186 protein-coding genes and 2 tRNA genes (2 of these 188 running past the window's edge) are annotated in these 230,686 nt (G+C 74.5%); 78 read left to right on the plus strand and 110 right to left on the minus strand.

The genetic code is table 11. The features are described from left to right. The 5 genes from OG550_RS16245 to OG550_RS16265 form a co-directional block, all read right to left on the minus strand. Positions 1-705: the 5' portion of an NAD-dependent epimerase/dehydratase family protein gene (locus tag OG550_RS16245; protein WP_327678168.1), read on the minus strand. 408 nt of this gene lie to the left of the window's left edge; the window shows 705 of its 1,113 coding nt (coding positions 1-705); it begins with the start codon at positions 703-705; its stop codon lies beyond the left edge, outside the window. 223 nt (positions 706-928) lie between these two features. Next, a complete protein-coding gene (locus OG550_RS16250) occupies positions 929-1,045 on the minus strand; it encodes a 30S ribosomal protein bS22 (RefSeq protein ID WP_425311139.1) in 117 nt (38 codons plus the stop codon). A gap of 173 nt (positions 1,046-1,218) precedes the next feature. Beyond that, positions 1,219-1,428 (minus strand): helix-turn-helix domain-containing protein, encoded by a 210-nt coding sequence (locus OG550_RS16255; protein WP_045937940.1) that lies wholly within the window; start codon positions 1,426-1,428, stop codon positions 1,219-1,221. Between the two features lie 275 nt (positions 1,429-1,703). Further along, positions 1,704-2,900: an acetoin utilization protein AcuC gene (locus OG550_RS16260; RefSeq protein WP_327678171.1), complete on the minus strand. Its 1,197-nt coding sequence runs from the start codon at positions 2,898-2,900 to the stop codon at positions 1,704-1,706. Positions 2,901-2,969: 69 nt separating this feature from the next. Further along, on the minus strand, positions 2,970-3,368 hold the full coding sequence (locus tag OG550_RS16265) for an HGxxPAAW family protein (RefSeq protein WP_327678172.1): 399 nt from the start codon (positions 3,366-3,368) through the stop codon (positions 2,970-2,972). Between the two features lie 91 nt (positions 3,369-3,459). On the opposite strand from OG550_RS16265, the gene OG550_RS16270 reads away from it, so the two are divergent. After that, positions 3,460-3,948, plus strand: a complete 489-nt coding sequence (locus tag OG550_RS16270; RefSeq protein ID WP_327678174.1) for a MarR family transcriptional regulator — start codon at positions 3,460-3,462, stop codon at positions 3,946-3,948. A gap of 42 nt (positions 3,949-3,990) precedes the next feature. Here the strand turns inward: OG550_RS16270 and OG550_RS16275 are convergent, their stop codons facing one another. From OG550_RS16275 to proC, 3 genes are all read right to left on the minus strand, one after another. Next, a complete protein-coding gene (locus OG550_RS16275; RefSeq protein WP_327678175.1) occupies positions 3,991-5,304 on the minus strand; it encodes an MFS transporter in 1,314 nt (437 codons plus the stop codon). Between the two features lie 102 nt (positions 5,305-5,406). After that, positions 5,407-6,057: an HAD family hydrolase gene (locus OG550_RS16280; protein ID WP_327678177.1), complete on the minus strand. Its 651-nt coding sequence runs from the start codon at positions 6,055-6,057 to the stop codon at positions 5,407-5,409. Positions 6,058-6,088: 31 nt separating this feature from the next. Next, positions 6,089-6,916 carry a pyrroline-5-carboxylate reductase gene (gene proC, locus OG550_RS16285; RefSeq protein WP_327678179.1) on the minus strand — a complete coding sequence of 276 codons (828 nt, stop codon included), beginning with the start codon at positions 6,914-6,916 and terminating at the stop codon, positions 6,089-6,091. Between the two features lie 246 nt (positions 6,917-7,162). Here proC and OG550_RS16290 point away from each other — a divergent pair, with 246 nt between their 5' ends. Next, positions 7,163-7,597, plus strand: a complete 435-nt coding sequence (locus OG550_RS16290) for a hypothetical protein (protein ID WP_327678181.1) — start codon at positions 7,163-7,165, stop codon at positions 7,595-7,597. 181 nt (positions 7,598-7,778) lie between these two features. Continuing rightward, positions 7,779-9,080: an SCO2583/SCO2584 N-terminal domain-containing protein gene (locus OG550_RS16295; protein ID WP_327678183.1), complete on the plus strand. Its 1,302-nt coding sequence runs from the start codon at positions 7,779-7,781 to the stop codon at positions 9,078-9,080. A 28-nt stretch (positions 9,081-9,108) separates the two neighbouring features. Here OG550_RS16295 and OG550_RS16300 read toward each other — a convergent pair whose 3' ends face one another. The 6 genes from OG550_RS16300 to OG550_RS16325 form a co-directional block, all read right to left on the minus strand. Further along, positions 9,109-9,654 (minus strand): hypothetical protein, encoded by a 546-nt coding sequence (locus OG550_RS16300; protein WP_327678185.1) that lies wholly within the window; start codon positions 9,652-9,654, stop codon positions 9,109-9,111. 124 nt (positions 9,655-9,778) lie between these two features. Then, the gene (gene ilvD / locus OG550_RS16305) at positions 9,779-11,623 is read right to left on the minus strand and encodes a dihydroxy-acid dehydratase (RefSeq protein ID WP_327678187.1); all 1,845 of its coding nucleotides are present in this window, start codon (positions 11,621-11,623) and stop codon (positions 9,779-9,781) included. A 173-nt stretch (positions 11,624-11,796) separates the two neighbouring features. Further along, complete coding sequence (locus OG550_RS16310; protein WP_327678188.1) at positions 11,797-12,567, minus strand: class I SAM-dependent methyltransferase; 771 nt, start codon at positions 12,565-12,567, stop codon at positions 11,797-11,799. Between the two features lie 30 nt (positions 12,568-12,597). Further along, on the minus strand, positions 12,598-13,425 hold the full coding sequence (locus tag OG550_RS16315; RefSeq protein ID WP_442906155.1) for a sugar phosphate isomerase/epimerase family protein: 828 nt from the start codon (positions 13,423-13,425) through the stop codon (positions 12,598-12,600). Positions 13,426-14,362: 937 nt separating this feature from the next. Beyond that, positions 14,363-15,325 carry a Ppx/GppA phosphatase family protein gene (locus tag OG550_RS16320; RefSeq protein ID WP_327678190.1) on the minus strand — a complete coding sequence of 321 codons (963 nt, stop codon included), beginning with the start codon at positions 15,323-15,325 and terminating at the stop codon, positions 14,363-14,365. Positions 15,326-15,507: 182 nt separating this feature from the next. Beyond that, entirely contained in the window at positions 15,508-16,488 is a 981-nt protein-coding gene (locus tag OG550_RS16325) for a glycerophosphodiester phosphodiesterase (RefSeq protein WP_327678192.1), read from the minus strand. Positions 16,489-16,668: 180 nt separating this feature from the next. Here OG550_RS16325 and OG550_RS16330 point away from each other — a divergent pair, with 180 nt between their 5' ends. Beyond that, on the plus strand, positions 16,669-17,592 hold the full coding sequence (locus OG550_RS16330) for a hypothetical protein (protein ID WP_327678194.1): 924 nt from the start codon (positions 16,669-16,671) through the stop codon (positions 17,590-17,592). A 97-nt stretch (positions 17,593-17,689) separates the two neighbouring features. Here OG550_RS16330 and OG550_RS16335 read toward each other — a convergent pair whose 3' ends face one another. Both OG550_RS16335 and OG550_RS16340 read right to left on the minus strand, forming a co-directional pair. Further along, entirely contained in the window at positions 17,690-18,859 is a 1,170-nt protein-coding gene (locus OG550_RS16335) for an NADH-quinone oxidoreductase subunit D (protein ID WP_327678195.1), read from the minus strand. Then, a complete protein-coding gene (locus OG550_RS16340) occupies positions 18,856-19,914 on the minus strand; it encodes an SAM-dependent methyltransferase (RefSeq protein ID WP_327678196.1) in 1,059 nt (352 codons plus the stop codon). Before OG550_RS16340 ends, OG550_RS16335 begins: the two co-directional genes overlap by 4 nt. A gap of 138 nt (positions 19,915-20,052) precedes the next feature. Here OG550_RS16340 and OG550_RS16345 point away from each other — a divergent pair, with 138 nt between their 5' ends. The 23 genes from OG550_RS16345 to OG550_RS16455 all read left to right on the plus strand — a co-directional run bounded on the left by OG550_RS16345 (position 20,053) and on the right by OG550_RS16455 (position 45,879). Next, the gene (locus OG550_RS16345) at positions 20,053-21,285 is read left to right on the plus strand and encodes a sensor histidine kinase (RefSeq protein WP_327678198.1); all 1,233 of its coding nucleotides are present in this window, start codon (positions 20,053-20,055) and stop codon (positions 21,283-21,285) included. Between the two features lie 70 nt (positions 21,286-21,355). Beyond that, the gene (locus OG550_RS16350) at positions 21,356-22,045 is read left to right on the plus strand and encodes a response regulator transcription factor (protein ID WP_327678200.1); all 690 of its coding nucleotides are present in this window, start codon (positions 21,356-21,358) and stop codon (positions 22,043-22,045) included. 160 nt (positions 22,046-22,205) lie between these two features. Further along, a complete protein-coding gene (locus tag OG550_RS16355) occupies positions 22,206-23,171 on the plus strand; it encodes a Rossmann-like and DUF2520 domain-containing protein (RefSeq protein ID WP_327678202.1) in 966 nt (321 codons plus the stop codon). Continuing rightward, on the plus strand, positions 23,171-24,076 hold the full coding sequence (gene panC / locus OG550_RS16360) for a pantoate--beta-alanine ligase (protein ID WP_327678203.1): 906 nt from the start codon (positions 23,171-23,173) through the stop codon (positions 24,074-24,076). Before OG550_RS16355 ends, panC begins: the two co-directional genes overlap by 1 nt. Positions 24,077-24,179: 103 nt before the next feature. Further along, on the plus strand, positions 24,180-24,653 hold the full coding sequence (gene panD / locus OG550_RS16365) for an aspartate 1-decarboxylase (protein WP_327678205.1): 474 nt from the start codon (positions 24,180-24,182) through the stop codon (positions 24,651-24,653). Positions 24,654-24,669: 16 nt separating this feature from the next. Then, on the plus strand, positions 24,670-26,343 hold the full coding sequence (locus OG550_RS16370; RefSeq protein ID WP_327678207.1) for an L-aspartate oxidase: 1,674 nt from the start codon (positions 24,670-24,672) through the stop codon (positions 26,341-26,343). 4 nt (positions 26,344-26,347) lie between these two features. Beyond that, a complete protein-coding gene (nadC, locus tag OG550_RS16375; protein ID WP_327678209.1) occupies positions 26,348-27,319 on the plus strand; it encodes a carboxylating nicotinate-nucleotide diphosphorylase in 972 nt (323 codons plus the stop codon). 98 nt (positions 27,320-27,417) lie between these two features. Further along, positions 27,418-28,206, plus strand: coding sequence for a type III pantothenate kinase (locus tag OG550_RS16380; protein ID WP_327678211.1), 789 nt, complete (start codon positions 27,418-27,420; stop codon positions 28,204-28,206). 256 nt (positions 28,207-28,462) lie between these two features. Beyond that, a complete protein-coding gene (locus tag OG550_RS16385) occupies positions 28,463-28,744 on the plus strand; it encodes a LuxR C-terminal-related transcriptional regulator (protein WP_327678213.1) in 282 nt (93 codons plus the stop codon). A 140-nt stretch (positions 28,745-28,884) separates the two neighbouring features. Beyond that, positions 28,885-29,313: a hypothetical protein gene (locus OG550_RS16390; protein WP_327678216.1), complete on the plus strand. Its 429-nt coding sequence runs from the start codon at positions 28,885-28,887 to the stop codon at positions 29,311-29,313. Positions 29,314-29,386: 73 nt separating this feature from the next. Further along, a complete protein-coding gene (locus OG550_RS16395; protein ID WP_327678218.1) occupies positions 29,387-30,343 on the plus strand; it encodes a hypothetical protein in 957 nt (318 codons plus the stop codon). 247 nt (positions 30,344-30,590) lie between these two features. Further along, positions 30,591-32,294: a peptidoglycan-binding protein gene (locus OG550_RS16400; protein WP_327678220.1), complete on the plus strand. Its 1,704-nt coding sequence runs from the start codon at positions 30,591-30,593 to the stop codon at positions 32,292-32,294. Further along, on the plus strand, positions 32,291-32,986 hold the full coding sequence (locus OG550_RS16405) for an ABC transporter ATP-binding protein (protein WP_327678222.1): 696 nt from the start codon (positions 32,291-32,293) through the stop codon (positions 32,984-32,986). The genes OG550_RS16400 and OG550_RS16405 overlap by 4 nt, the downstream gene beginning before the upstream one ends. Then, positions 32,983-34,221 (plus strand): ABC transporter permease, encoded by a 1,239-nt coding sequence (locus OG550_RS16410; RefSeq protein ID WP_327678224.1) that lies wholly within the window; start codon positions 32,983-32,985, stop codon positions 34,219-34,221. Before OG550_RS16405 ends, OG550_RS16410 begins: the two co-directional genes overlap by 4 nt. Positions 34,222-34,380: 159 nt before the next feature. Then, positions 34,381-35,157, plus strand: coding sequence for a hypothetical protein (locus OG550_RS16415; protein WP_327678226.1), 777 nt, complete (start codon positions 34,381-34,383; stop codon positions 35,155-35,157). A gap of 63 nt (positions 35,158-35,220) precedes the next feature. Continuing rightward, a complete protein-coding gene (gene lysX / locus OG550_RS16420; protein WP_327683925.1) occupies positions 35,221-36,933 on the plus strand; it encodes a bifunctional lysylphosphatidylglycerol synthetase/lysine--tRNA ligase LysX in 1,713 nt (570 codons plus the stop codon). A gap of 4 nt (positions 36,934-36,937) precedes the next feature. Continuing rightward, on the plus strand, positions 36,938-37,060 hold the full coding sequence (locus tag OG550_RS16425) for a hypothetical protein (protein ID WP_327678228.1): 123 nt from the start codon (positions 36,938-36,940) through the stop codon (positions 37,058-37,060). 111 nt (positions 37,061-37,171) lie between these two features. After that, the gene (locus OG550_RS16430) at positions 37,172-37,609 is read left to right on the plus strand and encodes a BlaI/MecI/CopY family transcriptional regulator (RefSeq protein WP_327678229.1); all 438 of its coding nucleotides are present in this window, start codon (positions 37,172-37,174) and stop codon (positions 37,607-37,609) included. Positions 37,610-37,618: 9 nt separating this feature from the next. Next, positions 37,619-38,155 carry an amino-acid N-acetyltransferase gene (locus OG550_RS16435; protein WP_327678231.1) on the plus strand — a complete coding sequence of 179 codons (537 nt, stop codon included), beginning with the start codon at positions 37,619-37,621 and terminating at the stop codon, positions 38,153-38,155. A 91-nt stretch (positions 38,156-38,246) separates the two neighbouring features. Continuing rightward, on the plus strand, positions 38,247-38,597 hold the full coding sequence (locus OG550_RS16440; RefSeq protein ID WP_327678234.1) for a histone-like nucleoid-structuring protein Lsr2: 351 nt from the start codon (positions 38,247-38,249) through the stop codon (positions 38,595-38,597). A gap of 746 nt (positions 38,598-39,343) precedes the next feature. Continuing rightward, a complete protein-coding gene (locus tag OG550_RS16445) occupies positions 39,344-41,863 on the plus strand; it encodes an ATP-dependent Clp protease ATP-binding subunit (protein ID WP_327678236.1) in 2,520 nt (839 codons plus the stop codon). Positions 41,864-42,214: 351 nt separating this feature from the next. Beyond that, a complete protein-coding gene (locus OG550_RS16450) occupies positions 42,215-44,566 on the plus strand; it encodes an immune inhibitor A domain-containing protein (protein ID WP_327678237.1) in 2,352 nt (783 codons plus the stop codon). 407 nt (positions 44,567-44,973) lie between these two features. After that, positions 44,974-45,879 carry a M23 family metallopeptidase gene (locus OG550_RS16455; RefSeq protein WP_327678239.1) on the plus strand — a complete coding sequence of 302 codons (906 nt, stop codon included), beginning with the start codon at positions 44,974-44,976 and terminating at the stop codon, positions 45,877-45,879. 57 nt (positions 45,880-45,936) lie between these two features. On the opposite strand, the gene OG550_RS16460 is transcribed toward OG550_RS16455, so the two are convergent. Continuing rightward, positions 45,937-46,563, minus strand: a complete 627-nt coding sequence (locus OG550_RS16460) for a TetR/AcrR family transcriptional regulator (RefSeq protein ID WP_327678241.1) — start codon at positions 46,561-46,563, stop codon at positions 45,937-45,939. Between the two features lie 288 nt (positions 46,564-46,851). Here OG550_RS16460 and OG550_RS16465 point away from each other — a divergent pair, with 288 nt between their 5' ends. Beyond that, positions 46,852-48,465, plus strand: a complete 1,614-nt coding sequence (locus OG550_RS16465) for an MDR family MFS transporter (protein ID WP_327678243.1) — start codon at positions 46,852-46,854, stop codon at positions 48,463-48,465. A gap of 201 nt (positions 48,466-48,666) precedes the next feature. On the opposite strand, the gene OG550_RS16470 is transcribed toward OG550_RS16465, so the two are convergent. Continuing rightward, a complete protein-coding gene (locus OG550_RS16470; RefSeq protein ID WP_327678245.1) occupies positions 48,667-49,629 on the minus strand; it encodes an A/G-specific adenine glycosylase in 963 nt (320 codons plus the stop codon). A 182-nt stretch (positions 49,630-49,811) separates the two neighbouring features. Between OG550_RS16470 and OG550_RS16475 the strand changes: the two genes are divergently transcribed. Then, on the plus strand, positions 49,812-50,735 hold the full coding sequence (locus tag OG550_RS16475) for a hypothetical protein (RefSeq protein WP_327678247.1): 924 nt from the start codon (positions 49,812-49,814) through the stop codon (positions 50,733-50,735). Between the two features lie 73 nt (positions 50,736-50,808). Here OG550_RS16475 and disA read toward each other — a convergent pair whose 3' ends face one another. Continuing rightward, entirely contained in the window at positions 50,809-51,915 is a 1,107-nt protein-coding gene (gene disA, locus OG550_RS16480; protein WP_051769323.1) for a DNA integrity scanning diadenylate cyclase DisA, read from the minus strand. Between the two features lie 140 nt (positions 51,916-52,055). Continuing rightward, positions 52,056-53,555: a DNA repair protein RadA gene (gene radA / locus OG550_RS16485; RefSeq protein ID WP_327678250.1), complete on the minus strand. Its 1,500-nt coding sequence runs from the start codon at positions 53,553-53,555 to the stop codon at positions 52,056-52,058. A 279-nt stretch (positions 53,556-53,834) separates the two neighbouring features. Between radA and OG550_RS16490 the strand changes: the two genes are divergently transcribed. Continuing rightward, the gene (locus tag OG550_RS16490; protein ID WP_327678252.1) at positions 53,835-55,841 is read left to right on the plus strand and encodes a BACON domain-containing protein; all 2,007 of its coding nucleotides are present in this window, start codon (positions 53,835-53,837) and stop codon (positions 55,839-55,841) included. A 68-nt stretch (positions 55,842-55,909) separates the two neighbouring features. Here the strand turns inward: OG550_RS16490 and OG550_RS16495 are convergent, their stop codons facing one another. From OG550_RS16495 to OG550_RS16505, 3 genes are all read right to left on the minus strand, one after another. Further along, the gene (locus OG550_RS16495) at positions 55,910-56,581 is read right to left on the minus strand and encodes a GAP family protein (RefSeq protein WP_327678254.1); all 672 of its coding nucleotides are present in this window, start codon (positions 56,579-56,581) and stop codon (positions 55,910-55,912) included. Between the two features lie 32 nt (positions 56,582-56,613). Continuing rightward, positions 56,614-57,948, minus strand: coding sequence for a DUF1254 domain-containing protein (locus OG550_RS16500; RefSeq protein WP_327678256.1), 1,335 nt, complete (start codon positions 57,946-57,948; stop codon positions 56,614-56,616). Positions 57,949-58,137: 189 nt separating this feature from the next. Then, positions 58,138-59,463, minus strand: a complete 1,326-nt coding sequence (locus OG550_RS16505) for a DUF1254 domain-containing protein (RefSeq protein WP_327678258.1) — start codon at positions 59,461-59,463, stop codon at positions 58,138-58,140. Between the two features lie 279 nt (positions 59,464-59,742). Here OG550_RS16505 and OG550_RS16510 point away from each other — a divergent pair, with 279 nt between their 5' ends. Beyond that, complete coding sequence (locus tag OG550_RS16510; protein WP_327678259.1) at positions 59,743-60,786, plus strand: NAD-dependent epimerase/dehydratase family protein; 1,044 nt, start codon at positions 59,743-59,745, stop codon at positions 60,784-60,786. A 138-nt stretch (positions 60,787-60,924) separates the two neighbouring features. Here OG550_RS16510 and OG550_RS16515 read toward each other — a convergent pair whose 3' ends face one another. Together OG550_RS16515 and OG550_RS16520 are read right to left on the minus strand one after the other, a co-directional pair. After that, complete coding sequence (locus tag OG550_RS16515; protein ID WP_327678261.1) at positions 60,925-61,974, minus strand: family 2 encapsulin nanocompartment cargo protein polyprenyl transferase; 1,050 nt, start codon at positions 61,972-61,974, stop codon at positions 60,925-60,927. A 232-nt stretch (positions 61,975-62,206) separates the two neighbouring features. Next, on the minus strand, positions 62,207-63,634 hold the full coding sequence (locus OG550_RS16520) for a family 2B encapsulin nanocompartment shell protein (protein WP_327678263.1): 1,428 nt from the start codon (positions 63,632-63,634) through the stop codon (positions 62,207-62,209). A gap of 344 nt (positions 63,635-63,978) precedes the next feature. Between OG550_RS16520 and OG550_RS16525 the strand changes: the two genes are divergently transcribed. Next, the gene (locus tag OG550_RS16525; protein WP_327678266.1) at positions 63,979-65,073 is read left to right on the plus strand and encodes an ATP-grasp domain-containing protein; all 1,095 of its coding nucleotides are present in this window, start codon (positions 63,979-63,981) and stop codon (positions 65,071-65,073) included. A 30-nt stretch (positions 65,074-65,103) separates the two neighbouring features. Here the strand turns inward: OG550_RS16525 and OG550_RS16530 are convergent, their stop codons facing one another. The 3 genes from OG550_RS16530 to OG550_RS16540 form a co-directional block, all read right to left on the minus strand. Then, positions 65,104-65,658, minus strand: coding sequence for a methylated-DNA--[protein]-cysteine S-methyltransferase (locus tag OG550_RS16530; protein WP_327678268.1), 555 nt, complete (start codon positions 65,656-65,658; stop codon positions 65,104-65,106). A gap of 128 nt (positions 65,659-65,786) precedes the next feature. Further along, positions 65,787-66,020 (minus strand): hypothetical protein, encoded by a 234-nt coding sequence (locus OG550_RS16535; RefSeq protein ID WP_327678269.1) that lies wholly within the window; start codon positions 66,018-66,020, stop codon positions 65,787-65,789. Positions 66,021-66,119: 99 nt separating this feature from the next. Further along, positions 66,120-67,424, minus strand: coding sequence for an MFS transporter (locus tag OG550_RS16540; protein ID WP_327678271.1), 1,305 nt, complete (start codon positions 67,422-67,424; stop codon positions 66,120-66,122). 203 nt (positions 67,425-67,627) lie between these two features. On the opposite strand from OG550_RS16540, the gene OG550_RS16545 reads away from it, so the two are divergent. Continuing rightward, positions 67,628-68,461 carry a hypothetical protein gene (locus tag OG550_RS16545; protein ID WP_327678273.1) on the plus strand — a complete coding sequence of 278 codons (834 nt, stop codon included), beginning with the start codon at positions 67,628-67,630 and terminating at the stop codon, positions 68,459-68,461. 80 nt (positions 68,462-68,541) lie between these two features. Here OG550_RS16545 and OG550_RS16550 read toward each other — a convergent pair whose 3' ends face one another. The 4 genes from OG550_RS16550 to OG550_RS16565 all read right to left on the minus strand — a co-directional run bounded on the left by OG550_RS16550 (position 68,542) and on the right by OG550_RS16565 (position 73,054). Continuing rightward, on the minus strand, positions 68,542-69,966 hold the full coding sequence (locus OG550_RS16550; RefSeq protein WP_327678275.1) for a glutamine synthetase family protein: 1,425 nt from the start codon (positions 69,964-69,966) through the stop codon (positions 68,542-68,544). Continuing rightward, complete coding sequence (locus OG550_RS16555; RefSeq protein WP_327678278.1) at positions 69,966-71,465, minus strand: amino acid permease; 1,500 nt, start codon at positions 71,463-71,465, stop codon at positions 69,966-69,968. Before OG550_RS16555 ends, OG550_RS16550 begins: the two co-directional genes overlap by 1 nt. 56 nt (positions 71,466-71,521) lie before the next feature. Beyond that, the gene (locus OG550_RS16560) at positions 71,522-72,508 is read right to left on the minus strand and encodes a hypothetical protein (protein ID WP_327678280.1); all 987 of its coding nucleotides are present in this window, start codon (positions 72,506-72,508) and stop codon (positions 71,522-71,524) included. 472 nt (positions 72,509-72,980) lie between these two features. Next, positions 72,981-73,054 (minus strand) — tRNA-Thr (locus tag OG550_RS16565). A 295-nt stretch (positions 73,055-73,349) separates the two neighbouring features. On the opposite strand from OG550_RS16565, the gene OG550_RS16570 reads away from it, so the two are divergent. From OG550_RS16570 to OG550_RS16580, 3 genes are all read left to right on the plus strand, one after another. Continuing rightward, complete coding sequence (locus OG550_RS16570; RefSeq protein WP_327678282.1) at positions 73,350-74,441, plus strand: ABC transporter ATP-binding protein; 1,092 nt, start codon at positions 73,350-73,352, stop codon at positions 74,439-74,441. A gap of 200 nt (positions 74,442-74,641) precedes the next feature. Then, entirely contained in the window at positions 74,642-75,085 is a 444-nt protein-coding gene (locus OG550_RS16575) for a hypothetical protein (protein WP_327678283.1), read from the plus strand. Positions 75,086-75,172: 87 nt separating this feature from the next. Further along, positions 75,173-75,955 carry a nucleotidyltransferase family protein gene (locus tag OG550_RS16580; RefSeq protein ID WP_327678285.1) on the plus strand — a complete coding sequence of 261 codons (783 nt, stop codon included), beginning with the start codon at positions 75,173-75,175 and terminating at the stop codon, positions 75,953-75,955. A gap of 132 nt (positions 75,956-76,087) precedes the next feature. Here OG550_RS16580 and OG550_RS16585 read toward each other — a convergent pair whose 3' ends face one another. The 7 genes from OG550_RS16585 to OG550_RS16615 all read right to left on the minus strand — a co-directional run bounded on the left by OG550_RS16585 (position 76,088) and on the right by OG550_RS16615 (position 83,299). Continuing rightward, positions 76,088-77,836 (minus strand): DoxX family membrane protein, encoded by a 1,749-nt coding sequence (locus tag OG550_RS16585; RefSeq protein ID WP_327678287.1) that lies wholly within the window; start codon positions 77,834-77,836, stop codon positions 76,088-76,090. 189 nt (positions 77,837-78,025) lie between these two features. Continuing rightward, positions 78,026-79,021, minus strand: coding sequence for a 23S rRNA (guanosine(2251)-2'-O)-methyltransferase RlmB (gene rlmB / locus OG550_RS16590; protein WP_327678288.1), 996 nt, complete (start codon positions 79,019-79,021; stop codon positions 78,026-78,028). 141 nt (positions 79,022-79,162) lie between these two features. Further along, positions 79,163-80,557, minus strand: coding sequence for a cysteine--tRNA ligase (gene cysS, locus OG550_RS16595; protein WP_327678290.1), 1,395 nt, complete (start codon positions 80,555-80,557; stop codon positions 79,163-79,165). Positions 80,558-80,674: 117 nt separating this feature from the next. Next, positions 80,675-81,070: a PPOX class F420-dependent oxidoreductase gene (locus OG550_RS16600; protein WP_327683927.1), complete on the minus strand. Its 396-nt coding sequence runs from the start codon at positions 81,068-81,070 to the stop codon at positions 80,675-80,677. Positions 81,071-81,312: 242 nt separating this feature from the next. Then, entirely contained in the window at positions 81,313-81,819 is a 507-nt protein-coding gene (gene ispF / locus OG550_RS16605) for a 2-C-methyl-D-erythritol 2,4-cyclodiphosphate synthase (protein ID WP_327678292.1), read from the minus strand. Then, the gene (gene ispD, locus OG550_RS16610) at positions 81,809-82,558 is read right to left on the minus strand and encodes a 2-C-methyl-D-erythritol 4-phosphate cytidylyltransferase (RefSeq protein WP_327683929.1); all 750 of its coding nucleotides are present in this window, start codon (positions 82,556-82,558) and stop codon (positions 81,809-81,811) included. The genes ispF and ispD overlap by 11 nt, the downstream gene beginning before the upstream one ends. A gap of 258 nt (positions 82,559-82,816) precedes the next feature. Beyond that, entirely contained in the window at positions 82,817-83,299 is a 483-nt protein-coding gene (locus tag OG550_RS16615) for a CarD family transcriptional regulator (protein ID WP_030244332.1), read from the minus strand. Positions 83,300-83,734: 435 nt separating this feature from the next. On the opposite strand from OG550_RS16615, the gene OG550_RS16620 reads away from it, so the two are divergent. Then, the gene (locus tag OG550_RS16620) at positions 83,735-84,343 is read left to right on the plus strand and encodes a DUF461 domain-containing protein (RefSeq protein ID WP_327678294.1); all 609 of its coding nucleotides are present in this window, start codon (positions 83,735-83,737) and stop codon (positions 84,341-84,343) included. Between the two features lie 226 nt (positions 84,344-84,569). Here OG550_RS16620 and OG550_RS16625 read toward each other — a convergent pair whose 3' ends face one another. Both OG550_RS16625 and OG550_RS16630 read right to left on the minus strand, forming a co-directional pair. Then, positions 84,570-85,262 (minus strand): response regulator transcription factor, encoded by a 693-nt coding sequence (locus tag OG550_RS16625; protein ID WP_327678296.1) that lies wholly within the window; start codon positions 85,260-85,262, stop codon positions 84,570-84,572. Positions 85,263-85,264: 2 nt separating this feature from the next. Further along, positions 85,265-86,539 (minus strand): sensor histidine kinase, encoded by a 1,275-nt coding sequence (locus OG550_RS16630; RefSeq protein WP_327678298.1) that lies wholly within the window; start codon positions 86,537-86,539, stop codon positions 85,265-85,267. Positions 86,540-86,845: 306 nt separating this feature from the next. On the opposite strand from OG550_RS16630, the gene phoU reads away from it, so the two are divergent. Beyond that, positions 86,846-87,529 carry a phosphate signaling complex protein PhoU gene (gene phoU / locus OG550_RS16635; protein WP_327678300.1) on the plus strand — a complete coding sequence of 228 codons (684 nt, stop codon included), beginning with the start codon at positions 86,846-86,848 and terminating at the stop codon, positions 87,527-87,529. Between the two features lie 500 nt (positions 87,530-88,029). Here phoU and OG550_RS16640 read toward each other — a convergent pair whose 3' ends face one another. Together OG550_RS16640 and OG550_RS16645 are read right to left on the minus strand one after the other, a co-directional pair. Further along, entirely contained in the window at positions 88,030-88,617 is a 588-nt protein-coding gene (locus OG550_RS16640) for a lytic polysaccharide monooxygenase auxiliary activity family 9 protein (RefSeq protein ID WP_327678302.1), read from the minus strand. Positions 88,618-88,913: 296 nt separating this feature from the next. Continuing rightward, positions 88,914-89,672: a phosphoglyceromutase gene (locus OG550_RS16645; RefSeq protein WP_327678304.1), complete on the minus strand. Its 759-nt coding sequence runs from the start codon at positions 89,670-89,672 to the stop codon at positions 88,914-88,916. A 149-nt stretch (positions 89,673-89,821) separates the two neighbouring features. Here OG550_RS16645 and OG550_RS16650 point away from each other — a divergent pair, with 149 nt between their 5' ends. Continuing rightward, a complete protein-coding gene (locus OG550_RS16650; protein WP_327678305.1) occupies positions 89,822-91,198 on the plus strand; it encodes an MDR family MFS transporter in 1,377 nt (458 codons plus the stop codon). A 50-nt stretch (positions 91,199-91,248) separates the two neighbouring features. Here OG550_RS16650 and OG550_RS16655 read toward each other — a convergent pair whose 3' ends face one another. Together OG550_RS16655 and mshA are read right to left on the minus strand one after the other, a co-directional pair. Continuing rightward, a complete protein-coding gene (locus OG550_RS16655; RefSeq protein WP_327678307.1) occupies positions 91,249-91,782 on the minus strand; it encodes a YbjN domain-containing protein in 534 nt (177 codons plus the stop codon). A gap of 169 nt (positions 91,783-91,951) precedes the next feature. Further along, complete coding sequence (gene mshA / locus OG550_RS16660) at positions 91,952-93,382, minus strand: D-inositol-3-phosphate glycosyltransferase (protein ID WP_442906007.1); 1,431 nt, start codon at positions 93,380-93,382, stop codon at positions 91,952-91,954. A gap of 362 nt (positions 93,383-93,744) precedes the next feature. Here mshA and OG550_RS16665 point away from each other — a divergent pair, with 362 nt between their 5' ends. Beyond that, entirely contained in the window at positions 93,745-94,575 is an 831-nt protein-coding gene (locus OG550_RS16665) for a class I SAM-dependent methyltransferase (protein WP_327678309.1), read from the plus strand. A gap of 182 nt (positions 94,576-94,757) precedes the next feature. Here the strand turns inward: OG550_RS16665 and OG550_RS16670 are convergent, their stop codons facing one another. Then, positions 94,758-95,324 carry an O-acetyl-ADP-ribose deacetylase gene (locus OG550_RS16670; RefSeq protein WP_327678311.1) on the minus strand — a complete coding sequence of 189 codons (567 nt, stop codon included), beginning with the start codon at positions 95,322-95,324 and terminating at the stop codon, positions 94,758-94,760. A gap of 235 nt (positions 95,325-95,559) precedes the next feature. Between OG550_RS16670 and OG550_RS16675 the strand changes: the two genes are divergently transcribed. Further along, complete coding sequence (locus OG550_RS16675) at positions 95,560-97,113, plus strand: PP2C family protein-serine/threonine phosphatase (protein ID WP_327678313.1); 1,554 nt, start codon at positions 95,560-95,562, stop codon at positions 97,111-97,113. Between the two features lie 231 nt (positions 97,114-97,344). Here OG550_RS16675 and OG550_RS16680 read toward each other — a convergent pair whose 3' ends face one another. The 4 genes from OG550_RS16680 to OG550_RS16695 form a co-directional block, all read right to left on the minus strand. Continuing rightward, on the minus strand, positions 97,345-97,695 hold the full coding sequence (locus OG550_RS16680) for a DUF2516 family protein (protein WP_327678314.1): 351 nt from the start codon (positions 97,693-97,695) through the stop codon (positions 97,345-97,347). A 153-nt stretch (positions 97,696-97,848) separates the two neighbouring features. Beyond that, complete coding sequence (locus OG550_RS16685; protein ID WP_327678315.1) at positions 97,849-98,367, minus strand: hypothetical protein; 519 nt, start codon at positions 98,365-98,367, stop codon at positions 97,849-97,851. 20 nt (positions 98,368-98,387) lie between these two features. Beyond that, on the minus strand, positions 98,388-98,789 hold the full coding sequence (locus tag OG550_RS16690; RefSeq protein WP_327678317.1) for a helix-turn-helix domain-containing protein: 402 nt from the start codon (positions 98,787-98,789) through the stop codon (positions 98,388-98,390). A 204-nt stretch (positions 98,790-98,993) separates the two neighbouring features. Further along, positions 98,994-100,163, minus strand: coding sequence for a DNA polymerase III subunit beta family protein (locus tag OG550_RS16695; protein WP_327678319.1), 1,170 nt, complete (start codon positions 100,161-100,163; stop codon positions 98,994-98,996). Positions 100,164-100,396: 233 nt separating this feature from the next. Between OG550_RS16695 and OG550_RS16700 the strand changes: the two genes are divergently transcribed. Together OG550_RS16700 and OG550_RS16705 are read left to right on the plus strand one after the other, a co-directional pair. Next, the gene (locus OG550_RS16700) at positions 100,397-100,930 is read left to right on the plus strand and encodes a DinB family protein (protein ID WP_327678321.1); all 534 of its coding nucleotides are present in this window, start codon (positions 100,397-100,399) and stop codon (positions 100,928-100,930) included. A gap of 198 nt (positions 100,931-101,128) precedes the next feature. Then, positions 101,129-101,746, plus strand: a complete 618-nt coding sequence (locus OG550_RS16705; RefSeq protein WP_327678323.1) for a YceI family protein — start codon at positions 101,129-101,131, stop codon at positions 101,744-101,746. Positions 101,747-101,975: 229 nt separating this feature from the next. On the opposite strand, the gene OG550_RS16710 is transcribed toward OG550_RS16705, so the two are convergent. Further along, complete coding sequence (locus tag OG550_RS16710; protein ID WP_327678325.1) at positions 101,976-102,941, minus strand: LysR family transcriptional regulator; 966 nt, start codon at positions 102,939-102,941, stop codon at positions 101,976-101,978. A gap of 136 nt (positions 102,942-103,077) precedes the next feature. On the opposite strand from OG550_RS16710, the gene OG550_RS16715 reads away from it, so the two are divergent. Next, a complete protein-coding gene (locus OG550_RS16715; RefSeq protein ID WP_327678327.1) occupies positions 103,078-104,397 on the plus strand; it encodes an MFS transporter in 1,320 nt (439 codons plus the stop codon). A gap of 10 nt (positions 104,398-104,407) precedes the next feature. Then, positions 104,408-104,896, plus strand: a complete 489-nt coding sequence (locus OG550_RS16720) for an Appr-1-p processing protein (protein WP_327678329.1) — start codon at positions 104,408-104,410, stop codon at positions 104,894-104,896. On the opposite strand, the gene OG550_RS16725 is transcribed toward OG550_RS16720, so the two are convergent. Then, positions 104,881-105,444, minus strand: a complete 564-nt coding sequence (locus OG550_RS16725; protein WP_327678331.1) for a GNAT family N-acetyltransferase — start codon at positions 105,442-105,444, stop codon at positions 104,881-104,883. The genes OG550_RS16720 and OG550_RS16725 overlap by 16 nt on opposite strands. 185 nt (positions 105,445-105,629) lie before the next feature. Between OG550_RS16725 and OG550_RS16730 the strand changes: the two genes are divergently transcribed. Next, positions 105,630-106,457, plus strand: coding sequence for a TetR/AcrR family transcriptional regulator (locus OG550_RS16730; RefSeq protein ID WP_327678333.1), 828 nt, complete (start codon positions 105,630-105,632; stop codon positions 106,455-106,457). Between the two features lie 160 nt (positions 106,458-106,617). Here the strand turns inward: OG550_RS16730 and OG550_RS16735 are convergent, their stop codons facing one another. From OG550_RS16735 to OG550_RS16765, 7 genes are all read right to left on the minus strand, one after another. Next, positions 106,618-107,937 carry a GNAT family N-acetyltransferase gene (locus OG550_RS16735; RefSeq protein ID WP_327678335.1) on the minus strand — a complete coding sequence of 440 codons (1,320 nt, stop codon included), beginning with the start codon at positions 107,935-107,937 and terminating at the stop codon, positions 106,618-106,620. A 166-nt stretch (positions 107,938-108,103) separates the two neighbouring features. Next, positions 108,104-109,600 (minus strand): C40 family peptidase, encoded by a 1,497-nt coding sequence (locus tag OG550_RS16740; protein ID WP_327678337.1) that lies wholly within the window; start codon positions 109,598-109,600, stop codon positions 108,104-108,106. A gap of 372 nt (positions 109,601-109,972) precedes the next feature. Beyond that, entirely contained in the window at positions 109,973-111,052 is a 1,080-nt protein-coding gene (locus OG550_RS16745) for a hypothetical protein (protein WP_327678339.1), read from the minus strand. 141 nt (positions 111,053-111,193) lie between these two features. Then, positions 111,194-113,101, minus strand: a complete 1,908-nt coding sequence (locus OG550_RS16750) for a threonine/serine ThrE exporter family protein (protein ID WP_442906008.1) — start codon at positions 113,099-113,101, stop codon at positions 111,194-111,196. A gap of 208 nt (positions 113,102-113,309) precedes the next feature. Continuing rightward, on the minus strand, positions 113,310-114,026 hold the full coding sequence (locus tag OG550_RS16755) for a DedA family protein (RefSeq protein WP_327678342.1): 717 nt from the start codon (positions 114,024-114,026) through the stop codon (positions 113,310-113,312). A 140-nt stretch (positions 114,027-114,166) separates the two neighbouring features. After that, positions 114,167-116,524: a hypothetical protein gene (locus OG550_RS16760; protein ID WP_327678345.1), complete on the minus strand. Its 2,358-nt coding sequence runs from the start codon at positions 116,522-116,524 to the stop codon at positions 114,167-114,169. A gap of 161 nt (positions 116,525-116,685) precedes the next feature. Next, a complete protein-coding gene (locus OG550_RS16765) occupies positions 116,686-118,686 on the minus strand; it encodes an ATP-binding protein (protein WP_327678347.1) in 2,001 nt (666 codons plus the stop codon). 342 nt (positions 118,687-119,028) lie between these two features. Between OG550_RS16765 and OG550_RS16770 the strand changes: the two genes are divergently transcribed. Further along, positions 119,029-119,343 (plus strand): hypothetical protein, encoded by a 315-nt coding sequence (locus tag OG550_RS16770; RefSeq protein ID WP_327678349.1) that lies wholly within the window; start codon positions 119,029-119,031, stop codon positions 119,341-119,343. Positions 119,344-119,492: 149 nt separating this feature from the next. Here OG550_RS16770 and OG550_RS16775 read toward each other — a convergent pair whose 3' ends face one another. Further along, the gene (locus OG550_RS16775; protein WP_327678351.1) at positions 119,493-120,707 is read right to left on the minus strand and encodes a TetR/AcrR family transcriptional regulator; all 1,215 of its coding nucleotides are present in this window, start codon (positions 120,705-120,707) and stop codon (positions 119,493-119,495) included. 315 nt (positions 120,708-121,022) lie between these two features. Between OG550_RS16775 and OG550_RS16780 the strand changes: the two genes are divergently transcribed. Further along, positions 121,023-122,180 carry an acyl-CoA dehydrogenase family protein gene (locus OG550_RS16780; RefSeq protein ID WP_327678353.1) on the plus strand — a complete coding sequence of 386 codons (1,158 nt, stop codon included), beginning with the start codon at positions 121,023-121,025 and terminating at the stop codon, positions 122,178-122,180. A gap of 201 nt (positions 122,181-122,381) precedes the next feature. Here OG550_RS16780 and OG550_RS16785 read toward each other — a convergent pair whose 3' ends face one another. Further along, positions 122,382-122,648: a hypothetical protein gene (locus OG550_RS16785; RefSeq protein WP_327678355.1), complete on the minus strand. Its 267-nt coding sequence runs from the start codon at positions 122,646-122,648 to the stop codon at positions 122,382-122,384. A gap of 183 nt (positions 122,649-122,831) precedes the next feature. On the opposite strand from OG550_RS16785, the gene OG550_RS16790 reads away from it, so the two are divergent. Next, positions 122,832-123,149: a cupin gene (locus OG550_RS16790; protein WP_327678357.1), complete on the plus strand. Its 318-nt coding sequence runs from the start codon at positions 122,832-122,834 to the stop codon at positions 123,147-123,149. A gap of 15 nt (positions 123,150-123,164) precedes the next feature. On the opposite strand, the gene OG550_RS16795 is transcribed toward OG550_RS16790, so the two are convergent. Next, positions 123,165-123,800: a TetR/AcrR family transcriptional regulator gene (locus OG550_RS16795; RefSeq protein WP_327678359.1), complete on the minus strand. Its 636-nt coding sequence runs from the start codon at positions 123,798-123,800 to the stop codon at positions 123,165-123,167. 122 nt (positions 123,801-123,922) lie between these two features. Here OG550_RS16795 and OG550_RS16800 point away from each other — a divergent pair, with 122 nt between their 5' ends. From OG550_RS16800 to OG550_RS16835, 8 genes are all read left to right on the plus strand, one after another. Further along, positions 123,923-125,446, plus strand: coding sequence for an MFS transporter (locus tag OG550_RS16800; protein WP_327678361.1), 1,524 nt, complete (start codon positions 123,923-123,925; stop codon positions 125,444-125,446). A 200-nt stretch (positions 125,447-125,646) separates the two neighbouring features. After that, positions 125,647-126,285, plus strand: a complete 639-nt coding sequence (locus OG550_RS16805) for a class I SAM-dependent methyltransferase (RefSeq protein ID WP_327678363.1) — start codon at positions 125,647-125,649, stop codon at positions 126,283-126,285. Between the two features lie 182 nt (positions 126,286-126,467). Then, the gene (locus OG550_RS16810; protein ID WP_327678365.1) at positions 126,468-126,923 is read left to right on the plus strand and encodes a YidH family protein; all 456 of its coding nucleotides are present in this window, start codon (positions 126,468-126,470) and stop codon (positions 126,921-126,923) included. A 185-nt stretch (positions 126,924-127,108) separates the two neighbouring features. Next, positions 127,109-127,432, plus strand: coding sequence for a Sec-independent protein translocase subunit TatA (tatA, locus tag OG550_RS16815; protein WP_327678367.1), 324 nt, complete (start codon positions 127,109-127,111; stop codon positions 127,430-127,432). 244 nt (positions 127,433-127,676) lie between these two features. Beyond that, positions 127,677-129,116, plus strand: coding sequence for a hypothetical protein (locus tag OG550_RS16820; protein WP_327678369.1), 1,440 nt, complete (start codon positions 127,677-127,679; stop codon positions 129,114-129,116). 131 nt (positions 129,117-129,247) lie between these two features. Then, complete coding sequence (locus OG550_RS16825) at positions 129,248-130,519, plus strand: sensor histidine kinase (RefSeq protein WP_327678371.1); 1,272 nt, start codon at positions 129,248-129,250, stop codon at positions 130,517-130,519. Continuing rightward, complete coding sequence (locus OG550_RS16830) at positions 130,516-131,253, plus strand: response regulator transcription factor (protein WP_327678372.1); 738 nt, start codon at positions 130,516-130,518, stop codon at positions 131,251-131,253. Before OG550_RS16825 ends, OG550_RS16830 begins: the two co-directional genes overlap by 4 nt. Positions 131,254-131,342: 89 nt before the next feature. Continuing rightward, positions 131,343-131,948 carry a potassium channel family protein gene (locus OG550_RS16835; protein ID WP_327678374.1) on the plus strand — a complete coding sequence of 202 codons (606 nt, stop codon included), beginning with the start codon at positions 131,343-131,345 and terminating at the stop codon, positions 131,946-131,948. A 45-nt stretch (positions 131,949-131,993) separates the two neighbouring features. On the opposite strand, the gene OG550_RS16840 is transcribed toward OG550_RS16835, so the two are convergent. Further along, a complete protein-coding gene (locus tag OG550_RS16840; protein WP_327678376.1) occupies positions 131,994-132,368 on the minus strand; it encodes a VOC family protein in 375 nt (124 codons plus the stop codon). Between the two features lie 104 nt (positions 132,369-132,472). On the opposite strand from OG550_RS16840, the gene OG550_RS16845 reads away from it, so the two are divergent. After that, on the plus strand, positions 132,473-132,778 hold the full coding sequence (locus OG550_RS16845; RefSeq protein WP_327678378.1) for a cupin domain-containing protein: 306 nt from the start codon (positions 132,473-132,475) through the stop codon (positions 132,776-132,778). 98 nt (positions 132,779-132,876) lie between these two features. On the opposite strand, the gene OG550_RS16850 is transcribed toward OG550_RS16845, so the two are convergent. The 3 genes from OG550_RS16850 to OG550_RS16860 all read right to left on the minus strand — a co-directional run bounded on the left by OG550_RS16850 (position 132,877) and on the right by OG550_RS16860 (position 137,172). Then, the gene (locus tag OG550_RS16850) at positions 132,877-134,427 is read right to left on the minus strand and encodes a protein kinase domain-containing protein (RefSeq protein ID WP_327678380.1); all 1,551 of its coding nucleotides are present in this window, start codon (positions 134,425-134,427) and stop codon (positions 132,877-132,879) included. Between the two features lie 586 nt (positions 134,428-135,013). Continuing rightward, entirely contained in the window at positions 135,014-136,351 is a 1,338-nt protein-coding gene (locus tag OG550_RS16855) for a hypothetical protein (RefSeq protein WP_327678382.1), read from the minus strand. Further along, positions 136,348-137,172, minus strand: a complete 825-nt coding sequence (locus OG550_RS16860) for an RNA polymerase sigma factor (RefSeq protein ID WP_327683932.1) — start codon at positions 137,170-137,172, stop codon at positions 136,348-136,350. Before OG550_RS16860 ends, OG550_RS16855 begins: the two co-directional genes overlap by 4 nt. 394 nt (positions 137,173-137,566) lie before the next feature. Here OG550_RS16860 and OG550_RS16865 point away from each other — a divergent pair, with 394 nt between their 5' ends. The 3 genes from OG550_RS16865 (at position 137,567) to OG550_RS16875 (ending at position 140,233) form a co-directional block, all read left to right on the plus strand. After that, the gene (locus tag OG550_RS16865; protein WP_327678384.1) at positions 137,567-138,346 is read left to right on the plus strand and encodes a hypothetical protein; all 780 of its coding nucleotides are present in this window, start codon (positions 137,567-137,569) and stop codon (positions 138,344-138,346) included. Positions 138,347-138,580: 234 nt separating this feature from the next. Beyond that, positions 138,581-139,312, plus strand: a complete 732-nt coding sequence (locus tag OG550_RS16870) for a VC0807 family protein (RefSeq protein ID WP_327678386.1) — start codon at positions 138,581-138,583, stop codon at positions 139,310-139,312. Between the two features lie 186 nt (positions 139,313-139,498). Next, entirely contained in the window at positions 139,499-140,233 is a 735-nt protein-coding gene (locus OG550_RS16875) for a tyrosine-protein phosphatase (protein ID WP_327678388.1), read from the plus strand. 71 nt (positions 140,234-140,304) lie between these two features. Here the strand turns inward: OG550_RS16875 and OG550_RS16880 are convergent, their stop codons facing one another. Then, on the minus strand, positions 140,305-140,877 hold the full coding sequence (locus tag OG550_RS16880; RefSeq protein ID WP_327678390.1) for a GNAT family N-acetyltransferase: 573 nt from the start codon (positions 140,875-140,877) through the stop codon (positions 140,305-140,307). A gap of 51 nt (positions 140,878-140,928) precedes the next feature. On the opposite strand from OG550_RS16880, the gene OG550_RS16885 reads away from it, so the two are divergent. The 3 genes from OG550_RS16885 to OG550_RS16895 all read left to right on the plus strand — a co-directional run bounded on the left by OG550_RS16885 (position 140,929) and on the right by OG550_RS16895 (position 143,037). Continuing rightward, positions 140,929-141,375 carry a GNAT family N-acetyltransferase gene (locus OG550_RS16885; RefSeq protein WP_327678392.1) on the plus strand — a complete coding sequence of 149 codons (447 nt, stop codon included), beginning with the start codon at positions 140,929-140,931 and terminating at the stop codon, positions 141,373-141,375. Between the two features lie 109 nt (positions 141,376-141,484). Beyond that, positions 141,485-142,192 (plus strand): class I SAM-dependent DNA methyltransferase, encoded by a 708-nt coding sequence (locus tag OG550_RS16890; RefSeq protein ID WP_327678394.1) that lies wholly within the window; start codon positions 141,485-141,487, stop codon positions 142,190-142,192. A gap of 92 nt (positions 142,193-142,284) precedes the next feature. Next, complete coding sequence (locus OG550_RS16895; protein ID WP_327678396.1) at positions 142,285-143,037, plus strand: Clp protease N-terminal domain-containing protein; 753 nt, start codon at positions 142,285-142,287, stop codon at positions 143,035-143,037. 57 nt (positions 143,038-143,094) lie between these two features. Here the strand turns inward: OG550_RS16895 and OG550_RS16900 are convergent, their stop codons facing one another. After that, entirely contained in the window at positions 143,095-143,586 is a 492-nt protein-coding gene (locus tag OG550_RS16900) for an NUDIX hydrolase (protein ID WP_327678398.1), read from the minus strand. A 108-nt stretch (positions 143,587-143,694) separates the two neighbouring features. Further along, the gene (locus OG550_RS16905; protein WP_327678400.1) at positions 143,695-144,132 is read right to left on the minus strand and encodes an SRPBCC family protein; all 438 of its coding nucleotides are present in this window, start codon (positions 144,130-144,132) and stop codon (positions 143,695-143,697) included. 162 nt (positions 144,133-144,294) lie between these two features. On the opposite strand from OG550_RS16905, the gene OG550_RS16910 reads away from it, so the two are divergent. Next, positions 144,295-144,930, plus strand: a complete 636-nt coding sequence (locus OG550_RS16910) for an STAS domain-containing protein (protein ID WP_327678401.1) — start codon at positions 144,295-144,297, stop codon at positions 144,928-144,930. Here the strand turns inward: OG550_RS16910 and OG550_RS16915 are convergent. From OG550_RS16915 to OG550_RS16925, 3 genes are all read right to left on the minus strand, one after another. Then, a complete protein-coding gene (locus OG550_RS16915; protein ID WP_327678403.1) occupies positions 144,811-145,815 on the minus strand; it encodes a sigma-70 family RNA polymerase sigma factor in 1,005 nt (334 codons plus the stop codon). The genes OG550_RS16910 and OG550_RS16915 overlap by 120 nt on opposite strands. A 212-nt stretch (positions 145,816-146,027) precedes the next feature. Then, entirely contained in the window at positions 146,028-146,300 is a 273-nt protein-coding gene (locus OG550_RS16920) for a hypothetical protein (RefSeq protein ID WP_327678405.1), read from the minus strand. A gap of 158 nt (positions 146,301-146,458) precedes the next feature. After that, positions 146,459-146,725, minus strand: coding sequence for a UBP-type zinc finger domain-containing protein (locus OG550_RS16925; RefSeq protein ID WP_327678407.1), 267 nt, complete (start codon positions 146,723-146,725; stop codon positions 146,459-146,461). A 314-nt stretch (positions 146,726-147,039) separates the two neighbouring features. Between OG550_RS16925 and OG550_RS16930 the strand changes: the two genes are divergently transcribed. Continuing rightward, entirely contained in the window at positions 147,040-149,472 is a 2,433-nt protein-coding gene (locus OG550_RS16930; protein WP_327678408.1) for a lysylphosphatidylglycerol synthase transmembrane domain-containing protein, read from the plus strand. A 45-nt stretch (positions 149,473-149,517) separates the two neighbouring features. On the opposite strand, the gene OG550_RS16935 is transcribed toward OG550_RS16930, so the two are convergent. Next, positions 149,518-149,712, minus strand: a complete 195-nt coding sequence (locus tag OG550_RS16935; RefSeq protein ID WP_327678410.1) for a hypothetical protein — start codon at positions 149,710-149,712, stop codon at positions 149,518-149,520. A gap of 199 nt (positions 149,713-149,911) precedes the next feature. Here OG550_RS16935 and OG550_RS16940 point away from each other — a divergent pair, with 199 nt between their 5' ends. The 3 genes from OG550_RS16940 (at position 149,912) to OG550_RS16950 (ending at position 151,791) form a co-directional block, all read left to right on the plus strand. After that, positions 149,912-150,382: a carboxymuconolactone decarboxylase family protein gene (locus OG550_RS16940; protein WP_327678413.1), complete on the plus strand. Its 471-nt coding sequence runs from the start codon at positions 149,912-149,914 to the stop codon at positions 150,380-150,382. Between the two features lie 183 nt (positions 150,383-150,565). Then, positions 150,566-151,210 (plus strand): class I SAM-dependent methyltransferase, encoded by a 645-nt coding sequence (locus OG550_RS16945; protein ID WP_327678414.1) that lies wholly within the window; start codon positions 150,566-150,568, stop codon positions 151,208-151,210. Further along, the gene (locus OG550_RS16950; RefSeq protein WP_327678416.1) at positions 151,207-151,791 is read left to right on the plus strand and encodes a TrmH family RNA methyltransferase; all 585 of its coding nucleotides are present in this window, start codon (positions 151,207-151,209) and stop codon (positions 151,789-151,791) included. Before OG550_RS16945 ends, OG550_RS16950 begins: the two co-directional genes overlap by 4 nt. A gap of 48 nt (positions 151,792-151,839) precedes the next feature. Here the strand turns inward: OG550_RS16950 and OG550_RS16955 are convergent, their stop codons facing one another. The 6 genes from OG550_RS16955 to OG550_RS16980 form a co-directional block, all read right to left on the minus strand. Next, entirely contained in the window at positions 151,840-152,898 is a 1,059-nt protein-coding gene (locus tag OG550_RS16955; protein WP_327678418.1) for an MDR family NADP-dependent oxidoreductase, read from the minus strand. Further along, the gene (locus tag OG550_RS16960) at positions 152,895-154,664 is read right to left on the minus strand and encodes a phytoene desaturase family protein (protein WP_327678420.1); all 1,770 of its coding nucleotides are present in this window, start codon (positions 154,662-154,664) and stop codon (positions 152,895-152,897) included. The genes OG550_RS16955 and OG550_RS16960 overlap by 4 nt, the downstream gene beginning before the upstream one ends. A 52-nt stretch (positions 154,665-154,716) precedes the next feature. Next, a complete protein-coding gene (locus OG550_RS16965; RefSeq protein WP_327678422.1) occupies positions 154,717-155,907 on the minus strand; it encodes a cytochrome P450 in 1,191 nt (396 codons plus the stop codon). A gap of 88 nt (positions 155,908-155,995) precedes the next feature. Then, complete coding sequence (locus OG550_RS16970) at positions 155,996-165,730, minus strand: non-ribosomal peptide synthetase/type I polyketide synthase (protein WP_327678424.1); 9,735 nt, start codon at positions 165,728-165,730, stop codon at positions 155,996-155,998. A gap of 233 nt (positions 165,731-165,963) precedes the next feature. Then, on the minus strand, positions 165,964-166,854 hold the full coding sequence (locus OG550_RS16975) for a sterol desaturase family protein (protein ID WP_327678426.1): 891 nt from the start codon (positions 166,852-166,854) through the stop codon (positions 165,964-165,966). 188 nt (positions 166,855-167,042) lie between these two features. Further along, positions 167,043-168,083, minus strand: a complete 1,041-nt coding sequence (locus tag OG550_RS16980) for an Lrp/AsnC family transcriptional regulator (protein ID WP_327678428.1) — start codon at positions 168,081-168,083, stop codon at positions 167,043-167,045. A gap of 135 nt (positions 168,084-168,218) precedes the next feature. Between OG550_RS16980 and OG550_RS16985 the strand changes: the two genes are divergently transcribed. Continuing rightward, complete coding sequence (locus OG550_RS16985; protein WP_327678431.1) at positions 168,219-169,850, plus strand: MFS transporter; 1,632 nt, start codon at positions 168,219-168,221, stop codon at positions 169,848-169,850. Positions 169,851-169,892: 42 nt separating this feature from the next. On the opposite strand, the gene OG550_RS16990 is transcribed toward OG550_RS16985, so the two are convergent. The 10 genes from OG550_RS16990 to OG550_RS17035 all read right to left on the minus strand — a co-directional run bounded on the left by OG550_RS16990 (position 169,893) and on the right by OG550_RS17035 (position 190,524). Then, positions 169,893-170,519, minus strand: a complete 627-nt coding sequence (locus OG550_RS16990) for a TetR/AcrR family transcriptional regulator (protein WP_327683933.1) — start codon at positions 170,517-170,519, stop codon at positions 169,893-169,895. A gap of 30 nt (positions 170,520-170,549) precedes the next feature. Further along, complete coding sequence (locus OG550_RS16995; protein WP_327678432.1) at positions 170,550-172,127, minus strand: MFS transporter; 1,578 nt, start codon at positions 172,125-172,127, stop codon at positions 170,550-170,552. A gap of 135 nt (positions 172,128-172,262) precedes the next feature. After that, positions 172,263-173,279 (minus strand): DUF2332 domain-containing protein, encoded by a 1,017-nt coding sequence (locus tag OG550_RS17000; RefSeq protein ID WP_327678434.1) that lies wholly within the window; start codon positions 173,277-173,279, stop codon positions 172,263-172,265. A gap of 114 nt (positions 173,280-173,393) precedes the next feature. Then, positions 173,394-174,185: a 4'-phosphopantetheinyl transferase family protein gene (locus tag OG550_RS17005; RefSeq protein ID WP_327678436.1), complete on the minus strand. Its 792-nt coding sequence runs from the start codon at positions 174,183-174,185 to the stop codon at positions 173,394-173,396. Positions 174,186-174,336: 151 nt separating this feature from the next. Beyond that, positions 174,337-174,822 carry a nuclear transport factor 2 family protein gene (locus tag OG550_RS17010; protein WP_327678438.1) on the minus strand — a complete coding sequence of 162 codons (486 nt, stop codon included), beginning with the start codon at positions 174,820-174,822 and terminating at the stop codon, positions 174,337-174,339. Between the two features lie 57 nt (positions 174,823-174,879). Beyond that, the gene (locus OG550_RS17015; RefSeq protein ID WP_327678439.1) at positions 174,880-177,036 is read right to left on the minus strand and encodes an MMPL family transporter; all 2,157 of its coding nucleotides are present in this window, start codon (positions 177,034-177,036) and stop codon (positions 174,880-174,882) included. Next, complete coding sequence (locus OG550_RS17020; protein ID WP_327678441.1) at positions 177,033-178,478, minus strand: flavin-containing monooxygenase; 1,446 nt, start codon at positions 178,476-178,478, stop codon at positions 177,033-177,035. The genes OG550_RS17015 and OG550_RS17020 overlap by 4 nt, the downstream gene beginning before the upstream one ends. Positions 178,479-178,529: 51 nt before the next feature. Then, on the minus strand, positions 178,530-181,061 hold the full coding sequence (locus OG550_RS17025; protein ID WP_327678443.1) for a KR domain-containing protein: 2,532 nt from the start codon (positions 181,059-181,061) through the stop codon (positions 178,530-178,532). After that, positions 181,058-189,043, minus strand: a complete 7,986-nt coding sequence (locus tag OG550_RS17030) for a cytochrome P450 (protein WP_327678445.1) — start codon at positions 189,041-189,043, stop codon at positions 181,058-181,060. The genes OG550_RS17025 and OG550_RS17030 overlap by 4 nt, the downstream gene beginning before the upstream one ends. Continuing rightward, entirely contained in the window at positions 189,040-190,524 is a 1,485-nt protein-coding gene (locus tag OG550_RS17035) for an acyltransferase domain-containing protein (protein WP_327678447.1), read from the minus strand. The genes OG550_RS17030 and OG550_RS17035 overlap by 4 nt, the downstream gene beginning before the upstream one ends. An 857-nt stretch (positions 190,525-191,381) precedes the next feature. Here OG550_RS17035 and OG550_RS17040 point away from each other — a divergent pair. The 3 genes from OG550_RS17040 (at position 191,382) to OG550_RS17050 (ending at position 194,749) form a co-directional block, all read left to right on the plus strand. After that, positions 191,382-192,503, plus strand: a complete 1,122-nt coding sequence (locus tag OG550_RS17040; protein ID WP_327678449.1) for a sugar ABC transporter substrate-binding protein — start codon at positions 191,382-191,384, stop codon at positions 192,501-192,503. A gap of 138 nt (positions 192,504-192,641) precedes the next feature. After that, complete coding sequence (locus OG550_RS17045; RefSeq protein WP_442906009.1) at positions 192,642-193,421, plus strand: ATP-binding cassette domain-containing protein; 780 nt, start codon at positions 192,642-192,644, stop codon at positions 193,419-193,421. 59 nt (positions 193,422-193,480) lie between these two features. Then, positions 193,481-194,749, plus strand: coding sequence for a sugar ABC transporter permease (locus OG550_RS17050; RefSeq protein ID WP_327683935.1), 1,269 nt, complete (start codon positions 193,481-193,483; stop codon positions 194,747-194,749). A gap of 75 nt (positions 194,750-194,824) precedes the next feature. On the opposite strand, the gene OG550_RS17055 is transcribed toward OG550_RS17050, so the two are convergent. From OG550_RS17055 to bldG, 12 genes are all read right to left on the minus strand, one after another. Continuing rightward, positions 194,825-194,898: transfer RNA gene (locus tag OG550_RS17055), tRNA-Thr, on the minus strand. Positions 194,899-194,978: 80 nt separating this feature from the next. Beyond that, positions 194,979-195,635, minus strand: coding sequence for a leucine efflux protein LeuE (leuE, locus tag OG550_RS17060; protein WP_327678452.1), 657 nt, complete (start codon positions 195,633-195,635; stop codon positions 194,979-194,981). 96 nt (positions 195,636-195,731) lie between these two features. Further along, on the minus strand, positions 195,732-197,450 hold the full coding sequence (locus OG550_RS17065) for an alpha/beta hydrolase (protein ID WP_327678454.1): 1,719 nt from the start codon (positions 197,448-197,450) through the stop codon (positions 195,732-195,734). Between the two features lie 115 nt (positions 197,451-197,565). Continuing rightward, positions 197,566-198,756 (minus strand): hypothetical protein, encoded by a 1,191-nt coding sequence (locus tag OG550_RS17070; RefSeq protein WP_327678456.1) that lies wholly within the window; start codon positions 198,754-198,756, stop codon positions 197,566-197,568. A 381-nt stretch (positions 198,757-199,137) separates the two neighbouring features. Then, positions 199,138-200,349 carry a DNA polymerase III subunit delta' gene (locus OG550_RS17075; RefSeq protein WP_327683937.1) on the minus strand — a complete coding sequence of 404 codons (1,212 nt, stop codon included), beginning with the start codon at positions 200,347-200,349 and terminating at the stop codon, positions 199,138-199,140. 273 nt (positions 200,350-200,622) lie between these two features. Beyond that, positions 200,623-204,114 (minus strand): dTMP kinase, encoded by a 3,492-nt coding sequence (gene tmk, locus OG550_RS17080; protein WP_327678458.1) that lies wholly within the window; start codon positions 204,112-204,114, stop codon positions 200,623-200,625. Positions 204,115-204,283: 169 nt separating this feature from the next. Beyond that, positions 204,284-207,151: a type I DNA topoisomerase gene (topA, locus tag OG550_RS17085; protein WP_327678460.1), complete on the minus strand. Its 2,868-nt coding sequence runs from the start codon at positions 207,149-207,151 to the stop codon at positions 204,284-204,286. 533 nt (positions 207,152-207,684) lie between these two features. Next, a complete protein-coding gene (locus OG550_RS17090) occupies positions 207,685-208,161 on the minus strand; it encodes a DUF3592 domain-containing protein (protein WP_327678462.1) in 477 nt (158 codons plus the stop codon). 196 nt (positions 208,162-208,357) lie between these two features. Continuing rightward, complete coding sequence (locus OG550_RS17095; RefSeq protein ID WP_327678464.1) at positions 208,358-209,890, minus strand: DUF7059 domain-containing protein; 1,533 nt, start codon at positions 209,888-209,890, stop codon at positions 208,358-208,360. Between the two features lie 250 nt (positions 209,891-210,140). Next, the gene (locus OG550_RS17100) at positions 210,141-210,842 is read right to left on the minus strand and encodes a small secreted protein (protein ID WP_327678466.1); all 702 of its coding nucleotides are present in this window, start codon (positions 210,840-210,842) and stop codon (positions 210,141-210,143) included. 452 nt (positions 210,843-211,294) lie between these two features. Then, entirely contained in the window at positions 211,295-211,717 is a 423-nt protein-coding gene (locus tag OG550_RS17105) for an ATP-binding protein (protein ID WP_327678468.1), read from the minus strand. A 174-nt stretch (positions 211,718-211,891) separates the two neighbouring features. Continuing rightward, positions 211,892-212,233, minus strand: coding sequence for an anti-sigma factor antagonist BldG (gene bldG, locus OG550_RS17110; protein ID WP_327678470.1), 342 nt, complete (start codon positions 212,231-212,233; stop codon positions 211,892-211,894). 222 nt (positions 212,234-212,455) lie between these two features. Here bldG and OG550_RS17115 point away from each other — a divergent pair, with 222 nt between their 5' ends. Continuing rightward, positions 212,456-214,864, plus strand: coding sequence for a DEAD/DEAH box helicase (locus tag OG550_RS17115; protein ID WP_327678472.1), 2,409 nt, complete (start codon positions 212,456-212,458; stop codon positions 214,862-214,864). Here the strand turns inward: OG550_RS17115 and OG550_RS17120 are convergent. From OG550_RS17120 to ssd, 7 genes are all read right to left on the minus strand, one after another. After that, positions 214,859-215,419, minus strand: a complete 561-nt coding sequence (locus tag OG550_RS17120; RefSeq protein WP_327678474.1) for an Rv3654c family TadE-like protein — start codon at positions 215,417-215,419, stop codon at positions 214,859-214,861. The two genes, OG550_RS17115 and OG550_RS17120, sit on opposite strands and share 6 nt — an antisense overlap. Further along, complete coding sequence (locus OG550_RS17125; RefSeq protein ID WP_442906010.1) at positions 215,407-215,859, minus strand: TadE family type IV pilus minor pilin; 453 nt, start codon at positions 215,857-215,859, stop codon at positions 215,407-215,409. The genes OG550_RS17120 and OG550_RS17125 overlap by 13 nt, the downstream gene beginning before the upstream one ends. Continuing rightward, positions 215,849-216,121, minus strand: a complete 273-nt coding sequence (locus OG550_RS17130; RefSeq protein WP_327678478.1) for a DUF4244 domain-containing protein — start codon at positions 216,119-216,121, stop codon at positions 215,849-215,851. Before OG550_RS17130 ends, OG550_RS17125 begins: the two co-directional genes overlap by 11 nt. A 137-nt stretch (positions 216,122-216,258) precedes the next feature. Further along, positions 216,259-216,867 carry a type II secretion system F family protein gene (locus OG550_RS17135; protein ID WP_327678480.1) on the minus strand — a complete coding sequence of 203 codons (609 nt, stop codon included), beginning with the start codon at positions 216,865-216,867 and terminating at the stop codon, positions 216,259-216,261. A gap of 272 nt (positions 216,868-217,139) precedes the next feature. Beyond that, positions 217,140-218,231: a type II secretion system F family protein gene (locus tag OG550_RS17140; protein WP_327678482.1), complete on the minus strand. Its 1,092-nt coding sequence runs from the start codon at positions 218,229-218,231 to the stop codon at positions 217,140-217,142. 114 nt (positions 218,232-218,345) lie between these two features. Then, complete coding sequence (locus OG550_RS17145) at positions 218,346-219,608, minus strand: TadA family conjugal transfer-associated ATPase (protein WP_327678484.1); 1,263 nt, start codon at positions 219,606-219,608, stop codon at positions 218,346-218,348. Between the two features lie 83 nt (positions 219,609-219,691). Next, complete coding sequence (ssd, locus tag OG550_RS17150; protein ID WP_327678486.1) at positions 219,692-220,816, minus strand: septum site-determining protein Ssd; 1,125 nt, start codon at positions 220,814-220,816, stop codon at positions 219,692-219,694. 869 nt (positions 220,817-221,685) lie between these two features. On the opposite strand from ssd, the gene OG550_RS17155 reads away from it, so the two are divergent. Then, a complete protein-coding gene (locus OG550_RS17155) occupies positions 221,686-222,504 on the plus strand; it encodes an HAD family hydrolase (protein ID WP_327683939.1) in 819 nt (272 codons plus the stop codon). A 410-nt stretch (positions 222,505-222,914) separates the two neighbouring features. On the opposite strand, the gene OG550_RS17160 is transcribed toward OG550_RS17155, so the two are convergent. Then, the gene (locus OG550_RS17160) at positions 222,915-223,814 is read right to left on the minus strand and encodes an oxidoreductase (RefSeq protein ID WP_327678488.1); all 900 of its coding nucleotides are present in this window, start codon (positions 223,812-223,814) and stop codon (positions 222,915-222,917) included. A gap of 222 nt (positions 223,815-224,036) precedes the next feature. Here OG550_RS17160 and OG550_RS17165 point away from each other — a divergent pair, with 222 nt between their 5' ends. The 3 genes from OG550_RS17165 (at position 224,037) to acs (ending at position 230,229) form a co-directional block, all read left to right on the plus strand. After that, positions 224,037-225,026, plus strand: a complete 990-nt coding sequence (locus OG550_RS17165; protein ID WP_327678490.1) for an ATP-binding protein — start codon at positions 224,037-224,039, stop codon at positions 225,024-225,026. 487 nt (positions 225,027-225,513) lie between these two features. Then, a complete protein-coding gene (locus OG550_RS17170) occupies positions 225,514-228,042 on the plus strand; it encodes a bifunctional SulP family inorganic anion transporter/carbonic anhydrase (RefSeq protein WP_327678491.1) in 2,529 nt (842 codons plus the stop codon). Positions 228,043-228,273: 231 nt separating this feature from the next. Beyond that, the gene (gene acs / locus OG550_RS17175) at positions 228,274-230,229 is read left to right on the plus strand and encodes an acetate--CoA ligase (protein ID WP_327678493.1); all 1,956 of its coding nucleotides are present in this window, start codon (positions 228,274-228,276) and stop codon (positions 230,227-230,229) included. Between the two features lie 177 nt (positions 230,230-230,406). Here the strand turns inward: acs and OG550_RS17180 are convergent, their stop codons facing one another. Further along, positions 230,407-230,686, minus strand: partial view of a serine hydrolase domain-containing protein gene (locus tag OG550_RS17180; RefSeq protein ID WP_327678496.1) — the 3' end only. 1,106 nt of this gene lie beyond the right edge of the window; only the last 280 of its 1,386 coding nucleotides appear in the window; its start codon lies beyond the right edge, outside the window; its stop codon occupies positions 230,407-230,409.

Genomic DNA, 230,686 nt, shown 5'->3' on the forward strand with positions numbered 1-230,686 from the left:
CGGCCCGGCGGCGAACGCGGACCGGCAGAGCACCTCGACGACGTCGTCCTCGTGCACGAACTGCAGCCGGGGGTCGTAGCCGAGGACGGTGGGCAGCACCGGCAGCCCGAAGTACTCGCTCAGCGGGGTGTCGGCGTCCGGGCCGACGATGTTGGCGAACCGCAGCACCGTCACCGCGACGTCCGGACGGCGCCGGGCGAAGCCCCGGACGTAGCCCTCGACCTCGACCGCGTCCTTGGCGAAGCCCCCGCCCGGCAGGTTCCTGGGCTGGGTCCGCTCGGTGAACACCGCCGGGTCGCGCGGCGCCGACCCGTAGACGCCGGTCGTCGACTTCACCACCAGCCGGCGGAGGTCCGCGGCCTTCTGGCAGGCACCGAGCAGCTGCATGGTGCCGATCACGTTGGACTCCTTGACCGACGAGCGGTTGGTGGAGCCCAGTCCGGTCGCGCTGACCGCGAGGTGGACGACCGTGTCGACGCCGTGCTCGGCGATCACCCGGGCCACCGCCGGACGGCGCAGGTCGAGCTGGTGGAAGCGGTACGGTGCGGCGGGCCCGTCCGGCTCCGCGAGCGCGCGCAGCGGCGGACGCGGCGGCTCGACGTCCACGCCGACCACCAGGTCCACCCCGGGCCGGCGGCGCAGCTCGGCCGCGAAACGGGCGCCCAGGTGCCGGGCCACGCCGGTGACGAGCACGACCGTTCCCACAGCGCTGCACCCCTTCTCCCCGCCCGTTCCTCGGTCCGGGCGACCTGCGTGCACCGTACCGCGCCGCCGTGGCGGGCCGTGAAACGACACCGCCCGCCCAGGCCGCGAGGGCCTGGACGGGCGGTGGAACGCCTGAACCCCGCCGAGGCGGGGGTGTTTCTCGTTGCGTCGCTGGACCCTGGGGTCACCCCCGCCGAGGCGGGGAAGCTCACAAGCTCAGGCGTTACTTCTTGTTGCGACGCTGAACACGCGTGCGCTTCAGAAGCTTGCGGTGCTTCTTCTTGGCCATACGCTTGCGACGCTTCTTGATGACAGAGCCCACGGAACAACCCTCGCTCACTGAGACTCTCGCCCGTGAGAGACGGAGTCCAAACGACTGACGGACGGCCTAGCCTACCGTCCACTGGCCCAGGGCCGTAATCGTGCTCCCCGGGACAGGCGAACCCGAGGGAAATCCGAGGCGAACGGGCGCGGGGCCCACCGGCTGTGGACCCCGCTCCGCCGGCCTGCGCCCTACGCGCTCTCAAGCCGCACGTAGGACTCCTTGAGGTACTCGTGCACTGCCTGCTGGGGCACCCGGAACGAGCGGCCGACCCGGATGGCCGGCAGCTCGCCGCTGTGCACCAACCGGTAGACCGTCATCTTGGAGACCCGCATGACCGCGGCCACCTCGGCCACGGTCAGGAAGACGACGTCCTGCAAGGGGCGTTCGCCGGAACTCATGACCATCACCCGACCCTTACCCGTGTGCAAGGCACCGGCTTCCCCTCCGGTGACTCCACCGGCACACGTGTATCCCCAGAGTAGTTATGGGTGGTACCAGTGGGAAGAGGGGGAAGCGCAGTCCTCGTACGGTGAGGGATAAGCCTGTTGCAGTACGTAGCCGATCGGCGGTCTGCACCAGCGGTCGTGCGCACGGCCCCGGTCCGGCACCGGGCCTTCACAACCGGGAGCGGCCGTTCAGCGCCTGCGGCCGCCGGCGGCGGCGACGCCGCAGGTCAGGGCAGCAGCCCGTGGTGCGGCAGAACGGCCCTGCGGGCGGCCAGGATCGCCTGGTCGAGGCGGTCGGCCGGATCGTATCCCGAGTCGAAGTCGCGCCAGACCGGGCGCGCCCCGTCGGTCATCCGCAGCGGGGCCGGACGGCGGGTGCGGCGGTAAACCTCCGCGCGCCAGGACTCCGGGGTCTCGGTGGCCGGGTCGACGGGACGGCCGGCGGCGGTGGCGACCAAGTGGGTCCAGGTCCGCGGTACGACGTCGACGACCGCGTAGCCGCCCCCGCCGAGGGCGACCCAGCGGCCGTCGGCGTGCTCGTGGGCCAGCGCGTGCAGTTCCTCGGCGATCGTCCGCTGCGCGTCCACGGTGACCGCGAGGTGGGCGAGCGGGTCCTCCAGGTGGGTGTCGGCGCCGTGCTGGCTGACGAGGACCTGCGGGCGGAACGCGGCGAGCAGCTCGGGCACCAGGGCGTGGAAGGCGCGCAGCCAGCCGGAGTCGCCGGTGCCGGCCGGGAGCGGGAGGTTGGCGGCGGAGCCGGGGGCGCCGGGGCCGCCGGTCTCGGTGGCCCAGCCGGTCTGCGGGAAGAGCGTGGCGGGGTGCTCGTGCAGCGAGACGGTGAGCACCCGGGGGTCGTCCCAGAACGCCTCCTGGACCCCGTCCCCGTGGTGGACGTCGACGTCGACGTAGGCGACCCGTTCGGCGCCGAGTTCGAGCAGCCGGGCGATGGCGAGGGCCGGGTCGTTGTAGATGCAGAAGCCGGAGGCCCTGCCGGGCATGGCGTGGTGCAGTCCGCCGGCGAAGTTGACGGCGTGCGGGGTCTCGCCGCGCCAGACGGCCTCGGCGGCGGCGACCGACTGACCGGCGATCAGCGCGGAGGCGGAGTGGACGGCGGGGAAGGCCCAGTTGTCGTCGGTGCCGAGGCCGTGCCGGGGGTCCTGCTCCTCCGGGTGGGCGGCGGCGTGCTTGACCGCCGCGACGTAGTCGGCGGTGTGCACCAGCCGGAGGGTGGACTCGCCCGCGGGCGGTGCGGAGCGGACGGTGACGCCCGGGCCGCGGTCGAGGCCGAGGGACTCGACCAGGCGCATGGTGAGCGCGAGCCGCTCCGGGTCCATCGGGTGGCCGGGGCCGAAGTCGTAGGCGGTGACCGCTTCGTCCCAGAAGAGGTGCAGGCCGCAGGGGGTGTCGCGCTCGGCTTCGGGCATGGCCTCCACCGTAGCGGGTGGGGCCGGTCCGACCGGGCAACGGGTCGTTGAACGCCGGGGGTACGAACGTCAGACGCGGGGACGCCCGGGAGCCGTCGGGGCGGGGCCCGGGGCGGGCACGGGGCGGCCCGGGGCGGGCACGGCCCCCGGGGCGGCGGTCCGGGCGGGGCGGCGGCCGGCCAGGCGGCAGCCGAGGCAGTCGGGGTGGCCCCGGCGGGCGGCGGGGTCGGGGGTGCGCCAGTGCCGGCGGCCGGGCGGGCGCGGGCCGGTGGCCTTGCCCCGGCCGGCGAGGTGGAGCAGCCAGGCGGCGACCGCCCCGAGCCCGGTCAGCGCGCCGCCGGCCCAGAGGCCCGGCGCCGATCCCGCGGCGAACGCCACGCCCGCGACGGCGGAGCCGAGGACGGCGATCGCCGTCCCGGTCCAGCCGGCCACGGTGTGGCCCATGTCGTGATCTCCGTGTGCGCCCATGTCTCCTCGTTTGGTGTGATGGGTGCGTTCCGCATCCGCTCGGACGTTTTATCTCACGAGCTAAGTAACTTAGATACTAAGGAGATACCCTTTGGAGGGCAAGCCGCGCCCACAGGCGACGGCCGCGCAGGCGCTCTACGCGATGGACCGGATGATCGCGCTCGCGCAGTTCGGCCAGCAGGACATCGCGTCGCGGCTCGGGCTCAACGTCACCGACCTCACCTGTCTCGGCTTCGTGATGGAGGCCGCGCTGGCCGGCGAGCCGCTGGCCGCCGGCGACCTCGCCGAACGGGCGCAGCTGACCACCGGCGCGGTGACCGGCGTGCTCAACCGGCTGGAGAAGGCCGGGTACGCCCGCCGCGAGGCCGACCCGGGCGACCGCCGGCGGGTCCGCGTGGTGCTGGAGAGCACCGCCCAGGCCCGGATCCTGGAGGCGTACAGCCCGTTCTACGAGCGGATCAACCGGCTCTTCGCCGACTACACCCCCGACGAGGTCGCGGTGCTCACCGACTGGTTCACCCGCGCCAAGGGGCTGCTGCTGGAGTCCCTCGACGAGATCCGCGGGGACGGCCCGCACTAGGCCCGCACTGGTCCTCGGACCCCGGACGTGCCCCGGGTGCGGTCAGGCGGTGCCCGGGGACGGGTCCCCGGGACCGCTCGGGGACCCGTCGCGGGGCGGTCCCTGGTCCGGCACCCCGGCCGGGACCACCGGGGCGGAGGCCGGAGCCGGAGCCGGAGCCGGGGCAGCCGGGAACAGGGCGGCCGGAAGCGGCGCGAAGCGGTCGGCGAGCGGCAGCACGGCGAGCACCAGGAGCATCGGCGCGAGCAGCGCCCAGCGGTACGAGCTCGCGTCCGCCAGTGCGCCGACCAGCGGCGAACCGACCAGGAAACCCACGTAGTTGAAGAGGTTGAGGCGCGCCACCGCGGCGTCCGAGTCGGCCGGGAAGAGCCGCCCGCCGGCCGCGAAGACCTGCGGGATGATCGCGCAGATCCCCAGGCCGAGCACGGTGAACCCGGCGATCCCGGCCCAGGCCCCGGGCGCGGCGGCGGCCAGCGCGAAACCGAGCGCGGCCAGCGCGGCACCGGACCGGACCACCGGCACGGCGCCCCAGCGCTGCACCGCGCGGTCCCCCAGCGCCCGGCCGAGCAGCATCGCGACCATGTAGCCGAGGTAGGAGAGTTTGGCGACGTCCTCCGGACTTCCCAGGCCGTCGGTCAGGTACTTGACGCTGTAGTTGGAGACCGAGGCGTCGGCGATGTACGCGAAGGCCATCGCCAGGCAGAGCGGCAGCAGCGGGCGCCACGGGACGGCACGGGCGGCGGCCTCGGCGGCCTCGCGGACGGCGTCGCCGAGCTCGGCCGGCCCGGCGAGGCGGCTGCCGGCCAGCACGGCGAGCGGGGCGACCACCCCGGCCGCCGTGCCGAACAGCACCGGCAGGCCGAGGCCGACGTGCGCGCCGAGGCCGGCGGCGGCGGCGCCGAGGATGCCCCCCAGGCTGAAGGCCGCGTGGAAGCCGAGCATGACCGAGCGGCCGTACCGGTGCTGGAGGCCGACCCCGAGCATGTTCATGCTCGCGTCCAGCGCGCCGACCAGCAGACCGAAGGCGCCCAGCGCGAGCGCGAGTTGCCAGAGCCCGTCGCCCGCGCCCGCGGCGGCCAGGGTGACGCACACCGCCGGCTGGACGACCCTCAGCACGGCCCGCGCACCCGTCCGCCGGACCAGCCGCTCGGAGGCGATCGAGCCCACCCCGGCCAGCACCGGCACCGCGGCCAGGAACACCGGCAGCAGCGCGTCGCTCAGGCCGTACCGGTCCTGGAGCTCCGGGATGCAGGTGACCAGCAGGGCGAAGGTGACGCCCTGGAGCAGGAAGCCCGCGGCGAGCGCGGCGCGGCCGGCCCGGAGCCGCGGTGTGATCACGGCACTCTCGGAACGCACATGAACCTCGCTACCGGCCGGTACGACAGTGGTGGCGAGAGCGTAGGCCGTGACGGGCGATCGCGGGAGGGGTCGTGCAGCGGTTCCGGGGCACCGGCGGCGTCAGAGCAGGTCGGGGACCTCCGCCAGGTCGGCGATCAGGCCGGTGGCGCCGGCCGCGGTCAGCTTCGCCGGGTCGGTGAGCGCGGTGTAGCCGTACACGTCCATGCCGGCCGCGCGGGCGGCCAGCACGCCGTTGGGGCTGTCCTCCAGCACCAGGCAGGCGGCCGGGTCGACGCCGAGGGTGCGGGCGGCGTGCAGGAACAGGTCGGGCGCGGGCTTGCCGACGCCGACGTCCTGCGCGCTGAAGATCCGCTCCTCGGGGAAGTACCCGCGCAGGCCGGTGACGTCCAGCGCGGTCCGGATCCACGCGTGGTGCGCGGAGGAGGCCAGGCAGTACGGCACGGAGCGCTGCTGGAGCTCCTTCAGCAGCGTCTCCGCGCCCCGCACGGCGGCGAGTTCGGTGCCGAAGGCGTCGAACACCCGGCCGTGGAACAGATCGTCGAAGCCCTCCGGGAGCAGTGCGCCGTCGTACCGCTCGGCGATCACGTCGTGCACCCGGTGCGCGGCGGTGCCCATGAAGTCCCGGTAGGAGTCCTCGATCGTGGTGGGGAAGCCGAGTTCGGTCAGGTACTCGGCCAACAGCCGGTTGGAGAGCGGCTCGCTGTCCACGAGGACACCGTCGTTGTCGAAGATCACCAGTTCGCGGGTCATGCGTTCGAGCCTACCGGGCACCCCGCGTCGGCTACTTGCCGCCGCCGGCCAGCTCCCGGGAGCGGTCCCGGGCCGCCTCCAGGGCACCCAGCAGCGCCGCCCGCACCCCGTGGTTCTCCAGTTCGCGGATGGCCGCGATGGTGGTGCCGGCGGGCGAGGTGACCGCCTCGCGCAGCTTCACCGGGTGCTCGCCGGAGTCACGCAGCATGACCGAGGCGCCGATCGCCGACTGCACGATCAGGTCGTGCGCCACCTGCCGGGGCAGGCCGAGCAGGATGCCCGCATCGGTCATCGCCTCGACCAGGAAGTAGAAGTAGGCCGGGCCCGAGCCGGAGAGCGCGGTCGCCGCGTCCTGCTGGGACTCCGGCAGCCGCAGCGCCTTGCCGACCGAGCGGAAGATCTCCTCGGCGCGCTCCAGGTGCGCCTCGGTGGCGTGCGAGCCGCCCGAGATGACGCTCATCCCCTCGTCCACCAGGACGGGCGTGTTCGGCATCACCCGGACCACCGGGGTGCCCGCCGCGAGCCGGGCCTCGAACCAGGCGGTCGGGATGCCGGCCGCGGCCGAGATCACCAGCCGGTCCGCACCGACGTGCGGCGCCAGTTCGTCCAGCAGGGCCCCCATGTCCTGCGGCTTCACCGCCAGGATCAGGGTGTCCGCGAGCTTGGCGGCCTCGGCGTTGCCCACCACCACGACCCCGTGACGGGCCGCCAGCTCGGCGGCCCGCTCCGGTCGGCGGGCGGTCACCAGGACGTCCGCCGGGTCCTTGCCGGCCCGCAGCAGGCCGGAGAGGAGCGCCTCGCCGATCTTGCCCGTGCCGAGGAAGGCGATCTTCTGTCCGTGCTCCGTACTGCCGGCCATGGTCACTCCTTGCTTCCGGTACCGCGGCCATCCTCGCACCGCGCGGACGCCCGCGGCGGGACCGTCCACCCTGCGGAAAGCCCCGTCCGGGTGCGGCCCGGGGTCCGGGCGGGAGCGGCGCGGGAGGGACCGGCGGTCCGGCGCGGGCCGGTCCACCGGGCCGGCCCCCTAGGGCGAAACTCCGGGTTCTCCCCTATGGCCCGGGGCTGGGCGCGGGCGCACCGTGGAGGTATGGCACACGGAGAGATGTCCCGACGTGAAAACCGGCAGGTCGCCGTCGCCGCGGCGACGGTGGGCCCGTGGCGGACCGCCGCGGGAGTCGGTGCGGTGGTGGGGGCGACGGCTCTGGGGATCGACGCGATCTCCGGGGACTGGTCGCTGAGCATGCTGGCCGATCCGGCCGGCTGGGGTCTGTTCTTCTTCTTCCTGGTCGGCACGGTGGGCGGCCAGCTGCGCCGCGACACCACCGACCGGCGGCTGGCCCGGTGGGCGGCCGAGCACCCGTGGCAATCTGCGCTCCCGGCGGCCGGCGGACTGCTCCTGCTGAACACGCTGGCGCAGCTGTTCCTCGGCGACGCGGGCGTGTTCGAGGCGTTCTTCGTCTCGCTGTTCCCGGCCGGCCTGCTGCTGGCCGTCGCGGGCGTGGTCGGCTCGGTGAAGCGGGCCCGCGGCAAGGGCTGAGCGGAGCCGGGCCCGGGCGGACCGGGGGCGACGGAGCGAGGGGCGGGCCGGGCGACGGGCCGGGCGACGGGCCGGCGGGGACACCGTGGTCCGGGCCGGTCCCCCGCATCCCGGGCCCCCGTTCACCGAACGGTGTGGCCCCGATCGAACGGCTGTCACCCCCCGTCGGCATACTGGCGCGATGCCGATCGCCGAAGATCCAGAACCGCGCCCGCACGAGGGCGGGAAGCAGGACGGGCCCGCCCCGTCCGGGGAGGACGGGAAGGACCCGTTCGCCGACCTCGTCCTCGACGAGGAGTTCATCAGGGGCGCCTCCGTGAAGGAGCAGACGGGCCGCACCCGGATGCTCGCCGCCCAGTGGAAGCACACCCCGCCGGTCGACCCCGGCGGCCGCCGCTCGGTGAACGACGGACCGCGGCCCCGGAAGCGGTTCGGCCGCGGGCCGAAGCCGGTCGACGCCTGGGGCAGCTCCCGCCCGCGCCGCCGACCGGAGTGGCGGGCACCGGTGCTCGTGGTGCTCGCCGTCGTGCTGGTGCTCGCCGCGCTGAACGTCGACGGCCTGCGGTCCTGGTACTCGGACCGGTTCGGCTCCGGCACCGCCGCACCCGCGCAGCCCGTCGCCCCCGACCAGCCGACCGTCGACCACCCGTGGGCCGGGTCCCCGGCGGAGGGCTGGCCGACCGGCATCGCCGGGTTCGAGCCCAAGGAGGCCCCGACGGCCGTCGGGGTCTTCACCGCCGAGCAGGTCGCCGGCCAGGTCAAGCTGGTCAAGCAGTACCTGGCCGCGGCCAACCTCGATCCGGGGACGGTGGCCGGCGGCCGCCCCGAGGCGGCACTCGCCCTGCTCTCCCCGGACACCCTGGCCTCCGCCGAGAAGGCGCTCGCCCGGCCCTCCGCCGAGCACGACCCCACCACCTGGTTCAGCCGCTTCGACGGACGCGACGCGGTGCCGGTCGGCGACACCTACCGGCTCCAGGGCCGGATCAGCGTCGAGGGCGACGGCGAGCAGGGTGTGCTGGTGCGCACCGACTTCATCTACGTGTACCCGCTGCGTCCGGGCCCGGACGCCGCCAAGCGCGCCGCCGCGCCGAAGCCCTCGGCGCCGCCGCGTCCGTCGGACGGCCGGACGCCGCCCGCGACGGACGGTGGCGCGGTGAAGCCGGTCGGCCTGCTCACCCCCGCGGCCGACGTGGCCGGGGACACCTGGACCGCCCGGACCGTCGTGCGACGGGTGGACACCTTCCGCTTCCACGCCCCGGCCAGGTACGACGTCGAACCGGGGAAGATCTACTTCGAGCAGCGCACGTCGTCGATCGGCAACAGCGAGTGCGGCGCGTACGACGGCTACTACCACCCGCAGTTCGCCCAGTTCGCGCCGCTCGAAAGCCCCGACCAGGGCGCCACCGGCCCGGCCCGGGACCCGTACGACCAGAGCCGCGAACCGCGGTCCGACGGCTCCTGCGGGACGGTCACCCGCAGCTGACCTCCGGCGGTCGCCGCCCGCGCGGGCGTCAGCGCCTGCGCTTGGCCCGGCCCGGCGCCTTCGTGCCGGGCCGGCCGCCGCGGCCGGACTGCCGGCGCTCGTACCGGGCCAGCGCCCGCTCGTGGTCGGCCCGCCGGACGGCCTCGCCGGGCGCCTCGGTCAGGCTGCGGACGAAGTAGGCGAGCAGGGCCCCGACCCCGCCGATGATCCAGACCACGCCGAGCGACTTCTCCTCGGCCATCCAGCCGGTCAGCCGGTCCTTGCCCTCGCCGAGCACCTTCCAGGTGCGCATCGCCGAGAGCAGCGAGCAGACCGCGACGGCGGCGACCAGCAGGACGTTGAGGAAGCCGCCGTTGTCGGAGAGCCGGATGCCGTCGACGGCGAGGCGCAGCACGAAGGCGGCGGCCGCGGCGGCGAGCAGGGCGCCGACCGGCACCAGGACCCGGCGGATCCGGTAGTCGCCGCCGCGGTCGACCCAGCTGGTGCCGAACCAGCGGATCGGCTCCGGCTCGGGGGCGCCGGCGGGCGTGCGGTCGCCGGCGGGCTGGGGGGCGGGGGCGGTTTCCTCGGTCACACGGCCGATTATCACCCGGCGACCCGGAACGGCGGAGGAGCCGTCCCGGTGGGCGGGACGGCTCCTCGTGGTGCGCGGGCCGCGCGGGCGGCCCGGAGGCCGGGCCTGCGGCCTCCGGGCGGCGTCAGCCGAGCTTGCCGACGTCCCGGACGGCGCCCTTGTCGGCGGAGGTGGCCATCGCGGCGTACGCCCGCAGGGCCTGGCTGACCTTGCGCTCGCGGTTCTTCGGCCGGTAGCCGCCCGCGGCCTCCAGCTTCGCCCGGCGCTCCTGCAGCTCCTCCGGGGAGACCTCCAGGGAGATCGTCCGGCCGGGGATGTCGATGGCGATCACGTCGCCGTCCTCGACCAGGGCGATCGTGCCGCCCGACGCCGCCTCCGGGGAGGCGTGCCCGATCGACAGGCCGGAGGTGCCGCCGGAGAAGCGGCCGTCGGTGACCAGCGCGCAGGCCTTGCCGAGGCCGCGGCCCTTGAGGAACGAGGTCGGGTAGAGCATCTCCTGCATGCCCGGGCCGCCCTTGGGTCCCTCGTAGCGGATGACGACGACGTCGCCCTCCTTGATCCGCTTGGCGAGGATCGCCTCGACCGCGTCCTCCTGGGACTCGACGACCACGGCCGGACCGCTGAAGGTCCAGATCGACTCGTCGACGCCGGCCGTCTTCACGATGCAGCCGTCCTCGGCGAGGTTGCCGTACAGCACGGCGAGGCCGCCCTCGACGGAGTAGGCGTGCTCGACGCTGCGGATGCAGCCCCGAGCGGCGTCGGTGTCCAGGCTCTCCCAGCGCTCCGACTGGGAGAAGGCCTCGGAGGAGCGGACGCAGCCGGGGGCGGCGTGCCACAGCTCGACGGCCTCGTCGGACGGGGAGCCGCCGCGCACGTCCCAGGTCTTCAGCCACTCGTCGAGCGAGGCGGAGTGGACGGTGTGGACGTCCTCGTTGAGGAGACCGCCGCGGTAGAGCTCACCGAGGATGGCGGGGATGCCGCCGGCCCGGTGGACGTCCTCCATGTAGTACGAGCCGTTCGGCGCGACCTTGGAGAGGCAGGGCACCCGGCGGGAGACCGCGTCGATGGCCCGCATGTCGAAGTCCAGCTCGGCCTCCTGGGCGGCGGCGAGCAGGTGCAGGATGGTGTTGGTGGAGCCGCCCATGGCGATGTCGAGGGCCATGGCGTTCTCGAAGGCGGCGCGGGTGGCGATGGCGCGCGGCAGGAGCGAGTGGTCGTCCTGGTGGTAGTGCCGCTCGGTGATGTCGACGATGGTGCGGCCGGCCGCCTCGTAGAGGGCGCGGCGGGCGGTGTGGGTGGCGAGGACGGAGCCGTTGCCGGGCAGCGAGAGGCCGATCGCCTCGGTGAGGCAGTTCATCGAGTTGGCGGTGAACATGCCCGAGCAGGACCCGCAGGTCGGGCAGGCGTTCTCCTCGATGATCGCGATGTCCTCGTCGGACACGTTCTCGTTGACCGCCTGGGAGATGGCGTCGACCAGGTCGAGCTTGCGCACGGTGCCGTCGACCAGGGTGGCCTTGCCGGCCTCCATCGGGCCGCCGGAGACGAAGACGGTCGGGATGTCGAGGCGCAGCGCGGCCATCAGCATGCCCGGGGTGATCTTGTCGCAGTTGGAGATGCAGATCAGCGCGTCGGCGCAGTGCGCGTTGACCATGTACTCGACCGAGTCGGCGATCAGGTCGCGCGAGGGCAGCGAGTAGAGCATGCCGCCGTGGCCCATCGCGATGCCGTCGTCCACCGCGATGGTGTTGAACTCGCGCGGGATGCCGCCCGCCTGCTTGATCGCCTCGGAGACGATCCGGCCCACCGGCTGCAGGTGGGTGTGGCCGGGGACGAACTCGGTGAAGGAGTTGGCGACCGCGATGATCGGCTTGCCGAAGTCCTCGCGGGCTACGCCGGCCGCCCGGAGAAGCGCCCGGGCGCCTGCCATGTTGCGACCGTGGGTGACCGTACGGGACCTCAGCTCGGGCACTGTGCTCCACTCCTTCGGAGGCTGACTCGCGGCCCCGCTCGGTAGGAGGGTGCGGGGCCACTGTGTCCGTCGAGCCTACGCCCGCCCTCCGGGCGGCGGACGTCGCGTCCGCGATGCGGTCAGCGGGCACCGCGCCGGGCGCGGGGCGGCCGGGCACCGCCTCCGCGGTGCGGTCAGGCCGGGGTGACGGCCACCGTGAGGTCCAGCACGTACGGCTCGACGACCCAGCCGTCCGGGAACTCGGCCAGCAGCGCCTCGCGTTCGACGGCCAGCAGCGGCGCGCGCTGCTCGGGGGTGAGGGCCGCGAGGTAGGAGCGCGAGGTCAGGTCGGTGATCACGTGGTCGACGGTGACCCGGCGCTCCCAGCGCAGTGTGGCGGAGCCGACCCGCAGGTCGTGGGGGGCGAGGTGGCCGGTGATCTCGTTGACGGCGCCGTAGCCGTGGTAGGTCTCGCCCAGCGCGGCGGAGAGCCGCTCGCCCAGCGCACGCACCCACGGGACGCTGCCGTCCTTCACGTTCCACCAGGTGGCCAGGGCGCCGCCCGGCCGCAGCACCCGGATCGCCTCGGGGACCGACCGCGCGGGGTCCGTCCAGTGGAAGGCCTGCGCGTACGTGACGAAGTCCGCGGAGTCGTCGTGGAAGGGCAGCTCGTCACCGGTGCCCCGGACCAGCGGCAGGCCGGGGCTGCCGACCAGGAACCGGGCGGCCATGCCGTCACTGGGTTCGACCGCGACCACGTCCGCCCCCCGACCGGCCAGCAGCCGGGTGGCGATGCCGGTGCCGGCGCCGACGTCCAGCACCCGGGCGCCCTTCAGGCTCCGTCCGGACAGCCGCTCCAGCTCGTCGAACAGCTCGTCCGGGTAGGACGGCCGCGCGCGGTCGTACTCGGCCGCCACCCCGCCGAAGGAGGCGGCGAGCTCCCGGACGTTCTTCCTGACCGTCATGTCTCCCCCTGTGCAAGGCCGTTCGTGTGCTCAGCGTACGCGCGCAGGGGTGGCCAGGTGCAAGCGGGTGAAGGCCAGCGCCTCGGCGAGATCGGCCTCCCGTTCGGCGGGCGACGCCGACCGCCGGGTGTTGACCTCCAGCACCACGTGACCGTCGAAGCCCGTCCGGGCGAGGTGTTCGAGCAGCTCGGCGCAGGGCTGCTTGCCCCGGCCCGGGATCAGGTGCTCGTCCTTGCCGGAGCCGGAGCCGTCGGCGAGGTGGATGTGGGCGAGCCGGTCGCCCATCCGCTCGACCATGGCGAGCGCGTCGATCCGGGAGGTGGCGGCGTGCGACAGGTCGATGGTGAAGTGCCGGTACTCCTCCTCCGTGACGTCCCAGCCCGGCGCGTACGCCAGCATCTCCCGGTCGCGGTAGCGCCACGGGTACATGTTCTCGACGGCGAACCGGACGTCCGTCTCCCCCGCCATCCGGTCGATGCCCTCGACGAACTCCCGCGCGTACTGCCGCTGCCAACGGAACGGCGGGTGGACGACGACCGCGCTCGCGCCGAGCTTCTCGGCGGCCGCACGGGCCCGGACCAGCTTGGTCCACGGGTCCGTGGTCCAGACCCGCTGGGTGATCAGCAGGCACGGCGCGTGCACGGCGAGGATCGGCATGCCGTGGGCGTCGGAGAGCCGGCGCAGCGCCTCGATGTCCTGGCTGACCGGGTCGTTCCAGACCATCACCTCGACACCGTCGTAGCCCAGCTTCGCGGCCAGCTCGAAGCCGACGGCGGTGTTCGCCGGGTAGACCGAGGCGGTGGAGAGGGCGACCTTGGTGTCCGGGATGTGCAGGGTCGGGTGCGGGGGCAGCACCAGGCGGTCGGTGGTGCGCAGCAGCGGCGGGCGGGCGGCGGCCTGGCGGGCGGCCTTGACCGACTTCACCGACTGGACGGCGGCCTTGGCGGCGCCGGCGGCCCGGGCGGTGCGGGTGCCGCGGGCGGGCCCGGGGGTGGGGGTGGGGGTGGTGCGGGCGCGCCGGGTGCCCTTCCCCGCTCGCACGCCCCCGGTGTCCTTCGACTCCTCCGACTCCTTCGAGTCCGGCGTGCTCTTCGCCGCGTTCGAGGCCTCGGCGGTGTCCGCGGCCTGCGCGGCGGGCCCCGGCGCGGCCGTTCCGGCGGTCCGGCCCGTCGTCCGGCCCGCCTTCTGCCGGGTGGTCGCGCGGGCGGCGGGCTCGGCCCCGAGCCTGGCCGCCGTCGGCGCGGCGGGCCCGGTCGCGGACTCGGACTCGGACTCGGCGACTGGGTGCTGGGCGGCCACGGTCTCGGCACCGGACTCGGCCGTCTGACGGGGGGACCGCCTGGCCGTCCTGCCCGCGGTCTGCTTCGCGGCCTTCCGGGCCGCCTTCTCGGCGACCCCGCCGGCGGCCTCCTTGGCCGCCCGGACGCCCTTCACCGCCTTGCCCGGCTTGCGGGTGCGGGCGGGGGCCCCGGGGTTCCCGGCGCTGCCCCGGTCCGCCGGAGTGTCCGCGGCCGGGGTGTCCGCGGCGGCCGTGCCCGCGGGGTCCGCGGCGGCGTCCGGCCCGTCCGGCCCGGAGCCGGACCGGCGGCGGGCGCGGCGCGGGGCGTCCGGCCGCGACTGCCCGTCCTCGGGAGCGCGGCCCTCCCGCGTACCGTCCTCGTCCGCTGGTTGCGCCACGGGAGACAGCGTAAGCGGACCGCGCCCGGAACGGGGAGCCGGTCGGCGGGCGCGCGGGCGGGCCGCGCGCCGGGCCGTCCGGGCGGGGTAACCGGACGCCGGGGGCGAGGACGGCCCGTCAGGGGGTGAGGGCGGGCCGACGGCGGTCGGCGGAGCCGTCCATGGCGTCCAGGCGGCGCAGGATGATCCCCTCCCGCAGGGCCCAGGGACAGACGTCCAGCTCCTCCAGGCCGAACAGGTCCATCGCGGCGTCCGCCACCAGCGCACCGGCCAGCAGCTGCTTGGCGCGCCCCTCGGAGACCCCCGGGATCTGCGCCCGTTCGGCGGCGGTCATCGCGGAGAGCCGGGGCAGCCAGGCGGAGAGGTTGCTGCGGGTGAGCCGGCGGTCGGCGTACGGGCCGGCGTCGGCCGGAGCGGCGCCGGTCATCCGGGCGAGCTGCTTGAAGGTCTTCGAGGTGGCGACGGCGTGGTCGGGGGGCCCGAGCCGGGAGATCTCGCCGACGACGGTCGCGATCTCGGCCCGGATGTGGCGTCTGAGCCCGCGCAGCTCCTCGGGGTCGGCGACGTCGCCGGGCAGCCAGCGGCCGGTCAGCCGGCCGGCGCCGAGCGGCAGCGAACAGGCCACGTCGGGCTGCTCGTCCAGGCCGCAGGCGATCTCCAGCGAGCCGCCGCCGATGTCGAGGTTGAGCAGTCGGCCGGAGGACCAGCCGAACCAGCGCCGGACGGCCAGGAAGGTGAGCCGGGCCTCGTCCTGGCCGGAGAGCACCCGCAGCTCGACGCCGGTCTCCTCGGCGACCCGGCGCAGCACCTCCTCGCCGTTGACGGCCTCGCGGACGGCGGAGGTGGCGAACGGCAGTATGTCGACGACGCCCTTGTCCTCGGCGACCCGCAGCGAGGAGGCGACCATGCCGATCAGCTTGTCCACGCCGGGTTCGCTGATCGCGCCCTGCTCGTCGAGGAGTTCGGCGAGCCGCAGCTCGGCCTTGTGGGAGTAGGCGGGCAGCGGGGCGGCGCCCGGATGGGCGTCCACCACGAGGAAGTGGACCGTGTTGGAACCTACGTCGAGAACACCGAGTCGCATAACGCTCCACGCTACGCGATCCGGGGGTCGAGGAGACCGGTCGCGTCGGTATTCGTGCTGGTCCGACGGGTGCCGGTCGGCAACGGTGCAGGTCGGCGGTGATCGGCGGTACAGCGGCGGTGCAGCGGCGGTGCAGGTCGGCGGTGATCGGCGGCCGCGCAGCGGCACGGCGGGGCGGCCGCTCAGCCGGTGGGCTCCGCCCGGCCGCCCGCCCGGCCGCCCGCGCGGCAGTCGGCGTCGGCCCAGCTCCGAGCCCGGCCGGCGGCGTCCGTGATCAGCCCGTCGGCGCCCCGCCCCGCCATCAGCCGCCAGGACTCCTCGTCGTCCAGGACCCAGACGTACACCTCGCGTCCGCGCCGGTGCTCGGCGGCGATCCGGTCGGCGGTGGCCAGCGTGCGGTCCAGGGCGATGCCGCGCAGCGGCAGGCCCGCCGGGTCCTCGGCCATCCCGGCGCCCTGGACCAGCACCACCGGGAGCCCGGGCGCGACGGCGTGCGCCTGCCGCAGGTGCTCGACGGAGAAGGAGTACAGGCGGACCGGGGCGCCGCTGCCGGCCGCCAGCCGGGCGATCCGCTCGACGTCCTCGGCCCGCTGCCACTTGATCTCCATCAGCAGCGTGACGCCGCTGCCGGAGAGCCTCCGGAGCAGGTCCTCCAGGGTGGGCACCGGCTCGGCCCGGCCGGGGCCGACGGTCACCCGCAGCCCCGCGACCCGAGCGGCGGTCAGCTCGGCGACCGCCCCCCTGCCGTCGGTGGTCCGGTCCACCGTGGCATCGTGCATGAGCACCGGCACGCCGTCCCGCGTGGTCCGGACGTCGGTCTCCAGCCAGTCGGCGCCCTGGCGGAGGGCCGTCTCGAAGGCGGCCATGGTGTTCTCGGCGGCGTCGAGCGGTGCGCCCCGGTGGCCGATCACCAGCGGTGCGCCGCAGCCGGTCCGGACGGCGGCCGGCCGGGCCCGCGGGCCGGTGCCGGGGGCGCCGGTGGAAGCGGTGGCCGCGGTGGGAGCGGTGGCCGCGGGTGCGTCGAGGGTGCGGCCCGGGACGGCGCCGACGAGCAGGGCGAGGGCCGGGAGGGCGGCGAAGGCGGCGAGGACGGCGCGGGAGGCCGTCCGGGCGGGGCGGGGCGGGGTGGTCACTGCGCACTGGCGCTGCGGATCTGCCGACACGGAGTCAGCATGCCAAAACTCCGCCGTGCGCACGCACACCGGCGGGCGGGCCACGTGCGCGGTCCCCCGGCCCGTACGGCGGGTCGGGGCCGGTCCCGTCCGGCCACCGGCCGGTGAAATCGCCGTAAAGCCCCCGGCCACGGGCGGTTCGGAGCTCCGGGAAGGCTCTACCCTTGCCGGGTGGCAGCAGCAGAGACGTCCAAGAAGAAGACCAAGCCCAAGGCCGGCGGTCCGACCACCGTCGACCTCGCGATGCCGACCCTCCGCTCCGAAGCCGGCCCCGACGCGGGCACCGACCCCGGTGCCCGGCTCCGCCCGGAGGTGGGGCTGGACTTCCCGCGCGCCTGGGTCGAGTTCGCCGACCCGGACGACGAGGAGCAGGTCTTCCGCTGCGACCTGACCTGGCTGACCTCGCGCTGGTCGTGCATCTTCGGCAAGGGCTGCCAGGGCATCCGCGAGGGCCGCGGCGAGTCCGACGGCTGCTGCACCCTGGGCGCGCACTACTCGGACAAGGACGACGAGAAGCGCGTCGCCGGCCACGCCGCCCGGCTCACCCCGGAGATCTGGGAGAACTTCGAGCACGGCACCGACGCCAAGGGCCGGATCAGGCTCGACGGCGGCATCACCATGTTCGACGAGGACGGCGACCGGCAGACCCGCCGGATCAACGGCGCCTGCCTCTTCCTCAACGGCCCCGGCTTCGCCGGCGGCGCCGGCTGCGCGCTGCACACCCTGGCGCTCAAGGAGGGCCGCGAGCCGCTGGAGACCAAGCCGGACGTCTGCTGGCAGCTGCCGGTCCGCCGCACCTACGACTGGATCGACCGCCCGGACGACACCCGCTACCTCCAGGTCACCATCGGCGAGTACGACCGGCGCGGCTGGGGCCCGGGCGGCCACGACCTGCACTGGTGGTGCACCGGCAGCCCCGACGCGCACCAGGGCCCCGACCCGGTGTACGTCAGCTACCGCCCCGAGCTGACCGAGCTGATGGGCCCGGCCGGGTACGAGGTGCTGGCCGGGCTCTGCGAGCAGCGGATCGCGACCAAGGGCGACCGCAAGGTGGCCCCGCACCCGGCCGACCCGGCGAAGAAGACGAAGAAGTAGCACCCCGGGGCCGGGCCGTCGGACTGCCGGGCGGTCGGACCGGGCCGTCCGACCGGGCCCGGCGGCCGCCGCGGGCCCCGGACCGGGGCCCGTCCGGCTACTTGTCGATGTCGCCGACCACGAAGAACATCGACCCCAGGATCGCCACCATGTCCGCGACCAGCGTCCCCGGCAGCAGTTCCGTCAGCGCCTGGATGTTGTTGAACGACGCCGAGCGCAGCTTCAGCCGCCACGGCGTCTTGTCGCCGCGCGACACGAGGTAGTAGCCGTTGACGCCGAGCGGGTTCTCCGTCCAGGCGTAGGTGCTGCCCTCCGGGGCCTTGAGCACCTTGGGCAGCCGCAGGTTGACCGGGCCGGGGGCCAGCAGGGCCAGCTTGTCGAGGCAGGCGTCGGCGAGGTCCAGCGCGTTGACGGTCTGCTCCAGCAGGCACTCGAAGCGGGCCAGGCAGTCGCCCTCCTCGCGGGTGACCACGGTCAGCACCTGCCGCAGCTCCTCGGAGCCGTACGCGAGGTAGGGCTCGTCGCGGCGCAGGTCGAAGTCGAGGCCGCTGGCGCGGGCGATCGGCCCGCTGACGCCGTACGCCTCGGCCTGGGCCCTGGTGAGCACGCCGACGCCGGCGGTGCGGGCGCGGAAGATCTCGTTGCCCAGCACCAGGTCCTCGAAGACCGGCAGCTGGGAGCGGACGGTGGCGACGGCGGCCCGGACCCGGCCGAGCCAGCCGGCCGGCAGGTCCTCCTTGAGTCCGCCGACCCGGTTGAACATGTAGTGCATGCGCCCGCCGGAGGCCTCCTCCAGCACGTGCTGGAGGTCCTCGCGGCCGGTGAAGGCGTGGAAGATCGGGGTGATGCCGCCGAGCTCCAGCGGGTAGGACCCGAGGAACATCAGGTGGTTGAGGACCCGGTTGAGCTCGGCGAGCAGGGTGCGGATCCAGACCGCGCGCTCGGGCACCTCCATGCCGAGCATCCGCTCGACGCCGAGCACCACGCCCAGTTCGTTGGCGAAGGCGGAGAGCCAGTCGTGCCGGTTGGCCAGCATGATGATCTGCCGGTAGTCCCGGGCCTCGAAGAGCTTCTCCGCGCCCCGGTGCATGTAGCCGATGACCGGCTCGGCGGTGACGATCCGCTCGCCGTCCAGCACCAGCTTCAGGCGCAGCACACCGTGGGTCGCGGGGTGCTGCGGGCCGATGTTGAGCACCATGTCGGTGCTGCCCGCCCCGCCCGTGAAGTTCTCGGCGCCCGCCCCGATGCCGACCGTGGTCTCCCTCATGGGGTCAGAGTCTGCCATCCCGGCAGCGGCTCCAGGCTCCGCGGTACCGGCATGCGGACGGTCTGCGAGAGCCACCCGAACCCGCCGAGGCCGGCCGGGTCGGTCAGCTCGGCGCCCTCGCCCGCACCGCCGAGCGCCCTCAGGTAGGCGACCGGGTCGGTGGAGGCCAGCGCCAGCGCGGGCCGGGCGCCGCTGACGCCGAGCGCCCGGAGCGCGTCGCGCTGCGTCGTCCACAGGCTGTGGAGACCGGGCACGGCGGCCGCGTCCAGCGCGACGTGCGCGGTGACGTCGCAGGAGCCGTCCGGCACCGGGGGCACCTCGCGACCGGCCCGGAAGCCGGTTCGGGTGGCGAGCGGGGGACGGCGCCCGGCGGTGTGCGCGTAGTCGACGGCGACGGCCAGCCCGCGGTCCAGCCCGGCCACCGCGTGCGCCCAGGCCGCGTCCCGCGGGCCGCCGAACTCCACGACGTCCCCGGGGCGTTCCGCGGGCCACCAGCGGGCGGCCCAGGCGGCGTCCGCGGCGGAGACCGGCTCGCCGAGGCGTTCCGCGCCGGTCGAGGTCTCCACCTCGACGTAGCGGAGCACCCCGTCCCCGTCGGCCTCGCCGGTGTCCAGCGGCACGTTGTCGAGCCACTCGTTGGCGAACAGCAGTCCGGTGACGCCGCGCGGCACCCGGTCCGTCCACACGACGTCCGCCCACGCCCGCTCCGTCCACAGGCCTGTGGACGGAGCGGCGGCCGGGCGGTCGGCGAGCTCCACCGCGTACGGGCGCAGCCGGTCACGGACCGCGTCCGGCCCGGAGTCCGGCAGGGCGGCCAGGACGCCCGCGAGCAGTTCGCCCCGCCCGGCCCCGACGTCCACCAGGGCCAGCTCCTCCGGACGGCCGAGGGCCGCGTCGACCTCCAGGAGCAGCCGGGCCACCGCCCGGGCGAACAGCGGCGAGGCGTGCACCGAGGTGCGGAAGTGCCCGGCGGGGCCCTCCGGCCTGCGGTAGAACCCGCCGTCGGGGTCGTACAGGGCCCGTTCCATCGCGGTCGCCCACCGCATCCAGCTCATGCGCCGGGACGCTACACCCGGCCGGCGCCCTCCCGGCCGGGTACGGCATCGGCACTGCGGGCTCTCCGACCTAGGGAGTAGGAGGGATCGCCCTCCCGGCGGACCTGGACACACTCCGCGACTGCCTACGCTTGAGTCGTGCATCGACTCAACGCCTGGCTCCGCCGTCACCCCATGGTGGTCGACTCCGCCTGGGCCGCGTTGGTGCTCTTCCTCGGGATCCTGCCGGAGAACGGGAGCGGCAACGACGACTGGCGGTTCGGCGTCCACTTCGCGATCGCCGTCGTCCTGCCGCTGCTGATGGTGGTCCGCCGCCGCTGGCCCGACGCCACGGTGACCGCAGCCGCCGCGATCGGCGTGACCCAGGTGGCACTCGGCGTCAACCCGGCGATCTCCAGCATCTCCTACCTGGTGTTCGCCTACACGGGTGCCGCGTTCGGCCGGCCCTGGACGTCCCGGCTGGCCCTGACCGCGGGGCTGCTGGCCGGCCCGCTGGTGTTCTGGGAGATGGCACCGAAGCAGACCACCGTCGACGACCTCGGCGAGGTCCAGCACGAGTCCTACTCGGTCCCCGCCTCGCTGTTCATCGCGGCGCTGATGACGACCCCCTTCATCCTCTGCTGGGCGTGGGGCCGGCTGACCCGGGTGCGGCGCGCCTACCTCGTCGAGCTGGAGGACCGCGCGGCCCGGCTGGAGCGCGAACGCGACGCCCAGGCCAAGGTGGCGGTGGCCGCCGAGCGCGCCCGGATCGCCCGCGAGCTGCACGACGTGGTCGCGCACAACGTCTCGGTGATGATCGTGCAGGCCGACGGCGCCGCCTACGTGCTCGACAACTCGCCGCAGCAGGCCAAGGAGGCGCTGGGGACGATCGCCTCCACCGGCCGCCAGGCGCTGGTCGAGATGCGCCGGCTGCTGGGCGTGCTGCGCACCGCCGACACCAAGGCCGAGGAGTACGTGCCGCAGCCGGGCGTCGAGGAGCTGCCGGACCTGCTGGACCAGTGCCGCACGGCCGGGCTCCAGGTGGACTTCGCCACCTCGGGCTCGCCGCGCGAGCTGCCCCGGGGCGTGGAGCTGACGGTCTACCGGATCGTCCAGGAGGCGCTGACCAACGTCCGCAAGCACGGCGGCCCGGACGTGCACGCCCGGGTCGCGGTCGACTTCGGCGAGCGCGAGCTGGCCGTGCTGGTCGAGGACGACGGCCGCGGCTCCACCGACGAGCAGCTGGCCGCCGGCGGCACCGACGGCCAGGGCCACGGGCTGATCGGCATGCGCGAGCGGGTCGGTATGGTCAGCGGCAGCCTCGACATCGGGCCCCGCCCCGGCGGCGGCTTCCGGATCCGCGCCGTCCTCCCGCTCAAGGCGGCCCACTAGCCGCTGCCCCGGCCACGACCCGGCCTCCCCGTCCCCACCCCGTCGCCTCATCGAGGAACTAGGAGCCACCTTGACCATCCGCGTGATGCTGGTCGACGACCAGGAGCTGCTGCGCACCGGATTCCGGATGATCCTGCAGTCGCAGGGTGACATCGAGATCGCCGCCGAGGCCGGGGACGGCGCCCAGGCCCTGGAGAAGCTCCGGCACACGGCGGTGGACGTGATCCTGATGGACGTCCGGATGCCGCGGCTGGACGGCGTGCAGGCGACCCGCCGGATCTGCCTGGCGGAGGACGGCAGCCCGCTGCCGGACGCCCCGCACGTGCTCATCCTCACCACCTTCGACCTCGACGAGTACGCCTTCGCCGCGCTCAAGGCGGGCGCCAGCGGCTTCCTGCTCAAGGACGTGCCGCCGACCGAGCTGGTGGCGGCGATCCGCGCGGTGCACGGCGGGGACGCCGTGGTCGCCCCGACCACCACCCGCCGCATGATCGACCGGTTCGCCGAGGTGCTGCCGACCCCGCAGAGCGGACCGGGCAGGGACACCCTGGGTCCGCTCACCGAGCGCGAGCGCGAGGTGTTCCTGCTGGTCGCGCAGGGCCTCTCGAACGGGGAGATCGCGGCCCGGCTGGTCCTCTCGGAGGCCACCGTGAAGACCCACGTCGGCCGGATCCTGGCCAAGCTCGGCCTGCGGGACCGGGTGCAGGCGGTGGTCCTCGCGTACGAGGCGGGCCTGATCCGGGCCGGCGCCACGGACTGACCGCGCCGACCACCCGCGCCGACCGACCGCGCCACCCGCACCGACCGACCGGTCGGACCGGGACCGCCCCGACCGGGACCTCCCCGCCGCCCGTAGAATGGGCCGGTACGTCCGGTACCCGAGGAGGACCGGAACGGAGAGTGAGGACCAGGGCCGAGCCGTGAGCACGTCCGACAGCGCCTTCCCCGACGAATCCGCCGCGTTCGCGCCCCTCGCCGACGGCTTCGGCGACCCGGCCGACCCCGGCAACCGCCCCGCCCGGCTGGCCGTCGGCGTGGTCGGCACCGGCCGGGTCGGCCCCGCGCTCGGCGCCGCCCTGCAGCTCGCCGGCCACAAGGTGGTCGCCGCGTCCGGCGTCTCCGCCGCCTCCCGGCGCCGCGCCGAGACGCTGCTGCCCGGCGTGCGGATCGTCTCCCCGCCGCAGGTGCTGGCCGCCGCCGACCTCGTCCTGCTCACCGTCCCCGACGACGCACTGGCCGACCTGGTGGCCGGCCTCGCCTCCACCGGCGCCGTCCGCCCCGGCCAGCTGCTGGTGCACACCTCCGGCGCGCACGGCGTGGCCGTGCTGGAGCCGGCCACCCGGGCGGGCGCGCTGCCGCTCGCGCTGCACCCCGCGATGACCTTCACCGGCACCTCCGTCGACCTGGCCCGGCTGGCCGGCTGCCCGTTCGGGGTGACCGCCCCCGAGGAGCTGCGCCCGGTCGCCGAGGCCCTGGTGGTGGAGATGGGCGGCGAACCCGAGTGGGTGCCCGAGGGCGTCCGGGCGATCTACCACACGGCCCTCGCGCACGGTGCCAACCACCTGGTCACCCTGGTCGCGCAGGCCCTCGAACTGCTCCGCACGGCCGGCGTCGCCGAGCCCGGCCGGATGCTCGGCCCGCTGCTCGGCGCCGCCCTCGACAACTCCCTGCGCTCCGGTGACGCGGCCCTGACCGGCCCGGTCGCCAGGGGCGACACCGGCACCGTACGGCGCCACCTGGCGCAGCTCAGTACGGTGTCCCCGGACATCCCGGCCGCGTACCGGGCGATGGCCCGCGCCACCGCCCAGCGGGCACTCGCGCACGGGACGATCGACGAAGCGTCGGCGGCGTCGCTGCTGGACGTACTGAACGAGGAGAACCAGTAATGGCACGCGGCAAGCAGCCGGGCAAGGTCCAGCGCGCCCCCAAGGTCCACCGGGCCGTGGTCACGCACACCGTCGACGAGTTCGAGGCCGCGTTCTGGCCGGACGAGCAGCCGGTCGACAACGCGGTCGTGATGACCATGGGCGCCCTGCACGAGGGCCACGCCGCGCTCGTCCGCGCCGCCCGCCGGCAGGTCGGCCGGGACGGCCGGGTCGCCGTCACGGTCTTCGTCAACCCGCTGCAGTTCGGCGCCGGCGAGGACCTGGAGCGCTACCCGCGCACCCTGGACGAGGACGTGAAGCTCGCCGAGGCGAACGGCGCCGACGTGGTCTTCGCGCCGTCCGTCGACGAGGTCTACCCGAACGGCGAGCCGCAGGTGCGGCTGACCGCAGGTCCGATGGGCGAGCGCTACGAGGGCGCCACCCGCCCCGGCCACTTCGACGGGATGCTGACCGTCGTCGCCAAGCTGCTGCACATCACCGACCCGGACTTCGCGTTCTTCGGCGAGAAGGACGCCCAGCAGCTGGCGATCGTCCGGCGGATGGTGGCCGACCTCGACTTCGACGTCGAGGTGGTCGGCGTGCCGACCGTCCGCGAGGAGGACGGCCTGGCGCTGTCCTCCCGCAACCGCTTCCTCTCCGCCGGGGAGCGCGAGCAGGCGCTCGCCCTCTCCAAGGCGCTGTTCGCCGGCCGCGACGTCGCCGCGCAGGGCCCGAAGGCCGTGCGCGAGGCGGCCTCGGCCGTGCTCGACGCCGCCGACGGCGTCGAGCCCGACTACCTCGCCCTGCTCGACCCGCTCTCCTTCACCGAGGCGCCGGACGACTTCCAGGGCGAGGCGGTGCTGGCCGTCGCCGCGAAGGTGGGCCCGACCCGCCTGATCGACAACGTCCACGTCATCTGCCGCTGAGACGGTTCCCCCCGGTCCGCCCCTGGGCGGATCGGCGACTTTCCCGCAGAATCGTCCGGCAGCTGCAAACCCTCAGGCATGCACTCACAGGAGGCGTGACCACATGCTCCGCACCATGCTCAAGTCCAAGATCCACCGGGCCACCGTGACCCAGGCCGACCTGCACTACGTCGGCTCGGTCACGGTGGACGAGGACCTGCTCGACGCCGCCGACCTGCTCCCGGGCGAGCTGGTCCACATCGTCGACATCAACAACGGCGCCCGGCTGGAGACCTACACCATCGCCGGCCCGCGCGGCTCCGGCGTGATCGGCATCAACGGCGCCGCCGCCCGCCTCGTCCACCCCGGTGACCTGGTCATCCTCATCGCCTACGGGCAGATGGACACCGCCGAGGCCAAGGGCTACGTCCCCAGGGTCGTCTTCGTCGACGACCGCAACCGGGTCACCGGTCTGGGCGGCGACCCGGCCGAGGCCGGGGAGGGCACCGGGCTGGTCCGCGGCGACCGGGTGGCGGCCCCGCCCGCCGCCGGGGGAGCGTACGGTGACGGCAACAGCGCGGCCCCGACCGCGCGCTGAAGGAGCCACTGAAGCCATGTCCGCCACGCACCGCCTCGTCGCCCCCGCGCCCGGCTGGACCACCACGACCGACGTCGTGGTGGTCGGCTCCGGCGTGGCCGGGCTCACCGTCGCCCTCAACGCCCGCAAGGCCGGCCTGCGGGCCCTGGTGGTCACCAAGGCGATGCTGGACGACGGCTCCACCCGCTGGGCCCAGGGGGGCATAGCCGCCGCCCTGGGCGAGGGCGACACCCCCGAACAGCACCTCGAAGACACCCTGGTGGCCGGCGCCGGCCTCTGCGACGAGGACGCCGTCCGCACCCTGGTCACCGAGGGCCCGGACGCCGTCCGCCGGCTGATCGCGGTCGGCGCCGCGTTCGACCGGGGCGAGGACGGCGAGATCCTGCTCACCCGCGAGGGCGGCCACCACCGGCGCCGGATCGCCCACGCCGGCGGGGACGCCACCGGCGCCGAGATATCGCGCGCCCTGGTCACCGCCGTCCGCGAGGACACCGGCATCGAGCTGATCGAGCACGCCCTCGTCCTCGACCTGCTCACCGACGCCGACGGCCACGCCGCCGGCCTCACCCTGCACGTGATGGGCGAGGGCCAGCGGGACGGCGTCGGCGCCGTCCTGGCCCGCGCGGTGGTGCTCGCCACCGGCGGCATGGGCCAGGTCTTCTCGGCCACCACCAACCCGGCGGTCTCCACCGGCGACGGCGTGGCGCTCGCGCTGCGGGCCGGCGCCGAGGTCACCGACCTGGAGTTCGTCCAGTTCCACCCGACCGTGCTCTGGCTCGGCCCGGAGGCCGAGGGCCAGCAGCCCCTGGTCTCGGAGGCCGTCCGCGGCGAGGGCGCCCACCTGGTCGACGGCACCGGCACCCGGTTCATGCTCGGACGGCACGAACTGGCCGAACTGGCCCCGCGCGACATCGTCGCCAAGGCCATCACCCGGCAGATGCAGCTCCACGGCACCGAGCACATGTACCTGGACGGGCGGCACTTCGGCGCCGCCATGTGGGAGCAGCGGTTCCCGACCATCCTGGCCTCCTGCCGGGCGCACGGCATCGACCCGGTCACCGAGCCGATCCCGGTCGCCCCGGCCGCGCACTACGCCTCCGGCGGCATCCGCACCGACGAGCACGGCCGGACCACCGTCCCCGGCCTGTACGCCTGCGGCGAGGTCGCCTGCACCGGCGTGCACGGGGCCAACCGGCTCGCGTCCAACTCGCTGCTGGAGGGCCTGGTCTTCGCCGAGCGGATCGCCGCCGACCTGGCCGCGCGGCACGCGGCCGGCGACCTGACCGAGCGGCCGGTGGACGTGGCCGCGGCCCGGGCCGCCCGCCCGGTGCCGCTGCCCGCCCCCGAGGCGCGCGCCGAGATCCAGCGGCTGATGTCGCGCGGCGCGGGCGTGCTGCGCTCGGCCTCCTCGATGGCCGCCACCACGGCCGGGCTGGCGCTGCTCGCCGAGCAGGCGCTCACCCACGTCGCCGAGGAGAAGCCGGCCGACCCCCGGGTGGAGACCTGGGAGGCCGCCAACCTGCTCCTGGTCGCCAGCGCCCTGGTCACCGCCGCCACCCAGCGCGCCGAGACCCGCGGCTGCCACTGGCGCGAGGACTTCCCGGAACGGGACGACGCGCACTGGCGACGCCACCTGATCACCACCCTCACCACCTCCGGCGACCTTGTCAGCACCCCCGAGGAGCAGTAACACCATGACCGACACGACCCACACGCACGAGGAACTCCCGATGGCCGACGGCTGCGGCGACGGCTGCGCCTGCGGGGACGGCGAGGGCTACGAGACCGGCCTGGACCCGCAGCTCGCCGAGCTGCTGGAGGAGGCCGGCCTGGACCCGGTCGAGGTCGAGGACATCGCCACCCTCGCGCTGGCCGAGGACCTCGCCGGCGGCGAGGACGTCACCTCGGTCGCCACCGTGCCGGCCGACGCCGTCGCCACCGCCGACTTCACCGCGCGCCAGGCCGGCGTGGTGGCCGGCCTGCGGATCGCCGAGGCGGTCCTCTCGCTGGTCTGCGAGGAGGAGTTCGAGGTCGAGCGGCACGTCCAGGACGGCGACCGGGTCGAGGCCGGCCAGGTGCTGCTCTCGGTCCGCTCCCGCACCCGGGACCTGCTGACCGCCGAGCGCAGCGCGCTCAACCTGCTCTGCCACCTGTCCGGCATCGCGACCGCCACCCGGGCCTGGTCGGACGTCCTGGAGGGCACCGGAGCGGTGGTCCGCGACACCCGCAAGACCACCCCGGGCCTGCGCGCGCTGGAGAAGTTCGCGGTCCGCTGCGGCGGCGGCGCCAACCACCGGATGGCGCTCTCCGACGCGGCCCTGGTCAAGGACAACCACGTGATCGCGGCCGGCGGCGTCGCCGAGGCCTTCCTGGCCGTCCGGGCCGCCTACCCCGAGCTGCCGGTCGAGGTCGAGGTCGACACCCTGGAGCAGATCCCGCCGGTGCTGGACGCCGGGGCGGACCTGATCCTGCTGGACAACTTCACCGTCGCCCAGCTGACCGAGGCCGTCGCGCTGGTGGCGGGCCGGGCCCGGCTGGAGGCGTCCGGCGGACTGACCCTGGCCACCGCGCGCGAGGTCGCCCAGACTGGTGTCGACTACCTGGCGGTGGGGGCGCTCACCCACTCCTCCCCGATCCTGGACATCGGACTGGACCTGCGCGCCTGACCCGCCCGCCGCTCCGACCGCCCCGTGATCTGCCCGGCCCCTGATCTGCTCGGCCCCTGATCCGCCCGTCCGCTGATCCTCGACGCAGAAAGCACCCCATGCTGCTCACCATCGACGTCGGCAACACCCAGACCACCCTCGGCCTGTTCGGCGGCGAGGAAGTGGTCGAGACCTGGCGGATCTCCACCGATCCGCGCCGTTCGGCCGACGAGCTGGCGGTGCTGCTGCACGGGCTGATGGGCTCGCACACGGCGATCGCCGACGCGACGGTCGAGGGCCTGGCGATCTGCTCGTCCGTCCCCTCCGTGCTCCACGAGTTCCGCGAGGTGACGCGCCGGTACTACGGCGACGTCCCCGCGGTGATCGTGGAGCCGGGGGTGAAGACGGGGGTGCACGTCCTGATGGACAACCCCAAGGAGGTCGGCGCCGACCGGATCGTCAACGCGCTGGCCGCCAACCACCTCTACGGCGGCCCGTGCATCGTGGTCGACTTCGGCACCGCCACCACCTTCGACGCGGTCAACGCCCGCGGCGACTACGTCGGCGGTGCGATCGCCCCCGGCATCGAGATCTCGGTCGAGGCGCTCGGCAACCGCGGCGCCCTGCTCCGCAAGATCGAGCTGACCCGCCCGCGCAACGTGATCGGCAAGAACACCGTCGAGGGCATGCAGTCCGGCATCCTCTACGGCTTCGCCGGCCAGGTCGACGGCCTGGTCGACCGGATGGCCCGGGAGCTCTCCAAGGACCCGGACGACGTCCAGGTGATCGCCACCGGCGGCCTGGCCCCCCTGGTCCTCGGCGAGGCCGGCTCGATCGACGTCCACGAGCCCTGGCTGACCCTGATCGGCCTCCGGCTCGTCTTCGAACGCAACCGCCCGGCCGCCTGACCGTCGCGAACCCCCCACCCCCGCACCGCACCTGACGGCGCGTCCGGACCTCCGGGCGCGCCGTCGCCGCGCGGCGGCACTGTGACGGACGTCACACGTGAACGAAGGGGACATTCACCCACGGTTCACCCGCCGCCACCCAGAGCCACCGTGCACGCAGGGGCACGGGGCGCGGCACCCCGTGCTAATTTTCACGCCACGGGGCCCCGGGCACCCGTCCCTCCCGACCGGAGGGACCGCACGCTCTGGGGGGAAGATGCATGGATCAGGCACGGCCATCGACACGGTTCTGGACGACCTCCGCACGTCGGCGTCCCGGATCGGCAGTCTGAGCGGGCGCCAGGAGGAGGTCCTCCGGCTACTCGTCCTGGACCTCTCCAACCGCGAGGTCGCCGACCGCCTGGGAATCACCGAGCGCACCGTCAAGGCCCACGTCGCCGCCCTGATGGACCGCCTCGGGGTGGACTCGCGACTGCGCCTGGCCATGGTCGCGCTCTTCCACCGGCTGTCGGACTGTCCTTGCGGACAATGGTCGTGACTCGAACGATCACCTAGATTCAAGGCAGCCGGGGGTTCTTCGCGCACTTCCCCGGCAGCTCTTGGGGGGGAGCAGGTGCGCTCCTCTCCTTCGCGGTCCCGTCGGCGCGACGCCGACGGGCGGTCCGAAGGAATCTTCCGATGAAGCTCAAGCGAACCACCGCCGCGGGCGCGGTCGCGCTCGCCGTCGCGGGCGCCGGTCTGGCGGCCGCCCCGCAGGCCTCCGCGACGTCCATCGACTGCCACAGGTACAGCGCCTGCCTGTACTACAACTCCAGCTCGCACGGCTACGGCGCCTACTTCGAGCAGACCTACGACATCCCCAACTACACCCCGGCGAACCAGGTTCCCTACAAGTTCGGCCCCGGTGCCTTCGGCAGCAGCGGAGCCGGGGTGAACGTCAAGAACCACGCCGCCTACGTCGACAACTGGCACCCGTACTCGTCCTTCACCGTGTACGAGTTCAGCGCGGGCGGCGGCAGCGGCCGGGTCGACTGGATCGCCGCCTACGGCGACGCGGACCTGACGGTCACCCACGACAACAACGCCGCAGGCAAGTTCACCGGCTGACCCGCTCCGGCCGGCCGCGGGGCGCCCCGCGGCCGGCCGGAACCTCCCGACTCCTGGAGACCGGTACCACGCCATGACCCCGTCCCGCCCGGCCGTCCCGCCCCCGACGAGGCTGCTCCTCGCGGGGGCCGCACTGCTGCTCGCCACCGCCTGCACCGGCGGCCCACCCGGCGGGGGCGGTGACGGAGCGACACCCGCCGCCGCCCCGGCCGTCTCCTCGACGCCGAAGATCACCACGGCGGCCGACCGGTCGCTGCCGATCGACCCGTACCTGCTGAGCTACGAGCAGCGCGACCAGCTGGAGCGGGCCCACGCCGTGCTGCTGAGCCGCTGCATGGCCCGGTTCGGCATCGACTACCGGGCGCAGCCGCAGATCCCCTCCGGCAACCGGCCCCGGAGCCGCACCGACCGGCGGTACCTGGAGTCGGACGCCGCGACGGCGCAGGCCTACGGCTACCACGCCGAGGAGGGCGACCGGCCGGTCCCGCCCCCCGCCCAGCCCCAGCTGTCCGGTGCCGCGAACATGGTGCTGAGCGGCACCGCGGACGCCGGCGGCAAAACCGGTCCCGGCGGGCAGGACTACAACGGCTCGAAGGTCCCGAACGGCGGCTGCATCGGCGAGGCCAAGGAGAAGCTGGGCGCCGACGCGTCCAACAGCGGCGGGGGCGACGCCCAGCTCGCCCGGGACATCGACGCCTCCGCCCGCGGGAGGTCGAAGACCGACGACCGCGTCACCGGCACCTTCAGGGCCTGGTCCGACTGCATGAAGGGCAGGGGCTTCGACTACCCGGACCCGATCAAGGTCCTGGACGACCCGCGCTGGGCCTCCGCCGCACCCACCGACGTCGAGCGCAACACGGCGGTGGCCGACGTCGCCTGCAAGGAGCAGGCCAACGTGGTCGGCGTCTGGTTCTCCGTCGAGGCGGCGTACGAGTCCCAGCTCATCGAGCAGAACGCCCCGGCCCTCGCCCGGATCCGCAAGGACAACGAGGACCGGCTCCGGGCCGCCGCCCAGGCCCTCGCCTCCTGAGGTGCGATCCGGGCCGGGGGCGGCCCGGACGGGAGTCCGGGAAGGCCGTCGGCTCGGCCGGCCACCGGGGGTGCGGTTCCGGGTGCGCTCGCAGGCGGGGCGGCGGCCGGTCGGGCGGAACGCCCAGGTCCTGGCGGAGGCCGCCGGCGCCGAACGGCGCAGCGCCCGGGCGGCACCCCGGGAAGTGGCCGGGGCGAACTGAGGGACCGGCCTGACGGGGAGTCAGCCGGTCTGTATATGTGGATGGTTGGTTCAGCCGACCGGAGCGGGGTGGGGCGTGGTGGAGTTCGAGGGGTCGGACGTGACACCGGGGACGGCCGACGGCAGGGCGGCCGGCGACACGGTGGCCGGCGACCGGGGGATCCGGCGCCGGCGGCGGTTGCTGCTGGCGGTCGTGACGGCGGCGGTGGCGCTCGCCGGGGGCGGGCTGGCGGCCTCGACGGTGATCAAGTCGCCGGCGCAGGCGGCGGCGGAGAGCGAACCGCCGCCGCCCGACGTGCTGACGGCCGCCGTGGAGAATCGGGTGCTGACCGACTCGGTGGTGGTCCGGGGCCAGGTGAGCGCCGGGCAGGCGGTGGACGTGGCCCCGGCCGGGGGCGGCGGGACCGGCGCGGGGAAGCCGGTGGTGACCAAGCTGCCGGTGAAGGCCGGCGACCAGGTGCAGGCCGGGCAGTCGGTGCTGGAGGTGGCGGGGCGCCCGGTGTTCGCGCTGAAGGGCGACCTGCCCGTCTACCGGGACCTCAAGCCGGGGGCCACCGGCCAGGACGTGAAGCAGCTGCGGCAGGCGCTCAAGGAGCTGGGGTTCGGCTCCGACGGGGACGAGGAGGCCGCGTTCGGCGCGGCCACCAAGGCGGCGGTCCAGGCCTTCTACGCGGCGCGCGGCTACGACCCGCTGCCCGCGTCGGCGGACGGCGACGCCCAGCTGACCGCCGCCCAGGACGCGGTGACCGGCGGCGAGCGGGCGCTGGCGGACGCGAAGGACGCGCTGAAGGCGGCGAGGAAGCGGTTCGACGACGCGCAGGCCGCCCAGGCCCTCGCTCAGCAGCAGGCCCGGCAGCAGGCCACCGCCACCCCGTCCGCCGACCCGTCCGCGGCCGCTCCGTCCGCCGCCCCGTCCGCCGCCGGCCGTCCGGAGGTGCCCGGCACCGCCGCCGGGAGCGGCGCCCCGGCCGGCGAGACCCCGGTGGACGCGGCCCGCGCCGCGGTCGACACCGCGCAGAAGCAGGTGAACCGGGCCACCGAGGACGTGGCCAAGCTGCGCCGGAAGGTCACGGAGGTGAAGTCCGCGACCGGCCCGATGGTCCCGGCGGCCGAACTGCTCTTCCTCTCCGGCTTCCCGGCCCGGGTCGACTCCGTCACCGGCCGGATCGGCGGCGAGGTCACCGGCAGGGTGCTGACCGTCTCGGCCGGCGCGCTGGTGGTCAAGGGCAGTCTGGGCATCTCCGACAAGGGACTGGTCCACCCGGGCCAGGCGGTGGAGATCCTCTCCGAGCTGACCGGCACCAAGGCCGCCGCCAAGGTCTCCGCGGTGGCCGACTCCCCCGGTGACGGCCAGCCTGCCGGCGCCCCGGCCGGCGGCGCCCCGGGCACGGCCGGGCAGAACGCGGCCGGCGTCCAGGGCGGCAGCCCGGGCGGCTACCAGCTGGTGGTCGAGCCGGACGCCCCGCTGGATCCGCGGCTGGCCGGCCAGGACGTCCGGCTGACCGTCCAGGCGGCCTCCTCGGCCGGGCCGGTGCTGGTCGTCCCGCTGTCGGCGGTCTCCGCGACGGCGGACGGCAGGACGGTGGTGACGGTGTACGAGAACGGGCGGCGCCGCCGGGTGGAGGTGACCCCGGGCACGGTCGGCGGCGGCAGCGCGGAGGTCCGGCCGCTGGCCGGGGGCTCGCTGGAACCGGGCGCCCGGGTGATCGTCGGCGTCAAGGACGCCACCGGCCGGGTGGGTGCCGGGTGACCTCCCCCGTCATCGAGTTCCGCCAGGTCGGGCTGACCTACCCGGGTCCGCCGCCGGTGGCCGCGTTCAAGCCCTGCGACCTGGTCGTCCGCCCCGGCGAGTACGTCACCGTGACCGGCCCGTCCGGCTCCGGGAAGTCGACCTTCCTCAACATCGCCGGACTGCTGGACTCCCCGACCAGTGGCCGCTACCTGCTGGACGGGATCGACACCGGCACCCTCCCGGACGGCGACCGGACGGCGCTGCGCGGGCGCCGGATCGGCTTCGTCTTCCAGTCCTTCCACCTGCTGCCGCACCGTTCGGCGGCCGAGAACGTCGCCCTCGCGATGCTCTACACGCCGTCCCGGGGCCTGCGCGGCGCGGCCGAGCGGCGCGAGCGGGCGAGGGCGGCGCTGGTCCGGGTCGGCCTCGGCCACCGGCTGGACGCGCTGCCGACCAGGCTCTCCGGCGGTGAGCGCCAGCGCGTGGCGATCGCCCGGGCGCTGGTCGGCCGGCCCTCCCTGCTGCTCTGCGACGAGCCGACCGGCAACCTGGACACCGCCACCGCCGAGTCGATCCTCGCCCTGCTGGACGAGCTGCACGGCCAGGGCCTGACCGTCCTGCTGATCACCCACGACCCGCAGGTGGCCGCCCGCGGCCGGCGGACGGTGGCGATCCGGGACGGCGTCCTGCGGGAGGTGGTCGCGGCATGAGGCCGCCCCGCCGCCGTCCCCGCGTGGTCGAGCCGTCCCGGCTGCCGCTGCGCGACCTGCTCGCCGAGGCGCTGGCCGGGGTGCTCCAGCGGCCGGCCCGCTCCGCGCTGACCGGTCTCGGCACCGTCCTCGGGGTGGGCGCCTTCGTGGCCGTCCTCGGGCTGACCGCCACCGCCTCCTCGCAGATCGACTCCCGGTTCAGCGTGCTGAGCGCGACCGAGGTGAGCGTCGAGGACACCGGGGGCGCCAGGCCGGAGCTGGTGAAGCTCGCGTTCCCGGCCGACGCCGACGCCCGGATCCAGCGGCTGAACGGGGTCGAGGCGGCCGGGGTCTACTGGCCGGTGAGCCGGGCCGGCGGAACGGTCCGGGCCGCGCCGGTGGGCCGGCAGGCGGGCGGCGAGCAGGTGTCGGTGGTGGCCGCCTCGGCCGGGGTGCTCGCCGCGGCCGAGCCGCACCTGCTGCAGGGCCGCACCTTCGACAGCTGGCACGACTCCACCGGCCGGCAGGTGGCGGTGATCGGCGCGGCCCTGGCGGCCCGGCTGGGCATCACCACGCTGGACACCCAGCCGGCGGTCTTCCTGGACGACAGGCCGTTCACGGTGATCGGGATCGTGGACGACGTGAAGCGCAAGGCGGACCTGCTGCTCTCGGTCACCGTGCCGCGCGGGGCCGCCGCCCGGCTCTGGGGCGAGCCGGACCGGGACCGGGCGAAGATGATCATCTCGACCAGGATCGGCGCCGCCCGGCAGATCGCCGACGAGGTCCCGCTCGCGCTGGACCCGACCCATCCCGAGTACTTCAAGCCCGTCCCGCCGCCGGACCCGCGCACGCTCCGCTCCGGCGTGACCTCCGACCTCGACCAGCTCTTCCTGCTGCTGGCCGGCATCTGCCTGGTGATCGGCGCGGTCGGGATCGCCAACACCACCCTGGTCGCCGTCCTGGAGCGGACCGGTGAGATCGGGCTGCGGCGGGCGCTGGGCGCCCGGGGCCGCCACATCACCGGGCAGTTCCTCTCCGAGTCGGCGTCGCTCGGGCTGATCGGCGGCCTGGTGGGCACCTCGCTGGGGGTGCTCACGGTGCTCGGGGTGGCGGTGGCCCGCGACTGGACGCCGGTGGTCGACCCGGTGACGGTGGCGGCCGCGCCGGTGATCGGCCTGCTCACCGGGCTGCTGGCCGGGGTCTACCCGGCCTGGCGGGCCGCCCGGATCCAGCCCGCGGAGGCACTGCGCCGCTGAACGGACGGCCCCGCGGAGACCCCGCGGACACCCCCCGGACGGCCGCCGGAGCCGTTCGCGGGGGCCACCGGGGGCCCCGGCGAGCTCCTCGCGGGCCAAACGTGGGGGATCGGCGCGACACTACCGACAAATCGGATATTCCTCACGTAGTGTCAGCCCATGCCTACGCCACACGGATCGCGCGGCGGCATGGCCTTCAGCGCCGACGAAGTCCGCGTGCTGCGCCGCGCCCTCGCCCAAGCCCTGCACCCCGCCGTCCCCGTCCACCTCCAGGGGCCCGACCGGACGCCGTTCCCCGGAGCGGGCGCCGAACTGTGGGCGGAGGACGTCCAGGACGCGCTGCGCCTGACCGAGGCGATCGACGAGGCCGTCCAGGAAGGCGGCCGACTGCGCGCCTTCCTCCTCGCCGACCTCGGCCGCTACCGGGCGGCCCTGCCCGGCAGCGCCGGGGGCTACCTGGAACGGCTGGAGGAGGCGGTGACCGACGGCTACCTCCCCGGGCCGGAGGACCTCACCGCCCTCCGCGGGCTGACCCGCCAGCCGTGCGGCCAGCACGAGCGGTCCCGCCGCTCGCGGCTGGCCGGGCGCTGCCACGCACTGGCCGAGGCCGCCGTCCGCGAACGGCTCGCCCTCACCACCGGCCAGCGCCACCTCGTCGCCGTACCGAGCCCCGCCGCACCCCCGAGCAGTCTCCCCACCCCTCTTGGAGGACGGATCCCGATGAGCAGCACCGAGCCCGCCGCCGAGCAGCCCGCCGCCCGCAAGGGCGCCCAGCGGAGCCCCCAGGGCCAGCAGGCCCCCCGGCCGCACCGGATGCCCACCCCGGCCGAGCTGTTCGGCCGCCGTCCCAAGCCCCCGGCCCACCCGGACCACGCCGCCCAGCCGCCCGCGCCGGAGGACCTGGAGGACCTGGAGCTGGCCACCGGCACCGGCTGACCGACCGCCGCCGCACCCCGGGGGAGGCCGCTTCGGCGCGCCTCCCCCGTCCACGTGCCGACGGTGCCGCGCCGCTGCGGGAGCGCCCCGGCCACCGCCACCGGCGTCGCGGCGGCCGCGCGGGACCGGGCGGCGGGGCACCCGCGGTCCGTCCGGCCCCGCGCGGCACGGCAATCCCGTGGCGGAGCACCGTCCCGGGCTGGCTACCCTGGTGGGGTGAGCGATCAGAGCCCAATCCCCGCGACCGACGACCTTCCGGAGCAGATGCGCGTCCGGCGCGAGAAGCTGGACCGGCTCCGGGCCGCCGGCATCGACCCGTACCCGGTCGGCTTCCCCCGCACCAGCACCATCGCCGACCTCCGGGAGAAGCACCCGGACCTCGCCCCGGACACCGCGACCGGCGAGCGGGCCGGCATCACCGGCCGGGTGATCCTCTCCCGCACCGGCGGCAAGCTCTGCTTCGCCACCCTGCGCGACGGCTCCGGCGACCTCCAGGTGATGCTCTCCCTGGACAAGCTCGGCGAGGAGCGGCTGGCCGCCTGGAAGACCGACATCGACCTCGGCGACCAGGTCGGCGTCGAGGGCGAGGTGATCACCTCCCGCCGCGGCGAGCTGTCGGTGATGGTGGACCGCTGGGAGCTCACCGCCAAGTGCCTGCGCCCGCTGCCGGACAAGCACAAGGGCCTGACCGACCCCGAGGCCCGGGTCCGCCAGCGGTACGTCGACCTGATCGTCAACCCCGAGGCCCGCGAGATCCTGCACCTGCGGTCCAAGGTGGTCCGGTCGATCCGCCGCACCTACGAGGAGCGCGGCTACATCGAGGTCGAGACCCCGATGCTGCAGCCGGTGCACGGCGGCGCCAACGCGCGTCCGTTCAAGACGCACATCAACGCGTACGACATCGACCTCTACATGCGGATCGCTCCCGAGCTGTACCTCAAGCGGCTGGTGGTCGGCGGCGCGGAGAAGGTCTTCGAGATCAACCGCAACTTCCGCAACGAGGGCGCGGACTCCACCCACAACCCCGAGTTCACCTCGCTGGAGTCGTACGAGGCCTACGGCGACTACGACACCCAGGCCGAGCTGATCCGGGCCACCATCGTCAACGCCGCCCGGGACGCGCTGGGCACCACGGTGATCCGGGGCCTGGACCCGCACGGCGTGGAGCACGAGATCGACCTGGCCGAGCCGTGGGAGGAGGTCGGCGTCTACCCGGGCATCTCCGCCCGGCTCGGCGCCGAGGTCACCCCGGAGACCTCCGTCGAGGAGCTCCGCAAGCTGGCGGCCGAGCACGGCATCCCCTTCGAGAAGGAGTGGGGCCACGGCCAGATCGTGCTGGAGATGGTCGAGCGCCTGCTGGAGGAGAACGCCGTCCGGCCGACCTTCATCAAGGACTACCCGACCGAGGTCTCGCCGCTCACCCGGCAGCACCGCTCCGTCCCGGGCGTGGCCGAGAAGTGGGACCTGGTGATCTTCGGCACCGAGATCGGCACCGCCTACTCCGAGCTGATCGACCCGGTCGAGCAGCGCGCCCGCCTCACCGCGCAGTCCCTGCTCGCGGCCGGCGGCGACGTCGAGGCGATGCAGGTCGACGAGGACTTCCTGCGGGCCCTGGAGTACGCGATGCCGCCGACCGGCGGCCTCGGTCTCGGCGTGGACCGCCTGATCATGCTGCTCACCGGCAAGAACATCCGGGAGACCGTGCTCTTCCCGCTGGTGAAGCCGGAACCCAAGGCGTCCGCCGCCACCGCGGCGGAGAAGACCGAGGAGGAGTGACCTGATGGACTACGTCAGCGCTATCGTCCCGCCGCTGGTCATGGCGATCGGCTTCGGCTTCCTGGTGCGGGCCATCATCCGCAGCCAGGGCGGGGCCCAGAAGGCCAAGGAGGACGTGGCCGACTGACGCCCGCCGACGGCACGCCGCGCCGCCATTCCCGATTCCGGGGGTGGCGGCGCGCCGGTTTGGCGGCACTTCACAAGATTTGCCCCATTCACTCCCTATCCTGGCCGCACTATGGTCCGGCAACTCGGCGAACTTGAGAACGCCATCATGACCCGGGTGTGGCAGTGGAACCGACCGGTCACGGTTCGCGAGGTTCTCCTGGATCTGCGGTCGGAACGCGAAATCGCCTACACCACGGTGATGACGGTCCTGGACAAGCTCCACAGAAAGGGCTGGCTCCGCCGCGAGCGGGCCGGGCGGGCCTATCGATATGAACCGGTCTCGTCCCGCGAGGCGTACACCGCCGCCCTCATGAACGACGCCTGGGCCACCAGTGACAATCCCGCCGCGGCCCTGGTGCACTTCTTCGGCCTGATGTCACCGGAGCAACGCGAGGCACTCCGCGACGCGTTGCGGGTCGCGGCACTGTTCCCGCCCGATCCGGTGGGCCCGGATTCCGCGGGGTCGGGCCCCGATACCGGGGAGACCGCACCGGGGCCGGCACGATAACGTCCCGCCATGGAGGTCACCATCCGCCGGGCGCGGACCACGGACGTGCGGGCAGTACGCAGGCTCATCGACGCCTACTCGCGCGACGGCATTCTGCTCGACAAGCCCACCGTCACTCTGTTCGAATCCGTCCAGGAGTTCTGGGTGGCGGAACGCGACGACACCGGGTCCGTGGTGGCCTGCGGCGCCCTGCACGTGATGTGGGAGGACCTCGCCGAGGTCCGCACGCTCGCGGTCGACCCCTCCTGCCGGGGCCACGGCGTCGGACACCTGCTGCTGGAGAAGCTGCTGCAGACCGCCCGCTGGCTCGGCGTCCGTCGGATTTTCTGCCTGACGTTCGAGGTTCCGTTCTTCGCGAAACACGGTTTCGTCGAGATCGGCGAGCTCCAGGAAACCGACGATGGTACGACAGACCCGGCGGCGATCGCTACGGACGTCTATGAAGAACTTCTCCGCTCGTACGATGAAGGTGTCGCGGAGTTCCTCGACCTGGAGCGCGTGAAGCCCAACACGCTGGGCAACTCGCGCATGCTGCTGCACCTCTGAGCCGCTCCCGGACGGCCAGGGGTTTGTGTTTTCCGCAGAAAGGCGCTTTCCTTTCCTTAGGCAATGGGTCGTTTAGCGGAAAGGGAAGCCCGTGGCACAGAGGGTGCAGGTCATTCTTGAAGACGATCTCGACGGCGGGTCGGCGGACGAAACGGTCACGTTCGCGCTCGACGGCGTTGCCTACGAGATCGACCTGAAGAGCGCCAACGCGGACAAGCTCCGCGGTCTGCTGGCGCCGTACGTCGAGAAGGGTCGCAAGCAGAGCGGCCGGCTGGCCGCCGCCCGCCGCCCGGGCCGCGGTTCGGCCCCGCGGCCGTCCGGCAGCGTCCCGGACACCGCCAAGATCCGCGCGTGGGCCAAGGACCAGGGCATGGACGTCAACGACCGGGGCCGCGTTCCGAGCAACGTGCGCGAGGCCTACGAGAAGGCCAACGCGGCCTGACCCGGGCGGCGCCCGGCCGCCCGGACGGGTGCGGGGTCCCGGAGGCCGCGCGAGGCGTCCACGGCACACGCGCGGGGCGCGGAGGGCAATCCTCCGCGCCCCGCGGCGCACGCCCGGGCAGCGGCCGCTCCGGCGCCGCCCCCGGGGGCGGGCGCGTGGGCCGGCGCGTGTACGGACGCGGGGACGGCTGCCCGATCGGGCAGTACGCCGGGCACCGGTCCCGTCGCCGGTCCGGACCGCGGCGCGGGCGCGGGCGCGGGCGGCGGAACAATCACGGCCTGTGCAACGCTGTAGGGGCGAAAGCGGTAACGCGGACACCACCGGTATGGCGTACCGCCCGTGACTGCCGGGGCTGAAGCGCCGTCACCACCGGGCGACTTCTCGCCAGGCGAACACCGCCACCGCGGAAACTGCGCGAGAACCGCCCCGATACCGGGTATGAATGCAGGTGGACGGGGTCCGCGACCCCGTCCGGGGCAGTACGCGCGACCAGACGGACGCCCGCCGGCTGCGCTGCGGCGGGTGTTGTTCGCCGATGGCGTAGCGGTATCCGGTGCATCCGGCCCGCCTGTGGGAACACCGTCTCCCAACATCAGGTTGGGATTGGTGTCGGCTGGTCGCGCAGCATGTCGCTCCCCTACCAGGGAGTGAATCCGTGGGCCGCGCCGCTGAGCGGGACTAGCATGCGGAAGGACAGGGCGGGGACGGACCCCGAACTGCCCGACCGCTCTGAGGAGCGATAAACGATGTTCGAGAGGTTCACCGACCGCGCGCGGCGGGTTGTCGTCCTGGCTCAGGAAGAAGCCCGGATGCTCAACCACAACTACATCGGCACCGAGCACATCCTCCTGGGTCTGATCCACGAGGGTGAGGGTGTCGCCGCTAAGGCCCTGGAGAGCCTCGGGATTTCTCTTGAGGCCGTTCGCCAGCAGGTCGAGGAGATCATCGGCCAGGGCCAGCAGGCCCCGTCCGGTCACATTCCCTTCACCCCCCGGGCGAAGAAGGTCCTGGAGCTGTCGCTCCGGGAGGCCCTGCAGCTCGGCCACAACTACATCGGCACCGAGCACATCCTGCTCGGCCTGATCCGCGAGGGCGAGGGCGTCGCCGCCCAGGTCCTGGTGAAGCTCGGCGCCGACCTCAACCGGGTGCGGCAGCAGGTCATCCAGCTGCTCTCCGGTTACCAGACCCCCGGCAGCAAGGAGTCGGCCACGGCCGGCGGGCCCGCCGAGGGCACCCCGTCGACCTCGCTGGTCCTGGACCAGTTCGGCCGCAACCTCACCCAGGCCGCCCGCGAGGCCAAGCTCGACCCGGTCATCGGGCGCGAGAAGGAGATCGAGCGGGTCATGCAGGTGCTGTCCCGCCGCACCAAGAACAACCCGGTCCTGATCGGTGAGCCCGGCGTCGGCAAGACCGCCGTGGTCGAGGGCCTGGCCCAGGCGATCGTCAAGGGCGAGGTCCCGGAGACGCTCAAGGACAAGCAGCTCTACACGCTGGACCTCGGCGCCCTGGTCGCCGGCTCCCGCTACCGCGGTGACTTCGAGGAGCGCCTGAAGAAGGTCCTCAAGGAGATCCGCACCCGCGGCGACATCATCCTGTTCATCGACGAGCTGCACACCCTGGTCGGCGCGGGCGCCGCCGAGGGCGCCATCGACGCCGCCTCGATCCTCAAGCCGATGCTGGCGCGGGGCGAGCTGCAGACCATCGGCGCGACCACGCTCGACGAGTACCGCAAGCACCTGGAGAAGGACGCCGCGCTGGAGCGCCGCTTCCAGCCGATCCAGGTCGCCGAGCCGTCGCTGCCGCACACCATCGAGATCCTCAAGGGTCTGCGCGACCGCTACGAGGCCCACCACCGGGTCTCCATCACGGACTCCGCCCTGGTCGCCGCCGCCACCCTGGCCGACCGGTACATCTCGGACCGCTTCCTGCCGGACAAGGCCATCGACCTGATCGACGAGGCCGGCTCCCGGATGCGCATCCGCCGGATGACCGCGCCGCCGGACCTGCGCGAGTTCGACGAGAAGATCGCCGACGTGCGCCGCGAGAAGGAGAGCGCGATCGACGCGCAGGACTTCGAGAAGGCCGCGTCCCTGCGCGACGACGAGAAGCAGCTCCTCCAGGCCAAGGCCAAGCGCGAGAAGGAGTGGAAGGCCGGCGACATGGACGTCGTCGCGGAGGTGGACGAGGAGCTCATCGCCGAGGTCCTGGCCACCGCCACCGGCATCCCGGTCTTCAAGCTGACCGAGGAGGAGTCCTCCCGGCTGCTGCGCATGGAGGACGAGCTGCACAAGCGCGTCATCGGCCAGAAGGACGCCATCAAGGCGCTCTCCCAGGCCATCCGGCGCACCCGTGCGGGCCTCAAGGACCCGAAGCGCCCCGGCGGCTCGTTCATCTTCGCCGGCCCGTCCGGCGTCGGTAAGACCGAGCTGTCCAAGACGCTCGCCGAGTTCCTCTTCGGCGACGAGGACGCGCTGATCTCGCTCGACATGTCCGAGTTCTCGGAGAAGCACACCGTCTCCCGGCTCTTCGGTTCGCCCCCCGGCTACGTGGGCTACGAGGAGGGCGGCCAGCTGACCGAGAAGGTGCGCCGCAAGCCGTTCTCCGTCGTCCTCTTCGACGAGGTCGAGAAGGCCCACCCGGACATCTTCAACTCGCTGCTGCAGATCCTGGAGGACGGTCGCCTGACCGACTCCCAGGGCCGCGTGGTCGACTTCAAGAACACCGTCATCATCATGACGACCAACCTCGGCACCCGGGACATCTCGAAGGGCTTCAACCTGGGCTTCGCGGCCACGGGCGACGCCCAGACCGGGTACGACCGGATGAAGGCCAAGGTCGGCGAGGAGCTCAAGCAGCACTTCCGCCCCGAGTTCCTGAACCGCGTCGACGACATCGTCGTCTTCCACCAGCTGTCCGAAGAGGACATCATCCAGATCGTCGACCTGATGGTCGACAAGGTGGACTCGCGGCTCAAGGACAAGGACATGGGCCTGGAGCTCAGCATCGAGGCCAAGAAGCTGCTGGCCAAGCGGGGCTACGACCCGCTGCTCGGTGCCCGTCCGCTGCGCCGCACCATCCAGCGCGAGATCGAGGACCACCTCTCCGAGAAGATCCTCTTCGGCGAGCTGCGGGCCGGCCACATCGTGGTCGTCGGTGTCGAGGGCGAGGGCAAGGAAGCGAAGTTCACCTTCCGCGGCGAGGAGAAGACCGCGGTCGCGGACACTCCGGCCGCCGTCGCCTCGCCGGGTCCCGACCTGACGAAGTAGCAACATTTAACAGATAACAGCAACGGTTTGGGCCCCCGGCGTTCGCGCCGGGGGCCCAAACCGTTTTCCGTGTCCCTGTCGAACGTGTGATCCGGCCCACGAACGCGCAGGCGGGGGGCCTGACCGGGGGCCGGTGCGGGTGCGATCGATCATGCGGTCATCTTTAATGGCAATGTTGTTGACGGAGCGTCAGCTGATACGAAGTTGCGGAGCATAGCGCTGTGGCCATGTCACGGTCAAGGTCTATCTTTTCCGTCCACGCTTGGATCAAATGACCTCCACCTGTCTTTCATTGGTTTACCGGAAGGCCAAGAGCCGGACCGGTTTGGGGAGGACGTCACAACGTTGAAGATGACCAGGAAAGCCGCTGCGGTCGCCTCGGCCGCGGCGGTAATAGCCGCGCTCGGCGCGGGGCTTCTGCCGAGCACGGCCGTCGCCGCCGGCTCCGCCCCCGTGCCGCAGGACCCGGCCGAGGCCGTCCAGACCAGCACTGATCACAACATCCCGGGCCCGCTGACCGAGAAGGTCGAGGCCGAGCAGAAGGCTGCCACCGAGCAGCTCATCGCCGGCACCGCCAAGGTCGAGCAGCACGGTGGTGGCTCCAGCATCAAGCTGGGCAAGGACAAGTACGTCGAGCTCTCGCGTGAGCGGACGGACAAGATCTTCACCATCCTGGTCGAGTTCAGCGACCAGGTGGACAACACCACCAAGACGCCGGACGGCAAGCTGAAGTACGGCGGCACCCCCGGCCCGCAGCGCAACCAGATCGAGAAGCCGGACGCTGCCACCAACAACTCGACCGCCTGGCAGGCCGACTACAACCAGCAGCACTTCCAGGACCTGTACTTCAGCAAGACCCAGGACTCGCTGAAGACGTACTACGAGAAGCAGTCCTCGGGCCGCTACTCGGTCGACGGCCAGGTCACCGACTGGGTCAAGGTGCCGTGGAACGAGGCCCGCTACGGGTCCGACTACTGCGGCCAGCACGTCTGCGCCAACGCGCAGGACCTGATCCGCGACGGCATCACCTCCTGGGTCGCCGACCAGAAGGCCAAGGGCCAGACGGACGCTCAGATCCAGGCGACCATCGCGCAGTACGACCAGTGGGACCGGTACGACTTCGACCACGACGGCAACTTCAACGAGCCCGACGGTTACATCGACCACTTCCAGATCGTGCACGCCGGTGAGGACCAGTCGGCGGGCGGCGGCAAGCAGGGCACCGACGCGCTCTGGGCCCACCGCTCGTACGTCTACGGCACCCAGGCGGGCTCGACCGGCCCGAGCAACAACAAGCTCGGCGGTACCCCGGTCGGCGGCACCGGCATCTGGATCGGCGACTACACCATGCAGCCGGAGAACGGCGGCCTCGGTGTCTTCGCCCACGAGTACGGCCACGACCTCGGTCTGCCGGACCTCTACGACACCTCCGGCAGCGGGATCGACAACTCGGTCGGCTTCTGGTCGCTGATGTCCTCCGGCTCCTGGCTGGGCGAGGGCAAGAACTCGATCGGCGACATGCCGAACGACCTCGACGCCTGGAGCAAGCTCCAGCTCGGCTGGCTGAAGGTCGAGAAGGCCAAGGCCGGCGTCGAGTCGACCCACCACATCGGCCCGGCGGAGTACAACACCAAGCTGCCGCAGGCCCTGGTCGTCGACCTGCCGAAGAAGGCCGTCACCACCGAGATCAACACCCCGTTCGCGGGTGCCAACGAGTGGTGGAGCGGCAGCGCGGACGACCTCAACGTCTCGCTGACCCGTGACGTCGACCTGACCGGCAAGACCTCGGCCGCGCTGACGGCCAAGGCCTGGTACGACATCGAGCAGGACTTCGACTACGGCTACGCCGAGGTCTCCACCGACGGCGGGGCCAACTGGACCGCCCTGGACGGCACCTTCAACGGTGTCGCCATCCCGAAGAACGCCGCGGAGAAGGCCGGTCTGTCCGGCTCCTCGGGCAACAAGTGGGGCGACCTGTCCTTCCCGCTGGACGCCTACGCCGGCAAGGCCGTCAAGGTCCGCTTCCACTACACCACCGACGGCGGTCTGCACCTCAAGGGCCTGGCCCTGGACGAGATCGCCATCACCGCCAACGGCACCCCGGTCTTCACCGACGGCGCCGAGAACGGTGACAACGGCTGGACCGCCAACGGCTTCTCGCGGATCACCGGCAAGTTCACCAACGAGTACGCCCAGTACTACATCGCCGAGAACCGCCAGTACGTCTCGTACGACCGGACCCTCAAGACCGGCCCGTACAACTTCGGCTTCTCGAACACCAAGCCCGGCTGGGTGGAGCACTACCCCTACCAGCCCGGTCTGCTGATCTGGCTGTGGGACACCTCGCAGTCGGACAACAACGTGACCAACCACCCGGGTTCGGGCCTGGTCCTCCCGATCGACTCGCACCCGACCCCGCTCAAGTGGTCGGACGGCACCCTGCAGCGCCCGCGCGTCCAGGGCTACGACTCGACCTTCGGCTCGCGCCGCGTGGACGGTCTGACCCTCCACAAGGCCGGCGTCGAGACGGTCTACCCGAAGGCCAAGGGCGTCGACGAGTTCAGCGACCTGAAGTCGTACTGGTCGAAGGACAACCCGTACAGCAGCGTCATCGTCCCGAAGACGGGTACCAGCATCGAGGTCGAGAACGAGTCCTCGAACTACCTGGAGACCTGGATCCGGGTCCGCCCGGTCGACAACTGATCCACCGAGCAGTGGTGATCAGCCTCTGACCAGGCACCGTTGAACCACCCGTCCGGCCCGTCCCCGCACTCGCGGGGGCGGGCCGGACTCTTTGGCTTACGCCCTATTTGTCCGATTTCAAACCCGGCCCCCGGGTGGTGCTGCTCACAGCCCTCCCCGCCGGTACGAGTGGGGGTAGTAGGACGGCCGGACGAACGGCCGGGGACGCGGGGCCATGAACCGACCATCCGATCTCATGATCGTTACTCCGTCGGTTTGAATCTCCGGCGCGACACTGACTACACGCCGTAGTACGTCACACCGTTTGGGACTCCGCTCGGTGACGGTTACACCTGAGTGGTCCCCTGCTCAGCCCGCCCGAACGGGCTCAGCGTGCTGCCCCCGTACGTCCGTGAGGTTGAGCTCCGATGCCCCCTGTCCCGCCCCTGGGGCCGGCCCTTCGCCGGCTCGCCGCCGCCTCCCCGCTGCGGATCGACCGGAACCGCGCCACCGTCGCCCCGCTGCTGCGGACCGACCCGCACCGTGCGACCACCGCCGCCGCGGCCAGCGCGGTCATACTGGCCGGCGCCCTGCTGGTCGCCAACCCGGGCAGCGCCTCGGCGCAGACGGTCACCCCCACCACCCCCGGCAGCTCGGCGTTCACCGTCCCGCAGGGTGCGGCGCCGACCCCGTCCCCGGTCCAGGTGGCCGGACCGAGCCGGTACACGCTGCCGCACGACCACGACTCGGCCCAGGAGTTCGTGGCCGTCGCGGTCAACCTGCAGGCCCCCGAGCAGCCCGCCGCGGCCACCTCCGCGGACCAGGCGCCCCCGGCCGACCAGGCCCCCGCCGCCGAGCCCGCCCCGGCTCCGGCCCCCGAGCCCGAGCCGGCCCCCGCCCCGGCCCCCGCTCCCGCTCCCGCTCCCGAGTGGTCCGCTCCCGTCCCGGGCGCGCCGACCAGCAACCCGTACGGCATCCGGAACCCGGAGTACGCGGCCGGGTACCACACCGGGGTCGACTTCGCGGTCGCCACGGGCACCCCGCTGCTGGCGGTCGGCAAGGCCACCGTGGTGTCGGCAGGCTGGGACGGCGCGTACGGCAAGGAGGTCGTGCTGCGGCTCGCGGACGGCCGGTACGCCCAGTACGCGCACATGTCGGCGGTCTCGGTCTCGCGGGGCGACCGCGTCTCGGCCGGGGAACAGATCGGCCGCTCCGGGAACACCGGCAACTCGACCGGGCCGCACCTGCACTTCGAGATCCGGTCCAGCAACCGCTACGGCGCGGTGGTCAACCCGATCGCCTACCTCGCCGGGCACGGGGTCACCGGCTTCTGAGCGCACTCCGACCGCCCGCCCCGCCGACGGCACACCGTCGGCGGGGCGGGCGGTCGCTCAGTCCCGGTGCGCCGAGCTGCCGATCGTCCGGCCGATCTCCAGCGCGACGTGCTGCGCGGCCGCCATCGCCTCCTCCGGCGTGGCCTCCCCCACGGCGATCTCGCCGACGGCCCCGCAGGCCTCCGCCCGCCCGTCCTGGTGGAGCAGGAAGAACGCCGAATTGATCGTGAACAGGGTCATGGCCCCGCGCAGCCGGTCCTCGAACCCCGCCCCCGGGCCGTGCACCAGCCGGATCAGCGCCATCATCCGCTCCCGGAACTCCCGCCCGGCCGACAGGTCGCGCAGCGCGGGCTGGTTCTCCTGGAAGAAGCGGAGCAGCGGCGCCCGCTCGGACATCCCGGCCGCGAACCGGCGGATCAGCTCGTCCCGCACCTCCGGCGACCACTCCTGCTCCCGGCCCCAGGCGATCAGCTCGTCGATCGGCGCGGCCGTGGTCGCCACGATGCCGTGGACGATGTCCTCCTTGGTCTTGAAGTGGTAGTAGAGGGCGGCCTTGGTGACGCCGAGCCGGTCGGCGATCTCCCGCAGTGAGGTCCGCTCGTAGCCGTGCTCGGAGAAGAGCTCCAGGGCGACCGCGACGATGCGCGCCCGGGTGTCGCTACGGGGGCTGTGCGTCGTGCCCATGGCCTGCCTCTGACTGCGTCGTGATCCGGTGCTGACGGCCTGCGGCCGCCGCGGCGTCGCCGACGGGGCGCCGCGCACGGCACTCCGGTGCGGGCTCATTCTCCCTGTCCGGGGAACCCCTCGAAAAACTGGCTTGACGACCGGCTAGTACACAACCTACCGTGCCGACGATCCGTAAACTAGCCGGGCGTCAAGTAAGTGGACGCCGAAGAGCCGGGCCGGTCGTCCTCCGACACGCCGGGCTCCCCAGCAACGCCCAGCCCACCCAGTCCGGGAGACCGCACCCCCATGTCACACCCCAAGGCCGCCAGCCCGGCACCGGAACAGAAACCGGCCGAGGACGAACAGCCCCGCTCCCCCCGCGAGATCCGCCTGGTCATGATCGGCCTCGTGGTCACCATGCTGCTCGCGATGCTCGACGGCCTGATCGTCGGCACCGCGATGCCGACCATCGTCGGCGAGCTCGGTGGCGCCGAGCACCTCTCCTGGGTGGTCACCTCGTACACCCTCGCCACCGCCGCCTCCACCCCCATCTGGGGCAAGCTCGGCGACCTCTACGGCCGCAAGGGCACCTTCCTCACCTCGATCGTGATCTTCCTGGCGGGCTCGGCCCTCTCCGGCCTCGCCCAGGACATGACCGAGCTGATCGGCTTCCGCGCCCTCCAGGGCCTCGGCGCCGGCGGCCTGATGGTCGGCGTGATGTCGATCATGGGCGCGCTCGTCCCGCCCCGCGACCGGGGCAAGTACCAGGGCATGTTCGCCGCGGTGATGGCACTGGCCACCATCGGCGGCCCGCTGGTCGGCGGCTTCATCACCGACCACCTGAACTGGCGCTGGACCTTCTACATCAACCTGCCGCTCGGCGCCGTCGCGCTCGCCGTCGTCGTCGTCACCCTGAAGCTGCCGAAGGTCCGCAGCAAGGCGAGGATCGACTACCTCGGCGCCGTGCTGCTCACCACCGGCATCACCGCGCTGACCCTGATCACCACCTGGGGCGGCCAGGAGTACGCCTGGGGCTCGAAGCAGATCCTCGGCCTGGCCGCGCTCGCCGCCGCCACGCTGATCGGCTTCTGCTACGCCGAGCAGCGGGTCGAGGAGCCGATGCTGCCGCTCTCGCTGTTCAGGAACCTGAACTTCACGCTGGTCTCGGTGATCGGCTTCGTGGTCGGCTTCGTGATGTTCGGCGCGACCGTCTTCCTGCCGCTCTACCAGCAGACCGTCCAGGGCGCCTCGGCCACCAACTCCGGCCTGCTGCTGATGCCGATGATGTTCGGCATGCTGGTGGTCTCCCTGGTCGTCGGCCAGGCGGTCACCAAGACCGGCAAGTACCGAATCTACCCGATCATCGGCACGATCGTGATGACCGTCGGCATGGTGCTGCTCTCCACCCTCTCCACCGACACCTCGGGCCTCGCCTCCGCCTGCTGGATGGTGGTGCTCGGTGCCGGTATGGGCTTCCTGATGCAGATCACCATGCTGGTCGCGCAGAACAGCGTCGAGCTCAAGGACATGGGTGTGGCCAGCTCCACCGCCACGCTGTTCCGGACCATCGGCGGCTCGTTCGGCGTCGCGCTGTTCGGCGCGCTGTTCAACAGCCGGGTCACCGAGACCATGGCGGAGCGGCTCGGCTCGGCGGCCGGAGCCGGCGGCGGCAAGGGCGACCCGTCGCAGCTGAGCCCGGCCGCGCTCCGGGCGCTGCCGGAGCCGGTCCAGGACGCCTACCACCACGCGGTGGCCAACGGCATGCACACCGTCTTCCTGTGGGGCGCGGGCGTCGCGGTGATCGCGGTCGCCGCCTCGCTCTTCATGCGCGAGGTCCCGCTGCGCGGGGCCGGCGGACCGGCGGACGGGGCGGGTGCCGGGAAGGGCACCGCGCCCGACGTCGAGGCCGTCGCGATCTGACCCACGGTCGCCGGAGGCCCCCCGCTCGGCGGAGCGGGGGGCCTCCGGCCTGTCCGGGCCGGTGCACGCCGCCGACCCACCGACCCGGCGGGGTCGGCGGGGTCGGCGGGGTCGGCGGGGTCGGCGGGGTCGGCGGGGTCGGCGGGGTCGGCGGGGTCGGCGGGGTCGGCGTCGCCCGAGGGTGGTCGAGGGTGCCCGGAGCTACCGGGGCAGCCGGTAGACGCCCTGCTCGACCGGCTCGACCAGGCCGTCGGCGACCAGGCCGTCCAGCGCGCGGGCCCGCTGCACCGCGTCCGGCCAGACGGCGTCCAGCCGGGCCTGCGGCACCGTGTCGTGGGCGTCCCGCAGCACCGCGAGCAGCTTGCCCCGCACCTGCCGGTCGGTCCCCTCGTACGTCTGGCCGCGCCGGGCCGGGCCCTCGTACGGCGGGCGGCCGGCCCGCTGCCAGGCGCAGGCGGTGAACAGCGGGCAGTCGCCGCACTCCGGACTGCGGGCGGTGCAGACCAGTGCGCCCAGCTCCATCACGCCGACCGCCCAGGTCGCGGCCGTGCCGGCGGCGTCGGGCAGCAGCGCGGTCGCGGTCCGCCGTTCGGCCGCCGTGGTGGCCTGCGCGGGGTACTCCACGCCGGTGACCGCGCGGGCGAACACCCGGCGGACGTTGGTGTCCAGCACCACGTGCCGCTGCCGGAAGGCGAACGAGGCCACCGCCGCCGCCGTGTACTCGCCGACGCCGGGCAGCGAGAGCAGGGTCGCGTGGTCGTCCGGGACCTCGCCGCCGTGCTCGGCGGTGATCGCCACCGCCGCCGCGTGCAGGCGCAGTGCACGGCGCGGGTACCCGAGCCGGCCCCAGAGCCGGACGGCCTCGCCGGGTGCCTCGGCGGCCAGGTCCGCCGGGGTGGGCCAGCGCTCCAGCCACGTCTCCCAGACCGGCAGCACGCGCTTCACCGGGGTCTGCTGGAGCATGAACTCGCTGACCATCACCGCCCAGGGCGAGGCGTCCGGGGTCCGCCAGGGGAGGTCGCGGGCGTTGGCCGCGTACCAGTCCAGGACGGTCGCGTGCAGTACGGGCAGCGGCAGTCCGAGCTTCGGTGCTCCGGCGACGGCCGGGCCCGCGGGCGCGGGGACGGGTGCGGGGACGGCGGGGGTGACGGTGTTGGCAGCCATGGCCCTTCGATCCTCCCATGCCCGGGACGACAGCCGAAGCGGATCACGGGATTCCGGTTCGGCTCGCAAAACCCCCCATTCAGCCTCCCCCGAACGGCGCAAATGGCGGATCATGTGAAGGAAGGGGTGACTGTGCGGTGTTGGTGCGTCAGGGGGCACACACTGTCTCGTAGAGTTTGGGCGTGCCCTCTCTGCGTCAACCCGTAGGACCGCTGCCGGCTTCGATCTACTGGCGCCGGCGCATCGTCGTGCTCGTCGCCGCCGTCGCGGTCGCCGCCCTCGTCATCTGGCTGATGAGCGATCAGGGCGGTGGTGACGGCGGCCGGACGGACAAGGCCGCGCAAGCCGCGCCGACCCAGTCCCAGAGCCCCGCCCAGGCGATCACGCCGGGCGCCTCGCCGAGCGGCCCCGCGAACAACTCGCGCCCCGGCGGCGGAAGCGGTGGCACCGCCACCGGCGGCAGTGCCGTGGGCGGCGGGGGCGGCGGCGACGTGAGCCTCAGCACCGGCGGCACCAACGGCGGCGCCACCAACCCGGCCCCCGCCACCGGCGGTACGGCCGCGGGCGGCGCGGCGGGCGGCGCCGCGACCGGTGGAAGCGGCGGCACCGGTGGAGCCGGCGGCGGCGGAGCGGCGGGCGGCACCGGCGGCGGCAACGGCGGCACCCCCGTGGTGAACACCCCCGAGGTGATGGCCCTGCCGGTCTGCGCCACCTCGCAGGTGACGCTCGGCCTGGCCAGTGCCCAGAACGCCTACCAGCCCAAGGACAAGCCGCGGCTGACGCTCACCATCAACAACTCCTCGGGCACCAACTGCCGGATCGACGTCGGCCGGACGGCCTCGGCGATCATCGTCACCGCCAGCAACGGCGAGCGCATCTGGTCCTCCGGCGACTGCCCCACCGACCGCGCCGACAACTGGGTGCAGCTCCCGGTCGGCAGCGGCCTGACCGAGACCTTCACCTGGGACCGCGGCCGCAGCAAGCCCCAGTGCGCCACCCCCGACCCGGCGACCGCGCCGGCCGGCACCTACCTGGTGGTCGCCGAGCTCACCGGTCTCTCCGGCGGCCAGGCCTCGGCCCGCTCCTCGATCCGCCTGGAGAACTGACCGGCGCCCACCCGTACCGAACGACGGAGCCCCGGCCGCGCCTGCGGCCGGGGCTCCGTCGTGACCGGACCGGTCAGACGTAGCGCTCCAGGATGGACGACTCGGCGAGCCGGGACAGGCCCTCGCGGACCGAACGGGCCCTGGTCTCGCCGACGCCCTCGACCGTCTGCAGGTCGTCGATGCTGGCGGCCAGCAGCTTCTGCAGCCCGCCGAAGTGCTCCACCAGCCGCTCTATCACCGTGTTGGGCAGCCGCGGGATCTTGGCCAGCAGCCGGTAGCCGCGCGGCGAGACCGCCGAGTCCAGCGACTCCGGCGTGCCCGAGTAGCCGAGCGCCTTGGCGACCGTCTGCAGGTCCAGCAGCTCGGCGTGGGTCAGCGCCTCCAGATCGGCCAGCACCTCGGTGACCGTCCGGCCCTTCTTGGCGGCCCGCTCCGGGAAGTAGTCCCGGGCGACCAGCTCGCGCTCCGGCTCCACGCCCGCGATCAGCTCGTCCAGCTGGAGCGAGAGGAGGCGGCCGTCGATGCCGAGCTCCAGCACGTAGCCCGCGATCTCGGTGGCGATCAGCCGGACCATCTCCAGCCGCTGGGCGACGGCGGTGACGTCCCGGACCGTCACCAGGTCCTCGATCTCCAGCGCGGAGAGCGTGCCGGCCACCTCGTCCAGGCGCAGCTTGTACCGCTCCAGGGTGGCCAGCGCCTGGTTGGCGCGGGAGAGGACGGTGGTCGAGTCCTCCAGCACCCGGCGGGTGCCGTTGACGTACATGGCGATCAGCCGCATCGAGTGCGAGACCGCGACCACCGGGAACCCGGTCTGCCGGTTGACCCGCTCCGCGGTGCGGTGCCTGGTCCCGGTCTCGTCGGTCGGGATGGTGGAGTCCGGCATCAGGTGCACGCCGGCCCGGACGATCTTGGTGATGTCCTTGTCCAACACCACCGCGCCGTCGAGCTTGCACAGCTCGCGCAGCCGGGTCGCGGTGAACTCGACGTCCAGCACGAAGCCGCCGGTACAGATCGGCTCGACGGTCTTGTCGAAGCCGAGCACGATCAGGCCGCCGGTGTTGGCCCGCAGCACCCGTTCCAGGCCGTCGCGCAGCGCGGTGCCGGGGGCGATGGCGGTGAGGGAGGCCCGCAGCAGGGCCTCCTCGCGGGAGGACTTGTCCGCCCGGTCGCTGGCTGCCACGTGACTCCTCCGGTCGCCCCGTACCGCGCGCCTCGCGCGGTGCGCCGGCCCTGCGGTCTGTTGCTCTGTCGCTTGGTACTGCCTTGTCACCTATGAGACAGGGGAAAGTCTAACTGCGTGCGGCAACGACAGGGCTTGGGTCAGCGCAGTTCGTCGGAGTCGAGCGGTTCCCACCCCTCCATGACCTCCTCCGGGTAGGCCTCCACCCGGGCCGCACGGGGGGCCGGCGGCGCCGACGGTGCCTCACTCTTCGGCTTGGCGGCGGCCCGGCGGCGGCCCGGGATCGCCCGCATCGCCTCGCCGATGTCCGCCACCTCGACGACCTTCATCCCCGGCGGGACCTTGCCCGGGTCCGGCGGGACCAGCGCGTGGGTGAAGCCCAGGCGGTGGGCCTCGGCCAGCCGCCGCTGCACGCCCGTCACCCGCCGGACCTCGCCGGCCAGGCCGACCTCGCCGATCGCCACCAGGTTGCTGGGCAGCGGGATGTCGGAGGAGGAGCTGGCCACCGCGAGGGCGATCGCGAGGTCCGCCGAGGGCTCGGAGAGCTTCACCCCGCCCACGGTGGCGGTGTAGATGTCCTGCTTGCCGAGCTTGACCCCGCCGTGCCGCTCCACCACGGCCAGGATCATCGCGATCCGGGGCGACTCCAGCCCGGAGGTCGTCCGGCGCGGCGACGGGATCTGCGAGTCCACCATCAGCGCCTGCACCTCGGCGACCAGCGGGCGCTTGCCCTCCAGGGTGACGGTCAGGCACGTGCCCGGGACGGGCTTGTCACGCCTGGTCAGGAAGAGGCCGGACGGGTCGGCCAGGCCCTCGATCCCCTCGTCGTGCAGCTCGAAGCAGCCCACCTCGTCGGTGGCGCCGTACCGGTTCTTGATCCCGCGGATGATCCGGAGGCGGGCGTGCCGGTCCCCCTCGAAGCTCAGCACCACGTCCACCAGGTGCTCCAGCAGGCGGGGGCCGGCGATCTGGCCGTCCTTGGTGACGTGGCCGACCAGCAGGGTGGCCATCCCGCGGTCCTTGGAGGCCCGGATCAGCGCGCCGGCCACCTCGCGGACCTGCGCCGGACCGCCCGGCGCACCGTCCAGCTCGGCGGAGGCGATGGTCTGCACCGAGTCCAGGATCAGCAGGCCGGGGCCGACCGCCTCGATGTGTCCGAGGACGGCGCCGAGGTCGGACTCGGCGGCCAGGTAGAGGTGCTCGGAGAGCGCGTTGATCCGGTCGGCGCGGAGCCGGACCTGGCCGGCCGACTCCTCCCCGGTGACGTAGAGCGTGCGGTGCTGCGCGGAGGCCGCCTTGGCGGCGACGTCCAGCAGCAGGGTGGACTTGCCGACACCGGGCTCGCCGGCCAGCAGCACCACGGCGCCGGGGACCAGGCCGCCGCCGAGCACCCGGTCGAGCTCGGACACGCCGGTGGAGCGGGCCGTGGCCACCTGGCCGTCCACCTGGCCGATCGGGCGGGCGGGCGCGCTGACCGGCCCGGCGGCCGTCGTCCGGATCGGCACCGCGCCGTACTCCTCGACCGTGCCCCAGGCGTTGCACTCCGGGCAGCGGCCCACCCACTTGGGCAGCTGGTTGCCGCACTCGGTGCAGCGGTACGCCGGGCGCGGCTTGGCGGTGGTCTTGGTACGGGCAGCCATGCGGTCACCGTAGCGCCTGGGTACGACAGCGCGGGGGCCGTGCGGTGCGGTGGGGCGGTGCGGTGGGGTGGGGTGATGGTGCGGTGCGGTGGGGCGGTCTGACGGACGGGGCGGTGGACGCGCGGCGGGCGGCGGTGGTCGCGGGTGCCCGGCGGGGCCGGGGCCGGGCCGGTCCGGGCGGGACCACCGGTCCACGAATGGGCGATGTTGTTACCCGAAAGAAGTACAACCGGGCGGAAAGGCCCGGGAGGGGCGGGCGGCCTCTCTACCGTCGGACGGGTGACAACGAGTACGGAACGGCCGCGGGACACCGTCCTCGCGGCGTACGACCGGCAGGTGGACGGCCTCTTCACCTACTGCCTCTCGGTGCTGTGCGAGCACGAGGCGGCCGGGGCCGCCCTGCGCGAGGTGCGTGAACTGGCGGTCCGGCACGGCGCCCGGCTCGCCGAGCCCGGCCTGGTGCGGGCCTGGCTGTACTCGCTGGCGCGCTACTGCTGCCTGCGGCGGCTGGCGGACGGGCCCGGAGTCCCCGGGCCGGGCGGTGAGCCGGGTCCCCGGGATCCGGCGGGCCGGGATTCGGCGGCCCGGGGGGACACGGCCGGACGGCGCCGCCGCGAGCTGGCCTCGCTGGCCTGGCCCGAGGCGGCCGGCACCGACCCCGAACAGCGCGAGGCCCTGGAGCTGTCGGTGCGCCACCGGCTGAGTCCCATCGAGGTCGCTGCCGTGCTGGGCCTGCCGTTCGAGACCGTCCGGACGCTGCTGGTCTCCGCCCGGGCCGAGGTCGACCGCACCAGGGCGGCCCTGCTGGTGCTCGGCGTCGGCAGCTGTCCCGAACTGGACCGGCTCGGCGGGGCCGGGGCGGAGAGCTGGCGGGACTGGGTGCTCGGCCCGGCACTGCGGCGCGAGCTGGTGCAGCACGTGGTGGACTGCCCGACCTGCCGGGGGACGGCGGAGCGGGTGGCGGTCGAGGCACCGGAGGGCGCCGCCGGGCTGTCGGGGCTCCCGGTGCTCACCGCACCCCCGGCGGCGGACATCCCGTCCGGGCCCGCGGCCTTCCTGCCGCGGGCGGTGCGGGGGACGGCCGGGCGGGGGACGGCGGTGCGGGGGACGGCCGGGCGGCGGGCGGGCGGTCCGGCGCCGGTGACCGAGCCGGCGCTCCGGTTCGACCAGGGCGGGTTCCCGCGCCACCGCGCGCCGGACACCGGCCGGGGCCCGACGGTGCGCCGGCGGGTGGTGACCACCGGGGTGCTGGCCGCCGTCCTGGCCGCTCCGGTGGTCGCGCTCTGGGCCGGGCACCGCGGCGGCGACGGAGCCGGGGCGGCGGCGGTCTCCTCGGTCCGGGTCGAGGAGGACGGGCGGGCGGACCCGCGCCGTCCGGCCGGCCCGCCGGGACGGCCCGGGCAGGCGGACGGAGCGGCGGGCGGGCCGGGAACGGCCGGGGTGCCGGCCGTTCCGGCGGTGGCCGGGATGGAGCTGGCGGGGGCCGGGCCCTTGAGTGCAGAAACGTTGCTGCCTGGGATCCAGGGCCCACTGATTCCGGTACCGGGGCACGGCGCGACCCCGCTCGGCAGCCCGACGCTGGTCGCCGCACCGGCACCCGCCACCGGCCCGGCCACGGCCGCCGGGCCTGCGCCGGACCGGTCCGGCTCCGCGGCACCGGCACCGGCACCGGCACCGGTCGGCCTGCTCACGGTCGACGCGGGCGAGTACGGCAACCGGACGGTGCTCACCCTGACCAACTCCGGCGGCACCGAGATCCGGTGGCACGCCGATGTCGACGCCGCCTGGCTCCGGCTCAGCCGCGACGCCGGGACGCTCGCACCGGGCCAGCGGATCACCGTGATCGTCACCGTCGACGAGAGCCTCGCCCCGGGCACCCGCTGGACCGCCCGGATCGCGCTGCCGCCCTCGCAGGCCGTCGTCACCCTGGAGGGCGGGCCGCAGCACCGCGGCGGCGTCACCCCGGCCCCGGCCGAGCCGGGCGGCGCCGACCCGACCACCGGACCGGGCCCTGAACCGGGACCCACCGGCGGGCACTCGCCCTCCGGCACGCCGGCCGCCACACCCTCCGGTACGCCGTCGAACGGGCCGGGGAGCCCGACGCCCGCGACGACCGGCCCGGCCACCACCGCACCGTCGGCCACCCCGACCGGAACCACCGGGGCGACGCCGACGGCCACGGAGTCCCCCTCCGCCCCCGCCTCCCCCTCCCCCTCCTCAACCTCCGCTCCGCCCGGCCCGGCGACCCCCGCCGACGCGCCGTCCGGGAGCCCCTCCCCGCGCTGAGCCCGCGGGGCGCGGCGACGCGCGGCGGCACGGGGTGGCGGGTGCTTCCCGGGAGGCGGTGAGGCCCGTCAGGCGGTGAGGCCCGCGACCGCGTCGCCGACGTACTTGGCCCCGAGGACGATCAGGACCACCATCATGATCGCCGCGTTGTGCGCGGCCATCCACGCCTTCCACTCCCCCAGGACCCGGGCCGCCCGGTCCCCGCCGAACAGGTACACCCCCAACGGGACCAGCGTGCAGAGCGAGCCGATCAGCACCATCAGCACGGCGGCGACCGCCTTGCCGGCACCCGAGGCGTCGGCGGTCGCGATCGAGACGGCGCCGCCGACGGCCAGCACCAGGTTCTTCGGGTTCGCCGCCACCAGCGCCGCACCGAGACCGGCCGCCTTCCCCGGGGTGAACCGGTCCACCGCCTCCATCCACACCGGCGGCCCGTGCACGTGGCCCTCGCGCGGACGGGCCCGCCACTGCCTGAGCCCCAGAAGCAGGAACAGCACGCCCAGCGCCAGCTTGAGCCACCAGGCCCAGGACGGCTCGGCCGAGCCGGCGGAGAGCCCCGACCCGGCCGACACCACCACCGCGACCACCGCCGACAGCGCCATCACCCAGCCGGCGGCGAACGCCGTCCCGTTGCGCCGCCCCCTGGGCGTGGCCAGCATCAGCACCACGGCGACCAGCGGCATCGGGCTGATCGCGATGCCCACGGCCGAGGCCAGCATCGAACCGACCGCGTCACCCATCCCCGACTCCCTCCGTGCCCGGTACCGGGCGGCTACCGACGGCGGATCGGCGGCAGCCGGTAGGTGCCGTCCAGCGCGGCCGGCCGGGGCTGGTAGAGGCGGATCATCGGCCGGAACCCGCCCGCGGGCGTGGGCAGCCAGTTCGCCGCCTCGTCCGGGTCGGCGGGCCGGTCGTGCCGGAGGTGGAGGGTCAGCGAGCCGTCCGGGCCGTACACCAGGCCGGGGGTGCGGTCGCCGACCGAGTAGCGGTCGGCCGGGTTGGCGACCAGGTGGTACTCGGGCAGGCCGTACATGGTGACGGACCAGAAGGCGTCGGCGGGCGGCGGCCCGTCGAACCGCAGCGTGTAGTGGTGGGCGCCGGTGAGCGGGCGGCCGTCGGCGTCGTCGTACGTCATCGCGTACAGCGCCTCGTAGGCGTGGTTGCCCCAGAGCCCGGCCCGGGCGGCGGCGGCCCGGCTGAGGTAGGCGGCGCGGCGGTCGGGGATCCGCCACTCGGGGTCGTCGAGGGTGCCCGGACCGAGGAAGTCCACGTTGTAGTCGAACAGGTGGACTGCGGAGCGCCACTCCCCGGCCGGGTGGTCCTCGGGCGGGCGGGTCGCGTCCTCGACCCGCTCCCGGCCGGCGGCCAGGCCCTTCGCCAGGGCGAGCGTCCAGTCGGGCGCGGCGGCCCGGTACGGCGAGGGGCCGGGGTCGAGCAGACCGAGCGGCGCGAACCGCTGCTGGTAGGCACGGTCGGCCCCGGCCGGAGGAAGGGCCGCCATCCAGACCCGGAGCCGTTCGAAGAAGGCCAGGCGCTCGGGCACCTCCGGGTCGGGTGCGGGCAGCCCGGCGGAGAGACCGCCCGGCTCCAGCGGTTCGAGCGTGAGACCGTCCTGGAGGGCCCGGACCCGGGGGAGGTCGTCCGGGCCGGAGCAGGCGAACCGGCCGACGACGGTGGCCACCGTGGTCGGCGCGACGATCACCCGGTCCGGGTCGGTCGGCGTGCCGTGCCAGTCGGGCGGGACGACCAGCCAGGTCTGTGCCCCGGTGCCGGTCGCCCGGCTGCCGAGGTAGGCGAAGTTGTCGGTCCACGCGTCGACGAACTGCAGCACGTGGTACGCCCCGGCGGTGTCCGGCAGCCGCAGGACCTGCGGGCCCTCGGAGAGGTCGAGCTGGGCCACCGAGTAGACGGTGTCGTTGTTGACGGAGACGAAGTCGTCCTCGGGGCCGGCCAGCCGGGTGGCGTGGCCGAAGCGGTTGTACGGGGTCGCCGGCAGGACGCCCATGCCGCCCCGGACGAACCGGTCGACCACGGTGAGACCGGCGACGAGCGGGTAGCCGTAGACGTAGGCGTCGGCCGCCAGGGCCTCCAACTCCGGCTGGGACATGGGGTGTGCCTCCTCGGGGCGTGGGTCTCCTCGGGGCCCGGGGCCGCGGGCCGGGCGAACCCCCTGGGCTCCGGGGCTCCGGGGCTCCGGGGCTCCGGGCGTGAGGGTTTCCGGGTGCGGTTCTTCAGGACGGGCGGACGGGACGGACGGCCGCCGCGCCCGGTGCCCCGGCACGGCCCCGGCCGGGCGTCACCGCGGGGTGAGCGGTGGCAGCGTCCAGCGGCCGTCGAGCGCCCGGTCGTCCGGGCCGTAGAGGCGGACGACCACGCTGAACGGGCCGTCCGGTGCGGGCAGCCAGTTGGCGGAGTGCTGGGCGTCGGCCGGGCGCTTGTGCTGGACGTAGAGGGTGAGGCCGCCGTCCGGGTCGGTGACCAGACCGGGCGTGCGGTCGCCGATCGAGTAGCGGTCCAGGGTGTTGTCGACCAGCAGGCGGTCCGGGAGCCCGTACATGGTGGCGGACCAGAAGAACCGCGCGGGCGGCAGCCGTCCGGGTTCGAACCGCAGGACGTAGTCGCGGTCGGCGGCGTCGGGCGGTCGGTTGCCCTCGCTGTCGGCGAGCCATCCGCCGTACCAGGCCTCCTCGGCGGGCAGCCCGTACAGGCCCTTCAGCGCGCCGAGGGCCTGCTCCAGGTACGCGGTGCCGATCTGCTCCCGGGTGCCGAACAGCCCCGCGGAGCCGACGGTCCGCTCGGCGGCGCGGGCCAGTTCGGCGCGGCCGTCGGCGATGCCGCGCTCCATCTCGGCACGGACCGCGATCGGCAGGGCCGCCGGTTCGAACTCGCCCCGGCCGTCGACGCCGAGGTCGGCCAGCCGGCCGCGCAGGTCGGCCTCGGCGGGCGGCGCCGGGAAGAAGCCGAGCAGGAAGTCCAGGAGGGAGAAGAACTCGATGGTGTCCGGCACCTCCTCGCGCCAGACCGGCCAGACCGGGTTCGGGGCGGGCTCGGGGGCGGGCGTGCCGGCGTACTCGTGCAGCGGGCGGAGCCGGTACTGCCGCTGGATCCGCTCCACCTCCCCGACGGCCTCGGGGGACGGCCCGGAGAGGTAGGTGCGGCCGAGGACGCCGATCAGCCGGCCGGCGGTGCGGATCACGCCCTTGAGACCGGCGGGGGCCTCGCCCTTCCAGTCGGGACCGGCCACCAGGTAGTCGCCGGGTTCCTGACCGGTGGTCCGGGAGCCGATGAACCCGGCGTACACGGTGTCGAGTTCGTGCAGCGGGAGGACGTAGTAGCGGTCCACGGCGGGGACGGACACCACCCACGGCTCGGCCCTCAGGTCGAGCCAGGCCCAGGAGTAGGGCGTGTCGTTGTTGGGGGTGACGACGTCGGTGTCGGCCGGGGTGAACGGGCGCCGGTGGTGGCGGAAGACGCCGAAGCCGCCGACGTACCTCGGGTCGGCGTCGTCCACCGCCTGCACGTACATGGTGCGGTAGTTCTGCAGGATCGGATAGCCGCGGACCCATGCCTCGGCGGCGGTCGCGCGGATGGTGGCCGGGTCCACGAGTGCCGGGTTGACCATGGTGCCGCTCTTCCCTCGTCCGTTCCCCGGTGCCGGAGCACGGTGAACTGATTCGGACATTCAGGTACAGAGCGCATGCTATGCGGCACCCGGAGGGTCGGCATCTCGACTGCGGACGGCCTGCGGGGCGGCCCGGGGAGCGGCACAGGAGGGCCCTCCGGGGCCGCGGCGGACGCGGTTCGGGGGCGGTGGACGCGGTTCGGGGGCGGCTCGGGCGTGGTCTCCGCCCAGCGCGAACGGGGGTGTACCGACCGGCGGGGCCGGGACAGTCTTACCGGTATGAAGATCCTCCTGCTTGGCGGCTCCTCCTTCCTCGGGCGGGCGTTCGCCTCCGAAGCGCTCGCCCGCGGCCACGAGGTCACCACCTTCAACCGCGGCCGGTCCGGCACCGACCTGACCGGCGTCGAGGCCGTCCGGGGTGACCGTGACTCCGCCGACGACCTGGCACGGCTGGCCGACGGCCGGCACTGGGACGCCGTCGTCGACACCTCCGCCCAGCAGCCCGCCCAGACCGCGCTCTCCGCCCGGCTGCTGCACGGTCGCACCGACCGCTACACCCTGGTCTCCTCCGTCCACGCCTTCGCCGACTGGCCCGCCCGGGTGGTCGACGAGGCCTCGGAGCTGCACCCGTGCCCGGCCGACACCCCGCCCGGCCAGGAGTTCAGCGCCGCGCTCAAGGCCGGCTGCGAGCGCGCGGTGCTGGAGGTCTTCGGACCCGACCGCACCACGGTCCTCAACAGCGGGCTGCTGATCGGCCCCCACGAGCTCGGCGGCCGGCTGCCCTGGTGGCTGGAGCGGATGGCCCGGGGCGGGCGGGTGCTGGCGCCGGGGGACCCGGACCGGACGATGCAGGTCATCGACGTCCGGGACTTCGCGGTGTTCGGGCTCGACCTGCTGACGGTGGGCGCGGCGGGCCGCTACCTCACCACGGCGCCGCCCGGCCGGCTGACCTACCGGGAGTTCCTGACCGGCTGCATCGAGGCGGTGGGGCCGGACGGCACCGGCGCGACCGCCGAACTGGTCTGGGTCGCGGACGGGCCGCTGCTGGCGGAGGGTCCGGACAGCGTCCAGCCGTGGAGCGAGCTCCCGCTCTGGGCCCCCGATCTGCCCGACATGGCCGGTGTCTGGCTCGTCGACACCGCCCGGGCGGAGGCCGCCGGGCTGCGCTGCCGCCCGTTCGCCGAGACCGCCCGGGACACCTGGGCCTGGCTGCGGGAGCGCGGGCCCGCCGCCGACACCGGGGCCGACGGGCGCAAGCACGGCCGGATCGTGCACGGGATCGAACCGGCGAAGGAGCAGCGGCTGCTGGCCGCCCTGGCCTGAACGGGGCGCGGGCCGACGGGACGGTGCACCGGGGCGGGGCGCGGGCCGGCGCCCTCCGGCCCCGCTGTGCGGCCGTGGAGGAGGACGGGGACTCCCCGCCCCGCCACGGCCGCACCGCGGACGGCAGTCGCCGGGGCCTCAGCGGCTGCGGCGGGTGACCAGCTCGGCCAGGACCAGCAGCTCGTCGGCGGCCGACGGCTCGGGCACGGCGACGGCCAGCTGGGCCAGCGCCGCGGCCATCCGCTCGCAGGACTCGCCCTGCGCCCAGGCCCGGCCGCCGGCCCCCTCGACGGCGGCCGCGCAGCTCGCCAGCTCCTCGGCGGTCAGCGCCCGGTCCAGCCCGTACAGCTCGGCCAGCCGGGCGCCGTCCGGGGTCCGGGAGCTCAGCGCCGCCACCACCGGCAGCGACTTCTTCCGGGCGACCAGGTCCGCACCGACCGGCTTGCCGGTGACGGACGGGTCGCCCCAGATGCCGATCAGGTCGTCGATCAGCTGGAACGCCAGGCCGATCTCCCGGCCGAAGCCGTCCATCGCCTGCGCGGCGGCGTCCGTGCCGCCCGCGTACCGCGCGCCCATCGCGCAGGCCGCGCCGAGCAGCGCGCCGGTCTTGGCCTCGGCCATCGCCAGGCATTCGGCCAGCGAAACGTCACTGCGCTGTTCGAAGGCGCAGTCGATCTGCTGGCCCTCGCAGAGCTCCACTACGCAGTCGGCCAGCCGGCGGACGGCGTCGGTCGCGGCCGGGTGGCCGTCCTCGGCGAGCAGGCGCAGCGCCAGGGAGTGCATGGCGTCACCGGCGAGGATCGCCTCGGTGGTGCCGAATACCCGCCAGGCCGTGGCGCGGTGCCGCCTGGTCTCGTCCCGGTCGATGATGTCGTCGTGCAGCAGGGTGAAGTTGTGCACCAGCTCGACGGCGGCCGCCGCCGCGGTGGCCGAGGCGGGGCTGCCGCCGAGGGCCTGGGTGGCGGCCAGCACCAGGGCCGGCCGGATGGCCTTGCCGGAGGAGGCGGCGGACGGCGAGCCGTCCGCCTCCCACCAGCCGAAGTGGTAGCCGGCCACCCGGCGCATGGTGCCGGGCAGCGAGTCGACGGCGGCGCGCAGGACCGGGTCGACCAGGCCGCGGGCACGGGCGAGGACGTCCTCGGCCTCGTGCCCCTCCCGATGGTCGCGCTCCAGCGTGAACATTCCCATGGGTCCTCCCCCTTGGTGGTGCGCCGGACCGGCGGCCGTGCGAGGGCCCGGTGCGGCGGCGTGCGGCGGCCCGGCCGCACGGTGGCCGGTGCGGCGACGGAGTACGGCTGCGGCGGGTGCGGCAGCGGCGGTGACGGGCAGCGGCGGGTGCGGCGACGCGGTGCGGCGGCGGGCGCCGCCCGGCCGGGTGCGGGTGCCCCGGCCGGGCGGCGCGGTTTCCGACCGGCCCCGGTCAGCCCTGGTGGTGCGTGAGGTCGACGTTCTCCAGCACGCCGACCGCGTCCGGCACCAGAATGGCGGCGGAGTAGTAGGTGCTCACGAGATAGGAAATGATGGCCTTCTCGCTGATGCCCATGAAGCGGACCGAGAGGCCCGGCTCGTATTCATCGGGAATTCCGGTCTGGTGCAGACCGACGACACCCTGGTTGTCCTCGCCGGTGCGCATGGCGAGGATCGAGCTGGTGTTCCCGCCGGCGATCGGGATCTTGTCGCACGGGAAGACCGGCACGCCGCGCCAGCCGAACACCTGCCGGCCCTGGACCTCGACGGTGTCCGGGTAGAGGCCGCGCCGGTTGCACTCGCGGCCGAACGCGGCGATGGCCCGCGGGTGGGCGAGGAACAGCTTGGTGCCGCGGCGGCGGCTGAGCAGCTCGTCCATGTCGTCGGGGGTGGGCGGGCCGGAGTGGGTCTGGATCCGCTGACCGTGGTCGGCGTTGGTGAGCAGCCCGAACTCCGGGTTGTTGACCAGCTCGTGCTCCTGGCGCTCGCGCAGCGCCTCGACGGTCAGCCGGAGCTGGTGCTCGGTCTGGTTCATCGGCTGGTTGTAGAGGTCGGCGACCCGGGTGTGCACCTTGAGCACGGTCTGCGCGACGCTGAGCTCGTACTCGCGCGGCCTGAGCTCGTAGTCCACGAAGGCGCCGGGCAGTTCGTACTCGCCGTGGTGGCCCGCGGAGAGCCCGATGGCCGCCTCGCCGTGCTTGTTCTGCGGCTGCTGGAATCCGGCCAGGTACTCCATGACCTGCAGCTGGAGCGCCTCGGAGCGGTCCGCGAGCTCCTGGAAGGCGGGCCAGGACAGTGCGAGGACGGTGCCGGCGGTCGCCGCCCGCACCGAGTACGTCCAGGTGCCGTCCTCCTGCTGGAGCACCTCGTCGCCCAGGTGGTCGCCGTCGGCCAGGGTGCCGACCACCGCCTCCTCGCCGTATTTGCCGGTTCCGATCCGGTCGACCCTGCCGTACGCGATGATGAGGACCTCGTCGATCGGCGCCCCCGCCGCGACCAGGACCTCACCGGCGGAGAACTCGCGTTGGACGAACCGCCCGGCCAGCTCCTCCAGGAGGGCGTCGTCCTCGAAACCGCGCAGCACCGGCACCTCGCGCAGCGTCGGCGGGACGACCCGCACCGTGCTGCCGGTCCGGTCGAGGCCCACCCGGCCGCGGCCCGCGGTGTAGCGCAGTCGCCGGTTCACCCGGTACGTGCCGCCCGAGACCTCGACCCACGGGAGCGTCCTGAGCAGCCAGCGCGGGCTGATGCCCTGCATCTGCGGGGCGGACTTGGTGGTGGTCGCGAGATTCCGCGCCGCCACCGTGGCCAGGCTCTGCTGCTCCCCGGCCTGCGGTGCGCCGCCCGGTGCAGGAATACCGGTGTTGGTTTCGGTCGACATTAGGGAGCCCTTCGCATACCCGTACCCGATGAGGTGTCACCTTGCATCCCTCATGGTGGGCCCATTCGGAGGTCAACCGCAATCACTCTTTCGAGTGGTCGGAATAACCGAAAAAATAGGACGACTAGAATGTCTGATCGATATTTATTCGAGCAAATGATCCATCGCATCGCGGAACGGGACCCTCCGGTTCGCCTCCCCGGCCCGTGCACGTCGGACCCACCCCGCGTTCACGCCCGCGCAAGAGGCCGCTAAGGTGCCACTTCAAAGGGCCACGGGGCCAGTTGACGAGCGCGGCCGCACCGGATGCCCTCCCCTCGTTCACCCCTGCCCTGGGAGGCCTGATGAGCGCCCCCGTCACTGTCTGGCTCAACCGCACGTACGCCGAGAACGTGTTCTTCATCGAACAGTTGCGCGCCGCCCCGCGTCCGGTCCGGATCCACGCCACCCACCTCGACCCCGACTCGCCGGTCCTCGCCGCCGCCGACCACGCCGGCCTGGAACCGGGCGGCCTCACCCCGGACGCCTACGTCGACTTCGCCCTCGACTACTGCGCCCGCCACTCCGTCGACGTCTTCCTCCCCCGCCTGCACCAGCTGGCGATATCCCTGCACCGCCAGGAGTTCGAGGCGGTCGGCACCGCCCTCGCCTGCCCTCCCGCCACCGCGATCGCGGCCTTCGAGAGCAAGGCCGACGGCTACGCGGCGATCGCCGGGGCCGGCCTCCCCACCCCGCCCTGGTGGCTGGTCCGCACCGCCGAGGAGCTGGTCACCGCCGTCGACCTGATCGAGTCGGCCGGCCTCACCGCCTGCCTCAAACCCGCCTCCGGTGCCGGCGGCGAGGGCTTCCGGCTGCTCACCCGGGAGCCGTTCGGCCTGCACCGGCTGGCCGGCTGGGACAGCCGGGTCCAGGTCGACCAGGTGGCCGCCGCGCTGGCCGACGCCGCCCGCGGGGACGCCGGCGAGCCGGCCGACCTGCTGGTCATGCCGTACCTGGAGGGCCCCGAGATATCGGTGGACTGCCTGGCCGACCTGGACGGCACCCTGCTGGCCGCGGTGGGCCGCAGCAAGGACCGCCGCCGCCGGACCTTCACCACCGCGCCCCGCTACCTCGAACCCGCCCGCCGGGTGGTCGAGGCGACCGGGATGGCGTTCCTCTCCAACGTGCAGTTCCGCCACCTGCACGGCGAGCCGGTGGTGATCGACGTCAACACCCGCCCCTCCGGCGGCCTGCACCAGCTGGGCCTGTGCGGCCTCAACCTGCCCTGGAACGCGGTGCAGCTGGCGCTCGGCGAACGTCCGGACACCGAGTGGACCGTGGATCCGGCGAGCGTCGAGTACACCCTGGTCTCCGGCGTCCAGCCGGTGCTGCCGCGGCAGTCGCCGTTCCCCGCGCCGCCGGCCCTGGCCGGGCACCCGGAGGCCCAGCTGGTGCACTGACCGCCGCCGCCCCGGACCGGGCCGCTCGGCTCAGAGCGGCCCGTTCCAGTCCAGCGTCGGCTCCAGCACCCCCTCCAGGGTGAGCAGCCAGCGCTTCACGTCGATCCCGACCCGGCCGCCGCCGAAGCCGCCGATCCCGTCCGCCGCCACCACCCGGTGGCAGGGCACCAGCAGCGCGACCGGGTTGGCGGCCATCATCTGCCCGACCGTCCGGGCCGCCAGCCCGGGTTCCTCCACGTCGCCGAAGACCCCGCTGCGGGCCGCCAGCTCGCCGTACGTGATGGTCCGCCCGTACGGCACCTCGGTGAACAGCGTCTGCAGCACCGCGCGGTGCGGTCCGGTGCTCAGGCTCCAGTCGATCGGCAGGCCCAGCTCGCGGCGCCGGCCCGCCAGGTACTCGCCGACCCGGCCGCTGACCGCGGCGATCTTCGACTCGTCGGCGCAGCGCGGGATCTCACCGGAGCGGCCGAGGTACCCGACCGCCGCCACCCCCTGCGGCGTCACCGCCACGTGCAGCGGGCCGCTCGGCAGCGGCGTCTCCACCGTCAGCCACGACAGCGGCCCCGACCCGTACCGTTCCACCACGTCCGAACCCCCGCCCCGTCCAGCCGGTCCGGCCGCCGGCCACCCCGTCGCCCGGAGGACGCGCGCGGACCGCCCGCCCCGCGCGCCATCGTACGGCGGGCCGGGTCCGCGGTCCGGCGCGTCCTCCGCTACAGCCGCCCCTTCAGCTCCGCGGCGAGCGCCCGCGACCAGTGCGAGAGTTCCGCCCGGTCGGGGGCCCGCCCCTCGCACAGGACGCCCACCTGCGCGTCGTTGATCCGGTTCGGTCCCGGGATCTCCAGCAGGTACGCGAGCTCCTCCAGGACCGTGGCGAGCCGCTTGGCGTCCGCGTGTTCCAGGACGACGGCCGCCTCGTGGTGGCCGATGGTGAGAGAACCGGGCATGGCCTACCTCCTCCGTTCGCCCCCGCACTCCCTCCACCGTACGACCGGGCGGGGCGGGGCGCGCCCCGGCCGCACCCCGGCCCCGGACCCCGGCCGACCTCAGCGGGCCGCCCCGGCCCCCACCCCCGGACCCGGCTCCGCGGGCACCTCCCAGCGCCGGCAGCGCACCTCCCGCACCGAGAGCACCGCGACCCCGGCCAGCAGCTGCCACCCCGCGCCGAACAGCAGCACGGCGGACACCCCCACCCGGTCCGCGACCGGACCGGCCGCCGCCAGGCCGAGCGGCCCGAGCACGAACGCGCCCAGCCCGCCGAACGCCGTCACCCGCGCCAGCACCCCGGCCGGCACCCAGCTCTGCATCGTCGACTCGAACAGCGCGCCGCAGACCGCCGAACCCGCCCCGGCCACCAGCGCCGCCGCGACCGTCCAGCCCAGCGGCGCACCGGCCGCCAGCGCGGCCGAGGGCAGCGCCCAGCCGAAGGTCGCCACCGTGGCCACCGCGAGCGGCCGGCCGGGCCGGCGCCCGAGCATCAGCACGCCGCCGAGCACCGCGCCGACCCCGTACACGCCCAGCACCAGGCCCCAGGCCCGCGCACCGCCCAGCTCGCGCTGCGCGGTCAACGGGCCCAGCACCAGGAACGGGGCCCAGACCAGCAGGTTGAAGAGCGCCATCTGCACGGTGGTGGTCCAGAGCCACCGCCGGGAGCGGAACTCCGTCCAGCCCTCCCGGAGGTCGGCGAGCACCGAGCCGTCGCCGTCGCCGCCCGTCCCGGCGGGCCGGTCGACCCGGATCCGCGCCAGCGCCAGCGCGCCGACCCCGTACGTCACCGCGTCGATCAGCAGCACCGCCCCGGGCCCGTACCCCGCCGTGATCACCCCGGCGAGCGCCGGGCCCGCCACCGTCGACACCGACCGGGCCAGTCCCAGCAGGGCGTTGGCGTCCGGCAGCCGGTCCTTCCGGCGTACCAGGGCGGGTACCAGGGCGCCCAGCGCGGGCATGAACACCCCTTCGCCGAGCCCCCAGGCGGCGACCAGCGCGGCCATCGCCCAGACCGGTGCGTGCCCGGTCGCCAGCGCCACCGCGAACCCTCCCTGCACCGCGCAGCGCAGCACGTCCGACACCAGCATCACCCGACGGCTGCCCAGCCGGTCGGCGACCACCCCGCCGGCCAGCATCACCAGCACGATCGGCAGGATCCGGGCGGCCATCACCCAGCCCAGCTCCGTCCCGCCTCCCCCGCCGTCGAGCACCGCGAACGCCACTGCCACCGGCGCCATCGAGGAGCCGACGAGCGAGGTCGCGTAGCCGACGAAGAACCATCCGAAATCGCGCTCCCCCAGCACGGCCAGACGGCTGTTCAGCCGTCGGCGGCGGGCCGGTCCCTGCTTCGTCTCCACTGCCACGGGCGCCAAGTCTGCCCGTACACGAAGGCCTCGGACAAGGGTTTCCGAGGAAATACCTGAGCCTTTGTCACTCAATATCGGGGAGTCGCCCGACTGCCGCAGTAAATATCTCCAACAACCATGCCTGGTCAGCTGTTCACTGCGCCGACGGGTAGCATCGCAGAGCCTTGGAGCATCGCCGTTTACTGCGGAAGGAAGAGCCGATGCCGCTCCCGCCCCCGGTCGAGTACGCGGTCGCCGTCGAGCGCTACCTGGCGGCCTCCGGACTCGGCGCAGCCTCGCTCCGCGTCTACCGGATCGCCCTGCACACCTGGGCCTGGGCACTCGCCGACCGCACCGCCCCCACCGGCCCCGAACGGCGCCGGGCCCGCCCGCCCGTCCTGCCGCTCGCCCTGCTCGACCACCCCGACGCCGCCGCCCGCCTCCTGGCCGGCGCCACCCGGCGCGCCGACGGCACCGACCCGCGCACCCTCAACCGCGAGCTGTCCACCCTGCGGGCCGCCGTCGCCTGGTGGCGCGCCCAGGGCTGGATCCGCACCGACCCCACCACCGGCCTGCGCCCGCACGCCGTCCCCGCCACCGCCCCGGACCCCCTCACCCCCGAGCAGCTCCAGGCCCTCTTCGACCTCCGCGCTCCGCTCCGCGAGCAGACCCTCTGGCGCCTGCTGCACGAGAGCGGCGCCCCCGTCGAGACCGTCCTCGCCCTCGACGCCGACGCCCTCGACCTCCCCGGCCGCCGCACCCGGCCCCCGGCCCCGCCGCTGCGCTGGCGGACCGGCACCGCCCGCCTGCTCCCGCTCCTGCTCGCCGGCCGCACCACCGGTCCGCTCTTCCTCACCGACCGGCGCGCACCCGCCGGCACCCCCGCCGCCGACCGCTGCCCCCACACCGGCCGCGCCCGCCTCTCCTACCGCCGCGCCGCCGAACTCCTCACCGCCCGCACCGCTGCACTGGCGCCCGGCGGCTGGACCCTCCGCCGGCTCCGCCCGGCCCCCGGGGCGGCGTCCGGGACCGCCCCCGGGACGGCGTCCGTCTGAGGCCTCCGGCGCCGGAGGCGGCCGGGAACGGCGAACGGCCGGCCGCGGCACTCGCGTGCGGCGACCGGCCGTCCCCGGGGTCACGCCTGGGCGAACCCCCGGCGCAGCTCGGCGTCGGTGACGACACCGTTGTGGTGGTCGAGCTCCAGCCGGGCGATGCCCGCCAGGTGCGCGACCTGCCGGTCGCCGAGCAGCCCGGCCGCCAGCTCACTGCGCTCGAACGCCCCGACCGCCTCGGCGAGGTGGGCGGGAACGCGGGCCGTCCCGGTGTCCAGGTAGGCGTCGCCGTCGCTGGCCCGCGGCACCTTGAGACCGTTCTCGACACCGTGCCGGATCCCGGCGAGCACGGCCGCGAGCGCGGCGTACGGGTTGGCGTCGGCGCCCGGCAGCCGGACCTCCAGGTGGAGTCCGCCGCCGTGGCCGACCACCCGCACCGCGCAGGCACGGTTGTCCCGCCCCCAGTTGAAGCGGGTCGGGGCGAAGGAGTGGTCGCGGAAGCGGTGGTAGGAGTTCACGTAGGGCGCGTGGAGCGGGACCGTGACCGGCAGCACCTCCAGCAGCCCGGCGACGGCCTGCCCGCCCAGCTCCGACAGCCCGGCGCCGCCTTGCCCGGGCCCCGGCAGCACCGGCCCGTCCGCCCCGTACAGGGAGACGTGCAGGTGCATCCCGCTGCCGACCCCGGTGGCCGGGGACGCCATGAACGTCGGCGCCAGCCCGAGCCCGTCGGCGACCGCCCGGACGGCGTGCTTGAACAGCACGTGCTGCAGGCAGGCGAGCCGCGGTTCGCCGTACGGGAAGGTCACCTCGACCTGCCCGGGGGCGCCCTCCAGCTTCACCGCCTCCACCGGCAGTGCGGCGCCGGCCAGGGCCCGGCGCAGGCTCCGGGTGAACTCGGCGACCGCCCGGGGCTGGTCGAGGGCGTAGTCGCGGTTGTCCCAGGTCGCCGCGCGCAACCCGCGGAAGTCCCGCCCGGCGGCGTCCCGGACGCTCCCCTCGTAGAGGACGAACTCGGTCTCGACGCCGACCTGCACGCTCAGTCCGTGCCCGGCCAGCAGGGTCAGCTGGTCCTCCAGCAGGGTGTCCGGCGCCACCGGCAGCGGCTGCCCGCCCCCGGCCACCGGACGGCAGGTCACCAGCGCCGTTCCGGGCAGCCACGGCAGCAGCCGCGCGTCCGAGAGGTCCGCCGCCAGGGCCACGTCGGCGAAGCCGGTGCCCCAGGAGCCGAGCGTCCCGGTGCCCTCCGCGGACATGCCGAGGTCCGTGTCGAACACGTACCCGCACATCTCCGGGGTGAGGCGCCCGGAGGCCAGCCGCTCCAGCAGCACGCCGGCCTCGAACTCCTTGCCCTTGAGCCGGCCCTGCCAGTCCACCGCCGCCAGCAGCACGGTGTCGACGCCGCCGCCGCGCACCAGCGCCCGCAGCGGCCCGGTGGCCTGGGTCCCGCCCGCGGCCGCCGCGGCGGGGACGGCGGGCCGCCCCCGCCGGCCGGCCGGTCCGGCAGGCATCAGATCACGCTCCCGGTCAGCTCGGTCAGCTCGGCGCTCTGCTGCACCGGCGGGTTGTAGGACCGGCCGGCCTTCAGCCACCACAGGCCCGCGCCCACCAGCGCCACCAGCAGCGCGACGGGGGCGTAGTTGAACGTGTCCGAGGTGACCGGGTACGCCTGCGGGAGGCAGAACAGCACGGTGACCACGGCCACCCAGCAGACCGCCACGATCCCGATCGGCCTGCTCCAGCGGCCCAGCGTCCACGGCCCGGCCTGGAACGCCTTCCCCTTGCGCAGCCGCAGGTAGACCGGGATCGCGTAGGCCGGGGTCATCCCCAGGACGTTGATCGCCGTCACCGCCCCGTACGCCACCGGGCTGTACAGCGAGGGCAGGGCCAGCACCAGCGCCGCGCCCACCGCCAGCCAGACGCCCGCCACCGGGGTGCCGGTGCGCGGCGAGACCCGGCTCCAGAGGGCCGAGCCGGGCAGCGCGCCGTCCCGCGAGAAGGCGAAGACCATCCGGCTGGCCGCCGCGGTCTCGGCGTTGCCGCAGAAGAGCTGCGCGACGATCACCACGGCGAGCAGGGCCTTGGCGCCGTTCGGGCCCAGGGCGTCGAGGAAGATCTGCGCCGGCGGCACCCCGGTGGCCGAGCCGATGGTGCCGGCGTAGTCCTGGATCGCGTACAGCATGCCGGCCAGCAGGACGAACCCGGCGATCCAGCTCACCCAGATCGCCCGGACGATGCCGCGCGCGGCCGAGACCGACGCCCGGGTGGTCTCCTCCGACATGTGCGCGGAGGCGTCGTAGCCGGAGAACGTGTACTGCGCGAGCAGCAGGCCCAGGCAGGAGACGTAGACCGGGTTGGTCCAGCCGGTGTTGTTCACGAAGTGCGTGAACACCCAGGAGGTGTCCTGGTGCTGGGACGGCACGATCATCAGCGCGCCGACGATCACCACGACGCCGCCCAGGTGCCACCAGACCGAGACGCTGTTGAGCACCGACACCAGCCGCACGCCGCGCAGGTTCAGCCCGGCGTGGACCACCAGGATCACCATGAAGATCAGGAACAGCTTGCCCGGGGTCGGCTCGAACCCCCACTGGAGATTGGCCAGCGCGCCGACGAACGACGCGGCGCCGTAGTCGATCCCGGCTATGCCGCCGACCAGGCCGAGCAGGTTGAGCCAGCCGGTGGCCCAGCCCCAGCGCGGCCCGCCGAGGCGGTGGGCCATGAAGTAGAGCGCGCCGCTGGTCGGGTAGGCGCTGGTGACCTCGGCGAGCGCCATGCCCACCAGGATCACCATCAGCCCGACCCCGGCCCAGCCCCACAGCATCACGGCCGGGCCGCCGGTGTTCAGGCCGAAGCCGAACAGGGTCATGCAGCCGCTGAGGATCGAGATCACCGAGAAGCTGATCGCGAAGTTCCCGAACTCACCCATCCTGCGGTTGAGTTTGGGTTCGTATCCGAGGCGACGCAGCTGGGTGTCGTCGCTGTTGGGAGTTGCGTGGGCGGGGGGCATCGCCGGACCTCCGGGGACGGATTCTTGGGGACGGGGAAGCGGCAGCACGAGCGGGTTCAGTTCTGGGCGCTCGAACTGCCCACGTAGGCCTGGTGCCTGGCGGTGAGCAGGAGGCCCTCCGCGAGTTCCGGGGAGTCGGCGACGTGGATCCACGGCGCCTGGGACGCGAACGACCCCAGTGCGCCGAAGACCTCGACGGCCTCCCTCATCCGGATACCGGCCCACAGCGCGTGGGCGAGGTGGCTCAGGTCGACGACCGGCCACTGGTCGGGCTGGTCCGTGGCGGTCCAGCTCTCGAACGCGGCCATGGCGCGGTCGCGGTGGGGTTCCCGCAGCCACTGGCGGCGCGCGACGTCCCGCCGCCGGTCGCTGCGGTACTGCTCGACGGACAGGTACAGCGGCAGGACGAACAGCGGTGAGCCGTACGGCGCGTTCGGCATGACGAAGTTGACGAAGTCGGTCGCCGACCAGCGGCGCACGGTGAGCCAGTACCGCAGCATCCGGACGTGCGCCTCGCGGCTGAACGGATCACGCCGGTTGGCCTCGAAGAACAGGCCCCAGGGGCCCGGCGGAAGCATCATGTCCGGCCCCGGGTCCCGGTGTTCGGCCCGGCGCTGATCGGGGTCCAGGGCGGCCAGGGTGAGCAGGCAGAGCCAGGGAACCGGGTCTGCGGGCTGCTCCTCCACCGCGCGCCAGCTCGACTGCCGCGCCTTCTGCTCCAGTTCCACGGCGTCCCGGCGGCCGACGGCGTGGGCGGCCACCGCCCGCTCGACCTCCACCCGGAGCCGCAGGACCGCGAGGTCGGGACTCCCGGGATCCTCGTCGGCCCAGTGCTCCAGGGCGTCGGAACGGGGCGCCACCACGCCGAGCACCTGGGTCCTCGCCGATCTCCGGCTCCAGTCGCGCCCGGTGGAGTCCAGCAGGGACCGGGTGGACAGCCACCGTCCGACGCAGAGGTCGTCGACCGCCGCCCTCAACTCGGCATCGTGGCCGGCGGGGTGATACACGAGCCGCGCCGGCTCCCGGCCGGGCATCGCGTCCATCTGCCGTTCCTTCCTCAGGGCTCGTTCGGTACGCGGGCAGCCTCACCGCCCCGGTCAGCCACGGGGGAACCGCTGCCGGGGAACGGGTCGGCGCCGCGCACGTCGTTCTCAGCGCGGGCCTGACGCGACGTCAGGATAGTCATGGAATACGCACGTTAGGTGACCAGACCGTGACAACGGTAGCGGCGAACCGGTCTCACACGATCCCCATTGATCCAATCCCTCACCGCGCGCACCGCGCCCGGCGGACCGCCCCGCGCGCACCGCCGGCCCCTTGAACTGTGCTTCTCGGGGAATCGTCCGGATTCCTGCCGGGGCCGTCCGGGCGCCCGTTCGGCACGGCCGGACGGGCGCGGGGAGGGCGGAAAAAAAATTCGGCCCACGAACGGGGCGGGGGCGACCCGCCCCCGCGGATGCGAACGGCCCCGCACATGCGAACGGCCCCGGGCGGATCGCCCGGGGCCGTCGACGGAGCCCCCTGTCGGATTCGAACCGACGACCTACGCTTTACAAGAGCGGTGCTCTGGCCAGCTGAGCTAAGGAGGCATGGTGACCGTCCGCGACGTGGTCACGGCGGCACCGGGGGCAGTCTACCGGGCGCGAACGGGCCGGTGCGGGGATATCCGGGGGTTGGGCGGCGGCGGGGCCCGGCGGGGCCTGCGTGATGGAACCGATGCCGAAATCCGGCCGGCCGGGGGCTGACAAGCGGCGGAAGCGCAGGTAGCGTCGCCGGAAGCCGGTTCCCACAGTGGTTCAGACCACCTCCGGGCGGACCGGCGGACCCCCGAAACCTTTACTCGGATCGTCCGGCACGTTCCTGCCGGTGAAGGAGAGCACAGCCATGGCTTCTGTGACGTACGACCAGGCGACCCGCGTCTACCCCGGGGCCGACAAGCCCTCGGTGGACGCGCTGGACCTGGAGATCGCGGACGGCGAGTTCCTCGTCCTCGTCGGCCCCTCCGGCTGCGGCAAGTCGACCAGCCTCCGCATGCTGGCCGGCCTGGAGGACGTCAACAGCGGCGCCATCCGCATCGGCGACCGCGACGTGACCCACCTGCCGCCGAAGGACCGGGACATCGCGATGGTGTTCCAGAACTACGCGCTGTACCCGCACATGACCGTCGCGGAGAACATGGGCTTCGCGCTCAAGATCGCCGGCGTCAACAAGACCGAGATCCGCACCAAGGTCGAAGAGGCCGCGAAGATCCTCGACCTCACCGAGTACCTGGACCGCAAGCCGAAGGCGCTCTCCGGCGGCCAGCGCCAGCGCGTCGCGATGGGCCGCGCGATCGTCCGCGAGCCCCAGGTCTTCCTGATGGACGAGCCGCTGTCCAACCTGGACGCCAAGCTCCGCGTCTCGACCCGCACCCAGATCGCCGGCCTGCAGCGCCGCCTGGGCATCACCACGGTGTACGTCACCCACGACCAGACCGAGGCGCTCACCATGGGCGACCGGGTCGCGGTGCTCAAGGGCGGCGTGCTGCAGCAGGTCGACACCCCGCGCAACATGTACGACCGGCCCGCCAACCTCTTCGTCGCCGGCTTCATCGGCTCGCCGGCGATGAACCTGGTCGAGGTGCCGCTGGTCGACGGCGGCGTGAAGTTCGGCGGCTCGGTCGTCAACATCTCCCGCGAGGACCTGTCCGGCGCCGGCACCGACAAGACCGTCACCGTCGGCGTCCGCCCGGAGCACTTCGAGATCGTCCCCTCGGGCGGCATCGAGGGCGTCGCGGTCACCGTCAACGTGGTCGAGGAGCTCGGCTCGGACGGCTTCGTGTACGGCACCACCAAGATCGGCGGCGTGGACAAGGACCTGGTGGTCCGCGTGCACGGCCGGCAGATCCCGGCCCGCGGCGAGACCGTCCACGTGGTGCCGATCGCCAACGAGACCCACGTGTTCTCCAGCAGCAGCGGCGCCCGCCTCTCCAGCTGAGACGCGACCGGCCCCGGCCGCAGCCCGCAGCACCCCGCCGAGCCCCGTCGGACCGTCACCGGTCCGGCGGGGCTCGGCCGCGTCCGTCCACCCCAACGGGTGCCGACGTCAACACGGTGCAGGGACGAACCCGGACACCCTGTCACCCGATGGTGTAACGGAGGGCGATGCGGCGCCCACCCACCGCTACTCTCCTGAGCGTGAAGCAGCTAGTTCGCCGAATCGGCCAGACCGTCGCCCTCGCCCTGCCCGTCGTCCTGGTGACCACCGGCACCCTCGCCGTGACCCGGGTCCCCTGGGCCCCGCCGACCGCGCTGGACCAGCAGGTCGTGGCGGCGTCCAGCGGGGACGGCGCCGGGATCGGCCGGACGGCGACCACCGGCAGGGCCCCCGACGGGCTCGCCCCGCAGGACGCCCTGCGCGTCGCGCTCCTGGACGAGCTGCGCGCCCACAACCCGGGCAGCGCCCTGGACCTGCTGGAGCGCGCCATGCGCGAGCAGCCCGCGCTGACGCCGTACTGCACCTCGCTCGCCACCGAGCTGGGCAAGGCCGCGGTGCGCAAGTACCAGGGCGACGTCCAGCGGGCCCGCACCTTCGCCCGCCCGGTCTGCGACGGCTCCTTCGCCACCGGCGCCTCCGCCTGACGACGGGGGCCCGGGCCGGGGTGGGCGGCACCGGGACGGGGGCCCGATACGGCCCCGCGGACCCGGCCCCGCGCCTATTGTTCAGCCATGACCGCTGACTCCGGCCCCGCCGCCGCCCAAGCAGCCCACCAGCCCCCGCCCGGACCGGTGCCCGTGACCCAGGCCGTCATCCTGGCCGGGGGCCAGGGTTCGCGGCTGCGCCCCTACACGGACGACCGCCCCAAGCCGCTGGTGGAGATCCCCGGCACGGGCACCCCGATCCTCGGCCACCAGCTGGCCTGGCTCGCCGCCGAGGGGGTCACCGACGCGGTCGTCTCCTGCGGCCACCTGGCCGACGTGCTGGAGGAGTGGCTCGACAAGGCCGACCTGCCGCTGAAGGTCCGCACGGTGGTCGAGGCTGAGCCGCTCGGCCGCGGCGGCGGGCTCAAGCACGCCGCCAAGGCGCTGCCCCGCCCCGACGAGCCCTGGTACGCCACCAACGGCGACATCTGGACCAGGTTCAGCCTGCGCGACATGGCCGCCTTCCACCACGAGCGCGACGCCGTGGCCACGCTCGCGCTGGCCCGCCCGAGGATCCCGTGGGGCGCGGTCGAGACCGACCAGTTCGGCAACGTGCTGGACTTCATCGAGGCCCCGCCCTCGCCGTTCCTCATCAACGCCGGGCTGTACGTGTTCAGCCCCGGGTTCGCCGAGCTGCTGCCGGACGTCGGCGACCACGAGCGGACCACCTTCCCGCAGCTGGCCCGCAGCAAGCGGCTGGCCGGCTACCAGCTGCCGCAGGGCGTCTACTGGCGGGCCATCGACACCGCCAAGGACCTCACCGAGGCCGCCAAGGAGCTCGCCTCGGGCGCCGGCCGCGCCCCGCAGTAGCCGCCCTTCCCCACGCCCCGCCGAGGGCGCCGCCGGTGCCCCGCCCGCCGCCCGCGCAGGGCGGCACCACACGACGACCGGCCGGGTGCTCCCCCACGGAGCACCCGGCCGGTCGTCGTGGCGGCCGGACCGTCAGGTGGCCGTCGGCGCCCCCGGACGGGCGTTCCGCGCGCCGCCGGACAGCTCGGACAGCGGCCCGCTGCCGAGCACCCCGCCCAGCAGGCCCGAGCCCGAGCCGCCGCCGGTGCCGGTCGGGGCACCGGCCGTGCCGGCACCGCTGCTCGGGCTCGGCTTCGGCGCCGCCCCCGAGCCGCTGCCCGACGCCGGCGAGCTGCGCTGCGCGGGCGTCGAACCGGCCGGGGCCGGGGCCGCGGGCGGCGCCGAGGCGGCCGGAGCCGCCGGACTGGCCGCCCCGCCCTCCGGCTTGGCCGACTTCGCCTTGCCGCCGGGCGTGGACGCCGAGGCCTTCGGCGAGGCCGGGGCGCTGGAGGGTGCGGCGGACGGGGACTGCGCGGACGGCGACGCCGGCCGCGACGCGGCGGGCGAGGGCGAGGTGGACGGACCCTTCCCGCCGGGCGCGACGGAGGGACCGCCGCTCGGCCAGACCGGGGTGCCGTAGTCGGTGGCGGGCCGGGTCGGCGCGGGCGCCGGACGGGCACCGGTACGGACCGCCGCGCCCAGCATCGAGCCGATCAGCAGGGTCAGGCCGACGACCACCGCGGTGACCACCGCACCGCGCCGCAGCACCCGGCGCCGCAGCGCGGCCGGGGCGTCGGCCCCGTACCGCCGCCAGGCCTCCAGGCCGAGCCGCCCGTCCAGCGACCCGAACGGGGCCCCGGCGATCAGCAGCGGGCTCCACGCCGCCAGGAAGATCAGGTCCGGGGTGTCGTAGACCGGTACGGCCCGCCAGCTGACCGTGAACAGCAGCGCGGCGGAGAGCAGCATCGCCGCACCGGCCGCGAGCCGCTGCCAGAGGCCGAGCACGGTCAGCACGCCGACCACGATCTCGGTGAACGACACCACCAGACCGGAGCCGACCGGGTGCGCCATGGCGAAGGCCAGCAGCGGCTCGGCGACCTTCCAGGGGTGCAGCGAGGCGAGCCAGCGCATCATCGAGCCGCGTTCGCCGCCGTCGAAGTACACCGGGTCGCAGAGCTTGCTGAACCCGGCGTAGACGGAGAGCGCGCCGAGCACCGCGCGCAGCGGCAGCAGCACCAGGCCGAGGTCGACCCGGCGGCCGGGGTACCAGGGCTGCCTGCCCTCCGCACCGGCGGCGGAGACCTCGGGCAGCTCGCCGCTGGGCGTCCAGCCCTGCGGCGCGCCGACCGGGCCGACGCCGGCCTCGGTGGCGGTGCCGGTCCCTTCGCGCGGCTGGCGCGGGACGGTCCGGGAGCCGCCGTACGGCGGGATCAGCCGGGTCTCCTCGTCGGCCGGGGAGCCGCCGCGGCCGCCGACCCCGGCCGGTGCCGGGACCCCGCCCAGCCGGACGGCCTCCAGCAGCCGGGTGGCCGCGACGTCGTCCGGCCGGGCCTCGCCGGTCCAGGTGACCGGGGTGACCCGGCCCTTGCGGCGCGGCCCCCCGGCGCCGGTGAGCGCCGGCACGGCGGAGGCGGGCACGACGACCTGCGGGGTGACCAGCGGACGGCGGATCAGCCCCTGGGTCGCGTAGGGGTCGCCGAACGCGGCGCCGGTGGACAGCAGTCCGGCCGGGGCCTCGATCAGTGGCGCCACCGGGGTGCCGAGGTTGAGCCGGAAGCTCGCCTGGGTGCTGCTGAGGCGCGCCGGGTCGGACGGCACCTTGACGGTGGTGAAGCCGGGGCCGGCCTCTATCCCGGTGCTGCCGCCGCCCAGGAGGGGGCGCCGAGGTGTTCTGGTGTCCACACCCGTCTAACCGGGTGACGCCCGGTTAGGACACTCTCCCGAGTGGACATCGGGAGCACACTTGAAGTGATCATGAGAAAAGCGATCGGGCCCGGTCGGGCCCGATCGCTTTCACCCGTCTTGCGGACGGAGGGTGGGGAATTCCGAAGAACGCCGGCGCCGCGCGCCCCGTTCCTGCTGGGTCTGCGGTCAGCCGACCTTGGAGCGCAGCCGCGCGGCCTCGTACAGCACGACGCTCGCCGCGACACCGGCGTTCAGCGACTCGGTGAGCCCGGACATCGGGATCCGCACCCGCAGGTCGCAGGTCTCCGAGACCAGCCGCGAGAGGCCCTTGCCCTCGCTGCCCGCGACGATCACCACGGGGCCGGTCAGCGCCTCCAGGTCGCCGATCTCGGCCTCGCCGTCGGCGGCCAGGCCGACCACCAGCAGGCCCGCCTTCTGGTACGCCTCCAGCGCCCGGGTCAGGTTGGTGGCACGGGCGACGGGCAGCCGGGCGGCCGCGCCCGAGGAGGTCTTCCAGGCACCGGCGGTCATGCCCGCCGCCCGGCGCTCCGGGATGACCACGCCGTGCGCGCCGAAGGCGGCGGCGGAGCGGACCACGGCGCCCAGGTTGCGGGAGTCGGTGACCCCGTCCAGGGCCACGATCAGCGCGTCCTGGCCGGCGTCCGCGGCCTCGGCCAGCAGGTCGTCGGGGTGCGCGTACTCGTACGGCGGGACCTGGAGGACCAGGCCCTGGTGGTTCAGGCCGCCGGTCATCTGGTCCAGCTGCGGGCGCGGGGCCTCCATCAGCGGGATGCCGCGGTCGTTGGCGGCCTGGAAGGCCTCGCGGACCCGGTCGTCGGTGTCGATGAACTGCATGACGTACAGCGCCGTGGCCGGCACGCCGCCCTGCAGGGCCTCGGCCACCGAGTTGCGGCCGACCACCAGCTCCGCGGCACCCGCGCCGCCGCGGCCGCCGCGGCCGCCGCCGCCGGCACGGCGCATACCGGCCCGGGCCTTGGCGTCCCGCTCGCGCTTGACCGCGGCGTTGGCGGCCCGCTGCTTGGGGTGGCCCTTGCGCTCCTCCCCCCGAGGGGTCGGGCCCTTGCCCTGGAGCGCCTTCCGGCTGTGGCCGCCGGTACCGACACTCGCGCCCTTCTTCGACCCGGGGTTGCGGCGGTTCCTGCGCTGGCTGTTGCCGGCCATGGCTGTACTTCCTGTCTGTCTGTCCGGCATGGCCGGCCGGCCCCGGCGGAAGCCGGTGGCGGCCGACGGCATGCGCTCCGTCATGCGGGAGGGCCGCACCGGTCCGGTACGGCCCCACCTCACCCCTCGGTCACCCGGGGGTTACTGGCTGTTGATCGTCCAGCGCGGGCCGGACGGGGTGTCCTCGATGGCCAGTCCGGCCTGGCCGAGCTGGTCGCGGATGGCGTCCGCGGTGGCGAAGTCCTTGCGGGCCCGGGCCGCCTGCCGCTGCTCCAGGACCAGGTGGACCAGCGAGTCGACGACGCCGTGCAGGTCCTCGCCGCGCTCCGCCCCGGCCCAGTGCGGGTCGAGCGGGTCGAGTCCCAGTACACCGAGCATCGCACGGACCTCGGCCAATCGCGCCACCGCGTTCTCCTTGTCGTCCGCGGTGAGGGCGCTGTTGCCCTGGCGGACGGCGGTGTGCACGACGGCCAGCGCCTGGGGCACGCCCAGGTCGTCGTCCATCGCCTCGGCGAAGGCCGGCGGCACCTCGGGCGCCGCGTCGACCTTGCCGCAGCGCTCGACGGTCCGCTGGATGAAGCCCTCGATCCGGCCGAAGCCGGCCTCGGCCTCGCGCAGCGACTCGTCGCTGTACTCGATCATCGAGCGGTAGTGCGGCGCGGCCAGGTAGTAGCGGAGCACGATCGGCCGCCAGCGCTGGACCATCTCGGAGACCAGCACCGAGTTGCCGAGCGACTTGCTCATCTTCTCGCCGCGCATGGTGACCCAGGCGTTGTGCACCCAGAAGTTGGCGAAGTCGTCGCCGAACGCCTTGGACTGGGCGATCTCGTTCTCGTGGTGCGGGAAGATCAGGTCGAGCCCGCCGCCGTGGATGTCGAAGGCCCGGCCCAGGTACTTGTGGGCCATCGCCGAGCACTCCAGGTGCCAGCCCGGGCGGCCGCGGCCCCACGGGGTCTCCCAGCTGGGCTCGCCGGGCCTGGCCGACTTCCACATCGCGAAGTCGCGCTTGTCCCGCTTGCCGGTCTCGCCCTCCCCCTCGGGCTGCAGGAGGTTCTCCAGCTTCTGGTTGGAGAGCGCGAGGTACCCGGGGAAGGACTTCACGTCGAAGTAGACGTTGCCCTCGGCCACGTAGGCGTGCCCGCGGGCGATGAGCCCCTGCATCATCTCGATCATCTCGGGGATGTGCCCGGTGGCGCGCGGCTCGACGGTCGGCGGCAGGCAGCCCAGCGCCGTGTAACCGTCGTTGAAGGCCCGCTCGTTGGCGTAGGCGATCTGCCACCAGGGCGTGCCGAGCTCGCGCTCCTTGGCGATCACCTTGTCGTCGATGTCGGTGACGTTGCGGGCGAACGTCACCTGGTAGCCGCGATAGGCGAACCACCGCTGCATGATGTCGAAGTTGAGCCCGGACCGGATGTGCCCGATGTGTGGCGCCGACTGGACGGTAGCGCCGCACAGGTAGATCGAGACACAACCCGGTACAAGCGGGACGAAGTCGCGTACCTGGCGGGTGCTGGTGTCGTACAGGCGAATGCTCACAGCGTCAAGCGTAGTGGGCAGGAGGGGGTGCCCCGCGACATTCGGGAATGTCAATACCGCGGCAGAGCCGTTTCCACTCTGTGACGTAGAGGAGGCGCCCCCTCCGCTCCCGGCGGGTCAGATCGAGCCGACCACCTTGCGCGGGCTCAGCCGGACGACCACCCGCACGTCGTCCGGGCCGTCGTACGTGTACTTCTGCTCCCCGCGGTACTTCAGCGCGAGCTCGTCGATCAGGTCCTGGCCGCCCTCGCGGGTCAGCGTGACGTCGCCGCGCACCTCCAGGTAGGTGTACGGGTTCTCCGGCGGGTTGACCACGAGGGAGACGCGCGGGTCCTTCACCAGGTTGAGGTGCTTGCGGCGCCCCTCCACGGTGGAGAACAGGATGTCGTCGCCGTCCCGCTTCACCCAGACCACGGAGGACTGGGGGCTGCCGTCCGGCTGGACGGTGGAGATCACGGCGAAGCTCTTGCCGTCGATCAGGGACTTGGCCTGGTCGGAGAGGTGTGCGGCCATCGGGACCTCGTTCTTCTCGTCGAGCGGCGGTGGACAGGTCGCCCGGTGGGCGGGGCCGGGCCCGGCCTGGGCCCGCACCGAACGGTAGCGACTCGGGTCCCAGGCAGCTGTCCTGAACACCCGTCACCCGTCACATATTCCCGAGCGGATCCCTCGATCCGGTGACGCTGCCGCCGGGCCCGCCGCCCGGAAGACCCCCGGAGGCGCCTCCGCGGGGACCGGACGGCGGATCGCCGAACACCTCAACGACGTTCGTACACCAGGGCGGTGGCGATCGCGGCCAGCCCCTCGGCCCGGCCGGTGAGGCCGAGCCCGTCGGTGGTCGTGCCGGACACCGAGACCGGTGCGCCGACCGCGGCGGTGAGCGCGGCCTGCGCCTCCTCGCGGCGCTTGCCGATCTTCGGCCGAATACCGATCACCTGGATCGCGACGTTGCCGATCCCGAAGCCGGCCGCGCGGACCAGCCGCGCGGCCTCGGCGAGCAGCGTCACCCCGGACGCCCCGGCCCACTCCGGCCGGTCGGTGCCGAAGTGCGCGCCCAGGTCGCCGATCCCGGCGGCGGAGAACAGCGCGTCGCAGGCGGCGTGCGCGGCCACGTCGGCGTCCGAGTGCCCGGCCAGGCCGTACTCGGAGTCCGGCCACTCCAGACCGGCGACCCGGAGCGGGCGGCCGGCCTCGAAGGCGTGCACGTCGGTGCCGATGCCGACCCGGGGGATCACCGGGTCGGCGGCGGTCGGCTCAGTAGCCATCGGAGGCCCTCCTGCGGGCGAGTACGGCCTCGGCGAGCACGAGGTCCAGCGGACGGGTCACCTTGAACGCCTCCTCGTGGCCGGGCACCACGACGACCCGGCCGCCGAAGCGCTCCACCAGGCCGGCGTCGTCGGTGACCGGCGGCAGCGCGCCCCCGGCCTCCTCGGTCAGCGCCTTGGCGTGCACCTCGTCCAGCGTCTCCCGGCGGAACCCCTGCGGGGTCTGGACGGCGCGCAGGGTGGACCGGTCGGGCGTGTCGAGCACCGGCTCGGGCCCGCCCCGGGTCGGTTCGACCCGCTTGACGGTGTCGGCCAGCGGCACCGCGGGGACCACCGCCTCGGCCCCGGCCCGGACGGCGGCCGCGACCGCGTCGACGACCTCGACCGGCACGAGCGGCCGGGCCGCGTCGTGCACCAGGACGATCCCGACCTCCGGCGGGATGGCGGCCAGGCCCAGCCGGACGGACTCCTGGCGGGTCTCCCCGCCGGCCACCACCCGGATGTCCTTGCCCTCCAGCCCGTGGCCGTCGAGCAGGGCGGCCACCTCGGCCACCCCGTCGGCGGGTGCGGCGACCACGACCAGGCCGACCGCGCGGCTGCGGATCAGCGCCCGGACGGCGTGCACCAGGAGCGGCACGCCGCCCAGGTCACGCAGGGCCTTGGGGGCACCGGGCCCCAGCCGCTCGCCGCGTCCTGCGGCGGGCACCACTGCTGCTGCGACTGCTGCTGTGGCGTTCAGGTTTCACTCCTTCGGAGAAGTGGGTATGGCCATGGCGTGCACGACGGGCGAGGACCCCTTCCGAAGCACCACCGTCCTCCGCCCGCGGAATCAGCAGAAACGGTCATGCGGACCCGGGGCCAGGCCGGCCGCCCGGGTGCGGGGCGTCGTCCGGACACGCCTCAGCGCCCGAAGTGCCACTGCACCACCCACCGGGCATCGGTCCGGTGAGCGGCGCGCCGGCATCGGGCGCTGTGAGCGTTGTGGAGCGGACGGCCGCTACGAGGCGAGCACCTCGTCGAGCAGCGTCTCCGCCTTGTCCTCGTTGGTGTTCTCCGCCAGCGCGAGCTCGCTGACGAGGATCTGGCGCGCCTTGGCGAGCATGCGCTTCTCTCCGGCCGAGAGACCGCGCTCGCGCTCGCGGCGCCAGAGGTCGCGCACAACCTCGGCGACCTTGATAACGTCACCCGAGGCGAGCTTCTCCAGATTCGCCTTGTAGCGACGGGACCAGTTGGTCGGCTCTTCGGTGTACGGTGCGCGAAGCACCTCGAAGACCCGGTCCAGACCCTCCTGGCCGACCACATCGCGCACGCCGACGAACTCCGCGTTCTCGGCGGGCACGCGGAGCGTCAGGTCTCCCTGCTGCACCTTCAGCACCAGGTAGGTCTTGTCCACACCTTTGATCTGGCGAATTTCGATGGCCTCGATCAGCGCAGCCCCGTGATGGGGGTAGACCACCGTGTCGCCAACCTTGAACGTCATGTGACAGGACCCCTTCCGTGGCTTTCCAGAATAACACGCTTTTCAGCGCACCCGAAGGGCGTTTTCGCAGGTCAGGGCCGGTCTCGGGGCTTGACAAGCACCCCCATGACGTGCTGCGACCGGTGTTCGACGCAGGCTTCCCGCAGGTCGGAGGCGGTTCCGGTGCCCACCGAAACCTGCCGCAACACTGCCGAAACCATGATTGGATCTTGAGTTTTCACCGTTTATCGGGCCGTTTCCCGATCGTGATCCGATCTTGGTCCGTTGTTGACCTGAACACGCGGATGTGGGGCCGTACGGACGCCGCTCGGCCTTCCGCGGCGCGACACGGGGACCACCCCGTGAGGACGGCATAAGCGGGGTCGATAATCTGAGACCTGATCCACCGATCGAGACCTGATCCACCGACACGTGACCTAGGGAGAAGCCGCCGCCGTGAGCCGCAGCCTTCGACGCGGCAGCATCGCCGCAATCGCCGCCCTCGCCATCGCCTCGCTGTCCTCCTGTGCCGCCGGCAACACGCCGGAGACCCTGGAGATCAAGCCCGACAACGCGTCGGCGACCCTGGGCACCGACATCCGGCTCAACAACATCGTCGTGGTCACCGGGGACGAGTCCTCCGGCGAGCACACCGGCCCCGCCAACGTGACGGTGAACATCAGCAACACCGGGGGCCTGCCGGTCGAGCTGCAGTCCGTCACCCTCGGGAACGGCGCCACCGCCGCCTTCGCCGACGACAAGGGCACGCCGCTGAACAGCATCGTCGTCCCCGCCGGCGGCGCGGTGCTGCTCGGCGGCCCGGGCAACCCGTCCGCCAAGGTGGCCTCCACCAGCCTGGTCGTGGGCGGCGTGGTGAACACCGCCTTCGCCTTCAAGGCCCACGAGAAGGTCGAGACCGAGGCCGCGGTCCAGCCGAACAAGGGCATCTACAAGGGCTTCGGCCCGGCCGCCGCCCCCGGCAGCACGCCGTCCAAGACCGCGACCCCGGCCGCCACCCCGGCCGCCGGCGCCTCGGCCTCGCCGTCCGCCGCCGCCGCCCACTGAGGCGGGGCGCCCGGCAGGGCGCCGGCGGAACCCCGCCAGGACAAGGGGAACGCCCCTCCGGTACTCACCGGAGGGGCGTTCCCTCGTCGTGCTCCTCCGCTCCGCCGCTCCTCCGCCGCACCGCTGCCGGCCGTCCTGTTTCCGGCCGTGCTGCTTCAGGCCGCGCCGCCGCGGGCCGGCCACTGCCCGGTCCGCGGCGTGCGGTGTGCGACGTGCGGTGTGCGGTTTACGGCTCGAACTTGTAGCCGAGGCCGCGGACCGTGACCAGGTAGCGCGGGGCCCCCGGGTCCGGCTCGATCTTCGCCCGCAGCCGCTTGACGTGGACGTCCAGCGTCTTGGTGTCGCCGACGTAGTCCGCGCCCCAGACCCGGTCGATCAGCTGCATCCGGGTGAGCACCCGGCCGGCGTTGCGGAGCAGCATCTCCAGCAGGTCGAACTCCTTGAGCGGGAGGTCGACCTTCGCGCCGTCCACCGTCACCACGTGGCGGTCGACGTCCATCCGGACCGGCCCCGCCTCCAGCGCGCCGGGGCCGCCGCCGTCGCCCGGGCCCTCGCTCTCACCGCGGCGGCGCAGCACCGCGCGGATCCGGGCGACCAGCTCACGGGTGGAGTAGGGCTTGGTGACGTAGTCGTCCGCACCTATCTCCAGACCGACGACCTTGTCGATCTCGCTGTCCTTGGCGGTGACCATGATCACCGGCACGTTGGAGCGCACCCGGAGCTGGCGGCAGACCTCGGTGCCGGGCAGCCCCGGCAGCATCAGGTCGAGCAGGACGAGGTCGGCGCCGTTCCGTTCGAACTGCTCCAGCGCGTCGGGGCCGGTGGCGGCGATGGCCACCTCGAAGCCCTCCTTGCGCAGCATGTACGACAGGGCGTCGCTGAACGACTCCTCGTCCTCGACCACCAGTACTCGGGTCACGATCAGGCCTCCGGGGCAAGCTGGGGGGTTGTTTCTGACAGGGGTTCCGCGGACGTCCCCGTGCGGGGGCGGTGTTCCACGGGTGCCTGCCCGGCGGGCAGGCGGAGGGTGAAGGTGGAGCCCTGGCCCTCGACGCTCCACACCGAGACGGTGCCGCCGTGCGAGGCGGCCACGTGCTTGACGATGGAGAGGCCGAGGCCGGTGCCGCCGGTCTGCCGGGAGCGCGCGGGGTCGACCCGGTAGAACCGTTCGAAGACCCGCTCGCGGTCCTTCTCGGAGATGCCGATGCCCTGGTCGGTCACCGAGATCTCGATCAGCTCCCCGTCGGCCTCGCCGAGGGCGGCGGCGCTGGAGATCCGGCGGGTGGCGATCGCGACCCTGGTCCGGGGAGGACTGTAGTTGACGGCGTTCTCGACCAGGTTGCCGAGCGCGGCGGCGAGCTGGCCGCGGTTGCCGTGCAGGTAGAGGCCGGCGATGCCGCCGGCCGCGATCAGGATCTGCTTGGCGGCGGCCTGCTGGCGGCAGCGGTCGATCGCCTCGGCGATCAGCTCGTCCACCGCGACCGGCTCCGGGTCGACCATCAGCCGGTCGTCCTGGACCCGGGACAGGTCGATGATCTCCTGGACCAGGCTGGCGAGCCTGGTGGCCTCGATCTGCATCCGGCCGGCGAAGCGCTGCACCGCCTCCGGGTCGTCGGAGGCGTCCGCGACCGCCTCGGAGAGCAGCGAGAGCGCGCCGACCGGGGTCTTGAGCTCGTGGCTGACGTTGGCGACGAAGTCGCGGCGGACGGCCTCCACGCGGCGGCGGTCGGTCTGGTCCTCGACCAGCACCAGGACCAGCCGGGAGCCCAGCGGGGCGACCCGGACCGAGACCGCGAGCGGTTCGGCGGCGCGGGCCGCGCCCGGGCGGGGCAGCTCCAGCTCCAGCTGGCGGATCTCGCCGTCCCGGCGGGTGGCGCGGGCCAGCGAGAGCAGCTGGTCCACGGCGACCGCGCCGCCGCGGACCAGGCCCATGGCGTACGCGGCCGAGCTGGCCTTGACCACCTCGTCGCCCTCGCCGAGCACGATCGCGCAGGAGCGCAGCACGGAGAGGACGGTGTCGACCCCCGGGGGGAGCGGGGGTTCCTGGGCGGGGCTCAGCCCCTGGTTCCGATTGGTGCCGCCGTACTTGCCCCTGGCCTGCTCGCGCTCGCTCCAACGGAATGCGATCGAGGCCGTGAGGCCGACGCCGAGCCCGGCTATGGCGCAGGCAGCGGCGGCGGCCACGTTCACGTCCATGCGGCCAGCCTAAGCGCACGGTGCGGGAGCTCCCCAAGGGTCGGATCAAGGGATCGGCCGCGCGTTGCCGAGAATTCACCTTCAGGTAGCGACCGGTTCACCGAACGGGTCGTGCGTGGTCGCCCGGACGGCCCAGAGTTGGCCGGGCAGCCCGTGTGGGGAGGGCGACGGAGCCGAACGCCCGTCCGTCACCCGAGGTGCGCGCGTACGATTCGCGCCACCAGCAGCGGTCACCCGTGCGCCGTACGGCGGTCGTACCGGATGGCCGGTCGGCACCGCCACCGACACAGCTACTGAGGAGAGAGCATGCGCGACGCGTACCACGAGGAACTCGACTCGATCGGCGACAGCCTGGTCGAGATGGCCCGGCTGGTCGGTTCGGCCCTCGGCCGGGCCACCACCGCACTCCTCGACGCCGACCTGGAACTGGCGGAGAGCGTGATCGCCGCCGACGAGAAGGTCAACGACCTGCACCACGAGCTGGAGAACCGGGCGATCGACCTGCTCGCCCGCCAGCAGCCGGTCGCCACCGACCTGCGGATCGTCGTCACCTCGCTGCGGATGAGTGCCGACCTGGAGCGCTGCGGCGACCTCGCCCGGCACGTCGCCAAGGTCGCCCGGCTGCGCTACCCGCAGTCGGCGGTCCCGAGCGACCTGCACTCGACGGTGCTGGAGATGGGCCAGCTCGCCCAGCGGCTGGTGGCCAAGGCGGGCCTGGTGATCGCCACCAAGAACGTCGACAAGGCGCTGGAGCTGGAGCAGGACGACGACGCGATCGACGCGCTGCACCGCGAGCTGTTCGCGCACCTGATCGACGAGCGCTGGCACCACGGGATCGAGACCGCGGTGGACGTCACCCTGGTCGGCCGCTACTACGAGCGGTTCGCCGACCACGCGGTCTCGGTGGCCAAGCGCGTCGTCTACCTGGTGACCGGTGAGCACGTGGACGAGTTCGTCGCGGCCACGGAGGCGGCCGTCGGACTGGAGTGACCCCGGACGCGGACGGCCCCGCCCCGGAGGCGCTCACCCCTGCGGGTGAGTAAACCCGGAGCGGGGGTGGTGGGGAAGCACGACTCGCTGACTCCCCACCACTGCGCGCCCGTTGACGCTCCCTCCGGTGGACGGTTTCACTCGATGCCGTAGGCACCGAAGTGTGCCCGTCAGAAGGAGGAGCCAGCGCGATGAAGGCAAACCCGACCCGACCGGCACCCGCACCCGACAGCGTCGAGGTGCCCGCACCCCGACTGCTGCCCGTCCTCGCCGCCGGCTGCGGCTGCAGCGCGGGCTGCGGCTGCGGCTGCCAATCAGGCGGACCCTGCCAGTGCGGCGGGGTCGACGGCGGCTGCTGCGGTCACTGAGACGGGTCCACCGCCGCGGAGCCCCGGGGTGCACGGCCGCCGTGGGAGACGGCCGCGCACCCCGGCCTCCTCACCGCCGGGGCGCCGGCGGGATCCGTCGACCGCCCGGGGAGGTCCGCGCCCCCCGGGCGGTCAGAACTTGACGTCGGTGCAGGAGTAGAACGCGTTCCCGGTGTCCGCGATCTCCCAGACCGCGACGACCACGTGGTGGCCGGTCCGGCCGCCCGGCAGGGTCGCGGTGTGGCTGATCGTGCCCGGCACCTGCGCGCCGTTGTACGGGACGTTCAGGAACGGCGTCAGCTCCAGGCTGGCCCGGGTGACCTTCTGCGTCGCGTCGTAGCCCGCCTTGGTCAGGTAGTACTTGAAGCCGGTCGTCGCGTGCCGGGCGGTGAACTTCCAGGTGAAGGTCCGCTGCTGCCCCGCCGACACGGCCGTGGTCGGCCAGCTGCCGCCGCGCGGGTCGTCCAGCTCGGCGAACCGGCTGTTGCCGCCGGCGCAGATGGCGCCGTCGGCCGGGCCTCTGGTCGGGAAGCCCTTCGTCCCCTCGACGCTCTGCGGCTCCCACTGGATCTCGCCGCAGTTCTTGACCGTGCCGGCCGCGCAGAGCGCGGCGCGGCTGGGCGGGGTGGTGATGTAGCCGTGCGACTGCGCGGGCAACGCGACCGCGACCGGTACCGCCAGCGCGGCGATCACGGCTCCGACGATATGACGTGTGCGCATGGTGCTCCTCCGTGGGGGTGGATGGAGAGTGCGCCGGGCGCAGACGCGCGCGCGTGGGGGCGGCGGCTGCCTACGGGTGAGCCCTTGGCATGCCTGCGCCGGGCCGGTGCTCACACGGTAGGAGCAGCCACCCGGGCCGTCAATGGTCTGAACCACTTTCGGAACACCCAACACCCGTCTGCGACAGGGGAGTTGGATGATCCTGCCGCCGACCACCGGACGGGCGCGACGACGAGGGCCCCGCTCCCCCGAAACCGGGGAGCGGGGCCCTGCGAAGCGTTCGGAGAACCGCGGTCCTACTTCTTGCCCTGGTTCTTGACCGCCTCGATGGCGGCGGCGGCGGCGTCCGCGTCGAGGTAGCGGCCGCCCTTGACGGTCGGCTTGAAGTCGGCGTCCAGCTCGTAGACCAGCGGGATGCCGGTCGGGATGTTGAGGCCGGCGATGGCCTCGTCGGAGATGCCGTCGAGGTGCTTGACCAGCGCGCGCAGGCTGTTGCCGTGGGCGGTGACCAGGACGGTCTTGCCGGCGGCGAGGTCCGGGACGATGGCGTCGTACCAGTACGGGAGCATCCGGTCGACGACGTCCTTCAGGCACTCGGTGCGCGGACGCAGCTCGCTCGGGATGTCGGCGTAGCGGGCGTCACCGGCCTGCGAGTACTCGGCGTCGTCGGCCAGCACCGGCGGCGGGGTGTCGTACGAACGGCGCCAGAGCTGGAACTGCTCCTCGCCGAACTCGGCCAGGGTCTGGGCCTTGTCCTTGCCCTGGAGGGCGCCGTAGTGCCGCTCGTTCAGGCGCCAGCTGCGGCTGACCGGGATCCAGTGGCGATCGGCCTTGTCCAGGGCGATCTGGGAGGTGCGGATCGCGCGGCGCAGCAGCGAGGTGTGCAGCACGTCCGGGAGGTAGCCCTCGGCGGAGAGGAGCTCGCCGCCGCGCGCGGCCTCCTTCTCGCCCTTCTCGTTGAGGTCGACGTCGACCCAACCGGTGAACAGGTTCTTCTGGTTCCACTGGCTCTCGCCGTGACGGAGCAGGATAAGTCGGTACGTCGTGTCAGCCATGGCCTCCAGCTTAGTGGAGCACCGGAAACCCCCTGGTGGGACCCTCGCCCGATGAGTAATGTGTGCTCCGCGCCAGTGACACTTACCTTCCTGCTGAGCGGTCCTGCCCGTCCTGCCCAGCGGACGTCCGCCTGCCCGGGAGCCCCCACATGCCCGACCTTCCCCTGTCCGCCCGCACCACGAGAGCCGTGACCGAAGCGCTGAGCGGGCTGCCCCGCCAGTTCTGGTGGCTCTGGACGTCCACGCTCATCAACAAGCTCGGCGCGTTCGTCGTCACCTTCCTGGCCCTCTACCTGACCACCGAACGGGGCTACTCGCCCTCCTACGCGGGACTCGTCGCCTCGCTCTTCGGCCTCGGCTCGGCCGTCGCGGCGATCGGCGCCGGGGTGCTCACCGACCGGATCGGGCGGCGGCCGACGCTGCTCGCCGCGCAGCTCGGGACGGCGCTGTTCACGGCGGTGCTCGGGTTCGCCGACGGCCAGGTGGCCATCGCGGTGGTCGCCTTCATGGTCGGCCTCTGCAACAACGCGACCCGGCCCGCCACCTCCGCGATCATCGCGGACATCGTGCCCGCCGAGGACCGCGTCCGCGCCTACGCGCTGAACTACTGGGCGATCAACATCGGCTTCGGCCTCTCGGCCGCCGCCGCCGGCCTGATCGCCACCCACGGCTACCTCACCCTCTTCGTGCTGGACGCGCTCTCCACCCTGGTCTGCGCGGTGGTCATCTTCATCCGGATACCCGAGACCAGGCCGGACGCCCCGGCCGCGCAGCCGGGTGCGCCCGCGATCGGCCTCGGCACGGTGTTCCGCGACGGCCGCTTCATGGCGGTCGTCGGGCTCAACCTGCTGCTCGCCCTGGTCGCCCAGCAGGGCTCCACCACACTCGCCGTGGACATGGGCCGGGCCGGCATCACCGCCACCCAGTACGGGCTGGTGATCGGCCTCAACGGGCTGCTCATCGTGGTGCTCCAGATCCCGCTCACCCGCTGGATGGAGGGCCGCGACCGGACCGCCCTGCTGATCGCCAGCGCGCTGTTCATCGGCTGGGGCTTCGGGCTGACCGCACTGGCCGGGGCCTCGGCGTGGTTCTACGCCTTCACCGTGGCGGTCTGGACGATCGGCGAGATCCTGAACGCCCCGACCATGATGGGCCTGGTCGCCGAACTCTCGCCGGCCGTGGCCCGCGGCCGCTACCAGGGCGTCTACTCGCTCTCCTGGTCGCTCGCCTCGTTCCTCGGCCCGGCGGTCGGCGGGGTGCTGCTGGAGCGGGCCGGCAGCGCGGCGCTGTGGGGTGCCTGCGCGGTCTGCGGGACGGTCGCGGCGGCCGGGTACGTGCTGCTCGGCCGACGGCCGGGGGCGGCACTGGCGACCGCGAAGACGGCCGGGCCGGTGGCGGGGGCGGCCCCGGCCACGGCGTCCGCGGTACCCGGGGCGGCCGGGGTGCCCTCGGGGTCCGGCGCGGCGACGCGCGGGCCGCTGCGGAAGGCGGACGCCGCGCCGGAGCGGGCCCCGACCGGCGGCTGAGCCTGCTGCCGGCGGCCGGGAGCGGTCCCGGGCGGCGGCCGGGCGGACCGCTACCCGGCGGCGGGACCGTCCGGGCTGGCGACCGGGCCGGCGAGGTGGGCGAAGGCCGCCAGGTTGCGGGTGGACTCCCCGCGCTTGGTGCGCCACTCCCACTCGCGGCGGATCGCGGTGGCGAAGCCCAGCTCCAGCAGCGTGTTGAACGGCTCGTCGGCGTTCTCCAGCACCGTGCCGAGCAGCCGGTCCACGGTGTCCGGGGTCAGCGCCTCCAGCGGCAGCCGGCCCGCCAGGTAGACGTCCCCGAGCGCGTCGACGGCGTAGGCGACGCCGAACAGCCGGGCGTTCCGCTCCAGCAGCCAGCGGTAGACCGCCTCGTGGTTCTCGTCGGGGCGCCGGACCACGAAGGCGTTCACCGAGAGGGTGTGGTCGCCGACCCGCAGGGCGCAGGTGGTGCTGAGCTTCCGGTTGCCCGGGAGGCTCGCCACCAGCGTGTACGGGTCGGTGGGGGCCGGCTCCCAGGCCACCCCGGCCTCGTCCAGGGCGGTGCGCAGGAGGGTCAGGGCCTCGTCCTTGGTGCGGATTGCCATGGGGGTGACGTTACTCGGCGGTACCGCCCCGGCGCAGCAGCGGACCGGACGGGCCTTCCCGCCGCGTCGCCTCCCGCACCGGCCCCGGAGGGCCCGCGCGGGAGGCGCGGGGGGAAGGCGCCGCAGGAGCGGACTCCCGCGTCGGCCGCCGTCGGAACAGCCGCAGCCGTCAGGCCAGCCGCAGCCGGGAGCCCGAGAGCCGTCCGGCCGGGCGGGCCAGGCTGCCCGCGTACACCTCGGCCGTGGTCGCGGCGGCGCTGTCCCAGCCGAACCCGGCCGCGTGCCGGGCCGCCGCCTCGCCCTGCCGGGCCACCAGGCCCGGCTCCGTGACGTACGGCTCCAGCGCGCGCGACCAGGCCAGCGGGTCGTGACCGTGGACCAGGGTGCCCGTCACGCCGTCCCGCACCGCGACCGGCAGGCCGCCCACCGCCGCCGCCACCACCGGCGTGCCGCAGGCCTGCGCCTCCAGCGCGACCAGCCCGAACGACTCGCTGTACGAGGGCATCACCAGCGCCGTCGCCGCCCGGTACCACTCGGCGAGCAGCGTCTGGCCCACCGGCGGGTGGAAGCGCACCACGTCGCAGATGCCCAGCTGGGCGGCGAGCTTGTGCAGGCTCTCCGGCTTGGCCAGGCCGGTGCCGGACGGGCCGCCGACCACCGGCACCACCAGCCGCTCCCGCAGCTCCGGCCGCCGCTCCAGCAGTGCGGCGACCGCGCGCAGCAGCACGTCGGGGGCCTTGAGCGGCTGGATCCGGCCGGCGAAGAGCAGCACGGCGGCGTCCGCCGGCAGGCCGAGCCGGGCCCGGGCCGCACCGCGGGCGGCCGCGGCGTCCCGCGCGTCCGAGGCCCGCGAGGCGCCCCGCAGCGCCGCGGAGCCCGGGCCGCCGGGGCGGAAGACGTCCAGGTTGACCCCCGGGTGGACCACGGCCAGCTGGTCCGGGCGGGCCGCGTAGAAGCGGGCCAGCTCGGCGGCCTCCTCGGTGGTGTTGGCGATCAGCCGGTCGGCCGCCTCCACCACCTGGGTCTCGCCGATCACGCGGGCGGCCGGCTCGGGGGTGTCGCCCTCGGCCAGCGCGGCGTTCTTCACCTTGGCCATGGTGTGCATGGTGTGCACCAGCGGCACGCCCCAGCGCTGCGCGGCCAGCCAGCCGACCTGGCCGGAGAGCCAGTAGTGCGAGTGCACCAGGTCGTAGTGGCCGGGGCGGTGCCCGGCCTCGGTACGGAGCACGCCGTGGGTGAAGGCGCAGAGCTGGGCCGGCAGGTCCTCCTTCACCAGGCCCTCGTACGGGCCGGCCGTGACGTGCCGGACCAGCACCCCGGGGGCCAGCTCGACGGTGGGCGCGTCGTCCGAGCAGATCGACCGGGTGAAGACCTCGACCTCGATGTCGAGCTCGGCGAGGCGCTTGGCCAGCTCCACGATGTACACGTTCATGCCGCCCGCGTCACCGGTGCCGGGCTGGTGCAGCGGCGACGTGTGGACGCTGAGCATGGCTATCCGGCGCGGGCGGCGCTGGCGGCCCTGGACGAGCGACTGGAGCCGGCCGCGCACGGGCGGGGCCGGCTGGGCACGGCGAACCGGACGGACGGGGTGTTGGATCACCTGGCTGAAGCCTCCTCTGTGCTGCCCGACTCTGCAGCCGCTTGCCTGCTGCGCACTGTCGGTGTGCGCGCTTCCGCCCACGCCGCACCGCCGCGACGACCACTGCGCCACGGCGGTGTGCCGCCCCGTCCGGGCGCGCATCACCACCAGTGTGCCAACCACGTGGTCACCGACCGGCATTCCCGTCTCGCTGCATGAGATGCCCGGTGGAACGGCGGCGCACCGGCGCGGACGGCGCCGCCGCCGTCCGGGCGGGCCCGCGCACCGGCCCCGCGCGGCGGGCGGGCGGGCCGCCCGGGCGGCCTGCCGCACCGGGGCCCGGGGCCCCGGTCCGTCCGAACGGGCCACGTACGCTGTGGGGCATGGCCGCATCCCCCGACTCCGTGACCGCGCCCGCCCGCGGGCGGGGCGGCCGCCCGGTCGGCACCGTGACGCGCGGCACCACCAACACCAACCGGCTGCGGCGGATGGACCGCTGGATCGCGCACTCCCTCGGGCCCGCGCTGCGCTCCGCCGACCACCCGCCGACCGCCGTGGACCTCGGCTATGGCGCGGCCCCCTGGACGGCCGTCGAGCTCTCCGGGCGGCTGCGCGCCGTACGGCCGGACGTCCGGGTGGTGGGGATCGAGATCGAACCGGCCCGGGTGGCCGCCGCCCTGCCGTACGCGTCGGCGCCGCTGCTGACCTTCCGGCGCGGCGGTTTCGAGGTGCCGCTGGACGGGGGCGCGCCCGCCCAGCTGATCCGGGCCGCCAACGTGCTGCGCCAGTACGACGAGTCGGCGGTGGCCGCGGTCTGGGAACGGCTGTGCGCCCGGCTGGCTCCGGACGGGCTGCTGGTCGAGGGCACCTGCGACGAGATCGGCCGCCGGCACGTCTGGGTGGCGCTCGGCCCGGAGGGGCCCAGGACGGTGACCTTCGCGGCCCGGCTGGGCGGCCTCGGCCAGCCGTCCGACCTGGCCGAGCGGCTGCCCAAGGCGCTGATCCACCACAACGTGCCGGGCCGCCCGGTGCACGCCTTCCTCCGCGACTTCGACCGCGCCTGGGCGGCGGCCGCGCCGTACGGGGCGTTCGGCGCCCGGCAGCGCTGGGTGGCCGCCTGCACCTCGCTGGCGGGCGACTGGCCGCTGGCGGACGCGCGCAGGCGGTGGCGGCAGGGCGAGGCCACCCTGCCCTGGTCGGCGCTGGCGCCGTAGCGGCGTCCGCTCCCGGGGCGCCCGGAGGCGCCCCGCCGGAGGCCGTCCCCGGGTGGGCCGTCGAGGACCGGCCGAGCCCGGGGGTCGGTGAGCGAGTCTGCGGATTCACTCGAACGAGTTATCGAATATCCCTGGCGTGTTGACGCCCCGCCACGCCACCATGGGGGCACCCGGTCAGGACCTCAGCCCTGCCCCGTCAGCCCCAGCCCGAGCTCCCGCCCCACGCCCGCGAACACCTCGTACATCCCGCTCACGAACAGCACGAACCGCACCTCCTCCAGTCCGCCGCCGAACCCCGGGTCCGCCGTCACCTCGGCGACGGTGCCCAGCGCGATCCTGGCCGCGTCCGCCGGCGGCCACCCGTACACCCCGGCCGACACGGCCGGGAAGGCCACCGTGCGCGCGCCCAGCTCCACCGCCACCCGGAGCGACTCGCGGTAGCAGGAGGCCAACAGCACCGCCCGCTCCTCGTACTCGTCCTCCAGATGGACCGGCCCCACGGTGTGCACCACCCAGCGGGCCGGCAGGTCACCCGCCGTGGTCGCCACCGCCTGCCCGGTGGGCAGCCCCCGGCCGTACCGCGAGGCCCGCAGCCCGCGGCACTCCGCCAGGATCCGCGGGCCGCCCTTGCGGTGGATCGCACCGTCCACGCCACCGCCGCCCAGCAGAGAGGAGTTGGCGGCGTTCACCACCGCGTCCACCTGCTGCGCCGTGATGTCACCCTCGACCAGGGTGATCCGAACCGCCATGCCGTCCCCTTCCTCCGGCCCGTCCGCACGCCTGCCGGCACGGGCCTCCGCCGATGTCCGGCTCCCATCCAACACACCGCCACCGGCGTGGCGATAGCCACAACGGCGCCGGTCGGCCAGAGAAATCCCCGGAGATCACGTTATGGTCGCGAGAAGTTCCCCGCCGCGGGGTGCCAAGCGGGCACTGCGGACGGACGCCGGCCGTTACGCATTCGGGGAAGAGGAGGATCAACCGATGCCCGCAACGGGAGACGGGCGGGCGCCTGGTGCCGCCGACCTGCCGGGTGCCACGGACAGCACCCACGCCAGGTGCACCCGCGACCGGTCCGCCCAGGCCCACGCCGAACAGTCGGCCGGCCCCCGCACGGCGACCGCACCGATACCTCACCCCCGGTCCGACGCCGGCGCCCCCGGCCCGAGGACCGGAGCCGTCATCGGCACCCCCGCCGGCGCGACCGCCGGCAGGAGCCCGGGGAGGCCCGCCGCCCCGGTCCGCTCGGCCTCCCCCGCCGTGCCGGTCACCGCCCCGCTCAAACTGCTGGTCATCGAGGACGACGCCTCCGACGCCGAGCTGCTCAAGGCGGCGGTCGCCGACAGCGGCGCCCCCATCGAGATCCACTGGGCCCGCGGCCTCGACCAGGCCGTCGACCTGCTCGCCCCCTCCCCGTCCGGCACCAGGCGCGGCCGGCCCCGCGGCAACGACTTCAGCTGCGTCCTCCTCGACCTCGACGCCCCCGCAGACCTGCCGCACCCCTCGGACCCGTCGGACGGCCTGGAGGGCCTGCACGAGCTGCTCCGCCGGGCACCGCACACCGCCGTCGTGGTGCTCACCGACGCCGCCGGTGCCGAACTCGGCGCGGCCGCCGTGGCCGCGGGCGCCCAGGACTTCCTGATCAAGAACGAGACCGACGGCCCGCTGCTGGCCCGGGCCCTGCGGTACGCGGTCGAGCGCAAGCGCGCCGACGAGTCGCAGCGCCGCCTGGTCGAGGCCGAACTGCGCGGCCAGGAGAACGCCCGCCTCCAGCGCCACCTGCTGCCCACCCCGCTGCTGGACGGCGCCGGCCTCTCCTTCACCCGGCGCTACCGCCCCGGCCGCCGCCGCGCACTGCTCGGCGGCGACTTCTACGACGCGGTGCGCACCGACGACGGCGCCGTCCACGTGGTGATCGGCGACGTCTGCGGCCACGGCCCCGACGAGGCCGCCCTCGGGGTGGCGCTCCGGATAGCGTGGCGCACCCTGGTCTTCGCCGGCCTCACCGGCGAGGCCCTGCTCAGCACCCTCCAGCACGTACTGGAGCACGAGCGGCGGAGCGACGAGATCTTCGCGACGCTCTGCATGCTGGTCATCGAACCGGGCGCCCCCGGGAGCCCCGGCAGCACCGAGGGGGCCCGGCTCTACCTCGCCGGCCACCCCGCGCCGATGCTGCTCGGCGCGGACCACGCACCGGTCACCCTGCCGTCCGAGCACGCCGGCCCCGCCCTCGGCCTGCTGCCCTGCCACGACGGCCAGGCCGTCTGGCCGTCGCACCGGTTCGAACTCCGCCCCGGCTGGCGGCTGATGCTGTACACGGACGGACTGATCGAGGGCCGGGTCGGAGCCGGGTCCCGCCGCCTCGGCCAGGACGGGCTGGCCGACCTGGTCGGTGACCACCAGTCCGCCGGGCTGACCAGGGGCCGGCTGGTCGACAGCGCGATCGCCGAGGTCGAGGAACTGAACGGCGGTGCGCTGACGGACGACGTCGCGGTGCTGCTGCTGGAGCGCAACCCCGTCCAGCTGATCCTGGGCTGACCACCGCCCGGGCGGGTCCCCTCCGGGCCGGACGGGGCCGCCCGGGCAAGGCTGACCGCAGGGGCCGCCGGGATGCCCGGGCCACCGGACTTCCGGGCTGCCGGGCTTCCGGACTTCCGGACTTCCGGACTTCCGGGCAGTGCGCGGGAAGCCGGCGGACAGCGCGGAGCCCCGGCCTCCGCGGGGCCTGCCCGCGGACACCGGGGCCCGGAAGTCGATCCGCCGCCGGTCCTACCAGGGCCCGTACGGCCCCATGTTGCGCTTGTCGCCCCGCCCGCCCCGGTCGGTCAGCGCCCGGATCGCCGGGCGGACGTCCACCACGTAGACGATCGCCGCGACCAGGCCCGCCAGGGTGAGGAAGCTGGTCAGGAAGTCCGCCCCGAAGAGCAGGTCCAGCCCGAAGGCGATGCCGAGGACCGCCAGCCAGAACCCCTTGGTCTTCTTGTCCGCCGCCCGGTAGGCGTCCTCCGGACGGGTGGCCGCGTCGACCAGCGCGTACAGCTTGTAGCCCAGGATGACAACGGCCAGCCACCAGAACGGATTCAGGTAGTCCAAGACCAGGATCTGGCCCACTCCGGCCATCACGGCCTCCTCTGCGTCTCGACTGCGGCCCCCTGCCTGCCATCCTGGCACGGTGGGCGGCCCGCCAGGGTGTCAACGTCCCGGCACCACCGGGGGTGCCCCGGCCGGGGACCCGCCGCCCGGAGCGGCCCAGGCCCGGCCCCCTTCCGTCCCCTACTCGGCGGACTTGCGGGTGCGGCCGCCCTTCCTGGGGGCGGGCGCATCCTCCTCGACCAGCTCGGCCTCGACCGGCTCGTCCTCGATCGACCCGGCACCCGCCGGCTCCGCCTCGACAGCCGGCCCGCCGTCGGCGCCGTCCCGGCTCCGGTCCACCACGACCTTGCCGCGCTCGGCCAGCTCGTCGTACGTCTCCTTGGCCTTCACCGCCAACTCGACCGCGCGGCCGACCTGCTGGAGCGCGAACGACTGCGCCTTCTCCTGCAGCACCTTGAGGTCGGTCGGCAGGGTGGTGACGGACCCGGTGACCTTCGCCTGCGCCTCGACCAGCCTGGCCTGCGCATCGGCCAGCCGGGCGGCGGCCTTCTCCTGGGTGCCCTTGCGGTCCGCCGCGAGCGCCTCCACCTTGCCCGGGACCTCGCGCAGCTTCTCGTAGGCGAAGTCCCCGGCGCCCGCGAGGGCGTAGAGCGGGGTCGGGTCGGTCAGGGTCTTCTTGATGTCGTCCGTGATCGGCATGGCCGGTCCTCCCGTGGTGTTTAGGGTGCCTTGCCCTCGTCCTCGTCGGTGCGCCCGCCCGCGCCGGTCTTCCCGTCGGTGGCGTTCTCCTTGAGAAAGGCGTCGTAGACCGCGAGCAGCGCCTGCTTCTGCTGCTCGTTGATCAGCGGATCGGCCAGGATCGAGGCCCGCAACTCCAGGCCCTCACCGTGCCGCTCCTCCAGGATCCCGGCCTGGACGTAGAGCGTCTCCGCCGAGATCCGCAGCGCCTTGGCGATCTGCTGCAGGATCTCCGCGCTCGGCTTGCGCAACCCTCGCTCGATCTGGCTGAGGTACGGATTGGACACGCCGGCGGCCTCCGCCAACTGCCGCAGCGAGTACTGCGCGTTCCGACGCTGCTCGCGGATGTACTCGCCCAGCGAGCCGACGTTCAGGGAGGCCATGCGACCACCCTGCCCCACCGTGCTTGCAAATGCAAGCACGGTGCTAGCACCAGCAAACGCGCCACCTCCGCCACCCGCCTCCTGCCACCCGCCACCTGCCACCCACCCGCCCACGTGAACCGGTCGGCGCCGTCGAACACCGCCGCACGCCGCCCGGCGGCTCGTGAGGGCGTCGGCCGATGGTCCGGCGCGGCGCCCGGCCGATCAGGCGGGCAGGCGGACGGGCATCAGGATCGAGTACGTCCCGGGCCGGCCGGGGGTGCGGATGGCCAGCGGCGCGACGGGGCCGCCGAGTTCGAGGACGAGCTGCCCGGGGCCGGTCGCCGGGAGCGCCTCCAGGAGGAAGTCCCGGTTGACCGCCACCCGGACGGCACCGGCGGCCGGACCGACCCCGGGCGCGTCGACGGTGAGCCTGCCGTCGGCGTCGACGGTGAGGACGGTGACCTCGCAGTCGGTGCCCTGCGGGCCGGACGGCAGGCTGCCGGTGGCGGCGGACCGGACGGCGTCGCGGAGTTCGGCGGCGGGCAGGCCCACCTGGTGGACGGGGTCGAGCCGGACCAGCGCCCGGTAGTCGGGGTAGTCGTGGTCGAGGGCGGCGCCCTCGATGCGGTGGCCGCCGGTCTCGATCCGGACGGCCCCGGCGCCGAGCGTCAACTCCGCGTGCTCGGACCCCGATCCGAGCAGCGCGCGGACGGCGTCGGCCAAGGCGGTGGGCACGATCGCGGCGGCGGAGGCGTCGGCGGCGGAGGCGTCGGCGGCGGAGGCGTCGGCGGCGGAGCGGTCCGAGCCGTCGGAACGGTCGGAGCCGTCGGCCTCCGGGTCGACGGTGACGGGCAGTTCGGCGAGCGCCATCCGGTAGCGGTCGGTGGCGACCAGCCGCAGCAGACCGCCGTCGAGGTCGAACAGCACGCCCGACAGGACCGGCAGCCCGGGGTCGCTGCCGACGGCGAAGCGGACCGCGTCCAGGGCATCGGCCAACTCGCGGGCGGGGACGGTGAAGCGGTGCTCGGCGGCGGTGGCCACGGGGCTCTCCCTCTGGTCGATCAGTCGGCGGATCAGGGAGAGCTCCCGGCGGGCGTCGGTGAGGCCGTCCTCCAGCCTGCGCCCGTGCGCGTCGACGACCCGCCGGGCGGCGCCGGTGCCCGGGGCGGCGCCGAGCACCGCCCGGATGTCGGCCAGCGGCAGACCCACCCTCCGGAGCCGGGCCAGCAGCCGGGCGTCGGCGAGCTGCCCGGGCGCGTACCAGCGGTAGCCGGTCTGCGGATCGACCCGGGCCGGGGCGAGCACGTCGGCGCCGTCGTAGAAGCGCAGGGCGCTCACGCTCAGGCCGCTGTCGCGGGCCAGCTCACCGATGCTGCGCAGGTCGCTCTCCATACCGGGGACTCTGGGGGCTCGACCAGGTCGAGGGTCAAGCGTTGAGGGTCGAGCGTCGAGCCGTGGGCGGCGGGCCGCACGGCCGGGCCGCACCGAACCGACCTCCGACGATACCGACGCGGCCCGGACGACCTCGAAGACGCCGCTCTACGAGGACAGGAACTGACCTACTCGGCCGGTACCTTCGGTACCACCGAAACGGGGACACCCCACCGACGAGAGGCCTGCCGATCATGCCCACCCTGGTGAACGCCGAGACCGGCGAGCGCGACGCCCTCCTCTCCTTCCTCGCCGCCCAGCGCGGCGGGCTGCGGCGGGCCGTCCTCGGCCTGACCGAGGAGCAGGCGGCCGCCCGGCCGAGCGCCAGCGCGCTCTCGCTGGCCGAGCTCGTCAAGCACGCGGCGGTCTGCGAGCGTGAGTGGATCGTCGGCATCCTGCTGGGGCGCGAGGAGGGTCGGCGCGACTACCGGGAGAACTCCTTCGCGCTGGCCGAGGGCGAGACCCTGGCGGGCTGGCTTGAGCGGTACGAGGAGGTGGCGGCGGAGACCGAGCGGATCATCGGGGAGCTGCCGGACCTTGAGGTCGACGCGCCGCTGCCGGAGGCCCCGTGGTTCCCGGCCGGCTCGCGGCGCACCGCGCGCTGGGTGCTGCTGCACCTGATCGAGGAGGCGGCCCGCCACGCCGGACACGCCGACATCATCCGCGAGTCGCTGGACGGCCGGACCGCATTCGACCTGGTCCGGGACGAGCTGGCGCAGGCCCGCTGACGGGCCGCCCCCGCCGCACCGCCGCACCCCGGCCGCCCCTCGGCGGCCACTCGACGGACCGCGCTGCACCTCGGCGGCCCCACCCGGACACTCCGGGCGGGGCCGCCGCACCATTGGTTGAACTTTGAACGAAACGGGTCTATGGTGGAGCCATCAAGTTGAAGCCTAAACAATTGGCTTCGAACCCGAGGAGGAGCCATGGGCCTGTTCAACCGCACCAAGACCACCACCGCCACCACCGCGACCGCCGTGGTCGAAGCCCCCGCCGGACCGGACCTCGGCCACCTCAGCGGCGACTGGACCATCGACACCACGCACAGCGAGATCGGCTTCTCGGTCCGCCACGCGATGGTCACCAACGTCAAGGGCCGCTTCACGGAGTACGACGGCAGGCTGCACCTGGACGGCACCACGCCGGTCAACTCCAGCGCCGAGCTGGTGATCAAGGTCGCGAGCATCGACACCAACCAGGCCCAGCGCGACGAGCACCTGCGCACCGGCGACTTCTTCGCCGCCGAGACCTACCCCGAGATGCGCTTCCGCAGCACCTCCGCCGAGCGGGTCCGCGGCGACTCCTACCGGATGACCGGCGAGCTGACGATCAAGGACACCACCCGCACGGTCGCCCTGGACCTCGACTACACCGGCAGCGCCACCGACGCGTACGGCGCCGAGCGGGTCGGCTTCGAGGGCTCGGCCGTCCTCGACCGCACCGACTGGGGCCTGACCTACAACGCCGCGCTGGAGACCGGCGGCGTGCTGATCGGTGAGAAGGTCAAGCTCAGCTTCGACATCTCCGCCGTGAAGGCGGCCTGACCCGGCCGACCGCGACCGCGGGCCCCGCGGCCCGCAGACCGCGGGCGCACCGACCGGCCCACCGAGGCCGGCCGCGCGCCCGCACCCACTTCGCCCCTGCCCACCCCCGAGCGGCAGGGGCGAAGTGGTACTCGGTCACAACAACCCCCGTTCGCACGGTGATTCCTGCCGGAGCGCCGGTTCGCACACGGATTTGACGGCCGCCGCCGAACCTCCCCCGGCACACTCCTCACGGCGCCAGCAGCGCGGCGTCCGCCGCCGGTAGCCAGCAGCCCTCCGGGCGGCGCAACCACGCCTCCCGCGCGCCGAGTTCGGCGGCCGCCGCACGCAGCACGGAGAGCCCGGGATGCCGCAGGTCCGGGCGGTGCACCAGGCTCACCAGACTGAGCGGCTCCGGCTCGGCCAGCGGCACGTTCACCGCACCGGGGATCAGCGGCCCGCCGACGGTGGTCAGCATCGGGTCGCCGTGCCGGGCGAGGTAGCGGGCCGTCTCGTCCACCCCGACCGGCGGGACGTACGGCGCCGCCGGGGTCAGCCCGTGCTCACGCAGCAGCCGGACCCCGAGATCGGCCCACTCGGTCGTGGCGGGGTTGCCGGCGCACACGTCGACCGGGTGGCCGACCAGGTCGGCCAGGCGCAGCACCGAACGGTCCGCCAGCGGGTGCGCCGCCGTCATCATCACCGATATCCGGTCCAACCGGACCGGCACCTGGGCGAGTTGGGCCCGCACCCCGGCCGGGAGACCGGCGAAACGACCGAACGAGACGTCCAGCCGGTGGGCGAGCAGCTCGGCCGAGGCCGCCGCGAGCCCCCCGTGGAAGCGGGCCAGGATCTCGCCCTCCGGCCAGGCGGAGCGGGCCCGTTCGAGCACCCGGTCACCCGTGAGGTCGGGGCCGGTGACATCGCTGTTGAGGTCGAGCAGCAGCGGGCGGTGGGCCGCGCCGATCAGGATCTCGTCGTGCAGGGCCAGCAACCGGCGGGCCCGGGGCAGCAGCCCGTGTCCGGCCGGGGTGAGTTCGACGCTGCGCGTGGTCCGGGTGAACAGCGCTTCGCCGAGCAGCCGCTCCAGCGCGCGCACGTCCCGGCTGAGCGCCTGCTGGGCCACGTGCAGGCGCTCGGCGGCGCGGCCGAAGTGCAGCGCCTCGGCGGTCGCGACGAAGCCTCGGAGCAGGCGGGGGTGCAGGTCACGGGACATGGCGGCAGGCTAGCAACGACGGCGGGCCGGTCCGATTGACAGCGTTCCGTTGTCAGTGCGGCGCAACAGGTGTTGGACCACGGCCGCACGGCGGACCGAGACTGAGGGCCTCCCCCTCCCCTTCCCCAGGAGTCCCGTGCCCGCCTCGTACCGACGGCTGTTCGCCCGGCCCGGCGCCACCGCCTTCACCCTCGCCGGCCTGCTCGGCCGGCTCTCGATGTCGATGACCGGCGTCTCGCTGGTGGTGCTGCTCGCCGAACGGCGCGGCTCCTACGCGCTGGCGGGCACCGTCGCGGCGGCCGGACTCGCCGCGGGGGCGGTCGGCATGCCGCTGATCGGGCGCCTGGTCGACCGGTACGGGCAGGCCCGGGTGTCCGTACCGGCGACCCTGTACAACGCGCTGCCGTTCACCGGCCTGCTGCTCTGCGTGCGCTCCGGGGCGCCCGACTGGACCCTGTACGCCTGCTGGGCGGCCTGTGCGGCCACGCCCAACCTGGGCGGCATGGCGCGGGCCCGCTGGGCGCACCTCCACCGGGACGACCCGGCGGCCCGGCACCTGGCCAACTCCTTCGAACAGTCGCTGGACGAGCTCTGCTTCATGGCCGGGCCGGTGCTGGGCATGGTGCTGTGCACCACGGTCGCCCCGGAGGCCGGGATGCTCGTCGCCGGGGTGCTCGGCAGCTGCGGCGCCCTGCTCTTCGCGGCCCAGCGCCGCACCGAGCCGCCGCTCGCGGAGCGGTCGGCGGGCGAGCGGTACGGCTCGCCGCTGCGGGTGCCCGGATTGCGGGTGCTGGTGCTGACCTTCCTCGCCACCGGGGTGATCTTCGGCTCGCTGGAGCTGACCACCGTCGCGTACGCCGACGCGCTCGGCCTGCGCCCGGCGGCCGGGGGGCTGCTGGCCCTGGTGGCGGGCGGCTCCTGCGCGGCCGGCCTGGTGTTCGGCATGCTCCGGCCGCGCCGCGCGCCGGGCGTCCGCTTCCTGTGGGGTGTCGCGGCGATGGCCGGGCTGCTGCTCCTGCCGCTGGCCGCCGGACTCGGCGGGGCCGGGCTCCCGCTGCTGGGAGCGGCGCTGTTCGTCGCCGGGACGGGGACCGCGCCGACCATGGTCACCGGTATGACGCTGGTCCAGGACCTGCTGCCGCCCAGGCAGTTGAACGAGGGCATGGCGGTGGCGGTGTCCGGGATCGTGATCGGGATATCGGCCGGGTCCTCGCTGGCCGGCCTGGTCGCCGAGCACGCCGGCCCGGGAGCCGGTTACCGGCTGCCGGCCGCGGCCGCGGCGCTCGCCCTGCTGATCGCCCTCGCCGGGCGGCGGCACCTGGAGGTGGGGGCGCCCGCGAAGGTGCTCACGGGCGTGCTGGCGGCGTCCGCGGGAGCGGGCGCGGCGCGGGCCGGGGAGAAGGCCTCGGACAAGGGGGCGGAAGCGTCGGCGCCGACTGTCGGTGCGCCGCGCTAGCGTCGGTCGCATGACAGCGGGAAACGCCATCCGGTACCTCCGTGGCGATGCCACGGCGCCCCAGGGCAAGGGCGTGAAGGTGATCGCGCACGTCTGCAACGACCTGGGCGGTTGGGGCAAGGGGTTCGTGCTGGCGCTCTCGCGCCGGTGGCCGGAGCCCGAGCAGGCCTTCCGCCGCTGGCACCGGGAGCGGGCGGGGAACGACTTCGGCCTGGGCTCGGTACAAGTGCTCCAGGTCGAACCGCACCTCTGGGTGGCCAACATGGTGGGGCAGCGCGGCATCCGGACGGGCCGCTCGACCGGGGTGCCGGTGCGCTACGAGGCGATCGACACCGCGCTGGCCGCGCTCGGCGGACAGGCCGCCGGGCTGGGCGCGTCCGTCCACATGCCGAGGATCGGGTGCGGGTTGGCCGGCGGCCGGTGGGAGCTGGTGGAGCCGCTGGTGACGGCCCGTCTGGTCGATCGGGGGATACCGGTCACGGTCTACGACCGCGACTGACCGGCGGCGGGGACCTCCTCGGGGGCCCGCTCCCCGCGCGGCCAGGTGTACTCGTACTCGGGAAGCAGGTGGCCGCCCGGGAAGACGCCTTCGCCGGCCGCCGTGCGCAGGCCGCCGGCGCGCTCGTAGAACGCCACCGCCCGGGTGTTGGCGCTCAGCACCTCCAGGTAGAGGTCCGCGCCGGGGTGGCGGGCGGCGATGTGGGCGAGCGCCGCGTCCAGGAGTCCGCGGCCTATGCCGCCGCCGGTGAGGCCGGGGCGGACGTGCAGGTTGTCGAGCAGCACCCGGCCGTCCGGCTGGGGGACGAGGTAGGCGAACCCGACGACAGCGCCCCCGTGTTCGGCGATCAGCAGCTCGGGCGCGGTCTCGGGCCCGCCGTAGTCGACGGTCAGCCGGAGCTCCCAGATCTCGTGCCGCTGGGCGGCCAGACCGTCACCGAGGGCCTCGGCCGGAACGATGCCCGCGTACGCGGTGCGCCAGCTCTCGGCGTGCAGCGCGGCCACGGCCCCGGCGTCCCGGGCGGTACCCCTCCGAATGGTGGTGATCATGTGACGAGCTTGCCACACCGCCCGCCTTGAACATGTTCAACCCTTACCGCTACAGTCGCACCCATGCTTTTGAACGCGTTCGAAAGATACCGGGACAGCGCGGCGGCACCGGATGCGGAGGGGGCATCCGGTGCGGCCCGCAGCGACACCGCCTGGGACTGACCGATCGGGCTAGGCTCGGGCCCGTGGACGACGTGGCAGCGACGAACGGTACGAACGGGACCAGCGGCACCAGCGGCACCAGCGGGACGGACGGCGCCGACGGCGCCGTGCCGAACTCCGCGGCACCGCCGGCCGAGGCACGCGGCAGCCGCGCCCAGCCCAAGACCGACAAGAGCGAACAGACCCGGGCCCTGATCCTGGAAACGGCCATGCGGCTGTTCCAGGAGCGCGGCTACGAGAAGACCACGATGCGCGCGATCGCCACCGAGGCGGGCGTGTCGGTCGGCAACGCCTACTACTACTTCTCGGCGAAGGAATTCCTGATCCAGGGGTTCTACGACCGCATGACGTACGACCACGCGGCGGACGCCAGGAACCGCATGGCCCACACCCGGGAGTTCTCGGAGCGGCTGGAGATCGCGCTGGTCTCGTGGCTCGACACGGCCGCCCCGTACCACGAGTTCGCCGCGCAGTTCTTCCGCACCGCCGCCGACCCGACCAGCTCGCTGAGCCCGTTCTCCAACGAGTCCCACCCGGCCCGGGCCACCGCCGTGGCGCTGTTCCGCGAGGTGCTGGAGGGCTCCGACCTGGCGCCCAAGCTGGACACCGAACTGGTGGAACTGCTGCCCGACGTCCTGTGGCTGCACCTGATGGTCGTGGTCCTCTACTGGGTGTTCGACCGCACGCCGGACACCGAGCGCACCCGCGAGTTCGTCCGGCGGTCGACACCCATGGCCGCGCGGGTCATCAACCTCTCCCGCTACCGGGTGTTCCGCCCGATCGTCCGCGACGCCAAGGGCCTGATCCAGGACTTCATCCTGCCCACCATCGGCAAGACCGCGGTCAAGTAGCCGCCGGCGGGGCTTCCGTCGACGGGGCCAAGGCCGGGGCCTGCGCCGCCGGGCCGGGCCCGCACGGACGGAACCGGCACAGACGGAACCGGCCGGACCGCACGAGGCGGACCGGCCGGTCGGGGAGGCCGGAGCGTCGGGCGGACCTCCGGCGGACCGGTCAGAAGCCGTCGATGTTCCACGACAGCAGCGGCGTGCGGAGCAGCAGGTCGGCGTCGGCCACCGCGCCCTCGCGCAGCTCGGTGACCAGGCCGGCCGCGGCCAGCCGGGGCACGGTCTCGCCGCTCAGGTAGATCGAGCCCAGCGCCGAGGCGTCCAGTGCCAGATCGGCCGCGTCCGTGGTCCGGGTGCAGCGGCCGGTGCCGTCCGCACCGGCCTCGATCGCCCAACGCCCGGCCGCGTAGCCCTCGCGGTCCTCGACCTCCAGCACCAGCCGCCCCGGTGCGCCGTACGTCCGGGCGTTGAAGGCCGCCTCGACGTCCAGCACCCGCAGCCACATGAAGTCGGCGTTGTCCGCGTACGGGGTGGCCGCGCGCGGGTCGTTCAGCAGGAGCGGCAGCGGGTCGTCCGGGCCGATGTTCTCCACCACGACCTTGCGCACCCAGTCGACCGAGAGGACGAACCGCCAGAGCTCGGCGGCGGCGCCCCGGTCGAGGGCGATGAAGTCGAGCACGGTGAGGGTGCAGTTGGGGTAGGAGCCGTCCCAGGTGTCGTCGACCTTGTAGACCGCCAGGCCGGTGGGGGTGCCCGAGGCGTCCCGGTGGACGGCCGCGAAGGGCTCCTTCCACTCGAAGCCCGGCACCTCGATCTCGCCGGTGGAGCGCCTCCACACCACCTCGTCGCGGGCGATCGCGCCGGGCTGGGTGAGCCGCCAGCGGTCGTGCAGCTCCGGGCCCAGCTTGCGCAGCTCCGCCATGGTGACCAGGTCGATCCGGCCGCCGGGCACGGTGGGCAGGTCGGTCCGCAGGCCGCCCGCGCGGAGCAGGTCGATGTTCCAGCCGTGGCCGCGGGTGGCCGGGCCGAACCCGAAGCGGCCGTAGATGTTGTACTCGGCGGCGATCAGGATGGCGACCTCCGCGCCGCGCTCCCGGGCGGCCGCGAGGTCACGGGACATCATGCCGCGGAGCAGCCCGCGACGGCGGTGGGTGGCGGTCACGGTGACGGCGGTCAGCGCGTTGGCCGTGACGACGGCGCCGCCCGGGACGGTCAGTTCGGTGTCGAAGCTGCGGAAGGTGGCGACGAACCTGCCCTCGTCCACGGCCGTGAGCAGTCGGTCCGGCTCCCACTGCAGGCGGCGGTAGTCGGCCGCGCTGGCGACGTGCGGGCGCAGGAAGCCGACGACGAGCGCCCGGTCCCACGCCCCGATCTCGTCCTCGGCGATCGCCCGGATCTCGATCCCGTCGGCGACGCCGGTCTGCTTCTGCTCAGTCGGCCGGCCGTTGCCCGGATCACGGGTCGTGCCGCGTGCTTCGTTGCCCATTCGACCACCGTACGACTGGATTTCGGCGATGGCATCCGATTTATTCCCCACCCCCGGCGGCCCCGCCGGGCGGCCGCTCGGTCACGGCGGGACGAACCGTCAGGGCGGCCGGGCGAAGCGGGGCGCGGCGGGCGAAGCAGGGCGCGGCCGCCCCCGCCGGGGGCGGTCAGGGGCGGGCGTAGAAGTCGGGGGTGCCCATGATCCAGAGGCTGGCCTGCTTGATCCGCGTGCCCGGGCGGGGGGCCTCGATCATCTGGTCGTTGCCGATGTAGAGGCCGACGTGGTGGATGTCGGCGGCCCGGCCGCTGGAGCTCCAGAAGACCAGGTCACCCGGGCGGAGCTGACGGTAGGTGATCGGCGTGGACTGCGCGTACTGGTCGGCGGCGAAGTGGTTGAGCGGCCTGCCGCCCTGCCGCCAGGCCATCATGGTCAGCCCCGAGCAGTCGTAGCCGGCCGGGCCCTCGCCGCCCCAGACGTAGGGCAGGCCGATCCTGGACCGGGCGAAGGCCACCGCGGCGGCCGCGCCCTCGGCGGACCAGACCCGGCCGGGCGGCGGTGGCGCGGGGGTCCCGGCGGCGGGCGCGGCGGGAGCCTTCGCCGCGGCCGCGGCCTCCGCGGCGGCCTTGTCTGCGGCCGTCCTGTCGGCGGCGGCCTTCTCCGCCGCGGCCTGCTCGGCGGCGGCCCGTTCCGCCGCCGCCCGTTCCGCCGCGGCCTGCTCGGCGGCCGCCCGCTCGGCGGCCTCGCGTTCCGCCGCGGCCTTCTCGGCGGCGGCGCGGGCGGCGGCCTCGGCCTCCCGGGCGGCGATGGCCTCCAGCGCCTCGCGCCGCTGCCGCTCCAGTTCGACGGTGGTGTGGCGGGCGGCGGCCAGGTCGGCGAGCAGCTGCTCCCGGCGGCGGCCGACCGCGACGACCTGGTCCTGCTGGGCCGTCAGCCGGGCCTCGGCGCGCTCCCGGGCCGCGCCGACCTCGGTCGCGGCCCGGGCGGCGGCCTCGGCGGCGGCGCGCGCGGCGGCGGAGGCCCGGCCCGCGGCGGCGGCGGTCGATACGGCGGTGTCCAGGATCTGCCGGGTCCGGTCGCTGGCGACGCCGACCACGGCGGCCTGGTCCCCGGCCTCGCGCGGTCCGCGCGCGCCGAGCAGGGCGTTGATGGCGGAGAGCTGGGCGCTGGTGCCCTGCCGGTACGTTTCGGCGGCCAGCTGCGCGGCGCTCTCGGCGGCCTCGGCCCGGGCGGCCTCGGCGGCCGCGGAGCGGTCGGCGGCGGCGGACTCCTCCGTGCGGGCCCGGGTGAGGGCGAGTTGGGCGCCGTTGTAGGCCTCCACGGCCTGCTCGGCGACGCGGCCGGCCTGGTCCAGTTCGGTCCTGGCCGCGGTGAGGCCGGCCTCGATGGCGGCGACCGAGCCGGCCCGGCGCTCGGCCTCGGCCCGGGACTCGTCGATGTCCTCGGCGGACGGATAGGGCCCCTCACCCGGGCCCGCACCGGCCGGAGCCGCCGGGCCCGGAGCCGCCGGGCCCGGTTCCGCGGGGGCGCCGGAGGCGGGCTGGCCGGGGGCGGGTTCGGCGGGGGCGGCCGGGAGCGGCTCCACGGGGGCGGCCGTGGCGGCGGGAAGCAGCCCGAGCAGGGCGGTGAGGGCAATCAGGAGGGTCGGCAGGATCCTGCGCGCCACGGGTCACCCCTTCGAACGGTCACGAGGGAGGGCCGGGCCGACCGGCCGCACCCGGCGCCGACGCCGCCGGTTCGGCGGGCGCACGGTGCCGGGCCCGCACCGGACCGGCGAGGGTCCGGCCGCCACTGCCCGGCGCTCGATCGACGACGACCCGACGACGGTCGACGACGGACAGGTGGCCCCGCTCACCGGCGGTCCGGCGAAACATCCCATTGCGTGACAAGACGGTCACTGCCCGCCATGTTCTCAAGTCGGACCGCTTTCACACCTCAAGCCCGCGCCCGCCGGCCGGGTGACTATCAGATGATCCGACTGTTGTTCGGTCCCGGCCCCGTAAGGGACTCCCCCCTCCCCCGCCGCAAGGTACACGAACTACCGGCGGATCCGCGGCGTGTGCGTCCGCAACCGGCGCTGGCGGTCCGGCCTGGGCTCCAGACCGGTCGGGCGGACCGCGTACGTCCGGCTGCGGCCGGCCCGGACGGTGCGGCGGCGCTGCCGCGCGCTGCCCTCCCGGCCCGGCTGGTCCTCCGGGGTGCCGTACCCGCCGGTGCCGCGGCCCCCCGCGCCCTGGTCCGCCGTGCCCGCCGCCGAGCGCCGGTCGGCCAGCCGCGCGGACCGGCGGGCCAGCGCCCGGGCGGTGTGCGCGTCGAGGTGGGCACTGGCCCGGGCGGCCATCCGCTCGGCCACCCGGTGGGCGGCGGGGTGGTTGGCCGGCACCTTGTCGGGGGCGCCCGCGATCAGGTCGAAAAGCCAGGTACGGGCGATGTCCGCACGCCGGTGGAGTCGGCGCTCGCGCCGGAGCGCACGTGCCCGCCGGCGCGGGCGCGTGGCGTAGCGCCAGCGCGCCCAGGGGCTGCTCGGCCGACCCAGCCGGATCGCGCCGATCCAGGAGAGGCCGGGCACCATGATGCCGAGCAGACCCGTCCACACCTTTCCCTTGAGCAGGGTGACGATCGAGGCCAGCGCGTTGATCGAGATCACGGTGACCAGCCCCCACCTGGTCTCCTCGCCGGGCACCACGCCGAGCGGCACGTACCCGATGAGCAGCAGTCCGGTGAAGAGGATCCCGAAGATCACCGCGTCCACCGACTTGCGGCCCTGCTCGCTCCAGTAGACGTCGTCGAGGTGCAGGATCAGCGCGAACTCGTCCAGCACCAGGCCGCAGCCGATGCCGAAGAGCAGGCCGAAGACGTCGATCCACGGGTGCCCGCCGTAGGTGGCGAACACCCCGATACCGCCGACCAGGAGGAAGCCCAGGCCGAAGACCATGTGGTGGATGTGGAGTCCGCCGGGGGTCACGTTGCCGGGCCACCAGCGCACCTGGGCCCTGATCATCCGCACGCTGAACCGGATGAAGACGAAGGAGGTGATGAACCCGACCAGCAGCAGGAGCAGCGGTTGCTTGTGCGCGGCGAGGATGTGCTCGCGGTAGCCGTCCAGCAGTGTGGTCATGCGTCTTACCTTCGTTCCTGGTACTGCGTCCTGTCTGACGCGACATGGCCCGGGGGCCAACGGTGTCCGAACCCGTGCTCCGCCCCGCCGTCCGGGCCCGCGCTCGGGAGCCGGGCGGCCCCGGCACCACCGCAACGAGCGTCAGAAGCCCCGGGTGCGCTTGGCCGCCCGCCGGGGGACGACCGGGGCGAGCGACGGGCGCTCGACGCCGACCGGCAGCTTCATGAAGAGACGCGCGATCTCGCCCCCCAGGTTCACCCCGATCGCCAGCGCCAGGGCGATCGCCGCGGCCCGGGTGACCTGGACCAGGCCCGCGCTCGCGTGGCTCTGGGTGAAGGAGAGCATGCCGAGGTAGAGCGCCGAACCCGGCATCAGCGGTCCGATCGCGGCGGTCACGTACGGCAGTGCGGAGCCGTTCCGGTAGCGGGCCATCAGCTGGCCGAAGAGGCCGACCAGTCCGGCCGCCACCCCGGTCGCGACGATCGGCGAGACGTCGGCGTTGTAGACCAGCACCCCGTAGCTCGCCCAGCCGACGCCGCTGTTCAGGGTGACCAGGGCGAGCGAGCGGCGGTCGGTCTGCAGCAGCATCGCGAAGGCCAGTGTCAGCACCAGCGCGGCGATCATCTGGACCGGCGGGTAGTTGACCCCGACCAGTGACTCGTCCGGCCGGAGCTTGGCGTCGAAGCCGACCCCGAGGTAGAGGATCAGCATCACGCCGATGACGATGCCCGCCACCAGGTAGATGACCTCCAGCAGCCGGGCCGCGGCGGTGATGTAGAACCCGGTCAGGCCGTCCTGGACGGCGGCGACCAGCGCCCGCCCGGGCAGCAGGGCGAACAGCCCGCCGGTGATCACCACGGAGCCCCGCAGGCCCAGGTCGTTGAAGGAGAGGATGATGCCCGAGGCGGCCGCGGGCATCGCGGCCAGGACGAACTGGTAGAACTCCGGCAGCCCGCGGCGGGCGATCAGCGAGGCCAGCCGGTCGCCGAGCACGGCGGCGACGAAGGCGCTGACGAAGACCAGCCAGGCCTTGTCGTCGATCCGCCCGCCGACCAGGAAGGTCGCCGCACCGGCCAGCAGTCCGGTGTTCAGCGCGAGCACCCAGGCCGGGTACGGGTGCCGGTTGCGGCGGATCAGCGCGAGCCGGCGGTACGCGTCGTTGACGCTCACCTTCTCCGCGGTGATGTCGGCGACCAGCTCGTACACCGCGTTGAGCCGGGTGTAGTCGGAGGTGCGGCGGCGGACCACGCGGTCGGCGGTGATCGGCGGCTCGACCAGTGAGGGCTGGTGCGAGATGCCGATCAGGGTGAAGGTGACCTGCGGCTCGCAGCGGTCCAGCCGGTAGGCGTGCGCGATGCCGAGCATGGCCGCCTCGACGTCCTCGGCGGCCTCGCCGCTGGCGAGCAGCAGCTCGCCGATGCGGAGCGTCAGGTCGAGGATGCGCGGGACGTTGCGGCCCGCGGACGGGTGCAGCTCACGCGCCGTCCGCTCGAAGGACGGGCGCTCGGACATCGGGATGCGCAGCAGGGTGCGCATCCGGTCCGGCCAGGGCGCCTCGCCGGGGGCTCCGGGCATGAGGGTGGGGACGGCGACGCCGGTGGGCGGGGTGTAGCCCGCGGCGCGCCACTCCTCGGGGGTGAGGGTGTCCTCGGCGGCCGGCCGGCGGGGCAGCGGCGGCACCGGCGGCTCGGGAGCGGGCTCCGGCTCCGATTCGGGTTCGGGTTCGGGTTCGGGCGCCAGCAGGCCCTTGGTCTCGGGGGCCGGAAGGACGAGCGGGACCGTCACGGTGGTCTCGGCGACGGGGGCGGGGTGCCCGAGCAGGCCTTCCGTGGGCGGTGCCTCGGAGGGGTGGACCGGGCCGGCCCCGGGTGCCGGGCGGGCCTGCCGCTGGGGCCTGCTCCCGCGGCCGCCCCTGGCTCTCTTGCCGCCGCCCGACCGGCCCCGCTTAGGCACTTCCGCTCCTTGCCGCCCCTGGCGGGCGCCGGGCCGTCCCGGGCCGCCGTTCGATCTCGGGATACACCTTGCCTGATCGAACTGCCCGACGCACATGTACGCGGCGGCGGGCGCGACCCCGCGCGGGTGCCTCCCCGGCGGGATCGCGGTGCGGCGGCACGGTGCGGCGTGCCCGCCGGGCGTGGCGGTGCGCGGTGGAGCGGTGTGACGGTGCGGCACGCGGTGGAGCGGTGTGACGGAGCGGCACGCGGTGGAGCGGTGTGACGGAGCGGCACGCGGTGGAGCGGCGCGGCGGGTACGGGGACTACCGGGCGCGGTGCCGACCGCCGGACGGCACCGGCGGGGTCTGCCGCTCGTCGGCCCCGGCGGCGCCCACCGGCTCGGCGGACCGGGCGGCCGCCCCGGACCGGCGGGCGCGGAGCAGCTCGACGGCCACCGGGATCACCGAGAGCAGCACGATGCCGACCAGGATCGCCTCGATGTTCTCCCGGACGAACGGGATCTGTCCGAGGAAGTACCCGAGCACGGTGACGCCGCCGCCCCAGAGCACGCCGCCGATGACGTTGTAGAGGACGAAGGTGCGGTAGTTCATCCTGCTCACCCCGGCCACGATCGGGGTGAAGGTGCGGACGATCGGCACGAACCGGGCCAACACGATCGCCTTGGGCCCGTGCCGGTCGAAGAAGGCGGCCGCCTTCTCGACGTTCTCCTGCTTGAACACCCGGGAGTCCGGCCGCCGGAACAGGCTCGGCCCGACCTTCCGTCCGAACAGGTAGCCGACCTGGTCCCCGACCACGGCGGCGAGCACGATCAGGGTGCAGACCAGCCAGAGCGGCTGGTGCAGGTAGGTGCCGTCGGCCACCAGCAGGCCGGTGGTGAAGAGCAGGGAGTCACCAGGGAGGAAGAAGCCGATCAGCAGACCGGACTCGGCGAAGACGATGGCCAGGATGCCGACCAGGTTGAAGGTGGAGATCAGGTAGGTCGGATCGAGCCAGGACGGGCCGAGGGCGAGACTGGTCACGGGGCGGACTCCTGAAGGGTCGACTCTTGGCAATGAAACAGTAAAGCATTCACCAAGAACTCCCCGAACCCGCAGGTCCGCCCCGTGGCCCGCGCGGGCCGGGCGCCCATGCCCCGTGGGCGCCCGGGACCCGCAGCCGCCTACAACCCGTACCGCTGGATCACGTCCCGGTGCCGGTCGGTGTCGACGCCCGCCTCCTCGGCCAGCTCCAGCCACGACACCGGGTGGGGCCAGGAGGAGGTGAGGCGGTGGAGCAGGGCGTCGGCGTCGGCCGCGCGCGCCGCCGGCGGCACCGCGAGGGCCGCGTAGATCCCGGGCAGCTCGCCGTCCTCGTCGGCCGGGTCGGTGATGGCGTAGTGGTCGCCGCTGTAGGCCCAGACCCCGTACCCCTCGCCCCGCAGCCGCTCGCGCAGCTCGGCCCAGGGCCCGTCGCCCGGCCAGGCGCCGTCCACCCAGTAGGTGGTGTACCCGGCCGGGTCGAGCAGGGTGAGCTGGGCGAACACCGGGCGCCAGCGCCGCTGCTCCTCCTCCGGGGCGGAGTCGGCGGGCGGCTCCTCCAGCAGCGCGGGAGCGAAGACCACCACGTCGCCGTGGTTGAGCGCCACGTCGTCGCCGAGCACCGGGAGGATCCGGGCGGTGGCCGGGCCGGTGCGGACGGCGGGCAGGTCGACGGTGGAACCGTCCCGCCGGACGGCCCGGACGGTGACGAGCTGCCACTCCTCGTCCACCGGCCCCTCGGGCTCGTCGAACCCGATGTCGAGCAGGGCGCCCGTGGAGCGGACCACGGCCCAGTCCCGGTTGACGGTGGCGGCGGTGATCAGGTGCCAGAGGTCGGCCTGCCCGACCGCCCGGTGCCGCTCCTCCTCGGACACCGCGTCGGCGGGCAGCGCGTGGGCCAGGAGGTCCTGGTAGTAGCGCTGCGCCTCGGCGTGGTCGCCCAGCTCGGTGGCCGCGCCTGCGGCCAGCCGGCGGGTGTTGATCCGGTCCGGGTGCACGGCGAGGATCGCCTCGCACTGCTCGATCACCTCGGCCCAGCGGCCCTCGGCGGCGGCCCAGCGGGCCCGGACCCAGTGGCCGTCGGCCGGGCTGGTCCCGGACAGCCGGTCGGCGAGCCGGCGCACCCCGTCGGCGTCGCCCGCGTGGATCAGGGCGGCACCCAGCTGGGCGGGCAGCTCCGCCCCGGTCGGGTCGGCGTCCAGCTGCCGCCAGAGCAGGTCGGCGGCGGCCCGGGGGTGGCCGAGGTCACCGATCACGCCGGCCAGCAGGAGGACCAGCGGGGTGGCGCCGGCCCCCTCGCCCCGGTACCGGTCCAGGGCGACGGAGAGCAGGTCGGCGCCGGCCTCGAAGGGCACCCCGGCCTCGGCCAGGTGGCCGACCAGCTGCTCCGGCGGGACCGGCAGGTCCGGACGGGGCAGCGCCTCGGCGGCCGCGCGGAGCTCCGCGACCCGCTCGGCGACGCCGTCCCGCTTGCGCAGCGAGTCCAGCTTGCGCTCGCCGGTGGCGGCCAGGGTGAGCGCGACCGTCCGGGCGCCGCGGGCCAGGGCCAGCCGCCCGGCGGCGAGCAGCAGGTCCACGCAGGGGCGGTGCGATCCGGTGCCGTCGAGGTAGCCCACCCAGCCGGCCAGCGCCGCGCCCAGCTCGGCGTCGTTCTCCCGGGCGCCGGCCGCGACCAGCAGCTCGACGGTGGTGGTCCAGGCCGACCGGAGGTCCGCGTGCCGCTCGGCCTCCGCCAGGTCGGGCAGGAGGGCGGTCGCCTCGTCGGTGCGGCCGAGCGAGGCGAGGGCCCGGGCCCGCAGCAGGGCGCCCCAGCGGCGGTCGCTCTCGTCGACCTCGCGGCCGCGGGAGCGCTCGGCCTGCTCGGCGGTGTCGAGCAGGGTGAGCACCTCCTCGTGCCGGCCCAGCAGGTGCAGGGTGCCGGCCCGGGAGTGCTGGAAGTGGAGGGACAGCTGCTGGCCGCCCGCCAGCATCCGGCCCGCCGCGGCGTCCAGGTAGGTGAGCGCCTCGGCCGGGCGGCCGTCGTCCTCCAGGGCGTCCGAGTACTCCCGGGAGAGGCAGTCGAAGCAGGCCCGGGCCGGTTCGATCCGCTCCAGCGTCTCGCTCAGCACGGCTAGCCGCTCGGGCACGTAGCCGGGACCGTCGACCCTGGCGTGGCAGATCGCGAAGTCCTGGACCACGCAGACGGACTGCGGGCAGTCGGCGGTCTGCTCGCGGTGCGCGAACTCCAGCAGGTCGACCGCCTCGGGGAGCGCCTGCTCGCCTTGGTGGCGCTTGTTCAGCAGGTTCTGCATCCGCCAGTGCCGCAGGTAGACCTCGACCCAGGGCAGGTCGAGGCTGCGGGCGGCGGCGACCGCCTCGGGGTAGACGGCGTCGAGCTGGTCGTTGCGGCCCTCGTTGGCGTGGCCGGGGAGTTCGTAGATGGCGTCGGCCAGCCGGCGGTGGCCGGCCTCGGCCAGCTGCCGGTGGGTGTCGTGGACCCAGGCCCAGATGTCGGTGCTCATACCGCTTCCGTCTCCCCCTGCGGGTCGTGCGCTGTACTGGTGGGCAGTGTGGCAGGCGCCACTGACAAGTCGTTCGCCGACGACGCTTCCGCCGTCGGCGGGACGGGTGGTGCGGGTGGTGCGGGCGGCGCGGCCGCCGTCGCTCCGGACGGGGCCACCGGTCAGCCCTCCCCGGCGAGGTCGCCGGGGGTGTCCGGGACGGCGGGCAGACCGGGCGGGACGGCCGCCGTCAGCGCGGAGACCGCGGTGCCGATCCCGCCGAGCGCGGCGGTGAGGTCGCCGGTCGCACCGGCCGCACCGCCGGGCGAGGCGGCCGCCATGATCACCTTGAGCGAGCGGAGCAGCCCCGCGGCCGTGGCGCTGCCGGTGTGGCCGGTCCGGTAGGCGGCCAGCAGGTCCTGGACGGCCGGGCAGGCCAGGTTGAGGTAGAGCCGGGCCCTGACCCCGCCGTCGGTGCGGGCGGTGAACGCCCGGGCCAGCCGCAGCGCGGCGGACGGGATCCGGGCGTCGGCCTGGTCGTCCTCGATCCGGGCCTTCAGCTCGGCCTCCCGGTCCGGCACCAGGACGAGCGGCAGTCCGGCCGGGTCGAACCGGGCCGGGACGAGCTGCTCGCCCGGATCGGTGAGGGCGGCCGCCAGCCAGGCGCTCTCGTCGGCCGGCAGCGGGCGCTCCGGGTCGCGGAACAGCTCGCGGTTGCCGCTCTCGCTGCCGAGTTCGACCAGCCGGCACTCCCGCAGTGCGGCGTAGCGGCGCAGGAACGGCAGCACCGCGTACCGGTCGCCCCGCGCGATCGGCACCTGCATGGCCCGGTAGAGCATCTCCTCGAAGCCGCCGTCGGAGCCGAGCGCCACGTGCACCGCGCCCCCGCCGGCCGCCCGCAGCGCGCCCGCGGTGAGGTCCCCCTGGGAGGTGGGCACCGGGACGTCGTCGGCGAGCAGGGTGAACAGCCGGTCGTCGCAGAGCGCGGCGCCGAGCAGGTCCTGGCCGTGCCGGGCGAGGATCCGGCGCCAGACCGCGGGCCGCAGCCGGGCGGTCTCGTAGAGCCCGTCCACCACCGCGTCGGCGAGCGCCTGCCGGAGGGCGCGGTAGTGGTCGTCGCGCTGGAGGTCCTCGCGGCTGGCGGTCGGGGTGAGCCGGCTGGACTCGACCACGCCGCCGATGAACCCGGCCCAGTCGGGCAGCAGGTCGCGGGCGTCCTCGGAGAGCAGCATGCCGCGCAGGTAGACGGCGAGGTCGCGGTTGTCGCTGCTGCCGTAGGTGCCGCCGTCCTGCACCCAGAGCAGGCCGACGGCGTCGGTGCCGGCCCCGGCCGGGCCGTCCTCGACGGGGTGGACCGGGAAGGCGGTGAGCGGTTCGAAGCGGCGGCCGAAGGCGGCGGCGAACCGCATCCGGGCGGCGTACGCGTCGCCGCCGGCGGTCCGGCCGCCGCCCGCGGCCGGGTCGCCCGCGCGGGCCCCGCCTTCGCCGTCCGGGCCGGTGCCGGCGGCGGGCTGCCGCCAGGGCACCGGGACGCCGTTCACTGGCTGCTCGTCATCGCCGACGTGGACCGGGACGGGCAGCAGGACGCAGTACCGGCCGAGCACCTCGCGGAGCACGGACTCGTCGGCGAGGTGGGCGTGTTCGGTCTTCAGGGCGAGCTCGACCAGGGTGCCGGGGACCGGCCGGGCCGGGACCGGCTCGACGCGGTACTGCTCGCCGCCCCGGCTGCGGTAGCGGTGGCCGAGCAGCGGCTCGCGGTGCGAGGTGGTGGTGACGGTGACCTCGTCGGCCACCGAGAAGGCGGAGAGGAAGCCGAGTCCGAAGGCTCCGATCAGCTCCCGGCTGCCGGTGAGGTCGCGCAGCATCCGGGTGTAGCCGGTGCCGACCGTGGCCAGGTAGGCGTGGATCTCCGGTTCGGTGAGCCCCGCGCCGGTGTCCTCTATGCCGACGGTGCGGCGGGCGGCGTCGGCGCGCACCCGGATCAGCGGGCGGTGCGCGCCGTCCGGGTCCTCCAGCCTGCGCCGGGTGTGCGAGTCGTGGGCGTTCTGGACGAGTTCGCGCAGGGCGACCAACGGGGTGGAGTAGAGGTGGGTGGCGAGGACGTTCACCAGTCCGCCGAGATCGACCTCGGTCGTACGCAGATCCTCGGCGGGGGCATGGTCGGGCTGGAGACCTTCAGACATGGGTCCCCAGTGTGCCAGTGCGACTATCCGGCGACCATTTCTTTCCCAAGACAGGGGCTCGGTCAACCCGGAGTTGACAGCCGAACGACCCTTCCGCACCCGGATGACATTTCAACTCCGGTGCACTGCAAGGCTTTTGAAGGAACCCCTACAAATGGGGGCCGATCCGGCGGGAACCGCGGGAAAGCCCTTCCGATGACACCATCGGGCGAATTGCCACCCATTCGGTGGAGTTCGTCCGCAGTGCTGGTGAATCCTGGTCGTGCGACGTCAGGCAACGGCGCTTCGGGGCGGCCACCCCGGAACGCGCCACCATTCGCACTCCACCATCAGGAGACCACCGTGTCCCGTATCCGCGCAGCCGCCGCCGTCACCGCCCTCGGGGCCTTCCTCCTCGCCGGCATCGGCACCGCCCACGCCGACAACGGCGCCGGCGCGGACCACCACTCCAACAGCAGCGTGGTGAGCAACACCGGCTCCAACAACATCATCGGCAATGTCCACGGCAACGTGGTCACCACCCAGCAGACCGCCACCGGCTCCGGCGCCAGCAACCAGAACAACGGCCTCGCCGTGGCCGGCAACTCCGGCAACGTCGGCGCGCTGCAGGGCAACGGCAACCTCGCCGCCCTGATCGCCCCGCACTTCGGCGGCTGAGCGGCGCTCCGCTCCTGAGCGCACCCGCCGATCCGCGGCCGGGTGCCCGCCCCCACCACCGGGGCGGGCACCCGGCCGCCGCCGTCGGGCCCCGCCGGGCTCTCCGGCCTCGCCGACCCCTTCGGCCCCTTCGGCCACGACCGGCCCGGTCAGGGTCCGATGCCGAGGACGGCCCGGCCGAGCCCCAGCAGGCAGTCGCCGAGGTCCGGCCGGGCCCCGTGCGGACCGTTCCGCACCCCGTCGTTGACCAGCGAGAACAACGCGTGCACCCGGATCCGCGCGGCCACCGCGTCCTCCTCCGGGCGGACCCGGCGGAGCAGGTCGACCCAGGTCCGCAGGAAGTCCCGCCGGAAGTCCACCGCCGCCCGCCGGTCCGGCGGCGCCAGCCGCCCGGTCTCGCTCAGCATCACACCCAGGTAGTCGCCGTTCTCCAGGGCGAACCCCACGTACGCGGCCAGTCCCGCCTCCAACGCCGCCCCCGGACCGCCCGGCTCAGTCGTGATCGCCCCTCCGACCCCGTGCCAGAGCCGCTCCCGGCTGCGCACCAGCGCCGCCGCCAGCAGCTGCGCCTTGCTGTCGAAGTGCCGGTACACGCTGGGGCCGGAGATGCCCGCGGCGGCGCCGAGCCGGTCGGTGCTGACGTTGTCGAACCCGTGCCGGTGGAACAGCCGCACGGCCGCCTCCAGCAACTCCTCCCGGCGCGGCCCCGCCCCCGGCCCGTCGGCGGTTCCGGCCGGTCGGGGGCCCGACGGCCCGGACCGGGGATCCGCGGACCGGGGGTCGGCCGGCCGGGGGTCGGGCACGGTCCGGTCCAGTCGGACCGCCAGCACCGCCGCGAGCAGTTCGCGGAGCAGCCGTTCGGCCCGCCGCGGCTGCGGGGCGGCCGACTGGTAGGACAGCCCAGCCCCGGCCGACAGCGCCGACCAGCAGATCAACTCGGCGTCGCCGGGCGCGAGTCCGGGACGCTCCGCGCGGAGCACCGCGACCATCAGCGCCACGTCCGCGCGGAGTTCGCGGCGGAGCGCCGCCCGCCGGTCCGGCGGAAGCAGCCGGGCGTCCCGCTGCACCAGCGTGCCCAGTGGCCGGTGCCCGACCGCGACCGCGGCCAGCCCCGCGCCGAGGGCGGCCGTCGAGTCCGCGGCGCGGACCGCGTCGGACAGCGCGTCGAGGCCCATCCGGACGGTGCGGTCGAGCAGTTCGGGCTTGCCGCGGAAGTGCCGGTAGAGCGCGGGCGCGGTGATGCCGACCCCGGCGGCGACCTCGGTCATCGAGACCCGGTGGTAGCCGTCGCGGTGGAAGCGCTCGGCGGCCACGGCCAGGATCTGCGCCTGCCGGGCGCGTGCCGGCGGTCGTCTCACCACCACGGCGCCCACTCCCCTCACCCACGCCCCCGCCGACCGGCCGGACGGCCCCGTCCCACCGGCGTCCGGCCCTCGTCCGGAACGCCGTCCGGAACGCCGTCCGACGTCGACCGGCGAGGCTAGCAGGGATTCACTTCACGGCCCTGGGACACCCGTCCGCCGGGCTCCGGCAGCGGCGCGGACGGGGGCGTTCCGGCCCCGCTCCGACCCTGGACAGTCGAAGCTACCGGGGATTAACTTGTGGGGCGATCACCCGGCCGGCCGGCCGACCACCGGCGTCCGGTCCACCGCGTCCGGCCCACCGAAGGGAGCGCCGTCGTGCGCCGCACCGTGTTCACCGAGGACCACGAGGCCTTCCGGGAGACCATCCGGGACTTCATCGCCAACGAGGTCGTCCCCGTCTACGAGAGCTGGGAGGCCGAGGGCCACCCGCCGCGCGACTTCTACCGCAAGCTCGGCGACCTCGGCGTCTACGGCATCGAGGTGCCCGAGGAGTACGGCGGCGCGGGCGAGAGCGGGTTCAAGTACCAGGCGGTGGTCGCCGAGGAGACCGCACGGGCGGGCGTGAGCTTCGGCTCCTCCGGCGTGCACACCGGCCTGGTCCTCCCCTACCTGCTGGAGTACGCGACCGAGGAGCAGAAGGGCCGCTGGCTGCCCGGCTTCGTCTCCGGCGACATCATGACCGCCATCGCGATGACCGAACCGGGGGCCGGCTCCGACCTCGCCGGGATCACCACCACCGCCCGGCTCTCCGAGGACGGCACCCACTACGTCCTCAACGGCGCCAAGACCTTCATCACCGGCGGCGTCCTCGCCGACCTCGTCCTGGTGGTCTGCCGCACCTCGCCGTACGACCCGGAGAACCGCCGGGCCGGCCTCTCCATCCTCTGCGTGGACACCGCCTCCCCCGGCTACAGCGTCGGCCGCAAGCTGCAGAAGATCGGCCTGCGCACCTCGGACACCGCCGAGCTCGCGTTCGCCGACGTCAAGGTGCCGGTCGAGAACCTGCTCGGCGAGGAGGGCCGGGCGTTCGCCTACCTGACCCACAACCTGGTCCAGGAGCGGCTGGCGATCGCGGTCGGCGCGTACGCGGCCGCCGCCGCGGCGGTGCGCTTCGCCGTGCAGTACGTCAAGGACCGGAAGGTGTTCGGCAAGGCGGTCGCCGAGTTCCAGAACACCAAGTTCACGCTGGCCGACTGCGAGGCGCAGGTGGTCGCCCAGCAGTCGATGGTCGACCGTGCGCTGGAGCTGTACCAGAACGGTCGGCTGACCGTCGCGGACGCGGCGGCGGCCAAGCTGTTCTGCACCGAGTCGGCGTCCGGCGTGATCGACAAGTGCCTCCAGCTGCACGGCGGTTACGGGTACATCCTGGAGTACCCGATCGCCCGGCTCTACACCGACAACCGGGTCTTCCGGATCTACGGCGGCACCAGCGAGGTCATGCGCAGCATCGTCGCCAAGTCGCTCGGGCTGTAGCCGGCCGGCGGCCTGCGACGGGACCGGTGGCCCGCGACGGGGCCGGTACCGCGAACGCGCCCGTGAGCGGCGGCCGTCCGCGGGCCGGGGACCGGCGGGCGGGCCCGGCGCCGCCGCGGCCGCCCCTCCGCGCGGATGGGGCGGCCGCACGCCGGGCCCGGACCGTCCGGCCGTCCGGACCGCCCGACCGGCTCCGGTCGCTCAGTTGGGCGAGTGGTGCTCGGTGCGCCACGCCTCCCAGCCGGCCGCCGAGGCCACCTTGGCCTCGCGCAGCGCCCGTTGGGCCAGCTCGGTCGGCGGGGTGTCGAGACCCCGCACCCAGGTGCGGCCGGCCGTGGCCAGGGCCGCGCACACCATCACCGCGCCGGCCGCCCCGAGCAGCGCGCCGATGCCCGTGAGCACCGCGCCGCCGGCCAGCAGCGAGCGGTTGACCTGGAATCCGCTGAGAAAACGCTCGTTGGTCGCCATGCCTCCACCATGGGTGCAGCCGGCCGCCTCCGCACGCCGAGTGGTCCCGCACGGTGACGGGCGCGCACCGCGCTCCGGGTGCGGGCGTGCGGCGCGTCCGCGACGCTGGGCCGGAGGAGACGGCCCGGCCGGATCCCCGGCAAGCCCGCCGGACCCGGACCGCCCGCCGCAGGAGGACGCGTGATGGTCGATCTCGAACAGCTCGTCGCGGAACACGCGGCGAAGGCCGCCGAGAGCCCGCACGGCCGCAGCGCCCACCTGGTGCTGCACGACGGCGTCCTGCGGCAGACCGTGATCGCGCTGACCGCCGGCACCTCGCTGGACGAGCACAACGCACCGGCCGCCGCCAGCCTCCAGGTGCTCCGCGGCCGGGTCTCGCTGACCATCGCCGGGCGGCGGGTGGAGCTGTCGGCGGGCCGGCTCCACCCCGTACCGCAGGAACGGCACGGTCTGCTGGCCCACGTCGACTCGGTGGTGCTGCTGACGACGGTCACGGTCTGAGCGCCGGACCGCCCGTCAGCCGGCGGGACCGGGCCGGTCCGCGGCGGGGCCGTGCCAGTCCGCGCCGGCGGCACCCTTGAGCACCGATCCGCCGACCAGCTCCAGGCCCCGCAGGAAGTCCCGGCCGCCGGGTGCGAGCTCGGGCGCGGCCAGCCACTGCCCGGCCATGCCCACCAGCAGCGCCTGGTAGAAGATGCCGCGGGACATCTCCTCCTCGGTGTCCCGGACCTCGGGCAGCCCCTGGAACAGCGCGGCGAGGCCGAGCCGTCCGCCCTTCTGCGCCTCGGCGAGCGCGTTCCGCAGCTCCGGCACCCGCTCCACCTGGACCATCGCCTCGAACTGCGCGGCCCAGAGGCCGCGGTGCTCGGCGATGGTCTCCTTCACGCCGTCCCAGACGGCGACGAACCGCTCCTCCGGATCGTCCGACGCCTCCCCGGCCCGCGCCACCACGGCGGCCAGCCGGGCGCCCCACTCCCCCGTCGCCTCGATCAGCGCGGCGTTGAGCAGGGCGTCCTTGGAGCCGAAGTGGTAGCCGATGGCCGCCAGGCTGACGCCGGAGGCGGTGGCGATGTCCCGGGCGGTGGTGCGCCCGTAGCCCTTCTCGTACAGGCAGCGCTTGGCGCCGGCCATCAGGTCCTCGCGATTTCCCATGCTCCGAATGCTACGTCCATCCGGACGGACGTCTGGCACGGTCGTCTCGCACGGTCGTCTCGCACGGATGATTCAGACGCTCGTACTAGACAAGCGTCTGACACGACCGTACTGTTTCCCCCATGACCGCAACCACCGGCCGCGCAGGCCGTCGCGAATGGATCGGACTCGTCGTCCTCCTGCTCCCGACCCTCGTCCTCACCATGGACATGGGCGTGCTCTTCTTCGCCGTCCCCTACATCTCCACCACGCTGGCGCCGAGCGGCACCGAGCAGCTGTGGATCATGGACATGTACTCGTTCCTGCTCGCCGGACTGCTCATCACGATGGGCGCGCTGGGCGACCGGATCGGCCGCCGCCGGCTGCTGATGATCGGCGCCACCGGATTCATCGGCGCCTCGGTGCTCGCCGCCTACGCGGACGGCGCCGGCCAGCTGATCGCCGCCCGCGCCCTGCTCGGCGCCGCCGGCGCCACCGTGATGCCGTCGACCCTCGCGCTGATCCGGAACATGTTCCACGACCCCAAGCAGCGCCAGATCGCCCTCGGGGCCTGGGGCGGCGTCCTCACCACCGGCGCCACCCTCGGTCCGGTCGCCGGCGGCCTGTTGCTGGACCACTTCTGGTGGGGCTCGGCCTTCCTGCTCGCCGTCCCGGTGATGGCCCTGGTCCTGCTCGCCGCCCCCGCCCTGCTGCCCGAGTACCGCTCCCCGCAGCACGGCCGCTTCGACCTGTCCGGCGCGGCGCTCTCCCTCGCCGCCGTCCTCCCGCTGGTCTACGGCGTCAAGACCCTCGCGGTGGACGGCTGGAGCCTGCTCCCCGCCCTCGCCGTCCCGGTCGGCCTGCTCCTCGCCGGCGCCTTCTACTGGCGCCAGCGCACCGCCGCCCAGCCGCTGCTCGACCTGAGCCTCTTCCGGATCCGCGCCTTCAGCGGGGCGATCAGCGTCAACACCGTCGCGATGTTCGCGATGATGGGCTTCACCCTCTTCACCTCGCAGTACCTGCAGCTGGTCAAGGGCATGAGCCCGCTGACCGCCTCGCTCTGGTCGCTCGTCCCCAGCGTGGGCGTCGGCGCGGCCGTCGGCGTGAGCTCGGCGCTCGCCGGGAAGGTCCGCCCGGCGGTCCTGATGGCCGGCGGCTTCCTGGTCGGCGCGGCCGGCTTCGGGATGATGACGCAGGTCGGCGCGGACTCCCCGCTCGCCCTCATCCTCACCGCGGCGGGCGTGCTGGCCGCCGGCACCGTCGGCACCATGACCCTCACTGCCGAGATGGTGGTCTCCGCCGCACCCGTCGAGCAGGCCGGAGCCGCCTCCGCGACCTCCGAGACCGCGGTCGAGCTCGGCAGCTCCCTCGGCATCGCGCTCCTCGGCGCGGCCGGTGCCGCCGTCTACCGCTCCCGGCTGGACGGCGCCCTCCCGGCCGGACTGGACGACACGGCCGCCCACACCGCGCAGGACACCCTGGGCGGCGCGGTCACCGTCGCCGCCCACCTGCCCGGCCGGATCGGCACCGACCTCCTCGACACCGCCCGCGCCGCCTTCACCGACGGCCTGCACGTCGCCGCCGTGGTCGGCCTGCTGTTCGCGGTCGCCGCCTCCCTCCTCGCCTACCGCCTGATGCGCCACCTCCCGGCGCGCCCCGCCGTCTGAACCCACCGCCTGCGCGCGCCGTCCGAACCCGCCGCAGGCCCCGATCCCGCACGCGCGTCATCAGGAGCCCCCGCCCGGTCACCCCGGGCGGGGGCTCTCGCCTTCCCCGCCCCGTCGCCCTCGGCCGGCGCTGCCCCGCCCCGACCGGCCCGGGGGATATCCGGGTGCACCGGACCGAACGGACGTGCCAGGCTTCCCGTATGTCGGACGAGGCGAACCACGGTCGGGTGCGGGCGAGTTACGACGCCGTCGCGGAGGAGTACCGGGAGCGGCTCGGGGGCGAGCTCGCCCACAAGCCGGTAGACCGGGCCCTGCTCGCGGCGGTGGCCGAGGAGGCCGCCGGCGGCACGGTGGCGGACCTGGGGTGCGGCCCCGGGCACGTGGCCGGGTGGCTGGCCGGGCAGGGGGTGACGGCGGTGGGGGTGGACCTCTCGCCGGCCATGGTGACGGTCGCGCGGCGGGACCACCCGGGGGTGGAGTTCAGGGTCGGCGACCTGCTGCGGCTTCCCGCGTCCGACGGGGAGTTCGCCGCCGGGGTGGCGCTCTACTCCGTGATCCACCTGGAGGCGGACGAGCTGCGGCCCGCCTTCGAGGAGATGCGGCGGGTGCTGCGGCCGTCCGGGGTGCTGCTGGTCGCGTTCCACCTGGGCAGCGAGGTGCGGCGGCTGGACGAGTGGTGGGGACACCCGGTCGACGTGGACTTCCACTTCCTGGATCCCGAGGCGGTCGCCGGGCTGCTGCACGAGGCCGGGTTCACGGTGACGGCCCGGCTGGAGCGCGGCCCCTACCCGCAGGAGGCGGAGACCCGCCGCGGCTACCTGCTGGCCCGCCGGGACTGACCGGTCGCCGGGGCGGCGCGGGGCGACCGGCCACCGGGACCGAGCGCCGCGACCGGCCGCCGGGGCCGCCCGCCTCCCGAGCTGCGGGGAACCGGGCCCCGTCCTAGGGTCGGCGGGGAGCGCCCGCCGCAGACCCGCACCGTCCGGATCCGGCCGAAGGTCCGGCGCCGAACGGAGGCCCGATGCCGCAGCCGGAGGAGGAACCGGCCCGACCACCGGCCCGGCCCGCGGGCGAACCGGACGACGGACCGCGCAGAGGACCGGACGACGACCCGGACGACGGGCCCGCCGGCGTCCCCGGGGTCGGCCAGGAGCCCGACTACCGGTTCACCCTGGCCAACGAGCGGACCTTCCTGGCCTGGATCCGCACCGCGCTCGGCCTGCTGGCCGGCGGCATCGCCGTGGACCAGCTCACCCCCGACGTCGCGCCCGCGCCCCTGCGGGTCACGCTGGCCGTGGTCTGCGCGCTGGGCGGGGCGGTGCTCGGGGCGACCGCGTACCGGCGGTGGACGAAGGTGGAGACGGCGATGCGGACCGGTGCCCCGCTGCCCCGGACGCCGACGCTGCTCGTCCTCTCGGTCGGGGTGGCCCTGATCGCGGCGGTGTTCTGCGGACTGATCATCGGGTACGGGGGCTGACCCGGCCCGGCCCGTCGTTCCGGGCTGAGCACTGCCCCTCGGCCGCTCCCCCAACATCTGGTTTTTGACCAGCGTTTCCCGGCCGGTGTATACGTTCGCCGGTACAGGCAGGCATACTGGCCAGGTCGGGCGCTTTGCCCAACTGTGACGGACGCCTCTACACAAGAAGGGACCGGTGGCCAGGGATGCTGCGGAACGGTCTTGAGCCCTGGCACGTGCTCGTGGTGCTGGCTGTCGTAATCCTGCTGTTCGGATCGAAGAAGCTGCCGGAGATGGCCCGCGGCCTCGGCAAGTCGATGCGGATCCTCAAGGCGGAGACCAAGGCGATGCGCGAGGACGACACCCCCGCCGCCGATGCCGCCGCGGGCACCGCGCAGAGCACCGCCGCCCCGGCCCAGCCGGCCGCCGCCCAGCCCGCGCAGCCGGCCGCCGAGCAGGCCCGCCCCGCGGTCACGCCGACCAACGTGACCAAGGCCACCGAGGCCCCCCGGTCCACCACCACCGCCTGAGACCGGCCCCGTACGCGGGCCGTCCGAGCGTCGTCCGAAGCCCCCGCCACCACGGCGGGGGCTTCGTCGTGTCCGGGCTCCGCCGCGCCTGACACCGTCCGCCACCCCCGCACCCGCTCACCGGACCTCTCACCGGGCCGTGACCCGCCACCCGGCCACCCGGCCTGAGTGGCCGTCCCGACTGGCCGTCCCCCTTGATCCGTTATCTCCTGTTATGTACCAACCGGAGGAACGGAGTTGAGGCATGCCGACGAACGAGCCGGCCGACGGCCCCGGAGACCAGCCCGACCGGCCGACCCCTCGGCAACCCGCTCAGCAGCCCGCGCAGGACCCCGCCCGGCAGCCCGCTCAGCCACCCGTCGACCCGCCCGCCCCGCCGCCCGGCGACCGGAGCTCCGACGAGCTGGCCGAGCTGCGTGCCCGCCTCAGCGCCGTCGAGGACCACGACGCGCGGCTCACGGCCCAGCTCAAGGCCCAGGCCTCCCACCGGCACCACCGCGTCCGGTCCTCCTTCGCCGTCTTCCTGGTGCTGCTGGCCTGCGTCCTGACGCCGCTGAGCCTGGCCGCCGCCTGGACCAAGTCCCAGATCACCGACACCGACCGGTACGTGGCCACGATGGCGCCGCTCGCCCGGGACCCGGCGATCCAGGCGGCGGTGACCAACCGGGCCACCACCGAGATCATGAAGCACATCCCGGTCGAGTCCCTGCTGGAGTCGGCCGCCCCCGACGACCGCCCCCGGCTGAACGCGCTGATCGCCCCCCTCAGCCAGGCGCTCACCAGCGGGCTCACCGGTTTCGTCCACGACCGGGTCCAGCAACTGGTGGAGAGCGACGCCTTCGCCACCGTCTGGACCGAGGTCAATCGGAACGCCCACGCGGCCATCGAGAAGATGCTGACCGGCCACGGCGGCGGCGCGATCGAGATCAAGAACGACACCGTGGTGCTCGACCTCGCGCCACTGATCGACCGGGCGAAGACCCGTCTGATCGCCGACGGCCTGTCGGTCGCCTCGAAGATCCCCGAGGTGCACACCGACTTCACGCTGGTCCAGTCGGACTCCATTCCCAAGGTCCGGACCGCCTTCCGGCTGCTGGACCTGGCCGGATTCTGGCTGCCGGTGCTGACGGTGGCCTGCGCGGTCGGCGGCGTGCTGCTGGCCGTCCGGCGGCGCCGGGCCGCCGTCACCGCCGCGCTGCTCGTGGCCGGCGGCGCGCTGGTGCTGGGCATCGGGCTCACCGTCTTCCGGGCCGTCTACCTCGACAAACTGCCGGCCGGCGTCGACCAGGCGGCCGCCGGGGCGGTGTACGACACGCTGATCCGGTACCTGCGGTCGGCCGTCCGGGTGGTGATCGCGCTCGGCCTGCTGGTCGCCCTGGGCGCCTGGCTCAGCGGCGCCGGCCGGTGGGCCGTCGCCGCCCGGGGCATGTGGGGGTCCGGGCTCGGCGCCGTCCGGAACAGCGCCGAGCGGGCCGGGCTGCGGTTCGGGCCGGTCGGCCGGTTCGTGCACCGGTGGAAGGCGTGGCTCGGCTGGGCCGCGGTGGCCGGCGCGGTGCTGGCGTTCGTGCTCTGGAGCTACCCGACCGCCCTGGTGACGCTCTCCCTGGCGCTCGGACTGCTGGCGGTGCTGGCGGTGCTGGAGTTCCTGGACGAGCCGGGCGGCGGCGCGGGGCACCCGGCCTGAGCGGCCGCGGCGCGCGGTCCGGGGGCGCGCGGGCCCGGGCCCGGCCCACCCGCCACCGGCCTGAAGGAGGAGGCCCGGGATCGGCCTGAGGGACGATCAGCCCGGCCGCCCGCCGCCCTACGCTCGACAGCGTGTGGGGAACGCGAGGGATCGGACTGAGGTTGCTGCGGCCCGCGCTGGTGCTGTCCGGGCTCGGCTACCTGCTGCTGGCGGACGGCCCGGGCGGACCCGGCCGGCTGGGCGCCGCCGACTGGGCGGTGGGCGTGGGCGCGCTGCTGCTGGCGGCCGTCGGCGGGCGGTGGCCGTTCGCCGTGGCGGTCGGCCAGTGCGCGCTGGCGGTGCCGCTGGTCGCGCACACCGTGCAGGTCGAGGTGAAGGTCGGTACCGCCGCGGCCTTCTTCGACCTCGCCGTCCGCCACTGGGGCCCGCGGGTCCGGTGGGCGGGCGGCGCCCTGCTCGCCGTCCAGCTCGCCCACGCGGCCGGCGGGCTGCCCGGCAGCCTGGCGGGCGCGCTCTACCGGGCGGCGGTGGTCGGCGGCGTCCCGGTGCTGCTGGCCGGCTACATCCGTTCGGCCCAGCAGGCCACCCGGACGGCCCAGGCCCGGGCCCGCGAGGCCGAGCGGAACCGGGACCTCGCCGAGTGGGGCGCCCGGATGGGCGAACGCGCCGCCATCGCGCGCGAACTGCACGACATGGTGGCCCACCACCTGGCCTCCACGGTGCTGCGGGTCGGGGTCGCCCGGCACGTCCTGCCCGCCACCGACCCGCGGATCACCGCCGTCCTCGACGACGTGCACGCCTCCGCCACCACCGCGCTGGCCGACCTGCGGCGGCTGCTCACCGCGCTGCGCGAGCCCGACGCCGTCCGGCTGGCCCCGCTGCTCGCCGACACCGCCGACCTCCCGGCCGCCGTGCACGGCGTGGTGGAACGCTCCCGGCAGGCCGGGCTGCGGATCGACGCGGACATCGGCGGGCGGCTCGCCGAGCTCGACGCGCTCGGCGGCCTGACGGTGCTGCGGCTGGTGCAGGAGGGGCTGGCGAACGTCACCAAGCACGCCGGACCCGCCGCCCGGGTCCGGCTGCGGGCCACCACGGAGGACGCCCGGGTACGGCTGGAGCTGGAGAACGAACTGCCGGAAGGCACCGCGGGAGAGGGACGGACGGACATGGACGGCGGGCACGGACTGCTCGGCATGCGCGAACGGGTGGCCCTGGTGGGCGGGACGATCGAGACCGGCCCGGTGCCGGGCGGCTGGCGGCTGGCGGCCTCCTGGCCGTTCCCCCAGGCGCCCCTGACGGCACCCCCGACCGGGTCGGTGCCGGCTCCCGCACCGTCATCACCCGCGCCGGCTCCCGCACCGCCACCCGCGCCCTCGTCCCGGGTCCTCGGCGGTGCCGCGTGACCGCCGCCCCGGCCGGCCGTGCCGCGCCGGACGGCGCCCGGACCGACGGCGCCCGGAGCGACGGCACCCCGCCCGGCGGCACCCCCGCCGTCAGCGTCCTGATCGTCGACGACCAGCAGCTCGTCCGGGCGGGCGTCCGGATGCTCTGCGAGTCCGCCCCCGACCTCACCGTGGCCGGGGAGGCCGCCGACGGCGCCCGCGCCGTCGACCTGGCCCTGCTGCTCCGCCCGGACGTGGTGCTGATGGACCTGCACATGCCCGGCACCGACGGCATCACGGCCACCCGTGAACTCCACCGGCTGCTGCCCTCGACCCGGACCGTCGTCCTCACCACCTTCGACGACGACGACCGCCTCTACCCGGCACTCGCCGCCGGAGCCTGCGGCTTCCTCGCCAAGGACGTCGATCCGGCCGGTGTCCTGGACGCGGTCCGCCGGGCCGCGGCGGGCGAGAGCCCGTACAGCCCCGACGTGCTGCGCCGGGTGGTGGCCCGGGCCGCCTCGGACTGGACCGGCGAGGACGGCCGGCGGCAGCCGGTGGCCCGGTTCACCGGGCGTGAGCACGAGGTGCTCCGGCACATCGCGGACGGACTGTCGAACATCGAGATCGCCGAACGGATGCACCTCGGGGTGACCACGGTGAAGACGCACGTCTCCAACCTGATGGCCAAGACCGGAAGCCCGAACCGGGTCCGGCTGGCGGTGCTGGCGATCCGGCAGGGACTGGCGGGCTGAACCCGGCCCGCCCGTCCTCCCGGGCCCGCGTCCCCGGACGGAGCAGTCCGGCGGGCGGACGCAGGGCGGCGTACCGCAGGCTGGCGGGGATGTCCGCCGACCAGCAGCCGCCTCCGCCCCCCGAGCAGCCGCCGCAGCGCCCGGCACGGCAACCGCCCGAGCCACTGCCCGAGCCGCTGCCCCCGGACCGCGTCGACCTGCGGGCCTGGGGCCTGCTCCTGGGCTCGTTCACCCTGCTGATGCTCGGCTACTTCACCCTGCCGCTGCGCACCCTCGGCGACGACCGCCCGGTGCTCAGCTGGCTGGTCTTCGCGGCCGCGCTCGTCCTGCTCTCCGCCCTCCTGCTCGCCCGGATCGCCGACATGCTGCGCGGCACCGGCCACCACCCGGGCGTCTGGCTGGTGTTCCTGATCTGCCTCGCGCTGACCGTCTTCGCCGGCAGCTACTACGTCCTCGCCGCCCATCCCGGCGAGTTCGACGGCCTGGAGACCCGGCTCGACGCGCTCTACTTCACGATCGTCACCATGGCGACGGTCGGGTACGGGGACATCACCGCGGAGGGCCAGGGACCGCGCATGGTGGTGATCCTGCAGATCGTCTACAACTTCGTCTTCCTGGCGGCCGCCGCCGGGGTGCTGAGCCGGCAGGTCCGCACCGGCGTCGAACAGCGGGTGCGGCGGCACGGCCCCGGTTGACCCCCGGCCCGCCACCGCCCCGCCCCGCCTCCGCCCCGCCCGGCCTCAGCGGCTCGTGTCGATGACGCAGAACCTGTTGCCGTCGGGATCCGCCAGCACCACGAAGTCCGGGTCCTCCGGGTAGAGGTCCCAGTCGACCCGCCGCGCGCCGAGGCCCACCAGCCGCTCGACCTCGGCCGCCTGCTCCGCCGCGTCGTCGGCGTACAGGTCCAGGTGGACCCGGGGGTGCTCCTGGACCGGCGACTCGCTGCGCCCGAGCGCCACCTGGACCCCGGCCCGTCCCGGCGGCGGGACCAGCACCACCCAGCGGTCCCCGGCCTCCTCGCCGTCCCGCGGCGCGAACCCCAGGGCCGCGCCCCAGAACTCCGCCGCGCGTCGCACGTCCGCCACCCCGAGCACCACCGAACCGATCTTCAGCATGCGCGTGATTTTGCCAAACGGTCGACCGATCGGGGGCCGGACCCGGATAGCGTCGGGACATCCACCGACCCGAAGCGCGAGCTTCCACCGGAAAGAGGCATGCCATGAGCCAGGTCGACCTGTTCCGCACCGCCGGCGCACTGCCGCAGGCCTGGAGTTCGCACGCGCTGGGCGACGTGGGCACGGCCCGGGTCAAGGTGCTGCGGATGGACGGGACCCCGGTCCCGGAGGAGGCGCACGGCGGCGCGGAGGCGCTCGTGGTCCTCGACGGCCGGCTGGAACTGACCGTGGAGGGCGCGGACCTGTCGGTGGGTCCGGGCGAGCTGTACCTCGTACCGGCGGGCGCCCGCCACACCGTCCGGGAGGGCAGCCGGGGCACGCTCCTCATCGTGGAACCGGCAGCGGGGTGACGGCGGGCCGTGGGCCCCCGGCGAACGACCGCGACACTCCGGTGCCCCGGCGCGGCAGGGCGGTGAGCCCACCCCGGGAGGCCGGACCCGGCCGGACCTCAGTCCTCCTCGGCGTCGACCGTGGCGTTGAGGGAGGTGATCAGGGAGGTGAGCCGGGAGTTCCAGTTCTGGTAGGTCTGGCCGTCGATGGCGCGCTTGCGGGCGAGGTCGCGGACGGTCTTCTGGGCGCCCTTCAACTCGCGGACGGCGCCGTCGGTCTGGCCCTCGTTGAGGCGGGCGGTGGCGTCGTCCAGGGTGTGGAGCAGGTCGACCTGGCGGTTGCGGTCCTTCTCCACCTGGGTCTGGGCGATGCTCTGGCGCAGCGCGTTGATCTGGACCAGCGGGGCCGGATCGTGCGGCGCGGGGGTGGTGGGGCGGGCGCTGGTGGGCGTGGCGGTGGGCGTCGGGCTCTGGGTCGGCGTCGGTGCCACGGTCGGGGTGGTCGCGGTCGGCGTCGGCGTGGCGGTGGCGGACGCGCTGGTGGCGGGCTTGGGAGAGGCGGCCGGAGCACCCGGGTCGTCGAAGGCGGTGAGGCCGATCATCGCGGCTCCCGCGATGCCGACCAGGCCGAGGGCGCCGAAGACCAGCGGCTTGCGCCGGTCCTCCCGGACGGGCCCGGGCACCGGCTGCGGAGCCGGCACCGGCACCGGCGCCATTACCGAGGTCGCGGCGGGCGGGCGGGGCGCCGGCGGCTGGGGCGGCAGGAGGGTGGTGTGCTGCTGGTCGGCGCCCGGGAAGGCCGGCGGCAGGGGGACGGCGGCGAGGAGTTCGGTGGTCGGGTCGGCGACCACCAGCCCCGGTATGCAGGAGAGCAGTTCGGCGCGCGCGGCGGCCGCGTCGGCCGGGCGGTCGGCCGGGTTCTTGGCGAGCAGCCGCAGCACGACGGCGTCCAGGGCGGGCGGCAGGCCGGGGCGCCGGGCCGAGGGCGGCAGGGGCTGTTCGCCGACGTGCCGGTAGGCGATGGCGACCGGCGTCTCCGCGGTGAACGGCGGTGCACCGGTGAGCATCTCGGTCAGCACGCAGCCGACCGCGTACAGGTCGGTGCGGCCGTCCAGCGGACTGGCGGTGGCCTGTTCGGGCGAGAGGTAGGCGGCGGTGCCGAGCACGGACGCGGTCTGGGTGAGGTTGTGGGAGGAACCGGCCCGGGCGATGCCGAAGTCGACGACCTTCACCCCGCCGTCGTCCGTGATCATGATGTTCCCGGGCTTGATGTCCCGGTGCACCAGGCCCGCGCCGTGGGCGACGGCCAGGCCCTCACAGACCGCGGCCGCGATCCCGACCGCCTGCTCGACCGGCAGTCCGGGCCGCTGGGCCAGCAGGGCGGCCAGCGAGCGGCCCTGCACCAGCTCCATCACGATGTACGGCGAGCCGTGGTCGACGCCCGAGTCGAAGACCATGACGATCCTCGGGTGGACCAGCATGGCGGCGTGCTGCGCCTCCCGGCCGAACCGCTCGGCGAACCGCGGGTCGTCGGCGAGGCCCCCGTTGAGGACCTTGACGGCCACCTGGCGGCCCAGCACGTGGTCCACCCCGCGCCAGACGGTGGCCATGCCGCCGACGCCGAGGACCTCGACGAGTTCGTAACGCCCGTTCAGCGCCCGTCCGATCACCTGGAACTCCCCTCACGTGCCCTGTCCGGGGCCCCGGACCGCCTCGTGCACGTGTGCACGATAGCCCCCGGTGACGGCGGGCCCGGGCGGCGGCGGCCGGAGGACTCCGCGGGCACCGGGGCGGCGGCGGTCCCGAGGGTCCTCGGGGAGGGGGGAGACGGCCGGGGAACCGGGCAGCGGATCCCCGGCCGCCGGCTCGTGGTCGTACCGGGTCACGGTCACGGTCGGGTCCAGGTGTGGAGCGGTGGAGCTGGTCGTGCGCGGAGGTGCCGGCCCGCCCTGACTGCGGGCGGGCGGGCCGGCTGGGTCCGGCCCGGCCGGGCCGGCGGCGCGTCCGGGAAGTGCGCCTGCCGGTCCGGCCGGGGCCGGCCGGGCGGTCGGTGGGCACGGGGGAGCCGACCGGCCACCCGGAGTCTTCGGGTGGAGCGGGGTACTGCGGTGGAGCCGGGTCACGCGGGCGTGCGGGGTACTGCGGTGGAGCCGGGTCCTGCGGTGGCGCCGGGTCGTGCGGGTCGTGCCGGGTGGGACGGTCCGGATGGGCGGCGAGCCCGGGGGGAATCGCTCACCGCCCACCCGGAGTTCTGGGTCACCTCCTGGGCGAGGCGCTGTCGGGCCTGCCGCCGCGGTCGGGGGCGGGCCGGGTGGAGGAGGACGGGCCGGGGGGCGCGGTCCCGGTCGCGGACGGGCCGGACGCACCGGTCGCACCGGGCGGGCCGTCCGCGGTCGGCGGGACCGGCGCGGTCACGGACGGGAGGGCGGTACCCGTGGTCGTCCTGCCGGGGTCGCTCCCCCCGCTGCTCCCACCGCTGCCCGCCCCGCTGTAGCCGCCGCCGTCGCGGCCGTCCCCGGAACCGCCCGGGCCGCCGGAGCCGCCCGAGGTGTCGGAGGTGCCGGACCCGCCCAGGGTGCCGTAGCCGCCGTAGCCGTCGCGGTCACCGCGGTCGTCACCGGACCCCCTGCCGGATCCGCTCCCGCCCGGCCGCGGCCGCGTCGAGGAGCCGCCCCGGCGGTCGTCGTCCGCCCTGCGGAGCACGTCCGCGCAGAAGGCCTCCACCTTCTCGGGGCCGCCGGCCGCCACGACCAGCGCCCCGTACTGCGGCTCCTTGGCCAGCAGGCGCGGCCGCTCGCCCTTGCCCGCACGGTCGGCGAACCCCTTGCAGAGCGCGGCCGACACCCCCGTCCCGGGCAGGCCACGGCCCTCCGCGGAGGGCCCGGCCGACGCGCCCGGTGCCGACGGGTGGCCCGCCCCGGTGGACGGACCGGAGGCGGCAGGGCCGTCGGACGCGGCGCCGGACGGACTGCCGGACGCGCCCGCGGACGGCGCGGCGGCCGATCCGGCGGGCGGCCCGGTCGACGGGGCCGGGGCGGACGGCCCCGCGGACGGGGCACCGGCCGGGGCTTCGGACCGCACCGCCGCCGGGGCGGACGAGGGGCCCGACGCGGCCGGTGCGACCGGACTGCGGTGCGGCTCGTCGGAGCCGCCGCCGAGCGCGGACGGCAGGTTGCCCGTCCCGGCCGCGACCGCGACCCCGCCGAGCGCCGTGGCGCCGAGCACGACGGCGACGGCCTTCGTGCTGAAGGCCCTCGTCAGTGCGGCGGTCGCCATCGTCAGTCTCCGGACGGGTGCGGGTGCGGGTGCGGCGGGTACTGCTGGGACAGCTGCGAGACGGGCCTCCCGGAACGCGGCGAGGGCCGCTTCCTCCCCGGCCAGCTCGCCCCGCGCCGCCGGAGCCGCCGCGGCTGCGAGCACCCGGGCGACCTGCTCCGCCTGCCCGCCCACGGGCGGTCGCGGCCCAGGATGCACGGTGCTGCCGTCCGGTCCGGTGAGCGAGGCGCCCTGCCCGGCCGACGGGCCTCCCACGGCACCGGCGAGCAGCTGCTCGGCGGTGTCACGGTCGATCCGACGGGGTCGGTTGGTGCTCATCTCATGTCCTTCAGCGTCGCGGCCCGGCGTTCTGTCACACCCTGTGGAGAATCTTTTTCGACCGGCTTTCCGACTCCCTCCCGAACGGCCCTGCCGACGGCCCCGCCCGCCCGCGCGGCGGGGATCCCCGGTCCGGCGGCGCCCGCCGCGAAGGGCTGGTCCATCAGCTTGGCGAGCCGGCGCAGCCCGCGGTGCGCGGCCATCCGGACGCTGCCCGACCGCTTGCCGAGCACCCGGGCGGCGCTCTCGGCGTCCAGTTCCATCACCACCCGGAGCAGCACCGCCTCGGCCTGGTCCGGCGGCAGCCGGGAGATCAGCGCCAGCGCGTCCGAGGTGCCGACCGAGGTGAGCGCCGCGCCGGCGGTGTCGTCCCCCGCGGCCAGCTCGGCCAGGTACTCGAACGGCAGGTCCGCGACGGGCCTGCGGCGACGGGCGCGCAGGTGGTCCAGCGCCCGGTTGCGCGCGATGGTGGCGGCCCAGCCCCGGAAGGCGTCCCCGTCGCCGGAGAAGGAGCGCAGGTCCCGGGCGATCTGCAGCCAGGCCTCGGAGGCGATGTCCTCGGCGTCCTGGACGCCCTCGGGCCGACCGCCGACCAGCACCCTCAGGTAGCGGAGCAGGCCCGGTTGAACACTCCGGAACAGCAGCCGGTAGGCCTCCTCGTCCCCGTCCTGCGCGGCCCGCACGGCCGCGGTCAGGTCGGCGGGGGCGGCGGCGCCCGGGGGCGGGCCGGGCGGCGGGCCTGACGTCGTCACCGGTACGGACCGGCCGACGGGGCTGTCGGTGCCCGCTCCGGGGCGTTCTGCACTCTGCACCTGCCACATCATGCGCCATCCGGGCCGACAGCCCGCCCCGGCGAAGTCGGACCGTTACGCGCGGCCGGAGGCGGGCGGGCACGGGTGCACCGGCCGGTCCCCGGGGGCGGCCGGGAGGACCGTCACGGCCGGACCAAGGGCAACCTGCCTTCGGGTCGAAGGTCCTGTCGACCGCTGGCCTTCGCCTACTGCCCCGTAACCGGCCATCTGCCTACGTTGTAGGTGAACGATCCATCCGCGCGTACCGCGTCGCCGCTCCCCGGCCGACGCCCGCGCCCGCAGCCCCGCCGCACCCCGTCTCCGCGCTGCGCCACCCGGCCCGGCCCGCCCTCGCCGCCGCCTGCCCACCGCTCCCTCCGCCCACCGCTCTCCGCCGCCCGCCACGACCGTTCGGGAACCCGCCATGACGACCGCCCACGAGCTCTACGAGCGCGGCCTGCGCGACCACCTCGCGCCCGCGCTCCGCCTCCTGGGCCTCACCGGGTGGCGCCGGACCTTCAGCCTCCCCGACGAGACCCACTGGGCCCTGCTCGGCCTGGTCGAGCAGCGCGCCGGGGACCGGATCCGGTACACCTTCGACCTCAGCCTGGTCCGCCGGTCCGACTGGGCAGAGGCCGCCCTCCCCGGCCCGCGCCCGGACCCGCGCGCCGTCTACGGCATCGAGTCCTGGCGGGCCCGCATCGGCGAACTGCTGCCGGTCGGCGAGGACGTCTGGTGGGAGGTGCTGCCCGGACCGCGCTGGCAGGTGGCGCTGGACGACTCGGTGGCCGCCGTCCGCCACTACGGCCTGCCCGAACTGCGCCGCCGGGCCCGGGGCGACCGGGGCGCCGGGACCGGCGAGACCTACCTCTCCCCCGCCGAGCTGGAGCAGGTCAACGCACCGCTGGCGGCGGTCGCGGTGGCCCGGATCCAGCGCGCCGAGCTGGTCGACGGGGCGCTCGTCCTCACCGGCGCCTGGACCAGGGCCGACGCGGCCGCGCGGACCGTCCTGCGCGGGGTCGCCCGGGGCTTCCTGTCGGCGGACGACGAACGCTTCCGCACCGTCCGCTGCCTGGACTCGCTCGGCCGCCCGCTCTGGGACTTCGACGACTCCGGCCGGGACACCGGCCGCGAGGCCGACCGGGACAGCGACCGGGACAGCGACCGCGACGCCGGGCCCGGTGCCGGCCGCCCGGAGCGGTGAGCCCCCGCCCAGCCGGACGATCCCCCGCCAGGGCGGCCCCGAGCGGGCCCCGGAGAGCCCCCGCCGCCACGGATCCGAGCAGCTCAGCGGCCCTGTCACGGCCCGGGCCGTGACAACCGTCATGCCGATCCCGCAACGGACGGCACTGCCTCGCGACCGGCCCCGCTCGGAAGACTGGAGGCACGACGCGGGCACCGCCCGCGGACCGCGCAGCCAGTCCGGGGAGGACCCACCGTGAGCCAGACCGCCGCCGTCGCCGCACCCGCGAGCACCGCCACCGCCGACGTCGCCGTCGGCCGCGCCCACGCCCGCGCCGAGAACCCCGGCCCGTCGGCCGCGGCCCTCCGCCCGCTCCTCATCGACATCGCGGCACCGCTGGCCGGCTTCTACCTGCTCCACTCGATCGTCGGCCTGAGCGAGTTCGCCGCCCTCGCCTGGAGCGGTGCCGTCCCGGCGGCCCGGACCGTCCTCGGCCTGGTCCGCGAGCGGACGCTCAACCGCTTCGCCGCGCTGATGCTCGGCGTGAACCTGGTCGGCCTGGCGCTCACCACCGTCACCGGCGACGCCCGGCTGATGGTGGCCAAGGACGGCGTGCTCACCGGCGCCCTCGCCCTGGCGGTCCTGGGCTCCGCGCTCACCACCGGGCCGCTGATGTCCGCCGCCCTGCGCCCCTTCCTCACCAAGGGCGACCGGGCGCGCGACGCCGCCTGGGAGCGGCTGGCCGGGGGCCGGGCCGCCGGCTCGCGCGCCTTCCGCCGCCACGAGCGGCTGTTCTCCGTGGTCTGGGGCACCGCGCTGCTGGCCGAGTGCGTCGCGCGGGTGGTCGGCGCCTTCACCCTGCCGGTGGCGACGATGGCCTGGCTCTCCACCGTGCTGCTGGTCGCCGCGATCGTCGCCGGGTCGGTGCTCGGCCAGGCCGCGGCGCAGCCGATGGAGAAGCTGGTCCGCGCGGAGGCCGCCGTCTGAACCCCGGGCCGCCCGGCTCCCCGCCCGCCCTTCCACTCCTCCCGCCGTTCCCAACCCATCTGACATCCCATCAGGCATACGATCATCCGAACATCGATCGTCCGAACATCAGAGGAACCATCCGGATCCCCCGGGAGTCCACATAACGAGGGGGTAACGGACCTCCGATCAGGAAACGGGGAGCCAATGAGCCGGGCACACGAGCAGACCACCACCGAGGACCGCAGCCTGGTCTGGGACGGCTGCCTCAACGTCCGCGACCTGGGCGGCCTCCGCACCACCACCGGCGCCCGCACCACCACCCGCTCGATCGTCCGGGCCGACAACCTGGACCGGCTCACCGCCGAGGGGTGGGACGCCCTCCTCGACCACGGCGTCCGCACCGTCGTCGACCTGCGCAACATCGAGGAGTACAAGCCGCTCCTCCCCCTCCCGGACGACGTCGAGCTGATCCGGGTGCCGCTGGACGAACTCGCCGGCCCCGCCTGGTGGAAGACGTACGGACACCTCGACGGGACCCCGCTGGCGCTCCGCCCCTACCTGGACCACTGCCCGCACGCCGCGGCCGAGTTGATCACCACGATCGCCGGCGCCCGCCCCGGCGGACTGGTCGTGCACTGCGGCGCCGGCCGCGACCGGACCGGCCTGGCCGCCCTGCTGCTGCTCGCCCTGGCCGGCGTCGAACCCGCCGAGATCGTCGCCGACTACCTGCTGAGCGCGCCCAACGTCCGTCCGCTGTACGGCATGCTCGGCCTGCCCGACCAGTACCGCCGGATCGACGCCGTCCTCACCGAGGCCGGGACCACCGCCGAGGAGGCCCTGCACGCCGCCCTCGACGGCTTCGAACCGACCGGCTACCTACTGGCCGCCGGCGTCGACCGGGCCGACCTCGCCGCGACCCGGGCCCGCCTGATCGCCTGATCTCCTCCCGGGCACCCCCGCCCGGGCGGCCTCGTCCGCCGCGGTCCGACCCGGCGTCACCTCCGCCACGGCTACCAGAGCCTGTCGACCTCCCCCGGGTACAGCCCGATCCGGGCGCCGGCGAACTCCGCGCGGTGCCGCCGGGCGAAGCCGGTCAGGAACGCCGCCATGGTCAGCTTGTCGAAGCCGTCCTGATCGCTCGGGAACGGCCTCCCGACCGTCCCGCCGACCAGCACCGCGCCCGGCAACGGCTCCCAGCCCGCGCCCTCGTAGAAGCCCCGGAGCTCCCGGTCGCAGGTGAAGATCCCGAGGTCCGCGCCGCCCTCCTCGATCGCGGCGCGGGCCGCCGACACCAGTCGGCGCCCGTACCCGCGGCCCCGCCGCGCCGGGTCGGTGACCACCGCACTCAGCCCGCTCGCGGCATAGGTCCGCCCGGCGTGGGTCAGCGGCTTGGAGAGCACGTCGAGCGCGGCCACCACCCGGTCGCCGTCCACCAGCAGCATCGAGGACGGGCTCAGCGCCGGGTCGTGCACCGGATCGGCCGACGGCCCGGGCGGCCTCGGCCAGACCAGGTCCTGCAACTCGGCGACCTGGAGCTTGAGTTCCGCGGGCACCTCGGCCTCCGGAAGGGTCAGTACCCGCATCGCCGCCTCCTCCGACCGACCGTCCCGCCGCCGCTCTGGCAGACTCCGGGCGTGATCCTCCGCACCGCGAGCCCTCAGGACCTGCCCGCCATCATCGCCCTCCTCACCGACGAGGACGGCGTGACGGACCCCGCCGACGTCCGGGTCGACGAAGCCTACGCCCGCGCCTTCGCGGACGTGGACGCCGATGCCCGCAACGAGATGCTGGTCCTCGACGGGGGCGACGGCACGGTGGTCGGCTACCTCCAGCTGACCTACATCCCCGGCCTCGGCCGGGGCGGTGCGGAACGCGCACTGATCGAGGGCGTCCGGGTCCGCGCCGACCGCCGGGGCGCCGGCCTCGGACGCGAGCTGCTGGCCCGGGCGGTCGAACGGGCCCGCGCGCGCGGCTGCACCCTCGTCCAGCTCACCAGCGACAAGCGCCGCACCGAGGCCCACCGGTTCTACGCCTCGCTCGGCTTCGCGCGCAGCCACGACGGGTTCAAGCTCGCGCTCTGACAAGCGTGCTGACGGAGCGCCGGATCGCACCCGGCCCGCGCCGCGCCGCCCCGACCCGCGTCCGATAATCGTTCGCGGCCGACCGGCGGTGCGCACGATACTTCCCGGCATGGTGCACTTCTCCGACTTCGACACCCGCAACTACCCGACCGTGGACGTCAGGACCGGCTACGCCCAGTGGGTGGCCACGTACGAGCGGACCGTCGAGGACGCGATGGACCTCGCCGTGCTCGACCGGCTCACCGTGCCCGCCTGGCCGGAGGTCGGCCGCGCGGCCGACCTGGGCTGCGGCACCGGCCGGACGGGCGCCTGGCTGCGCGACCGGGCCGCCGCGGGCCTGGTGCTCGACGGGGTGGACCTCACCCCCGAGATGCTCGCCGCGGCCCGGGCGCGGGGCGCCCACGACAGCCTCACCGAGGGCGACGTCGAGGCCACCGGGCTGACCTCCGGCGCGTACGACCTGGTGGTGTCCTCGCTGATCGACGAGCACCTCGCCGACCTCGGCCCGTACTACCGCGAGGCCTGGCGACTGGCCCGCCCGGGCGGGCGCTGCGTCCTGGTCGGCCTGCACCCGTACTTCATCATGGCGGCCGGCATGCCGACCCACTTCACCGGTGAGGACGGCGCCGACATCGCCATCACCACCCACGTCCACCTGGTCTCGGACCACCTGACCGCCGGACTGGCGGCCGGCTGGACGCTGGTCGAGATGGCGGAGGCGGTGGTGGACGACGCGTGGATCGCGCTCAAGCCGAAGTGGGAGAAGTACCGCAGCCACCCGGTCTCGGCCGCGTACGTCTGGGAGAAGCGGGGCTGAGACCCCGGCGCGGAGCGGGCCGGGCAACTCGAATCCCAGGATCGTCAACCATCGGTTGACGATCCTGGGGTCGACAACCTACGGTTGACGCTATGGAGAATCCGATCGTTCCCAAGACCACCCCGCTGCGTCTCGACGACCTGATCGAGGCCATCAAGAAGATCCACACCGACGCGCTCGACCAGCTGGCCGACGCGGTCATCGCCGGCGACCACCTCGGTGAGCTGGCCGACCACCTCATCGGCCACTTCGTCGACCAGGCGCGCCGCTCCGGCGCCTCCTGGACCGACATCGGCCGCAGCATGGGCGTCAGCAAGCAGGCCGCGCAGAAGCGGTTCGTCCCCAAGGACCCGGCCACCCCGAACGACCTCGACCCGAGCCAGGGCTTCGGCCGTTTCACCGACCGCGCCCGCAACGTCGTGATGTCCTCCCAGGAGGAGGCCCGCCGGGCCGGCAACGCCGAGATCGGCGCCGAACACCTGCTGCTCGGCCTGCTCGCCGAGCCCGACGGCCTGGCCGTCAGGGCTCTGGCCGCCCAGGGCGTGTCCTCCGAGGCGGTCCGGACCTCCGCGACGGCGGCGCTCCCGGCCGCCGCCGCGGAGGTCCCGGCGCTCATCCCGTACGACACCCAGGGCAAGAAGGCGCTGGAACTGACCTTCCGGGAGGCGCTCAAGCTCGGCCACAACTACGTCGGCACCGAGCACATCCTGCTCGCGCTGCTGGAGCTGGAGAACGGCGCCGGCGTGCTCAGCGACCTCGGGGTGGAGAAGGCGGAGACCGAGGCCTTCGTCGCCGACATCCTCGCGGCGTTCATCGCGACGAGCACCGACGACGCCCAGGAGTGACCGGACCGTTCCGGGGCCCCGGGACGGGCGGGGCCCCGGAACTCCCGCACCGCGGGCTCAGAACCCCGAAACGTGGGTGGTGACGATCCGCACCCGCCCGTCGACCGCCGCCTCCATCGCCGCCCGGAGCCGCAACGACCGCGCCGGACCCAGCAGTTCGAGCGCCTCCGCGTCATCGACCCAGCGGTGGTCGTCCAGTTCACCGGCCGGGACGGTCACGGGGGTGCCGTCCGGGACCGTACCGAAGTCGAACAGGAAGTGCTGGGCCGGGTGGTCGAGTTCGTCCGACGGGTGGGTCCAGGAGATGGCCAGCAGGTCGCCGGCCCGGCCGACGATCCCGGTCTCCTCCTCCAGCTCCCGGACCGCGCACTCGGCCGGCCCCTCGCCGAGGTCGATCGTCCCGCCCGGGAACTGCCAGTACTCCCGGTAGCCGGCCTTGACGATCAGGAGCCGTCCGGACTCGTCCCGCAGCACGCACCCCGCCGCCGCGTAGATCCGGGGCAGCGAGGCCAACCACTCTTCACGGGACTTCAACGGCTCGGCCGCCACGACGGACCTCCTCCGGCTCAGGGGACTGCTGCGCCCCACTCTGCCATCCCGGTCCGCCGCGGTCAGCCCGCGGCCCCGCGGGCCGACCGCCGTCGGCCGGCCGCCGGGTCAGCCGCGGCCCGCGAGGTGCTCCACCAGGCGGTCGAAGCTGGAGTTGAGACCGGCCTCGGCCTCCGGGCCCAGGTACATCGCCGGGACGTCCCGCTGCTGCATGACCACCCGGGTGCGGCCCCCGCCCAGGTCGACGAAGGTGAGGCTGCCCGTCATGCCGATGCCGTCCTCGACGAACTCCAGCAGCTCGCCCTCCCGGATCGCCGTGATGGTGCCCCGCACCGGGTGGCGGTCGCCCGTCCCGTCGATCACCATCGTGCTGTCGAAACGGCCGCCGACCACCGGCTCGATGGTCACGGTGTCCAGCGGCACGTGCGTGCCGACCGGCCCCCAGAAGCGGACGAACTGCTCGGGCTCGACGTACGCGCGGAAGACGTCCGCCGGGGCGGCGGGCAGCTCGCGGGTGATGGTCAGCTCGCCGAGGATCTCGCTCATGTCGTCTGTTCCCTCTGTCTCTTGTTCCCTGTCCGACCGCGTTCCCGGGCCGGTGTCGCGCTTTCAGAGGGGTAGACCGGACCGCTGCCCGAAACTCATCGCTCCCCGGAGAACTTCTTCCGGGAATCCCGGGAAATCCTTCCGGAATCCTTCCGCCGGCCGATGAGCCGGGCCCGCCGCGCCGGTCTCACCTACGTGAACACCCAGCCGAAGACCGAACCGACCACCCGGGGCCCGGTGACCTGTGACCTCGGCGCCCTGGCCGCCCCCGACCTCGCCGTCGTCGACGCGCTCGCCCGACTCCGGCTCGCCGCGGCCCGGCAGGGCGTGGGCCTGGTCCTGCGGAACGCGAGCGGCCCCCTGCGGGAACTGCTCGCGTTCAGCGGGCTGGCCGCCGTCCTCCCGGTCGAGGACTCCGCGGAGGCCGCCGCCGCGGACCCGGCGGACCCGGCGGACCCGGCCGCCCTGCACGACCTCAGGCCCGACGCGTGGGCCGGGGCACGGGCCGACACGTGGCCCGAAGTGTGGCCAGGCCCGCCCGCCGACCGGGTGCCGGGCCCCCGGCCGGCCCCCTCACCCGACCTCCCGCCTGACGCGCCGTTCACTCCCCCGTCCGCTTCACCGCCTGGCGCACCGTCCGACCTGCGGCCGGACCGGTGGCCCGCCCGCCCACCGGGCCTACCGCCCGCCCTCCGGGCCGGTCTCCCGCCCCGCCTCCAGCCGGGGCGGCAGGCCGAACAGCGGGAAGAGCGTGTCGGTGTCGAGGAAGTTGGAGAGCCCGGTGATCCGGCCCTCTGAGACCTCCAGCACGATCAGGGCCCACGGCTCGTGGCCGCCCTCCGGGCTCGGCCGGTACTGCCCGAAGGCCGGGCTGCCGTTGGCCTCCACCGGCACCAGCCGGGAACCCCGGCAGCCGTGGCCCGGGCCGAGCATCCACTCGCGGATGTCCGCCCGCCCGGTCAGCCACAGCGCGAACGGCGGCATGTTGAGCGTGACGTCCTCGTGCAGCAGCGCGGCCAGCCCGTCCATGTCGTAGGCCTCGAAGGCGCTGACGTAGCGGGTCAGCAGGGCGCGGTGGTCCTCGTCCAGCACGGCGGCCGGGCGGGCGGCGGCGGTGTCGGTGGCGAGCGTGGCGCGCGCCCGCTGGAGTGCGCTGTTGACCGAGGCGACGGTGACGCCGAGCAGGTCGGCGACCTCGGCGGCCTTCCAGCCGAGCACCTCGCGCAGGATCAGCACCGCACGCTGCCGGGGCGCCAACCGCTGGAGCACGGAGACGAAGGCGAGCCGCACCGACTCCCGCTGGGCGGCCACCTCGGCCGGGTCGCCCGTCTCGGGCAGCACCCGGCCGTCCGGCGCCGGGCCGATCCAGGTGACCTCGGGCAGCTGCGCGTCGGTCGCGGTGGCCACGGTGGACGGGCCGGCCAGGTCCATCGGGCGGGCGCGGGCGTTGCGGCCGTTCAGCGCGTCGAGGCAGACGTTGGTGGCGATCCGGTACAGCCAGGAGCGCAGCGCGGCGCGGCCCTCGAAGCCGCGGTACCCGCGCCAGGCCCGGACCATCGTCTCCTGCACCGCGTCCTCGGCCTCGAAGACGGAGCCGAGCATGCGATAGCAGTAACCGGTCAACTCCGTCCGGTACCGCTCCAGCTGGAGCTCGACCGGCTCCTCGGTCATCAGGTCGGCCATCGTCCCGCCCCCGTCCCGCACCGTTCCGGCCCTGCCGGCGATCGGCACGAACGTACCGCAGGCCACCGACAGCGCCGCGGCCCGCGCGCGGCCCGGGCCACCGGACGGTGGCCGCGGGGACGTCCGCGGGGGCGGGAGCCTTCGGAACGGGCTCCCGCCCCCGCGGACGGAACGGCGCGCACCCGGCGCGCACGCGGTGCACCCGGTGCGGGTCAGTGCGCGGAGTGCTTCTCGGCCCCGCGGTGGCGGTGGCCCTTGAGCTCGGCGTGCATCGCGGGCGCGGAGTGCATGGACCCCGTCGGGGCGTCCCTGCCTCCGTGCCGGAAGGCCGCGCCGGCGCCGTACCCACCGGTGGCCCCCGCCGGGGCGCCGGTGCTCAGCCTGGGTGGGAGCGTCGTCGGGCTCATCTCCATGCCGCGGCGTTCCAGCAGCTCCTGGGTGCCCCTGCGGAGCTTGTGGGTGCTGCCCGGTGTTCGCTTGGTCATCGTCGGCCTCCCTTCGGCGGCGGCCGGCCGGACTGGTGTCGGCCGGAAAGACCGCACGGGCGTTATGTCCCGATTATCACCGGATTACACCTCCCGTGTCCGCCCTCGCGCCGGGCCCGGCGGCGACCACCGTCCCGGCCGCCGCCCCGGCCCGCCGCTCAGCCCATCACCTCGTGCACGTAGCACCAGCGCCAGTCCTCGCCCTGCTCGTACGAGCGGATCACCGGATGGGAGCTGTTGTGGAAGTGCGAGGTGGCGTGCCGCCGCGGCGAGAAGTCGCAGCAGCCGATGTGGCCGCAGTCCAGGCAGACCCGCAGGTGCACCCAGTCCCGGCTCCCCTCGGCCAGGCAGTCGGCGCAGCCGTCCGTGGGCGGGAGGGGCGCGATGTCCCGGGGTGCGGCGGCGAGGTCTTCGCAGGCACTCATGGACGCAGAGTAGTGAGGGCCGCCCCGCCCGGCGTCCAAGACACGCTCCGCTCCGGACCCGCCCGGCACCGGATGCGCGCGGACCCGGGGCCGCGCGCCCCGCCGCGGGCCCACGACGGCCGCACCGGACACCCCCGGCCGCCGCCCGAACCCGGCGTGGGAGCATGCAAACCGTGGCGGACGTGACGGGGAGAACGAACAGCGACACCGGTGGCACCCCCACCGCGGAGGCACCCGGCCCTGCGCCGACGGACCCCGCCGCGGGGCCGCCCCGCGGACCGGGCCCCGCCCGCACCGGCCGGGTCCGGGAGCCCGTGGCGCTGATCCGCCTCCTCGTCGGCCTCGGCGCGATCACCCTCGCCCTCCTGCTCGCCGACTACGCCCGCGCCACCACCGGCGGCATCGCCGCCGACGTCGCCCAGGCCGCCGAACTCGTGCCGCGCCCGCTGGCCGGCATCGCCGCCGGCCTCACCACCGCCGCGTTACTGCTCGTCCCCGCGTACTCGGCGACCCGCCGGCTGCTCGGCGTGGTCCCCGACCGGCGGCAGGTGCTCCAGCACCTCGCCGACGGCCTGCTGGCCGCCGTCCTCGCGTACGGCGTCTCGCTCGCCCTCGACCTCTGGGTCGACGGCGCCGCGCCCCTCTCCCTGGTCTCCGCGCTGACCCAGCTCCTGCCCGGCGACACCCTCGCCCGCACCGAGCCGGTCTACGGCTACCTCGCCCCCGTCCTCGCCTTCCTCACCGCCTCCGGGGCCCGTGAACGACGGGTGCCGCGGAGCCTGCTGACCCTCTCCGGGCTCGCCGGGCTGGCCGGCGGGTTCGCCACCCCGACCGCCCTGCTGCTCGGCCTGCTGATCGGCTGGACGGTCGCCCACGGCACCCGCTACGCCGTCGGCACCCCGGATCCCCGGCCCCGGCCCGCGCAGATCCTGCACAGCCTGCGCGAGGCGGGCCTGCGCCCGGTCGCCGCCGCCCCCGCCGGCCCCGACCGCTACCTCGTCCACCAGGAGCCCGGCCGCCCGGACCTCGACGTCCAGCTCCTCGACCGGCAGGCGGTCACCGCCGCCCTGGTGCAACGGGCCTGGCGCCGGCTGCGGCTGCGGACCGCCCCGCACCCGCGGGCCCTCCGCTCGCTCCGCACCGGCCTGGAGCACGAGGCCCTGGTCTCCTACGCGGCCGTCGCCGCCGGGGTCCGCACCCGCCGGATCGCCGCCACCGCCGAGCTCGGCCGGGAGACCGCGCTGGTCGCGTACGAGCGCCTGCCCGGTCGCACGCTGGACCGGCTCGCCGACGGGGAGGTCACCGACGCGCTGCTCGCCGACGCCTGGGGCCAGCTCGCACTGCTCCAGCGGCGCGAGATCTCGCACCGGGCACTGGTCCCGTCCGCGCTGCTGGTCGACGCGGCGGGATCGGTGCACCTGGTGGACTTCGCGGACGGCGACATCGCGGCGAGCGACCTCGTCCTGCGCAGCGACATCGCCCAGCTGCTCACCACCTTCGCCCTGCGCACCGGCGCCGAACGGTCGGTCCGGGCCGCGGTGGCGGTGCTCGGCCCCGACGCGGTCGGCGCCGCCCTCCCGCTGCTGCAGCCGATCGCCCTGGCCCGCAGCACCCGGCACGCCCTCAAGCGGTCCGCCGCGGCCGCACCCTGCTCGCCGTCGGCGACCGTGCCGCCCCAGCGCTCCGTGCCCGCTGCGGTGGACGCACCGGACACCGCCGCGCAGACGCAGACGCCGCCCGACCTGCTCGACGCCATCCGCGCCGAGGTGCTCCGCACCCAGCCGCAGGCGCCGGTCCGCCCGGTCAGGCTGGAGCGGCTCCGACCCCGCACCCTGCTCGCCGTCGGCGGCGGGGTCGTGGCCGGCTGGCTGCTGCTGCCCCAGCTCTTCGCCACCGAACAGAACCCGGTCGCCGCCGTCATCGACGCCGACCCGCTCTGGCTCGTCCTCGCCCTGCTCGCCGCGGCCTCCAGCCACGTCATGTCGGCGATGGGCTTCGTCGGCTTCGTCCCGGAGCGGCTGGACTTCCGCAACGCGGTGCTCGCCCAGGTCGCCGGCTCGTTCGTGAAGCTGGTCTCCCCCGGCGGGGTGGGGGGCGTCGCCCTGAACATCCGCTTCCTCCAGCGGGCCGGCATCCCGACCGCGCAGGCGGTGTCCAGCGTCGGCGTGGGCCAGCTCCTCGGCCTGGTGCTGCACCTGCTGCAGCTCGGCGCCTTCGTCTACCTGCTGGGACTGGAGCCCGGCGGCTCCGAGCTGGACGCCCTGCCGGCCGTGGTCGGCGGCCTCACCGTGGCGGCCGTCCTGCTGGCCGCGGTGTCCGCCGTACCGCCGGCCCGGCGCTGGCTGACCGCCCGGCTGCGCCCGCTGACCGCCGAGGTGCTGCCCCGGCTGCTGGAACTCCTGCGCAACCCGGGGCGGCTCGCGGTCGGCGTCACCGGTCAGCTGCTGGTCTCGATCTCGCTGGTCGCCTGCCTGTACTGCTGCGCCCGGGCGGTCGGGCGGGAGCCGGCCTTCGCCTCCGTCGCGGTGGTGCTCCTGATCGGCAACGCGGCCGGCAGCGCGGCGCCGACCCCCGGCGGGGCCGGCGTCGTGGACACTGCGCTGGTGACGCTGCTGGAGCACACCGCGTCGATGGAGGAGGGCGGGGCGCTGGCCGCCGTCGCGCTCTACCGGCTGCTCACCCTCGTCCTCCCGGTGCTGCCGGGCTGGGCGGCGTTCACCTGGCTGCAGCGCCGCCGGGCGCTGTGACCCCGGCGGGAGCCGTGACCCCGGTGGGAGCCGCCGGCGCCCGCGCTACTCCCGGTACTCGTCCTCGTCGAGCTGGACGACCCGGCTCTGCTCGGCCACGTCCGCGACGTCCGTGGCCGGGTCCGCCCCGAGCGCCCGGCGCTCGGCCAGCTCGTCGTACTCGTCGCCCTCCTCCGCCCCGTCGTCCGGCTCCGCGGATTCGTCGACCTCGTCCAGGTAGTCCTCGTGGTTCTGCGGCATGGCGTCCGTCCTCGCTGCTCGGAGGCTCCCTCGGGCACGGTGGGGGTACTGGAAGTATCCGCCGTCGACCGTCCCGGCGCGACGCGCCGCCCACCGCCCGGCGTGTTGTCGGGCACCGCCCGGTCCACCGGATTGACCCGTGGAAACGTCCACCGAATGCACCCCGACCGGGGTTCACCCGGCTCCTAGGGTCGTAGCCGTGACGACGAACGAGCACCCCGCCGGGCCTGCCGCCCGCCTCGACTACGCCCGCACCGCGCCCAAGGTCTTCCGCGCGATGATCGCCCTGGACGCCGCCGCCCGCGAGGGCCTCGACCCGGCCATGGTCGAACTGGTGCAGGTCCGCTCCTCCCAGCTCAACGGCTGCGCCTACTGCCTGGACATGCACGTCAAGGACGCCCGGAAGGCCGGTGAGAGCGACGAGCGGATCTATCTGCTGCCGGTCTGGCGCGAGGCCCCGGCCGGGGTCTACAGCGAGCGCGAGCGCGCGGCCCTGGCGCTCGCCGAGGCGGTCACCCGCATCGGCGACGGGGTCTCCGACGAGGTGTACGGGCGGGCCGCCGCCCTGTTCGACGAGAAGGAGCTCGCCCAGCTGATCTCGCTCTGCTACACGATCAACGCCTGGAACCGGATCAACGTGGCCACCCGCAAGACCCCCGTCGCCGCCTGAGGCGCCTCGCGGGAGGCCGGGCGCGGGGCTCCCGGTGCACACCCGGCCGACCGGCCCGCCGGGGCGGACGGACCGCCGGGGCGAACGGGCCGCAGGCCACCGGGGGTACGATCGGTGCCGTACCAGCAGGGCTTACCCACACCTCCCGGTGGCCCCGAGGCCCTTACGAACGACGGGGAAATCATGTCCGGCTCGCACTACTTCACCGGTGCACCCGAGGTCGCCAGCGAGCGCCGTCCGATCACGGTCACCCTGCCGGACCTCACCCTGGAACTGACCACCGACGCGGGCGTCTTCTCCCGCACCCGGCTGGACCCGGGCACCCGGATCCTGCTGGAGCACGCGCCCCCGCCCCGGGTGCGCGGCCCGATCCTGGACATCGGCTGCGGCTACGGCCCGATCGCGCTGACCTGGGCGAGCCGGCGCAAGCGGCTGCCGGTCTGGGCGGTGGACGTCAACACCCGCGCGCTGGAGCTGGTCCGGCTGAACGCCGAGGCGCTGCGGCTGGGCAACGTGCAGGCCGCGCTGCCCGAGGAGGTCCCCGCCGACCAGCGGTTCGCGGCGATCTACTCCAACCCGCCGATCCGGATCGGCAAGACCGAGCTGCGCCGCCTGCTGGAGCAGTGGCTCGGCCGGCTCACCCCGGACGGCTCGGCGTTCCTGGTGGTCCAGAAGCACCTGGGCTCCGACTCGCTGCAGAAGTGGCTGAACGACCAGGGTTTCCCGACCACCCGCGTCACGTCGGTGAACGGGTTCCGGATCCTGGAAGCGCGGCCCCGCCCCACGGCGGGCGAGGGCCCCGAGAGTGGACGAGGTACGACGTCGTGAAGCAGCTCCGCGGGACCGAACTGAAGCGGCTGCACCGCCAGTGGCGGCGTGGCAACGAGTTCCGGCTCGCGATGATCCTGGAGAACCTGCAGTCGCCGTTCAACGTCGGCTCGATCGTCCGGACCGCCGCCGCCATGGGCGCGGAGAAGCTCTACCTCACCGGCGACACCCCGTCGGTGCGCTCGTCGGGTGCGCAGAAGGCCGCGATGGGCACCGACAAGTACCTCAAGGTCGAGCACTTCCCGACGGTCGCCGAGGCCGTGGCCGCGGCCAAGGGCGACGGCTACAAGGTGGTCGGTCTGGAGCTGGCCGACGAGGCGGTGCCGATGTTCGCCGCCCAGCTGACCCCGGCGGTCGCCTTCGTCCTCGGCCACGAGGACCGCGGGATCACGCCGGACGCGCTGGCCCTCTGCGACCAGGTGGTGTTCGTGCCGCAGCTGGGCCGGGTCGGCTCGCTGAACGTCTCCGCCGCCGCGACGGTGGCCTGCTACGAGGCGCGCCGCCAGGGCTACGCGATCACCGGCGCCCCGGACGGCTCGGACGCCGGCGGCTTCGACGCGGACGGCCTCGACGACGACTGACCGCCCGCCCCGGCGGGAGGGGGCGCCCCCTCCCGCCGGCGGCCGGTGTCAGACCTCGACGAGGACCTTGCCCCGGTTGGCCTCCCGGTCGAGGTAGAGGCTCCGGTAGGCCTTCGGGATCTCGTCGAACCCCTTGTGCACGGTCTGGTGGTAGCGGACCTCGCCGTCCCGGACCAGCCCGCCCAGCTCCCGGTGCATCTGTGCCAGCAGCGGCTCCGTGAACCACTCCTGGGCGAAGATCCCGCGGATCGTGGTGCGCGGGAACATGATGTACGGGAGCAGCCGGGGCCCGGTGAGGTCACCGTTCACCGTGGTCGCCCACTGCCAGCAGACGGCCACCTGGCTGTCCACGTTGAGCATGGTGAACACCGCGTCGGTCACGGTGCCGCCCAGGTTGTCGAAGTACCGGTCGACCCCGTCGGGGGCGGCGAGCAGCAGCGCCTGACGGACCTTCTCGGCGTCGTCGGCCTGGTCGTAGAGGACCACCTCGTCGAACCCCAGCCCCCGCAGGTACTCGGCCTTGCCCGGCGAGGCGGTGGTGCCGACCACCCGGCCGGCGCCGGCCCGCCTGGCCAGCTGGCCGACCAGGGTGCCGATCGAACCGGACGCGCCGCTGATCACCACGGTGTCGCCGGGGCGGACGGTCATGAACCGGGTCAGCGTGCCCCAGGCCGTCATGCCGGGCGCGCCCATGATGCCGAGGGCCGTGGAGACCGGCAGCCGCTCGTCGTACCAGGCCGGGTCGAGGCGGCGGTAGGCCGGGAACACCATCGGGAAGGTGCCGGTCTTCCACAGCTCCTCGGCGCCGTTGTGCACGACGTGGCTCCGCCAGCCGCCGAAGCCCTGCACCAGGTCGCCGACCCGGAACGCCGCCTCCGGCCCCGCCTCGACCACCTCCATGATCGAGTCGGCGCCCATGTGGTGGCCGATCGGCGTCTCCAGGGCGAGCCCGTTCTGGTACGGGTCGACCGAGACGTACCGCGTCCGGAAGAGCATCTCGTCCGGACGGAGGTCGATCTCCACCTCCTCGACGACCTTCCGGTAGATCCGGTTGACGTCGGGCACCCCGTCCAGGTGCTCCCGGACGACCCACTTCTCGATCCTCATGCCAGGGCTCCCGTCTCCATGGTCTCGGTGTCCTCCGCGCCGTCGCGCTCCTCGGCGGTCGCCCCGCCCTGCCGGGCCTGCCGGGGCGGCCCGCCCACCGGGATGATCCGGTGCGTCGGCGGCGGCGCGCTCCGGTCGACCTCGGCGGTGAACTCCAGTCCGTCGTCACGGCAGATGAACTGCATGACGTGCCGGCCGGCGGCGGCCGCCCGGATCAGGCCGCCGATGGTCGCCCAGACCCCGGAGAGGTAGAAGTCCGACAGCCCCGGCAGCACCGGACCGCTCTTCTTGATCTCCTCCTCGACCGTCTCCGCGCCCTCCACGAACGGGTTCCAGCCCGGGAAGGTGCCGTCGTAGACGCCGGTGTAGCGGACCTGGGTGAGCGGGGTCGAGACGTCGGCGACGGCCACCGCGTCCTTGAACCCGGGGAACCGCTCGTCCAGGAAGGCGGCGATGCCGTTGCGGACCCGCCGCTTGGCCGCCATGTACTCCCGCCCGTGCTTGACCGGCAGGGTGTGCAGCTCCTCGCCGCGGCGCACCCGGGAGGACTGCTCCGGCCCCTCGTGCAGCGCCCGCCAGGGGGCGATGTCCGAGAAGTACGTCGCGAACACCACCGTCGACTCGCTCGGTGCCAGCTCCGGGTAGTGCCGGGTGCGGAACTGCACGTTCATCGAGTGGCAGCGGATCCCGGTCAGCGCGCTCGCCTCCTGCTCGGTCAGCAGGTAGGTGGTGCACGGGTCGCCCTGCGGGAAGGGCTTGCGCAGCCCCAGGAACAGGGAGACGTAGCCGGGCGACAGCTGGCCGGGCTCGTCGATCAGCGAGGTGTAGAGCCGCCGGTAGGTGTCGTTGAGGTACCGGCCCTTGAGCAGCTTCATCACCGTGGTGTGGCCGTCGGCGGCGGAGACCACGATGTCGGCCCGGAACTCCCGGCCGTCGCTGAGCCGCACGCCGACCGCGCGGTCCTGCTCGACGAGGATCTCCTCGACCTTGGCGTTGTAGGTGATCTCGCCGCCGAGCTTGCGGTACCGCTCCTCGATCGACCGGGCGAGCCCGAGCGAACCGCCCTCGGGCACCCCGGCGGCCTGGTTGGCGTGCGAGGCCAGTTGGAAGTAGAACGGCAGCACCGGGAAGGCCGGGTGCTTCTCGTAGAGGATGAAGTTGAACGCCTCGCGCAGCAGCGGGTCGCGGAACCGCAGCGCGAAGTCGGTCATCAGCACCGTGATCGACTTGCGGATGGTGTTGAAGTACGGCACGAACGAGGCCAGCATCCGCCACCGCTCCAGCCGGCCCATCAGCCCGACCGGTTTGAGGAACGGGTAGACCGCGAGCGCCTTCCGGAAGGTCCGGATGCCGGCGCAGAACTCCCGGATCGGCGCCGCGTCGGCCGGCGAGAGGGCGAGCAGGTGCGCCTCCAGCCGGTCCGGGTCGGAGTAGAAGCGGACCGCCCGGCCGTCCCGGCCCCGGACGATGTTGAACACGTCGAAGTGGCGCATCTCCTTGCCCTGGAGCGCGCCCAGTTCGAGCCAGATCTGGTACATCTCGTTGCCCGGTCCGTTGCCGAGCAGCCAGCTGATGCACCAGTCGAAGGTGAAGTCGCTGCGGTCCCAGCCGGTGCACGAGCCGCCGGGGATCTCGTGCATCTCGAAGATCTGCGTCCGGTAGCCGTTCATCCGGGCGTAGCACCCGGTGGAGAGGCCGCCGAGGCCGCCGCCGACGATGATCATCGTCTCTCGGCGGCGCCCGGCGACCGGTTCCCGTGTCGTCATTCCAGCCTTCCTCGTCCGTACCGTGGAGTGCGTTGCCGTTGTCGGGGGGTGCTCACCAGGCGACCGGGAGCGCCTGCAGGCCGTTCACCATCGCGTCCTCCTTCCAGCGCAGTTCGCGCTCGGGGACGGCCAGCCGCAGTCCGGGGAGGCGGCCCAGCACCCGCTCGATCGCCACCTGGAGCTCCAGCCGGGCCAGGTGGGCGCCGATGCAGTAGTGCACCCCGTGGCCGAAGCCGATGTGCGGGTTGCCCTGGCGGTCCAGGACCAGGCGCTCCGGCTCCTCGAACACCTCCGGGTCGCGGTTGGCGGCGGCGGTGGCGATCATCACCGCCTCGCCGGCCCGGATGGTGACCCCGCCCAGTTCGACGTCGGCGGTGGCGTACCGGGGCAGGCTGAAGCCGGTGAGCAGCGGCACGTACCGCATCAGCTCCTCGACGGCCTTGGGGATCAGCTCGGGCCGCTCCCGCAGCCGCTGCAGCTCCTCGGGGTTGACGAGCAGTTGGTGGAAGAAGTTGCCGATCTGGTTGGTGGTGGAGACGAAGCCGGCGATCAGCAGGTCGCAGGCGATCGAGAGCAGCTCCTCCTCGCTGATCAGCCGCTGCTCGCGGCAGGCCCGGACCAGCACGGTGAGCAGGTCGTCGCCGGGCTCCCGGCCGCGCAGCTCCAGCACGCCGGCCATGTAGTCGATGAACGCCCGGCCCTCGACGGCGAGCACCTCGCCGGGGGTGACGGCGGAGAGCACCGTCTCGGCCCAGCCCCAGAGCATCCGGTGGTCCTCGGCGGGGATGCCGAGCACCTCGCAGATGATGGTGGTGGGCATCGGGATGGCGAAGCCCTCGACCAGGTCGGCGGGCTGCCCGGCGGCGGTCATGCCGTCGATCAGCTCGTCGGCCAGCTCGCGGGCGCGCACCCGCAGCCGTTCGACCCGGCGGGCGCTGAACTCCCGGGCGACCAGCGAGCGGAGCCTGGTGTGCTCGGGCGGCTCGGTGGAGAAGAGGCCGGCGCCGGTGCGGGCGACCGGGCGCATCCGGGGCTGGTCCTGGTCCATCGCGGCGGCGAGGCTGAACCGCGGGTCGGCGAGCACCGTCCGGACGTCCTCGTACCGGGTGGCCAGCCAGGCGCCGTCGCCGTACGGCAGACGGATCCGCACCAGCGGCTGGTCCCGCAACTCGGCGTAGGCGGGGTGGAGTTCGAGGCCGGGCGCCTCGAAGGGGTAGGACAGCGGCTGGTGCTGCCTGAGCATGAGCGGGTCCGCCTCTCGTGCGGGGGTGCCGGTGCCGCCGGGGGCGGCTCCGCGCGACCGGCCCGGGGCGGGCAGGCCGATTCCGGTCTCAGGACACATGGGCGTCGGCTCCGGTGAGGATCGACCGGGCGAGCCCGGCGTTGTGGGCGATGAACTCGTGGTCGAGCATCTCGGCGTGGGTGCCGAAACCCTTGAAGACCGCCGTCCGGGTGGCCGAGCTCCCGTGCCACGCGCCGTGCCGGCCGGCCTCGTAGAGGGAGACCTTCTCGTCGTCGGAGATCACGCTGAGCGCGGCGGTGACCACTCCGAGGTTCGGCGTGCGGCTGCAGAACCGCAGGTAGTCCCTGGCCTGTTCGCGGGTCTCCTGGGCCACCACGGCCGAGCCGGTGTGCCGCTGGAGGTGTTCGGCCAGCTCGCGCTCGAAGGCCTGGACGTGCTCGTCGGCGAGGTCGAAGGACTCCGGGATCCGGTGCGAGTCCATGATCACGACGTTGGGCACCGCCCTCCCGCGCCGCTCCAGTTCCTTGGCCACCTCGAAGGCGAGGTTGCCGCCGAGGGAGTAGCCGAGCAGGGCGCACGGTCCGTCCGGCTGGAGCGACTCGACCAGGTCCGCGTACCGGTCGACCTTGTCGTCCCCGGTCACGTAGTTGAAGGCGACCATCCGGTACTCCGGCAGGTGCGCGGCGAACTGGCGGTAGACCAGCCCGTGGCCGCCCGCGGGCGGGAAGCAGAACAGGGTCTGCTGCTGCTCCTGGTTGAACCTGAGGTACGGCTGGGCGCCCTCGACCCGGCCGGTGACGATGGCCTCGACGGTCTTCGCCATCCCGTGCAGGGTGGTGACCTTGAAGAGCAGGCTGACCGGGATCCTGATGTCGAACTCGGTCTGCAGGCCGTGGATCAGCTCGATCAGCCGGATCGAGGATCCGCCGGACTCGAAGAAGTCGTGCTGCAGGCCGGGCTGCTCGATGCCCAGCAGGGCCTGCCAGTGCTCGGCCATCCGGACCTCGTAGAGGGTGACCGGCGGCTCGGCGGCCCCGTCCGCGGCGTCCGCCCGGGGGGCCGGCAGCGCGGTGACGTCCACCTTGCCGTTGGCCGTGAGCGGCAGCGTGCACAGCTCGGTGAAGTGGGTCGGGATCATGAAGGTCGGCAGGTAGCCGGCCAGGTGGCGGCGGAGGGCGCGGCGGTCGAGCGTCCGCCCGGGCGCCGGCACGCAGTACGCGCAGAGCACGTGCTCGCCGCCGTGGTCGGGCCGGACGGTGACCACCGCCCGCTCCAGTTCGGGCCACTCGGCGAGCTGGGTCTCGATCTCCCCGAGTTCGATCCGGTGGCCGCGCACCTTGATCTGCGAGTCGGCCCGGCCGAGCAGGTGCACCCCGCCCTCGGCGTCCCAGCGGGCGAGGTCCCCGGTGCGGTAGAGCCGGACCGGCTCGGTGCCGTCGGTGCCGCCGAGCGGCAGGACGGCGAACCGGTCGGCGGTCTGCTCGTCGTCCCCGGCGTAGCCGAGCGCGACTCCGGAGCCGCCGATCCACAGCTCGCCGGTGACGCCGGGCGGGACCGGCCGCCCGTGCCCGTCGAGGAGGTAGAACGCGCTGTTCGGGAACGGCCGTCCGATCGGGACCATCCGGCTGGGCTCCAGCGTGTCCGCCGGTCCCTCGAAGTAGGCGCTGTCGATGGTGGCCTCGGTGAGGCCGTAGGAGTTGACCAGCCTGGTCTCCGGCCCGCAGAGGGCCCGCAGCCGCTCGAACTCCTCGACCTTCCAGACGTCCGAGCCGACCACCAGCAGCCGCATGAACTCCAGGTCGAGGCCGGTCCGTTCGCAGTGGCCGACGACCGTCCGGACCACCGCGGGGACGAACTCGGCGGCGTCCACCCGCTCGGTGCGCATCACCTCGTGGAGCCGGGCGGTGTCGAACAGCAGGTCCCGGCCGACCAGCACCAGGGCGCCGCCCGAGCAGAGCGCGCGGACCACGTCCCCGGTGAAGACGTCGAAGGACGGACCGGCCATCTGGAGGTGCACCCTGACGTCGGTGTCCAGCCGGTACTCGGCGCGCCACGCCTGGTAGGCCGAGGCCAGGTTGCCGTGGCCGACCCGGACGGCCTTGGGCCGGCCGGTGGAACCGGAGGTGTAGATCACGTACGCCGGGTCCTCGGGGGACACCGCGGCGACGGTGAACCCCCCGTCCCCGCCGTCCCCGTCGTCCCCCTCGTCCAGTTCGGCCGTGGTCACCAGCCGGCCGGGCAGCCCGCCGAGCCGCTCCCCCGTCCCCGGGCGGTCGTCGCCGACCAGCAGCCCGGCACCGGCGCGCTCGACCATGTAGGCCAGCCGGTCGGCCGGGTGGCCGGGGTCGAGCGGCAGGTACGCGGCACCGGTGCGGAGCACCGCGAGCAGGGCGACGATCAGCTCCGGCGACTTCTCCAGGGCGAGCGCCACCACGGTGCCGGGACCGGCGCCCAGCGCGCGCAGCCGGGCGGCGGCCCGGCCGGAGCGCTCGGCCAGCTCGCCGTAGCTCAGCCGCACGGCCGGACCGGACCCGTCCGGCGCCACCACCGCGAGCGCCGCCGGATCGGCCGCGGCCGCGCGCAGGACCAGCTCGTGCACCGGCTCCCGGTGGGCCACCCGGCGTTCGGCACCGCTCCACCGGCGGAGCACCAGGGCGCGCTCCTCACGGCCGAGCAGCTCCAGACCGGTGGCCGCCCGCCCGGGGCCGGCCGTGGTCAGGCCCTCCAACAGGTTGACGTAGTGCCCGGCCAGCCGGGCCATCGTCCCGGGGAGGAAGAGGTCGGTGTTGTACTTGAGGACGCAGTGGAAGCGGCGCTCCGCCTCGTCCTCGTAGGCGGACAGGGTGAGGTCGAACTGCCCCTCCTCCTCCGGGAGTTCGATGTACTCCAGGTGGTAGCCGTACTTCTCGGTGGCCACCTTGTGGTGGAGCAGGATGAACATCGCCTGGAAGACCGCGGAACGGCTCGGGTCGTGCTGCAGCCCGAGCTTCTCCACCAGCAGCACGAACGGGTACTCCTGGTGGTCCAGCCCGCCCAGCACCGTGGTCCGCACCCGGTCCAGCAGCTCGGCCACGGTCGGCTCGCCGGCCAGCGAGACGTGCAGCGGCAGCGGGTTGACGAAGTAGCCGTAGACGCCGGCGAACTCCTCGTCGGTGCGGCCGGTCACCGGGCTGCCGACGATGATGTCGTCCTGGCCCGCGTAGGCGTGCAGCAGCAGGTAGTAGGCGCTGAGCAGCACCATGAAGACGGTGACGTTGTGCTCGCGGGCCAGCGCGTGCACCCGCGCGCTGAGCTCCTCGTCGAGGACGAAGAACTCGGAGGCGCCGTTGTGGGTCTGCACCGCCGGACGCGGCTTGTCGGTGGGCAGGCTGAGGATCGGCACCTCGGCCGGCAGGTGCGAGCGCCAGTAGTCGAGCATCCTCGGCGCCTCGCGACCCGCCAGGAACGCGTTCTGCCGGTTGAGGAAGTCCAGGTAGCGCGCGGTGACCGGCGGCAGCTCGGGCGCCCGGCCCTGTCGCAGCCCCTCGTAGACGGCGAGCAGTTCCTCGATGAAGGTGAAGGTGGAGATCGCGTCCGAGATGATGTGGTGGACGGCCTTCATGATCACCCAGCGGTCCGGGCCGCGCCGGAACAGCCGGAACCGCACCAGTGGATCCCGCTCCAGGTCGTACGGCCTGCGGTACTCGCGGACGATCAGCGCGTGGATGTCCTCCCAGGCCAGCCGCTCCACGTCGAACACCCCGAAGTCCGGCTCCGCGGCGGCCGAGATCCGCTGCACGGCACGGCCGCCGTCGAGCACGAAGTTGGCCCGCAGGCTGGGGTGCCGCTCGACCATGGCCCGGAAGGCCGCGGCCATGAGCTCCGGCTCCAGCTCCACCCGGACCTCCACCGCCCCGCCGATGTTGTAGGCGAAGCCGTCGGGGTTGAGCTGCTTGAGGAACCAGAGCGCCTTCTGGTTCTGCGTCAGCGGGTACGCGGTCGCGTCCTCGTGCCGCTCGACCCCGGCGGTGCCGGTGCCCGCCGGGTCCTCGTCGAGCAGCTCGGCCAGCGACTCGCCCAGCCGGGCGACCAGCTCGCCCACCGGGGCGTTGCTCAGCAGCGCCACCACCGGGAGGGTGGTGCCGAGTTCGGTGTTGAGCCGGGCGCGGAGCTCCATCGCGAGCAGCGAGTCCAGGCCGAGGGCGCCGAGGCCGGTGGTGGGCTCGATCTGCTCGACCGGCGCCCGGAGCACCGTGGCGGCCAGCAGGGTGAACCGTTCGGCGAGCAGTGCCGCCCGCTCCGCCTCGCCGGCCGCCCGCAGCGCGTCCAGCAGCCCGGCCCGCTCCGCCACCGGGGCGGCCTCCCGGGCGCTCGCGGCGAGGTCCGCGACCAGCGGCGGCGGGGCCGGGTACCAGGAGAGGAAGACCGGCCAGTCGACCACGGTGGCGACCAGCAGCTGGGCCCGGTCCTGGCCCAGCACCCGCTCCAGGACGGCCATTCCGGTCTCCGGGGCCAGCGAGCTCATGCCGCGGCTGTTCCGGTAGTGGTCGATCAGGCCCAGCTCCTCGATCATGCCGGTGGCCCAGGGCCCCCAGTCGAGGCTCAGCGCGGGCAGGCCGAGGGAGCGGCGGTGATGGGCCAGGGCGTCCAGGAAGGCGTTCCCCGCGGCGTAGTTGGTCTGGCCCGCGGTGGTCAGCAGCGAGGCGATGGACGCGAACAGCACGAAGTGGTCGAGCGGTTCGCCGGCCAGCTGCCGGTGCAGGGCGAAGGCCCCGAGGACCTTGGGCGCGTGGACGGCGTCGAAGGTCCCGCGGTCGAGTTCGCCCACCAGGGTGTCCCGGACCTGCCCGGCCAGGTGGAAGACCCCGCGGATCGGCGGCCGGTCCAGCCGCCGGTACTCGGCCAGCCAGGCGGCCAGCGCGGACTCGTCGGTGACGTCCAGCGGCGCCGGGACCGGCTCCGCGCCCAGCGACTCCAGCTCGCGCAGGAAGGCCGTGCGCCGGCCCTCCGGGCTCGCCGGGTCGAGGTCGCGCCACTGCTCGCGCGGCGGCAGCGGGCTGCGGCCGACCAGGATCAGCCGGCGGGCGCCGCGCCGGACCAGGGTGCGGCAGAGCAGCCGGCCGAGCGCCCCGAACGCGCCGGTCACCAGGTAGGCGGCGTCCGGACGGAGGCCGGGCGGGAGCGGCCGGGTCAGTCCGGCGGCCGGGCGGAGCCGGCTGGTCAGCCGCCGGCCCGGGCGGAGCGCGATCTCGTCCTCGTCGGCGAGCGCGAACTCGCGCAGCAGCGCGGCCGCCTCGGCGTCGGCGGCGGTGGGGGTGAGGGTGGGATCGGCGGGATCAGCGGGAGGGACGGGATCGGCGGGTGCGGTGGCCGGCCCGAGGTCGACCAGCTTGCCCGGATGGCCCGGCAGCTCCTGGTGGCGCAGCACCCGGCCGATCCCCCAGGCGGGCGCACCGAGCGGTTCGACCGGCTCACCGGGCACGGTGGCCTGCGCCGAGCGGGTGACGACGTGCAGTCTGCTGTCCGAGAGTTCGGCGGACAGCAGGGCGGCGAGCGTGACCAGGCTGTACGCGCCGGCAGCGGTGTGGGCCGCCACGGCGGCCTGGTCGGCGGTGCCCAGCTCCGGCCGGTCGAGGTTCCAGAGGTGGACGACGGCGGCCGGGTCGGGTGCGCCGGAGGCCCGCCGGTCGGCCAGCAGCCGGGCGAGGTCGGCGGCGGAGCCGGGCTCGACGGCGGCCGGGCGGCCGTCGGCCGCGGGCCGGTAGCCGTCGGCCGGGAGGACCAGCTGGCAGCTGCCGCCGCGCGCGGCGATCCGCCCGGCCAGCGCCTCGGCGACGCCCTGCCGGTCGGCGAACAGCAGCCAGTGGTCGGGGTGTTCGGCCAGCAGGTCGGGGGTTGCGGCGGCCTCCGGCAGCTCCGTCCAGACCGGTTCGGCGAGCCAGCCGTCGATGGTGGACAGGCCGACCGCGGTGGCCGCCTGTTCGACGTCGGCGGCCCGGAACCCGGTGATCCCGCCGAGCGCGGTGCCGCGCTCGTCGTGCACCGCGATGTCGCCGACCAGTTCGGCACCGGCGTCCCGGGTGACGGTCGCGTGCACCCAGAGCGGGCGTTCACCGACCGCGTCCAGCCGGACCTCCTCGATGGCGACCGGCAGCCGGATCCCGGTGGCCGGCGCGGTGCCCGCGCCGTCGGGGACCTCCGCCAGCAGCTGGGGGGTGAGCAGGGTCTGGAAGAAGGCGTCCATCACCACCGGGTGCACCTGGTGGCCGGCGCCCTGACCGGCGACCGCCGCCGTCGGCCGGACCCGTGCCAGCGCCTCGCCGGGGCCGATCCAGACCTCGTCGATGCCCTGGAACGCCGGACCGTAGTGGTAGCCGAGCGCGGCCAGCGCGGCGTAGCAGTCCGGCCCGGTCAGGTGCCGGACGGAACGGTCGCGGATCGCCGCGACGTCCAGCGGCCGCGCCGGGCGGCTGCGCTGGCCGGGCCGTACGGTGCCGACGGCGTGCACGGTGCGCTCGGGGCCGCCCCCGGCTCCGCCCTCCGCCGGGCCGGCGTCCCCGCCGGGGACCGCGGGGCCGGTCGCGATGGTGAAGCCGCCGAGCTCGGCGGAGAGGGTGAGCCGGACGGCGCGGCTCCCGTCGTCGGGGAGGAAGAGGGCCTTGCGCAGCTCGATGCCGGCCAGGGCGACGTCGGTGCCGCCGGTCAGCGCGCGGACCGCCTGGACGGCCATCTCCAGGTACCCGGCGGCGGGGAAGAGCACGTCGCCCTGGATCCGGTGGTCCTCCAGGTAGGGCAGCGCCTCGGCGTCCAGCCGGGCCTCCCAGGCCGGCTCGGCACCGGCCAGCCGGCGGCCGAGCAGGGGGTGGTCCAGCCGGCCCTGCCGGACCGCCTCGACCGGCCGGGGCTCGACCCAGTGCCGGTCCCGCCGGAACGGGTAGCGCGGCAGCGGCACCGTCCGACCGGCGGGCTGGAGCACCGACCAGTCGACCTCCACCCCGAGGTTGTGCAGGGCGGCCAACGAGGCGGTGAAGGTGCCCTGCTCGTCCTCCTGGCGGCGGATCGAGGGCAGGGTGCGGACCTCGGGCCGGTCGGCACCCCCCGCGCGGGCCTCCACGGTCTCCTGGATCGAACGGCCGAGCACCGGGTGCGGGCCGATCTCCAGGAAGAGGGTGTACCCGTCGTCCGACAGCCGCTCGACCGCCTGCTGGAAGCGGACGCTGTCGCGGACGTTGTGCCACCAGTAGCCCGCGTCCAGTTCGGTGCCGTGCGCGGTGCCCGTGCGCCCGGTGAGGTGGAGCGGCACCTGGGCCGGACGGGCCTTGAGGTCGGCGAGCGACTCCAGCAGCTCGTCCTTGATCAGCTCCATCCGGGCACTGTGGTAGGGCACTTCGACCGTCAGCGGGCGGGCGAAGACCTGCTCGGCGGTGAGTGCGGCGGCCAGTTCGGCCAGCACCGTCTCGTCCCCGGCGAGGGTGAGCGAGGCCGGGCTGTTGATCGCGGCCACCGAGACCGCGTCGCCGTACGGGCGGAGCCGGCGGACCGCCTCCGCCTCGGTGAGCGCGACGGCCAGCATGCCGCCCGTCCCGGCCAGCTTCTGCTGGAGCCGGCTGCGGTGGACCACCACCTTGACGGCGTCGGCGAGGTCGTAGACGCCGGCCTCGTGGAAGGCGGCGACCTCCCCGGTGGAGTGGCCGACGACGGCGTCCGGGCGGACGCCGCGGCTGCGCCAGAGCGCGGCCAGCCCGACCTGCACGGCGAAGTTGGCGGGCTGGGCGAGCCAGGTCTCGGACATCCGGGAGCGCGCCTCGTCGGCGGCCAGCTCCTCGGTCAGGCACCAGCCGGTGAGCTCGGCCAGGTGCTCCGCGCAGCGCTCGACCGCCTCCCGGTAGACGGGTTCGGTGGCGAAGAGCCGGCGGCCCATCGCCCACCACTGCGGGCCCATCCCGGTGAAGACCCAGGCCAGTCGGCGGTTCCGGGGCTCGCGGCGCTGCCCGGTGACCACCCGGGGGTGCGGCTCGCCCCGCAGGTAGGCGCCGAACGCCTCGTCCAGCGAGGCGCGGGCGGCGTGCTCGCGGGAGTCGTAGACCACCGAGAGCCGGGCGTCGTGGTGCTGGCGGCGGTGGGCCAGGGTGTGGCCGAGGTCGGCCGGGCGGGCCGGGGTGCCGCCGCGGACGCCGGCCAGCTCGGCCTGCACGCCGGCGGCCAGCTCGGGCAGCGCGGCGGGCTCCCGGGCGGTGAGCGGCAGCACCGTCCAGACGGGCTCCCCGCCCGGCTCCTCCGCCGCCTGCGCGCGGTCCGGCTCCGGGTGCGGGTGCGGCTCCGGCTGCGACACCGGGTGGGGCACCGGGGCGGCCTCCAGCAGGACGTGCGCGTTGGTGCCGCCGAACCCGAAGGAGTTGACCCCGGCCCTGGCCGGCCCCTCGTGCGCCGGCCAGGCCGTCGGCTCGGTGGGGATCTCGTACGGCAGGGTGGCCGGGTCGATCGCCGGGTTGAGCCGCTCCAGGTTGATGTGCGGCGGGATGAGCCGGTGCTTGAGCGCCAGCGCGGACTTGATCAGCCCGGCCAGGCCGGAGGCCGACTCGGTGTGCCCGATGTTGGTCTTCACCGAGCCGACGTAGCACCGGTCGCCGGGGCGGCGGCCGACGGCCAGCGCCCGGGCCAGGGCGTTCGCCTCGATCGGGTCGCCGACCGGGGTGGAGGTGCCGTGCGCCTCGACGTACTGGAGGCTGCCCGGGACGATCCCGGCCTCGGCGCAGACCCGCTCGATCAGCGCGACCTGCGCGTCCGGGTTGGGCACGGTGATGCCGTTGGTGCGGCCGTCCTGGTTGACGCCGCTGCCGATGATGACGGCGTGCACCGGGTCGCCGTCGCGGACCGCGTCGGAGAGCCGTTTGAGCGCGACCACCGCGACGCCCTCGGCCCGGACGTAGCCGTCGGCCGCCGCGTCGAAGGTGCGCGAACGGCCCTGCGGGGAGAGGAACCCGCCCTTGGTCTCGGCGATCGTGTACTGCGGCGCGAGGTGCAGCAGGGTGCCGCCGGCCAGCGCGAGGTCGGTCTCGCCGCGCAGCAGGCTCTGCGCGGCGAGGTGGACGGCGACCAGGGAGGAGGAGCAGGCGGTGTCGAGCGAGACGCTGGGGCCGCGGAAGTCGAAGCAGTGCGAGATGCGGTTCGACACCATCGTCATCATGGTGCCGGTGGCGGTGTGCGCGGCCAGGGTCTCGAAGGAGAGGTCCGAGAACTGGAGGATCTTGTAGTCCAGGGTGAACGCGCCGACGTAGACGCCGACCTCACGGCCCGCCAGCTCGGCCGGCTTCTGGCCGCCGTCCTCCAGCGCCTCCCAGGCCACTTCCAGCAGCTTCCGCTGCTGCGGGTCCATGTGGTCGGCCTCGCGGCCGCTGATGCCGAAGAACGCCGGGTCGAACTCGTCGAACCCGTCGATGTAGCCGCCCCGGCCGCCGACCAGCCGGCCCGGCTTGGCCTTGTCCCGGCTGCCCAGGGTCGCCACGTCGTACCTGCTGCGCGGGGTCGGCGTGATGCAGTCCTTGCCGTCGACCAGGTTCTGCCAGAACGACCGGTGGTCGCAGGCCCCGCCGGGCAGGCGGCAGCCGATCCCGATGATCGCGATCTTCTCCCGGTCGCCGTCGGCCGGGGAGGGGGCGGCGGCGACGTGCGGACGGGTGGCCGGTCCGGCGGCGGCACCGGAGCCCGTGCCGTCGGCAAGGGCTCCGGCGTCCGTACGGGCGGCGGAGCCGGCGAGGGTGGCGGTGTCGGCGGTGTCGGCGGTGTCGGCGGTGTCGGCGGTATCAGGGAAGTCGGGGGATGCGGCGAAGCATGAATCCGTCATGGTCGAGTCCTTGAGTCGCTGCGTTCGCGCGCGGCACGGGTGTGGGAGGGCCGCACGGACATGGGGACAGCGGCCGCGGCCCGACTCCGGGCAGGCCGGGAGCCGGGGCGGCCGGGGAGGTGGGCCAGGGGAAGCGAGCCGGAGGGCCTGGTCGGCGCGGACGGTGGGACGGTCTTGCGGGGCCGGTCGGCCCGGTCGGACGGCCTGGCTCGGGCCGTCCTGGCCGGTCCGTCCTAGCCGGCCGGTCTGGTGGAGCCGGTTGGGGAGTCGTCGGCACGCACCGGTCGGCGCCAGGCCTGGAGGTGACTGGCGATCACCTCCCCGGTGGCGGGGAAGTCGGCCGGGTCCTGCAGCCCCACCGCGACCGGCCGCCGACCGGGCCGCCAGGTGAAGCTGCCGAAGGCGTGGTCCCAGACGGAGAGGTCCGAACCGTAGTGGCCGGCCTCCGCCAGGTCGACGCTGTGGTGCAGCCGGTGCTGTTCGGGGCCGGCGAGGACGTGGTTGAGCAGCCCGATCCGGACGTCGATGTTGGCGTGCACGAAGTAGCCCTGGGCGAGCACGAACAGGCCCACCGCGAACACCGCCTGCCCGGAGAACCCGGCCAGCGCCAGCGAGACCTGGACCGCGGCCTGGGTGAGCAGCACGTCCAGCAGGTGGTTGACCCCGTTGTTGGCGACGTTCACCTTGTCGGGCACGTGGTGCACGCCGTGCAACCGCCAGAGCCGGGGGCTGGTGTGGCACCACCGGTGGACCAGGTAGTTGGCCAGCGAGCCGAGCAGCAGCGCCGCCGGGACCTCCACCCAGAGCGACAGGGCCGGCTGCGGCGGCGCCAGCCAGCCGACGAGGGCCGCCACGGGCACCTGGGCCAGGGCTCCGCCGATCATCGTCAGCACGAAGTAGACCCCGTACCAGCCCCACTCGCGCACGCTGGGAGTCCATTCCGGTTCGTACGGAATCAACCATTCCAGCAGCGCCAGATAGGCGATGGTGCCGACCAGGAAGAGCTGGCTCACGCGGCCGAGATCCCAGCGCAGGCGCAGGGCCGCGACCGCTATCGCCACCACCGCGACCAGCAGGGACGGGTACGCGACGTGGCGCAGCACGGTTCGAAGCTGCCCGCCCATGACGACCCCCTTCGCAGTCCACCGTCGAACGGTCACCGAAAGTGTTCGTTCAGATACTAAGGGCGCCCAGAAGGCGATGCGAGGGATTTTTGGAAAGAATCACAGGGCATTCAATTTGTCCGATGATAAGCAAACAAACTATCCGCCAGAAAACGAGAAGAATCGGCCAGGGATCCCCGACCATTCGATTAGCGGATGATCATTCCAGCGCGCTTCACGCTCCGGATCACCGGAGCCGTCTCCAGCGCCCCCACCCCCTCCAACGCCCCCAGCCGGTCGGTCAGGTAGGCGTAGAACGCCTCGACGTCCCGGCAGACCAGCCCGGCCACGAGGTTGGTCGGGCCGGTCGTCGCGGCCACGAACCCCGCCTCCGGGTGCTCCGCCATCGCGCGGCCGACCGCCGCCAGCTTCCCCGGCGCCACGGTCAGCCAGCAGAACGCCTCGATCCCGAAGCCGAGCAGCCTGGTCTCCACGTCCACGTCGAAGAAGAGCAGGCCGGAGCCGGTCAGCGCGGCCAGCCGGCGGCGCACCGTCGCCTCCGGGGCGCCGGTCCGGGCCGCCAGCTCGGCCAGCGGCACCCGGCCGTCCACCGCGAGCTCCGCCAGCAGCGCACGGTCCAGCCCGTCCGGCACCACCGGACCGGCCGCCGCCCGAACGGCCGCCGCCCGAACGCCCGCCGACTCGGGCGTGCCCGCCGCCCCGCCACCGCCGGCGTCGGCCCGCCCCGCCGCTCCCCCGCGCAGCCGGGCCACCTGGTCCGCGTCCAGCGCCGAGGTCCGCCCGCTCCACGCGACCGTCCCGCCGACGAACGTCCGCAGCAGGTAGTGCGCGCCGACCGAGAGCACCCGGGGCGTCCGGGGCAGCTTCCCGAGCAGCAGCTCCTCGCGGTCCGGCCGGGCCTTCGAACGGGTGTTGCAGACGATCTCACCACCCGACAGCAGGCTGACCCAGGACGTGTCCGGCCGCCGGGCCAGCGCCTCCGCGATCGCCGACGCGGCGTCCGGCACGCACCGGATCCGGGTCATCCAGTCGACCTCGCCGAGCAGCCGGGCACTGGTCCGCCCGATCACCCGCACCACCCCGGCGGCCCGCAGCCGCTGGTAGCGGCGGGCCACCGTCTGGTCGGAGACCCCGAGCACCTCGGCGATCCGCCGGAACGGCGCCCGGCCGTCCACCTGCAGGGCGTGCAGCAGCGCCCGGTCCAGCTCGTCCAGCGTCACGGTTTCCACCGTGCCGATGGTAGGAGACGTCGAGATCCGCCGGAACGGCCCCGCCGAGCGGCGCGGGACCGGGCTCCGGACCGAGGGTGACGGTGCGTCGGGCCGCCCGGCCCGGCGCGGCGCGGCGGACGAAGGAGCACGGGGATGCGGAAGTGGTGGCCGCTGGTCGCGGTCAGCCTGGGGGTGTTCATGCTGCTGACCGACGTCAGCATCGTGATCGTGGCGCTGCCGGACATCGGCGCGGGGCTGGGCATGGACTTCGACGGCCTGCAGTGGGTGATGGACGGCTACGCGCTGGCCCTGGCCGCCCTGCTCCTCGGTCTCGGTGCGGTCGCCGACCGGGCCGGCCGGCGGCGGGTGTACACGGTCGGCCTGGTGGTCTTCGCCGCCGCCTCGCTCGCCTGCGGTCTCGCACCGAACGGCGGGGTGCTGGTCGCGGCACGGATCGTCCAGGCCGGCGGCGGGGCGGCGATGTTCGCCACCGCGATGGCCCTGCTCAACCTCGCCTACCGGGGCCGCGACCGGGCGGTGGCGTTCGGCGTCTGGGGCGCCGTCAGCGGCGCCGCGGCGGCCACCGGTCCGGTCGCCGGCGGACTGCTCACCGAGTTCCTGGGCTGGCGGTCGGTCTTCCTGGTCAACCTGCCGGTCGCGGTCGCCGGCGTCGTCCTCACCCGCAGGACGCTGCCGGAGTCCCGGAACCCCGCGGCGCACCGGATCGACCTGCCCGGCGCCGCCGCCTTCACCGTCGCGGCCGGCTCGGCCGTCCTGGTGCTGATCCGCGGCGGTGCCGACGGCTGGACCTCGCCGTCCGTGCTCGGCGCGGCCGGGGCGGCCGTCGCGGCGCTCGCCGTCTTCCTCCTGGTCGAGCGCCGCAGCCCGCACCCGCTGCTCGACCTCGGGCTGTTCCGCAGCCCGGTCTTCACCGGGGTGATGGTCTGCGGCCTGGTCTACTCCGCCGCCGCGTTCTCCTACCTCCCGTACACCTCGCTCTGGCTGCAGTCGGTGCTCGGCCGGGGTCCGATGGCCGCCGGTCTCACGCTGCTCCCGATGAGCGTCGTCGCCTTCGCGGTCTCCGCCCTGGCCGGCCGCAGGCTCGCCGTCCTCCCCGCGGCGCTGCCGCTCGCCGGCGGACTGGCCGTGATCGGTGCCGGCGCCCTCCTCCAGTGCACCCTCGACGCCTCGTCCAGCTGGACCGCCCTGCTGCCCGGCCTCGCCCTGACCGGCCTCGGTGTGGGCGCGGTCAGCCCGGTCCTGGCGGCCTGCGCGATGGCCGCCGTCCCGCCGGAGCGCGGCGGCATGGCGGGCGGCGCCGTCAACACCTTCCGCCAGCTGGGCCAGGCCCTCGGGATCGCGGTCCTCGGCCTCGTGCTCCACCAGGGGCTGCGGGCCTCGCTGGCCGGCCACCCCGCGGCGGTCCCCGACGCGGACGCCGCCGCCCGCGTCCTGAGCGCCGGGCAGCCGGTGGCGGGGCTCCCGGACGGCCTGGTCCGTGCCGCGTTCGCCACCGCCCTCGACCGCACCATGCTGGTCGCCGCCCTCACCGCGCTGGCCGGTGCCGCACTCGTCGCGGTCCTCCTCCGGGGCCGGCCGGCCCCGGTCCGGCCGACGGCGGGCGGTCCGCCGCCGGGTGGCCGGAGCGCGGAGAGCCCCGGCGCGGAAGGCCGAGTCGCGGCGGACCGGACGGCGGAAGGCCGGACGGCGGCGGACGGCGTGGCCGCGGACGGACGGCCGACGGCCGGTGCGGTCCGGGCCGCCGACGGCCGCCGGACGGCCTGAGGCGCCCCACCGTTCGGACACCGCGCCGGGGGCGACCGCCCGTCACCTCGGGGTGAGCCCGTGCAGCACCGTGTCGACCAGCTCCGCCGGGTCGAGGTCGGCGAACCCGCTCTCCGGGTCCGCGCCCGAGGAGCGGAAGGAGCGGATCAGCACCGGCCCGAGCAGCAGGTCCATCACGAGGTTCAGGTCGAGGCCGGCCCGGATCTCACCGGCCTCGACCCCCCGCTGCAGCACCTGGAGGACGATCTCCCGGCGGGGCCTGATCGCCTGGTCGATGTACGCGCGGTACAGCTCCGGGTGGATGTCGGCGACGCCGAACAGCCGCGGCACCAGCCGCAGGTAGCGCGGGTCGTCGTGCATCTCCCGCATGCCCCGGACGCATTCCAGCAGCGCCCCGCGCAGGTCGGTCGCGGCGGGCGGGGCGGGCAGCTCGCCGCGCAGCGAGCAGATGGTCGCGACCAGCAGGTCGTCCTTGCCCTTCCAGCGCCGGTAGATGGTGGTCTTGGCGACGCCGGCCCGTGCCGCCACCGCCTCCAGCGAGAACCCGTCCGGCCCGGCCTCGGCGAGGAGGGCGAGCGCGGCGTCCAGGATCGCGCGCTCCGCCTCCTCGCTGCGGGGCCGTCCGGCACGGGCCGTGGTCCGCCTGGCCGTCTCAGCTGTGGGGTGGATGACGGGTCCTCCTGTGTCCGGCGCCGCCGGCTACGCGGCGCGGTGGTGCCGGCCCGGCATCGCCAGGACGACCGCCGCCGCTCCGAGGAGGGCGATCCCGCCCGCCGCGACGGAGGTCACGTGCATGGCCGAGACGAAGGCGTCCTGCGCCTTCGCGGCCAAGGCGTGCAGCTCGGCGAGCACGGACGGCGGAACGGTACCCGACTGTACCTGGGCGGCGAGTTTCTCGGCCTCGGTGGCCGTCCCGACGATCGACTCGGCCGCGTCGTGCCGGGCCGCCGCCGGGAAGACCGCGTCCACGGTGCCGCCGATCCGGTCGCGGTAGGCGGCGGCGAGGACCGAGCCGAGCACCGCGATGCCGAGCGCGCCCGCGGCCTGCCGGACGGTGCTGGTCACCGCCGAGCCGGCCCCGGCCCTGGCCGGCGGGACGGCCGACATCGCCGCCGCGGTGGCCGGGGCGAACACGCCGCCCATGCCGAGCCCGAACAGGAAGCTGACCACCAGCAGGGCCCAGAGCGCGCTGTCCCGGCCGACCCACGCCCAGGAGAGCAGGGCCAGCCCCATCACCGCGAGCCCGCCGGCCACCGGCACGCGGTCGCCGAACCGGACGGCCAGCCCCGTGCTGCGGACGGCCCCGAGCATCAGTCCGGCCGCCACCGGCAGCGCGCAGAACCCGGACTCCAGCGCGTCGTACCCGCGCACCGCCTGCCAGTAGTAGGCGAGGTAGACCAGTCCGCCCATCAGCGCGAACGAGGTGACGGCGAGCGCGAGGGTGCCGCCGGCGAAGCGCCGGTCCCGGAACAGCCCGACGTCCAGCGTCGGCGCGGCTCGCCCGGCCTGGAGCCGCACGAACAGTGCCAGGACGGCCGCCCCGCCGAGCAGGGGCCCGAGCACCGCGGCCGAGGCCCACGCGCCGGTCTCCCCGCCCTTGACGACCCCGTACACCAGCCCCGCGACGCCGGCGGTGCCGAGCACCGCGCCGATCAGGTCCGGCCGCCCCGGCCTGGGGTCCGCGGACTCGGGCACCACGAGCAGCACCGCGATCGAACCGCCCACCACGACGGGCAGGTTGACCAGGAAGAGCGACCCCCACCAGAAGTACTCAAGCAGCAGTCCGCCGGCGATCGGCCCGACCGCGACGGCGATCCCGGAGAACGACGACCAGATCCCGATCGCCCGGCCGCGCTCGTGCGGCGGGAACACGTTCTGGATGATCGACAGGGTCTGCGGCTGCACCATCGCCGCCCCCGCCCCCATGCCGGCCCGCGCCAGGATCAGCGCCACCGGGTCGCTCACCACCGCCGCCGCCACCGAGGCGGCCCCGAACACCGCCATCCCGGCCACCAGCAGCAGCCGCCGCCCGATCCGGTCCCCCAGCACCCCGAACGGGAGCATCAGCCCCGCGAAGACGAGCAGGTACGAGTCGAGCACCCACTCCATCTCGCCCTGCGTGGCCCCCAGGTCGTGCTGGATGCTCCGCAGCCCGACGTTCAGGATCGTGTTGTCGATCAGAATCACCAGGAGGCTGCTGACCAGCACTCCGAGAATCACCCAGCGTCGCGGGTGCCCACCCTCGATCCGTGCCCCGGCACGTTCCGTCTGCGTCATGGCCAGGACCCTAGCCCACTTTCGATACGCTCCGGTAGCGTATCGAAATATGGTTCCATGTGACCCCGGTCACCCCGGGGCCCGTCGCCGGGGCGGGCCCCGGGGGTGGGCGTCGGGCGACCGGGGCTCCCGGGCTCAGCCCCCGGCGGGGAGCCACTCCAGCGACTGGCCGTGCGGACCCGTGCGGGCGAGCGGCCGCTCGTTCAGGGCCAGGGTGAAGAGCCCCTGCCCGGTCGCCGGGGCGGCCGGGAGGCGGCGGTCCACCTCCGGGAACACGCCCGGGCTCTCGTTGGAGATCCAGGGGCAAGCCAGCTCCCGCATCGTCGCGGCGAAGGACTCCCGCTCCCCGGGGCCCAGGTAGGCGATCACGGCGCTGTGGAAGACCACCGGGGTCGCTCCCGCCGGGGCCGCCGCGACCAGGTCGCGGATCGTCTCGTTGAGGTCCCCGCGGACCAGCTCCGGCGGTTCGGCACGCGCGATCCGCACGGCGCCCCGCAGCCGGGCCAGCCGCTCGTGCTGCTCGGGCCAGACCAGGGCCTCCAGCCAGCGCACGTCCTGCGGATCGGCGACGTCCAGCGGGTTCAGGTCGACCCCGGCCCGCCACACGACCTCCGGCAGTCGGAGCGGCACCGGGACGACGGCCCCGTCGGCACCGCCCTCGCCCGGCCCACCGGGTCCGCCACCGGTCGTGGTGCACTCCAGGACGACCGGACCGTCGGCCGGGCCGAGAGCGGTGACGCCGTCGCCGTGCCGGTACACGTAGCGGTACCGGTCCGGGTACAGGCAGAGACCGGCCGAGGCGCCGACCTCGATCAGCGCCAGCGGCTGCGGCAGCCGGGCGAGCAGCGGGAGCAGGGTGGCGCAGCGGCCCGGCTCGTTGGTCTGCGTCCGGCGCGCCAGCACGGCGGCGCGCACCCGGGGCCAGTGCTCGGCGGTCCAGCCGCGGAAGGCCCCGGCGTCGTCGACCGGGCCGCCCAGGAAGCGCACCGCGCCGAGCAGCAGGTTGGGCTGGCGCTTGGCGTGCGGGAGTCCGTCGATCAGCGCCAGCAGGCCCGGGTCGGCGGCGACGGCCGCCGAAAGCCGCTCGTAGGAGGGGGAGTTGCCCCGCGCCTCCGCCGTCGCGAACTGCTGGTACCGCCCTGCCGTGTCCACTCCCCGCCACCCCTTCCGGAAGATCCGGTCGCAGCATACGAAGGCACACCCGGGCGCGCTACAGGGCCTTCCGGCTCCCCCGCACGGGGCCGCCCGGACCGGCCGGAGCCCGCCCTAGGACAGCCCCGCCGCCACCGCGCCCGCCGGCCCGTCCAGCGCGTGGTGCAGCCGGAGGTGCGGCGGCGCGGCGCGGCCCCCCGCCGGCGCGGCGAGGGCGACGGCGGCGGCGTACCGCGGCCCGGCCGGCAGGTCGGTGACGGTCCACCCGCCCGGGTGGCGGTCGCGGTCGCCGCCCAGGTAGTCGGCGGCGGGCGGGCGGCCCAGGCCGATCCCGAGGCCCTTCAGGTACGCCTCCTTGCGGGTCCACAGCCGGGCGAAGACGCCCGGCCGGTCCGCGGGCGGCACGGCCACCAGCTCGGCCCGTTCGGCCGGGTGCAGCACCGCCGACAGCACCTCGGCGGACTCGGCGGCCGGGACCGGCTCCACGTCGACGCCGACCGGGACGGCGGCGAGGCCGATGAGCACCGTGCCGCCGCCGTGCGAGAGCGAGAAGTGGGGCGCTCCGGAGCCGGCGAGCCGGGGACGGCCGTGCGGTTCGGCGCAGCCGGGGCACGGCGCCCGTTCGAAGACCAGGGCCTCCGGGGCGACCGCCAGCCGCCGGCCGAGGACGCGGCGGAGCGCGACGTGGGCGGCCAGGTAGCAGGTCCGGTCGGCGTCCCGGACAAACCGCTCGGAGCGCCGCAGCTCCGTCGCGTCGAGGCAGCGCAGGTCCGACGGACCCACCGGCAGGGAGGCCGAGTCCAGCAGCCAGAGCTCGGCCGCGAGGTCGGCGGGGAGATCGGTTGGGAGATCGGGCGGCGTCACCGCACACCGTTCCGGCACCGGCGCCGCGGACCGCTGCTCCATCCTTGCCTCCATCCCTGTCTCCATCCGCCCCGCCCCCGCGCCGTCCGCCGTGCCGTCCGCCGTGCCCGGCCCGGCCCGAGGGGCGGGCCTGACTGTGGCCCGCGGGCGGACGGGGGCATCGCCGCCCGCCCGCGGACCACAGGCTCGTGCGTCACCCCGCGGGGAGCGCCTCCCGGAAGGGTCCCGGGCGCCCGACCGGCGGAGCGACGGCCTCGGTGACCCCCTGCTGCCCGAGCACGTCGCAGACCGAGGCCAACAGGGCGGTGTCGCAGTAGATGTGCAGTTCGGTGATCTTCGCCCACTTGATCCGCAGGACGTGCACGCCCTGGTTGGAGTAGTGGTTGCCCTCCCGGTCGGTGAGGTGGTCCACCCACTCGACGAAGGCCACGGTGTCCCACGGCCAGCCCTTGGCGACGACCTTCTTCAGCTCGAAGCGCAGGTCGGGCAGGACCTCCGCCAGCCTGTCGTACCAGCGCTGGATCTGCTCGGCGTCGTGCCGCCCGCCCGCCAACGCGTGTGAACCGGAGAACCAGTGCTCCGCATCGGGGGTGAACTGCCGGACGATGGCCGGGTAGTTGCCGCGATTGACCTCGGCGAAGGAGTTGCGCAGATTGCGCCGGACGATGGCGTGGTACACGTTTCCACCTCTGGTCGGAACGGTGAAGACCGGCACGGTGACGGCCCGTCAGGGACACTACGGCTTCTCGGTGACGGGCGGCGCAGCGCCCTCGCGGAGCCCGAAGCGCTCGTACAGCCACCGCAGGGGCGCCGGCGCCCACCAGTTCCAGCGGCCGAGCAGCCGCATCAGCGACGGCACGAGCAGCGCCCGGACGACGGTGGCGTCCACCAGCACGCCCAGCGCCGTGCCGAAGCCCAGTTCCTTGATGAACACGATGCTCGACGTGGCCAGCGCGCCGAGGGCGACGCAGAAGAGCAGGGCGGCGGCCGTCACGACCCGGCCGGTCCTGCCCACGCCGAGGGCGACCGCCTCCGTCTCGCCGGCCCCGGCGTCCCGCGCCTCCTTGATCCTGGCCAGCAGGAAGACGCCGTAGTCCGTCGAGAGCCCGAACACCATCGCGAAGAGCAGCACCGGCTGGGTGGCGTCCAGGGCGCCCTGCGCCGAGGTGCCGAACAGCCCGGCGAGGTGCCCGTCCTGGAAGATCAGGACCAGGACGCCGAAGGTCGCCGTCAGGGTCAGCAGGTTCATCAGGACGGCCTTGAGCGGCAGCACCAGGGAGCCGGTCATCAGCAGCAGCACCAGCACGCTGGTCAGGAGGACGATCAGGGCGGCGGCCGGGAGCCGGTCGACCAGGCTGTCCTTGAGGTCGACGAAGACGGCCGTCTGCCCGCCGACCAGGACCTCGTCCGGCCCCGGCAGCGCGCGCACGTCCCGGACCAGCCCCTGGCTCGCCCCGCTCAGTCCGGGCTCCCGGGGGGTGGCCCGGATCAGCCAGGTGTCGCCGTTCAGCTGCTGCGCGGGCGACACCGCTCCGGCGCCCGGCAGTGCGGCGACCCTCTCGCGCAGGGCGGCGATCCGCTGCCCCGCCGCCGGGTCGCCCGCGGTGGCGACGACCACCTGCACGGACTCCAGCGGGTCGGCGGGGAAGTCCGCGCGCAGCGTGTCGTCGACGGACCGGCTGCTCGCACTGGTGGGCAGGGAGGCGGGGCCGACGGTGGTGAAGGCCACCTTCAGGAACGGCAGTCCGAGCACCACCAGCAGCGCGCTCGCGCCGACCGCCACCAGCGGTGCGCGCCGCATGACGCCCCGGGCGACCGCGAACCAGCCGCCCGTGGTGTTCTCCGGCTCCTCCAGCGACCGGCGCCAGCGCGCCGGGGCCAGGAAGTCGATCCGCCGGCCCAGCAGCCGCAGCGCCGCGGGCAGCACCAGCAGCGCCACCAGCAGCGCGGACGCGGACACCAGCAGGCCGCCCACCGCCATCGAGTAGAGGAAGCGCTGGCGGAAGACGAACAGCGAGGCCATCGCGGCGCTCACGGTCAGCGAGCTGAAGAGGATGGTGCGGCCCGCGGTGTGCAGGGTGACGGTGACCGCCCTGGACACGTCCGGGTCGACGGCCAGCTCGCTGCGGAAGCGCGAGACGATCAGCAGGCCGTAGTCGATCGCGAGGCCCAGGCCCAGCGCCGTGACCAGGTTGAGCGAGAAGATCGACATCGGTGAGAACTGGTCGACCAGCCGCAGGCCCAGCAGGGTGAGGACGACGTTCAGCCCGCCGATCACCAGCGGCAGCGCGGACGCCACCAGGCTGCGGAAGATCCACAGGGACAGCAGGAACAGCACCGGGAAGGCGAGCAGTTCGGCCCGCTGGAGGTCGTGCTGGACGGTGCTGACGACCTGGTTGCCGACCACCTCGCTGCCGCCGAGGCGGACGTTCGGGTTGCCGTGCAGCCGCTCGGTCAGCCGGTCCACCGCGTCCTGGTAGCGGTCGCCCTCCCCCGCCTTCAGCCGGCCGACCACGATCGTCCGCAGGCCGTCGCGGGAGACCAGTGCCTCGTCCCGGGTCCGCTCGTACGTCAGCACGTCCGCGAACGCGGGGTCGCCGGCCATCAGCGCGGCCACCCGTCCGACCTCGTCCCGGGTGCGGGGGCCGTTCACCGACTCGCCGGTGGAGACCAGGGCGATGACGCCGCCGTCGCTGCGGATGCCGGTGGCCTCCTCCAGCCGCTGGTCGGCCCGCACGCTGCCGGACCCGGGGGTCACGAAGTCCGGGTTCCCGCCGGTCAGCGACGCGACGACGGGGGCGCCGAAGAACGCCGCCAGCGCGGCCGCCACGACGGCGCACAGCACCACCGCCCGGGCGTGCCGGTCCGCCAGCCGGGCGAGCAGGCCCATCATGCGTGGCTCCTCGGCCGTGCCGCCCCGGTCGTCTCCGCCACCGCTCCCCCGGCCGCGGGAGCGGCCGTGCCGCCCGTGCCGCCGGACCCGCCCGTGCGGGCCGCGACCGCCGGCGGCTCGGCCCCCATCCGGCGGACCAGCTTGCGCAGCATCGCCCGGTAGGAGAAGTGCTCGACCTGGAGCCAGTGCCGCTCGGAGTCGTAGTAGCTGATGCCGCCGCTCAGTTCGGCCGCGCTGAGCGGCTCGGCCTTCGCCCGCTTGAACCACGCGGCCCGCTGCGGGTCGGTCCGCAGCAGGTGCAGGTAGCGGGCCATCAGCTGCGACTGGTAGTCCATGATCGGCCAGTTGCCGGTGGAGGTCTGGAAGTACCCGATCACGAAGAGGTTGTCGTAGTCCGGGTGGAAGGCGTTCAGGTGCAGCTCCGGGGTGCGGTCGCCCCAGTTCAGGTGCTTGCGGTCGATGAACGGGAACTCGGTCATCCGGTAGCCGGTGGCGTAGACGATGACGTCGAACGCCTCCTCGGTGCCGTCGGTGAACCCCACCCGGTCACCGCGGAGTTCGGCGATGTCCGGTCTGGCGGTGATGTCGCCGTGCCCGAGGTGGTACAGCAGCGTCGAGTTGATGACGAAGTGCTCCTCCAGCAGCTTGTGCGAGGGCTTGGGCAGCCCGTACTGCTCCGGCCGGCCCGCGCTGTTGAGCCGCAGGAACAGGCCGCCGAAGAAGCGCACCACCGACCGGGGCATCCGCCACTTCAGCACGTTCTCGTAGAGCACGTCCGTCGGCATGCCGAACAGGTACTTGGGCCAGTAGTAGCAGCCGCGCCGGACGCTGAGCGAGGTCGCGGCGGCGTTCTGCGAGGACTCCACGGCGATGTCGCAGCCGGACGTCCCGCCGCCCACCACCAGCACCCGCTTGCCGCGCAGCGGCGCCGGGTCGCGGTACTCGCAGGAGTGCATCGTCTCGCCGTCGAAGTGCCCGGGGTACGAGGGCGTCCGGGGGCTCCAGTTGTGGCCGTTGGCGATCACCACCCCGGCGTAGCGGCGCTCCTCGCCGCCGTCGAGGACGACGTACCAGTCCGGGGAGCCGTCCCGTCGCTCGATCCGCTCCACCGTGCGGTGGAACTCGACGTGCCGGTGGACGCCGAAGTGCTCGGCGTACGAGCGCAGGTAGGCGTGCGCGTGGTCGCGCCCGAGGTAGGTCGGGAAGTGGTCCGGGATCGGGAAGTCGTCGTACTGGATGTAGGGCTTGGACGTGATGAGGTGGACCGAGTCGTAGGCGGCGCTCCGGGAGTTGCCGCCGTACCAGTTGCCGCCGACGTCGCCCGCGCGCTCGATCACGTCGATCTCGAACCCGAACTCCAGCAGGTTCTTGGCGGCGGCCAGGCCGCCCGCCCCGGCGCCGACGACGCAGTAGGCGTCCGATCGGTCAACGATCGTGCTCAACGGTGCCCCCGGTGGGTGGTGTCGTCGTGCCGTGCGGCACGGATGGGATGGTCATCGGAACCGCAGGCCCGTCACCCGGAGCGGCGGCCGGCCGGCGGCGCCGGCGCCGGTGCCGGCGGGGTGGTGCCCGCTCCAGTCGAGGCCGTCCGGCGAGCCGACCAGCAGGGCGGCGGCCGGGGCCGGCGGGTCGGCGCACAGCCGCTCCACCGTCAGCCGGGACGCGTCGCCCGCGGCGCCCCGTCCGGCCCGGTGGAGCCAGGCGGCGCGCACCACGTTCTCCAGCAGGCCGAGCGGCAGCACGGAGCCCGGGGCCGGGGAGGCGAGCAGCAGGTCGGACATCCGGCCCGGCTCCGCCCGCCCGTACCAGCGGCCGGTCTCCCGGTCGCGCCGCCAGGCCGCCAGCCGGAAGGCGTGCCCGGTCCAGCCGAGCGGGCCGGCCGGTGCCGCGGGGACCGCGTCCGCGGTCCCGAGGTCCGCCGCCGCGGGGACCGCCGGATCCGCCGGGACGGTCGGGTCCGCCGGGTCGCCCGACGGCTCGGCCCGGTAGAGCAGCCCGGCCGAGGCCAGCGGCCGCCCGTCACGCTCCAGGACCACCGCCACCCGCCACGCCCCGTCCGACCACCGTCCCTCGGCACGCCGGACCAGCTCCACCGTCCGCCGCCCGGCGCCCACCCGCAGCGCCCCCACGTCGACGGTGACGTCACGCAGTCCGGCGAACCGGAGCAGGTCGCCGTTCTCCGGCAGCACCCAGTCCCCGGCGGCCCTCAGGTACTCCAGGCAGAGCGACACCGGCAGCGCGGGCTCGCCGTCCACCCGGAAGTCGTCGCAGCACGGCATCTCCTCGGCCCGCAGCACGTGGGCCGTGCTGATCGACCCGTACGGCCGGAAGTGCAGCGGCTCGCCCAGGTAGAAGCGGCTGGAGGCGAGGCGCTCGATCCCGGGCAGCCCCGAGTCCTGCTGGTAGCCGCGCAGCACGGCCGGCAGCATCGCCGGGCCGACGTCGCCGATGAAGGTGGACTCGCCGCTGCCGCCGGCGAGCAGTTCGCGCTTCCAGTGGTGGAGTCCCTCGCGGACGTCGACGGCCGACATGTAGCGCAGGGTGGCCTCGTAGTTGGTGATCATCCCGAGGCGTTCCCAGGTCGGCCAGCAGACCGTCGACACGGGGGTGCGCCGCTCCCGCCCCGGCTGCTCGCCGTCCTGCGAGGCCCACAGCCCGAGCCGGCTCAGCGCCTCGTTGGCGGCCCCGTAGTCGAGTTGGCCGACCATGCCGCCCCAGCGGCCGGTCAGCGAGCCGACGCTGCAGAAGAAGGCCAGCGGCGGACGGTCCGCCACCGCCCGCAGCAGGTTGAGGAAGCCCCCGACCTTGACCCGGACGACCCGGGAGACGATCTGCTCGCTCTTGCCCGGCAGCCGCACCGGGACGTCCACGCCCGCGTTGTGGACGACGCCCACGAGCCGGTCGCCGGCCTCGTCGACGAGGCGGCCGACCTGCTCCGGGTCGGTGATGTCGCAGCGGACGTAGTCGATCCGCAGACCGTCCGCGCGGGCCGCGGCGAGGTTGGCCCACAGCTCGCGGTCCTGGGCCAGCTTCTCCAGCTCGGCCCGGACCTGCGGCACCCGGCGGGCGGCCACCGCCTCCCGCAGCCGCTCGTCCCGGTACCGCCGGAACTCCCGGTCGTCCAGCGCCAGCGCCGGCGTCTCCCCCGCGCCGGGCTCCGCCCCGCGGCCGCTGACCACGACCCGGGCACCGAAGTCCTCGGCGAGCGACCGGGCGAGGGCGAAGCCGATGCCGCGCCCGCCCCCGGACATGACCACGGTGTCGCCGGGCCGGATCGCCCGGCGCGGCGGACCGGGCTGCGCCCGGCGGGCCCGCAGGCTGTAGCGCCGCCCGCCCCGGTAGCCGATCTCGAACGGGCCCCACCGGTAGAGCTCCCGGCCGACCAGGTCGCCGATCTCCTCCGCCGAGTGCGCGGCGGTGAGGTCGAGGATCCGGATGTTGCAGTTGGGGACCTCCCTGGGCAGGCCCTTGGCCAGGCCCGCCCAGAGCCCGCCGAGCGGCTGCTCGACCCGGTCGGGGCCGAAGCCCATCCGGCCGCCCAGCCAGGTGACCGGCAGGTAGAACAGCCGGCCGGCGTCGGTCTCGGCCACCCAGTCGGCGAAGCAGGCCTGGAGCAGCGCGACCGTCTGCAGGAAGGGGCCCTCCCAGCCGTCCGGTCCGCTGCGGTCGAAGGGCTCCTCGACGTTGAGGTCGACGATCCCGTCGATCCGCCCGGCCGCGGCGTGGAAGGCCGCGGCCGACTCGGCGAACCCCCCGGTCCGCCCCCCGGCGGGCGGGGCGAGCCGGTGCACGGTCGCCCCGGCGGCGGTCAGCGCGGCGCCGACCGCGGCGGCGGTGGCCTCCCGGCCGCCGACCACCGCGACCGAGCGCCCGCGCAGCCCGGCCGCGGCGCCCTGCGGGAGCGCGGCGGTCTCCACCGGCTCCCACACGTGGCGCCGCACGGGCCGCACCGAACCGTCGTCCGGATAGTCCACCACCGGCGCGGCGAGGGCCGCGGCCAGGGTGGGCGGTTCCTTCAGGGTCATCGCTTCCTCGGCTCCACGACGAGGCGGATGCCGTCCAGCGGCCGGAACGAGACCAGCGTGCCCAGTGTCAGCGGGTGGTCGGGGACCACCCGCAGCCGGAACCGCTGGGCGACCATCGCCAGCGTCAGGTGCATCTGCACCACGGCCATCTGGTTGCCGATGCACTTGCGCTGGCCGCCGCCGAACGGGAAGTAGGCGTAGCGCGGCTGCCGGGCGCGGTTCTCCTCGGAGAACCGCTCCGGGTCGAAGCGCTCCGGGTCGACCCAGAAGTCCGGGTGCCGGTGGGTGACGTAGGGCACCATGAAGACGCTGCCGCCGGCCGGGACGCGCCAGCCGCCGACCTCGTCCTCCTGGACGGCGTCGCGCGGGTAGACCCAGATCGGCGGGTGCAGCCGCAGCGTCTCGTCGGCGACCATCCGGGTGTACGGGAGCCGGTCCAGGTCGCCGATCCCGGGCGTCCGCCCGCCGAGGACCCGTTCGACCTCCTCGTGCAGCCGCTCCTGCGCCTCCGGGTCCTTGGCCAGTTCGTACAGCGCCCACGCCAGGCCGGTGCCGGTGGTCTCGTGGCCGGCCATGAAGACGGTCATGATCTCGTCGCGGATCTGCTGCCGCGTCCACTCGCCGCCCGACTCGTCGCGCGCCTGCAGCAGCAGGCTGACCAGGTCGGTCAACCCCTCGTGCCGGCCCGCCCGGTGGGACTCCACGATCTCGTCCACCACGTCGTACATCAGCCGGCGGGCCTTGCGGATCCGCAGGTTGTACGGGATCGGCACGACGTCCGGGGTCAGCTGGTTGAGCGTTCCGCGGAAGACCATCGCCTCGATGGAGGTGACCATCGCCGGCCCCACCCGGTCGCTGACCGGGTGCAGGTCGGTGTCGAACATGACCTTGCCGAGGGCGCCGAGGGTCAGCTCCATCATCTCCGGCACCACGTCGACGCCGTTCTCGGCGGACGCCGCCCGCTCCCAGCGGTCGAGCACCGTCGTGGTGGAGTCGGTCATGGTGGTCGCCATGCCGTCGATGGCGGTCTTGTGGAACAGCGGGTTGACCACCCGCCGGTGCTGCTTCCACTCCTCGCCGTCGAGGGTGAGCAGACCCATCCCCATGAAGATCTTGAAGCGGTCGTAGCCCTTGCCGCGGACGTAGTTCTGGTTGTTGTCCTGGAGGACGTACCGGACGTTGTCCGGGTGGTAGTTGAGGTGGACGGTGAAGAACCCCAGCGGCAGCCGGACGGTGTCGCCGTAGGAGCGGCCCAGGTCGCGGAAGAAGCCGGGGGCGTTCCGCTGAAACCTCCGCAGGCTGCCGGGCACGGTCCGCAGGCCGCGCGGTCCCGGTGCGGGGCGCGCGGTCCCGGGCTCCGCAGGGGCGGAGGGGCGCCGCGGGGGGCGCCGTTCGGGCGCGGCCGCCGCGGGCCGCGGGTCGGGGAGGCTCTGCGGAGTGGTCACGGTGCTCCGGGGTTCGGTCGCGGTGCTCTGCGGGACGGTGGTCACCGGCGTCGGCGCACCCGCCGCGCCGGCCTCAGCTTTTCCCATCGGTGCCACCACCCCGCTGCTCTCGGTTTGCTCGGTTTGCTCGGTTTGCTCGGCGCTCTCGGTCTGCTCGGTGCGCTCGTTCCGCTCGGCGCCCGCCGTTCCGGCGGTGGAGGCCGCCGCCGCTTGCTCGGGGGTCAGGAACCGCCCGGTGCCGCGGTCGAGGTAGCCCATCAGCGTCCAGGCCAGGTCCTTCATCTGGAGCAGGACCCGGCCGTCGGGCCGGACCGCGACGAAGCGGTTGCCCGTCCCCGGGGCCCGGCCGTCGGCGTCGGCGTCGGGCAGCACGGCGTAGAGGTCGATCCGGCCGTACCGCTCGGCGACCCGGCAGTCCCCGCCGTGCTCGTAGACGTCGATCCGGCCGATGCCCAGCGGTGCGGCCAGCGGGACCAGGTCGCCGTCGACCAGGGCCAGCACACCGGTCCGCGCGAGGCCGTCGAGGAGCACGACCGGCATCCCGAAGCCGGCGAAGACCCGGTGGTCGGAGGGCAGTCGCAGGTCGTACGTGGCCCGCTTGCCCTCCGGGTGCAGCCGGGTGTCCGCGGTGGACACGAACAGGTCGGTGAGCATCACCGGCGAGCCCGGGCTGTGGTACGGGTCGGGGACCGGGGTCTCGGCCGCCGGGTACCACGGCTTCCAGTCCGGCGCGGCCGGCAGCGATCCCGACATCAGCACCCGCACCTCGAAGTGCAGCCGGTCCTTGACCAGGACGGTGCCGTTGGGCGCCACCACGTCGCCGGTGATCCGCACCGCCACCACGGCCTGGTCGAGGTCGGGCCGCCGGTCCACGACCTCGGCGCGGATCCTCTTCCGCAGCCCCGCCCGGTCCTGTTCGCGGACCTTGAGGAAGTGGTGGAACCGCAGGTCCTCGAAGGCGTAGACCTGCAGGCCGGGCACCAGCCAGGAGGCAGCCTCGAAGGCGATCTCGGTCACGAACGTCCCCGGCAGGGTGGGCACGTCGCCGACCCGGTGGTGCCGCAGGTAGTCGTCGGTCTCCAGGTCGAAGACCCGCTCGAAGGTCACCGAGTCGGCGGCCCGCTCCAGGACCTCACCGAGGTAGAACGAGGCCCCCGCCGGGGCGGCCCCGGGCAGGACGGCCGGCACGCCCGGCGGCACGGCCGCGGGGGCGCCCGCCGACACGGCACCTGGTCCGCCCGCCGGCTGCGCGGCCGCGGCCGGACGCTGCGGTGCCGGACGCTGCGGCGCCGGATGCTGTGGCGCCGGGTCGAGGAACCCGGGCAACAGCCCCTCCACCGCCCGCCGTTCGGCGTCCCCCAGGTGGACGGTGTACGGCGAGGTCTTCGCCAGGTTCAGCTCCCGGACGAAGTGGTGCACGCCCTCCGCGGTGCTCATCGCGGAGTACAGGCCGCTCTTCTCGAAGTAGGCCTTGGTCAACTCGTTCGCCCCGAGGCCCACTTCGCCCCAGAGCGTCCATCCGATCGTGAACTCCTGGGCCCCGAGCACCTGGTGGTGGTAGGTCGCGCTGGTGCCGAGGAAGTCGTTGCCCGAGGCGTAGTCGGCCTCCCCCACCTGGCCCGTCATCCCCAGCAGCGAACCGAAGTTGCACCAGGCCAGCGGCGCCCGGCCGCGCAGGGCGGCCTTGAGGTTGGCGTAGCCGCGGACCTTCAGGTCGCGCACCTGCCGGAACTCCGCCAGGCTCTTGGTCGCGATCGGCGCCGAACGGTTCAGCCCCGCCGCGTTGATGAGGAGGTCGATCCGCCCGCTCTCGGCGTGGACGCGGTCCATGGCGGCCATCACCTGCTCGGGGTCGCCCACGTCGCAGGTGAGGTAGTGCACGGCCGCCGCGCCGCTGTGCGCGGCCATCCGGTCGAGGTTCGCCCGGATCACGCGGGCCTGGCCGATCCGTTCGTACTCCCGGTTGAGCTGCGCCGGGTTGCGGCCGGTCCGCAGCGCGAGCTGCCTGCGGATGTAGTCGGCGCGCCCCTTGGCGAACGCCTCGTCGTCCAGTTCCAGGTACTCCCGGGGGTGGGAGTCGACCGGGTTGCTGCCCAGCACGTACAGCGTGGGCCGGAAGTGCCGGGCGACCTCGGTCAGCAGCTCGGCGGTGATCCCGCGGCCGCCGCCGACCGCGACCACGACGCCGTCGGGACCGAGGACGGCCTCACCCGGCGGCACGAGTTCGCCGGGTTCCGCGGAGAGGGTGACGGTGAACCGCCGCCCGCCGTCGTGGTACGCCACCGGCAGGCCGCGTTCCAGCCCGGACTCGCGGGCCGCCTGCGCCGCACCGGTGCCGGCCTCCCGCACCCCGGTGACCAGCGCGTACGTCAGGCAGTGCGGGTACTCCAGGTGGATGACCTTGAACAGGCCCGTGAACAGGCCCGTGGCGGGGTGCGGCGTCCGGTCGGTCATCGCGCCGAGCAGCAGTCCGACGCAGCTGGCGCCGGCCGGGTCGGCCAGCGCCCCGTGCCGCTGCTGCACCACCAGGAACAGCAGTTCGTGCAGCGCCGTGAGCGCCTCGGACTCCGCCGGCCCGACCGCGTCGGCGGCGGACAGGTCGGTGATCAGCCGGATGTGCCGGATCCGGTGGTCCGGGTCCGCCTCGTCCAGCAGCGCCCGGACGCTCTCCGCGTCCGCCACGTGCCGGATCCCGGGGCCGCCGGGCACGGTGGACAGCACCAGGGTGCCCCCGGGGGCCCCGGCCGCGGTCACCGTCTCGGGCCGGTCGGTCAGGACGACGGTGGGCTCCGCGGGCCAGAACGGCACCTCGTCGCGCACCGGGCGGCCCGGGCTCTCGGTCAGCCCGGGCACCTGCCGGGTGACCAGCAGCGGGTGCTCGTCCTGGTAGTGGCGCTCGTCGTAGAACTCGGACGGCACCTGGGCGCTTTCCTCCGCGGCGGGCGGGGCCGCCGGCCCGGGGGCCGAGACGCGCACCGCGAGGTCGGGCGCGCCGTCCTCACCGCGGCAGACGACCAGCGCGTCGCGCTCCGCCGGTTCCCGCGCCAGCACCTGGAGGACGCCGACCGCGCCCTCGGCGCCCAGGTAGCAGACCGGCCGACCGGCCGACCGGGCCCCGCACTCGACCGTCGGCACCCGCTCCTGCGGACGGCCCGGGTCGGCGACCGGGGTGTCCAGGTAGCCCAGGACGTCGAGCCCGGCGGCGACGGCCGTCTCCTCGGTCACCAGGGCGAGGAGGAAGGCGCCCTCGGCCAGGACCGTGCCGGGGTCGAGCGCGTCGTCCAGCAGCTGTCGCACCTCGTCGGTGCTGTTGCCGTTGATGCCGCCGACCAGCGCCATCGACAGCTCGCCCTGCCGCAGGTAGCGGATGGCGACGTCGATCGCGCTCAGGGTGGAGGTGAACCCCGTGTCGACCGTCATGTTGAGGCCCTTGAGGTCGAAGTAGTTGGCGACCCGGGCCGGGATCACGTTCGGCATCATGCCGGGGAAGGAGTCCTCGTTCGACGGCGGGACGAGCCGCCGCACCTCGGACCTGAGCAGGTCGAGCGCCTGCGGCAGCCAGGGCGCCGACGCGAGCGACGGGTCGGTCCGCAGCGCGAGGGTGAGGTCGTCCAGGTAGCAACGGGTCGCGTAGAGCGTGGCGTTGCGGGTGGCGCCCAGGTGGCCGAGCACCACACCGGTGGTCTCGCTGTTGTCCTCCCAGAACGAGCCGAGGCCGTCGCGCAGCCGGTGCGCGCACTTGAGGATCATCAGCTGGCAGCGGTCGATGCCGCGCATCATGCCGGGGGGCATCCGCACCTGCTGGAACGACGGCAGCGGGTAGGTGTCGCCGAAGGAGAGGCCCTCCGCCGACGGCGTCCCGCCCAGCCAGGACTCGATGTCGTCGGCCTGGTCCGTGCCCGGCACGTGCGCGGTCCGGGCGACGATCGCGATGCGCTGCACCGGGGCGGGGTCCTGCGCCCCGGCGGCCGGCGGCGGCGCGGTCCGCCCGGTGGCGGGCGGCTCCTGGACGACCAGGTGCGCGTTGGTGCCGCCGAAGCCGAAGCCGGACACCGCCGCCGTCCTGCGCCGCCCGCCGCGCGGCCACGGCACGGCCTCGGTGGGCACGACCAGGTTGGAGGAGCCGATCGCGAAGTCCGCCGGGGTCTCGGTGAACCGGTGCTGCGGCGGGATCAGGTCGTACTGGAAGCCCAGCACGACCTCGATCAGCGACGCCACGCCCGCGGCCCAACCGGTGTGTCCGATCACGGACTTGTTCGACGTGACGACCACCGGCGCGGCCCCGGGCCCACCGGTGCCCAGCGTCTCGCGCAGGGTGGTGAACTCCGCCAGGTCGCCCGCGGGGGTGCCGGTGGCGTGCGCGACGATCCAGTCGGGCCGCACGTCCGCCATGCCCGGCCGGTCCAGCGCGCGCCGGATCGCCAGCTTCTGCCCCGCCGCGCTGGGGGCGTAGATGGCCTTGCCCTTGCCGTCGGAGGACGACCCGAAGCTGCGGATGGTCGCCAGCACCCGGTCGCCGTCCCGGCGGGCCTTGCCCAGCCGCTTGAGCACGACGGTCGCGGCGCCGTCCGAGAACAGCACCCCGTCGCTGGCGGTGTCCAGGGAGCGCACCTCCCCGCTCACGGACAGGCCGTTGAGCTTCGCGAAGAGGATCGAACCGCGCGGTCCCACGGCGAACGAGCCGCTGCACACCGCGATGTCGTGGCGCCCCTCCAGCAGGCCCTTGAGGCCGAGGTCCACCGCGTACAGGGAGGACGAGCAGGCGGTGTCCACGAGCAGCAGCTCGGCCTGCTCCGGCAGCAGGCCCCGCATCGCGTTGAGGCCCACCCGGTGCGGGAAGAACTCCAGCGGCTCGGGACCGCTGCGCGGGTACTGCCCGGTCAGCCGCCGCCCGATGGCGTCGAGCGCGGCGGCGCGGTCGGCGGCCGGGAGGCCGAGCCCGTCCAGGATCGGCCCGATCCGGCCCAGCACCCCGGCCCGGACGGTCGCCTCCTCCAGGTGCTGGCTGCCGTCCGCGGTGTAGCCGACCAGGAACGAGCACCGGTCGTCCGCGCCGCGCGCCACGCCTTCCATCGCCTGCATCAGCGAGTGGCGCAGCCACAGCGTGGTCGACTCGACGGAGTCCGGGTCGATCCCGGCCGCGGCCAGCTCCCCGGCCAGCCGCGGGTGCGGCACGAAGTCGGTGATGAACGCCGACCGCTTGGAGTAGGTCTTGTCCTCGTCGCGCTTGTCGGCCGAGTGGAACTTGTCGTTGTCCCAGCGGTCCGCCGGGATCTCCACGAACCGGTCGGCCCCGTGGAGGAGTTCGTGCCAGTACTCCTCCAGGTCGTTGGCCCCGGGCACGACGATGCCCATGCCGACGATGGCGATCTCGTCGTCGTCGCAGTCGTCGAACGACGCGCCGCCCTCGGCCGGGAGGCTCACGGGGGCGGCCGCGGACGCCGGGGTCCGCGCCGGTCCGGCCGGGGTGACGGCCGCCAGTACCGACGCCGGTACCGACACCGGTGCGGCCGCCGGGGCGGGCGGCGCCGTCACGACCGGGACCACGAGGTCGGCCGGGGACGCCACGGCGGCGGCGACGGCCGCGGTGACCGGAGCGGCGGCGGCGAGGGCCTCGGTCAGGACCGGAACGGCCGCGACCGGGACGGCCTTGACCGGGACGGCCGGAGCCGGTCCGGTCACCGCGACCGCCGGTGCGGGCACGATCGCCGAGACCGGCACCGTCGGCGGCACCGGCACCACCTCCGCACGGGGCGGCGAGAGCAGGGCCTGCCCCGTCGAGAGCCCGCCGTCGGCGAGGATCAGCTGCCCGGTGATCCAGCTCGACCGGGGGGACGCCAGGAAGGCCACCACCTCGGCCAGTTCCTCCGGGTGGCCGAGCCTCCCCATCGGCGTGGCCTCGACCGTGGCGCGCTGCATGCGCTCGGCGTCCGGGAAGAGGTCCACCACGTCGCTGTACAGCATGCCGGCCGCGGCCGTGTTGACCCGCACACCGTCGCGGGCGTGGTCGACGGCCAGGTAGCGGGTCATCGCCTCGACGGCGGCCTTCGCCGGCCCGCAGGCCAGGTAGTTGGCCATGACGAACTGCCCGCCGCCCAGGGTGGAGACGTTGACGATGCTGCCCCCGCCCCGCCCGGCCATCAGCGCGGCGGCCCGCTGGGCGCACGCCAGCCCGCCCTTGAGGTTGGTGCCGAGCGCACGGTCGAGCAGCTGCTCCGTGACCTCGCCGCTCGGCACCAGCGCACCGTTGGCGGCGTTGTTGACGAGGATGTCGAGCCCGCCGAAGCGCTCCCCGATCTCGTCGAACATGCGGTCCACCTGGCCGCGCACCGCGACCGAGGCGCGCAGCACGTACGCCTGCCCGCCGGCCCGCTCGATCTCCGCCTGGGTCTCCCGGGCCGGGCCGGGCGAGTGCAGGTGGTTGATGACGACCAGCGCGCCGTCGGCGGCGAGCCGCTTGGCGATGACCTTGCCGACGTTCCGCGCCCCGCCGGTGACCAGGGCGACCTTCCCCCGCAGCTCCCCGGAGACGCTCACGCCGTCCCGCCCGACGCGAGGATCAGGTCCGCGATCTTGCCGAGGGTGTTGTACGCGGCCGGCCGCACGTCCGAGGGGCGCGGCGGCAGCTCGTAGCGGTTGCCCACCCGCACCAGCAGCTCCGTCTGCTTGACCGAGTCGACGCCCAGCTCGGCCTCCAGGTCGGTGCCCTCCTCGAAGACCTCGGCCGGGTACTCCAGCGCCTCGGCGTAGATGTCGGCCAGCTGCCGCACCAGGGAGTCCCGGTCCACGGCCGGCGCCGCGGCCGCCTCGACGACCGGCGCGACGACCGCCTCCGCGACCGCGGCCGACGCACCCGCACCGCCGGTCCGGCCGGCCTGCGCGCCCGCGTAGGTCAGGTACGCCTGGCGCGTGAACTCCCGCACCTCCTCGCCGCGCCCGTTCCAGAACTCCTCGAAGTCCTCGACCAGCACGTCGGACAGCAGCGCGTACCGCAGGTGGTCGGCCGAGGAGTGGCCGGCCGGCGCGGGCTCGACCGCACCGGCCGAGGCGAGCCGGTCGAGGGCCTGCCGCAGTACGGCGGCGCCGCCCGCCTCGGGCAGCAGGGTCGGCACGGTGACCACGGGCGACTCGACGATCCTGCCGACGATCCGGCTGAGCGCGTCCAGGGCGCCGCTCTCGACGAACACCGGCACCGCGCCGCCCGACAGCTGCTCGCGGACGGCGTCGGCGAAGCGCACCCGGCTGGTGAAGTGCCCGGCCAGCAGCTCGGTCAGGACGTCCCCGTCCCGGTAGGCCCGGCCGAGGATGGGCGAGTACACCGCCGTCTCCAGCGGGCGCTGGCGGATGTCCCCGATGCGCTCGGCGAACTTCTCCGCGGCCGGGCCGAGCAGCGGGCTGTGGAAGGCGTAGGGCGACTTGAGCCGGGCGAAGTCGATCCGCAGCACCCCCGCGAGCCGGCCGACCGTGTCCAGCGACTCGGCCCGGCCGGAGAGCACCGTCTGCCCGGCGTGGTTCTCCACCGCGATGCCGGTCAGCGGGTCCCCGACGACGTCGAGGACCCGCTGCGCCCGGTCGGCGTCGGTGCCGAGGGCGGCCATGTAGGCGTCTCCGAGACCGGCCTCACGCAGCGCGATGCTCCGGTGGCAAACGATCTCCGCGCCGTCGGCCGCGGTGAAGGCGCCCGCGGCGACCAGTGCGGCAATCTCGCCGAGGCTGTGGCCGATCAGGACGTCCGGGCGCAGACCGCGTGCCCGCAGCACGGTGAAAGCGGCCGTCGAGACGGCGTAGATGGCCAGCTGGAGCGCTTCCGGGGCCTCCCGGAGCAGCTGCGCGGTGTCCGGCGTCCGGGCGTCGAACAGCTGGTCAACGGCCTCGCCGCCGAGCAGCGGCCGGGCAGCGTCACGGATGTCGGAGAGGACCGGTGCGACCTCGGGGAATTCGTCCCGGAGATCGGCGAGCGCACGGCCGTAGAAAGCGCCCTGCCCCGGGAAGAGAACGGCGATCGGAGTTTTAGGCATGATGCACACTTCCCCCATACTCTTTTTTGCGTGATCAGCTGTGCCGGCCGAGCGCGGAAATCCTTCGGCCGAGAAGACCGTATTCGCGCCCCGGCCGGGCGGCGAGCCGCCTCCGGATAATTTCTGGTTAACTCGGGAAGCAGCCTGAGCCGGAATATCGATAACGCCGGAAACGGGTCAGAGGGCCGCGGCGCCCGGCGGCGCAGGCATGGCGCAGCCCGGCCCACGCGCTCCGACGGCGCGGGACACGGCAAAGCAACTGGCAAGAAACCCAGAGTTGTTGGGATCAACCGACGTCAAGAGGCACGAGACGGCCACCCACCGCCCCTGACTGCCCGTCGGCCGAACGGCCTGAATGGCCGGGCCTACTCCCGGGATTGGCAGACACTGCCAAATTCAACGTTCAATTTTCCCCCGTATCGTTGCATGCCGAGTCGGCACGACGACTCATGTGCATTCACCCTAGGAATCCGGATCGGACGAAGTCAAGGACTTCCCGGGTGCGACCAGCCGGTAACATTCGCGACCTGCGGCGGAGCACTCCGAATTTTTCGCGGCGGGCGTTCCGGTATCCAGTCCATGACAATCCGACGGGTCGGTCGGCGGCTTTCCCGGCCGCACCGGCGGCGCCGGCCGGGAAACGGCGGGGCGGACGCGGCCCGGCGCGGCGGAGCACTCCGGGTACGGTACGCCCCCGCCCGGTCACCGAACGTCATCGGCCTTCCCTGCGGACCGGTCTGACCCGCTCGGCGCAACAGGAATCGTGGCGCGCGCCCCTTGTTCGCAGACTCGGAGGCGGGGGTGGACTCCCGGGGGTGGACTCCCGGGGGGCGGACCCACACGGAAGAGGCATCCTCATGAGCAACGGTCTTCGCCACGTCGTCGCGGTGGTCGCGGTGGCGTCGGTCGGACTCGGCCTGGCGGCCTGCGGCAGCGCCAAGGAGTCGACCGGCAGCACGTCCTCGGGCAGCGCGGCCTCGGGCAGCGCCGCCTCGGGCGGGACGATCAAGATCGGCCTGCTGCTGCCGGAGACCAAGACGACGCGGTACGAGCAGTTCGACCGCCCGCTGATCGAGCAGAAGATCAAGGAACTGGCGCCGACCGCCCAGATCGACTACTACAACGCCAACGAGAACGCGACGACCCAGCAGACCCAGGTCGACACCGCCCTCACCAAGGGCGACCAGGTGCTGATCCTGGACGCCGTCGACTCCAAGTCGATCCAGTCCTCCGTCCAGAAGGCGCACGACGCCGGGGTCAAGGTGATCGCGTACGACCGCCTGGCGCAGGGCCCCGTCGACGCCTACGTGTCGTTCGACAACAAGAAGGTCGGCGAGCTCCAGGGACAGGCCCTGGTGGCGGCGGTCGGCGACAAGGCGAACGCCGGGCAGATCATCATGATCAACGGCTCGCCGACCGACCCCAACGCGGCCGACTTCAAGGCCGGCGCGCACAGCGCGATCGACGGGAAGCTCCAGATCGGCAAGGAGTACGACACCCCCAACTGGGACCCGAACAACGCCAACCAGGAGGCCGCCGCGGCGATCACCGCGATCGGCGCACCCAACGTCGTCGGCGTCTACTCGGCCAACGACGGCATGGCCGCCGGCATCGCGACCGCGCTCAAGGCCGCCGGCATCAGCGTTCCGCTGACCGGCCAGGACGCCCAGCTCGACGGCGTCCAGCGGATCCTGGCGGGCACCCAGACCATGTCGATCTACAAGCCGTTCAAGCCGGAGACGGAGATCACGGCCGAGATCGCGGTCGACTTCGCGGAGGGGAAGACGCCCCCGCCGGCGCTGCTACCGACCACGGTGACCAACGGCAGCGGCAACACCGTGCCGGCCAACCTGATCACCCCGGTCGTGCTGACCAAGGACAACATCAAGTCCACGGTGATCGCCGACGGCCTCTACACCGCGCAGCAGATCTGCACCCCCGACTACGCCGCGGCCTGCGCCGAGGCCGGCATCTCGTAGCGGACCACCGCCCGGCCCGGGCCTCCCCGGGCCGGGGCACCCGGCCCCCGCCCGGCGCCGGACCACCCGGCGCCGGACCCTGCAATCCGTAGACGCCCCGCCCTCCCCCGGGGAGGCGGGGCAAGGGAGTTGGTCACTGTGGCAGGTGAGACCGTCCTGGCCCTGCGCGGGGTCTCCAAACGGTTCGGCGCCGTCCAGGCGCTCACCGACATCGAACTGGAGGTGCACGCCGGCGAAGTGCTCGCGCTGGTCGGCGACAACGGCGCCGGCAAGTCGACCCTGGTCAAGGCGATCGCCGGCGTGCACCAGCCGGACGAGGGCGTCATCGAGTGGAACGGCAGGCCGGTCTCCATCCACCGGCCGCAGGACGCCCAGCACCTGGGCATCGCCACCGTCTACCAGGACCTCGCGCTCTGCGACAACCTCGACGTGGTCGGCAACCTCTTCCTCGGCCGGGAGATCCGGCGCTTCACCGTGCTCGACGAGGTCGAGATGGAGAAGCGCTCCCGCGAACTGCTGGACACCCTCTCCATCCGCATCCCCAGCGTCCGCATCCCGATCGCCTCCCTCTCCGGCGGCCAGCGCCAGGTGGTGGCGATCGCCCGCGCACTGATCGGCTCGCCCAGCGTCGTGATCCTGGACGAGCCGACCGCCGCGCTCGGCGTCGAACAGACCGCCCAGGTCCTCGACCTCGTCGAGCGGCTGCGCGAGAACGGCCTCGGCGTGATCCTGATCAGCCACAACATGGCGGACGTCATGGCGGTCGCGGACACCGTCGCGGTGCTCCGCCTCGGACGCAACAACGGCGTCTTCGACCGGCGCTCCACCACCCAGGAACAGATCATCTCGGCCATCACCGGTGCCACGGACAACGCCGTGACCCGTCGGCAGGCCCGCGGCACGGAGGGCACCCAGTGAGCAACGACACGCCCGGCGGCGACCAGGGCCGCCACCACGTCCCGCTGCCCGAGGACAGCATGCCCAAGGGCGGCGTCAACGCACCCGTCCCGGTGGCCGCGGAGGCGACCCCGGCCGTCGACCCCCGGCTGATCGTCCGGCAGGAGGGCATCAAGGGCTACCTGGGCGAGTTCCGCCGCCGCCTCAGCAGCGGCGAGCTCGGCTCGCTGCCGGTGGTCCTGGCGCTGATCGTGATCTGGGCCGTGTTCGGCAGCCTCAACAGCAGCTTCCTCTCCGCGCAGAACCTCTCCAACCTGTCGCAGCAGATCGTCGGCACCGGCATGATCGCGATCGGCGTGGTCTTCGTCCTGCTGCTCGGCGAGATCGACCTGTCGGTCGGCTCGGTCAGCGGCCTGTGCGCGGCGATCTTCGCGGTCATGAGCGTCACCCACGGGATCAACCAGTGGGTGGCGCTGATCGTGGCCGTCGCCGGCGGCGCCGTCGTCGGCCTGATCCAGGGCCTGTTCTTCGCCAAGGTCGGCGTGCCCGCCTTCGTCGTCACCCTCGCCGGCAACCTCGGCTGGAACGGCGCCATGCTCCAGATCCTCGGCTCCAGCGGCACGGTCAACCTCCCCGGCGACGACATCGTCTCCAGGCTGTACAGCACCATCTACAGCCAGCAGGCCGCCGCGTACGGCGCGGCCCTGATCGGCGTCGTGCTGTTCCTCCTCGCCTCACTGGTCGACACCCGCCGCCGCCAGCGCGCCGGAGTGCCCTCCCGGCCGCCCGCCGACATCGCCCTGCGCACCGCGGTCCTGGCGGTCATCGCCTTCCTGGCGGCCTACACGCTCAACCAGTACAAGGGGCTCCCGCTGGCCCTGCTGATCTTCCTGGTCTTCATCGTGGTGCTGGACTTCGTGCTGCGCCGCACCCGCTACGGCCGTCAGGTGTTCGCCCTCGGCGGCAACATCGAGGGCGCCCGCCGGGCCGGCATCAACATCTCCTGGACCCGGATCAGCGTCTTCATGATCTGCTCCACCATGGCGGGCATCGGCGGCCTCTTCCTCGCCGCGCAGATCCAGTCGGCCAGTCAGACCTCCGGCGGCGGCAACCTGCTGATGAACGCCATCGCGGCGGCGGTCATCGGCGGCACCAGCCTCTTCGGCGGCCGCGGCACCACCTGGTCGGCCCTGCTCGGCGCCCTGGTGATCGGCTCCATCCAGTCCGGCATGAACATCCAGGGCCTCAGCAACGCCATCCAGTTCATGATCACCGGCGCCGTCCTGCTGGCCGCCGTGGTCATCGACTCCCTGGCCCGCCGCACCCAACGGGCCGCCGGCCGCGCCTGACCCCCGACCGCCCCACCCCGCCCACCACAAGCAAAAGCCCCAGGTCACGGCGAGTGAGTCCTGGGGCTTCCACAGAGCCGCCTATGGGATTCGAACCCATGACCTACGCATTACGAGTGCGTTGCTCTGGCCAACTGAGCTAAGGCGGCACCGCTGCCGGAAGTGACGGCAACGCGGGTCAGTCTACACAGGTTTCGGCGGTGATCCGTACCGGGTGGAGCGGGGGCGGTCAGGCGGAGGAGACGGCGAGTTTGGCGGCGAAGCCGGCGAAGAGAGCGGCGACGCCGCTGGTGAGGCCCGCGGAGAGGCGCTTGCGGCGGCGGAAGGCGGCGGAGAGCGTGGTCCCGGCGAAGATCAGGAGGGAGAGGTAGAGCACGCTGAAGGTCTGGAGGATGCCGCCGAGGAGGCCGAAGGAGAGCACCGGGCTGCCGTAGGAGGGGTCCACGAACTGCGTGAAGAAGGAGAGCAGGAAGAGGATCGCCTTGGGGTTCAGCAGGCTGATCACCAGGGCCCGGCGGAACGGGCGCTCGGTGGGCTCCGGGGCGGCCGCGGCCTGGTCCGGGGCGTCACCGGCGGTGCGGTGTTCGCGCCAGAGCCCGCGGGCGGCGCGGAGCATGCCGATGCCTATCCAGAGCAGGTAGGCGGCGCCGCCGAACTTGACCACCGCGAAGACGGCCGGGTTGGCCTTCAGGAGCGAGGAGGCACCCAGGGCGGTGAGGCTGATCAGGGTGAAGTCGCCGACGAAGACCCCGGCGGCGGCGGCGTAGCCGGTGCGGACGCCCTTGCGGGCGGCGACGGACAGCACGTAGAGGGAGTTGGGGCCGGGGAGGAGGACGATGACGAGGGCGCCGAGGACGTACGTCGCCAGGTCGTTGACTCCGAGCACGGGGGGCTCCGGTGGGGTGACGGGGAGGGCGAGGGGCGCTCATCGTAACGTCGCACCGGGCGGCGGCAGAAGGCACCGCCGGGTGTTCCGACCGGGTCACGCCCCGCAGCGCTTTCCGTCCTCCGGTGCCTCACCGCCCAGCAGGTAGCGGTTGACGGCGCCGTCGAGGCAGACGTCGTGCCGGCCGTACGCGGTGTGGCCGTCCCCGTCGAAGGTCAGCAGCCGCCCGGACTCCAGCTGTCCGGCGAGCGCCTGCGCCCAGGAGTACGGGGTGGCCGGGTCGCGGGTGGTACCGACGACCACGATCGGCGTGGCGCCGGCGGCCCGGACGGTGTGCGGCGCGCCGGTGGACCGGGCCGGCCAGTAGGTGCAGGTCAGCGCCATCCAGGCCATGTCGCGGCCGAACCGCGGCGAGGCCCGCTCGAAGTCCGGCACCGCCCGCGCGGCGTCCTCCGGGCCGCTGAACGGCGCGGGCAGGTCGAGGCAGTTCACGGCCGTGTTGGCGGACATCAGGTTGGGGTACGAGCCGTCCGCCTCCCGGCCGTAGTACGCGTCGGAGAGCTTCAGCAGGCCGGTGCCGTCGCCGGCCCGGGCGTCGGCGAGGGCGGTGCGCAGCCCGGGCCAGAGGAAGTCCGCGTACATGGCCTGGATGACGCCGGTGGTGGCCAGCGACTCGGTGAGCCGGCGGCCGGCGGCGGTCGGCAGCGGGCGGGCGTCGACCGCCGCGAACAGGCCGGCGAGTCCCTCGCCGGCCTGCTGCTCGGTCCGGCCGAGCGGGCAGTCCTCGCGCTTGACGCAGTCCCGGGCGAAGGCCGCCCAGGCGGTCTCGAAGCCGCCCGCCTGGGTGCGGTTGCCGGCCAGCGCGTCGAGCGAGGGGTCCATCGCGCCGTCGAGCACCATCCGGCCGGTCCGGCCCGGGAAGAGTCCGGCGTAGGTGGCGCCGAGGAAGGTGCCGTACGACTTGCCGACGTAGTTGAGCCGCTCGTCGCCGAGCAGGGCCCGCAGCACGTCGAGGTCGCGGGCCGCCTCGACGGTGCTCAGGTGGCCGAGCCGGTCCCCGGCCGACCGGCGGCAGCCCTCGGCGAACTCCTTGGCGGCGGCGACCAGGGCGTCGATCTCCGCCTGGTCGTCGGGGGTGATGTCGACCGCGGTGTACGCGTCCATCCGCTCGCCGGTCAGGCAGGTGACCGGGGCGCTGCGGCCGACTCCGCGCGGGTCGACGCCGACCAGGTCGTAGCGGGCCCGCACACCGCCGTCGTACGTCCGGGCGACGCCCTCGACGTACTCGATGGCGGAGGCTCCGGGGCCGCCGGGGTTGAGCAGCAGCGAACCGATCCGGCCGCCGCCGCCCGCCGCGCCCGCTCCGGCCCCGGCCCCGGAACCGGAACCGGCTGCGGCACCGGGGACGGCCGGCGCGCGGACCGCCGCCAGGGTGAGGTCGCCGGCGTCCGGGTGGTCGTAGTCCAGCGGCACCTTGAAGCTGGTGCACTCGTAGCCGTCGTCGCAGGGCCGCCAGGTCGGCCGCTGCCCGTAGTAGGGCGCGAGCGCGGCCGGGACGGCGGCGGGCAGCGGTTCCAGCGGCGCGGCACCGGGCCGGTCGGCCGCGAGGGCCGGTGCCGTCGGGGCGGCGGAGAGCGGGGAGGGCGGGGAGGGCGTGCCGCCGGCCGGCGGGAGCGTGTCGGAGGAGACCGCGCCGGGGGTGGCCGTCCCGGTCGGGCCGCAGCCCCCCGCCACCAGTCCGACGGCCGCCAGCAGCGCGGCCGCGGCCACGACACCCCCGCGCCGCTCGCGGTCGGACCGCAGCTCGGCCGGCATATCGGAACCCCCTCGGCTGTTCGCGCCCGGAGCGGCCTCAGTGCCGTCCGGGTACCGGTACGGGGCCCGGACGGGGCCCCGGTACCGGGAAGAGCGTAGTGCCCGTCCGGGCGGGTCAGGACGCCTTGGCGAGCGCCTCGCCGAGGTACTGCGCCGCCTGACGGACCAGGCGCAGCCGGATCCGGTCGGCCGAGTAGTCCTGCGCGTTGTCGGAGATCCGCACCTCGGCACGGGCGGCGGCGCCGGTGCCGGCGTGCAGCGTGGACTGCAGCTTGCGGGCCGCGTCGAGACCGGCGGTGTCGGCCTTGCCAGCGGCGAGCAGCAGCTTGGGGGTGGCGGTGGCGGGCGCCTCGGCCCCGGTCCGGGCGAGCGCGGCGGTGTCGTAGCGGCCGGAGACCGCGGCGGCCGCGCCGTAGAGGTCGGGGCGGGCCAGCCCGGCGGCCGCGGCGCAGGGCGCTCCGCCCTCGACCCCGAGCGTGCCCCAGGTGGCCGGCCCGGGCGGCAGGGTGCGGAAGGAGGCGGCGATGGTGGTGCGCAGCGCGGCGTCGTCGGCGACGGCCATCGGGGCGGCGGCGAGCAGGTCACAGGGGTACCCGGTGCCGATCGGCGCCTCCGGGGCGACCAGGATGAACGGTCGGGCCTTGGCGGTCTGGGCGGCGGAGGCGAGGCCCTCGAAGACGTCCGGCACCTCGGTGTCGGCGGTCTTGCCGGGAGTGGCGGCCTGCATCACGACGACCGGGAAGCGGGCGTTCGGGTCCTTGGCGTACTGGGCCGGCAGCCAGACGCGGACGTTCCGCGGGTGGCCGTCCGGGCCGGGGACGGCGGACTGCAGCAGTTCTCCGCCGCCCGGACGCCCGACACTGTCGAACCGGCTGACCACCGGCGGCGGGGCGGGGGCCGCGGGCGCGGCGGGCGCGGCGGCAGCCTCCGCGGGCACCGCGGCCACGGCGGGGGTGGCGGCGGGGGCCGGGGCGGCGCCCGCGGCCTCCGGCGGGGCGGCCTGGCGGTCCGACCCGCCGCCGTCGGCCGACCCGGCCGAACCGGCCGACGTACCCGACCCGGCCGACCCGCCGGGTCCGACCAGCTCGCCGAACGCGCCCAGCGCCGTCAGCAGGGTCAGGACGGTGACGCAGATCCCGCAGAACATCGCCCCGGCCGCCCGCACCAGCACCGGCCGCTGGTCGCCGGTCAGCTCGTACGTCTCGGCGGACCGCAGGTCGCGCCAGCGCAGCAGCGCGCTGCGGGCCAGCCAGAGCCCGCCCCCTGCGGCGGCCAGCAGGGGGACGACCAGAAGCGAACTCACCATGGGACGCACCACCTCGGGGAGGGCCGGACGGCCGGTCGGGCCCGGCGCCGTACGGGACGCGACGGCCCCGGTCCCGGGGCGCGGTCGGCCCCCAGCGTGCAAGACGACCCGGCGGTCGCACGCGGGTGTGCCCGGCGCGTATCGCTCGTTCACTCGAACGTGGGACGCCGGGTGGGCGGGAAGCCGTACGCGGGACGGCCCCGCCTCGATGCCCCGCCCCGGCGCCCCGGCCCGCTCAGGGGGCGGCGAGCAGCCCGCGCGGGTCCGGGCGGTCCGGCACGGAGGCACCGGGTACGGGCCCGGACGTGCGGCCGCCGGCGGATCACCCGCGGGCGGACCCGCGGCACCGGGGCCCCCGGGTGCCCCGCAGGAGCCCCGGGCTCACCCCGCCCGCAGGGCCACCGTCATCGCCTCGACGGCGAGCAGCGGGTCGACGTTCCGGTCCAGCGCCCGCCGGCAGGCCAGCACGGCCTCCATCCGTCGCAGCGTCGACTCCGGCGGACCGGCCTGGGCGACCCGGCCGAGCGCCGGCCGCTGGTCCTCGTTGGCCAGCGCGCCGGTCGAGCCGAGCTGGATGGCGAGCACGTCCCGGTAGAAGCCGAGCAGGTCGAGCAGGGCGACGCCCAGCGTCTCGCGGCGGGTGCGGGTGGCCCGGCTCTTCTGCCGCTTCTCCAGTTCCTTGACCGCCCCGGCCATGCCGCGCGGCGCCTTGCTGCCCTCGGCCGCCCCGTAGGCGGCCTTGAGGTCGTCGGTCTCCTTGGCGTCCTGGGTCTCGGCGAGCGCCTCGGCGTCGGCCTTGGCGGTGTCCACCAGCCGCTGCGCGGCGGCCAGGCAGCCGCCGATGTCGGCGACCTCCAGCGGGATCCGCAGCACCTCGTCGCGGCGGGTCCGGGCCTGCTCGTCGACGGCGAGGCGGCGGGACCGCTCGATGTCCCCCTGGCCGGCCAGCGCGGCCACCCGGGCGGTCCCGGGCTCGACGCCGTCCCGGCGGACCAGCATGTCGGCGACGGCCTCGGCGGCCGGGGTGCGCAGCACCAGCAGGCGGCAGCGGGAGCGGATGGTCGGCAGCACGTCCTGCACGGAGGGCGCGCAGAGCAGCCAGACGGTGCGCGGGGAGGGCTCCTCGACCCCCTTCAGCAGGGCGTTGGCGGCGGCCTCGGTGAGGCGGTGCGCGGCGTCGACGAGGATCACCGACCAACGGCCGCCGGTCGGGTAGCTGGAGGCGCGCAGCACCAGGTCGCGCATGTCTCCGACGCCGATCGACAGGCCGTCGGTGCGGACGTACTTCACGTCGGCGTGGCTGCCCGCCAGCACGGTGTGGCAGCCGTCGCAGAAGCCGCAGCCGGGGGTGCCGCCGAGCGCGAGGTCGGGGCTGGTGCACTGGAGGGCGGCGGCGAAGGCGCGGGCGGCGGTGGTCTGGCCGGCCCCGGGCGGGCCGGTGAACAGCCAGGCGTGCGTCATCAGCGAGGCGTTGCCGCCCGCCGCGGCCGCGGCCCCGCGTCCGGCGGCGACGGCCGCCCCGGCCGCCCGGGCGGCTGCGGTCAGCTGCTCGACCACCCGGTCCTGGCCCACCAGGTCGTCCCAGACGGCCACTGCTGCTCCCAAGCTAGGTACGGACTCCACCCCGGTACGGGCGCCGCCGAGGCGCGGACCGGTAGCGGTCCGGACCGGCGGTGGGGACCGGGACGCGGACGGACGGCGGCCCGGCGCCGTCTCCCGCCGTCGAGCATACGTCTCCGGTACGACGGCGGGCGGCGCCGCCGGAGCACTGCCCCGGCCGCACCGCCCGTCGTCGGTCGTACTGCGCCGACCCCGCGGGCCGTACAGGCCGTACCGGCCCCGGCCCCCACGGCGGTCGGCGGTCGGTCAGCTCCGGCGGCCCCAGCGCCGGCCCTTGCCCTTGCCGCCGTCCTGTCCGTCGGCCCGGCCGTCCGCGCCGCCCGGCGGGACCGGACCGGCCGGACCGGCCGGGGTGCCCGGGGTGCCCTGGTCGGTCCCGTCACCGCCCCAGCGGGCCCACTCGTCCCGGGAGCCGAGCAGGGTGTCGGTGAGGCTCGGCAGGTCGTCCATCGGCGTCTCCTCCGCCCAGTCCGGCCTCGGCCGGGACTCGGTGGCGGGCGGCTGCCGCGGGTCGACCACCGGCAGTTCGCGCGTGCTGTCCACCGGCCGGTCCGCGGGACGCTCCGCCGGCCGGTCCGCGGGCGGGGTGGCGGCGGACCGCTCGTCCCGCCAGAGGCCGGGCGGCAGCGCCTCGTCCGGGCGGCCGGGCTCGATCCGGGGCAGCACCGAGGTCCGGTCGTCGGCGTCGTCCGCCGGGACCCGGGGCAGGACGGCCGTCTCGTCCGCGGGGGCGGCCGGAGCGACCGGGACGGCCGGGGCGGCCGGGGCGGCCGGGACGACCGGCAGCTTCGTGGTCGCCGCGGCGTCGCCCGCCGAACCGGCGCCCGTCGCACCGGCACCGGCCGAACCGGCCGCCGCCTCCGCCGCCCGGACGGCCGCCCGACGGTCCCGCTCGGAGATCTCCTGCGTCGCGTCCTCGCCGCCGCGTCCCCGCGGATCCACCGCCCCCGTGTCCTTCACGACCCGCAGCTCGGTGGTCACCGCATCGCCCGGCGCGGCAGCGGGACGCCCCGCGGCCTCCGCCCGCTCGGCCGCCTCGGCGGCCGCAGCGGCCGCGGCCGCCAGCGCGGCGGCCTGTGCCAGCCGGGCCTCCTCGGCCCGCTGCAGCGCCTCCTCGGCACGGCGGCGCTGCTCCTCCCGCGCCAGCTCGCGCTGCCGCTGGAGCTCCGCCTGGGCGGCCGCCTCGTCGGCGAGCCGCTTGCGCTCGGCGGCCTCGGCCGCCAGCCGCACCTCCTCCTCGGCGCGCCGCCTGGCCTCCTCCTCGGCCTGCTTCCGCGCCTCCTCCTCCGCGCGCCTGCGGGCCTCCTCGGCCGCCTTGCGCGCCGCCTCGGCGGCGACCCGCTCGGCCTCCTCCTTGGCCAGCCGCTCCTGCTCGGCCTGCTCGGCCCGGAGCTGCGCCAGCACCTCCTGCCGCTTCCGCTCGGCGGCCTCCTCCTCGGCCCGCTTGCGGGCCTCCTCGGCGGCGCGCCGCTCGGCCTCCTCCCGGGCGAGGCGCTCCTGCTCGACGCGGGCGGCCTTCTCCTGCTCGGAGAGCGGCAGCTCCCGGTCGAGCCGGTGGCGGATCGCGGTGGTGACGAATCCGGGCTGCTGGCTGCCGTCGACGACGAGGTAGCGCGCCGGGTCGGCGGCGGCGAGCGCCAGGAAGCCCGACCGGACCCGCTGGTGGAACTCGGTCGGCTCGGACTCCAGCCGGTCCAGCGCCTCGGTGAACCGCTCCCGGGCCCGGGTCGGGTCGACGTCCAGGACGACGGTCAGGTCGGGCAGCAGCCCGCCGGTCGCCCACCGCGAGATCCGGGCCACCTCGGTGGCGGCCAGGTCGCGGCCGGCGCCCTGGTAGGCGATCGAGGAGTCCATGTAGCGGTCGGTGATCACGACCGCGCCGCGGGCCAGCGCGGGGCGGATGACGTTCTCGACGTGCTCGGCCCGGTCCGCGGCGTAGATCAGCGCCTCGGCGCGGTGCGAGAGGCCGGTGTTGCCGACGTCCAGGACGAGGCCGCGCAGCCGCTGCCCGACCGGGCTGCCGCCGGGCTCGCGGGTGAGCACCACCTCGTGGCCCTTGCCGCGGATCCACTCGGCGAGCGCCTGCGCCTGGGTGGACTTGCCGGCGCCGTCGCCGCCCTCCAGGGCGATGAAGAACCCGGTGCCCTCGGTGCGGTGCGGCGCCGGACCGGTGGCGCCGCGCAGGGCGTCCAGCAGGTCCCGGCCGAACGGGGCGGTGCCGCGCCGGTCGTCGGTCCGGAGCAGGACGACGGCCGCCAGCACCAGGGTGAGCAGTCCGGCGGTGGCGACCGCGAGGGCCGCACCGCCGTGGATGAAGGTGAACGAGCCGGGCTCGACCGTGCCGTACTCGACGTCCCCGTAGGCGGCGGCGATCAGCGGGACACCGACCAGCGCGGCGCCGACCACGGCCCGCAGCACCGCGTACAGGTGCTCGGTGACCTTGGGCAGCCGGGCCTCCTCGACCTCCTGGGCGAGCAGGCTGCGCCCGGTGGCGACGACGATCCCGGCGGCCAGCGCGGCCAGCACGGTGAGCAGCAGGACGAGCACGAAGTCCAGCACCAAACCGGCCAGGATCAGCGCGACGCCCTCGGTCAGCAGGGCGAGCGCGAGGAGCCTGCGGCGGGAGAGCGCGGGCAGGGTCGCCCGGGTGAGCCGGATGCCCAGCGCGGGGGCGGCGGTGGCGGCGAGCACCAGCAGGCCGTAGCCGATCGGCCCGGCGCGGTGCTCGACGGCGGTCAGCAGCGCCAGCGCGCAGACGCCGGCCATCGCCGCGTACCCGGCGGCGACCGCGAAGGTGAAGTACGGCGCCGAGCCGGTGCGGCCCTTGGCCAGGGCCGGGCCGGGGGTGGCGTCGGTCGGCGCGCGCAGGCCCTGCAGCGGGGAGTGCGGGGCCACCGGGACGACGCCCCCGGGCAGCTCCTGGAGGTGGATCCGGACGGCCGAGACGGCGAACAGGGCGGCTGCGCCGAGGGCGGCGAAGGTGGTCTGGTGGGCGCGCAGCCAGTCCGAGCCGAGCGCCGCGAAGACGTTGTCGAGCAGGGTGAGCGCGACGAGCGCGGCCGCGGCGAGCGGCACGGTGGCCCAGCCGGTGCGGTGGTCCAGGGTCCGGACGCTGGCCAGGTTGGCGGCGGACGGGCGCCGCTCGGCCGGCGGGGCGAAGGGGTTGGCGGGCGGCAGCAGGGCGGGGACGGCCGCGGCCTTGCCGATCGTCCAGACCCGTTCGGCGGCGCCGGTCAGGAAGACGGTGGCGAGCAGCACCCAGGTCGCGGCGCCGGAGGGCTCCGCTCCGGTGCCGCCCAGCCAGACGGTCCACCACGGGGCGACGGCGATCAGCACGGCGCGCAGCGCGTCCGCGCCGAGCAGTGTCCAGCGCCGGTCGAGCCTTCCGGTGAGCAGCCCGTGCACCGGGCCGAGCAGGGCGGCGCCGACCAGCCCGGTGGCCGCCAGCCGGGCCGCGAAGACCGCGGCGACGGCGAAGGCGAGGCTGCGCGGCAGGTCACCGAACTGTCCGCCGAGCGCGGTGGCGACCACCGTGAGGGCGAGCAGCACCAGGAGGCCGAGCCGGTCGGCGGTGCCGCTGATCAGCTGGGTGGTCCAGAGCCGGCGGTAGGGGCGCAGCCGCAGCAGCGCGCGGACCCGCTCGCCGGTGGTTCCGGCGGGCGCGACCTCGGGCAGGTCGGGCGTGCCGGCTCTGGCGGCCTCGGCGGCGCTGGGGGTGGGCTGCTCCTCGCTCGTCATACGGTCAGCGTAGCGGTCGGCGCATGGCGCAAAAGAGGGGAGCGCGGCTCCGGACGGGCGCCATCGCAGGGTTGTGACAGAGTGCGCACACCCTCGTCGCGGGTTGCCCGCGAACGAACCGGGCCCGCGCCGCCGGAGCGGACGCGGGCCCGGGGCCGCCGACTGCGGGTCAGCCCTCGTCGGTGGCGGCGGTCTTGCCCGCGGCGGCCTTCTTGGCCGTCGTCGTCTTCTTGGCCGCGGCCTTGGTGGTGGTCTTCTTCGCCGCCGTCTTGGCCGCCGCGGTCTTCGTGGTGGTGGTCTTCACCGCGGTCTTCTTGGCCGCCGCCTTCTTGGCCGGGGCCTTCTTCGCGGTCTTCTTCACCGGTCCGCGCGCCCGCTTCTCGGCGAGCAGCTCGTAGCCGCGCTCCGGGGTGATGGTCTCGACCTCGTCGTCCTTACGGAGCGTCGCATTGGTCTCGCCGTCGGTCACGTACGGGCCGAAGCGGCCGTCCTTGACCACCACCGGACGCTCGCTGACCGGGTCGGTACCCAGCTCCTTGAGCGGCGGCGCGGCGGCGGCGCGGCCGCGCTGCTTGGGCTGCGCGTAGATCGCGAGCGCCTCCTCCAGCGTGACCGTGAACATCTGGTCCTCGCTGGTGAGCGAGCGGGAGTCGGTGCCGCGCTTGAGATACGGGCCGTAGCGGCCGTTCTGCGCGGTGATCTCCACGCCCTCCGGGTCCACGCCGACCACGCGCGGCAGCGAGAGCAGCTTCAGCGCGTCGTCGAGGGTGACGGCGTCCAGCGCCATCGTCTTGAGCAGCGAGGCGGTCCGCGGCTTGACGGCGTTCTTGCCCGTCTTGGGCGTCCCCTCGGGCAGGATCTCGGTGACGTACGGGCCGTACCGGCCGTCCTTGGCCACCAGCATGTTGCCGCTGACCGGGTCCGGGCCGAGCTCGTAGTCGCCGCTGGGCCGGGCCAGCAGTTCCTCGGCCAGCTCGACGGTCAGCTCGTCCGGCGGCAGGTCGTCCGGGATGTCGGCGCGCTGGCCGGGCTCGCCCTCGACCTCGGAGGCGCGCTCGACGTACGGGCCGTAGCGGCCGACCCGCAGGGTGATCCCGTCGCTGATCCGGAACGAGCTGATCTCCCGGGCGTCGATCGCGCCGAGGTCGGTGACCAGCTCCTTCAGACCGCCCAGGTGGTCGCCGTCGCCGTTGCCGGCCTCGGCGGCGCCGCCCGCGGCCACGCCCTCGCCGGCGCCCTCGCCGAAGTAGAAGCGCTTGAGCCACGGCACGGACTTCGCCTCGCCGGCCGCGATCCGGTCGAGGTCGTCCTCCATCTTCGCGGTGAAGTCGTAGTCGACGAGCCGGCCGAAGTGCTTCTCCAGCAGGTTGACCACGGCGAAGGAGAGGAACGACGGCACCAGCGCCGTCCCCTTCTTGAACACGTAGCGGCGGCCGATGATGGTGTCGATGATCGAGGCGTAGGTGGAGGGGCGGCCGATCTCCCGGTCCTCCAGCTCCTTCACCAGCGAGGCCTCGGTGTAGCGGGCCGGCGGCTTGGTGGCGTGGCCCTCGGGGGTGAGCTGCTCGGCGGCCAGCGGGTCGCCCTCGGTGACCTGCGGCAGCCGGCGCTCGCGGTCGTCCAGCTCCGCGTTCGGGTCGTCGGCGCCCTCGACGTAGGCCTTGAGGAAGCCGTGGAAGGTGATGATCTTGCCGGAGGCGGAGAACTCGACGTCCCGGCCGTCCGCGGCGCGGCCGCCGACCTTCACGGTGACCGACTGGCCGACCGCGTCCTTCATCTGGGAGGCGACGGTGCGCATCCAGATCAGCTCGTAGAGCCGGAAGTCGTCGCCGCTCAGGCCGGTCTCGGCGGGGGTGCGGAACCGGTCGCCGGACGGGCGGACCGCCTCGTGCGCCTCCTGCGCGTTCTTCACCTTGGAGGCGTAGGTGCGCGGCGCGTCCGGCAGGTAGTCGGCCCCGTACAGCTGGGTGACCTGCGCACGGGCGGCGTTGATGGCCGTCTCGGACAGCGTGGTCGAGTCGGTGCGCATATAGGTGATGAAGCCGTTCTCGTACAGCTTCTGGGCCACCTGCATGGTCCGCTTGGCGCCGAAGCCCAGCTTGCGGCTGGCCTCCTGCTGGAGCGTGGTGGTGCGGAACGGCGCGTACGGCGAGCGGCGGTACGGCTTCGACTCGACGCCGCGCACCGAGAACGCCGTCTGCTCCAGGGCGACGGCCAGCGCGCGGGCGGCCTGCTCGTCCAGGTGCAGGGTGCCGGTGCTGCCGGCCTTGAGGCGGCCGTCCTGGCCGAAGTCGCGGCCGCTGGCGATCCGCTTGCCGTCGACGGCCGAGAGCCGGGCGCCGAAGGTCTCCGGGTTCGCCGCGTCGGCCGGGGTGCGGCCGGTCCCGAAGGTGCCGACCAGGTCCCAGTACGAGGCCGAGCGGAAGGCCATCCGCTCGCGCTCGCGCTCGACGACCAGCCGGGTCGCGACCGACTGCACGCGGCCGGCCGAGAGCTTCGGCATGACCTTCTTCCAGAGCACCGGCGAGACCTCGAAGCCGTACAGGCGGTCGAGGATGCGGCGGGTCTCCTGGGCGTCGACCAGGCGCTGGTTCAGCTCGCGCGGGTTGGCGACCGCCTCCTGGATGGCGGCCTTGGTGATCTCGTGGAACACCATCCGGTGCACCGGCACCTTGGGCTTGAGCACCTGCTGGAGGTGCCAGGCGATGGCCTCGCCCTCGCGGTCCTCATCGGTGGCGAGGAAGAGCTCGTCGGACTCGGCGAGGAGCGACTTCAACTTGCTGACCTGGGACTTCTTGTCAGCGTTGACGACGTAGATGGGCGCGAAGTCGTGGTCCACGTCGACGCCGAGGCGGCGCACCTCGCCGGTGTACTTGTCGGGGACCTCGGCCGCCGTGCTCGGCAGGTCGCGGATGTGCCCGACGCTCGCCTCGACGATGTAGCCGGGGCCAAGGTAGCCCTTGATCGTCTTCGCCTTGGCCGGCGACTCGACAATGACGAGTCGCTGTCCGTGCGCGGTCTCGCTGCTCGGGGACACCTTCGCTCTTCTCTCCCGGTCGTTACGTGAGCTGGTCGGCGCGGGCAGCACGGGCTGCGCTCCGCCCGACCCCTCCACCGTCCCGGGGGCTGCCGCTGTACGACGACCCCACCAGCGGAGTGTGACCGTACCCCGGCCACCCTTGTCAAACGGACGGATCCCGCTTTTTCACCGGCAAGGCCGACCGACGCCACTCGAACGGTAACCCGACGACGGAGGATCGCGCCCTGCGGAGGGGGCTTCGGCGGGTTCCGAAGGATGGAATGACGGATTTCAAGATCTGTCAACGGAGATTCCGGGCGACCTGCGCCGGCCGGAGGCGGGGCTCGGTGGGCGCGGGGGCCCAGGGACTGCGGGGGCTACCGGGGCTGCGGGGCTACGGAGGGCTCGATGGCCGGGACCGGCCACGAGAGAGTTGCGCGCGGGCGACCGGCCGGCACCGCGTCGGGCGGTGTCGAGCGGTGGTTCGCGATGGTGAGCGGTGGTGCGCGGGGCCTAGGGCGGCCGTCCCGGGCGGGGCCGCCGCCGGGCCCTCAGAGCGAGGAGGCGGCGGCCAGCAGGATCGCGCCCGCGGCCAGGCAGCCCAGGCCGAGCGCCGTCCACAGCAGGTCGGCCACCACCGCCCGGGGCGTCTCCTCCGCCGCCAGCACCGCCAGCCGGGGCCGGCGCGGGTCGTACGAGATCCGGACGGACGCACCGGGCGAGAGCCCGGCCGGGCGGCGCAGCGGAGTGTGGCCGCGCGGCCGGGTCAGCACCACCCCGCCGAGCCGGCCCGGCCCCGCCGGGGCGTCGGCCTGCGCGGAGTACCCGGCGGGTGCGGAGAAGGAGAGCAGGGGCGCGCTGTCGAGTCCGCCGTGCGGATCGGACTCGGTGACCACCGTCGCCACCGCCGCCACGCCCCGACGGCGCGTCCGGTGGCGAAGGCGCACTTCGGCGGCGCACCAGAACAGGAGTGCGCCGCCGAAGAGGGCAAGTATCAGGCCCCCGGCCGTCGCCGTCGTCGTCTCCACCCCGAGCCCCCAGCCCTGTCCACAGCCTGTGGACAGAGACTCACAGCCGGGGGCCAACGCGGGGCAGCCGCAAGGAGTCCGACCGGCGAACCGGGGGACACGGAGAGGTGAACCGACAGGGCCCGGGATGCCCGGGTTCGTGAGGGGTCCTAGGGCCGGGGATGCCCGGGTTCGTGAGGGTCGCGAGGGGGCGCGATCAGGCCACCGGGCGGATGAATCCCTGCTCGGTGAGCAGCCGCAGCGACTCCGGCACCCGGTCCCGCAGCACCACCCGGTCCTCGCCGAGCAGGTGCGCGATCGCGTCCACGATCTCGCCCGCCGACAGCGTCCCGTCGCACACCCCGACGAACCCGGCTCCCACCGTGTCCACCTTGGTGGCCCGCCGCATGCCCCGGTTGTGGCGCAGGACCACGTGCTCCGGGTCCTCCGCCCCGGGCGCGCCGACCTGCTCCTGGACCACCTCGTCGGCCAGCACGTACCGGGCCGCCAGCAGGCCCGCGTCGTCGTGCGTCCGCAGGAAGTCCTGCCGGTCGAACCACTCCTCGATGTGCGGGCCGAGCGGCTGCTCGACCGGGTGCGGCCACTCCTCCACCCGGACGGTCGGCCGCTCGGCGCCGCCCGCGCGCAGCGTGATCCAGCCGAACCCGATGCCCTCGACCCCGCCCGCCTCGAACGCGTCCAGCCACTCCCCGTACCGGGCCTGGTAGTCCCCGCCGGGACCACGGTGGTCACCGCCGTCCCGCAGCCACAGCTCGGCGTACTGGGCGACGTCCTGCACCTCGCGCTGGACGATCCACGCGTCCAGGCCGGTGCCCGCGACCCAGCCGGACACCCGGTCGCGCCAGTCCTCGCCCCTGACGTGCTGCCAGTTGGCCAGCAACTGGCAGTAACCGCCGGGCTCCAGGTGATCGGCGGCGGAGCGGACCAGGCTCCGGCAGAGGTCGTCGCCGGCCATCCCGCCGTCCCGGTAGGTGAACCGGCCGGCCGGCGAGATCACGAACGGCGGGTTGGAGACGATCAGGTCGAACCGCCGCTCCCCGACGGGCTCGAAGAGGCTGCCCTCCGCGGTCTCGGCGGCCTCGAACCCGGACAGCGCCAGTGTCAGCTCGGTGAAGCGCAGCGCCCGCGCGTTGACGTCGGTGGCGGTGACCCGCTGGGCGTGCCGGGCCGCGTGCAGCGCCTGCACCCCGGAGCCCGAACCGAGGTCCAGCGCGGACCTCACCGGTCGGCGCACGGTGAGGTTGGCGAGCGTGGTGGACGCGCCCCCCACCCCGAGCACCAGGTCCTTCCGGGCCACGCCGTGCGCGGTCTCCCCGGAACCGATACCGCCCGCGCCGCCGACCGCACAGCCCAGGTCGGAGACCACCCAGGCGTCCGCGCTCGGCAGCCCGGCGACCTCGTCCGCGTACGGGCGGACGTCCACGGTGGCCCGCACCAGATCGCCGTCCGGACGCAGCCAGCCGTCGGCCAGGCAGTCCTCGACGGGCAGCGCGGCGGCGGCCGCCTGGTACGGCACGGGCTGCTGCAGCAGGAAGAGCCGCACCAGCGTCTCCAGCGGGCTGCCGCCGCGGGTCGCCCGCAGCGCCGGCACCGCTTCGCTGCGGGCCAGTGCGGCGTACCCGGTGGGCCCGAGCAGGTCCAGGCAGCCGTCGGCGGTGTACGAGGCTGCGAGCAGCGCCTCGCGCAGCTTGGCGAGGCGGGTCGGGTCGAGAACGGGGCTACTGATCACCCCGCCATTGTCCCCCGCCCGGGCGCCCCCGCTCCCCCTCGGCGGCCCCGCGGCGGGACCTGCGGGGAGACCTGCGGGGGCGCGGTCCCGGCCCGGTCCCGGCGCGCCTCCGGCCCGACCGGCCCGGGCAGCACGAACGCCCCCCGGCCGGTCGGCCGAGGGGAGGGGACGTGCTGCAGGTTGCAGGTTCTGCGGACTCTGCGGGTCGGGCTCTGCGGTTCTGTTCCGGCTGCCGGTCCGGTGCGGTCCGTCAGCTCGCCGAGGGAGCGGGGTCGGCGGGCGGCTGGGTGGCGGCGGGGTCCGTCGCGGCGGGGCTGGCGGCCGGGCTCGCGCCGTCCGCCGGTGCGCCCGCCGGCGGGGCGGTCGGCGTGCCGGTCGGGGTGCCGGTGGACCCGGCCGCCGGAGCGGCGCCGGGCGTGCCCGGCTTGCAGCCCTCCTGCTTGGCCATCGCCGCGCCCAGTTCACCGCGCTGCAGCTTGCCCTGCGCCTGGGTCGAGAGCGAGGCCAGCTGCTGGACCTGGTCGGCGACGCTGCGCAGCCCGTCCGCGAACTTCGCCTGGTCGCCGTTGGGCAGCGCGTCCAGCTTCTTCTGGACCTCCAGGTAGCCGTCGGCCGCCTTGTTGAGCTCGGCGACGGTGTCCTTCTGCAGGGTGGACCCGTCGTCCACCTTGGGCGCCCCGGCGCCGTCGATGGCCGCGGCGATGTCCTGGTTGGTCTTCGCCAGCCGCCCGATGTCCGCCGAGAGGCGCTTCTGGAGGTCGGCCGGAACCTCTCCGGTCTTCACCTGGCCGGTGTCCGCGAGGGCGGTCTGCGCCTGGGCGATCGGGTCCTTGGCCGAGCCGCACACGTTCGCGGCCCAGGACTCCAGCTGCTTGCTGTTGTCGCCGCAGCCGACGGCGCCGAACGCGAGCAGCGCGCCGAGCGCGGGTACGGCCAGCAGTCGCTTGTTCACCGGGAGAAGCCCTTTCGGTTTCGGTCGTCGAACAGCGAACCTACACGGCCCCGTACGCCCCCCGGTTCCCGCCCGCACCGCCGCTCCGGCGTTCCGGCGTTCCGGCGGCCGTCGGAGGGGCGGGGCAACGGGCGCGGTGACGGGCGCGGCGGAGCACTCGGGCACGGCATGCGGAGGAGGCGCGCACGCGTTCGGGATGTACGGCGGCGCACCGGAAGGGGCCTCCCGCTCGAAGGCCCGCAGGGACTGCTCGTCCGAGGTGTCGGAGGCGTCCGAGGCCTCAGGTGTCCGGTTGTCCGGTTTCGGTGGACGGCGCCGACGACTTACGGTCGGTGTCCGCTCGCCCGGGTCCGGCCGCCGGCGCCAGGCATCCGGATACCGGTGCCCGACAGTCGCGCGGGGCCGGGACCGACCCCGCCGGGACCGACCCCGCCGGAGCTACCTGCCGGACGTCAGACCGCGAGGGCGTCGACCGAGACCGGCCAGCTCATGCGGATCAGGCCGCCGCCGGTACCGCTGGTGACCTCCAGGTCCTCGACCAGTCCGGTGAGCACCGCGAGACCGAGGGTGTCCTCGTCCGGGTCGATGCCTTCCGCCGAACCGGCGGCGGTCGGGACGGTGTCGAGACCGGCCTCGTCCTCGACCTCGATGAGGAAACGCTTCTCCTGGTCGATGAGCGCCACCCGCACCGCGCCGCCGATGCCACCACGCTGGTGCAGGCCGACCGCTCGGGAGCACGCCTCACCGACGGCGAGGCGCACCTCGTCGAGCACCGACTCGTCGACCCCCGCTCGTCTGGCGACTGCCGCGGCGACCAGCCGGGCCGTACGCACGTGCTCGGGAAGCGCACTGAATCGAAGTTCGACGGTTGCCATCTCTCCCCCTCGGGGTCTCCGACCGGGGCCCGGGACACGGCCCCTGCGGGCCGACGTCCACCGGCCCCGGGACGGCCGGACGGGCCGGGGCCGCGAAGAGCGGGCCCCGGCTCCCGGACGCGTAAGGATCGGGCGGGACGGCCACGGATGGCCGGCCCGGCCGGGTCAGTCCGGTCAGTCGGTCGCGTTGACCGCGTCGTCCACCGAGTTGTGGATCGGGAAGACCTTGGTCAGGCCGGTGATCCGGAAGATCTTGAGGATGCGCTCCTGGTTGCAGACCAGTCGCAGGGAACCCTCGTGGGCGCGCACCCGCTTCAAACCGCCCACCAGCACGCCGAGGCCGGTGGAGTCCAGGAAGTCCACGCCCTCCATGTCGACGACGAGGTGGTAGCTGCCGTCGTTGACGAGCTCGACCAGCTGCTCGCGCAGCTTCGGGGCGGTGTACACATCGATCTCGCCGCCAACCTCGACGACCGTGCGATCGCCGACTGTACGGGTCGACAGGGACAGGTCCACGGAACCTCCAGCACCTTGCCTTGCTACGTCATTGCGATCTTCGGCCGGACGGCCGCCACCGCATGGTCACAAGCCCCGGGCACACCCGGCGAATGCATGGCAAGCCTCGGCGCTGCGACCCCCGGCCGTACGGCCGTCACGGCCACATTCAACCACCTGCGACCATGACCGCACGATGGCTTGGGGCGATTCTGCGTCACTCCGGTGACACACTGGGTCCTCATGCCGCCGCGTCACAGCCTGCCCGAGGCACTGCTCACGACCCTGTCCACCACCCGCGGGCGGTCGGACCGGCTCACCCATACGGAGCACCTTCCCGCCCGGGCCGCCCGCTATTCACCGTGGCCCGACTGGATCCGGCCCGAGATCGTCGCCTCCGCCCGGGCCCTGGGCGTGGAACGCCCGTGGGCCCATCAGGCAGAAGCGATGAACCTGGCCAAATCCGGCCATACTGTGGTGATCGCCACAGGTACCGCCTCGGGCAAGTCCCTCGGCTACCTGGCGCCCGTGCTCTCCGATCTGCTGGACGGAACCGAGGCCCGCAACGGGCGTGGCGCCACCGCGCTCTACCTCGCCCCCACCAAGGCACTGGCGGCCGACCAGCGCCGACGGGCCGCGGACCTCGCCCCGCCCAGGGTCCGGGCCGCCCTCTACGACGGCGACACCCCACCCGAGGAACGCGAGTGGGTCCGCCAGTACGCCTCGTACGTCCTCACCAACCCGGACATGCTGCACCGCGGCATCCTGCCCGCCCACGCCCGCTGGTCCTCCTTCCTCAAGACCCTGCGCTACGTCGTGATCGACGAGTGCCACAGCTACCGGGGCGTGTTCGGCTCGCACGTCGCCCAGGTCCTGCGACGGCTGCGCCGGATCTGCGCCCGGTACGGCTCCACGCCCACCTTCCTGCTCGCCTCCGCCACCACCGCCGACCCGGCCGTCACCGCGCGGCGGCTCACCGGTCTGCCCGCCGACGCGGTGACCGAGGACGCCTCCCCGCGCGGACCGATGGTGTTCGGACTCTGGGAGCCACCGCTCACCGAGAACGTCGGCGAGCACGGCGCACCCGTCCGCCGGACCGCCACCGCCGAGGCCGCCCACCTCCTGACCGACCTGGTCGAGCGGGAGACCCGCACCGTCGTCTTCGTCCGTTCCCGCCGCTCCGCCGAACTGGTCGCGCTGCAGACCCAGGACCAGCTCGGCCGGCCGCTCGCCGACCGGGTGGCCGCCTACCGGGGCGGCTACCTCGCCGACGAACGCCGTGCCCTGGAACGCGACCTGCACTCCGGTCGACTGCTCGGTCTGGCGTCCACCTCCGCTCTGGAGCTCGGTGTCGACATCTCCGGCCTGGACGCCGTACTGATGGCCGGCTACCCCGGGACCCGGGCCTCCCTCTGGCAGCAGGCCGGACGCGCCGGGCGCGAGGCCCAGGGCGCCCTAGCCGTCCTGATCGCCCGGGACGACCCGCTGGACACCTACCTCGTGCACCACCCGGAGGCGCTGTTCGCCACCCCTGTCGAGGCAACCGTCCTGGACCCGGACAACCCGCACGTCCTCGCCCCGCACCTGTGCGCGGCCGCCGCCGAGCTCCCGCTCACCAATACCGACCTGGAGCTGTTCGGCCCCTCCGCCGCACCGCTGCTGCCGGTACTGGAACGGCGCGGACTACTCCGCCGGCGCGGCGACGCCTGGTACTGGACCCGCCGCGAACGGGCCGCCGACGGCGTCGACCTGCGCGGCAACGGGGGCAACCCGGTGCAGATCGTCGAAGCCCCGACCGGTCGGCTGCTCGGCACCGTGGACGCCTCCGCCGCCCACACCACCGTCCACACCGGAGCCGTCCACCTCCACCGGGGCCGCAGCTACCTCGTCCGGGAGTTCGACCTCGACAACTCGGTCGCCCTGGTGGAGCCCGCCGACCCGCCCTACACGACCGCGGCGCGCGACATCACCTCCATCTCGGTGCTCTCCACCGACACCACCGTCGAGTGGGGCGAGGGCCGGCTCAGCTTCGGTTCGGTCGAGGTGGTCAACCAGGTGGTCGGCTACCTCCGGAAGCGGATCTCCACCGGGGAGATCATGGGCGAGAGCAAGCTCGACCTGCCGCCCCGCACCCTGCGCACCCGGGCCGTCTGGTGGTCCGTCACCGAGGACCAGCTCCTCGACGCGGACATCCCGGTCGACCAGCTCCCCGGTGCCGCCCACGCCGCCGAACACGCCTCGATCGGCCTGCTCCCGCTCTTCGCCACCTGTGACCGCTGGGACATCGGCGGCGTCTCGGTACCGCTCCACCCCGACACCGGCCTGCCCACCGTGTTCGTCTACGACGGCCACCCCGGCGGCGCCGGCTTCGCCGAACGGGGCTTCCAGCGGGCCTTCCAGTGGCTCACGGCCACCCGGGAGGCGATCGCGGCCTGCGAGTGCGAGCGCGGCTGCCCCTCCTGCGTGCAGTCGCCCAAGTGCGGCAACGGGAACGACCCGCTGGACAAGGCGGCCGCCGTCCGGCTGCTGGACGTGCTGCTCACGGGTGCGCCGGCAGCGACGACCGGGCGTCCGGACGGGGGAACGGAGGCGGGAACGGACGGGAAGGCGGCCGAGGAGCCCGGGGAAGACCGCGCGACCGGGGGGTCATGAGTCCGTCCCTCCGGTCCGGGCGCCCCGGACGGCCGGGTCGGGTGCCGGGGTGACCGGCTCGCCGACCGCGGCACGCGCGTCCTCGTCCGTCGGGGCGACCGCGGCCCGGACCGGTCCTGCCCGCGCCCGGGCCCTGGCCGGACCGACGGGCAGCCTGAGCGGCAGCCCGGTGACCTGTACCTCCGCCACGACCTCGACGGCGTCCGCCTCCCGGTCCACCGAGCAGGAGACCACGGTGGCCGACTGCGCGGCCGCCACGGCACCGGCCCGGCCGCAGCCGCCGTCCGTGTCCAGCAGCAACCCGCCGGCCGCCGCGAGCGCCGACAGGTCGGCGGCGGACTCCGCCCGGTGCCGCGCGCCGACCACCGCACCCGCCGACAGCACGACGGTGAACGCCGCACAGCCCAGCAGCGCGCACACCACCAGCCAGACCGTCCCGGACCCGGTGTCGGACCTGCCACCGAGCACCCGCGACCGACCGAACCGGAGCCGCGCCGCACGGCGCACCACCGCCGCGACGGCCGTCAGCCCCGTCAACCCCGTCAGCCGGGCCACGGACCGGCACCTCCCTCCCCGCCCCGCAGGGTGTCCTCCCGCGCCGCCACGGCGGCCGCGCCCAGCCGCACCGAGAGCACGCCCGCGAGCCTGCCCGGCGCCGCGGACGGCGCGTCCACGGCCACCCGGACGGTGTCCGCCATCAGCTCGACCCGGACCTCCGCCCCGGGCGGAGCGGCCGCCCGGGCGATCCCGGCGGCGTCCGCCTCGCCGCGCGCGGCCGCCCGGGCCCCCACCCGCGCCGCATCCACGCAGCGGAGCTGGGCGGCCGCCGCGAGCACGGCCCAGACCAGCATCGCGGCCAGCACCACCAACGCCGGCAGCGCGACGGCGGTCTCGGCGGTGACGAAACCGCCGTCGCCCCGCCGCCGGAACCGTCCGGTCCGACCGCCCCGCAACGGCCTCACCCGCCGCCCCGCGCACTGCCCGTCAGGTCGCATGGAGCGCTCGGTCCAGGACGTCGGTCAGCGCACCGAGGACGGCCGGACTGGTCACCACCTTGTAGAGCCCGGCGGCCAGCGCACACGCCCCGAGGGTCCCGACCGCGTACTCCGCCGTGGTCATCCCGGCGTCGGAGCCGGCCCTCGCCCGGACCGCCCGCAGGATCCGGCGGACCACCCAGCGGCCCCGGCGCCGGTACAACCGCGCCCTCCGAGCGGGCGAACCTCCCGCGACCGCGGTGGGCTTGAGCACTGCGTCCATCACTGCATCCATGGTTTTCCCCTTGAGTCGATTTCGGTTCCGATCCGGTCGGCTGCGACGGCGGTGGCCAGGGCCGCCGCCGTCGCAGCCGGCGCCGCTCGGCCGGGCGGGCCGAGCGGAAACAACAGGACGATCCGTCACATGGCCTGGGCGAAGCGGGCGGTGAGGCCCACCACCACCGGGACCACGCCGAGCAGGACGAAGGCCGGGAGGAAGCAGAGCCCGAGCGGCGCCGTGGCGAGCACGCCCGCCCTGCGCACCCGGGTGTGCGCCGCCCGGACGGCCTCCGCCCGTCGTCCCTCCGCCAGCCCGGTGAGCGCCCCCGCCGCGGGGGCCCCGCTGAGGCTCGTCCGGACCATGCAGCGGGCCAGCGGCGCCAGCGCGGGGTGCTCCCGGCCCAACCTGCTCCAGCAGTGCTCCGGCGCCGTCCCCAGGGCGAGTTCAGCCGCCGCGGCCGTCAGTCTCGGGCCCATCGGGGCACCCAGGCTCCGGCCGACCGCCGCGACGGCCTCGGCGGGCGAGGCCGCCGAGCCCAGGCAGGCGGCCAGCAGTTCGGCGGTGAGCGGCAGCTGCCGGACCAGCCGCCGCTCGTCCTCCAGGGCGCGTCGCTCCGCCGGGGAGCGGGCCCGCGGCAGCCACCGGCACAGCCCGGCCGTCAGCAGCCCGCCGGCCACCAGTCCGACGCCGCCCCCGAGGAACACGGCCGCGCCGATCCCGGCGGTGGCCGCCGCCGCTGCCCGCCGCACCCGCTCCGCCCGGGCGGAGCCCCCGGCGGCCTTCCCGGCCGCTTCCCGGCCGCGTTTCCCGCCGCCCGGCCGCCACCGGCCGGACCGTACCGGTGGCCGCCGACCGACCGGGCCGGTCCACCGGCCCACCGGGCGCCCCGCCGGAGGGCCTGCCGGACCGGCCCAGGCCGCCGACCGCCTCCGCTCCGCCCGTCGTGCGCGCCATTCGCCGTGGACCATCGCGCCGACCGCGGCCACGGGCGCCACGGCGTAGGCCCAGTCCGCCGTCCGCGTCACGACGACATCGCCTCCCGTCGGAACGATCCGCTCGGCCGCCCCTCCCGCACCCGGGTGCGGGAGATCCCGCACCTCCACCCGTCGCCGGCCTCCGGCCGCCCCTCGACGGGCGGCCCGCCCTCCGGAGGGGCTTCCAGCGCCCCCTCTGCCGCCGACCGGACGATGCGCGCCGTCCAGGCCAGTCCGAGCCCCTCCAGGGCCGCCCCCGCCACCAGGCAGGCCAGCCCGGCGGACGTGTGGAGCAGGACGTCCAACGGCCGGGCACCCATCGCCGCACCGAGCAGCAGCCCCGCGAACGGCAACCCGGCCAGCACCGCGATCGTGGTGCGCGGCGCCGCCAGTTCGGCGGCGATCTCCTCGGCCAGCGACCGTTCGACGCGCAGCGCCTCGGCCACCCCGTCGAGCCCGGCCGCCAGCCCGCTCCCGCCGTCGGAGGCGACCCGCCAGCAGGCGGCCACGGCGGCCGCCCCGCGGCCGCCCGGCAGTTCGGCGAGCAGCCGGAGCGCGGCGGGCACGTCCGCGCCGTACCGTCCGGCCGCGAGCCGGGCGACCGGCTCCTGACCGATCCGGCTCAGCTCGGCGCGGTCGGCGGCGATCCGCGTGGTCACCAGGTGCAGGGCCTGTTCGGGAGTCGCCCCGCTGCGAAGCTCTCCCGCCAGAGCGGCGCAGAGCTCCACCACCGCGGCCGCCCGCAGCCCGGCCTCGACCGCCGCCGCCCGCCGCAGCCGCCACCGCCGTACCGGCAGGACGGCCAGCCCGGCGGCCAGCACGGGGACGGGCGACACCGTCACCCAGCAGGCCGCCAACCCGCCGGGCAGGAGCAGCAGTTCGGGTGCACCGCGGACACTCCGCCAGAGCCTGCCCGCCCGGCCGCCGAGCAGCGCCACGGCCCGCGGCCGGGGCCGTCGACCCCACCCACCGCCGTCGAACCCACCGGCTCCGCCGAACCCGCCGACCTCACCGAGCCCGCCGAGCATCCCCCTGGTCCGCCGGACCCCCGCGAACTGCCGCTGCAGGCGCCACCATCCGGCCGTCGCCGCTCCGCAGAGCGCCGTCGTCCAGCAGAGTTCGACCCGGTCAACCGTCATGTCCGTCACCAACCTCTCCTCGGTCTCTCCCGCTCCACGTCCCGGGCATCAGCAGTGCGCCCGCCACGCATCCGCACAGCAGTAGGACGAACACCGCCTCCGCCGAGGCCGCCGTCACGCCGGGCCTCCGGCGAGCCGCACCCCGCGGCCGGCGAGCACCCGGGTCAGCCGCTCCCAGCCGGGCCCCGGGACCGTGCCGCCGTCCGTCGTGAACGTCACCGCGGGGGTGGTGACGGCCAGTCCGTGCCGGTCACCGGCCAGGGTGTGGATCTCGGCGACCCGCCGTCTGCCGGTGGCGGGCTCCCGCACGAGGTGCACCACCACGTCCAGTGCGGCCCGGAGCTGGCTGTGCAGGGCCGCCCGGTCCAGCCCGGCCAGCGAGCCGAGCGCCTCCAGTCGGACCGGCACGTCCGCGGCGGTATTGGCGTGGACGGTCCCGGAGCCTCCTTCGTGGCCGGTGTTGAGGGCGGCCAGGAGGTCCGCGACCTCGGCCCCGCGCACCTCTCCGACCACCAGCCGGTCGGGCCGCATCCGCAGCGCCTGGCGGACCAGGTCCCGCAGCGTCAGCTCGCCCAGCCCCTCCTGGTTGGGCGGGCGGCTCTGCAGCCGGACCACGTGCGGATGGTCCGGTCGCAGCTCGGCGGAGTCCTCGGCGACGACGATCCGCTCCCCCGGACCGACCAGGCCGAGCAGCGCCGACAACAGGGTGGTCTTCCCTGTCCCGGTGCCGCCGCTGACCAGCAGCGAGAGCCGGGCCCGCAGGATGCCGGCCAGTAGCTCCGCACCACGCGGAGGGACCGAACCACCGCCCACCAGCTCGTCCAGGGTGAACGGCCGGGAGCGGCAGACCCGCAGCGAGATGTGCGTGCAGCCGGCCGCGATCGGCGGCAGCACCGCGTGCAGCCTGGTGCCGTCCGGCAGCCGGGCGTCCACCCAGGGCCGCGCGTCGTCGAGCCGGCGCCCGGCCGCCGTGGCCAGGCGGTGGGCCAGCCGCCGCACCGCCTCGGCGTCGGCGAAGCGGACGCCGGTGGCCCGGCGGAGCCCACCGCCCCGGTCGACCCAGACCTCGTCCGGGCCGTTGACCAGGACGTCCGTGACGTCGGGCGCCGCCAGCAGCCGGTCCAGCGGGCCCGCACCCACCAGTTCGGCGCAGAGCGAGCGCACGGTGTCGAGGACGTCGTCGCCGCCGAGCGGCGGCCGGGCGGCACGCAGGGCGGTCGCGACCGAACCGGCCGTCGGTGCGGCCCCGGACTCGGCCAGCCGCAGCCGGACGGCGTCGACCAGCGCAGCCGTCCGCTCCTCCCGCGCCGTCCGCCCGTAGGGGTTGGGTTCGGACGGCGGGCCCGTGGCCGGGATGACCGTCCCGGTGGCGGGCACGCTCCGGAGCGGCCGCCGTTCGTACGCTCCGGCGCACCGGTCGGCGGAACCTCCCGCGCCGCCCGTTCGACGTAGACGGACCATCAGTAGACACCTCCCCCGACCGCCGGCACCGGCGGCAGCACCTCGTCCAGGAAAGTCACGCAGAAGCGCGCGAGCGGGCCGTTCTCCCGGATGCCGGGCGGCACTCCCTGCTCGACGTCGGCATCCAGGCCCGGCTCCGGATCCAGCACCCCGGCGAGTTGCATGCGCAGCCCCTGCGCGATCTTCCGGGCCGGGAGCCCGAAGGGCCCCAGGGGGCGCACCACGGCCCGCACGTCCTCGATCCGCATCCGGGCGGACGCCGCCACCCGGTCGGCGGCCGCCACCGCGCGCAGCTCGGCGGGCACCACCAGCAGGGCCGTGTCGGACTGCTCCAGGGCCTGCCCGGCCGCCGGATCGAGCCTCCGCGGCACGTCGACCACGACCAGGCCACCGCGGCGGCGGGCGGCGGCCAGCACGCTGCGCATGGCCCCGGGCGGCACGGCCAGCGTGTCGCCCCGGTCCCAGGAGAGGCAGGACAGCGCGGTGAGCCGCTTGAGCACGGGCAGCGCCCGGGCCAGCTCGGCGCCGCTCACCCGGCCCCGCGAGCCGGCCAGGTCGGGCCAGCGCAGGCCCGCTGCCGTCTCACCGCCGAGCAGCAGGTCGAGCCCGCCGCCCAGGGGGTCACCGTCGACGAGGACGGTCCGCCGTCCGCGGCGCGCGGCGGTCACGGCGAGCGCGCACGCCAGGGTGGAGGCGCCCGCGCCGCCCCGGCCGCCGATCACCGCGACGGTGAGCGCCGGGGTGCCGACGCCCTCCACGGCGTCGGCGATCCGGTCGAGCAGCCAGGCCTCCGCATCGGGAAGGAACAGCACGTGCTCGGCGCCGAGTTGGACGGCTCTGACCCAGACGCCCGGGTCGTCGAGGTCGAGCCCCAGCAGCAGCACCCCGGCCCGGCGGGGCAGCCCGGAGCACTGTCCGGCCCGGTCGTCGCCGACCAGGACCAGCGACGACTCCTCCCACAGCTCGCGCGGCGGCGGCGCTCCCCGGATCAGCCGCGGTTCGGTGCCGGCCGCCGCACAGATCCGCAGCAGGTGTTCGGCGAGGCCGTCGTCCCCGGTGAGGACGAGCGGTCGGGCGGGCTCGGGGCCCCCGGCGGTGGCGCGGTCGGCGGTGGGCTTCGACATGGCGGCTCCCCTGTGAGGTGCCGGGCCGCACAGGGCGGCCGGGCAGCTGTCCGGTCGGTGCGGCAGCCGGCCGCGGGCCCGCAGCACGGACCCGGTGACCGCTGCCGACCATCACGGTGGGCGGTGATCCGGATTCCGTCCGCCGGCTTCCGATTCCCTGTGGACAACTCGGGGGCTGTGGATGAAAACGTTCACCCGGACGGGGGGCTATTGAGCAAAGAATTGACGAAACGGCTCCACCGAGAAGAACCGCATAGGCCGTGCCAAGGGGAAGCACCGGCTCCGGCAGCGGCTTCGGAGCACCATTCCCCGTGTTCGGGGGCGCGGGGGCAGCCATGAGCAATGATCTACGGAGAGTGACCAAACCGGTCGGGGAGCCCCATTGTCGACACCCCCCGTAGACACCCGCCGGTCCGGCCGGCCGATTCTCCCGGCCGACGGCGTCGAGCCCGGAAAATGGCCCCGGACGTGCGACGACCCCCGCCGGGGGGGAGAGCGGGGGTCGTCTATCCACGGTCCGACTCGGGGGGGAGGAGCCGGACCGGGTTAGCACGGTCGCGAACGATCCGTGACTTCCATGGTGTACCCGAGCGGCCAGAAACACAAACCCGCACGCCCGCGAGTACGCCGAATGGCGGGCGGTTTTGTGGTGCCCTCTATCCTCGGTTCCCGTGGACACCACCGAGAACGCCGACGAGTACGCCGACGAGTCCCCGGACTCCACCACCGGAGCCGCCGAGGCTCCCGGAGGCACCGGGGCGGCCCCGGCCGCCGGGACGTCCGGGACCGCCGGGACGCCCCTGACCGGCGCGCCGGCCGAAATCGCGGCCGGAGCCGCAGGCGGTGCCCAGGCCGTCAGGCCCCCGGCCGTGCGGCCGCACCAGACCGGCCCGCGGACCGCCGCCTTCTTCGACCTCGACAAGACGATCATCGCCAAGTCGAGCGCCCTCGCGTTCAGCCGCCCCTTCTACCAAGGCGGTCTGATCAACCGTCGGGCCGTCCTGCGAAGTGCGTACGCCCAGTTCGTCTTCCTGGTGGGCGGCGCGGACCACGACCAGATGGAGAAGATGCGCGAGTATCTCTCCGCGCTCACCCGGGGCTGGAACGTGCAGCAGGTCCGCGAGATCGTCGCCGAGACCCTGCACAACCTGATCGACCCGATCATCTACGACGAGGCCGCCTCGCTCATCGAGCAGCACCACGCGGCCGGCCGCGACGTCGTCATCGTCAGCAGCTCCGGCTCCGAGGTGGTCGAGCCGATCGGCGCGCTGCTCGGCGCCGACCACGTGATCGCGACCCGGCTGAAGATCGAGGACGGCTGCTACACGGGCGAGATCGAGTACTACGCCTACGCCGAGAACAAGGCCGCCGCCATCCGGGAGTTGGCCGAGCGCGAGGGCTACGACCTCGCCGAGTGCTACGCCTACAGCGACTCGTCCACCGACCTGCCGCTGCTGGAGGCGGTCGGCCACCCGTCGGCGGTCAACCCGGACCGCGCGCTGCGCAAGGAGGCGGTCGCCCGCGAGTGGCCGGTCCTGGTATTCGACCGGCCGGTGGAACTCCGGCGGCGGCTCCCGGAGTTCTCGGCCCCGAGCGGATCGGTGCTGACGGCGGTGGCGGTCGGCACGGCGATGCTCACGGCCGGGGTGATCTGGTACCTGGCCCGGCGGCGGCGACCGGTGGCCTGACCGCCGAGCGGAACCAGGACGGACCCCTACAGGCGGGGGTGAACCGGACAAAAGCCGAAGACTTCTCGTTTCGGGTTCCCCTTTCGCCCGAAACGCGATACAAATGAAGCACGGCCCGCGAGACCCGGTCAGGACCGAAGAGGTCAAACCGACAACGCAGTTAAGGCCCCACGGACCGCGTGTACAGATAGCCGAGCACCCACATGCAGCCGACCCGCTGTCGGGCCGCCGCACCAGACGAACGGGCAGGATCCCCGTCTGATGGGCACTTCCGGTGCATGCATGGTCACCCGGCATCTGTGCCAGCGGCGGCACCCGGCAGGATCAGGTGCCGCCGCATCCGTCTGTCCGGCCCGGCCGAGCCCGGCAACCGGCAACCGGCAACCGGCAACCGGCAACCGGCAACCGGATCAGACCATGCCGCGCTGCATCGCCTCGCAGACCGCCGTGGACTCCCGCACCCCGAGCCGCAGGCCCCGCCCGCAGTGGCCGATCCAGGCCGCCAGCCCCTCCGGCGTCCCCGCCAGGTAGCCCGCCAGGGCCCGCCGGTAGGCGTCCGTCCCCAGCTCCGCGAGGCCGACCTCGGCCGGGCAGATCGACTTCGGGTCCAGCCCCTCCGCGATCAGCACGATCCGCTGCGCGGCGCGGGCGATCAGGCCGTTGTGGGAGCCGAACGGCCGCAGCGCCAGCAGTTCCCCGTGCACCACCGAGGCGACCACCAGCGCGGGGGTCCCCACGCCCTGCCCCTCGGCGCGGGCCACCAGCAGCCGGGAGAGCTGGTCCAGCCGGGCGGCGACCTCCTCCGACCCCGGCGCGGGGGGCAGTCCGGGCGCCGGACCGTCCGCCGCATCCGGCACCGGCGCGTCGACCCCCTCCACCGGGGGGAGCTCCAGCGGGAACGGGTCGTCGGCCCCCTCCCCCGCCTGGCGCGGCCGTCCCGCGGGGGCGTCGGAGTCGCCCACCGCGAGCAGGTGCAGCCGGGCCAGCACCTGGAGCGGCGAATGCCGCCAGATACTCAGCAGCTGGCCGGCCTCGGCGGAGATCCGCAGCGCGGCGCCGACCGTGCGGGCCCCGGGGTCGGCACCGAAGTCGCTGCGGCGCCGGACCTCCTCCAGCGGCCAGTCCGCCCCGGCCAGTGCGGCGGAGGCGCGGGCGCCGCGCAGGGCGGACTCGGAGGTGACCTCGGCGGCGCGGCGGCGCATCACCCGGTGGCCGTAGAGGCGGTCGACGGCCTTGCGCACCTCGGCCACCGCGTCGGGCACCCCGGGGAGCTGGGCCAGCGGGGCGAGGGGATCTGTTCCAGTGCTCACCTACCCGAGGGTAATGAACGGGGTGCCACTCCCGGAACGGCAACCTCACATCACCCGTTAGAGGCAATCCTCACTTCCCTCCGGCGAACCGCCCGAAACCCCGGATAGCATGACCGCTATCGGAATCGATAACGATTTCCAGTTCTGGAGATCGTCGACCCCGGCCGCGGAGCGGACGTGCGACCGCGGCGGGCCCAGATCGAGCGAGAGCCGGAGTCCCAGATGAAGATCGCCTTCGTCGGCAAGGGCGGCAGCGGCAAGACCACGCTGTCCGCACTGTTCATCCGCCACCTGGCCGCCGCGGGCCGCCCGGTCATCGCCGTCGACGCCGACATCAACCAGCACCTCGGCCCCGCGCTCGGGCTGACGGACGACCAGGCCGCCGGCCTGCCCTCGCTCGGGGCGCGCCTGCCCGAGATCAAGGAGTACCTGCGCGGCTCGAACCCGCTGATCCGGTCCGCCGAGGAGATGATCAAGACCACTCCGCCCGGCCCCGGCTCCCGCCTGCTCAGGATCGTCGAGGAGAACCCGGTGTACGCGGCCTGCGCCCGGCCGGTCGCGCTCGACGAGGGGTCCGTGCGACTGCTGGCGACCGGGGCGTTCACCGAGGAGGACCTCGGCGTGGCCTGCTACCACTCCAAGGTCGGCGCGGTCGAGCTACTGCTCAACCACCTGGTCGACGGCCGGGACGAGTACGTCGTCACCGACATGACCGCAGGCTCCGACTCCTTCGCCTCGGGGCTGTTCACCCGTTTCGACCTGACCTTCCTGGTCGCCGAACCGACCCGCAAGGGCGTCTCGGTCTACCGCCAGTACCGCGACTACGCGCGCGACTTCGGCGTACGGCTGCGGGTGGTGGGCAACAAGGTGCAGGGACCGGACGACCTGGCGTTCCTCCGCCGCGAGGTCGGCGACGACCTGCTGACCACCTTCGGGCAGTCCGACTGGGTGCGCCGGCTGGAGCAGGGCGCGGAACCCCACCTGCGCGCCCTGGAGCCGGCCAACCGCGCCGTCCTGGACGAGCTGCGCACGGAGGCGGACGCCGCGTACGACCGGCGGGACGCCCGCCGGTACACCGAGCAGGCCGTCCTCTTCCACCTCCGCAACGCCGAGAGCTGGGCCAACGCCAAGGTCGGCATCGACCTCGCCACCCAGGTCGACCACGACTTCGTGCTCGGCGACGAACCCGCCGCCGCCGGCGCACCCGCCTGACGCCCCGGCTGCGGCGATCCGCCGCCGGACCGCCTACGGGCCGCGGCCTCCCCACCCGGGGAGGCCGCGGCCCGTTCGGCGTTCGGGCCCGGCCGGCCCGGCCCCGACACCGCCGCGGGCGCCCCACCAGCAGATTCCCGTCCGTTCGACCACCACCCAATGGGGTGAATCAGGCGATATTGCCTATCCCCCGAGATGACGCTGTGCAAAGATCCCATTACCCTCGGTTTACCGAGTCTTGATGTTCGTCTCGTCCCGACGGCCCTCTCCGAGGCATGGCTCCTCCCATCGCCCTCGACGAGCAGTCGTCGAGACCCCTGATGGTCCACGGTCCGGCCGGTGACACCCGCACTCCCCGCCGCGACCACGCCATCCCGCCACGCCGTCGCGACCCACGACAGCCGATCCGACTCGCCGAGCCCATCACCGGCTCACCGCACCGCCGGACCTGACTGCGTTCGTTCCCCCGGAAAAGACGGGAAGACATATGACCCTCGACATCTCCAGCGCACCCATCGCCTCCGACACCACCGACCACGCGCCACCGGGCGGACGCCCCCGCTTCCCCTGGGCGCCCGACCTCTCCGCCTCCCTCGTGGTCTTCCTGATCGCCGTGCCGTTCTCGCTCGGCATCGCCCTGGCCACCGGCGCCCCGCTGACCTCCGGCCTCGCCGCGGCAGCCGTCGGGGGCATCGTGGTCGGCCTGTTCGGCGGCACCCCCCTCCAGGTCAGCGGGCCCTCCGCCGCGCTGACCGTGATCACCGCCGGACTGATCTCCCAGTACGGCTGGCAGGCCACCTGCGCCATCACCCTCGCCGCCGGACTGCTCCAACTCCTGCTCGGGGTGCGCCGGGTGGCCCGCACCGCGCTCGCGGTCTCGCCCGCCATCGTGCACGGGATGCTGGCCGGAGTCGGCCTCACCATCGCCATCGCGCAACTGCACGTCGTCCTCGGCGGATCCCCGCAGAGCTCGGCCCTGGCCAACCTGCTCGCCCTACCGGGCCAGTTGGCCGTCCCGCACCCGTCCGCGCTGGCCGTCGGCAGCGTCACCGCGGCCGTCCTGCTCGGCTGGCCCGGACTGCGCCGGCTCCCCGGCCGGGCCGGGGAGTTCGGGAGCAGGCTCGCCAAGGTGCCCGGACCGCTGGCCGCCGTCGCCGTCGCCACCACGCTCTCCGTCGTGCTGGACCTCCGGCTCGCGCGGGTCGAACTGCCCGCCTGGCAGCCGCACGACCTCGTCCCCGACCTGCCGCACGGGTCGCCCGCCGCCGTGCTCGCCGCCGTGCTGACCGTCACGGCCGTGGCGAGCGTCGAGTCGCTGCTCTCCGCCGTCGCCGTCGACCGGATGTCCCACCGCACCGGGGACCTCGACCGCGAACTGCGCGGGCAGGGCCTCGCCAACATGATCAGCGGCCTGGTCGGCGGCCTGCCGATCGCCGGCGGCGCGGTGCGCAGCACGGCCAACGTCCGCGCCGGGGCCCGGAGTCGCTGGTCCTCGGTGCTGCACGGCGTCTGGGTGCTGGCCGCGGCGCTGGCGCTCACCGGCGGACTGCGCCGGATCCCGCTCTCGGCGCTCGCCGCACTGGTGCTGGTCGTCGGCCTGCAGATGGTGAGCTTCGCGCACATCCGCAAGGTCCACCGGCACCGCGAGTTCCCGGTCTACCTCACCACCGTGGCGGGCGTGGTGCTCCTCGGCGTGCTGCCCGGCGTCGCGCTGGGCGCGGCGACGGCCGTCGTGCTCGCGCTGTACCGGCTGACCCGCGCCCACGTGGACGTCCTGAGCGGCCCCGCCGGCTCGTTCACCGTGGAGACGCACGGGCCGCTCACCTTCACCGCCGTCCCCAGGCTGAGCCGGGCGCTCGGCGGGCTCCCGGCCGGAGCCGAGGTCGCGGTCGTCCACGACGGGTCCTTCCTCGACCACGCCGCGTACGAGACCCTGCACAGCTGGCGCACCGGGTACCAGGCCGCCGGCGGCCGGGTCACGATGACGACGCGCCGCCTGGACGACGAGGTCCTCGATCCCGACGGCACGGTCCGCACGGGCAGCTCCCCCGGCCCGCACCGCTGCCGCGCCTGGACGCCCTGGGTCGGCCACCACTGCATCGAACAGCAGGAGGACCCGCACGGCCGGCTGCTGGACGGGGTCCGGGTGTTCCAGCTGCACACCGCCCCGCTGGTCCGGCCCGAACTCGCCCGGCTCGCCCGCGAGGGCCAGACGCCGTCCGAGCTCTTCCTGACGTGTGCGGACTCGCGGATGGTCACCAGCATGATCACCAACAGCGGCCCGGGCGACCTCTTCACCGTCCGCAACGTCGGCAACCTGGTGCCGGCGCCGTTCGAGCCGGGCGCGGCCGACGACTCCGTGGCTGCGGCGGTGCAGTACGCCGTCGAGGTCCTGGAGGTGCGCTCGATCACGGTCTGCGGGCACTCGGGCTGCGGGGCGATGAAGGCCCTGCTGGACGGACTGCACGAACGCCCCGGCCCGCCGACCCCGCTGGCCCGGTGGCTTCGCAACGGCCGCGGCTCCCTGGACCGGTTGCGACGGGTCCCGGCCGAGTTCACCGCCCGGCCGGTGGTCGACCTGGTCGAGCAGCTCTGCATCACCAACGTGGTCCAGCAGCTGGACCAGCTGATGGCCAACCCCGCCGTGGAGCGGCGGGTCGCCGACGGCAGGCTGCGACTGGTCGGGATGTACTTCGACTTCGCCACCGCACAGGCCTACGTGCTCGACCGCGCGAGCGGCAGGTTCGGCCCGGTCGAGGCGCTGGGCGCGCCGGCCGGGGGCCAGGTCACCACCGGCCCCGCCCCCACGGGCACCGGCACCACCGACCCCACCGGCACCCTGGGCACCACGGGCACCCCGGGCCCGGACACCGCCGCCGCCGCATCCGCCGTGTCCACTTCGGCGGCCGGCCGCGACACGCCCGAACGAGTGAATGAATTCGAACAGGTCCCAGCCTCCGGCACGGACCCCGCCGATGCGACCAGGACCGGGGGCGGTCCGGGACTGGCCGCCTGAGAGCCGGGCCCGCGTCCCGCCAGGCGGGCAGGGACGCGGGCCCACCTCCGACGCACCGCCCGGACCACCCCGGCCTCGGGCGATCGTTCGACGTCCGGTCAAAGGTCTACACCAATTCCCCGGAGCCTCTTGTCAACTGACCTCTTCGCCTGGTGAGCTGTGCGCTGGGACACACGGGACAATCCCCACGCACGGGATTGACCCCGATCATGACTCGATGAGGAGTGCGCGTTGAGCAACGAGAGCCTGGCCAACCTGCTCAAGGAGGAACGGCGCTTCGCCCCGCCGGCAGAGCTCGCCGCAGCCGCCAACGTCACCGCGGCCGCGTACGCTCAGGCCTCCGAGGACCGCCTCGGCTTCTGGGCCGAGCAGGCCCGCCGCCTCACCTGGGCCGTCGAGCCCACCGAGACGCTCGACTGGTCCAACCCGCCGTTCGCCAAGTGGTTCGCCGACGGCAAGCTCAACGTGGCCTACAACTGCGTCGACCGCCACGTCGAGGCGGGCAACGGCGACCGCGTCGCCATCCACTTCGAGGGCGAGCCCGGCGACGGCCGCTCCATCACCTACGCCCAGCTCAAGGACGAGGTCTCGCAGGCCGCCAATGCGCTACTGGAGCTCGGGGTCCGCAAGGGCGACCGCGTCGCGGTCTACCTGCCCATGATCGCCGAGGCGGTCGTCGCGATCCTCGCCTGCGCCCGGATCGGCGCCACCCACTCGGTGGTCTTCGGCGGCTTCTCCGCCGACGCCGTGGCCTCCCGCATCCAGGACGCCCAGGCCAAGCTGGTCATCACCGCCGACGGCGGCTACCGGCGCGGCAAGCCGTCCGCGCTCAAGCCGGCCATCGACGAGGCGCTGACCAAGGTCGACGGCGTCGAGCACGTCCTGGTCGTCCGCCGCACCGGCCAGGAGGTCTCCTGGACCGAGGGCCGCGACGTCTGGTGGCACGAGCTCACCGCGCGCCAGTCCACCGAGCACACCCCCGAGGCGCACGACGCCGAGCACCCGCTCTTCATCCTCTACACCTCGGGCACCACCGGTAAGCCCAAGGGCATCCTGCACACCTCGGGCGGCTACCTCACCCAGGCCAGCTACACCCACCACGCGGTCTTCGACCTCAAGCCGGAGTCCGACGTCTACTGGTGCACCGCCGACATCGGCTGGGTCACCGGGCACTCGTACATCGTCTACGGCCCGCTCTCCAACGGCGCCACCCAGGTCATCTACGAGGGCACCCCGGACACCCCGCACCAGGGCCGGTTCTGGGAGATCGTCCAGAAGTACGGCGTGACGATCCTCTACACCGCGCCCACCGCGATCCGCACCTTCATGAAGTGGGGCGACGACATCCCCGCGAAGTTCGACCTCTCCTCGCTGCGGGTCCTGGGCAGCGTCGGCGAGCCGATCAACCCCGAGGCGTGGATCTGGTACCGCGATCACATCGGCGCCGGCAAGGCCCCGATCGTGGACACCTGGTGGCAGACCGAGACCGGCGCGATGATGATCAGCCCGCTCCCGGGCGTCACCGAGACCAAGCCCGGCTCGGCCCAGCGCGCGCTCCCCGGCATCGCCGCCACCGTGGTCGACGACGAGGCCCGCGAGGTCCCGAACGGCTCCGGCGGCTACCTGGTGCTCACCGAGCCGTGGCCGTCCATGCTGCGCACCATCTGGGGCGACGACCAGCGCTACATCGACACCTACTGGTCGCGCTTCGAGGGCCGCTACTTCGCCGGTGACGGGGCCAAGAAGGACGAGGACGGCGACATCTGGCTGCTCGGCCGGGTCGACGACGTCATGCTGGTCTCGGGCCACAACATCTCGACCACCGAGGTCGAGTCGGCCTTGGTCGGGCACCCGTCCGTGGCCGAGTCCGCGGTCGTCGGCGCCACCGACGCCACCACCGGTCAGGCGATCGTCGCCTTCGTCATCCTCCGCGGCACCGCCACCGACAGCCCCGAGCTGGTCGAGGAGCTGCGGGCGCACGTCGGCCGGACCCTCGGTCCGATCGCCAAGCCGAAGCAGATCAAGGTGGTCGGCGAGCTGCCGAAGACCCGCTCCGGCAAGATCATGCGCCGCCTGCTGCGTGACATCGCCGAGGGCCGCGAGATCGGCGACACCACCACGCTGGCCGACTCCACGGTGATGAACCTGATCCAGGCCCAGCTCCCCCCGGCGGGCAGCGAGAGCTGACCGATCCGGACGGCGGAGAACGCCGGACGACTCCGGAGCACACGGTGCCCCCGGGCGGTGACGACCGCCCGGGGGCACCGCCGTCGGCGGGGGCGGGAAGCGGGCGGGCGATCCGGCCCCGCCGACGGCGGTGCCCCGCAGGGGGCGGAACGACCGGACCACCCGGCGCCGGACCGGTCAGGCCCCCCGGCGCTCGGCGACCAGGGTGCGCAGGGTGTCGTACGCGCCCTGGACCAGACCGCGGCTGCGCAGCGGCAGTGCGCCGGCCATCACCGCGAGCCCGACCTGGGCTCGCGGGCTGAACCCGACGAAGGTGGTGAACCTCCGGGTGACGCCCGCGTGGTAGACCATCTCGTCGGGGTCCGCGCCGAGGCCCCCGCCGACGTCCGCGCCGGTGTCCGCGCCGATGTCCGCATCGGCCTCCGAGACCGGCGGGCCCTCCGAGACCGGCAGGCCC

The sequence above is a fragment of the Kitasatospora sp. NBC_00458 genome (assembly GCF_036013975.1).
GTDB lineage: Bacteria > Actinomycetota > Actinomycetes > Streptomycetales > Streptomycetaceae > Kitasatospora.

Coding starts and splice junctions, on each gene's coding strand:
- OG550_RS16855 (WP_327678382.1), bottom strand. CDS start 136,351: ATGAGCACCAACCGACCCCGTCGGATCGACCGTGACACCGCCGAGCAG.
- OG550_RS16710 (WP_327678325.1), bottom strand. CDS start 102,941: ATGTCCCGTGACCTGCACCCCCGCCTGCTCCGAGGCTTCGTCGCGACC.
- OG550_RS16890 (WP_327678394.1), top strand. CDS start 141,485: ATGGTGCACTTCTCCGACTTCGACACCCGCAACTACCCGACCGTGGAC.
- OG550_RS16840 (WP_327678376.1), bottom strand. CDS start 132,368: ATGCTGAAGATCGGTTCGGTGGTGCTCGGGGTGGCGGACGTGCGACGC.
- OG550_RS16560 (WP_327678280.1), bottom strand. CDS start 72,508: ATGGACGCGATGCCCGGCCGGGAGCCGGCGCGGCTCGTGTATCACCCC.
- OG550_RS16720 (WP_327678329.1), top strand. CDS start 104,408: ATGACAGCGGGAAACGCCATCCGGTACCTCCGTGGCGATGCCACGGCG.
- OG550_RS17105 (WP_327678468.1), bottom strand. CDS start 211,717: ATGGCAACCGTCGAACTTCGATTCAGTGCGCTTCCCGAGCACGTGCGT.
- ispF (WP_327678292.1), bottom strand. CDS start 81,819: ATGGCTACTGAGCCGACCGCCGCCGACCCGGTGATCCCCCGGGTCGGC.
- proC (WP_327678179.1), bottom strand. CDS start 6,916: ATGGCCGGCAGTACGGAGCACGGACAGAAGATCGCCTTCCTCGGCACG.
- OG550_RS16905 (WP_327678400.1), bottom strand. CDS start 144,132: ATGAGCGAGATCCTCGGCGAGCTGACCATCACCCGCGAGCTGCCCGCC.
- OG550_RS16550 (WP_327678275.1), bottom strand. CDS start 69,966: ATGCCTGCCGGACCGGCCGGCCGGCGGGGGCGGCCCGCCGTCCCCGCC.
- OG550_RS16580 (WP_327678285.1), top strand. CDS start 75,173: ATGACCGCTGACTCCGGCCCCGCCGCCGCCCAAGCAGCCCACCAGCCC.
- OG550_RS16570 (WP_327678282.1), top strand. CDS start 73,350: ATGGCTTCTGTGACGTACGACCAGGCGACCCGCGTCTACCCCGGGGCC.
- nadC (WP_327678209.1), top strand. CDS start 26,348: ATGACCGACACGACCCACACGCACGAGGAACTCCCGATGGCCGACGGC.
- OG550_RS16410 (WP_327678224.1), top strand. CDS start 32,983: ATGAGGCCGCCCCGCCGCCGTCCCCGCGTGGTCGAGCCGTCCCGGCTG.
- OG550_RS16505 (WP_327678258.1), bottom strand. CDS start 59,463: ATGGTCAACCCGGCACTCGTGGACCCGGCCACCATCCGCGCGACCGCC.
- OG550_RS16320 (WP_327678190.1), bottom strand. CDS start 15,325: ATGCGACTCGGTGTTCTCGACGTAGGTTCCAACACGGTCCACTTCCTC.
- OG550_RS16340 (WP_327678196.1), bottom strand. CDS start 19,914: ATGAGCTGGATGCGGTGGGCGACCGCGATGGAACGGGCCCTGTACGAC.
- OG550_RS16265 (WP_327678172.1), bottom strand. CDS start 3,368: ATGGGCGCACACGGAGATCACGACATGGGCCACACCGTGGCCGGCTGG.
- OG550_RS16970 (WP_327678424.1), bottom strand. CDS start 165,730: ATGACGGATTCATGCTTCGCCGCATCCCCCGACTTCCCTGATACCGCC.
- OG550_RS16935 (WP_327678410.1), bottom strand. CDS start 149,712: ATGCCGCAGAACCACGAGGACTACCTGGACGAGGTCGACGAATCCGCG.
- rlmB (WP_327678288.1), bottom strand. CDS start 79,021: ATGGCCGGCAACAGCCAGCGCAGGAACCGCCGCAACCCCGGGTCGAAG.
- OG550_RS16680 (WP_327678314.1), bottom strand. CDS start 97,695: ATGGCCGGAGTGGGCCAGATCCTGGTCTTGGACTACCTGAATCCGTTC.
- OG550_RS16835 (WP_327678374.1), top strand. CDS start 131,343: ATGTCCGCCGACCAGCAGCCGCCTCCGCCCCCCGAGCAGCCGCCGCAG.
- OG550_RS16865 (WP_327678384.1), top strand. CDS start 137,567: ATGACGACCGCCCACGAGCTCTACGAGCGCGGCCTGCGCGACCACCTC.
- OG550_RS16860 (WP_327683932.1), bottom strand. CDS start 137,172: ATGTGGCAGGTGCAGAGTGCAGAACGCCCCGGAGCGGGCACCGACAGC.
- OG550_RS16415 (WP_327678226.1), top strand. CDS start 34,381: ATGCCTACGCCACACGGATCGCGCGGCGGCATGGCCTTCAGCGCCGAC.
- tatA (WP_327678367.1), top strand. CDS start 127,109: ATGCTGCGGAACGGTCTTGAGCCCTGGCACGTGCTCGTGGTGCTGGCT.
- OG550_RS16875 (WP_327678388.1), top strand. CDS start 139,499: ATGAGCCGGGCACACGAGCAGACCACCACCGAGGACCGCAGCCTGGTC.
- OG550_RS16880 (WP_327678390.1), bottom strand. CDS start 140,877: ATGCGGGTACTGACCCTTCCGGAGGCCGAGGTGCCCGCGGAACTCAAG.
- OG550_RS16790 (WP_327678357.1), top strand. CDS start 122,832: ATGGTCGATCTCGAACAGCTCGTCGCGGAACACGCGGCGAAGGCCGCC.
- OG550_RS16655 (WP_327678307.1), bottom strand. CDS start 91,782: ATGGCAATCCGCACCAAGGACGAGGCCCTGACCCTCCTGCGCACCGCC.
- OG550_RS17065 (WP_327678454.1), bottom strand. CDS start 197,450: ATGCCGGCCGAGCTGCGGTCCGACCGCGAGCGGCGCGGGGGTGTCGTG.
- OG550_RS16525 (WP_327678266.1), top strand. CDS start 63,979: ATGAGCGCCCCCGTCACTGTCTGGCTCAACCGCACGTACGCCGAGAAC.
- OG550_RS16925 (WP_327678407.1), bottom strand. CDS start 146,725: ATGAGTGCCTGCGAAGACCTCGCCGCCGCACCCCGGGACATCGCGCCC.
- OG550_RS17070 (WP_327678456.1), bottom strand. CDS start 198,756: ATGGTGAGTTCGCTTCTGGTCGTCCCCCTGCTGGCCGCCGCAGGGGGC.
- OG550_RS16295 (WP_327678183.1), top strand. CDS start 7,779: ATGCCGATCGCCGAAGATCCAGAACCGCGCCCGCACGAGGGCGGGAAG.
- OG550_RS16945 (WP_327678414.1), top strand. CDS start 150,566: ATGTCCGGCTCGCACTACTTCACCGGTGCACCCGAGGTCGCCAGCGAG.
- OG550_RS16650 (WP_327678305.1), top strand. CDS start 89,822: ATGCCCGACCTTCCCCTGTCCGCCCGCACCACGAGAGCCGTGACCGAA.
- OG550_RS16640 (WP_327678302.1), bottom strand. CDS start 88,617: ATGCGCACACGTCATATCGTCGGAGCCGTGATCGCCGCGCTGGCGGTA.
- OG550_RS16260 (WP_327678171.1), bottom strand. CDS start 2,900: ATGCCCGAAGCCGAGCGCGACACCCCCTGCGGCCTGCACCTCTTCTGG.
- OG550_RS16975 (WP_327678426.1), bottom strand. CDS start 166,854: ATGGGCGGGCAGCTTCGAACCGTGCTGCGCCACGTCGCGTACCCGTCC.
- panC (WP_327678203.1), top strand. CDS start 23,171: ATGGCACGCGGCAAGCAGCCGGGCAAGGTCCAGCGCGCCCCCAAGGTC.
- OG550_RS16500 (WP_327678256.1), bottom strand. CDS start 57,948: ATGTCCCAGCCGGAGTTGGAGGCCCTGGCGGCCGACGCCTACGTCTAC.
- OG550_RS17035 (WP_327678447.1), bottom strand. CDS start 190,524: ATGCCTAAAACTCCGATCGCCGTTCTCTTCCCGGGGCAGGGCGCTTTC.
- OG550_RS16510 (WP_327678259.1), top strand. CDS start 59,743: ATGAAGATCCTCCTGCTTGGCGGCTCCTCCTTCCTCGGGCGGGCGTTC.
- OG550_RS16515 (WP_327678261.1), bottom strand. CDS start 61,974: ATGGGAATGTTCACGCTGGAGCGCGACCATCGGGAGGGGCACGAGGCC.
- OG550_RS16425 (WP_327678228.1), top strand. CDS start 36,938: ATGGACTACGTCAGCGCTATCGTCCCGCCGCTGGTCATGGCGATCGGC.
- OG550_RS16785 (WP_327678355.1), bottom strand. CDS start 122,648: ATGGCGACCAACGAGCGTTTTCTCAGCGGATTCCAGGTCAACCGCTCG.
- OG550_RS16765 (WP_327678347.1), bottom strand. CDS start 118,686: ATGTCTGAAGGTCTCCAGCCCGACCATGCCCCCGCCGAGGATCTGCGT.
- OG550_RS16520 (WP_327678263.1), bottom strand. CDS start 63,634: ATGTCGACCGAAACCAACACCGGTATTCCTGCACCGGGCGGCGCACCG.
- OG550_RS16280 (WP_327678177.1), bottom strand. CDS start 6,057: ATGACCCGCGAACTGGTGATCTTCGACAACGACGGTGTCCTCGTGGAC.
- OG550_RS16760 (WP_327678345.1), bottom strand. CDS start 116,524: ATGAGCACCGACATCTGGGCCTGGGTCCACGACACCCACCGGCAGCTG.
- OG550_RS16390 (WP_327678216.1), top strand. CDS start 28,885: ATGAAGCTCAAGCGAACCACCGCCGCGGGCGCGGTCGCGCTCGCCGTC.
- OG550_RS16910 (WP_327678401.1), top strand. CDS start 144,295: ATGAGCCGGGCCCGCCGCGCCGGTCTCACCTACGTGAACACCCAGCCG.
- OG550_RS16685 (WP_327678315.1), bottom strand. CDS start 98,367: ATGCCGATCACGGACGACATCAAGAAGACCCTGACCGACCCGACCCCG.
- OG550_RS16460 (WP_327678241.1), bottom strand. CDS start 46,563: ATGGGCACGACGCACAGCCCCCGTAGCGACACCCGGGCGCGCATCGTC.
- OG550_RS16675 (WP_327678313.1), top strand. CDS start 95,560: ATGCCCGCAACGGGAGACGGGCGGGCGCCTGGTGCCGCCGACCTGCCG.
- OG550_RS17140 (WP_327678482.1), bottom strand. CDS start 218,231: ATGACGGTTGACCGGGTCGAACTCTGCTGGACGACGGCGCTCTGCGGA.
- OG550_RS16745 (WP_327678339.1), bottom strand. CDS start 111,052: ATGACCACACTGCTGGACGGCTACCGCGAGCACATCCTCGCCGCGCAC.
- OG550_RS16645 (WP_327678304.1), bottom strand. CDS start 89,672: ATGGCTGACACGACGTACCGACTTATCCTGCTCCGTCACGGCGAGAGC.
- OG550_RS16535 (WP_327678269.1), bottom strand. CDS start 66,020: ATGCCCGGTTCTCTCACCATCGGCCACCACGAGGCGGCCGTCGTCCTG.
- OG550_RS16470 (WP_327678245.1), bottom strand. CDS start 49,629: ATGGCTGCCAACACCGTCACCCCCGCCGTCCCCGCACCCGTCCCCGCG.
- OG550_RS16800 (WP_327678361.1), top strand. CDS start 123,923: ATGACCGCAACCACCGGCCGCGCAGGCCGTCGCGAATGGATCGGACTC.
- OG550_RS16845 (WP_327678378.1), top strand. CDS start 132,473: ATGAGCCAGGTCGACCTGTTCCGCACCGCCGGCGCACTGCCGCAGGCC.
- OG550_RS16965 (WP_327678422.1), bottom strand. CDS start 155,907: ATGCTCAGGCAGCACCAGCCGCTGTCCTACCCCTTCGAGGCGCCCGGC.
- OG550_RS17130 (WP_327678478.1), bottom strand. CDS start 216,121: ATGGACGCAGTGCTCAAGCCCACCGCGGTCGCGGGAGGTTCGCCCGCT.
- OG550_RS16370 (WP_327678207.1), top strand. CDS start 24,670: ATGTCCGCCACGCACCGCCTCGTCGCCCCCGCGCCCGGCTGGACCACC.
- OG550_RS16705 (WP_327678323.1), top strand. CDS start 101,129: ATGGGCCTGTTCAACCGCACCAAGACCACCACCGCCACCACCGCGACC.
- OG550_RS16735 (WP_327678335.1), bottom strand. CDS start 107,937: ATGGGCAACGAAGCACGCGGCACGACCCGTGATCCGGGCAACGGCCGG.
- OG550_RS17125 (WP_442906010.1), bottom strand. CDS start 215,859: ATGCGACCTGACGGGCAGTGCGCGGGGCGGCGGGTGAGGCCGTTGCGG.
- OG550_RS17015 (WP_327678439.1), bottom strand. CDS start 177,036: ATGATGGGCCTGCTCGCCCGGCTGGCGGACCGGCACGCCCGGGCGGTG.
- OG550_RS16985 (WP_327678431.1), top strand. CDS start 168,219: ATGCGGAAGTGGTGGCCGCTGGTCGCGGTCAGCCTGGGGGTGTTCATG.
- OG550_RS17165 (WP_327678490.1), top strand. CDS start 224,037: ATGAAGATCGCCTTCGTCGGCAAGGGCGGCAGCGGCAAGACCACGCTG.
- phoU (WP_327678300.1), top strand. CDS start 86,846: ATGCGCGACGCGTACCACGAGGAACTCGACTCGATCGGCGACAGCCTG.
- OG550_RS16805 (WP_327678363.1), top strand. CDS start 125,647: ATGTCGGACGAGGCGAACCACGGTCGGGTGCGGGCGAGTTACGACGCC.
- OG550_RS16630 (WP_327678298.1), bottom strand. CDS start 86,539: ATGGACGTGAACGTGGCCGCCGCCGCTGCCTGCGCCATAGCCGGGCTC.
- OG550_RS17170 (WP_327678491.1), top strand. CDS start 225,514: ATGACCCTCGACATCTCCAGCGCACCCATCGCCTCCGACACCACCGAC.
- OG550_RS16385 (WP_327678213.1), top strand. CDS start 28,463: ATGCATGGATCAGGCACGGCCATCGACACGGTTCTGGACGACCTCCGC.
- OG550_RS16665 (WP_327678309.1), top strand. CDS start 93,745: ATGGCCGCATCCCCCGACTCCGTGACCGCGCCCGCCCGCGGGCGGGGC.
- OG550_RS16290 (WP_327678181.1), top strand. CDS start 7,163: ATGTCCCGACGTGAAAACCGGCAGGTCGCCGTCGCCGCGGCGACGGTG.
- OG550_RS16695 (WP_327678319.1), bottom strand. CDS start 100,163: ATGGAGAGCGACCTGCGCAGCATCGGTGAGCTGGCCCGCGACAGCGGC.
- OG550_RS16895 (WP_327678396.1), top strand. CDS start 142,285: ATGGAGAATCCGATCGTTCCCAAGACCACCCCGCTGCGTCTCGACGAC.
- OG550_RS16435 (WP_327678231.1), top strand. CDS start 37,619: ATGGAGGTCACCATCCGCCGGGCGCGGACCACGGACGTGCGGGCAGTA.
- OG550_RS16495 (WP_327678254.1), bottom strand. CDS start 56,581: ATGGGTGACGCGGTCGGTTCGATGCTGGCCTCGGCCGTGGGCATCGCG.
- OG550_RS16820 (WP_327678369.1), top strand. CDS start 127,677: ATGCCGACGAACGAGCCGGCCGACGGCCCCGGAGACCAGCCCGACCGG.
- tmk (WP_327678458.1), bottom strand. CDS start 204,114: ATGACGAGCGAGGAGCAGCCCACCCCCAGCGCCGCCGAGGCCGCCAGA.
- OG550_RS16700 (WP_327678321.1), top strand. CDS start 100,397: ATGCCCACCCTGGTGAACGCCGAGACCGGCGAGCGCGACGCCCTCCTC.
- OG550_RS16615 (WP_030244332.1), bottom strand. CDS start 83,299: ATGACGTTCAAGGTTGGCGACACGGTGGTCTACCCCCATCACGGGGCT.
- OG550_RS16915 (WP_327678403.1), bottom strand. CDS start 145,815: ATGGCCGACCTGATGACCGAGGAGCCGGTCGAGCTCCAGCTGGAGCGG.
- OG550_RS16955 (WP_327678418.1), bottom strand. CDS start 152,898: ATGAGGATCGAGAAGTGGGTCGTCCGGGAGCACCTGGACGGGGTGCCC.
- OG550_RS16445 (WP_327678236.1), top strand. CDS start 39,344: ATGTTCGAGAGGTTCACCGACCGCGCGCGGCGGGTTGTCGTCCTGGCT.
- OG550_RS16960 (WP_327678420.1), bottom strand. CDS start 154,664: ATGACGACACGGGAACCGGTCGCCGGGCGCCGCCGAGAGACGATGATC.
- OG550_RS17115 (WP_327678472.1), top strand. CDS start 212,456: ATGCCGCCGCGTCACAGCCTGCCCGAGGCACTGCTCACGACCCTGTCC.
- OG550_RS16545 (WP_327678273.1), top strand. CDS start 67,628: ATGCCGCTCCCGCCCCCGGTCGAGTACGCGGTCGCCGTCGAGCGCTAC.
- OG550_RS16810 (WP_327678365.1), top strand. CDS start 126,468: ATGCCGCAGCCGGAGGAGGAACCGGCCCGACCACCGGCCCGGCCCGCG.
- OG550_RS16395 (WP_327678218.1), top strand. CDS start 29,387: ATGACCCCGTCCCGCCCGGCCGTCCCGCCCCCGACGAGGCTGCTCCTC.
- OG550_RS16995 (WP_327678432.1), bottom strand. CDS start 172,127: ATGACGCAGACGGAACGTGCCGGGGCACGGATCGAGGGTGGGCACCCG.
- OG550_RS16555 (WP_327678278.1), bottom strand. CDS start 71,465: ATGCCCCCCGCCCACGCAACTCCCAACAGCGACGACACCCAGCTGCGT.
- OG550_RS17040 (WP_327678449.1), top strand. CDS start 191,382: ATGAGCAACGGTCTTCGCCACGTCGTCGCGGTGGTCGCGGTGGCGTCG.
- OG550_RS17050 (WP_327683935.1), top strand. CDS start 193,481: ATGCCCAAGGGCGGCGTCAACGCACCCGTCCCGGTGGCCGCGGAGGCG.
- panD (WP_327678205.1), top strand. CDS start 24,180: ATGCTCCGCACCATGCTCAAGTCCAAGATCCACCGGGCCACCGTGACC.
- OG550_RS17005 (WP_327678436.1), bottom strand. CDS start 174,185: ATGGAGCAGCGGTCCGCGGCGCCGGTGCCGGAACGGTGTGCGGTGACG.
- OG550_RS16465 (WP_327678243.1), top strand. CDS start 46,852: ATGTCACACCCCAAGGCCGCCAGCCCGGCACCGGAACAGAAACCGGCC.
- OG550_RS16725 (WP_327678331.1), bottom strand. CDS start 105,444: ATGATCACCACCATTCGGAGGGGTACCGCCCGGGACGCCGGGGCCGTG.
- ssd (WP_327678486.1), bottom strand. CDS start 220,816: ATGTCGAAGCCCACCGCCGACCGCGCCACCGCCGGGGGCCCCGAGCCC.
- OG550_RS16690 (WP_327678317.1), bottom strand. CDS start 98,789: ATGGCCTCCCTGAACGTCGGCTCGCTGGGCGAGTACATCCGCGAGCAG.
- radA (WP_327678250.1), bottom strand. CDS start 53,555: ATGGCTGCCCGTACCAAGACCACCGCCAAGCCGCGCCCGGCGTACCGC.
- OG550_RS16600 (WP_327683927.1), bottom strand. CDS start 81,070: ATGGCCGCACACCTCTCCGACCAGGCCAAGTCCCTGATCGACGGCAAG.
- OG550_RS16310 (WP_327678188.1), bottom strand. CDS start 12,567: ATGACGGTCAGGAAGAACGTCCGGGAGCTCGCCGCCTCCTTCGGCGGG.
- OG550_RS16455 (WP_327678239.1), top strand. CDS start 44,974: ATGCCCCCTGTCCCGCCCCTGGGGCCGGCCCTTCGCCGGCTCGCCGCC.
- OG550_RS17025 (WP_327678443.1), bottom strand. CDS start 181,061: ATGACCCTGAAGGAACCGCCCACCCTGGCCGCGGCCCTCGCCGCGCCG.
- OG550_RS16670 (WP_327678311.1), bottom strand. CDS start 95,324: ATGGCGGTTCGGATCACCCTGGTCGAGGGTGACATCACGGCGCAGCAG.
- OG550_RS16750 (WP_442906008.1), bottom strand. CDS start 113,101: ATGTGCGTCGGGCAGTTCGATCAGGCAAGGTGTATCCCGAGATCGAAC.
- OG550_RS16380 (WP_327678211.1), top strand. CDS start 27,418: ATGCTGCTCACCATCGACGTCGGCAACACCCAGACCACCCTCGGCCTG.
- OG550_RS16795 (WP_327678359.1), bottom strand. CDS start 123,800: ATGGGAAATCGCGAGGACCTGATGGCCGGCGCCAAGCGCTGCCTGTAC.
- OG550_RS16430 (WP_327678229.1), top strand. CDS start 37,172: ATGGTCCGGCAACTCGGCGAACTTGAGAACGCCATCATGACCCGGGTG.
- OG550_RS16335 (WP_327678195.1), bottom strand. CDS start 18,859: ATGAGGGAGACCACGGTCGGCATCGGGGCGGGCGCCGAGAACTTCACG.
- OG550_RS16255 (WP_045937940.1), bottom strand. CDS start 1,428: ATGAGTTCCGGCGAACGCCCCTTGCAGGACGTCGTCTTCCTGACCGTG.
- OG550_RS16920 (WP_327678405.1), bottom strand. CDS start 146,300: ATGACCAAGCGAACACCGGGCAGCACCCACAAGCTCCGCAGGGGCACC.
- OG550_RS16450 (WP_327678237.1), top strand. CDS start 42,215: ATGACCAGGAAAGCCGCTGCGGTCGCCTCGGCCGCGGCGGTAATAGCC.